Below are 218,597 nucleotides of genomic sequence, written 5' to 3' on the forward strand. Positions count from 1 at the left end.
AAACGTCTGCAAGATGGACAATCATCCTTCCTGCAGGCGCCTTCACAAGATACCTGCGCATACTTTCAAAGATCCGGGGAAGTGGCCTCAGCGCCGTTCCCGTGTGCTGCGAAGTTTCCTTCGTAGCGAGCCGCCCATTATGCCAGACTTTTTCAGTCCGTCAACACCTTCGTTCGATCATCTCGTTCGGCGGTGGTGGGCACCCTGTTGTCGCTGAAGCCCCTTGGTGGCGACCCCTGCGACGGGGGAGGAGAAGTATGGCCCCATCCACATCGTTTGTGAAGGGGGTGTGGCGATTTTTTTCACCGGATGTTGCATCTGTTCATCCGTCGCGCTGCGGTAGGAACCCGCGAAGCGCAGCCAAGCGTAGGCTTGGCTCTACAAGAGCATAAGGAAGGGCCGGCTGGCGCCGGCCCTTCCCTGCTGTCAGGCAGTGACCAGGCGCACGCGGGCGAAAGTACGCTTGCCGACCTGCAGCAGGCCTTCGAAGCCCGGCTGCAGCACCTGCTGGCCATCTTCGACCACTTCACCGTCGACCTTGACCGCGCGCTCCTTGAGCTTGCGGTTGGCTTCAGAGTTGCTCGGGGTCAGGCCGGCCGCCGTCAGCAGCGCAGCGATACGCAGGCCTTCGGCCGGAATCGCCACCTCCTGCAGCGGCAGCTGGGTAATGTCACCCTGCCCGGTCACCGCTGCTTCCCAGCCTGCAATGGCCTGCTCGGCCGCCGCGGCGTCGTGGAAACGGGTCGCCAGTTCACGCGCCAGGCGCAGCTTGACCACACGCGGGTTCAAGCCGCCTTTGGCCACCTGCTCGCGCAGCTGCACGGCTTCGGCCTGGCTGATGTCGAAGGACAGCAGTTCGATCCAGCGCCACATCAGGGTGTCGTCCACCTTCATGGTCTTGGTGACGATGTCGATGGCCGGCTCGCTGATGCCAATGTAGTTGCCCAGCGACTTGGACATCTTGTTGACGCCGTCCAGGCCTTCCAGCAGCGGCATGGTCAGCACCACCTGCGGCTTCTGGCCGTGGTGTTCCTGCAGGCCACGGCCCATCAGCAGGTTGAACTTCTGGTCGGTACCGCCCAGTTCGACGTCGGCCTCCAGGGCCACCGAATCGTAGCCCTGCACCAGCGGGTACAGGAATTCGTGGATGGCGATTGACTGCTGGGCGGCATAGCGCTTGGCGAAGTCGTCGCGCTCGAGCATGCGCGCCACGGTGTGCTGGCCGGCCAGGCGGATCATGTCGGCCGCGCCCATCTTGCCGAACCACTCCGAGTTGAAGCGGACTTCGGTACGGCTGCGGTCGAGCACCTTGAACACCTGTTCCTCGTAGGTACGGGCGTTGGCCAGCACGTCATCGCGGCTGAGCGGCTTGCGGGTCAGGCTCTTGCCGGACGGGTCGCCGATCATGCCGGTGAAGTCGCCGATCAGGAAAATGACCTGGTGGCCCAGGTCCTGGAACTGGCGCATCTTGTTCAGCAGCACCGTATGGCCCAGGTGCAGGTCGGGCGCGGTGGGGTCGAAGCCGGCCTTGATCCGCAGCGGACGGCCTTCCTGCAGGCGCGCACGCAGATCCTCGAGCTTGAGGATCTCGTCGGCACCACGGCCGATCAGGGCAAGGGCTTCTTCAATCGAGGACACGTGACTACTCCCGGCAACGCCGATTCTTGTGTGGGGTGTTAAAGCGAAGTTAACCCGATTGGCTTCACAAAAGCCAATGGGCACAAGGGTTTGACGCGGTTTTCTGAGGTGTCTATGGTAACCGGCGATCAGGCCCGCACTCCCAGGCCGCCAGGAAAAAACCGCCGATGCACAATTCCGAACAAGGGCGCGCACGCAAGCAGCGCTTCCAGGAACGCCTCCACGTCCTGCACGACAACACCCTGCATCGGAAGCTCAGGCAACATCTTCCCGCCGCCTTCAATGAGCGCTGGACCCGCCGCCATTGGATGCATGCCAGCCTGTTTGCGACCATCGGCGCCCTGGTGGCGACGATCGTCCCCGGTTTCTCGCACACCATCGATGCGCCTTACGCCGACAGCCACACCAGCCTGGCGCTGCCGTTGCCGCCGCTGACCATGGCCCGCCAGCAGCAGGTGCCGGGTGACAGCTGGCAGGTGCTGCGCGTGCAGCGTGGCCAGACCCTGAGCGACCTGTTCGACAAGGCTGGCATTCCGGCCACCACCCTGCACCGGGTGCTGGACCACCCCGGCGCGCGTGAGGCGTTGACCAAGCTGCGCCCGGGTGCCGAGATCGCCTTCGACATGCCGCTGTCCGGCGAGCTGCGCAGCATCCGTTTCGACCGCGATGCCGACAACCGCGTGGAACTGAGCCTGGCCGGCGATGACATCAAGGAGAAAGTGACCAAGCGCGAGTCCTCCACGCGCACCGTGGTCACCAGCGGCGAGATCACCAGTTCGCTGTATGCCGCGGCCCGACGGGCCGGGCTGTCGCCGTCGGCGATCGCGACGATGACCGACGACATCTTCAAGTACGACATCGACTTCTCCAAGGACCTGCAGCCGGGCGACCGCTTCAGCGTGGTGATGGATGAAACCTGGCGCGAAGGCGAGAAGGTGGACACCAGCAAGATCCTGGCGGCGACCTTCACCACCGGTGGCAAGACCTATTCCGGCTTCCGCTTCGACCGCAACGGCAAGTCCGAGTACTACGACATCAACGGCCGTTCGCTGAAGAAGAGCTTCATCCGCATGCCGATCCCGTTCGCGCGGCTGAGTTCGACCTTCGGCGCACGCAAGCACCCGGTGCTGGGCAAGATGCGCATGCACAAGGGCGTGGACTACGCCGCGCGCACCGGCACTCCGATCATGGCCGCCGGCGATGCCCGCGTGCAGTTCGCCGGCGTGCAGCGCGGCTACGGCAACGTGGTGATCCTCGACCATGGCCGCGGCCACACCACCCTGTACGGCCACATGTCGCGCTTTGCGAACATCAAGACCGGCCAGCGCGTGGCCCAGGGCACGGTGATCGGCTACGTCGGTTCGACCGGCCTGGCGACCGGGCCGCACCTGCACTACGAATTCCGCGTCAACGGCGAGCACCGCAACCCGCTGACCGTGACCATGCCGCCGCCGGAACCGCTGAAGGGCGCCGAGCTGGTCGCCTTCCGCGCGCAGACCGCGCCGGCGATGGCGCGCATCCAGGGCATGGAGAAGCTGATCTACGCCGACGCCAGCCCGGCACCGACCAGCCGCGACGAGGCTGCGCCCGAGGTGGCCAGCGCCAAGGACAAGCAGGCGACCGGCCGCAAGCGCGGCTGAGCGTCTTGCGTTGACGAACAAGGACGCGGCAGCCCAAGCTTGCCGCGTCCTTTTTTTATGCCTGCCATGAACACGACTGCCGACGCTGACGCCCCCCTGTACCTTGGCCTGATGTCGGGCACCAGCGCCGATGGCATCGATGCCGCGCTGGTGCAGTTCCCCGCCGGCGGTGGCTGCCGCTTCGTGCACGGCCTGACCGCCCGCTGGGAGCCGGTGCTGCGCGCGCGGCTGGTGGCGCTGGGCGAAGGTGGCCCGCTGGAGTCGCTGGAGGAACTGGGCGAACTGGACGCGCGGATCGCGATCAACTTCGCCGGGGCCGCCAATCAACTGCTGGCCGAGGCCGGCGTGGACCGCAGCCAAGTGCGCGCGATCGGCTCGCACGGCCAGACCGTGCGCCACCGCCCGCTGGCCGACCCGGCGTTCACCGTGCAGCTGGGCGACGGCAACCGCATTGCCGAACTGACCGGGATCACGACGGTATCCGACTTCCGCCGCCGCGACGTGGCGGCCGGGGGCCACGGTGCGCCGCTGATGCCGGCCTTCCACCTGGGCATGCTGGGCACCGCCGACGAAGACCGCGCGGTGCTCAACCTGGGCGGCATCGCCAACCTGACCCTGATCCCGCGCGAAGGCGCGGTGCGTGGCTTCGATACCGGCCCGGCCAATGCGCTGATGGACGCCTGGTGCCAGCGCCATACCGGCCGCACCTTCGATGCCGATGGCGCTTACGCTGCCAGTGGCACGTTGGACGAGGGCCTGCTGGCCGGCTGGTGCTCGGACCCGTGGTTCGCGCTGCCGCCGCCGAAGAGCACCGGGCGCGAACAGTTTCACCTGTCCTGGGCCGAAGCCCACATGGGGGAAGGCGAGTACGCCGCTGCCGATGTGCAGGCCACCCTGCTGGAGCTGACCGTGGCGACCGTGGCCGATGCGTTGCTGGCGCAGCAGCCGCAGACCCGGCGCCTGCTGGTCTGTGGCGGCGGCGTGCGCAACCGGCAGCTGATGAAGCGGCTGGCGGCGCGGCTGCCGGAGGTGCAGGTTGAGTCCAGCGCGGTGCATGGGCTGGACCCGGAGTACGTGGAGGCGATGGGTTTCGCCTGGCTGGCGCAGCGGACGATGGACGGGCTGGCGGGCAACCTGCCGAGCGTGACCGGGGCAACGGGCCCGCGGATCCTGGGGGCGATCCACCTGGCGTGAGGTGGGCCGTCCGCGCAGGTGAGGCGCCGTTGTAGAGCCGAGCCCTGCTCGGCTTAGCGCGGGCCGGGCCAAGAGCAGCCGAGCATGGCTCGGCTCTACAAAGGCGCTAATCGAAGCCCTGCCCTGCCGGCAGGGCCTGCAGGGCGGCAATCGCGGCGGAGAGGGCGTCCACTTCGGGATCGCCGAAGCCGGAGCGGACCTCCAGTTCACTGCTGAACAGCCCCTGCTCCAGCAAGGCGGCGCAGGTCTGTTCGTGGGTCCAGCCGCGGGCGACCGCGACCCGTCGGATGCGTTCCAGCAGCAGCGGGTCCAGGTCCCGCAGCACAACGTCGGCCATGCTCACTTCCCCGTTCGCAAGGCACCGCCCCCTCGGCGCGTCGGGGGCGATGATCCCGCAGTCCGGGCGGGCAGGCAATCAGGCGACCGGCGGCGGCCCGCGATCGGCGATCCGCGGCCACAGCCACGCCAGCAGCAGCAGGGTTGGCACCACGGTGATCGAGCTGAGGATGAAGAACGTGCTGTAGGACGTGGCTTCGACGATGTAGCCGGAGACGCCACCGACGAACTTGCCCGGCAGGTTGGCCAGCGAGACCAGCAATGCGTACTGGGTGGCGGTGAAGTTGCGGTCGGTCAGCGACGACATGAAGGCCACCAGCACGGTGCCGGCAAAGCCCTGGAACAGGTTGTCGGCACTGAGCGCGGCGTAGAACGCCCACAGCTTGCCCGGATTGTGCGCCATCAGCAGGAAGGCCAGGTTGGACAGCGCCACGCCAAGCGCGGCCACCAGCAGCATGCGGCGGAAGCCGAACGCAGCCACCGCGATGCCGCCAAGGAACGCGCCGCCGATGCCCATCCACACACCGAACAGCTTGGAGACGGTGGCGATGTCGGCCTTGTCGAACCCCGAGTCGAGATAGAACGGCCCGGCCATCACTCCGATCACCTGGTCGGGAAACTTGAACAGGCCGACGAACGCCAGCAGCACCAGCGCCAGTGCCACGCCATTGCGGCTGAAGAAGCTGGAGATGGGCTGGACGAACGCTTCGGCAATATCGATGCGGCGCTGCACGGCGGTGGCCGGGCGCTGCGGTTCGGCGCACAGCAGGGTGGTGATGATCGGCAGCAGCATCAGCGCGGCCATCGCCAGGTAGGCGACGATCCAGCCTTCGAACTGGGCCAGGTACAGCGCGCCGGCACCGGCCAGGATCAGGCCGATCCGGTAGCCCAGCGTATAGGTGGCGGCCAGCGCCGCCTGGGCGGTCTGCGGCGCGATCTCGATGCGGTAGGCATCGACGGCCGAATCCTGGGTGGCGCCGGCGAACGACGCCACCAGCACCCACATCACCAACGGCCACACGCCCTGTTCGGGCCGCACGAAGGCCAGCGCGACCAGCCCGACCAGCACCAGCACCTGCGACACCAGCAGCCAGGAGCGGCGGCGGCCGAGCCGCCCCAGCAGCGGGAAGGCGTAGCGGTCCAGCAGCGGTGCCCACAGAAACTTGAGCAGGTAGAAGAAGCTGGCCAGGCTGATCAGGCCGATGCTGCCCAGATCCAGCCCGACGTCGCGCAGGCGCGTGGACAGGGTCTGCGAGGCGATCAGCAGGAACGGCAGGCCACTGCCGAAGCCGAGCATGGCCATGGTCAGCGCCGACGGGGTACCGAAGGCGCGCTTGATGCCGGCCCAGCCCTTGTAGCTGACCGGCGTGGCGGCCTCGGTCACAGGTCGTAGTCCACGGTGAACGGGGCGTGGTCGGAGAAGCGCTCGTCGCGGTAGATCGAGCAGCTGCGCAGTCGGTCACGCAGGCCCGGGGTGATGAACTGGTAGTCGATGCGCCAACCGACATTGTTGGCACGGGCGGCGCCGCGGTTGCTCCACCAGGTGTAGTCCTCTCCGGTGGGGTTGAGCAGGCGGTAGGCATCGGCCCACCCACGGCCGCCGGCGACATCGGTGGCCTGGCCGTGGTCGGCGCACAGCGCGTTGAGCCAGTCGCGCTCCTCCGGCAGGCAGCCGGAGTTCTTCTGGTTGGACTTCCAGTTCTTGATGTCCAGCGCCGAACGCACGATGTTCCAGTCACCGCACAGCACGTAGTCGCGGCCGCTGCGCGCCCACGCTTCGAGGATCGGCCGCAGCCATTCCATCACTTCGAACTTGAAGCCCTGGCGCAGGTCGCCCGAGCTGCCCGATGGGATATAGAAGGAAACCACGCTGAGATTGCCGTAGCGCGCCTCGATGTAGCGGCCTTCGTCGTCGAACGGCGCCCAACCCAGCGAGGTGATGACCTGGTCCGGTTCGCGCTTGCTGTAGATCGCCACGCCGCTGTAGCCCTTCTTGGTGATGGCATCGCGATAGAAGCAGTGGTGGCCGTCCGGACGGAACATCGGGTCGGTCAGCTGGTCTTCCTGGGCCTTGGTTTCCTGGATGCACAGGACGTCGGCGTCCTGAGTACGGAACCAGTCGAGGAAGCCCTTGGTCGCGGCGGAACGGATGCCATTGGCGTTGAAACTGATGATGCGCATGCGGGGGACCTGCGGCGGGAAACCGGGCAAGCATACCGGTTGCCCGCAGGGCTGCGCAGTCCGCCAGGCCGGGCCTGGACGGCTTTCACATGGCGCTGGACGAGCGCGAAACGCCCAGCTGGATTAGGATTTGTGCTCCAAATGAAGATGAATCGAGTTTTGATGAGCGACCACCGCCACCGTTTCCTGCAGCTGGCCCTGACTGCCGACGCCCTGCGCTTCGGCCAGTTCACCCTCAAGTCCGGCCGGCTGAGCCCCTATTTCTTCAACGCAGGTCGTTTCGACTCCGGTTCGCTGCTGTCGCAGCTCGGCGCCTGCTACGCCGATGCCATCGATGCCACCGGGATCAAGTACGACGTGGTGTTCGGCCCGGCCTACAAGGGCATTCCGCTGGCCACCGCGATGGCCTGCGAGCTGGCCCAGCGTGGCCGCGACCTGCCGCTGTCGTTCAACCGCAAGGAAGCCAAGGACCATGGTGAAGGCGGCCAGCTGATCGGCGCCGACCTGAATGGCAAGCGCGTGCTGATCGTCGATGACGTGATCACCGCCGGTACCGCGATCCGCGAAGCGCTGGGCATCATCCGCGCTGCCGGCGGCACCCCGGCCGGCATCGTGGTGGCACTGGACCGCCAGGAGATCGCCTCGGAAGCCGACCGTCGCTCGGCGGCACAGTCGGTGGCCGAAGAAGCCGGCATTCCGGTGATCGCCGTGGCATCGCTGGCCGATCTGCTTGATTTCGCCTCCGGCAACCCGGAACTTGTCGGTTACCGGCAGCCGCTGGAAGCCTACCGGGCCCAGTACGGCGTCCGTTCGATCCGCTGACCGACCAGGGGAAAGGTCATGTCCCGAGTTCCTGCTGTTCTCTTTGCCGGCCTGCTGCTGGCCGTGCCGTTCACCGTGCCGGCGCAGTCGCGCGACGGCGGCAAGGTGGAAAAGAAGCTGTACTGCTGGAACGAGGGCAAGGAGCGGATCTGCAGTGATTCGCTGCCGGCCGATGCGGTAAATCACGCCCGCGAGGAGTTCAACGCGAAGAGCGGCCTGCGCAATGCGCAGGTCCAGCGCGCGTTGACCGACGAGGAGCGCGCCGCAGCCAGCACCGTGGCACAGCAGCAGCAGCTGGACCTGATGGCCGAGCAGACCCGCCAGCGCACCGAGCAGGCGATGCTGTCCACCTATGGCAGCGAGGACGACCTGCGCCGGGTGTTCGCCGAACGCCAGGAAGTGCTGGACAACAACCTGAAGACCGCCGAGTACAACGTCACCAGCCTGCGCGAATCGCTGGTGGCGCTGCTGTCTGCCGCCGGTGACCGCGAACTGGCCGGTGGCAAGGTGGCCGACAAGCAGGCCGAGGCGATCCGCCAGCGGCATATACAACTGCAGTCGCAGCAACGCCTGCAGGCCGGGTTCCTGCAGCAGCAGCAGGCGCTGAAGGCCGAGATCGACAGCACGCTGCAGCGCTATCGCGAGCTGAAGGGCGTGGCGCAGGCGAGCCAGGCGCCGTGATTCGCCTGTAGCGCCGGGCCACGCTCGGCTCCGCGTGACCTTGGGAAAGGGCAGCCGAGCATGGGCTCGGCTCTACAGCAGGCGGCGCCTGGTTACGGGTTGGCCCACGGAATTTATGCACTCTTTACGCGTCGGCCCGGTCCGGCGCGTAGTGCGTTTATGGGCGGCAGGACGACGATGACGGCCTGAGGTGGAGGGGTTCCACCAGGTCGCTATTGAAATGTCCCCCTGGCTGTCTTTGTTGTGTGGCGTGCTGGTGCTGGTCGCCGCCGCCTATCTTCTCTATGTCGTGCTGCGGCCCGAATCGTTCTAACGGAGCCGGCCATGACTGAGATGCTTGTCATTCTTGCCGCCAGCCTGCTGCTGGCGTGGCCGCTGGGCCTGTACCTGGCCCGCGTGATGCGCGGCACGCCGATGAAGGTCGACGTGCTGTTCAACTGGATCGAAAAGCCGTTGTACAAGGTGTTCGGCGTCGATCCCTCGCGCGCGATGTCCTGGCGCGGCTACGTGCTGGCCTTCGTGCTGAGCAACGTGGTGGTCGCTGTGTTGACCCAGGCGGTGTTCATGACCCAGGCCTGGTTGCCACTGAACCCGGACCAGATCCCGAACATGCGCTGGGACACCGCGCTGCACACGATGATCTCGTTCCTGACCAACACCAACCAGCAGCACTATTCGGGCCAGGCGCAGCTGTCCTACCTCTCGCAGATGACCGGCATCACCGGCCTGCAGGTGGTGACGCCGATGATGGGCCTGGCGCTGGCGGTGGCGACGCTGCGCGCGTTGTTCTCGCGTGCGCCGCAGGCTGCGGCGGCCACCGGTGCCGGCGATGACCGCCAGGTGGCGGTAGGCAACTACTACGTGGACGTGGTGCGCCTGTGCGTGCGTTTCCTGTTGCCGCTGTGCCTGGTGTGGACCCTCCTGCTGACCAGCCAGGGTGTGCCGTCGACGATGGCCGGTGGCCCGCAGGCCACGCCGATCGATGCCAGCGCCGGCATGACCGGACAGAAGCTGCCGCTGGGCCCGGTGGCGGCGATGGTCGCGGCCAAGCAGCTTGGCGCCAACGGTGGCGGCTGGTACGGCCCGAACAGCAGCTTCCCGCTGGAGAACCCGACCCCGCTGTCGAACGCGCTGGAAATCGTCGGCATCCTGCTGGTGCCGATGGCGGTGATCTTCATGATCGGCGCGTTCACCGGCCGGCGTCGCTTCGGCGCCCTGGTGTTCAGCTGCATGCTGGGCATGTCGCTGCTTTCCACCGGCGCGATGATGTGGAGCGAAGGGCATAGCGCCAGCGCCGCCACCCCGCTGCTGATGGAAGGCAAGGAGGTGCGCTTCGGCGCCGAAGGCACGGCGCTGTGGGCGGCAGTGACTACCCAGGTCTCCAATGGCTCGGTGAACGGCATGCACGATTCGCTGGCGCCGCTGAGCGGTGGCATCGCGATGGTCAACATGCTGGTCAGCGCGATCTGGGGCGGCATCGGCTGTGGCCTGCAGCAGTTCATCGTCTATCTGCTGCTGGGTGTGTTCCTGGCCGGGTTGATGACCGGGCGCACGCCGGAACTGTTCGGCCGCAAGCTGCAGACGCCCCAGGTGCGCCTGCTGGCCCTGCTGGTGCTGCTGCAGCCGATCACCCTGCTGGTGTTCACTGCGATCACCCTGGCCGTGCCCGGCCTGGCCGGCACCTCCAACCCCGGCTTCCATGGCATCAGCCAGGTGTTCTACGAGTATGTCTCGGCCTACGCCAACAACGGTTCGGGCTTCGAAGGACTGGGTGACGCCACGCTGTGGTGGAACCTGAGCTGCTCGCTGGTACTGCTGCTGGGCCGCTTCCCGCTGCTGATCATTCCGCTGGTGGTGGCCGCACAGCTGGCCGCCAAGCGCCAGGCGCCGGAGTCTGCCGGCAGCCTGCAGATCGAAACCCCGACCTTCGCCCTGACCCTGGTCTCGGTGATCGTCATCCTGACCGTGCTGCAGTTCATGCCGGCGCTGGTACTCGGCCCGATCGCCGATCACCTGAGCCTGGGACTGCGCTGAGGACACCCTGATGAGTACCCAAGCAAGTTCAACCCGTAGTACCCATGCACCGCGCCCTGCCCTGCTTGATGGCGCCGGCCTGCGCCGTGCGCTGGTCGAAGCGGTGCGCAAGCTGGCGCCGATGCATCTGGTGCGCAGCCCGGTGATGGCGGTGGTGATGGCCGGCACGATCGTCGCCGCGATCGTCACCCTGACCGGCAATGCACCGCTGGGCTTCGGCCTGGCGGTAACCGCCATCCTGCTGGTGACCGTGCTGTTCGGCAATTTCGCCGAGGCAGTGGCCGAAGCGCGTGGCCGTGGCCAGGCCGCCTCGCTGCGCCGTGCCCGCCAGGACCTGGTGGCGCGCCGGCTGGCGGCGCCGCAGCCGGGCGCAGCCGAAGCCCAGGAGCCTGCCGCCGAGCTGCGCCCGGGCGACCATGTGATCGTCAGTGCCGGTGAGCTGGTGCCGGCCGATGGCGAGATCGTGCAGGGCCTGGCCACCATCAACGAAGCGGCAGTGACCGGCGAATCGGCACCGGTGCTGCGCGAGGCCGGTACCGACCGTTCCGGTGTGATCGGTGGCACCAAGGTGCTGTCCGACCAGATCATCGTGCGGGTGACCGCCGAGCCGGGCCACAGCTTCCTGGACCGCATGATCGCGCTGGTGGAAGGTGCCAATCGCCAGAAGACCCCCAACGAGATCGCGCTGACCCTGCTGCTGGCGGCGATGACGCTGACCTTCCTGGTGGTGGTGGCCACGTTGCCGGCGATCGGCGCGGCCGTGGGCGTGCAGGTCGATCCACTGCTGCTGATCGCACTGCTGGTGTGCCTGATCCCGACCACCATCGGCGGCCTGCTGCCGGCCATCGGCATCGCCGGCATGAACCGTGCGCTGGCTGCCAACGTGCTGGCCAAGTCGGGCAAGGCGGTGGAAGTGGCCGGCGACGTCGACGTGCTGCTGCTGGACAAGACCGGCACCATCACCTACGGCGACCGCCAGGCCAGCCACTTCCATCCGCTGGCCGGCATCGACGCCAGCCAGCTGCGCGAGGCCGCACTGCTGTCCTCGCTGGCCGACCCGACCCCGGAAGGCAAGTCGATCGTGCGCCTGGCGCGCGAACAGGGCTGCGCCACCGCCGAGCCGGACCGTGCCGACTACCTGGCGTTCAGTGCCCAGACCCGGATGTCCGGCGTCGATCTGGAACACGGGCGGCAGATCCGCAAGGGCGCTGCCGATGCGATCCGCGCCCACGTGCAGGCGCTGGGCGGCAACGTGCCGGCTGAACTGGCCGGCCGCGTCGAGCAGGTCGCGCGCAATGGCGCCACCCCGCTGGTGGTGGCCGAGGGCCGCCACGTGCTGGGCGTGATCGAGCTGTCGGACGTGGTCAAGCACGGCATGCGCGAGAAGTTCGCACAGCTGCGGGCGATGGGCATCCGCACGGTGATGATCACCGGCGACAACCCGCTGACCGCTGCCGCCATCGCCGCCGAAGCCGGTGTCGATGACTACATCGCCGAGGCCCGTCCGGAAGACAAGCTGGCACGCATCCGCCAGGAACAGGCCGGTGGCCGCCTGGTGGCGATGGTGGGCGATGGCACCAACGATGCTCCCGCGCTGGCCCAGGCCGACATCGGCCTGGCGATGAACTCCGGCACGCAGGCGGCGAAGGAGGCCGGCAACATGGTCGACCTCGATTCAGACCCGGCCAAGCTGCTGGCGGTCGTGGAAGTGGGCAAGCAGCAGCTGATCACCCGCGGTGCGCTGACCACCTTCTCGCTGGCCAACGACGTGTCCAAGTACTTCGCGATCCTGCCGGCGCTGTTTGCCGCTGCGGTTCCGGCCATGGCCGCACTGAACGTGATGCAGCTGTCGAGCCCACGCAACGCGGTGCTGGCGGCGCTGATCTTCAACGCGCTGGTGATTCCCGCGCTGATCCCGCTCGCCCTGCGTGGCGTGCGCTTCCGCCCGGCCACGGCCACCGCGCTGCTGCGGCGGAACATGCTGGTGTACGGCCTCGGCGGCGTGCTGTTGCCGTTCGCGGCGATCAAACTGATCGACCTCTTCCTTGTCCTGGTATTCGGCGCATGAACCGTTCTGCTTCGACCTCCACCACCCTTCCCCGCGAACCGAAGGCCGAAGCCCGCGTGGCCAGCCTGCAGGACGGCGCCGGCTGGCGCCCGGCGATCGGCCTGGGCCTGGCCACCCTGCTGCTGGCCGGCGCGGTCTACGCCGGCATCGCCACCGGTTTCGCCGGCCTGGCCTACCCCACCCAGGCCGAGGGCAGCCTGCTGCGCGATGGCAGCGGCCAGGTGCGCGGCTCGGCATGGTTGTCGCAGCCGTTCACCGGCGATGGCTACTTCCAGGCACGGCCGTCGGCGGCCAACTACGACCCGATGGCCGCGGCCGGTTCCAACCTGGCGCGCAGCAACCCGGCGCTGGCCGAGCGTGTTGCCGCCAGCACGGCGGCGGTGGCCGCGCGCGAAGGTGTCGCCCCGGCGCAGGTGCCGGCCGACCTGGTCACCCAGTCTGGCGGCGGGCTGGATCCGCAGCTGTCGCCGGCGGCGGCGCAGCTGCAGGTGGCACGCGTGGCACGTGCCCGCGGCCTGCCGGTGGAGCGCGTGCAGGCCTTGGTGCAGGCACATACTGAAGGGCGCCAGTGGGGCGTGTTCGGCCAGCCGCGGGTGAACGTGGTGACGCTGAACTTCGCGCTGGACCATGCGGCCAAGGCGCCGTGATGCCGGCCTGCATCGGCTGCGCGCACAATGGCGGCCATGACAGCGGCCCCCATGACTGATGCACGAACCCGCCAGGCCGACGCCCTGGTCGAAGGCCTGCAACGCGAAGCCGGTGGCAAGCTGACCGTGTTCCTCGGCGCTGCGCCGGGTGTGGGCAAGACATACACCATGCTGACCCGTGCCCAGGAGCAGCTGCGCCGCGGCGTGGACCTGGTGGTCGGGCTGGTGGAAACCCATGGCCGCGCCGAAACCCAGGCCCTGCTGGAAGGCCTGCCGCAGCTGCCGTTGAAGGACGTGGCCTATCACGGCCACGCCCTGCAGGAGATGGACCTGGATGCCGTGCTGGCACGGCATCCAGCGCTGGTGCTGGTGGACGAACTGGCCCATCGCAATGCGCCCGGCAGCCGCCATGAGCGGCGCTGGCAGGATGTGATGGAGTTGCTGGACGCCGGCATCGACGTCTGGACCACGGTCAACATCCAGCATCTGGAAAGCCTCAACGACGTGGTGATGCGCATCACCGGCGTGCGCGTCAGCGAGACCGTGCCCGATGGCGTGCTCGATCGCCTGCACGACATCGTGCTGGTCGATCTGCCGCCACGCGAACTGATCGCGCGCCTGCAGCAGGGCAAGGTCTATGTGCCCGAACAGGCCGCGCAGGCGCTGCAGGCGTTCTTCTCGCCGGCCAACCTGACCGCCCTGCGTGAGCTGGCGATGCAGGAAGCCGCCGACCGCGTCGACAGCAGCCTGCGTGAAACCCGCGCCGCACGGGGCGAAGGCAACCTGCCGCTGCGGCGCGGCGTGCTGGTGGCCATCGATGGCGGCGGCCAGAGCGAGTACCTGGTGCGGGTGGCGCGCCGCATCGCCGAGCGCCGCGACGCACCGTGGACGGTGGTGACCGTGCAGGGCCGGCGCCAGGACGAGGCCACGCGGCGCGAGATCGATGCGGCCTTCGCCCTGGCACGGCGCCTGGGTGGCGACGCCGAACTGCTGCACGGATCGAGCATCGCCGATGCCCTGCTGGACCATGCAGCGCACAACGGTGTATCGACCCTGGTGCTGGGGCGCACCCGTGAGCGCCCGCTGGCGCGGATGTTCAACCGAACCCTGACCCAGCAGCTGATCCAGCGCGGCGCGCACTACGAGATCACCATCATCAGCACGCCGCAGGCCCGGGCGCGCTCGCGCCGCGAAGGTCTGCTGCCACCGATGCGCGGCATCAGCTACGAGCCGGTACAGGCCCTGATCGCCACCGCGCTGGCCTGTGCGGTGGCTTGGCTGGCCGAACGCTGGGTCGGCATGGCCGACCTGTCGATGGTGTTCATCGTGGCAGTGGTGCTGGTGGCGGCGCGCACGCGTGCCAGCGTGGCGGTGATGGCGGCGATCCTGTGCTTCCTGGCCTACAACTTCCTGTTCATCGCGCCCCGCTTCACCTTCGCCATCGGTGCGCGCCAGGGCGTGATCACCGTGTTCCTGTTCCTGGCCGCCGCCTTGGTGGCCGGACGGCTGGCCTCGCGCCTGCGCATGCAGGTCATTGCGCTGCGTGCGGCCAATCGCCATGCACGTGCACGCCAGCAGCTGGGCCGTCAGCTGGCCAGCGCCGCTGGCAACGGCGAGGTGGCACAGGCAGGTCGGCATGCCTTGGAGCAGGCGATGGATGTGCCGGCGTGGCTGCGGATCGGCGCGGACACTGCCGCCGGTGGCCGCAGCCAACCCGGCGATACCGACCTGGCTGCCGCCGACTGGGCGCTGCGCCACGGCCAGCCCAGCGGCCGCTTCACCGACACCCTGGCCGGTGCGCAGTGGTGGTTCCTGCCATTGCTGGATGGCGAAGATCGCGCGATCGGCGTGGCCGGCCTGTACCTGCCCGGCGCACAGGCACGCCTGCTGCCCGAACAGCGGCAGCTTGCCGAAGCGATGGTCGATGACATCGCGCAGGCCGCACTGCGTACCCGGCTGGTGGCCGAACTGGAACAGGCGCATGTCAGCAACGAGACCGAGCGGTTGCGCTCGGCCCTGCTCTCTTCGGTGTCGCACGACCTGCGCTCTCCACTGGCGGCGATGATCGGTTCGGCCGACAGCCTGGCCAGTTACGGCGCGGCGATGGACACGGCCGATCGCCGTGCCCTGCTGGACACCATCCTGGTCGAAGGCGAGCGGCTGGACCGCTACATCCAGAACCTGCTGGACATGACCCGCCTTGGCCACGAAGGTCTGAAGATCAACCGTGACTGGATCGGCGTGGACGAACTGATCGGCTCGGCCGCACGGCGCCTGCAGCGCTACCAGCCCAAGGTGCGGCTGGAGCTGGACATTCCGTCCACGCTGGCGCCGATCTGGGTACACCCGGCGCTGGTCGAACAGGCCGTGTTCAACGTGATGGAGAACGCGGCCAAGTTCTCGCCGCCCGACGCCGCCGTGCAGGTGCAGGCGCGCGAACTGGACGGCCAGCTGCGCATCGACGTGATCGATGCCGGCCCCGGCATTCCCGACGACGAGCGCGCGCGCATCTTCGACATGTTCTACAGCGTCGAGCGCGGCGACCGCGGCCGCCACGGCACCGGCCTGGGCCTGACCATCTGCCAGGGCATGATCGGCGCACATGGCGGCAGCGTGCAGGCGCTGCCCGGACGCGACGGTCGCGGTACCCTGATCCGCATCACCCTGCCCCTGCTCAAGCCAGCCTCCCACGATGAGCCCGACCCCGATTGATGCCAGCGTGCCGGCCGCGCGCGTGCTGGTGATCGATGATGAAACCCAGATCCGCCGGTTCCTGGACATCAGCCTGCGCGCGCAGGGCTACCAGGTGCGGCAGGCCGCCACCGGCCAGGAAGGCCTGCAGCTGGCGGCCAGCGAGGACATGGACCTGGTGATCCTGGATATCGGCCTGCCGGACATGGAAGGCCACGAGGTACTTGAACAGCTGCGGCAGTGGAGCCAGGTGCCGGTGATCATGCTGACCGTGCGCGCCGGCGAAGCCGAGAAGGTGCGCGCACTGGATACCGGCGCCAACGACTACGTGACCAAGCCGTTCGGCACGCAGGAACTGATGGCACGGGTGCGGGCGCTGCTGCGCACGCGCAGCGTACCCAGTGATGGCACGCCACCGGTGTTCGACGACGGCCACCTGCGCGTGGACCTGGTGCGCCGCGAAGTCGGCCTGCAGGGTGAACCGGTGGCGTTGACCCGCAAGGAATACGCGTTGCTGTCGCTGCTGCTGCGCAATGCCGGGCGGGTAGTGACACAGCCGCAGATCCTGCAGGAGATCTGGGGGCCGACCCACCAGCACGATACCCATTACCTGCGCATCCTGGTCGGCAAGCTGCGGCACAAGCTGGGCGATTCGGCGCTGGATTCACGCTACCTGTTCACCGAACCGGGCGTGGGCTTGCGATTCAAGGGGTGAGGGTGTGCCGAACAACGGTCGGCACCCACCAAAGCAAATTCGGAAGAGCATCCACGCATGGCGTGGATCTCTGCTGTGTCGACCAAGGTCGACACCTACCAAGAGCAGTTCATGCGGTTCGGACAGATCGCGGAAATCTGTCGAAGGCGGGGTGGGTCCGGTTGCGGGGGCGTGAGCCGCATGGATGCGGCGACCGAGCTTACATGGGTGAGGGCGCTTTGCTTGCGAAGCACTGCTTCGCAAGCGCCCGAACGCCCAGCCGCCAGCGGCTGGGCCGGGCCCCGGAGGGGGACTTGCAGCGTCCCCCGTAACCGGACCCACCCCGCATCCCACGGATAGCCGGCCTTTGACGTTGACGTTGATTCGGCGGGTGCCGGGCGCCGCCCGGCCCCACCTCAGAACCCCAGCGGGGTGTCGCCCAGCACCGGCTGCAGCTGGCTGCGGAACAAGGCCTTGATGCGCTCGAGTGCGGCCTCGTCGTTGCCTTCGAAGCGCAGCACCAGCACCGGCGTGGTGTTGGAGGCGCGCACCAAGCCCCAGCCATCGGCGAAGTCCACGCGCAGGCCATCGATGGTCGACAGGCGGCCCCCCACATACGGGTTGTCCGGCGACTGCGCCGCCGCCACCAGCATCGCCACCAACGCATGCGGCGTCCCGTCGGCCACCGCTACCTTCAGCTCCGGCGTGGCGACCATCTCCGGCAGTTCGCCCAGTACTTCGTCCGGGGTTTCCTCGCGCTGGGCCAGGATCTCCAGCAGGCGCGCAGCGGCGTACAGGCCGTCGTCGAAACCGAACCAGCGTTCCTTGAAGAAGAAGTGGCCGCTCATCTCACCAGCCAGCTCGGCATCGGTCTCGCGCATCTTCGCCTTCATCAGCGAATGCCCGGTCTTCCACATCAGCGGGCTGCCACCGTTGCGCAGCACATGGTCGGACAGCTTGCCGGTGCACTTGACGTCGTAGATCACCATCGCGCCCGGATTGCGCATCAGCACGTCGGCAGCGAACAGCATCAGCAGGCGGTCGGCATAGATGATCCTGCCTTCGCCGGTGACCACGCCCAACCGGTCGCCATCGCCATCGAAGGCTACGCCGAGGTCGGCGCCGAAGCGCTTGACCGTCTGCACCAGGTCTTCCAGGTTGGCCGGCTCGCTCGGGTCGGGATGATGGTTGGGGAAGGTGCCATCGACATCGCAGTACAGCGGAATGACGTCGGCGCCGATTGCTTCCAGCAGCTGCGGGGCCAGTGCGCCGGCCACGCCATTGCCGGCATCGGCCACGACCTTCAACGGACGGTCCAGCTGCACGTCATCGGCGATGCGCTGGATGTAGTCGGCACTGACATCGCGCTGCTGGTAGTCACCCGGCTCGGCGGACTGCACCAGGCGGCCCTCGACGATGCGCTGGTAGAGGTCGGTGATCGCATCGCCGGACAGCGTCTCGCCGCCGATCACCACCTTGAAGCCGTTGTACTCGGGCGGGTTGTGGCTGCCGGTGACCGCCACGCAGGTGCCGGTACGCAGATGGAAGGCGGCGTAGTACACGAGCGGGGTCGGCGCCAGGCCGATATCGATCACCGCGCAGCCGGCACGGCGCAGGCCCTCGGCCAGCCCGGCCGTCAGCTCGGGTCCGGACAGGCGGCCATCGCGCCCGATCACCACCTCGCGCAGGCCCTGCTCCAGTGCCACGGTGCCGATGGCCTGGCCGATCAGCGCCGCGGTCTTCGGTGTCAGTTCGCTGCCCACCATGCCGCGGATGTCATAGGCGCGGAAGATGCTGGCGGCCAGCTCTTCGGCAGGCACCGGCGGTGGCGGCGGTGGCGTGGCATCGCCACTGCCGGTCACGGCGGCTACCGGTGGCGGCGCCTGCTGCAGGCTCTCGCTCAGGGTCGGGCCATGGTCGGCCTCGGACGCGGCGGCGCGGCGCGGCAACGGCAGCGACTTCGGCAGCCGGTCGCGCCCCACCACCAGCAACACGGCAATGAACGCCAGCAGCAACGCCACAATGGCGCTGGCCAGCGCGCCCAGGCCGAGCGGACCGGCCTCGACATTCGGCACCGACGCGACCAGCCGCAACGGCGTGCCTGCAACCGGGCGCGCCAGCGCTTCCGCACTTTCGGCCAGGCTCGGGTCGCCCTGGGTGACCAGATCGAATGCTCCCTGGCGCAGGCCGAGGAAGCCGGCGGACGGCGCGCTGACCTGGTCGAGCGGCGACGTCAGCCGCAGCAGCGGTTGGCGGACATAGATGACGGCCGGCCCCAGGCTGCCCAGCTGCACCGGCGCGGCCAGGCCCAGGCGGTTGCCGCCGCCGTCGCGGACCACGCGCAGGCTTGGCCTGGCCTCGGCCAGCGCCGCTTCCAGCAGCGCCAGGCGGGAATACCCGAAGGTGGCCGGATCGGCATAGGCGTTGGCCAGATCGGCCGCCAGCACCTCGACCTGCTCGACCCCGGTCCAGCTCTCGCGAACGGCCAGCGCCGCCGCAGCGGCGTCGCCGGCCTGCAGCGCCTGCTGCACGCGATCATTCTTCAACTGCTGCTGCAGCTGCTGCAACTGGCCTGCAGCAGCCTGCTGCAGGCCCTGCACGGCCTGGTCACGCGCCTCTTCCAGCGCCTGCCCGTTGGCCTCCTGCCGCCATTGCTGCACCGCGCTCCATCCGAACCAGCCGGCCAACAGGATCAACAGCACCCCCAGTAGAGGTGCACTGCGACCCAACGACCGTCCCCGCTGTCCTTCCCCGATGCCGCTCATCGATGTCCCCTGTCAACGCACCCCGGTATGGCCGAATCCACCCGCGCCCCGCACGCTGTCGGTGAAAGTATCCACTACCTGCAGGCTGACGCGGGCGATCGGAACCACCACCAGCTGCGCGATGCGATCGCCCGGCTCGATGGTGAAGGCCTCGCGGCCACGGTTCCAGACGCTGATCAGCAGCGGCCCCTGGTAGTCGGCATCGATCAGGCCGGTGCCGTTGCCCAGCACGATGCCATGCCGATGGCCCAGCCCGGAACGCGGCAGGATCACCGCGCACAGGTTCGGGTCGGCAATATGGATGGCCAGGCCGCTGGGCACCAGCGCGGTGTCGCCCGGCTGCAGGGTCAGCGCGGTATCCAGCGCCGCGCGCAGGTCCATGCCGGCACTGGCCTCGGTGGCATAGGCCGGCAGCGGCCAGCTGTCGCCGAAGCGCGGATCGAGCAGCTTGACCTGCAGCGGGTGGGAAGTGGATGCCTGGGTCATGCCTGGAGTCTCCGCGCGATCAGCGCCAGCAGTTGTTCGGCCAGCTCGCGCTTGGAAGTGGCCGGGAATACCTGTTCGCCGTCCTGCCAGAAGGCCGTGGCGGCATTGTTGTCGCTCTCGAAACCGCCGCCACTGATGCCGACCTGGTTGGCGATCACCAGGTCCAGGCGCTTGTCGACCAGTTTGCCGCGCGCGTATTTCTCCACGTCGTGGGTCTCGGCGGCGAAGCCGACCACCAGCTTCAGCGACTGCGTCTGTGCAGCGACTTCGGCGAGGATGTCCGGCGTGCGCACCAGTTCGATCACCAGCGACTGGCTGTCGGCGGTCTTCTTCAGCTTCTGCGCGGCGACCTGGCGCGGCGTGTAGTCGGACACCGCGGCGGCACCGATATAGATGTCGGCGGGCAGCGACTTCAGTACGGCATCGCGCATCTGCGCGGCCGAGCGCACGTCGATGCGCTGCACGCCCGGCGGCGTCGGCAGCTGTACCGGACCGCTGACCAGCACCACCTGCGCGCCCAGCGCGGCGGCAGCGGCGGCCAGGGCAAAGCCCATCTTGCCGCTGCTGCGGTTGCCGACGTAACGCACCGGATCGATGTCTTCGTAGGTCGGGCCGGCACTGATCAGCAGGCGCAGCCCCTGCAGGGCACGGGTTTCCGGCGCGGCAACCGTCGCAGCGGCGCCGCCATTGGCGGCCAGCGCGGCCACGATGTCGCCGGGTTCGGCCAGCCGGCCGGGACCGGATTCACCTTCGGCCAGCGGGCCATCGACCGGGCCGATCACCTGCGCACCACGCTGGCGCAGCAGGGCGATGTTGGCCTGGGTGGCCGGATGCAGCCACATGCGATGGTTCATCGCCGGGCAGATCGTCAGCGGTGCGGTGCTGGCCAGGCACAGGGTGCTGACCAGGTCATCGGCATGGCCCTGGGCCAGCCGGGCCAGCAGATCGGCGGTTCCCGGCGCGACCACGATGCGGTCCGCCCAGCGGGCCAGCTCGATGTGGCCCATGGCCTGTTCGGCGGCGCTGTCCCACAGCGTGGTGCGGGTCGGCTGCCCGGACAGGGCCTGGAAACTGAGGGGGGTGACGAACTGCTGGGCGCCGGCGGTCATCGCCACCTGCACCTGGGCGCCCGCATCACGCAGGCGTCGCACCAGTTCCAGGGCCTTGTAGGCCGCGATCCCGCCTCCGACGCACAACAGCAGTTTCTGGCCTTCCAGCGCGCGGCCGGGCGCGGGGGAAGCGTTGGGGGAGTCAGCCACCTGGAATTCCTGTGCAAACGAGGGCATTAGCTTACCCGATGGTCGGTAATGTCCCGGTGCACAGCGCACATAGCGGGCAGCTATCAGCAGATGGGACTTGCACCACAGCGCTTCCGGGGTTCAAGACACTGCGATTCGGAACTTTCCTATACCTGTAGGCCGGCCACGTTTGCAGAATCGTCAGTGGCCGCCGCAGGTGTGCCGCTTCGCTTTTCGAGGATTCCGCGTGCACCCGCGCATCATCATCGCCGACGACCATCCCGTCGTCCTGCACGGCATCCGCATCGTGCTGCAGACCCACCTGATGGAGGTCGTCGGCAGCGCGCGTGACGGCGCCGAGCTGCTGCAGCTGGTCGAGCACCACGGCTGCGACGCGGTGCTGACCGACCTCTCCATGCCGGGCACCGGCCCGGATGGCCCGGAACTGATCGCTGAACTGCGCGCACGCCACCCGCGAATGCCCGTGGTGGTGCTTACCGGCGCCCGCCACCCCGGCCTGCTCGATGGCCTGCTGCGTGAGGGTGTCAGCGGCCTGGTCGACAAGTGCGCCGATTTCGGCGAGTTGCCGCAGGCCCTGAACGCGGCCATGGCAGGGCAGGTGTTCGTCTCGCAGCAGCTGCGCCACCACCTGCAGGCGCGCGACCTGATGTTCGCGCGCGAACCGGCGGCGCTGTCCGCCCGCGAACAGGAAGTGCTGGACCTGTTGGCCGCCGGGCTGAAAGTGAACGCCATCGCCGTCCACTGCGGCCGCAGCCCCAAGACGATCAGCCGGCAGAAGGCCGAGGCCAAGCGCAAGCTGGGGCTGCAGAACAACCAGGAGCTGTTCGCCTACCTGCAGTCGCGACGCGACTGAGGCAACGGCCGACCCGGGCATGCGTCCTGCCCTGATGGGCCGCATCGCCCCCACTGGCGATGATGCAGGCATGCCCATCCACGACTGGCCCGAACAGGAACGTCCCCGCGAGAAGCTGATCGCACGCGGCCCCGCCACGCTGTCCGACGCAGAACTGCTGGCACTGTTCCTCGGCTCCGGCTTCGGTGGACGCGATGCGGTGCAGACCGCGCGCGACCTGCTGCAGGCGCACGGTCCCCTGCGTGTGCTGCTGGACCGCCCGGCCCGCGAGCTGGCCCGGTTGCCGGGGCTGGGCCCTGCTCGAAGCTGTGCACTGGCCGCCGGGCTGGAACTGGCCCACCGCTATCTGGCGGCCGAACTTCAGCAGGGCGAGGCCGTCGGCAACAACCCGGCTGCGGTCGGCCGCTATCTGCAGCACCGCCTGCGCGGCCAGGCCCGCGAGATCTTCATGGCGCTGTTCCTGGACAACCGCCACCGCCTGATCGCCTGCGAAGAACTGTTCCAGGGCACCATCAATGCCGCCCCGGTCTATCCCCGCGAGGTGGTGCGTCGAGCCCTGCTGCACAATGCGGCAGCGGTGATCCTCAGCCACAATCATCCTTCCGGCGACCCCGAGCCCTCCGGCGCCGACACCCGCATCACCGATGAACTGCAGCAGGCGCTGGCACTGGTGGACGTGCGCCTGCTCGACCACTTCGTGGTCGGCGAGGGCCGCCCCGTTTCATTTGCTGAACGGGGCCTGCTGTCCCCGCCCCAGCCGCGCCTGTTCGGCTGAACGGCCTTGGTCAGGGCCGGGCGGGCGCCCCGCAGGCATGTCCTGGTCAGCGTGGGCGCGGGCATCTGCGCTAAAATGGGCGATTCCGCCGCTCATTCTCACAGCAGGCCTCGTGAAAAATCTCCTCCGCGCCCTGATCAGCCAAGGCATCGAAGCCTTGCGCGCCAATGGCACCCTGCCCGCCGACTCCCTGCCGCCGGACTTCGTGGTCGAGCGCCCGAAGACCCGTGACCACGGCGACTTCGCCACCAACGCCGCGATGCTGCTGGCCAAGGCCGCGCGCAGCAATCCGCGCGCACTGGCACAGGCGCTGGTCGAGGCGCTGCCGCGCAGCGAGGACGTCAGCAAGGTCGAGATCGCCGGCCCCGGCTTCATCAACTTCCATCTGGCCCCGGCCGCGTACCAGCGCGAAACCGCCTCGGTCATCAAGGAAGCCCACGACTACGGCCGCAACCTGTCCGGCAATGGCCGCACGGTGGGCGTGGAGTATGTGTCGGCCAACCCGACCGGCCCGCTGCATGTCGGCCATGGCCGCGCAGCGGCGATCGGCGACTGCGTGGCCCGCGTGCTCGATGCCAACGGCTGGAACGCCAAGCGCGAGTTCTACTACAACGACGCTGGCGTGCAGATCGAGAACCTGGCGCTGTCCACCCAGGCGCGGATCAAGGGCATCGCACCCGATCAGGACGGCTGGCCGGAAGGCGGCTACCGCGGTGAGTACATCGCCGATGTCGCCCGCGCCTACATGGCCGGTGCCAGCGTCGACCTGGAAGGCAGCACCGTGGTCGGCGCCAAGGATCCGGACGATATGCAGGCAATCCGCCGCTTCGCCGTGGCCTACCTGCGCAACGAGCAGAACCTGGACCTGGCCGCGTTCGGTGTCGACTTCGACATCTACTTCTTGGAAAGCTCGCTGTACGCCGACGGCAAGGTTGCCGAAGCGGTGGCCAAGCTGCAGGCGTCCGGCCACACCTATGAGGAAGGCGGCGCGCTGTGGCTGCGCAGCACCGACTTCGGTGACGACAAGGACCGCGTGATGCGCAAGTCCGACGGCACCTTCACCTACTTCGTGCCGGACGTGGCCTACCACCTGTCCAAGTGGCAGCGCGGCTACGAGCGCGCGATCACCGAACTGGGCGCCGACCATCACGGCTCGCTGGCGCGCGTGCGCGCCGGCCTGCAGGCGATGGAAGTGGGCATCCCGCAGGGCTGGCCGGAATACGTGCTGCACCAGATGGTCACGGTCATGCGCGGCGGCGAGGAAGTGAAGCTGTCCAAGCGTGCCGGCAGCTACTTCACCCTGCGCGACCTGATCGAAGAAGCCGGCCGCGATGCGACCCGCTGGTTCCTGATCGCGCGCAAGCCCGATTCGCAGCTGACCTTCGACATCGACCTGGCGCGCCAGCAGAGCAACGACAATCCGGTGTTCTACGTGCAGTACGCGCACGCCCGTGTCTGCAGCCTGCTGCGCCAGGCGCAGGAAAAGGGCCTGGTGTACGAGCAGGGCAATGGCCTGGCCAACCTTGGCCACCTGGCCGACGATGCCTCGCTGCTGTTGATGAACGAGATCTCGCGCTATCCGGAAGTGGTGGAAGCGGCCGGCGTGGCGCTGGAGCCGCACCTGGTGGCGCAGTACCTGCGTGAATTGGCGCATGCCTTCCACACGTGGTATCACGGGACGCCGGTGCTGGTGGAAGACGCCGCCGATCGCAACGCCAAGCTGACCCTGGCCTGCGCGGCGCGCCAGGTGCTGGCCAACGGCCTTGAACTCCTGGGCGTGAGCGCCCCGGAAAAAATGTAAGCATCAGGAGACGCAGTACACATGGCAGCACGACGCGGCAAAACCCAGGCACGACGCAACAGCAGCAGCCAGGGCACACCCGGATGGGTGTGGCTGGTGGCCGGTGTGGCGATCGCCGCCGTGGTGTTCCTGGCGGCGCCGAACCTGTTCAAGGGCGAAGGCGACGGCTTCCTGCGCGCCGGTCCGCAGCCGAACCCGAACGCGCAGCCGGCCCCGGTTGCTGATGCAGACAGCGATGTCGGCAGCCAGCCAGCCGCGCAGCCGGCCACGCCGAAGCCGGCCGAACCGGAGAAGCCCGCGGCGACGCAGTACGACTTCTACACCCTGCTGCCGGGCAAGGAAGTGGAAATGTCCGACGCCGAACTGGCCGCCAGCGCGCGTGCCGAGGACCAGCGCCGGGCCAAGGCCGAAGCGTCGCGCGCGCAGGCCGCGCTGGAGGGCAAGCCGGTGCCGCCGGCGAGCACGGCCACGCCGGCACCGACCGCAACGGCCAGCGTCGCCAGCACCGCACCGGTGACCGCGAGCAACCGTCCGCTGCCGGCACCGCTGAGCGAGCGCCCGGCCGCGGCAACCCCGCCGGCCAGCACCGCACCGGCGTCGACCAGCACGGCCGCCACCCCCGCGCCGCGCGCGGAAGCCGCGCCCACCGCGCCGGCGACCACTGCCGCACCGGCGCCCGCCGACAACGCCCGCTACATCCTGCAGGCAGGTGCCTTCGGTGCGTCCGGCGACGCCGAAGCCACCAAGGCCAAGCTGGCCATGATGGGCCTGGCGGCACGCGTGGAGTCGGCGCAGATCAACGGCAAGACCGTGTATCGCGTGCGCATGGGGCCGTACGGCAGCGCCGGCGAACTGTCTGAAGCGAAGCAGAAGCTGGATGGCACCGGCCTGCAGGCGATGGCCATCAAGGCGCAGTGACGTTCTGCGGGACTGCATGAAGAAAGCCGGGCATTGCCCGGCTTTTTTTGTTTCTGCCGAGTCGAGCATGGCTCGACTCCACACACGGCGTCAGCCCTCGCGGGCGACCTGGAACCCGGCGAAGGACTGGCTGACCGGCATCAGCTCCAGGCGATTGATGTTCAGGTGCGGTGGCAGCGTGGCCACCCAGAAGATCTGTTCGGCGATGTCTTCGGCGGTCATCGGATTGGCACCGCTGTACAGCTTGTCCGATGCATTCTGGTCGCCATGGGTGCGGACCACGGTGAACTCGGTCTCGGCCATGCCCGGCTCGATCGTGGTCACGCGCACGCCGGTGCCGTGCAGGTCCGAACGCAGGCCCAGCGAGAACTGGCTGACGAAGGCCTTGGTGCCACCGTAGGCGTTGCCACCCGGGTACGGGTAGACGCCGGCCACCGACGAGATGTTGATGATCGCACCCTTGCGCTCCACCAGCTGCGGCAACAGGCGGTGGGTCAGGGTCACCAGCGCGGTGATGTTGGTGTCGATCATCGTGGTCCAGTCCGACAGCCTGGCGCTCTGTGCCGGTGCGGTGCCCTGCGCCAGACCGGCGTTATTGACCAGCAGGTCGATCTCGCCGAAGGCCGGCGGCAGCGCCAGCAGGGCCGCCTCCATCGCCACCGGATCGCGGATGTCGAAGGCGGCGGCGTGCACCACGTCCTTGCCATAGCGCTCGACCAGCGGTTGCAGGCGTTCGCCGCGGCGGCCGGTGGCGATCACTTTCCAGCCGGCCTGGGCGAAGCGGTGGACGGCGGCGGCGCCGAAGCCGGACGTGGCGCCGGTAATCAGGACAGTGCGGGTCATCAGGCAACTCCAGGGGGAAAACCAGATCCCCATTCTGGCACCGTCCGGCAGCACCCGTGTTGCCGGATCGGCCAGATCCGGGGCGGCGACCCCACGTGTCGGGGTGACCGGTACAATTGCGCCATGATCAACAATGATGTCCTGCGCAGCGTGCGCTACTCCCTGGACCTGGGTGACCAGCACGTGGTCACCCTGTGCCAGATGGCCGACCCGGCCTTCGCCGTGGATACCGAGCAGGTGAAGGCCTGGCTGCGCCGCGAGGACGAAGCCGGTTTCGAGGCGATGAACGACAGCGCACTGGCGCACTTCCTCGATGGCCTGATCGTGCACCTGCGCGGTCGCGACGAGAGCCAGCCGCAGCGTGCGGTGGAAACCCGCATCGACAACAACCTGGTGCTGAAGAAGCTGCGCGTGGCCTTCCAGCTGCGCGACGTGGACCTGATGGAGATCTTCGCCAGCGCCGGCTTCAACGTGTCCAAGTCGGAAGTCGGTGCGTTGTTCCGCCAGCCCGGGCACACCAACTACCGGCGCTGCCTGGACCAGATGCTGCGCAACTTCCTCAAGGGCCTGAGCCTGCGCCTGCGCGGCTGAGCACGGCCTCGACGAAGGCGCGCGCGGCCGGCGTCGGCAGCCGCTGCCAGACCAGGTGTACGCGCCGGGTCGGGGTCGGCTGCAGTGGAATCTGAACCACGCCCTGGAAACCTTCGGCGATCAACGCCGGCACGATGCCCACCGCCAATCCGTGGCGGACGAAGCGCTCGACCAGTTCCATCAGGTTGACCTCGAAACGCACCGTGTGCGGCAGGCCAGCGGCGGCGAAGGCATCGTCGGTCTGCCGGCGCGCACCGGTACCGCGCGGGAAGTCGACCAGCGCTTCATCCTGCAGTGCGGTCAATGGCAGCCGCGTGCGCCCGGCGAGCCGGTGCGACGGCGCCAGTACCGCTACCAGATCCTCCTCCTGCAGCACCTGGTGGCAGACGCCATCCAGCGCTGCCGACGGCGCCAGGCCGACCAGTGCCACATCCAGCGCGCGCGACTGCACCTGTGCGATCAGGTCTTCGCTCTTGTCCACGCGCAGCTGGAACTCCACCTGTGGGTGCACCCGCTGGAAGGCCGCCAGCATCGCCACGACGTCGATGTCGGTCAGCGAAGAAATCTGCCCGATGGCCAGCAGGCCACGCACTTCGCCACTGACGGCGGCCACGTCGGCGCGCAGGTGGCGCAGGCTGGCCAGCACCTGGCGTGCGTGCACCAGCAACGCCTCGCCGGCGGCGGTAGCCCGCACCTGGCGTGGCAGGCGCTCGAACAGCGTGGCACCCAGTTCCTGTTCCAGGTGGGCGATCTGGTGGCTGAGCGCGGACTGCACCACGTGGCAGCGCTCGGCGGCACGGGTGAAATTGCCCTCCTCGGCCAGGGCGACGGCAAACTCGAGCTGCTTGAGGTTCATCCAGCTATCTTGTTTTCAGATGACAAGGATGATGATGATTCATTTCCATCATGACCGCAGCAGGCGGACACTGTGCACCCCGCTTCCTGGAACACCGCGTGAGCCCGTCCCTTCCCCCTCTGCACCGCTGGCAGGTGCTGCTGATGTCGGTCGCCACCGGCGTGGCCGTGGCCAGCAACTACTATGCGCAACCGCTGCTGCACACCATCGCAGATGCCTTCGGCGTGCCGTTCGGCCAGGTCGGCATGGTGATTACCGCAGCACAGCTGAGCTATGCCGCCGGACTGATCCTGCTGGTGCCACTGGGTGACCTGTTCGAGCGCCGCCGCTTGATCGTGGTGATGAGCCTGCTGTCGGCCGGTGGCCTGGTGATCAGTGCCTGCGCGCCGTCGCTGGCCTGGCTGCTGGTCGGGACCGCGATCACCGGACTGTTTTCGGTGGTGGCACAGGTGCTGGTGCCGTTCGCGGCCACGCTGGCCGCGCCGGAACATCGTGGCCGCGTGGTCGGCACGCTGATGAGTGGCCTGCTGCTGGGCATCCTGCTGGCGCGTACCGTGGCCGGCCTGCTTTCCAGCCTGGGTGACTGGCGCCTGGTGTATGCCATCGCTGCCGGCACCCTGGTGCTGACCGCACTGGCATTGCAGCGCGGCCTGCCGCGATTCCACCACAGCGCCGGCCTGGGCTATTTCGCCTTGCTGCGCTCGATCGGCGTGCTGTTCGTGCAGGAGCCGGTGCTGCGCCAGCGCACCCTGCTGGGCGCCTGCAGCTTTGCCATGTTCGCGATTTTCTGGACCCCGCTCGCGTTCCTGCTGGCGCAGCCACCGTACGCCTACAGCGATGCCACCATCGGCCTGTTCGGGCTGGTCGGTGCAGCCGGTACGCTGGCGGCCGGCCTGGCCGGGCGCATGTCCGATCGCGGCCAGACCGGACGCGCCACTGCCATCGCGCTGGTGCTGTTGCTGCTGTCGTGGCTGCCACTGGGGCTGTCGGCCCACTCGCTGCTGGCGCTGCTGATCGGCGTGGTGGTGCTGGACCTGGCCGCACAGCTGCTGCACGTCAGCAACCAGAATCTGATCTATGCGCTGCAGCCCGCGGCGCGCAACCGCCTCAATGCCGGCTACATGACCGGCTACTTCATCGGCGGCTCGCTGGGTTCGCTGCTGTCGGCGCAGGTCTACCAGCGCTACGGTTGGACCGGCGTCTGCGTGGCCGGTGCCGCCGTGGCCGTGCTGGCCCTGCTGCTGTGGCTGCCCGGCGCGCTGCGCGCGCGCCAGGCGGCATCGTCGAACTAGAAGCTGCCCTGCAGCGCCAGCTCCCAGCGTCCACCGGCATTGCCCGGGAACAGTCGCTTGGCCGCGCTGTCGGTGTCATGCACGGTGGCGCGCAGCTCCCATGCCGGAGTCAGCGTGGCAATGGCACTGAGCTGGCCATGCAGGTAATCCGGGCCCTGCGCGGTGGCCAGCCAGTACTGGCCCACCGCTGCTTCCAGGCGGACGCGTTCGTGCAGCGGCACACGCACGCCCAGCTGGGCATAGGTTCCGCGATGGCCACCGGCCAACGCATCGTTGGAATGCGCGACCTGCAGCCAGGCGCGCTGCTTCCAGGTCACGGTGGTGTTGAGTTCGGTCCAGTCCAGCGCACGACCGGTACCCGGATACACATAGCGGGTCAGGTTCGCATCCAGCGTCCAGTCCGGTGCCAGCGCGCCGGACCAGCCCGCCACCAGGTCGAACTCGCTGCGCGCGCCATTGTCCGGCTTGAACGAGACGTTGGACCCCCACACGCTGGCGTACCAGCCCGATGGGATCGAGATCTTCGCGCCGGCTTGCACCGCCGGGTCACCATCGCTCTGCGAGCTGCCGCGCCACACGTAGTCACTGGTCAAGGCCGCACTGCCACTGACCTGCACCTGTGCCTGCGCGCTGCCCATGCCAAGCAGCCCTGCCAGGGCGGCCACCACCGCCGCCATCATCCCCTTGCTGTTCACTGCACTGTGTTCCTCGTCGAAGGCGGTCATGCCGCCGGGACGGCAGTGTCCAGCGCGTGGCCGTAACGGATCGAGGGTGCGGCCCGGGCCGCGGCGCAAATTCGGCGTAAATCCCGTGGATCGGGGCCATGCGCCAGCGGCGCGGTATCATGGCGCCCTGTTTCCAGGAACCAACCGCGTGGACGCCATCCTGACCCCGGTATCGATCGGCGAGCTGATCGACAAGATCACCATTCTCCAGATCAAGGCCGAGCGCATCGACGATGCCGCCAAGCTGGCCAACGTGCGCACCGAGCTGGACGGCCTGCTGCCCCTGTTGCAGCAGCAGCTGCAGGCACAGCCGGCCCTGGCCGCGCTGCAGCAGCAGTTGAAGGCGATCAACGAGCGTATGTGGGACATCCAGGACCAGCTGCGCGACAAGGAAGCGGCCCAGGTGTTCGATGATGCATTCATCCAGCTGGCACGCGGTGTCTATGGCACCAATGGCGAGCGCGTGCAGGTGAAGAACGAGATCAACCGCTTGGCCGGTTCTGCACTGGTGGAAGAGAAGCAGTACCAGGGCGAGTAACGCCGCTCATCCGCATTCCAGCAGGTGGCGGAAGCGGAACAGGTCACCGTCCCCGCGGATGCCGAGCTTGCGGTAGGCCGAGGTTTTCTGCGAGCTGATCGTGCTGGCTGAACGCCCCGATCGCAGGGCCATTTCGCTGGTGCTGACCCCTTTCAGCACCAGCCCGAGCACTTCCCGTTCGCGCTGGCTCAACGGCACCAGTGCCGGGGCCGGCATTCTGCGTGCACGCGTGCCCGGCAGGTTCAGTTCCGCGCGCAGCTCTGGTGGCACGAAGCGCCCTCCCCGGGCGACCACATCAATGGCACGCAGCAGCACGTCCGGTGGCGTCGACTTGGACAGGAAGCCGCGCGCACCGGCACGCATCGCGGTGGCCACCGTGCTGGCATTGCAGTGTGCCGAGAGCACCAGCACCGGCAGTGCCGGCCAGCGCTGCGACAGCACGTGCAACAGGGCCAACCCATCGCCCAGGTCGCCCATGGGCAACGCATCGATCAGCAGCAGGTCGACACACGTCGGGCTGCGCTCCAGCAGGTGCAGCAGGTGCGCCTCGCTGGACAGGCTCACCCGTACCTGCACACCCGCGTGCTGGCGCAGCAGCACTTCCACGCCCAACCGCAGTACCGGGTGCGGGTCCAGCAGCGCCAGGCGTCGTGGCCGATCAGGCAGCAGAGGCGGGAGGGTCAGCGGCATTGCGGCATGTCCAGGCAACATGGGACATCCAACGTAGGTCGGTGCCCGCAGCGGCGGAATCCAATTCCTTGCAATGGCTGGCCCGCGCATTCCGCCAGTCAGACAGCATTCCGGTTTGCCACGGCGCAAACGCAACAGGCCCGGCAAATGCCGGGCCTGTTGGGGCGTCTCCAGCGCGCAATCGCGCCGAGGCAGCAATTACCAGCTGAAGCGCGGGCCGACGGTGTATTCCTTGTCGCCGTGGCGGTTCATCTTCAGCTCGCCGTTCAGGCCCCAGTTCTGGTTCAGCTTGACCTGACCACCCAGGCGGCCGTACCACTGGCCATCCGGATTGACGCCGTGCTTCTTGGCGTAGTCTTCGTAACCGACCATGCCGTAGACCTCGGCGTGGGCGCCGAAGGCAGTGCGGATACCGGCTTCAGCGCTGTAGCCGTTGAAGTCCAGACCGTGCTTGCGGTCGAACTTCTGGTAGGCAACGCGGGCGACGAAGTCGGTGCTCGGAGCGATTTCAACGTTGTAGCCGGCACCGACCTTCCACTGGTCAACCTTCAGGTTGGTGTGGTCGATTTCCTGGCGGCTGTATTCGCCGAAGGCGTGGAAGTTCGGCAGGAAGCCGTAGGAACCCTTCACGCCCCAGCCGTCGGCCTTGATGCCTTCAACGTCGGTCTTGGCGTAGTCGGCTTCGGCGTAGTTGTAGGACAGGTTCTCAGCAGCCGAAGCGGTGAACGGCAGGGCAGCGGCCAGGGCCAGAGCAATCAGCGAATTCTTCATGGGGGTACACCTTTACTTTCTTATGGTGTGCAGCAGCGCCAGGGCGCCATCGCATCGGGAATGTAAATTCTCCGTTATTCGCCACAACGCTCCCTGAAAACAGCGGTCTTCGCATTGCTGAATTTTTTGGCTTGATTCAGGCTGCGTCTGGCATACGCGCGCGGCGCGCGTGCATTTTTCAGGTTTCTTCACCGTCCACCGTTGTCGATCCCCGATCCCCTGGTTCGTCGTGTACCTGAAGGCCGTGCATGTGGCACGGTCCATCCGGAGGCAGGCAATGAGCTACATCGACGGTTTCGTCCTGGCGGTGCCCACCGCCAACAAGGAGAAGTTCCTCGCCCATGCACGCACAGGGGATCCCGTTTTCATCGAGTACGGCGCGCTGCGCGTGGTCGAGTGCTGGGGCGATGACGTGCCGCACGGCAAGACCACCGACTTCTTCGGCGCGGTGAAAGCCACGCCGGATGAGACGGTGGTGTTTTCCTGGATCGAATGGCCGGACAAGCCGACCCGCGACGCCGGCATGAAGAAGATGATGGAGGACCCGCGGTTTGATCCAACGAAGAATCCGATGCCGTTCGACGGCGCGCGGATGATCTACGGCGGCTTCGTGCCGCTCTACGAGCTGACGCGCTGAACCCGGCGGACGTGCTCAGCGCGCGTCCGTTTCATCGCTGGCAGCAGCATGGCCGGCGCCCAGTGCGGCGCCGGCACCGAGGCCCATGCCGCCCATGCCGGCGCCCATTCCACCACCACCGCCACCGCCTGCACGGCCGCCCTTGGCATCGCCGTCGTTACGGCCCTTGCCGCCACCACTGGCAACGGGCCGGGTCGGCCCCTGCGGTGGAATCTGCAGATCGGCCGGAATCGGGGCCAGATCCAGCGCTTCGCGCACGAAGTCGCGCAGCGAGACCACCAGTTCGTGGGTATGCACCGGCCGCCCCTGTGCCAGTTCGTTGGCGGCACGCGTGGCCAGCCGCACCTGTTCGTCGGTGCCCAGCAGCAGGATGTCCGACAGCGCGGCCTCGACCGCATCGCGGATGCGCCGCGCACGGTCCGAGCGCGGCTCGGCGATGCCGTCGGCATCTTCGCGCTGGCGCAGGTCGCGACGATGGCTGGGATCCACGCCCAGCTCGCCGGTGAACGAACCGCCCAGGGTCTTGTAGGCGGCCATCAGCGTGCGCAGCCGTTCGTTGATCTGCCGGTTCTCGCGCTCGCGGCGCTGCTGCAGGGTCTGCATCACCAGCAGGCGGATGCCGACGCCGAGCAGGGTGATCAGGACCAGGCCGGCCAACGTGGACAGCACGCCCTGCCAGGAACTGAAGTCGATACCGCGCATGGTCGGGGCTCCGGCGGGAAGAACCTGCATCTTGCCCCAGGTAGCGCCCCAGAAACGCGAAAGGCCCTACCACCCGGTGGGTGGCAGGGCCTTCGGTCACGGCGCGATTACTTGCGCTTGGCGACCTTGCGCACGGCCTTCTTGCCCGGAGCCTTCTTGGCGGCGACCTTCTTCAGCGGCGCAGCCTTCCTGGCGACCGTCTTGCGGGTGGCGGCAACCTTCTTGCCCACCGCCTTCTTGGCGACGGCGGTCTTCTTGCCGACAGCCTTCTTGGCGACGGCGGCCTTCTTGCCAACAGCCTTCTTGGCGACGGCAGCCTTCTTGCCGACAACCTTCTTGGCGGCCGCGGTCTTCTTGGTGGCGACCTTCTTGGTGGCGGCAACCTTCTTGCCGACAACCTTCTTCGCAGCCACGGCCTTCTTGCCGGCGACCTTCTTGGCGGCGACGGTCTTCTTGGCCACAGCCTTCTTGGCGGTGGCGACCTTCTTGCCGACCACCTTCTTGGCGGCCGCGGTCTTCTTGGCAACGGTCTTCTTCGCGACGGCGGCCTTCTTGGTGGCGGCCTTCTTCACGGTGGCGACCTTCTTGCCGGCAGCCTTGGTGGCCTTCTTGGCGGCAGCGGCCTTCTTGGTCACAGCCTTGCCTGCAGCGGCCTTCTTCTTGGCCACTTCCTTCTTCAGGGCAGCGGCTTCGGCCTTGGCGTTCTTCTTGGCCGCTTCCAGCTTCTTCTTGGCATTGGCAACGGTCTTGCCGACCGACTTGGCGGCCTTGTCGGCCTTCTTGGCAACGGTCTTCTCGACCTTGGCCACGGCCTTCTTGGCCTTGGCAACGCGGGTACCGGCCGCCTTGGTGGCGCGCTTGACGGTCTTCTTGACCGACTTCACGGCGTCTTCGGCGGCGTGGGCGATGGTCTCGCCAACGTTGGTGGCGGCTTCTTTGACGTTCTCGACGGCGTCGGTCACGACCGACACACCATTACCGTTGCTCATGTTGCCCTCCTGGGGGCCTTAAGTATCAAAACGGGGCGATGCTATACCGACATTGACGATCGTGGAACGGGGCACGCGCCCGCAATCGCATCTGATGCGACGGCCATGGTGTAGCCCACCACTGCCGCAGAAGCGGCGGGTTCACAGGAAACCCCTTTTTTTAAGGACTACGCCACAGCAAGCGCGTGGTCGAAGATGGCCGTTGCGTGCCGTTGCACGGACGCGGCATCCGATGCGTGCTGTGGCGCATTGCGGCACCCGGTTGCGCGGAACTGCGCAGGTATCGGTCTGTGTCGGCGCCCCCGGCGATCGTCTTCGGTGGTGCAGGCGTCGCCTGTGCGGTGTCGCCACAGCCATGCTGTCAGCCTCCTCACTCGCCTTTCGCGGCCTGCGGTTTTCATGGCGCATTTATCCAGATCGCGACACACTCATTCAGCTTGTTTTACCGTAGGGCCGAACCGCCCCCACCCACGCCAGCGAACCGACAACCATGCGACCGCTTCCCACCCTGCTTACGCTCGCAATCGCCGCCGCCTTCGGTGGCTTCGTTGCCACCGGCATCAATGCCCACCTGGACAACCGTGCCGATGCAGCACCGCTGCCAGCGGTGCTGCCGACCACCGCCGCGTTGCCGGCCGCGGTGGCCGGACAGGCGGTGCCTTCGCTGGCGCCGATGCTGGAAAAGGCGATGCCGGCCGTGGTCAGCGTCAACACCAAGCAGGTGGTGCGCGTGCGCAACCCGTTCTTCAACGACCCGTTCTTCCGCCGCCTGTTCCCGGATATCCCGCAGGAGCGCATCAACGAATCGCTGGGCTCGGGCGTGATCATCGACGCCAAGGAAGGCCTGGTGCTGACCAACCACCATGTCATCGACAACGCCGATGACGTGCAGGTGACACTGGCCGACGGGCGCACGGTGAAGGCCGAGTTCCTCGGTTCGGACCGCGATACCGACATCGCGCTGATCCGCATCCCGGCGCAGAACCTGACCGACATCAAGCTCGGCAACAGCGACCAGCTGCGGGTCGGTGACTTCGTGGTGGCCATCGGCAACCCGTTCGGCTTCAGCCAGACGGTCACCTCGGGCATCGTCTCGGCGGTGGGCCGCAGCGGCATCCGTGGCCTGGGCTACCAGAACTTCATCCAGACCGATGCGTCAATCAACCCCGGCAATTCCGGTGGCGCCCTGGTCGACCTGCAGGGCCAGCTGGTCGGCATCAATACCGCCAGCTTCAACCCGCAGGGCAGCATGGCCGGCAACATCGGCCTGGGCCTGGCGATTCCGTCCAACCTGGCGCGCAGCGTGGTCGACCAGCTGGTCAAGCACGGCGTGGTGGTACGCGGCACGCTGGGCGTGGAGAGCCAGAACCTGACCGCGCAGATCGCGCAGGGGCTGGGCCTGGGCGAAACGCGCGGTGCGCTGATCACCCGCGTGCTGGCCGGTTCGGCGGCCGCCGCGGCCGGGTTGAAGCCGGGCGACGTGGTGGTCTCGGCCAACGGCCAACGCGTGGACAGCGCCGAAGCCCTGCACAACGTGGAAGGCCTGGCTGCGGTCGGCAGCCCGATGACGCTGGATGTACGCCGCGAAGGCAAGCCCGTGCAGATCAAGGCCACGCTGAAGGAACAGGCGCGTGCGGTCACCGGCGAGAGCCTGGACCCGCGGTTGACCGGTGCCACCTTCGTCGACCTGCCCGAGTCGCTGCGACAGTCGGGTGTCGGCGGCGTGCTGGTCAGCGAGGTCAAGCGTGGCAGCCGCGCGGCCAGCAACGGCCTGCAGCAGGGCGACATCATCACCGACGCCACCGTGGGTGAATTCGCCGACCTGGCCAGCTGGCGCGCCAACTTCCAGCAGCGCCCGCCGACCCTGGTGGTGCGCGTGCTGCGCAACAATGGCCAGCAGCAGGGCCAGCTCGTGATGCGCTGATCGCCCTGCCGTAACACCCCCTATACCCCGGCAATGCTATTGCTGTCAGTCCAGGTCGGCACCGCCGACACCCGTTCCCCCATCGCAACAGGAGTGATTCGATGAGCCCCACCAATACCGAGAACCTGAAGGAACACCTGGGTGAAGCCGGTTCCCACCTGAAGCAGGCCGCCACGGCCGCCGGCGGTGCGATCAAGGGCGCAACCGGTGCCGCGACCGACGAGCTGCGCATCGGCAAGGCCAACGTCAAGGCCGAACTGTCCGACAGCGCACTGTCTGGCCTGGCCGCCGCCGAATTCGGTGGTGCCGCTGCCAAGGAACAGGTTGACGCGTTGATGGACAAGGGCAAGGACCTGATCGACAGCGCCGCCGAGTTGATCCGTGAGCGTCCGCTGGCTTCGTTCGGCGTCGCCTTCGCTGCCGGCTGGATCATCGCCAAGCTGGCCCGCGGCAGCAGCGACAAGTAAGCCGCGGCGTGAGCGAAGACAACGCGCAAGCCCCTGATCCGGCGGCCACCCCGCCGCTGGATGAGAGCATCCGCCAGGTCGGCGCGGCCGGTCGTGCCGCCGCCGATTCGGCCAAGCACACCGTGCGCTCGCTGCGCCGGCTGGCCTCGGCCGACTTCGCCCTGGCCCGCAGCGCCTTCGGCCGTGCGCTGGCCTGGGCCGGCGTGGCGATCGTATTTGGTGCCTCGGCCTGGCTGCTGATGGCGGCCACCCTCATCGCCCTGCTGCAGAGCTGGGGCCTTAGCTGGCTGCAGGCGCTGCTGATCACCTCGCTGCTGAGCCTGGCCGTCACCGGCTACGCGATCTGGCGGGTGTCCTACTTCTTCCACCACACCGGCATGCATGCCACCCGGCGCCAGCTGTCACGCCTGGGCCTGTTCGACGAGCCCAGCGAAGACGACCCCGATGCCGGCGTGCAGCTGCCCGAGGGCAAGCCATGAAGTTCGGCGCGCTGCAGCGGCGGGTGAAACGCTGCGAACAGGTGGTGACCGTGCGCCTGGGCGAGACCCAGGACCACTGGTCCACGCTCAGCGACGTCTGGCGAAAGGGCTGGTCGCCGTTGCGCATCGTGGTGGTCGGCCTGGCCGGTGGCTTCATCGCCGGCAAGCTGGAAGTGCCCGGCAAGGTCAACGGTGCGCGCTGGCTGCAGATGGTCGGTTCGGTCTCGAACCTGTTCGCCAGTGCCCAGGCGGCGTTTGCCACGGCGATGGCGGCACAGGCTGCAGCGACCGCCGACGACGCGGCCGAAGAAGCCGACGATGCCAGCGAACAGGCACAGGCGGCGGCCTCCGCCGCCAACGCACGGCCGGCACCTGCCCCCCGCCCGGAACCCGAACCGGAACCGCGCGAACCGCGCCCGGCCGAAGCCGCCACCGAGCTGTCCGAACGTTGATCCATGCAATCCGCCGCGCCGATCGCGGCCGGCGGATAATGCGCTCCCCTTCCCGGTTGGTGCGTCGATGAGCGAGTCCCTCCTGTCCCCGTCACCAGCCGATCCGCAGGATGCGGAGGCACCGCTGCCGCCCCCGTCGCGTCCACGCGGGCCGATGTCGCTGGTGGTCCTGGCCACCCTGGCGGTGGGCTACACGCTGTGGGCCGCGCAGGACATCATCCTGCCGGTGCTGCTGGCGGTGTTCTTCGCACTGGTCGGCAACCCGATCCTGCGCCTGCTGCAGAAGCTGTGGATTCCGCGCGCGCTGGGCGCACTGCTGATCCTCGGCGCCGGGCTGGGCGTGACCGGGTCGCTGGCGGTGCAGTTGATCGGTCCGGCGATGGAATGGGCGCAGGAAGCACCGCAGCAGCTGCGCAAGGTGGCCCGGCAGGTGCAGGACCTGACCAAGCCGGTGCAGCAGGCCAACCAGGCGGCGGAAAACTTCGCCCGCGTGGCCGGCGGTGACAGCAACCACAAGGTGCAGGTGATCCGCACCCAGCTGGACGATCCATACCGCATGCTGACCCGTGCACCGCGCCTGGCCGCGTCGGTGCTGGCGGTGGTGCTGCTGACCCTGTTCTTCATGATCTACGGGCAGAGCCTGCAGCGCGCAGCGATCGCCCTGTTCCCGAACCGCCAGCAGCAGCGGTTCACCACCGACATCCTGCGTTCGATCGAACGGGAGGTCTCGCGTTACGTGCTGACCATCAGCGTCATCAACACCCTGGTCGGGCTGGTGTTCGCCGGCGTGCTGATGCTGCTCGGCATCGGCCTGCAGGAAGCACTGCTGTGGGGCACGGTGGCTGCACTACTGAACTTCGCCCCGTATGTGGGTCCGCTGATCGGCGTGGCGCTGATGCTGTTGATGGGCTTCGTCGAGTTCCGCGACCCGCTGCAGGCCCTGCTGCCGGCCGCCGCCTACCTGGGCCTGCACACCCTGGAAGGGCAGATGGTGACCCCGATCGTGCTGGGCCGTCGGATGAAGCTGTCGCCGCTGGTGCTGATCCTGGCGCTGATGGTGTTCGGCTGGGCCTGGGGCATGATCGGGCTGCTGCTGGCAGTGCCGCTGCTGGTGTGCATCAAGCTGGTGCTGGCACGCCTGGATGGCATGCAGGGCTGGGCACGCCTGCTGGAGTGACGGCATCAACAACGGATGGACGCAGGTGGCGGAACCAGAAACAGGGACGAAGTGGCAGACTATGGCGCCCTACCCGGATGGATCCGCTCGTATGAACTCTCTCGCCACGCGTTGCCTTGCCTTGGCCTGCATTGCCGCTCCCGCGTTCGCCGCGACACCGCCGACTGCCGATCAGGCGCGCACCCAGCTTGCTGAGGCGGTTACCTGCAAGCGGCACCTCACGCCCATGCAGTTCGACGCCATGGCCCGGATGCTGGCACCGGCCCCGGCAAGGGCGCAGGACGGCGAATCCAGCGGCGAGTTCCGGCTGACCACGCCCTTGATGGTGCTGGGCCAGCCCGTGAACCGGCTGCAGTCCTATGACGGCGACAGCGGCGAGGATGGCATCGACAGTTTCACCGCGTACTTCAGCTCGGCCAGTGTGGAACAGGTCGCGGCACTGGCGAAGCTGTCCGACCCGGTAGCAGGCACCTACACGAAGGAAGTTGGGCGGCACAACCTGGACGTGCAGCAGTTCGACGGCCAGACCACCATCGCCTGCTCGTACAACCTGCGCTGACCCGGCCCAGCCACAGTGCCCACCCGCCCGCCGCGTCGCATGAAAGCCCGCGCGGGCAGGGGTAGAATGGCGAGGTGAATTTCCCCGTCCAAGCCATCACCCTCGACCTTGACGACACGCTGTGGCCGTTCGCTCCGATCGGCGCCCGCATCGAACAGGTCCTGCACGCCTGGATGTGCGAACACAGCCCCGCTACCGCCGCGATGTATCCGGTGGAGGCCATGCGCGAACTGCGCGAGCGGCTGTACCACGCCCATCCGTACCTCCACCACGACCTGAGTGCGCTGCGCCGGCTGACCCTGCACGAAGCACTGCACACCAGCGGTGCCAGCCTCGATCTGCTGGAGCCTGCGTATGAAGTGTTCTACGCCGCGCGCAACCAGGTGGAGTGCTATCCCGATGCGATCGACGCGCTGGCGCGCATTGCCGCACGGGTACCGGTGGCGGCGCTGAGCAACGGCAATGCCGACCTGGAGCGGATCGGCCTGGCCCATCATTTCGCCTTCCAGCTGGGTTCGCGCGAACACGGCGCGGCCAAGCCCGAAGCCAGCATCTTCCATGCCGCGTGCACCCGCCTGGGTGTGGCACCGGCACAGGTGCTGCACGTCGGCGACCATGCCGACATGGACGTGGCCGGGGCGATTGCCGCCGGCCTGCGCGGCTGCTGGATCAACCGCGACGCAGCCACCTGGACCCATCCGCAGCTGCAGCCGGACCTGCAGTTCGACACCCTTACCGGCCTGGCCGACTGGTTGGATGCCAACCTCGACGCCGCCGCACCCCGGAGTACCTGACGCATGAGCGAGATCACTGGTTTCACCGCCGACACCGCTGCGGCGCTGCCGTTGTACGTGCTGGACCGCGAGCAGTTCGCCGCCTGGAAGGACAGCCAGCCGGCTGCCACGCAGGCGTGGCTGGCATCGCAGGGCTTCAACGCCGGCGCCCACAGCGTGGCACTGCTGCCGGGCGCCGATGGCCTGGCCGGTGCCGTGATGGGCGTGGGTGATCGTGCCGATGCCTACAGCTATGCGCATGCGCCGCACGCGCTGCCGGAAGGCAGCGTCTGGCAGCTGGCCAATGAACTGCCGGCCGCCGAACTGGCGCTGCTGCAGCTGGGCTGGGGCCTGGGCAGCTACCGCTTTGACCGCTATCGCAAGCGCAACCGCGCACCGGCGCAGCTGGTGGCCTCGCCGACCGGCGAAGTGGCCGACCTGATCGCCGCCAGCCTGCGCGTGCGCGACTGGGTCAACACCCCGACCGAAGACATGGGCCCGCAGCAGCTGGAAGACGCCGCGCGCGCGCTGGCCGATGCACATGGTGCGCAGGTCGAGGCGATTACCGGCGACGAACTGCTGAAGCAGAATTTCCCGGCCATCCACGCCGTGGGCCGCGCTTCGCATCGTGCGCCGCGCCTGGTCGTGCTGCGCTGGGGCAGGGAAACCGACCCGGCGCTGGTGCTGGTGGGCAAGGGCGTGTGCTTCGATACCGGCGGGCTGGACATCAAGCCGGCCGACGGCATGCGCAACATGAAGAAGGACATGGGTGGCGCCGCGCATGCACTGGCCCTTGCCGGCCTGGTGATGGCACGTGGGCTGCCGGTGCGGCTGACCCTGCTGGTGCCGGCGGTGGAAAACGCGATCGGTCCCGATGCCTTCCGCCCGGGCGAAGTGATCGCCACCCGCAAGGGCCTGAGCGTGGAGATCGACAACACCGATGCGGAAGGCCGCGTGATCCTGTGCGATGCGCTGACCTTCGCCGGTGAGCAGAAGCCGGACCTGGTGCTGGACTTCGCCACCCTCACCGGTGCCGCGCGCATCGCACTGGGCCCGGACCTGCCGGCACTGTTCAGCAACGACGACACGGTGGCCCAGCAGTGGCTGCAGGCCGGTGACGCGACCCGCGACCCGGTCTGGCGCATGCCACTGTGGCGCCCCTACCTGCGCTACCTGAGCAGCGGCATCGCCGACCTGGCCAACGCCGGTTCGCGCATGGCCGGCTCGGTGACCGCCGCGCTGTACCTGGAACGCTTCCTGGAAGACGGCCAGCGCTGGGCGCACCTGGATGTGTATGCCTGGAACGACGGCGAGCGCCCGGGCCGTCCGGCCGGTGGCGAAGCGCTGGCGCTGCGCTCGGCGTGGGCGATGCTGAAGCAGCGCTACAGCTGATCGGGTGGGTGCCGACCGTTGGTCGGCACCCCGTCCCCGGAAAATCTGACGAAAAATTGAATTTCGGCCCCGGCCGGGTTCTGCGAGGATGTGTGGGTCGACCACCCACACGCTCCGTGAAGGCAGGACTCCGACCATGTCGCTCTTCCGCTACACCCGCGCTGGCCAGACGCCGGGCGCGCCACGCAAGCATTCACCCCTGCTCTGGATCGCACTGATCGCACTCATTCTGGGTGCGGTCGCGCTGGCCTTCGCCTGGCTGGCCGGCTGGATTGGAAACCGCCTGACCGCGCAGCGCTTCACCGACACCATCGAGGCCACCGGCCCGGCCCACCCGGGCTTCCGCCGCGCGCACAGCAAGGGCATCTGCGTGAGCGGCTGGTTCGAACCCAGCGCGCAGGCCCCCACCCTGTCCAGCGCACGGGTGTTCTCGCAACGCCGCGTGCCGGTGATGGGCCGCCTGTCGATCGGCGGCGGCGACCCCTACGGCGCCGACAACACCGCACGCGTGCGCAGCCTCGCGGTGCAGATGGTCAGCGATGATGGCCAGGAATGGCGCATGGCGATGAACAGCTTCCCGTTCTTCGCCGTGCCCAGCGCAGAGGCGTTCTACGAGCAGACCCGCGCCTCCATTCCCGACCCGGCCACCGGCAAGCCCGATCCGCAGAAGATGGCCGCGGTGCTGGCCAAATACCCCAGTGCGCAGGCTTTCCAGCAGTGGGCCAAGACCGCGCCGTGGACCAGCAGCTGGGCCGACACCACCTTCAACAGCGTCAACAGCTTCTGGTTCACCAATGCGCAGGGCCAGAAGCGCGCGGTGCGCTGGCGCTGGCAGCCGCAGGCGCCGGTGGTGGAGATGGATGCGGAAACCCGCAAGCAGGCCAGCGTCGATTTCCTCAGCCAGGAACTGCAGCAGCGCTTGGCCAGCGGCCCGGTGCGCTGGAACCTGGTCGTGACCACCGCCGAGCCGGGCGATGCCATCGATGATCCGTCGGTACCGTGGCCCGAATCGCGTGACCAGGTAGTGGCCGGCGTACTCAGCCTGGACCGCATGCAGTCGCAGGAACAGGGCGCCTGCGGGCAGATCAATTTCGATCCGCTGATCCTGCCCAGCGGCGTGCGTGGCAGTGACGATCCGATCCTGGCGGCCCGCTCGGCCGTGTATTCGCAGTCCTTCAACCGCCGCGAACGCGAGCGCGCCACCGGCAACGTCGAGCAACGGAAGGAGGCCGTACGATGAGCACCGGCAACGGCCACTTCAACCTGCTGGCGCGGGTGCTGCACTGGTCCATGGCGCTGATGATCATCGCCATGCTGTTCATTGGCGTGACCATGGTCGCCTCGCTGCACTTGCGGCCGATGCTGATCGACCTGCACCGCCCATTGGGCATCACTATCGGCGTACTGGTGTTGCTGCGCCTGTACAACCGGCTGCGTCATCGCCCACCGCCGCTGCCGGCGGATCTTCCTGTGTGGCAGGTGATGGCGGCCAAGGCCTCGCACTGGATGCTGTACGCACTGATGCTGGCGATGCCGCTGATCGGCTGGGCGATGCTGTCGGCCGGCGGTTACCCGATCGTGCTGTGGGGTGGCCTGCACCTGCCGCCGATCGTGCCGCATACCCCGGCGCTGTATGCCGCGTTGCGCAATGCGCACAGCCTGCTGGCCTATGTGTTGTTTGCCACGGTGCTGATGCATGTGGGTGCGGCGCTGTTCCACCTGTGGGTGCGGCGTGACGGGGTGTTCCAGGCGATGGCGCGCGGGAAGGATTGAAAGGATTCGCCGGGCGTTCCCGGCGGATTGTTTCCGCGACCGCGGGGGGGGGCACTTTCTTTGCGCGCAAAGAAAGTAACCAAAGAAACGCTCCGCCGGCCGCGAGCCGGCGTGCTTCGCACGCCGGTGCCCTGCGCTCCTCGGTCCGTCGAGGGACGGCGCGGGAACTCGCTGCGCTCAGACACCCGCGCCTCTTCGCCCTCGCCGGTCCTGCGGTGCTCGGCTCGCTTGAAGGCGGACTCAAGATCAAAGGCGAAAGCGGCCGCTTCACTCGTCGGACACGGCCCGGCGCTACCAAATATCGTCGTGCAGCTGTGGTTCTTGACCTTGGGTCCGCCTTGAGCGAGCCGAGCATCGCAGGGGAATCAGGGGCGAAGAGGCGCCGGTGTCTGAGCGCAGCGAGTTCGGCGCCGTCCCCTGATTCGCCGAGAAGCGCAGGGAACCGTCGCGTAGCGACGGCTCGCGCTCTGGCGGCGTGTTTCTTTGGTTACTTTCTTTGCACGAGCAAAGAAAGTGACACCTCTCCGCAGGCGCGGAAATGATCCGCTACAACCACCCCTTCTGCCGCGCCAGCCGGTACGCCTCGATCCGGTTGGCCACGCCCAGCTTGCCGATGCACTCGGACAGGTAATTGCGCACCGTACCGTGCGACAACCCCAGCTGCTCGGCGATCTCGCTGGCGGTGCGGCCCTCGCCCGCCAGCCGCAGTACGCGGCGCTCGCGGTCGGTCAGCGGATCGGCCTGCGACCACGCATCCAGTGCCAGCTGCGGGTCGATCGCGCGGATGCCCTGTTTCACCTTGCGCAGGGCATCGGCCAGGTTCTCGGCCGGTGCATCCTTCAGCAGGTAGCCCAGCACGCCGGCTTCCAGCGCGCGGCGCAGGAAACCGGCGCGGGCGAAGGTGGTCACGATCACCACCTTGATCGGCAGCTCGTGGCGCGCGATGCGCTGGGCAAGCTCGAGCCCGGACAGGCCGGGCATCTCGATGTCGGTGACCAGGATGTCCGGTTGCAGCTGCTGCAGCATCCGCCACGCGGTTTCGCCATCGGCGGCGCTGCCCAGCACCTCGATATCCGGCTCCAGGCCCAGCAACGCCGACAGTGCACCGCGCACCATCGCCTGATCCTCGGCCAGCAGGATGCGGATCATGCGGCACCGTCCTGTGCCAGCGACGGCGGCGCTCCCGGCGGCAACGGTGTGGTCGCGGCAGCCAGTGGCACGCGCACGGTCAGTCGCGTGCCCTCGCCCTTTGCGGACTGTACCTGCAGGCTGCCCCCCAGGGCGGCCACGCGTTCGCGCATGCCGCTCAGCCCGTTGCCCTCGGCCTGCACGCCGCCACGGCCATCGTCGCGGATCTGCATCGCCAGCATGCGTCCCTCCAGCATGAACTCCACCCGTGCCTGTGTCGCCTGTGCATGGCGCACGATATTGGTTGCGGCCTCGCGCAGCACCAGCGCCAGCCCGCGTTCGACATCCACCGGCATCGCCGGTGGTGGTGCGTATTGAAGGTGGACCTGCTGGCATTCCAGCAGCAGCCGCGCCGATGCCAGCTCACCGGCCAGGTCGCTGGCGCGGATGCCGGTAACCGCGCTGCGCACCTGTGCCAGCGCTTCGCGGGCGATGGCCTCGGCCTCGCCGATCTCCAGCCGCGCGCGCGCGTCGCCGCGGTCGTGCAGCTTGCGCGCCAGCTCCAGCTTCAATGTGATCAGCGACAGGGTGTGGCCGAGCAGGTCATGCAGGTCGCGGCCGATGCGTTCGCGCTCGGCAGTGGCCGCCAGCCGCCGCACCTCGTCCTGCGACAGCTGCAGTGCCGCATCCTTCTGCTGGTTGAGCGCTTCCACGTTCACGACCAGCCCCACGATGTAGGACACGGCCGGGATCCAGACCAGGCTCTGCCACGGGTACTGGAACAGCAGCGCGAGGCTGCAGAACAGAAGGTTCAGGCCAGTGAGCTGCAGCAGATACTGCCACCAGCCACCGCGTCCGCTCACCCGCAGCAGCACGCAGCCGAACACGAAGTAGGTCAGCCCGGACGGATACCAGGGCAGCAGCACCAGCGACATCGCGATCAGGCCCAGCGCATAGCGCGGAGCGTGATGGCGCGGCGCCACCATCACCTTGGCGTACAGCAGCAGGAACACCGGATAGCTGGCCAGCGTCAGCAGCAGCCAGCGCAGGGTGAAGCCGTGGCCAAGCAAGGGCGTCAGGAAGATCCACACCGACCACAGCAGGTGGACTGCCTCGCTCCAGGGCGATTTTCCCCGGCGCAGCGTATCGGCCACCGCCGAGTCCGGCGCGGGGCGCAGCAGCGAGGCAAGCCATGTCGACGGCACGGGCGGTTCCAGGCGGGGACGATCGCCGCCGATCATGCCAGTTCAGCCGCCTGCGCGCAGGCGCCACCACCGGCCGGGCGGCACCGGCGCAACCGAGCGCGGATCACGGTACGCTTGGCGGCGCGGCTGTGGCGGGCCAGCGACGGGGTGATCGGATCCATGGGCGGTACCGGTAGCGGGGACGTTGCCATCCTGTGCCGCCGTGGTCACGTTTCGCAGTTGCCGCCGTCAGTGTCATCGGGTGACAGCTGTCACTGCCGTCATCGCTGTGCCTGCCTGCATGCTGTGCCGCACGCTCCACCGCCGGAACCGCCGCCGTCCGCCCTTCCGGCCACACCCGCCCAAACGCCTGTGATGGAACGAATGAACGCTTCTGCCGAGCTGTTGAAGGAACTCCGTATCGACCGCAAATCGCCGCCGCCCGCCTCCGGCGGCAGTGGCGGTGGCCGCCGCTGGCTGTGGATCGCGATCATCGTGGTCGTGTTGTTGCTGGCCGCTGTCGGCTTCGCCCTGTTCGGGCGTACGCCGGCAGTGGACGTGGAAACCGCCCCCGCCGTGGCCATCCAGCAGGGCAGCGCCAGCAGTTCGGTGCTCGATGCCAGTGGCTACGTGGTCGCCCGGCGCATGGCCACGGTATCGGCCAAGATCACCGGCAAGGTGCGCGAGGTGATGATCGAGGAAGGCATGCGCGTGGAACAGGGCCAGATCATGGCCACCCTGGACCCGATCGATGCCGACGCGCAGCGCAGCCTGTATGCCTCGCAGCTGCAGGCCGCACGCAGCCAGGTGGCCGGGCTGGAAGCGCAGCAGAGGCAGGCGGCCGCTGAAGCCAGCCGCCTGCAGGCACTGGTCGGCCAGCAGCTGGTGTCGCGCTCGCAGTACGACCAGGCGGTGGCCCAGCGTGACAGCCTGCGTGCACAGCTGGACACCGCACAGCGCAACGTCAAGGTGGCCAACGACCAGCTGGCCATCGCCGATCTGGGCGTGGACAACAACATCGTGCGCGCGCCGTTCTCCGGCGTGGTCACTGCCAAGGCCGCGCAGCCCGGCGAAATCGTCTCGCCGCTGTCGGCGGGCGGTGGGTTCACCCGTACCGGCATCGGCACCATCGTCGACATGGACTCGCTGGAGATCGAAGTCGAGGTCGGCGAGGCCTTCATCGGCCGCGTGCAGCCGAAGATGCCGGTCGAAGCCACGCTCAACGCCTATCCGGAGTGGAAGATTCCGGGCGAGGTGATCGCCATCATCCCCACCGCCGACCGCGGCAAGGCCACGGTGAAGGTGCGCGTGGCGCTGAAGGTGAAGGACCCGCGCATCGTGCCGGAGATGGGCGTGCGCGTCAGCTTCCTGGAGCAGGCGCAGCCGCAGGCGGCCGTCAAACCGCAGGGCGTGCGCGTGCCGGCGGGCGCCGTGGTCCAGCGCGAGGGCGCCTCGGTTGCCTTCGTGCTGGGTGACGAAAGCCGCGTGCAGCAGCGCACGGTCGAGGCCGGCCAGGCGATGGGCAAGGACCGCCAGATCCTCAAGGGCGTGAGCGCAGGTGAATCGGTGGTGCTGAACCCGCCGGACAGCCTGCGCGATGGCGCCAAGGTGCAACAGAAACAAGCGCAGTAGCGGCCTGGCGCCCACGGGCGCCGCCGGCAGCACCGCTCGACGCACGCCTGCGGCCCCTGCCGTGGCGCTTCCCCGTTTCCCGCCTTCCGTGGAGAACCACCCATGTCGACCCTGGTTTCACTGCGCAACATCACCAAGACCTACCAGCGTGGCCCCGAGAAAGTGCAGGTGCTGCACGGCATCGACCTGGACATCGCCAGCGGCGACTTCGTCGCGCTGATGGGCCCGTCCGGCTCGGGCAAGACCACCCTGCTCAACCTGATCGGCGGCCTGGACAACCCCAGCGGCGGCGAGATCAGCATCGAGGGCGAGCGCATCGACCAGATGAGCGGCGGCCAGCTGTCGACCTGGCGCAGCCACCACGTCGGCTTCGTGTTCCAGTTCTACAACCTGATGCCGATGCTGACCGCGCAGAAGAACGTGGAACTGCCGCTGCTGCTGACCCACCTCAATGCGGCGCAGCGCCGCCGCAACGCCGAGATCGCGCTGACCCTGGTCGGCCTGGCCGACCGCCGCAGCCACCGCCCGAATGAACTGTCCGGCGGCCAGCAGCAGCGCGTGGCAATCGCCCGGGCGATCGTCTCCGACCCGACCTTCCTGATCTGCGACGAACCGACCGGCGACCTCGACCGCCAGTCCGCCGAGGAGATCCTCGGCCTGCTGCAGCAGCTCAACCGGGAGCATGGCAAGACCATCATCATGGTCACCCATGACCCGAAGGCCGCCGAGTACGCCACGCACACGGTGCACCTGGACAAGGGCGAGCTGGCCGACGCGCCGCTGGCCCACTGACGGAGGCCACGGCGATGAAATACTTCTCGTTGGTGTGGGCGCAGCTGTTCCGCAGCCGTACCCGCACGTTGCTGACCCTGCTCTCCGTGGTGGCCGCGTTCCTGCTGTTCGGCATGCTCGATTCGGTGCGCGTGGCATTCACCTCCGGCGGCAGCGTGGAAGGCGCCAACCGCCTGGTGGTCGCATCGCGGCTGTCGATCACCCAGTCGCTGCCGATCCGCCTGGAAGCCCAGGTGCGGCAAGTGGCCGGCGTGCGCGACGTGGCCTATGGCATGTGGTTCGGCGGCATCTACCAGGACCCGAAGAACTTCTTCCCGAACTTCTCGGTGTCCCCCAACTACTTCGATGTCTACCGCGAGCTGCAGATCGACCCGGCACAGCTGGAAGACTGGAAGCAGACCCGTACCGGCGCCATCGTCGGCGAAACCCTGGCCAAGCAGTTCGGCTGGAAGATCGGCGACACCATCCCGCTGCAGGCCACGATCTTCCCGCGTGGCGGCAGCAACGACTGGCCGCTGGTGCTCAAGGGCATCTACCGTTCCAAGGACCGTGCGCTGGCCGCCAACGAAGAACGCCAGTTGATGATGAACTGGAAGTACTTCGATGAATCCAACGACTACATCAAGAACCAGGTGAGCTGGTACACGGTAACGCTGGACAACCCGGACCACTCTTCGCGGGTGGCGCAGGCGATCGACGCGATCTCGGCCAACTCCGACCACGAGACCAAGACCCAGACCGAATCGGCGTTCCAGCAGGCCTTCGTCAAGCAGTTCGCGGATATCGGCATGATCGTCACCTCGATCATGGGCGCGGTGTTCTTCACCCTGCTGCTGTTGACCGGCAACACCATGGCGCAGGCCGTGCGCGAGCGCGTGCCGGAGCTGGCCACGCTGAAAACGCTGGGCTTCAAGGACAGCACCGTGCTGACCCTGGTGATGGTGGAATCGGTGCTGCTGATCGGCCTGGGCGGCCTGATCGGCATGGGCCTGGCCGCGCTGATCCTGCCGGCCATCGGCCCGAAGAGCATGGGCATGCTGCCGCCGCACGTGCCGACGCCAACCTGGCTGATGGGGCTGGGCCTGATCGTGGTGATCGGCATCATCGTCGGCCTGTTGCCGGCGCTGCGTGCCAAGCGCCTGAAGATCGTCGACGCACTGGCCGGTCGCTGAGGAGAACACAGACATGTTCAAGAGCAAACTCAAGAAGTGGCTGGGCAACGGCGTGACGGTGCTGCTGCTGGCGGTCGGCCTGGTGCTGTGGATCAGCCTGCCGTGGACCGGCGTGCTGGCCGTGACCGTGCTGGTGGCCCTGTGGCTTCTGCTGACCCGCGGGGGGCGACTGGCGCTGGCCGCCACCCGTATCGGCGTGGCCAGCCTGCCGCAGCGCTGGGGCGCGTCCTCGGTGATCGTGGTCGGCATCGCCGGCGTGGTCGGCGTGCTGGTGGCAATGCTGGCGATGGGCGAAGGCTTCCAGGCCACGCTCAACAACACCGGCGATGACACCACTGCCATCGTGCTGCGCGGTGGCTCGCAGGCCGAGACCAACTCGGTGATCACCCGCGAGCAGGTACCGATGCTGTCCACCCTGCCCGGCATCAGCCGCGATGCGCAGGGCCGGCCGCTGCTGTCGCCGGAGCTGTCGCAGGTGGTCAACCTGGTGTCGAAGTCCGATGGCACCGACGTCAACGCGCAGTTCCGCGGCGTGGGCCCGCAGGCATGGGCGGTGCATGACAAGGTCAGGATCGTCGAGGGGCGCAAGTTCGCCACTGGCCTGCGCGAGATCGTGGTCGGCCAGGGCGCCAAGGGCCAGTTCCGCGACATGGAGGTGGGCAGGACACTGACCCTGGGCAACCAGACCTGGACCGTAGTGGGTGTGTTCGCCACCGGCGATGCGCATGATTCGGAACTGTGGACCGACGCCGATACGCTGGCCACCACCTACCAGCGCAGCGCCTGGCAGTCGATCAGCGTGCGCACCGAGGGCAAGGCAGGCTTCGATCAGTTCAAGGCCGCCGTCGCCGCCGACCCGCGCCTGAAACTGGACGTGGAAACCACCCGCGTGTACTACAGCAAGCAGGGCGGCGGGCTGACCAAGTTGATCGACATCCTTGGCAAGGTGATCGGCACGATCATGGCGGTCGGTGCGGTGTTTGGCGCGCTCAACACCATGTATGCGGCCGTCGCCACGCGCGCCCGCGAAATCGCCACCATGCGTGCGATCGGCTTCCGCGGCCTGCCGGTGGTGACGGCAGTGATGCTGGAGACGATGCTGCTGGCGCTGCTCGGTGGCCTGCTCGGCTGTGCGGTGGCGTGGCTGCTGTTCAACGGCTACAGCGTGTCCACCATCGGCAGCAACTTCAGCGCAGTGGTGTTCAAGTTCCATGTGTCGCCGGAACTGCTGTGGACCGGCCTGAAATGGGCACTGGGCATCGGCCTGGTCGGCGGCCTGTTCCCGGCACTGCGCGCGGCACGTCTGCCGATCACCACGGCGCTGCGCGAAACCTGAGCATCGCGCAGCGGTGGACTGCGCATCACGCAAGGGGACGGAGCGAAGGCTCCGTCCCTTTCACGTTGCCGAACTCAGAAATCCGCCGCCGCAGCATCAGACGGCGGGGCCGCGCGCGGCCAGATGCTGGCGAAGGACCTCCTCGGGCGGATACGCCGTGCCCAGCGCGTGCTGCTCGCCTGTGTGCCGGTCGACGAAGATCGGCCCATTGCCGGCCAATGCATCCGAGATTTCGCCGGATTGCAGGTAGCGCAGCGACTGGAAGCAGAACAGCCAGCCTTCGACCACTTCGTGCTCATGCGTGATGGCAACCGGCTCATCGTCGCTGGCAAGTGCAGCCTCCACGCGACGGCGTGCTTCTTCAAGCTGGATCATTCCTTCGTCTCCTGCCTTCGATGACAAGGCGAAGAGCATTTCATGCGGGCAGGTGCATCACAACGGCTGCGCGCCTGCATACAAGCGCGTACTGCGACGCGTTGTCGCAACCACTCAAGCGTGCCAGCTTCGTGCCGCTATCGATGCCTCTGCCCATCGCAAACGCAGCGCGCGTGACGCTGCGCACAGCGCATCTGTGGATTGTTGGTTGCGATTCATTTTCGCGCACTTCCAGCGGCGCCGAGACAAACAGTTACGAATGGAAACATTCTAGAATCGCGCCCCCCACGTTGGTTTGCAGCACCCCACGCGCCCATAGAACGGGCGCTTGTTTTTACTGAAACACGAGATTTCACGGATGTCCCTGAAAACCAATCCGCTGCGCAACGCGATCGTCATCGCGCTGGCCGCCAGCTGCACCACCCCCGCCTTCGCACAGAGCACCAGCGATACCCCGACCAACCTCGACCGCATCGAAATCACCGGCTCGCGCATCCGCCAGGCCAGTGTCGAAACCGCACAGCCGGTGGTCGCGCTCAACCGCGCCGAGATCGAGAAGAAGGGCTACGTCAACGTCGCTGACATCCTGCAGGACATTCCTGCCGCCGGTGCGCCGAGCATGAGCCGCGCCTCGTCGCTGACCTCCTCGCGCGACTTCGGCGGCATGTACGTCAGCCTGCGCAACCTGGGCCCGGAACGCAGCCTGGTGCTCATCGACGGCCGCCGCATGGGCATCAGCGCCGGCGGTTACTCCGACCTGGCCTCGATCCCGTCGTCCATCGTCGAGCGCGTGGAAGTGCTGACCGACGGCGCCTCCGCGCTGTACGGCTCCGATGCCATCGCCGGCGTGGTCAACATCATCACCCGCAAGAATTTCGATGGTGGTGAAGCCAGCGTCTATGTCGGCCAGTACGGCCAGGGTGACGGCCAGAAGCGCGCCTACAGCGCGACCTTCGGCAAGACCTTCGAGCGCGGCTGGTTCAGCGTGGGCGCCGAGCGCACCAAGGAAGATGAGGTGCTGGGCAAGGACCGCGAGTTCAGCCGTTACACCAACGGCCCGCGCCACCCCAACGATGGCCTCAATGGCAACACCCCGTGGGGCTACGTCACCGTCGGTGGCAAGAACCTGACGGTGGGCCCGGGCGGCGACCCGGGCAAGGCCGGCAACTTCCATGCGCCGGACCCGGCTGATGGTGCCAACACCAAGTCGAACATGAGCCTGCTGACAGGCCTGGAACGCACCTCGGTGTTCGCCAACGGTGGCTTCTCGATCACCGACAACCTGCGCATCGTCGCCGACGCGTTGTACAGCAAGCGCGAGTCGACCAAGCACCTGGCCGGTTACCCGTACTCGGTCAGCGCCGCGCAGGCCCGCAATGGCAGCCGTGCCGCCCTGTCCAAGGACAGCGCGTTCAACCTGTGGGGCCAGGATGCGCTGTTCGCGCACCGTACCGAGGAACTGCCGCGCGGCACCGAGAACAACCTGGAAACCAAGCGCGCCAGCATTGGTCTGGAAGGCAGCTTCGAAACCGGTTCGCGGTACTGGGACTGGAACGTCAACTACATGTACAACCGCAACGAAGGCGAGCGCATCGGTACCGGCAGCATGTACCAGCCGCACGTCAACCTGGCCGTCGGCCCGTCCTTCATGGACGGCAACGTGGCCCGCTGCGGTGCGCCGGGCGCGGTGATCGCCGGCTGCGTGCCGTGGAACCCGGCCGCCCCGATGGGTTACACCGGACCCGGCTCGCTGAGCAATCAGGACGTGCAGGACTACCTGTTCACCCGCTTCGTCGACAAGATGCAGAGCACCACCAAGGTCGCCAGCGGCAACATCTCCGGCTCGCTGTTCACCCTGCCGGCCGGCGACATCCTGGCCGCGATGGGCTTCGAGCACCGCAGCGAAGAAGCCAGCTACACTCCGGACACGATGGTGCAGAAGGGCGAGATCGCCGGCACCAGCGGCCAGCCGACCCGCGGCAACTACTCGCTCAACGAGGTCTACCTGGAACTGCAGGTGCCGCTGCTGGCCGACCTGCCGTTCGCCCGCGAACTGTCGCTGGACATGGCCGGCCGCTACTCGGACTACAACAACTTCGGTTCGACCACCAACAGCAAGTTCGGCCTGAAGTGGAAGCCGATCGACAGCCTGCTGGTGCGCGCCACCTACGGCACCGGCTTCCGTGCGCCGACCGTGGATGACCTGTACGGCGGCACCGTCAGCAGCCGCGACTCGTTCACCGATCCGTGCGATACCTCCTTCGGTACCGCCGCCACCAGCCCGACCGTCGCTGCCCGCTGCCAGGCGCTGAAGGTGCCGGCCAACTTCCGCCAGCTCAACAGCGATGGCAGCGTGGCCACCAAGCCCGGCCAGCAGGCCACCACCGATTTCAGCTCGGGTTCCAACCCGGGCCTGAAGCCGGAAACCGCCAAGACCTGGACCGTCGGCCTGGTCTACAGCCCGGACTTCGTGCAGGGCCTGGACGTCAGCCTGGACTGGTGGAAGATCCGCATCGACAACGCCATCGTCGGTGAGTCGGCCACCAACATCCTGGAACAGTGCTACGTGCAGGGTTCGGATGCCGCCTGCGGCCGCTTCACCCGTGGCAGCAACGGCCAGGTCAACTCGCTGGACCGCTCGCTGGTCAACGCGGGCTACCGCGAAACCGCCGGCTATGACATCAACATGCGCTACCGCCTGCCGGAAACCGCGTTCGGCAAGTTCGCCGTCAACTGGAACACCACGTACACCGACTACCTGGAGCAGCGCAACGACAGCGCCGCCACCACCCCGGTGGAACAGCGTACCGGTTGGGCCGGCGACTTCCGCGTGCGCTCCACCTTCAACCTGGATTGGCAGTACGGCGACCTCGGCATCGGCTGGACCGCGCGCTACTACTCCAGCATGAAGGAGAAGTGCTCGTACATGGATGAGTGCAACATGCCGGGCTTCAACTCGTCGTACACCAGCGCGTCGCCGACCAACAAGGTGGGCTCCAACACCTTCCACGACCTGCAGGTGCGTTACAGCCTGCCGTGGGATGGCACCGTGTCGCTGGGCGTGAACAACGTGTTCAACCACCAGGGTCCGATCATGTACAGCCAGCCGAACAGCAGCTTCACCTACTACGGTGGCTTCGACATCGGCCGCTTCATGTACATGAAGTACCAGCAGCGCTTCTAAGCCTGCAACCGCGTTCCCGCCACGGCCATCCCTCTCTCCTGGCCGTGGACGGAAGCAGAACGGCGCCCCTCGGGGCGCCGTTCTTTTTTGGGTGGAAGCGGGTCGGATCCCTTCGCCCTGCGAAGGGCTCCGACCCCACGCGACGGATAGAACAGGGTCAGAGCCCTCCGCGTTGCGGAGGGATCCGACCCCGCAGCCCCGCCGGCGCTAGCGCTTGGCGCGCATCGTGCGGATGTTGTCGCCGACGAACAGGATCAGGCCGGCCCAGATCGCGGCAAAACCGATCGCCTTGGCGGTATCGAACGCTTCGTGGAAGAAGAACACGCCCAGCAGCAGCTGCAGGCTCGGTGCGATGTACTGCAGGATGCCGACCAGCGACAGCGGAATGCGCTTCACGCCGTAGGCAAAGCCGATAAGCGGTACGGCGGTGACTGCGCCACCGAAGATCAGCAGCAGGTCGTTGCGCCAGCCCCAGCCATGGAAGAACGCACCGCCATGGCCGTTTTCGGCCCAGATCGCGAAGGCCAGCGCCGGCAGGAACAGGTACATGCTTTCCACGCCCAGGCCGGCCACCGGGTCGACCGAGACCAGCTTGCGCAACAGCCCATACAGGCCGAACGAACAAGCCAGGCCGAGCGCGATCCACGGCGGTGTGCCGGCGTCGATGGTCAGCCAGGCCACGCCCACCGCCGCCATCGCCACCGCCACCCATTGCAGGCGGCGCAGGCGTTCCTTCAGCACCAGCACGCCCAGCAGCACGTTCACCAGCGGGTTGATGAAGTAGCCCAGGCTGGTCTCGATGACATGGCCGGCGTTGACCGCCCAGATGTACAGGCCCCAGTTGAAGGCGATGGTCAGGCTCGACACCAGCAGGATCGGCAGCGCGCGCGGCTGCGCGGCGATCTTCTGCCACCAGCCCAGGCGCGAGCTGATCAGCAGCCAGCCCAGCACCAGCACGGTGCTCCAGATGATGCGGTGGGCGATGATCTGGAACGAAGGCACCTCGTTGAGCAGGTGCCAGTACACCGGCACCAGGCCCCAGATCACGAAGGTGGACGCGGTGACCAGCAGGCCCCGGCGTTGTTCTTTCTCGTCCATGCTCATCTCTTTCGCGTCCTTGCCATCGTCAGTACCACCACACCCAGGAGAATCACCGCCATCGCCAGCAGGTCGCGCCAGCCGAAACGCTCACCGTTGAGCAGCGCGCCGAGCAGCACCGCGATCACCGGATTGACGTACGCATAGCTGCCGGCCAGCGCCGGGCGCACGTTCTGCAGCAGCCACACGTAGGCAGTGAACGCGACGATGGAGCCGAACACGCACAGGTACGCCATCGCCAGCAGGCCACCGGTATCGGGCAGCGTGCTCGGGCGCTCGCCGACCGCCAGGCCGATCAGCACCAGCAGCACGCCACCGCAGATCATCTGCCCGGCCGCGGTCATGAACGGGCCCGGCAGGTCCAGCCCGCGTGCCCACACCGAACCGAAGGCCCAGCCGATCGGCGCGATCAGCAGCAGCACCAGCCCGGTCGGCGAGGCGGTCAGGCTGCTGCCGGCATTGAGCCAGACCACACCGAGGAAGCCGATGGCGATGCCCAGCCACTCACCGCGGCTGGCATGCTGCCCGCGCAGCGCCGAGAACAGCGCCATCCACAGCGGCACCGAGGCCACCGCGGTGGCGGCCAGGCCCGAGGACACCTCACGCTCGGCCAGCACCACCATGCCGTTGCCCAGCACCAGCATGGTCACGCCCATGATGACCAGGTTGCGCCATTGCCGCAGGGTCGGGTTCGGCAGCTTCCAGAACAGGCGCAGCGCCAGGAACATCAGGCCGCCGGCAATGATGAAGCGGCTGCCGGAGACCATCGTCAGCGGCAGTGCGCCGCCGTGCAGGGCCTTGGCGATGCCCAGGTAGGTCGAGCCCCAGACCACGTAGACCAGCAGCAGTGCCAGCGCGACAAGGCCACCCCGGGGGGCAGCCGCAGACGAAGAGGGGGGAACCGACATGACACACCAGGGAGCCGGGGGAAGGCGGATTCTAGGACGTTTTGAGTATGGTCCGGGACCCCATGCGGTGGCACGCTGTCATCCATCCATGCACCCTGCTCTGGTCTGCTACCCCGTGTTGACGGTCGATGCAGTACCAAGAGGGCTGCCCGGCCGCGCCGCCCCAAGGCCGGGCGCCGTTTTCCCTGCGCACGGACGCGCCGCATCGAGGATTCCCACCCAGATGAGCACCACGCCCCAACCTGCTGTCCCCGCGAACGACCGCGCCGCCCTGCGGCGGTCGATCTCCAACACCCTCAAAGGCTCCGCCGGCAACCTGGTGGAGTGGTACGACGTCTACGTGTACTCGGTGTTCGCCGTGTACTTCGAATCGCAGTTCTTCTCGCCCGACGACAAGAACTCCACGATGTACGTGTGGGCGATCTTCGCCGCGACCTTCCTGATGCGCCCGATCGGCGCCTGGTTCTTCGGCCGCTTCGCCGACCGCCATGGCCGCCGCCTGGCGCTGACCGTCTCGGTCACGTTGATGGCGCTGTGCTCGTTCCTGATCGCCATCACCCCCACCGCCGCCAGCATCGGCATCTGGGCCGCGGTCATCCTGCTGTTCGCACGGCTGCTGCAGGGCTTCGCCACCGGTGGCGAGTACGGCGCCAGCGCCACCTACATGTCCGAAGCCGCCATTCCCGGCCGCCGCGGCTTCCTGTCGTCCTTCCACTACGTCACCCTGGTTGGCGGCCACGTGCTGGCCCAGCTGACCCTGCTGCTGATGCTGACCTTCTGGGGCAAGCCGGAAATCTCCGAGTGGGGCTGGCGCATCGCCTTCGGCATCGGCGGCATCGCCGCGGTGGTGGTGTTCTGGCTGCGCCGTGGCATGGACGAGTCGCTGTCGGAGTCGTCCATCGAGGCCGCGCGCGAGGGCAAGGCGCAGAAGTCCGGCTCGATGTACGAGCTGTTCGTGCACCAGTGGCGACCGCTGCTGCTGTGCTTCCTGATCACCGCCGGCGGCACCGTGGCCTTCTACACCTACTCGGTGAACGGCCCGAAGATGATCCAGAGCGCCTTCGCCGGCAACGATCCGATGACCGGCACCCTGATCAACCTGGGCGTGCTGGCCTTCCTGATGGTGCTGCAGCCGGTCGGTGGCTGGCTGTCGGACATCATCGGCCGCAAGACCCTGCTGGTGTTCTTCGGCGTCGGCGGCGTGCTGTACAGCTGGTACCTGATCACCCAGCTGCCGCACCAGCATGACGCCACCCTTGCCTTCCTGACCCTGGCGCTGGCGTTCGTCATCCTCACCGGCTACACCTCCATCAACGCGGTGGTGAAGGCCGAGCTGTTCCCCACCCACGTGCGTGCACTGGGCGTGGGCCTGGGCTATGCGCTGGCCAACTCGCTGTTCGGTGGCACCGCCCCGCTGCTGTACCAGGGCGCGCTGAAGACCGGCCACGTCGATTGGTTCGCCCTCTACGTGACTGCCACGATCGCGGTATCGTTGGTGGTCTATGTGTTCTTCCTCACCAACAAGGGCCCGAACTGGCTCGACGGCACCCGCAAGTAAACGCGTTGCCCTGATCGCGGCCACCGGTGCAATGCCGGTGGCCGCTGCGTCTCCCGCTCCTCCACTGATGTGGATCGCGGTGACGCTGGCCGCAGCCACGGCACTGGCCTGGCTGCTGCGCCGCCCCAGCGCACAGGCCGCATGGCCACGCATCGGTTTCGGGATCGCCCTGCTGCTGTTCTGCGCCGCACTGGCGCTGCAGCTGGCAGTGGACCTGGGCAGCGGCCACAGCTCGCTGCAACTGCGCCTGCATCGCGGCGTCAACGGCGGATCGCTGGTCGGCCTGCGCACGATGGTGGCGTGCTATCTGGCAGCGCTAGCCGCCAGCGGCTGGGGCGCCTGGAAGCTGCTGCGCCGGCGCTGACGAACACCCGGTCGTGCCGGCCGCTGGCCGACACCTCCACATTCCTTTGGTAGTGCCGGCCGCTGGCCGGCAACCTCATGAACCTCCGGAAAGAGCAGGCAGTTGCCGGCCAGCGGCCGGCACTACCTCAGCGGCGGGCCGCTTCGCTCTTGTCGCGCGCGCCGCGGAACTCCGATTCCTTTTCCCACGTCGGCCAGCGGCGGCTGTTGGCCAGCTCCGCGCCCAGATCGTAGACCAGCAGGGTATCGGCAGCGTGGCCGCTCGGGTCCCAGCGCGGCGTCCAGGCATCGCAGGCCTGGTGGTAGCAATCGGCGAAGTACTTCTCGCGCAGCGCGCGGCCGGCTTCAACCCCACCGTCCAGCTTGTCCAGGCCCGGGCCGATGGTGATTGCCGGCACGCCCAGGCGGGCGAAGGCGAAGTGGTCAGCGCGGTAGAAGAAGCCCGCTTCCAGGTTCGGGTCCGGGCTGTAGCTGCGGCCACGGGCCTTGGCCACGCGTTCCAGGTCGCCTTCCAGCGAGACCCGGCCCTTGCCCCACGACGCGATGTCGCGGGTCGGGCCATCCGGGCTGAACATCTCGATGTTCAGCACCGCGGCGGTCTTGTCCAGCGGCGCCAGCGGGTGCGCGGCGTAGTAGCTGGCGCCCAGCAGGCCCTTCTCTTCGGCGGTCAGCGCCACGAAGTACAGCGTGCGCTGCGGCTGCGGGCCGGCGGCGAACACCCGGCCCAGTTCCAGCACCGTGGCCACGCCGGTGGCGTTGTCGATCGCACCGCGGCGGATGCGGTCGCCCTTGGCGTCGGGCTGGCCGATGCCGAACGCATCCCAGTGCGCAGAGAAGATCACCGCCTCGTCGCCATGCTCGCCACCGGGCAGCTTGGCCACCACGTTGCGGGTCACCACCTGCTCGCGCTTCAGCGCGAAGTCCACGCTCAGCTTGGCGTTGTCCAGTGCCACAGGACGGAAGTCGGCGCGCATCGCCTTGCGCTTCTCGGCATCGAAGTCGAGGCCGGCGTCGGCGAAAATCGCCTCGGCCAGCTCGCGCTGCATCCAGCCACGCAGCGGCGTGTGCTGCGCCATCGCCTCGTCCTGGCCGCGCTCGATGTCGAACAGCGGCGATGTGCCCGAGCTCTTCACCGTGGCCCAGCCGTAGGCGGCCGGCGCGGTCTCGTGCACGATCAGCACGCCTTCGGCGCCACGGCGTGCGGCTTCCTCGAACTTGTAGGTCCAGCGACCGTAGTAGGTCACCGCCTTGCCGTCAAACGCGCCCGGCGCATCGGCCTCGAAATCAGCATCGTTGATCAGCACCACGGCGATCTTGCCGTGCAGGTCCACGTCCTTGTAGTCGTTCCACTGGCGTTCCGGCGCATCGATGCCATAGCCGACGAACACCAGCGGCGCATTCCTGATCTGCACGCGCTTGCGCGGCTGCAGGCTCTGCAGGGTCACGTCCACGCCATTGGCCAGCGCACGCTTGCCCTGCTTCAGCGACAGGCTGGCCTTGGCCGGGCCGTCCAGCTGCGCGCGCACCAACGGGACCGGCTGCACCCAGCTGCCATCCACGCCGCCGGGCTGCAGGCCGTAGCTGCGGAACTGCTCGATCAGGTACTGCACCGTGCGCTCTTCACCCTCGGTGGCCGGCGCGCGGCCCTCGAATTCATCCGACGCCAGAACGCGCACATGGCGCGACAGCGCCTGCGGATCGATGCCGCCACCCGGCAGGTCGTTGGCCGCATGGGCAAGGCCACCGACGAACAGGCAGGACGACAGCAGCAACACGCGCATCGGATTCACGGCAGTACCACGGCTAGCTTGGAAGTCACCAGAGTGTAACGTGGTCGTGACATCACGGCGCGGCTTGGGCCCGCGTCATCCACGCAGGGCGTGGATCTACCTGCTGATGCGATCCAGCCAGCAGGCCAGGCCCTGTGCGTTGAGCTCGATATCCATCGCCAGCACGGTGGTCACTGCCGCATCGTCCAGCGCACAGCCATGCAGCTGTGCACGTTCCAGATACAGCGCCTGCAACGCGGCCAACAGGCAACGATGGCGGTCCGGTCGACCGTCGCACTGGCGGCCAATGGCGGCCATCGCATCGATCTGCTCGAACAGGTCGCCGGCCAGTTTCTCCACCTGTTCCACACGACCGTAGTGGGTCAGGTACATCGCCTGCGGGCCGTAGCCCAGCATGCGCTGGATCGAGGCCTTCATCGCCTCCGGGTCGAACTGCACCGGCGAGGAGGTCGGGAAGATGAAAGCGCCCTGCGCGCTGTCCAGCTCGCGGTAGGAGATACCGAAGGTATCGCCGGTGAACCAGCTGCGGCTGCGCGCATCCCACACGCAATAATGGTGCAGCGCGTGACCCGGCGTGTGCAGCAGCACCAGCTCGCGGCCGGCCAGATGGATGCGGTGGCCGTCTTCGGCCACCACCACGCGCGACTCCGGAATCGCCTCGATGCGGCCATAGCTGCGCGCGATCTCGTCGGCGCCATACACCGCCGTGGCACCGGCGATCAGCCGGGTCGGGTCGATCATGTGCGGCGCACCGCGCGGGTGCAGCACCGCCTTTGCGTTGGGCAGCTGCTGCATCAGCAGGCCGGCGCCGCCGGCGTGGTCCAGGTGCACGTGCGTGAGCAGCAACCAGTCCACCGCTTCCACGCCCAGGCCGGCATCCGCCAGCGCCTGCAGCATCGCCGGCACCGACAGGCCGGTGCCGCAGTCGACAAACGCGGCGCGGCCGTTTTCAACGATCAGGTAAGCCGCGTCGAAGTCCCGGCGCTGGAAGCCGGTATCGATGGTGTGGATGCTGGGGTCGGCGGTCATCGGCACGCACCTGGCAGGATCGGGAACAGACGCCCATGGTAGGCGCGCAGGCGGCCCGGGTTCGATGCGGCTTTGGTCGGAGTCCAGATTCCGTAGAGCCGAGCCCATGCTCGGCTGCCTTTCTGCCAGACATCAGCCGAGCATGGGCTCGGCTCTACAGAGGGCGCGTGCAGTCGAGCATGGCTCGACTCTACAAAGGCGGAGTTACCGGTCCAGCCAGCGCGGTCGCAGCAGCAACGCCAGCACCAGCACCGCCAGGAACGCGCCGTAGGCGTACAGCACCGCCAGCACCTGCGGCCAGATCGGGCCGGCGCCGGGTTGCACCACGCCGATGCGGTGGCCCCACAGCATCGACACGATGCTCAGCGCGAACGCCAATACCAGGGTGGTGCCGTCGAACAGGCGCCGCCGCGCGCTGCGCGGCTGGCGCGGAAACAGCCAGTACAGGCTGCCCAGCAGCAGGAACCAGGGCAGGAACAGCAGCAGCGACAACCAGGCCATCGCAGACTCCATGTCATTGCGCCGGCGGCGCGTGGACATCATGCCATGGGTGCTGTGCCACGGTCGTGCCGGCGGGGGCGTCCCTGTAGAGCCGAGCCCATGCTCGGCTGCGTTGCTACCCAGCCGAGCACGGGCTCGGCTCTACAGGGGCGGAGCAAAGTCGAGCATGGCTTGACTCTACAAAGGGCAGGCAGGCCCGGCGATCAGGCCGCTTCGCGCAGCACGGCCAGCGCGGCCAGCACGGCGTCCACCTCGGCGTCCAGCTTGAACAGCTCGCTCTGCAGCTGGTCGCCCTGCTCGGCCTGCTTGATCACGGCAATCAGCTGGCCGGCATCACGCGGCGAATCGAAGCCTTCGCTCTGGATCAGCAGCGTGCCGTCGCCGGCGGTCAGCTTGAAGTAGAACCGGCCGTCCTTCTCGCGGTACTGCTTGAACTGCGGCGGCGCCACGCGGGCCACGCCGGCATCTTCGCTGGCGATGTTGCCCGCCGTGGACAGGTCGCGCAGGCCCACGGCGTGGCGCAGTTCTTCCAGCAGCGGTGCCGCCAACTGCTCGCGCAGCTGCTGCCCACGGCGCTTGAGCAGCGCTTCGATCTTCTCCGGCTCGGCCATCAGCGCGTTGTAGCGCTCGCGCAGCGGCGACAGTTCACTGTCGATGCGCTCGAACAGCTGCTGCTTGGCGTCGCCCCAGCTGATGCCGGCAGCGAACGCCTTGGCGAACTCTGCGGTCTGTTCCGGCGTGGCGAACGCCTGGTACATCTGGAACAGCGCCGAGCCTTCGGTGTCCTTCGGCTCACCCGGTGCGCGCGAGTCGGTCAGGATAGAGAACACCAGCTTCTTCAGCTCCTCGCGCGGCACGAACAGCGGAATGGTGTTGTGGTAGCTCTTGCTCATCTTGCGGCCATCCAGGCCGGCCAGCGTCGCCACCTGCTCATCGATCACCACGTCCGGCAGCGGGAAGTACTCCTTGCCGTACACGTGGTTGAAGCGCTGGGCGAAATCGCGCGCCATCTCGATGTGCTGGATCTGGTCACGGCCCACCGGCACCTGGTTGGCCTTGAAGATCAGGATGTCGGCGGCCATCAGCACCGGGTACATGAACAGGCCGGCGCTGACGCCTGCGTCCTCGTCCACGCCTTCCTCGCGGTTCTTGTCCACTGCCGCCTTGTAGGCGTGCGCCCGGTTGAGGATGCCCTTGCTGGCGATGGCGGTCAGGAACCACATCAGCTCGGTGGTCTCGCGGATGTCGCTCTGGCGGTAGAACCACACGTGTTCCGGGTCCAGGCCGCAGGCCAGCCAGCTGGCCGCGATCTCCAGGGTCGCGCGCTGGGTGCGCTGCGGGTCCTGCGACTTGATCAGGCTGTGCAGGTCGGCCAGGAAGAAGAAGCTCTCGATCCCCGGCGCGCGGCTGGCGGCGATGGCCGGACGGATGGCGCCAACGTAGTTGCCCAGGTGGGGCGTGCCGGAGGGGGTGATGCCGGTAAGGACTCGGGTCGTCATGACTGCGTGGGGTAACCTTCGATGAACGGGGCCAGTTTACCTTGCACGCCACCAACCCCGTCAGGGCCTGCGGTGCGTTCATTCACCCAACCCCGCTGGAGACGCCCGATGAAACGCCTGCTGCCCCTGCTGCTGATCCTGCCCCTAGCCGGCTTCCGCCCGGCGCCGCCTCCGCCACCGGCCTACGAAGGCGGCCCGGTGCGCATGACCCTGGTCGACCGCGACCGTGGCACCGAACTGCGCAGCTACCCCGCCGAAGGCCAGCGCTGGGTGGCCGGCGAGCGCGGCCACCGCTACGCCGTGCGTCTGTACAACGACAGCCCGCGCCGGGTGCTGGTGGTGCTGTCGGTGGACGGCGTCAACGCCATCTCCGGCGAGGATGCCGATCCCTCGCAGACCGGCTACGTGCTCACCCCCGGCCAGCGCGCCGACATCACCGGCTGGCGCAAGAGCCAGGACGAAGTGGCGCAGTTCGTGTTCAGCAGCCCCAGCGGCAGCTATGCCAGCCGCACCGGCCGCCCGGACAACATCGGCGTTGTGGGCGTGGCGGTGTTCGAAGAGGCACGTCGCTGGCGCCCCGAGCCGATCCTGCGCCGTGGCCTGCCGCTGCCGGCCCCGGCGGCCGAAGCGGCGGCCGATGCCAGTGCCAGTGCCAGTGCCAATGCCAGCCGCATCGAAGGCTACGCCAGCAAGTCGCAGGCCTCAGCGCTGGGTACCGGCCATGGTGCGCGCGAGCAGTCCTCGGTGCGCGATACCGACTTCGAGCGCGCCAGCCGCAGCCCCGCACAGGTATTGCAGCTGCGCTACGACAGCGCCCGCAACCTGCGTGCGCGCGGCATCCTGGTGGATTCGCCCTCGCGCCTGCCGCGCGAACCGCAGGCGTTCCCCAACCGCTACGTGCCGGACCCGCCGGCGCGCTGATCGTCCGGCGCAGACAACACGACGCCCGCAACCTCACGGTGCGGGCGTCGTGTTGTGGGGGAAACCGAAGCGCTTACTTGTAGTCCGGGTAGTCCTTGCTCACCGCGTCCTGGAACTCGCGCACTTCCTTCTCCGCGCGGTCCTTGGCCCAGCCATAACGTTCCTGCAGGCGGCCGGCCAGATACTCGGCATTGCCTTCGGCCACATCGAAATCGTCGTTGGTCAGATCGCCCCACTTGGCCTGGGCCTTGCCCTTCAGCTGCGACCACTTGCCGGAAATGATGTCTTTGTTCATTGCTGGGAGTCCTTGGTTGCAACGGCGTTCTTACCGTGGCTCCAGCTTCGCGCAGCGGCTGTTGAGTACCGGTCAACCGGCAATGAAATACATGCTCACCTGCTTGAATGGTTCACTCCGCTTCGACGGCCATGCGGCAAACAGCGCGCACAAAAAAGGCCGGGAAGATTCCCGGCCTTTTCGCTTCCAATCCGCGCCGGGCTCACTTGCCCTTGGCGGCGTCCTCAACTTTTTCACCGGCCTTCTGCACGTCCTTGCCGGCACCGGCAACGGTATTGCAACCGGCCAGCAGGGCCACCGAGAACATCGACAACAGCATCAGGGCAACTACGCGCTTCATGGGCTTCTCCTTGGGTTCGCCGCTACACCGCTTCATTCGCGGATGGGGTTCTGTCGCTCGGCGGGAGGGCACACTGCCACCGCCGCCGCGTGACGTGCAATCTGGCGGCAGCGGCGTGGAGCGGGTGTGAACGGATCGGCGATCCGTTCAGGCCAGGCCCTCAGTCGCGCATCAGGGTGGACTTGCCGAACAGGCTTTCGACCAGGTCCACGGCCAGTTCGGCGGTGGCATTCTGCTTGTCCAGCAAGGGGTTGAGCTCGACGATGTCCAGCGATCCCATGCGCCCGGTGTCGGCGATCATCTCCATCACCAGCTGCGCCTCGCGGTAGTTCACCCCACCCGGCACCGTGGTGCCCACGCCCGGCGCGATGCTCGGGTCGAGGAAGTCCACGTCGAAGCTGACATGCAGGTGGGTGTTCTCATCGATGCCGGCCAGCGCCGCCTCCACCGCGCGCTTCATGCCGTTCTCATCGATGTAGCGCATGTCGTACACATCCACCTTGTGGGTCTTGATCAGGCGCTTCTCCTCCGGGTCCACCGAGCGGATGCCGATCTGGTGCATCTGCGCCGGGGTGATCGCCGGTGCGCTGCCGCCCAGGTGGGTCAGCGCCTCCGGGCCGAGGCCGCACAGGCAGGCCACCGGCATGCCGTGGATGTTGCCCGACGGGGTGACATCGCTGGTGTTGAAATCCGAGTGCGCATCCAGCCACAGCACGCGCAGGGTCTTGCCCTGCTCGCGGCACCAGCGCGCGACGGCGGTGATCGAACCGATCCCCAGGCAGTGGTCGCCGCCGAGCATGATGGGCATGCGGCCGGCCTGCAGCTCGGCGTAGCTGGCTTCCATCAGTGCATGGTTCCACGCCACCACTTCATCCAGATGGCGGTAGCCTTCCACCGGCGCGGTCCACGGGTTGCGCGGGCCATCCAGATTGCCCACGTCACGGACGTCCACACCACGTGCTTCCAGCGCCTCCGGCAGGCCCGCCACGCGCAGCGCCTCCGGCCCCAGCCGTGCACCGCGATGGCCCGCACCGACATCGGTGGGAACGCCAATCAGGGATACGGAGATGGGATGGGCCATGGGTGCCTCCTGCGGTGGGAAAAAAGAAGCACAGTCTAGCCAGAGCTGTGTGACACCACTCGCGGCGGTGCAGCAGGGCAATACCCGGATCGCCGCGAGCACAAAGGCGCCCCCGTCAGGGATTCCAGCGCTGAGCGGTCAGGAACCCGCCCTTCCTTGATCCACTTCACACCCGAGTCGGCATCGCCTCTTACCCACGGCGGTCCTTGTGTCCACCCTGCGTCGGCACCCGGACGGTGCGGCTTCATTTCCCCAACCCTGGAGAACGACGCACATGAAACATGCACTCAATGGATTTGCGGTACTGGCAATTGCCCTGGGCGGACTGTTTCCGGCAGCTGCCAATGCCTCCTCGCAACGCATCACGCATACGGTGACCACCGACGCGTATCCCATGCAGACGGCGAGCGCACGCCAGGTGCTCGACTGGGTGGCGCAGCGGGTAAAGCCGTCGTTCGCCCCGCAGGGCTACGGCAACGTACAGGTGGAACGGCGTGCATTCTCGGTGGGGCGCGCGTCTGCACGCGCGGATGAATCGATTCCGGGAAAGCTGCCGGAGCAGGGCATTCCCGGTGAGATCTACCGGGTGGAAAACCTGCTTCCCGACGGCTCCCTGCAGACGTGGGAATTCACCTGGGTGGAACCCTCGTCCGGCCATGGCGGCGGCTGGGATGTCACCGGGTACACCTACAAGAAGGGCAATGACCCGGTAAACCCGCGCTGACCTCCGTCCTGGCGTGCCGCAGCGGTGCAGCAGTGAAACGGCATGGCATGATGCCGCACGGACCTGCCGCCTTTCATGGAAGATTGTGATGTCGCCCTTTATCAACACCACCTGGCCACGCTTCTTCATCGTCGCGCTGCCCATCGCCTTTTTTTGCGGTTCTGTTGAACAGCTTGATCGATGCGTCGCCGAACGGCTGGCTGATGCAGGCGGCGCTGCTGCTGACGCCATTCTCGCTTCTGCTGTTCTTGGCGTTCGGTTGGCAGCGTCTGCGCAAGGCGCACGCTGAGTATCCGATTCTGACAAGCGAACTGGACCGCATGTTGGCGGCGTTGATCGGCAACGTTAAGGTGGCCGCGGCGTGGTTCGGCCTGACCGTCATTGGTGTGTTCACCCTGATACTGGCATGGGTGCTGCTGCGAACACCAGGCGGCTGACGGAGGCCCCCGCCCACGGCGAACTCAACCGCCGCGGCGACGAACCGGCGTCAGGCTCTGCACCTGGCCGTTGTTGCGCATCATGCACAAGAAGCGGCCATCGGGGTAATCGATGATCAGTTCCTGGTAGTCGCTACCCACCGGCATCTGGGTCACCAGCGTGCCCTGCGCGCCCTTGCGCAAATTGCAGGAGCCCAGCGCGGTATCACCCGCCGGCGCGCTGTACGCCACCTTGGACACATTGCGGAACACCGCCCGGCACCCGCCGTTCACCCATACCGAGTGCCGCGACAGGCCCCAGTTCTGCCCTTGTTCGCAGTGGGTGTGGCTCAGCTGGCGCACCACCTCCACGTTGCCGCGCGTATCAATGTCGCACGACACCTGCTGCTGGTCGGTGGATTCGCAGGTCACCTCGCGCGGCAGCGCCGCATCGCTGTCGTCATCGTGGCGACGGCGATCGCGATGCTCTTCCCGCGCCGGCGTTCCGCTGGCACTGACCTGGCAGATGCCGTTGGCGCCGCCACGGCCGGTGTAGCTGATCTGCGGCGTGCCATCCTCGCTGCTGCTGATCGACAACGTGATGCCGCTATTGGCATCGCGTGCTTCGACGTAGCGGTCGTTGAAGCGCTTGAGCGCCGCCTCGCGGCCCTGCACGTAGACGGGGCCGCCTTCGTCGGCGTGCACATCGATACCGCCCGGGCAGCTGGCGTTGAAGAACGGCACCGCGGCCATGGCCGGGGCCACGAAAGCGGTGGACACCAGTGCGACGGTGAGCGACAGGGCATGGCGACGCATGTGCGGATCCCGAAGGGGCCCAGGTGGGCGTGTAGCCGCAGTATGCGGTGGGCGCTGCGGGCGGTCCGTGAGGAATATCAAGATCCGGGTAGCGCGCGTGGGGATTCACGCCTGGTATCGTTGCCTTGGTGCCTTACCGAGGCTGTTAAGCCAGCTTTACGTCGCACGCTACTGTAAGCCGTGCGGCAACAGTGGCGCGGCCCGGATGGCCGATGATGACGCCACTGCGCGATATGTCGCTTCTGGCATTGCGATGCTCGAAACAGGCCAAACGCGATAACTCATTTTTCCTTTCAGATCACCCGATGCCATCGAAACAAACGACTGGCAGGCGGGGATTTCGCGTGCGCATGATGAATCGCCACCTGCAAAAGGTGGTGGGGACTTCCAAGCCCGTGTTGTCAACGATGTATACGCTTGCCAGCCGGCGTCGTCCTTTCAGGGGCGGCGCCGGCTGGCAATCCGTTAGCCGATCGACGGCGGGCGGTGCGTGGGGGCCTCGTGCCCGCCGATTCGTTGACCCGGTCTTGGAAGCCACGCATCGCCCGCCACCCTATCGTGGCGGCACCTCTGTTCCTGACGAGGATGCCCGCATGTCCAGAACCCACACCCCTACCTGACCGCCACCTTGGGCGAGGCCGCCCTGCGCCTGCCACCCGAACTGGCGCAGCCGTTGGAAGCCGCTTTCGCCGCCGCCAACGAGGCGCCCGCGCCGATCAACCTGCCCGGCTGCCTGCAGCGCATCCGCGCCGGTGATGCCGCCGATGGACACCCGTGGACGGGGCCCGCCAGCACACCCGGCCAGGCCGTGGCCGCCGCTCGCCGGGACCGCGCTGCGGTGGGTCTGGTGTCGTTGTTGGAGCTATATCACGCCGCCGAACGCGTGCGCGTGGACGGGGAAGAGAAGGACGATATCGGCGATGGCACGCGCGAAGGACTGATGCTGGCCTGCCGGGGGCTGGCGGAGTATGTGGCGTTGCAGGTGGGCGGGGCTCAATAATGCGGAACGTTGGCATCCCCAACGCACAGGTTCAACACGTCGCAACCCCGGCCAACGAATCAGGCAGACCTGCTGCTGGAATGAGCACACCCTACCCAAACCTGAAACCTGTCCTCGTTGAGCTGCGGCTGGACGAAGTGGATTCGCGCGGCGGCGCTGTTGCCGAGATGATCGCCTCCACCGCACGCCCCATGGCGCTTTCCATAATCCCTGAACTCATGTGGTACAGCTTCGTGCTGAATGACCGCGATATCACCCTCATCATGCCTGGAACGCGGGCACACTGCACAATCTCCTTCATCAACCATGACGGTGCGAAAGAGGTATTCCCCTGTGGCACGGTGGCCGCCTTCGGAGACGGATCGTCGACAAGAGGGTTGATCCGCATCATTCGGTTTGATTGAGGCTGATCGCACCAGACTTCTTGAGGCGGCGGAAGTGGAGCGCAGTGCTTTTATGCCTCACACGGCACTGGCATGCAGGCGCACACCCAAAGCGCGGGTCACCTTCAGGATGGTGGCGAAATCAGGGCTGCGCTCGCCGGACAGTGCGCGGTAAAGACTCTCGCGCGACAGGCCCGCCGCGCGCGCAGCCTTGCTCATACCCTGAGCGCGCGCGATGTCGCCGAGCGCCTTGGCGATGAACGCGGAATCGCCGTCGCTTTCCTCGATGCAGGCGTCGAGATAGGCTGCCATTTCTTCGGGTGTCCGAAGGTGTTCGGCCACATCAAATGCTTTGAGTTCGACTTTTTTCTTAGTGGCCATGATGGAATAGCTCCAGTACTTCGGTATTGACTCGTTTCGACTACAGCCGGTTCGACGCTCACAGGGCACGTGCAATCACCACTTGGCATGCCACAAGCCGGTCTCAATGTCCGCTTCCGGCCAAGAGCAGACTCTCCCAGCTATCGGATGAGCTCTCGCATCAGGTCACAAAAGGGCTATTCCATCGCCAGGGCCGGAGACCGGACCAGCAAATATCGGACCGGTTCGGCGGCCGAGGCGAGCCTGCCCAATCTGCTTGCATTGCAAGGATCCGGGCAAGAAGCCAATATGCAGAAGTCATCCGAGCAAGGAGCTGAGGACGTGCTGAAGATCCCCAAGAAGGTAATGGAAAGGTGGCCTGCGGCGGTGAAGTCTCTGGTAACAGTAGCGGTATCCCACAAGACGAGAGATGTTTCCGAAGCTGACACGGTAACTCTAGTCAAGGACATGCTCGCCGAGATCTTCGGCTATGACAAATACAACGAGCTGACTGGAGAGCAACAGATAAGGGGTACGTTCTGCGATCTTGCCGTAAAGATCGACGGCAAGATCCGCGTGCTGATCGAGGTGAAAGCTGCGGCGATCGCTCTAAACGAGACTCATCTACGCCAAGCAGTAAATTACGGCGCCCATGAGGGCATCGAGTGGATTGTGCTCACCAATGCACTTGAGTGGCGACTCTACAGGATCAAATTTGGCCAGCCCATTGACTACGAGCTGGTTTCATCTCTGTGCATTGCCGACGTAAACCTAAAGAACGAAGAAGACCAACGCCGACTCTTCCTTCTTTGCAGAGAAGGCATCACATCAGATGCAATGGGCTTGTACCATCAGCACATCTCTGTGCTCAACAAATTCACCGTCGCCCAAGTTGTGCTCGGCGAGCCCGTTGTCTCCGTCATTCGCCGGGAGCTTCGTCGCCTTTTCCCAGAACTTAAGATTGAATCGGAGGCGATTGTTGAACTTCTCAACAATGAAATCCTGAAGCGTGAAGTGCTGGATGGAGAGAAGGTTAAGGACGCCCAACAGCGAATTCGACGAGCGGCGTCTAAGAACGCCAAGGCCCAGGCGAAGAAAGATGCTTCGTCAAGTGCCGCCCCGGCCTCAGTCGAGACATAGGACCGACCGTAGAGCCTTGCTAAGCTCCATTCAGTAGGGTGCGATCGGCTCAGCCAGGCCGATCGCGCGAGATGGAGCTCCCAGCGTTCCCCCAGCCCATAGGCCTCACCGGATTCCAATTGCTCCCATTAGGCCGACAAGCTGGGGAACATAGCTAGAAAGCACGCCACCAGCTGCTCCCTCCAGAACCGCTCGTAGCGATTTCAGAGACTCCTCCACGACTCCCCGCTTGGGAGACTCGGACTGGAGTTGAATCAGAAGCGTGTCAATGTCCACGGCTACTTGAGCCGGGACACCCTCGAATGTGGCGTGATCTTTGATCTGCTCCAAGAGGGATACAAGCTCGTCGCGCCTCTCCATCATCTGGTACGACTGCTGCCCTGCAGACAGCTGCTGAAGCTGGGAGTTGTGCATCGCGCCAATGTTGTTGGTGATGTTTGTAACATGCTGGGCAGCCCTTACATCGGTAGGGCTGAAGCTCATACCGTCACCAACTACTCCTGCGGACTCAAGATCGAGCGCCCACTGGAGAACGCGGTTTCGGACGGTGTCCAAGACACCGTGGAAAACACTTTTAGAGATAAAGAGCGAAGGCTGCATTTTCACTTCCATATGCTTCAGGAAGTAAGCCGTGACCTTTGGTGGAAAGCTGAAGCGAAGCTCGTCCTCCGCTCCTCTGAGAAGCGCCTCCACCTCTGCCACGCTGAATCCCATGGGTAGCCTACAGAACTTCTGCTCCATCTCCGCTGGCATGTTAAAAGGCAAGTAGCCATGATAGTGATTGTGTACCTGAGGGAGCCCACGCAGATCTCTATAGGCAGGCAGCTCAGCATCATCGGTGTAGCCTGAAAGCTCGGCCTTGATCCAAGCGGTGTCCTCACTGATCTTGAGCTTGGTTGACACCACCAACGCCTTTCGAAGCAGGTCACTGACGCCGGTCTTAGGGTCTAGCGCGTCGCGCTGGATTTCCTGCACCAAACTGGACATACATCTCCCAAAATTTGTCTAGTGGGCTCGTTTGCTAGCAGCCACGTCTACGATCAAACCAGCACATGCAAAAAAAGGCTGAAAGCCTCCTGTACCGTAGCCATCCTCTACCCTGCACACATCTTCAGCACCACTGCGAACAATGCGCCGGCTATTACGACTGGCCAGCACCCGGCGTTGGATGAGACAGGCCTGGGAGGAGCGCCCCCGGGGACGGGTGGTCGATGTGGTGGCCTCGGGGGGGGAGTCGTTGACTGGCGCTGCATTCCTCCTACGATCGCTTGATTCCGACTCTGAGATGGCGACGGATTCGGGCTTGGCTGAGGGAGCGGTCCAGGGCTTGGCACCGCTCCGCCCATCCCCTTGATGATGTTGGCATTTGGGCTGTTTGCTTGCGTCGTGACACCCCCCAAGGCAGCTCTAACAGGCTTGCCTGCTACCAGAAGCCGGAACCTTGCATCCTTCTCGACAAGTGTCTGTATCTGACCAGGAGAAGTAATCGTAATCGACAGGTGGGTATAGCTAATCGACCGAGAACTGTTCTTGACGCGAACACTGTTGCTGTAAGGCGGATCAACTAGGCCCATTACCGAAACCCAGCGCCCAACCCAGGATGCATCGGGCATGCCGGTCTTGATGGCGTCTATCCCGTCGGACCAGATCGACAGCTTCACCGCCAGCCCTCGCCAGTCAGCGAAGTTCACGAAGATGTATGGCTTGCCGTTCCTGGCACGGCCACGCCTTACCTCCTGGACGCGCCCGACGAGCTCCACTCGATTGCCGACCTGCAGCAGTACCTGTCCGTAGTTGGCGGCGTCAGCGACCACATAGGGGCCCTGATAGGTTAGTACTCTGGGCGCCGCGCTGATCGAAATCGGCCCCGCCGGTATACCATTCCCCTTAAGGAACTCGGCTAGCGAAGGAACATTCGAAAAGGGAGCTGCAGCAACTTTGGCTAAGTTTTCCACATGAACGCGAGCGCCAGGAATGGCCACAGCACTCTGGAAGGACGTGGATTGGGTCGGGTCCAGAAAATCGTTGCGGCGGAATACGACAGCGCTTGGCTCAGATTTAGTAGACGCCCACATCGTCGGAGCCGCAATTAGAACCTGCAGCGCCACATCCAGCGTCAAGAAGGAGAAACGATCCAACGTGGGACCGAAATCGTTCGCCGAACGCTGCGGGTGCTGGAAGTTGAGCTGGCCCAGCTCGGTCGCCTTTGCTCCCGTAAGTGATTCCACATACAGGCCGTCGTAGTCAATCAGCTGAACAGTGCCGCCATCAGCACTGACCATCAGGTTCTCTGGCTGGATGTCTCCATGAGCAACATTATTCTGCTCTAGGTAAGCAGCCAATGACATCAAAGCAGCCCGCAGCCTAGTCAGCGCCGCCTTGTCAGCGTGCTTCGCCTCAAGAAACTCAGCCAACGTGCTCCCGCTGGCCCACGCCATCTTGACGGTAGGGTAGGTGCCCCCCTGAATCCGGATGCCCGCAGGATTGAACTCAAAATTTAGGAAGTACGGACTATTAAGCTGCTTCAGTCTTGACGAGATCGCCTGATAGCGATGCTCCAGCTCACGAGATTCTTTGTGGAAACAACGCAAAGCATATTTTTTGGAGCCTACCGTCACCTCGTACGTCAGCGCGAACCCGCCGCACAGCGCCAAGGGCAGACCGAGACCAGTGGTTCTCAGCGCACCGCGCTTGAGCTCAGGATCCAGTAGCACCAGCTGAGGGGACTGCAGTGCCTCGTTGTACTGCTCTAAGGACGGGTAGGCCATGGTCAGATCCTCCTCATGACCTGGTAACCGAAGCGATGATCAGTGTTGAGTCATCGCGACGCATTCGGCCCGCGGCACGCTCCTTCTCTACGAGCTCAACAAGCTCATGCGATTCTCGGATACTGCACAAGGATTCCAGTGCTGACGCATCTCCTCTCTCTTGATGGGACAGAAGCCAGGCACCAAGCGCATCGGTCATGCACAGGAGGAACCTGTGCTCTTGCTCCTCATACTCCCATTCGTGCACAGAACAGTGCAGACCGTCCGGCTCGTTCAGATCGATCCTTGTAGACAGCAACGTCGGCCTGTCCAGAAACTGCTCCGAGCTGCCATATGGGACTGATGCCAGCATCTTGTCCCCATCGAGCCATACGGCAAGGCTATCTCCGACGGCGGAGATCCTAACCAAGTTTGATTCAGGGAGGTCCTGAACGACTAGCAGCGTGGCAAAGCTTCCCCGCTGGTATGCGGCTGCCTTTGACCAGGTGAGCTGCTCCGGGTCATGCATAGCCTCGTAGGCCTGCGCACAGGCCCCGACCGCAGCCACCGATAGATCTTCATCAGCCATGCGGTCAACAAGGAGCTGCGCCCAATTGCGGGCGTCAAAAGACTCTGACGCCCCATCGGCCAGAACGATCCTACCCACGTCGGGGACTAGGCGGTAGGCATCCTCATTGTCGCTCGGTGACTCTTCGTGCTTAGCCACCGTCCCCTCAAACAGAACCGACAGGGCCATGATCAGCGCAGCTGCGCGGCCCTCGTACCGATGTCGAAGAAGTCGACGATCTCTGCGATTTCACCATTGAACACGAAGCCCTTCGATTCCATAGTTGCCTTGATACCCTTTTCCTCGGCAACCTTTTGGAGATGCGGAGGCAGAGCACTGGACATCCGGTACAGCAACTTCGCGTAAGAGTCACTCAAGCCAGCGTCGGAACTTGGGAACTTGACCGGATCTCCACCGCTCGTGCTCACATGCAGATTGAACAGCAGCACGCTTCCATCGTTAGTGCTGATCTGCTGCAATTGATGCGCAAGCGACTCGGGATCGCCATCTGTCGACTCACCATCAGTAACGTGAAGTACCGTCGGAGGGTAGCTGTCTGGGTGCGCATCACACCAAGCAGCCAGCTCACCAGCCGCGGCGGTGATTGCGGTGCACATCGGAGTGCCGCCGGAGGCACTGGCCTCAAACCAGACCGGGAACTTGATCGACTGATCGACGAGTCCGCCAGCACCGTCGTCAATGCGCTTGGTTCGGTTCTCCACACGGAGCGGATTGGCTTCAATCTCGGAAATGGGATGGAGAACTGTCGACGCGAGCCCACCGCTCAGGCCATTGCTGGCAGAGGATCCTGAATAGCCCAGGACACCGACCTCGAAGTAGTCCCGGGTGCCTTCGGACTTAGTGCATCGAGTGATCAACGTAGCGAGCGTGCGATTGAGCACGTCCGCAACGAATTGTGCCTTGGATTTGCCGTTCTCCATGTTGTCCTGCATGGAACCGGACTGGTCGACAAGGAAAAGGAAAGCCGTTGGGCTGGTCCTACTAATCTCAGCGGTGTAAGTCATCAATATCCCCTGGAGTCTGAAAGGTGTGAGGCAGTGACGATCTCGACAAAATTAGACCAGATCGCCCCCTCTCCTTATCATGCCGCGCCCGCGCAGAAACCTCCACCAGCGACCTCACGCAGGCGGGTGGGATTTTTCTGACAACCTAGGCAAGGGTCAACTGAGCAACTCTGCCCAAAGCAGTGGGGTCTCCGGCCAGAGACCAAATGCTTGAGCGGGCCAGCGTCGCCGAACTGCCGGGACTGCGTCTAAGGCTCTCTCGCTGGAACACTGAACCCCGGTACGCAGCGCGCAGTCGTGACGATGATCCGGTAGAGCTTTCGCAGGAACATCCGCTTAACTTTTTAATTGACGATGGTGTTCCAGAACTCCATCTCCTCGCCAGCAATTAACTTAGGCAGCTCACATAACACGTGATAGCGAACACCAGACTGTGCGCGGCTCCTGACATGGCGCGGCGACGCTCGACATACCCCATGCCGAAGGTGGTGTAGTCCAGCGCCAGCTGCGAGAACGCCTCGCGGCTCAGCAGCCGGTGCGGTCGGAACGTGCGCACCAGCATGTTGCGTTTGAATGTCAGGCCGCTGTGCAGATACGGGTTGGAGCGCGTGGTGCGCGACAGCCCTTGCAGATCCGTGGACCAAGGATCTGCGCGCGGGCCGTGAAGTGTCTACAGAGCTACCGAGACGAACGAATGCAGGCCCATGGGCGGCCGGTACCGATCAAACCTGAGCAACGACGCCTTCTGGTTTCAGAGTCCGGCACCCCTCTCACGAAATCAGCCCTCGACAGCACCTGGCAACGCCTGATCCGCCCCGCGGTTGCGGAGGACGTGATCGATAAGGACCAGCAGTTCGCGCTCCATGGCTTGAAACATCGGGGAATTACCGACAGCGAGGATAAGAGCGCTGGCGGCCACGTGACCGAGGCCATGCGTCAGCTGTATGACCATTCCGTACCGGTGGTGAAAGCGGCCGTAAAACCAGAAAAGAGGGGCTAATTTTACCGGCAATTTTACCGGTGGATGCTAAAAGGCCAGCGCACCGCGCTGGCCTTTTTCGTTGAAACCCCTAGTTTCAAGGCGTTTCGGCGCTTCCCGAGTGGTGCCGCTTATCCGAATCGAACGGATGACCTACTGTTTACAAGACAGTTGCTCTACCAACTGAGCTAAAGCGGCATGGGTGGTTCACCGGCGGCAGCGCTGCGGTCCGGGGATTCTAGCGCAACCGCGTGCATTCCAGCGACCGGCTCTGTGCCGCCCCGCTGCGCTGCTGGGCCTGGGCCGGCTGCGTGCCCGCCGCCAGCTGCCCTTCCAGCCACCATTGGCCGGCGTCGCCGCTGGCCACCAGGCGCGGCTGGAAGCCGGCGGCCTGCACCGCTGCCATGCGACGCTCGGCGCCTTCGCGGTTGCGGTACTGGCCCAGCGCCACGGCGTTGGCCTCCTCGCCCTGGCTGATGATGTAGTAGTCGCTCAGGCCGGCGGCGACGATGCGTTTCACGGTGGCCTGCGCTTCATCACGATTGGCGGCGGCCGGCAGCATCACCCGGTAACGGGCGCTGCCGCTGGCAGCGGGCTGTTCGCGCAGGCGCACCTGGCTGAGCAGCGTGCCGGCCTTGCCTTGCGCACCGGTCGCGGCAGCGCGGTCGGCGAACGGGCCCAGCGCGACGCAGCGCGGCGGCTCGGCGGCCGCGGGCGGGGTTACGGGCTTTTCCAGTGCCGGAACGGGTGCAGGCGGTGTTGCCGGCTTGGCGGCGGCAGCAACCGGCGTAGCGTCAGCCGTCTGCGGCTTGGGAATTTCCGGCTTGGCCAGCACGGCCGGCGCGGGTGCGGGCGTCGCAGCCACTGCGGTCTTCGCGGCCGGTTCGCGCTCCATCAGCGGTGCGGTCGGGGCGGCGGCGGTGGCCTCGGCTGCGGCATTGGCATCCGCGCCACCGGGCACCCAGCGCAGCTCGGCGACGCCAGCCGGTTGCGGTGCAGGCGCAGGCGGCTGCGGTGCATCGCGCAGCAGCCACCAGCAGGCGACGCCAAGATTGAGAACGGCCAGTACGACGATCAGGGCACGGGTCAGCATGCGCGGATACTAGCCTGCGGGCTGGTGCACCGCCCAGCGGGCGAGACCATCCAGCACCAGCGAGGGGTGGTAGTCGGCACCCGGCAGCAACGGCATCAGTGCCGGTGCGCCGCCACCGTGCACCAGCAGCGAGGGCGCTACGCCCAGCAGCGCGTGCGCCTGCTGCGCACTGCGTTCAATCAGCGCCACCGCAGCGCCATCACAACCGGAGGCCAGCGCATCGGCGGTGTCGTTGGCGAACTCGCTGTAGTCGCCGCCGGTAGCCGGCAGCTGCACGGCGCGGGCGTGCAGCGCTTCGCGCATGGTCGTGGGCGACGCGGAAATGCGGCCACCATGGTGCTGGCCGTCGGCGTCGAGCAGGTCAAGCGTCAGCGCGGTGCCCACGCCGACCACCAGCACCGGGCGCTGTGCCTTTGCGGCAGCCAGCAGGGCCAGGAAGCGGTCGACGCCGAACTTTTCCGGCTTGGCGTAGGCAATGCGCACACCGGCGCATTCGGCGCTGGTGCGCACCACGTGCACGTTTTCAAAGCGGCGTTGCAGCTGGTCAAGCATGGCGCTGGTCAGCGAGGGTGCGGCCACGCTGGCCACGAACGCGGTGGTACCGCTGGGCAGGCTGTGCGGCGGCTGCCCGGCCATGCCTTCGGCGCCATGCGCCCAGGCCTGCACGTCACCGGCACGGTCACCCTGCAACGGCGCGAACTTGAAGCGCGAGTTGCCGAGGTCGAACAACCAATCGCTCATGCTGCCCTCACGCTGACTTCGCCGGCGTGCAGCAGGCGCTCCTGGCCATCGATGCGCACGCGCAATGCGCCGTCATCGGCCAGGCCAAGCGCGGTACCGTGCTGCCACTGCCCGTCCAGTTCCACGCGTACTTCGCGGCCGGCCAGCATGTCGAAGGCGGCGTAGCGCGGCAGGAACGGAGCGAGGCCTTCGCGATCGAATTCCTCCAGCGCCGGCAGCAGACGGGCCAGCACGGCGGCAACGACCACGTTGCGGTCCACCGGCTTCCCGGCCAGGGTGTCCAGGTCCACCCACGGCTGGCTGATCTGCTCGGCGAACGACGGCGGCATGTGCGTGTTGATGCCGATGCCGATCACCGCGCGCGCCGGGCCGGCGTATTCGCCACCGCCCTCTGCGAGCAGGCCGACCAGCTTGCGCTTGCCATCGACGATCAGGTCGTTCGGCCACTTCAGCTGTGCCTGGGCATAGCCCAGGTCGTGCAGCGCTTCAGCCACGGCGATGCCGGCCACCAGGCTCAGCCCGGCCAGGCGGCCGAGGCCACCGGAGTACAGGCGCAGCACCGACAGGTAGATATGCGCGGCCAGCGGCGAGGCCCAGGTGCGGCCACGACGGCCACGGCCACCGGTCTGGCGTTCGGCCAGCAGCACGCTGACCCCGCGCTGGGGCGCGCTGCACCGCAGCAATTCAGCGTTGGTGGAGTCCACCGTCCAGGCCACCTGCAGGTCGTGCAGCAGCGGCAGGACCCCGGCCGGCAGGCCACCACGGATCGCCGCCGGGTCCAGCAGGTCAACCGGGCGGGTCAGGCCATAGCCCTCGCCGGCACGGCCCTCGACATCCACACCGGCGGCCCTAAGCCCTTGAATACGCTTCCAAATAGCCGCACGGGTCTGGCCCAGCTCACGGGCCAGGGCGTCGCCGGACAGGCGACCGGCAGCGAGTTTGGCCAGCAATTGGCGATCGTCCACGGCAGCTTCCACAAAGTCAGGCAGGAATTATGCGGGAAAGCCGCCAGCGACGCCCGCCACGCTGGGTTCCGCGGGGGCTTCCAACGGGGCGCCGGGTTCGGGCTAGAATCGGGAACTCACCCTCCCTTAACGTGGATGTCGTCAATGCGCCGTTATGCCCATTGCCTGATCCTGCTGATGATGCCCTTCGCGGCGTCTGCGACGGCAGCGCTGGACGACAGCCGCGGCGCCTGCGTGTCCTCCAACGGTGATGCCGCCTCGCAGCGCGCGCCGACCGCGACTGCCTCGGCTGCGACCACCAAGCCGACACCGGTACGCCCTGCGGCCAGCAGTGCCACCAGCACCGGGGGCGGCGGCAGCGACGATGACGTGCTGCAGCGCATCCGTGCGCCGAAGTGGCACAGCTACCTGCCGGGAATGTTCCGCTGATCAAGTCGTTGCTGCAGTGGCTGCGGCCTACGCCGCGGCCGATCAACGATGCACTGTGGGAACACGCCTGCCGCCGCGCGGCCTGGCTGGACGGACTGGACGACGAACGCCGCGCGCGCCTGCGCGTACTGGCCACGCGCTTCCTGCACGAGAAGACCATCACCCCGATCGGTGAGCTGCAGCTGCAGGCCGGTGACGGCGTGCTGCTGGCCGCGCTGTGCTGCCTGCCGCTGCTGGCGTTCGGTGAGGTGGGGCTGGAGGGCTGGTCGCAGCTGATCGTCTACCCCGATGCCTTCCGCGTGCACCGCAGCCACATGGATGCGGCTGGCGTGCTGCACGAGTGGGATGACGAGCTGATCGGCGAGTCGTGGGACAGCGGTCCGTTGATCCTGTCCTGGGCCGATGTGCAGGCCGACCTGGCGGCGCCGCACGAGGGCTACTGCGTGGCGGTGCACGAGATGGTGCACAAGCTGGATGCGCTCGATGGTGCGATGGACGGTACGCCGCCGCTGCCGCGCGAATGGCAGCGCGAGTGGGCGGGCACGTTCCAGCGCGCCTACGACGCGTTCTGTGCGCAGGTGGACGCAGGCGAAGAGACGCTGATCGATCCGTATGCGGCCGAGGCGCCGGAAGAGTTCTTCGCGGTGGCCAGCGAGTACCACTTCTCGGCACCGGATCTGCTGCAGCAGGCGTTGCCGGAGGTGGCGGCGCAGCTGCGACGGTTCTACGGCGAGCCGCCCAGGATCGCAATGCGGTAGTGCCGGCCGCTGGCCGGCAACCTCATGATCTTCGATGGCATTGCTTGGTTGCCGGCCAGCGGCCAGCACTACCGATCAACGAGGCTTACGGCCCTGGCGGCAGGCGCACTTCGAAGCGGGCGCCGCCCAGTTCGGCCGAACGGCCCACGGTCAGTTCGCCGCGGTAATCCTTGATCAGGTCCTGCACGATCGACAGGCCGATGCCGTGGCCCTGCACGCGCTCGTCGCCACGCACGCCACGCTGCAGCACCTTGCCGATGTCGTCCGGGGCAATGCCCGGGCCGTCGTCATCCACCGCCAGCAGCAGGCCGGCGCGGCGCGCGTTCGGGGCCGGCAGCGGCTGCGCGGTCAGCAGCACGCGGCGGTTGGCCCACTTGAAGGCGTTCTCCAGCAGGTTGCCGAGCAGTTCCTGCAGGTCGCCCGGTTCGCCGTGGAAGCGTGCGGCCGGATCGATATCGAATTCGCACAGCACGCCCTTGGAAGCGTAGACCTTTTCCAGCCCACGCACGATTTCCTCGGCATTGGACTCGATCGGCAGCGGCGCGGAGAACAGCTTGTGGCCCGACGAGGCCGCGCGTGCCAGCTGGTACGAAACCAGGTTGTTCATGCGCTGCAGCTGCACGTCCAGTTCCTCGCGCAGCGCGCCGTCGCCGGCACCGCTGTCCATCTGCGTGCGCAACACGGCAATCGGCGTTTTCAGGCTGTGCGCCAGGTCGGCCAGGGTGTTGCGCTGGCGCTCGAGGTTCTCGCGCTCGCTTTCGATGAAGGCGTTGATGCTGTCGGTCAGCGGTTCCAGCTCGCGCGGGTGGCGCTCGCTCATGCGCTCGGTCTCGCCGCGCTGCACCTTGGTCAGCTCGGTGATCACCCGGCGCAACGGGCGCAGGCTCCACTGCAGGATGACGGTCTGCAGCAGCAGCAGGATCAGGCCGATGCCGCCCAGGTAGAACCAGACGCGGCCACGGAACACGCGCAGCTGGGCACCCAGCGCGCGCGAGTCTTCCATCACATAGATGGTGTACGGGAATTCGGTGGCAGGATCGGCGTCGGCGCCCCAGACCAGGCCGAGGCCGTAGCGGTACACCGAGCCTTGGCTGCCATCGATCTGGATCATCGGCAGCGGGCCTTCGAACACCTCCTGGCGCGGTGCCAGCAGGCCGCCGCCGACGGTGGGCAGCATCGGGCCTTCAGCGGACATCGAATTGCCCTTGCCGTGCGGCATCACCACCTGCAGGTACAGGCCACTGCCGGGCACGTCGAAGCGGGAATCCGGCGGCTGCTCGCGGATGTACAGCGAGCGGTCGCGGGTGAAGTCGATGCCGGCCGCGTAGGAGGTGGCGTAGTTCTTCAGGCGCTCACGCAGGTTCGCCTTCGCCGTGTCGGCGAAGGCAGCGTCGAGCGCGTAACCGGCCAGGGCCAGGAACGCCACCAGGCCCACGGACGCGGCGAGCATCTGGCGCGCCTGCAGTGAGCGCGGCCGCCAGCGTCGGAAGAACCACAGACGGCCGGACATCGTGTTATCGCCAGGGTGAGCCGGCTCAGCCCTCGTTGCGCGGGATCGCGAAACGGTAGCCGCGACCGCGCACGGTCTCGATCGGCTTCAGTTCGCCATCCGGGTCCAGCTTCTTGCGCAGGCGGCCGATGAACACTTCCAGCACGTTCGAGTCGCGGTCGAAGTCCTGCTGGTAGATGTGCTCGGTGAGGTCGGCCTTGGAGACCAGTTCACCGGCATGCATCATCAGGTACTCCAGCACCTTGTACTCGTAGCTGGTCAGGTCGACATTGCTGCCGGCCACGCTGACGGTCTGGGCGGCGAGGTCCAATGCGACCGGGCCGCATTCCAGGGTCGGCTTGCTCCAGCCGGCGGCGCGGCGCAGCAACGCGTTGACGCGGGCCAGCAGCTCTTCGACGTGGAACGGCTTGACCAGGTAATCGTCGGCACCCTGCTTCAGGCCCTCGACCTTGTCCTGCCAGCTCGAACGCGCGGTCAGGATCAGCACCGGGAACTTCTTGCCTTCATCACGCAGGGCCTTGATCAGCTCCATGCCCGACATCTTGGGCAGGCCGAGGTCGATGATGCCGACATCGAACGGAACTTCGCGCCCCATGTAGAGGCCTTCCTCGCCGTCCTGCGCAGCATCGACGGCAAAGCCTTCGCGCTTGAGCCGGGCTGCCAGGGTCTCACGCAGCGGGGCTTCGTCTTCGACCAGAAGGATACGCATGAACTCTCCCTAGTGTCCTGGGTGTGGCCCGGAGGCCTGTGGGGTACGGGTTGATAGCGACAACTATCCCTGTTCAGGGGTTATCGCCGCGTAGTGATGACATATCCGACCGCGGCGTGCGCGGCTGTGAACGCGACGGGGCGGGGTCGTCCATGTAGCGGACCCGGCCCCGGTCGTCCATGTACTTCACCCGGTTGATATCACGACCATCGAACGGCACGCGCTCGGCACCGAGGATGTGACCACCCGTGGTGCGCTGCACGCGGCGCACGGCATCGGACAGCGAACGCTCGTCGCCACGGTTGCCGCGCTCGCCCCGCTCCATCATCTCCGCACGCCCCTGCTCACCCCGCGGCGGCTGCTGTGCCAGCGCCGACGACAGCGGCACGGCCGACAGGACCACGCAGGTGGCCAGGGCAATGCGGCGATGGAGGGGAGCGGAAGACATCAATGCGATCCTAGCCGAGCACGGCGATTCGTTCAAAAGTCGTAAATCCGGATGCCGGGTTCGGGGCCCGGCGCTTTACAAATCCTTTGCAAATTCTTGGTTTGGGGCAGTGAATCCGGTCTGAACTTTTCCGGCCGCGACCCCACGATGTTCAGCTAGGTGAACATTCGGAACGAATCGCCGCGCCTTGTCAAGTCAGGAATGTGACAGCGGTCACGCTGCGGCGCGATCAGCGTCGCGTTCGGTCGCGGCAAGCGCCTGCTCGACCAGGCTCCAATCGGCGCCCGGGCGGTGTGCGCCCTCGCTCAGCACCTGGCGGAATGCGCGGCCACCGGGCTGGCCATGGAACAGGCCGAGCAGGTGGCGGGTGATGTGCTTCAGCGCCAGGCCTTCGCCCAAGCGCGCTTCCACGTAGGGGCGCAGCGCGCGCAGCAGGTCGCCGCGGGCCTGCAGCGGGGCGCCGGTCTGCAGCGCCTCCAGCTGATGCAGCAGGTAGGGATCGTGGTAGGCCGCGCGGCCCAGCATCACGCCATCGACGTGCGCGGCCTGCGCCTGCACCGCCTCGACGCTGGCCAGGCCGCCGTTGAGTACCACCGGCAGCGCCGGGCGCTCCTGCTTCAGGCGGTAGGCCCAGTCGTACTTCAGCGGCGGAACCTCGCGGTTCTCCTTCGGCGACAGGCCCTTCAGCCACGCGTTGCGCGCGTGCACCACCACCATCGCGGCACCTGCGGCGACCTGGCGGTCGACGAAGGCGGCGAACACGTCGTAGTCGTTGTCCTCGTCCACGCCCAGGCGGCACTTCACCGTCACCGGGATCTCGACGGCATCGACCATCGCCGCCACGCACTCGGCCACGAGCATCGGCTCGCGCATCAGGCAGGCGCCGAAGCGCCCGGCCTGCACGCGGTCGGACGGGCAGCCGCAGTTGAGGTTGACCTCGTCGTAGCCCCAGTCGGCAGCGATGCGCGCAGCCTGCGCCAGCAGCGCGGGATCGCTGCCCCCCAGCTGCAGCGCCAGCGGCTGTTCGCTGCGGTCGAAGCCGAGCAGGCGCGCGCGATCGCCGTGGATGACCGCGTTGGCGTGCACCATTTCCGTGTACAGGCGCACACCCGGTGCCAGCACGCGATGGAACACGCGGCAATGGCGATCGGTCCAGTCCATCATGGGGGCCACGGACAGGCGCAGGGAATCGGCGTAACGGGCGGTGGCGGACGTCATCGGGGTGTTGATCGTGGAGACTGGCATTGCCAGTGAGATCAATAGTTTACACCGGACGGCTGAATGGCGGCGGGTGGCTCCGGGGCTGGCCGCTCGACCGGCCCCGGGGACACCGCGTGGCTTACAACCCGCGGTTGCGAACCTGTTCCTGCTGCTGTTCCTGCGCACGCTGGTTGAACTGACTGTCCAGCGCTTCGCTCTGCCGGCTGCTGGCCTCGACCGAGTGCGACACCGCCTGCTGGCGGTCGACAAAGGTCCGCTGCGCTGCCGGGTCACCCAGCTCGCCCTGCACCGCGAACAGGCCGGTGCCGTCCGGGCGGGCCACGACATGGTCGATCTGGCGCATGCCGGACACCTTGCTTTCGTAGGCCAGCTGGCCAGCCGCTCGTTCGGCTTCCTGCGGGTTGGCGAACAGCGGCTTCAGGCCGGCCTGGGCGCGCTGCTGTTCGAGCGCCTGCAGCTTCTCCAAAGCCTGGCCGAAGCGCGCGTTGTCGGCATGCCCGGCGTCGCGCATGCTGGCCGGCGCTGCAGGTTCGGCCTGGGCCGGTGCCGCCGGCGCGATACCGGCCTTCACCGCGTTGGGGGCATCGACCTGCGCCAGGGTCCTGCGGCCGGCCTTGCCATCGTCGTCCAGGCCATTGTTGGCCTGGAACTGCTTGACCGCTGCAAAGGTGTCCTTGCCATACACGCCATCGGCGTGCAGCGGCTTGCCGTCGGCCCCGGCGTAGCCCAGCGCCGCCAGCTTGCCCTGCAGGGCCTTGACCTCATCGCCGCGCTCGCCCTGCTTCAGCACGCCATCGGCCATCGGCGCCTGCTGTGCACTGCGTGCGGCCTGCGCGGCCTCGGGGCCCTGCGCGTGGACCTTGCCGCCCAGGGTGATGCGGTCGTTGAGCATGTCACCCAGGAACCTGCGGTACTGATCGGGCTCGAGCTCGATATGAGCGTGCACGGCACCCGGGGTACCGGCATCGGACTGGCGGATCAACGGCGCACCGTACTCGACGAAATCACCGGTCTTGTAAGGGGTGGTTCCACGCGCACCGTGCAGCACCTGCCCGACCAGTTCGCGCTGCGGATGCCCGGCCGGATGGCTCCAGATGCTGATCGAATTCCACTTGTCATTGTTGACCTGGACATACCCGGCGACCGGATTGGGAATCATCACCTCCCGACCGCCGCGCGCATTGCTCAGGATCAGATCCTTGTGCACCAGCGGGATGCCGTTGCGATCACCGCGGGTCCGTACCGTTTCCAGTTCGCCCTCGACCATGGCCGACGGGCGGTCAGCCTTGGCGGCATTGCCGGTGCGCACGGCCTCGGCATTGGTGTTGGGGTGATGGATCTTCAGTTCGCGATAGGCATCCTCGCCACTGGTGCCATGGCGCAGTGTGCGGTTGCTGCTGCCGTTGCCAAAGGGTTCGACCACGACGATGCGCTGGCCACCGGGCGCGGCGGCGGCATCGGCTTCCCGCGCAGTCGCGGGTGCGGGTGCCGCAGCAGGAGTGACCGGTGCAGGCGTGGCCGGTGCCACAGGCTGCGCCGGCGTGTGCTCGCGTACCGCCGTATCCAGGGCCTGCAGGGTCTGCCGGCCGGCCTTGCCATCGACGGTCAGCCCATGCGCCTGCTGGAACTCGCGCACTGCATGCTCGGTATTGGCACCGTAGTGGCTATCGGCTGTCAGCGGTTGCCCGTTGCGACCGCTATGGCCGGCCTGGATCAGCTTGGCCTGCAGGGCCTGGACCTCGGTACCACGCTCGCCGGGTGCCAGCACGCCGTCGGCCATCGCCGATGCCGCCGCACGCTGGCCGCGCTGGCCGGGCTCAGGTTCACCGAACACCTGCTGGTAATCCTTGCCCCGGTAAGCCTCGGGGTTGTGGTTGACCTGGTCGTAGCGCGCCAGCCCGACCAGTGCGGTCTTCTCGGTGAGCGCACGATCACGCAGCGAATCCCACAGGGTGGGCGAGCTCTGGAAGTGCACCTGCACATTGGCGTGCTTGTAGTCCTGCACCGCGCGGACGATCTGCTCGTCACTCAGCTCAGTCAGCTTGAAGTCTTCGCCATAGGCCTGCTGCAGGCCCTTCTGGAACACCGACCGGGTCATGCCGCGGTACTGCACCGAGGTGCTCCACAGCGCATCCTGCACGGCCGCACCACGGCCGGAGAGATCGATGCCCACATCCTTCAGGCGGCCCATCTGCACGTCGTAGTACTTGTGCTGGATGAAGTCGTGCTGGTCCCTGGCAAACCCTGCCGGATCGGCGGCCGCCACTTCCTTCCAGCGTTCGGTGAAGGCCGGGGTTCCTGCCTGCAGGCCGTTGAAGCGGTTGCCATAGCGCGAGGCGGCGACGTACTCATCCACGCCGCCAACGTTGGTGGCGTACTGGTAACTGCCATACGACACGCCGCCATGGTCGCCCCTGCCGGTGGAAACGTGGCCGGGGCCGCGACCTCCGGTTTCGAAATGCGCCGACGTCTGGCCGCGATGCCAGTTGTCCATTGCCTGCTTTGCCTGGGTCACAACATCCATTTTCCTGCACTCCTTTGCGGGGGAATTACTTCGAGGTCAGTGCCTGCAGCACGTCGGCACGGTTGGCGGTGCGATTGATCCGGCAGGACTGCGCGTCCAGCATCTGCCCCTGCCCGTCTTCGGCAGGGTTCCAGCTGCAGTAGCGATTGGTATCGGACATGTAGGCGGCCTGCTCGTCCATCAGCCTATCCTTGTCCTTGCCATCGGGACCGTCGACGATCTTCATGAAGGCCTGCTCGAGTCGCTGCTCCTGCCAGGCAAGCTCCTCATCGCCACACGCCTGCAGTGCGGGGGTCTCGCCGCCGCTGGAGTTCACGCACGTGGCGTACTGCGGCCGCAGCGTGGCTTTGTTGTAGGAATCATCCGGGCGCTGCGGCGGCATGTCCTGATCATCGGCATCGGCCGCTGTCGTGGCAGGTGCGGCGCGTGCAGGCTCTGCAGTGGCGGGCGGCGATGCGGTGGCGGGCGCGGCGGCCGCGGGGGCAACTGCCGTATCCGCCTCCGGGCTCTTGGCCTGGCATGCTGCCAGGCTGAGGCCCAGGGCCAGCGCAAGCGCGATGGCCCCGGCCCTGCCGAACGTTTCGCGGGGGGCCGCTGGAAGGTGGTTTGTTCCCTGCATTGCTTGCATCTCCTTGGCATCCAGGCACGTGGCCCGTCAACGCGGGGCCGTCCATCGGCCCCATCGGGAATTGCATGCTACGCCAGCGTGGATTTCAGATGCCTGACTGGATTCAGAATGCGTGCACGTCGTCGCAGATGCAGGACGCGTAAACCTCAATGCCCACCCGCGCGCCCGCCCACCTGTTCGATCAACGTCTGGCTGGCCGCATTCAAGCCCACCACCGTCACCTCCGCCCCATGCTTGGCGAGCTTCGGAGTCGACGCCGGGGATGAGCGAGAAGGCGATGGCCTCGGGAATCAGGGCCAGGGCGACGACCTTGCCGGACAGCAGACCATCACGAATCTTGCCGAGCCATTGCTGGTGCAAGGGAGTCGGACGCTTGCGTGGGAAAACTCCGAGCGCACGCGGGCGTGGCCACATGGCGCTGCAGTGGAAAGACACGGGTTCCTGAGCCGGGCGGGCCGGCTGCCGATGTGCGGCAAGGGTCAGGGTGGCGTGATCACTGCAGTGCGCCGTCGACGAGCGTAGGAGGGGCGCAGTCTATGGGAAGGGCCCAGGCGGCTCAAATGGCCGCCCGGGCCGGCAATCCCCGCTCAGTAGGTGTAAGCCGCAAGGACGAAGCTTGGCAGACGCGAGGCGAACGTCTGATAGGACGCTCCACTGAGGGAACGCTGGCGATTGGCAGCTTGCCGGGTGAAGTTGACGCGCATCTGCGATGCATTCGGCGTGCTGATGGCCGCCGCATAGCGCATGTTGGTACGGATGGTGGGATTACCGCTGGGCATCGCATAGACATCGTGACAAAGGCCGATGTCTGACAGCAGGTAGGCAAGATTGTCGCCCGGGCCGTTGATCAGGTCACCGGTGAGAATGTTCTCGTTGGACATCTCGCTGGGGAGCGGCGGTCGGGCGCCAGTCGTATTGACCAGGCCCGCCATGCGCAGCGGGCGGCTGCTCATGTCCCACTGCAGCGAACCGTCGGCGTTGTAGACCTGCATGCCAGTATTGTTGCTGGGAACCGCATGTCCCCATGCCCACCATTCAAAACTGGTGGTGCCCTGGGCCATGTTCCAGCTGAAACCTGCAGTGCCGGTGGAGATCCGCGTGGAGCCGCCATTGCAGCGGATGAACACCAGGTAGGGCACGCTCTGCGCGGGCAAACTGACCGATCCACGCTGGCCCAACGGCGACGTGTTGCTACCGATGGACTCCACCCCCTTGCCTGCCGCGAAGAAGGCAAGGGCGCGTGCGTTGACCAGAACGGGGACGCCGCTGTCGTTGGTGACTTCAAGGCCGACGGTCATCAGAAACTCCCGTAGAAGACATAGGCATTGGGATTGGTGGTCGTCATGAACGTGAAGTTGAGTGTGAGGTAGTCGCCCTCGGCGGCGCCTGGTTTGCTGAAGGACATGGATGCCATGTTCGGCGCGGAGAACTGGTTTCCATTCATGTCCTGCCAGCTGTCCCAGAAGGTGCTCGGCAGAATCGCGAATGGCTGCCCCATGCCCCCCATGCCCACATAGATGCTGTCTCTGGTGCTGACGTGCATCTCACCCATTACCTTGCCGGCACGATCATTGGTGTCGAACCACATCTGCCCATCCGGGCCGAATATCTGCATACCTGTTGCCATTACCAGATCCCCATGCGGACGCGGACGCGGCCGTTGCTGTCGTAAACGTGGATGACACTGTCATTGATGGTCAGGCGGCCGCCGTTCTCGGGGCCGTTCATCGTCAACGTGCCGTTCTTGTCTAGCCTCCATCGCGGTTGCCCGCCGGCACCAACCGCATTGGACTGGATCACGTCGCCGATCATGGCGTTCTGGATCCAGCCGTTGCCGATCAGTGCCTGGCTGATGAAGGTCTGCCCGCCCTGCACCACGAAGGGCGCACTGACCTGCCCGCTGTTGGTGTTGAACAGCGCGAAGCGATCAGCCTGCATCAGGATCTGGCTCTGGTAGCTGCCATCTGGCTGCTGCTCCACGCCCAGACCCATGCCGGCCATGTAGATCTGCCCGGCGCTGGTGATCTGCGCCTTGACCGTATAGGTCGCGCTGACCTTGCCATCCAGGTTCACCACGGCCTGCGAGACCTGCTGGACCGCAGCGCTGACACCCTCGATCTTGCCTGGAACACCTTCGATGGACGCTTCGACCGTGTCCACGCGCTTGGCCAGTGCCGCGTCCTTCTCGGCCATTACGCTGTAGACGGTGATGGCACCGGCGCTGACATCGTTCTCGCCGACGTTATAGTCCTCCTCGCCGGCAGTGTGGTCGCTGACCTGCGCGAACAGGCCATCGACCTTCTGCCCCTGCGCAGCCACCTTGCCATCGACGTCGGTCACGTCCATTTCCAGCTGGTCGACACGGCCGACGATTGCGCCCGCCTCGGCGATCGCGTCGCCGATGTTCTTCCAGTGGCTGCCCGGCGGCGTCTCGTTGCCTGCAGCGGCGCCCTGCCAGCTCCAGATCCTGCCGTCGTGGATGACGGTCTGCCCTGGGCTGTAGGTTGCCTCGGCATCCCAGACCAGCGGCAGCACTTCGGTGACGCGCTCGATCTTGCCCTTCAGCTGTTGGCCCAGCGCGCTTTCGTTGATGCGGCCGGCGAAGTAGGCATCGTAGTCCGAAGGGTTGCTGCTGGACTCGCCCAGAACACCCATCTCCACCGGATGCCACGGACCCACGTTGCCGCTGCGATCGACCAGGCGCCCCCAGAACCAGAAGCGTGCGCCCGCCGCGAGACCGTTCATCTGGTGCCGCGACTGTGGATAGGCGAAGTCGCCAAGCTTGATGGCCGCTGCGCGATCCGGGCTGGTGCTGTACCAGAGCTCCGTGCGTTCGGTATCCGTGGCGCCTGCCGGGAATTGCCAGCCCAGCTCGATGCCGAACACCCTGCTGCGCGCGGTCAGCGAGGTCAATGCCGGTGGCGGCGTCGTCTTGCCTTCAATGGTGGTGAGCGCGCTGAGCGTCGGCTGCGACACCGCGCCCAGCGCATTGACCGCGCGTACGCGGGCCAGATACTCGCCTGCGTAGACGCCCCGCACTTCCAGGCTTTGCGTCCCGACGCGACCAGCGCGGACCCAGTTGAGATCGCCACGGCGCCATTCCACGTCATAACCGATCGCCTTGTCCGCAGCATCCCACTCGATCGTGAGCACGGAGGTAGCGATGCCCTGGTCGACCACCACATGCGAGGCCATCCGCACGTTGGCCGGTGCCGGCTGCACGCTGGGCGGGATGATGCTGATCGGCGGCTGCTCCAGGCGCGTGCCGTCGTCGATGGCGGCGTACTTGCCCGGCACGTGCTTGAGCGCGGTGATCTGATAGGTCAGGTCCTCGCCTTCGCTGATCGACAGCACGCGATAGTGCTGCAGGGCCAGCTCCGGCGATTCCAATGCCCAGACCGACTGCGCCACCGGCACCGCCGACCAGGGCGCGCTGACGGTCACCGTCTCGCCGTCCACCGACTGCACCGTGCGTGCTTCGGTCTGCCCGCTGGGCAGGGTGGCACGCAGGGTGTCACCGGCCGCGATCTGTTCCGGCATGCGGTCCAGCACCAGGCTGCGCGCACCTGCACTGCGGATGCGACCCGCATTGCGGCGGCCGGCGCGGTTCGGGTCGGCCACCTGGATCACATCACCGGGCATGCAGCCCAGCGCATCCAGGCCCACCGAGAAGCTGATCGTCTCGGTTTCCAGCATCTCGGTATGCAGGATGTGGTTGCCCACGCGCTGCGCCTGCGAACGCGAGTGGCAGCCCACCGCCGTCACTTCGGTCTGGTTGATGCCGTAGCGGGCCACGCCCGGAAGGTGCTGTACGACTTCGACCTTCTGCCGGCCGAAGTCGTCCGGATCGATCCACGACACCAGGGCCACCGTGTGCCGCGCCGTGCGGCTGCTGCCGGCATAGTGGAAGCGCCCTTCGATGACGTTGGCCTGGCTGTAGGTCAGCACCGGGTCCTTGGGCATGTCGGCCGAGGCCATCACTTGCCCCGCCGCATAGAAGCTGATGCCGCGGAACATGGTGGCGATGTCCTGCAGCACGCGGTAGGCCTCGGCGCGGGTCTGCAGATACAGGCTGCAGGTGAAGCGCGGCTCCTTGCCGCCCTGGCCATCGCTGACCAGTTCATCGCAGTAGCGCGCGATCTGGTACAGCCGCCACTTGTCCACCCAGTCCAGCGGAACACGATGGCCCAGGCCGAAGCGATCGTTGGTGACGATGTCGAAGAACACCCAGGCCGGATTGTTGGTCCAGCCACTCTTGAAGGTACCGTCCCACACACCGCTGTAGAGACGGCTGAGCGGATCGTAGTTGGAGGGGATGCGTACGATGCGGCCCCACAGCTGGTAGGACCGGGTGGGAATGTTCTGGAACTGGCTGGCATCAACCTGCACCGCCGCCAGCGCACAGTTCGGATAGCGCAGCTTGGCATCGATGATCTCGGTCATCGACAGCACGTTGACGGTATCGGCGATGGTGCTGCTGTTGGCGTTGGCGGTCAGCCGGCGGATGCGCACCTGCCACTGGCTGCCGGCAGGCAGATCGATGCGGCGGCTGCGCTCGTACTGGCTGGTGGTCTTGCCGCTGAAGGCATCGGTCAGCACCGTGCTGAACGGGCCGCCGTCGGTGGACAGATCCGCCGCGTACATGATCCGGTAGCCTTCAGTGTCGCCGTTCTCGGTGTTGGTCTTCTGCAACGCCGGCACCGCAAAGCGGATACGGACGGCTGACAGATCGGCACCCGATACGGTGCGCACCACCGGCGCATCGCTGCGCAGCTCGACGTTGACCCCGACTTCGTTCTCGATGGAGGGGAAGCCGCTGATGTGCTCCTGGTCCTGGGTGCCGGAACGCGTCTGCACGTCCACGCCGGAGAAGTTCAGCGTGCCGTCCGGATTCTCGATCGGCACCTGGTCCAGGTAGATCGACTGCTTGCCGGCAACCAGGCCACGGATCTCGCCCTCGCTGGCGAGGTCGATGATGCGGGCCACCGCCATCGAGTGCAGGCTGTCGGCGGTTTCGACCGGGGTTCGGGCGTTGCTCGCGCCCTTCTTGGCACCCGCCAGCACTGGCGTGGCTGCGCCACGCGTGCGCGGCGTGGGATGAGTGGTCTGATTCAAAACTGGTCCTCCGCCAGGATGCCGCCGCTGATCACGGCCGAGCCGATGAACATGCCCTTGGTGTCATGGCCGCCATAGGCGACCGGCACGGGGTTGCCTTGCGCCTGCGTGTTGACGGTGCCGTTCATGCTGTAGCTGGGCGCGTTTTCGGGTGTGTCTTTGGCACCCAGCCCTTTTGGCTGGGGGGAGAGCATCTGGGCGACGCCACCGACCACCATGCCCACACCCATCTGGATGAATCCGGTACCGGATCCACCGGCCGCAATGTTCATGTAGACGCCAACAACAATCAAAACAACGCCCATGATCGTCTGCAGAATGCCTCCCCGCTTGCTGCCCACCAGCACCGGCGCAATACGGATGTCATCCTGTCCCGGCGGGTCGTGCAGCTGATCCCGCGACAGGTTCTGCCGCCCGTTGAACACGGCAAACTCCATGCCCTTGGCCTTTGCGCCCATCAGGTACTGCTGGAATCCCGGCAACATCGTGCACAGCGCATGCACCGCCTCGGCCGGGCTGTTCACCGCCAGCCGGAACCTGCGCCCAAAGCGCGCACCCAGCTTGCCGTACAGGCGGATCGTACGAAGACGGTCAGTCATGGCGCACCTCGCGATGGCGGACGATGCAACGGGTGCGCTCGGCCCACATGCCGCCGTACGGTACGGTCTCGGACAGGCGGCCATGCAGGTGATGCAGCATCTGCCCGTCGCCGAGGTAGATGCCCGCGTGGTTGGTGACCGGCGAGCGGATCTGCATCAGGATCATGTCGCCCCGCTGCGGCTCGCCCTCGATCAGGTCGAAGCCCTCGGCGTGCAGCCGTTCAAGGCTGTACAGGTCCTGGCCGTGGCTCCACCAGTCGTCCTGGCGTTCGTACTCGGACAGCGGGATGCCCAGTTCGCGTGCGTGGAAATCGCGGACCAGGCTGTAGCAGTCCAGCACACCGTGGGCGAACTGGCGACCGACCAACGGTGCCATGTAGCCAGTGGGATGCAGGGTCTGCAGATCACCGCACAGCGGTGCCTCGCCTGTTACCTGGCCGACGCTGACGATGTGCCAGGTCAGCCCGCTGCGCTCGCACATGACCCGATCGGCGTCGGACGGCGTTGCGGCGGCATCGGGATGGCTGTGCACCAGGGCCAGCACCTCGCCCTTGTCCTCGGCCACCGCATAGTCCTCAGCGGGCAGGCGGAAATGCTCGCTGGGCGTGGCGGCCACGTTGCGGCAGGGAAGATAGCGTTCGTGGCCTTCAATGGCCACGATCAGCCCGCAGCATTCGCGCGGGTACTCGGCCACGGCGTGCGCCTGGATGGCCTGCAGGGTTGTCGGTTGCATGTTTCACCCATGAAAAAGGCCCGCGCGGGCGGGCCTGGAAAGTGGAATCGGGAGGGAGTCGATCAGGAGCGCAACAGGCCCGCGGCGGGGAAGCCGCCATAGGGCAGCGGCTTGTCCTGGCCGAAGCGCAGCTTGCAGCTGCGTACCCGACCGCCGCACTGGTCACGCGCCGGATCATCGGTGGCGACGTCGTCGCTGTCGGCCACCGCTGGACCGTTGTAGCCGCAGTACGCGCCGCGATAGCCGCCACGCACCAGCCAGCCACACATGCCGGCGATGATCTGCCTGCCCGGCAGCTGCTGCCCATTGAGATCGATCGCGGTGGTCAGCTCGAATTCGACCATCTGCTTGTCCTCACCGATCTTGCGCTCGATGAACCAGACTTCATCAGGGAAGTGCTCGCCGGGATCCGCGCTGGGATTGCCTTCCTCGAAGTTGGCGGCATCCAGGTACTTGGCCAGTGTCTGCCGGCGGATGATGCGGGCACCGACCAGGTCATCGAACAACAGGCACATGGCGGTGATGCGGCCATCGATGTTGCTCACGCGCAGGCGCGGGTTCGGCGGTTGGTCGCTGGTGCGCTCGAAGCCGCTGGCCTCGATCGGCCAGGGGCCATATTCCTGGCCCTGCCACCAGATGAGGCCACTCTGCAGGTGCGCGTGGAAGAAGAGCTTGTCGGCGCCGAAACTGCTGGCGTCGAGTTCATAGACGGTGATGCGGCCACCCGGCTCAAGCTGCTGGGCATCGGCGGTGATCATGGGGTGTTCTCCTGTTTCGACCAATCGAACATGTGGGGCTGTGGAAGTGCCGTACGAACCTGCTCCCAGCTCTCAACGCCTGCAGGCCAATCTTCGGCAAGCTCCTCGAGCGCGACACTGACTGCGTCGCGCCAGGCGATCATGGCAGCGGCATTCTGTGCATAGCGGGGGACAGTACTGTTGATGTAGCTGCAGCAGTTCTCGATGCTGTCGTGGCCGAGGCGAAGCGCATATGGCGTCATCCAGTCCCATGCCAGGGAGCGCAACAGCTGATGACGGCGCTCCGACGTGATGCTGAGCAGAGATTCAGCAGCCACTGTGGTATTTCCGGCCGCCACCCACTCCTCGTAAAGGGCCCATGAGCGGTGCCCTCTCGGTATGAAGGTGGATGAGTCCGTGCACCTGACAATGTCTGGATTTCCTGTCAGTTGATACATTTCAGATCTCCGCGTCCGATGTCCAGTGCCACCACATTCCCCAGGCGCCACTGTTGTTGTTGCCGTAGAGTGAGAACCCCGATTGGGATGCGTCCTCGACCACGCCATTGATGTCGGCGTTGTTGTTCTGGCAGATTTTCCCTGCCGCTCCGGACTCGGAGGAGTAGAGGGTGACCGCCGCCGAGCTGCGTTTGGGAACCCGGTACTGCTGGTAGAAGAAGTTCAGAGCGTTCGCGGCGGTAGACTGTGCTACACAGCTCCGCCCTTGGCGGGTAACCGTTCCCGGGGGTACCGCCGCGGGGTAGCTCTTTTCGAAGTAGCGTTGGCAGAGCATCAGCTCAATCGAGTCTGGCCGCAGTTCATACTCTGTCGGCGTAGCCCCTCGCTCCAGCTGCATGCACGTCAGGGAGAATGAGCCCGATTGGGCGACGAGCTGACCGCCATAGGCCGCAGGCGTGCAGAAATCCACAATGACATGAAGCTTGCTGTTCGGCCCGACCGCTTTTCCCTGGATGCTTGGCAGATCAGCCGTGAAGTAGCGCAATGAAGATGCAGTGCCAAGTTCCTGGACACCTGCATAAACGGTCACATCCGGAGATCCACCCGATCCGAAAGATTGAATGAAGCGCACGCCGACTTTTCTTTCGGGTGAATCCGCCCATGCCTGCATGCTCAGGGTGACTTTTGACCCGGACAGCGTCTGCACGCCTTCGACCGGCTGCGTACAGAAGGCTTCCGTGGCAGCAGTCGCCCCGGATACATCGCAGCTCATATAGCCTGGAACGCCAAACGCGGGGGTTCCAAACTCTTTTTGAGCCACCCTGACCTGACCCGTCCCGGTACATACGATCTGATACCTGTCGGGAACATAGACTGCGAGTGGCGCAACCACCGTCCTGCTGCCGCCTCTTTGCCAAAAACGGAAGTCACCATTGATCAGAACATTGCGTCCGGTCAGCCTGCCTGCGATCCCCGCGAGCGTGGATTCCACATTGCCCAGCCCGTCGTAGACCTCTGCAAAATTCGCATTGATCTTTGTGAACGCCGGGCGCTGTGTTTCACCCCGCTTGCCGTTCGCCTGAACGGTATCAAGGTCGATTATCTTTCTGCTCATTTAGCTTTCCTTGCCGCATCGTCGAAGCCTGCGGTCATGTTGTACTTCGGCCGGCTCATTCCGAAGGATGCCGGGCCACGGAGGGTTCATGGATCCCCTCAGGACTGTCGGTTGCATCTGCCATCCATGAAACAGCCCGTGTGGCGGCCAGGTGGCAATCGGAAGTGCAGCAGGCTCGTTTGTGGAGGGGCGGTTGCAGGGGTCAGAGCTCAGCGTCTGCGTGCACCAGGACCTGGGAGGTGGTCGACCACACCACCACCGCACCCCAGAGCTGCATGTTGTTCGGCATCGAGGCGATGACTGCCGCGTCAACGGTGGACTGCCAGCTGGGCGCTCCGCCGTCGAAGTTGACCAGGTTTCCGGCATTGCCGAAGCCCACCAGGTTCAGCGCGGTGGACGGCGAGGAGATTCTGGGTGCTGAGCGCTTGCGCACCTTGAACGGGATGCACGCTCGCGTGTCGCCGTTGGCGGTGTAGGTGATGCCGATGATCCGGTTTACATCCACCGTCTCGTAGTAGCGCTGGCACAACAGCAGCTCCAGTGCTTCGGACCGGCGGTCGAAGTCGGTGGCGGTATCGCCTTCTTCGATCTGCACTTCGGCCAGTTGCACGCTGCCGCTCTTTTGCCCGGCAGCGAACGCGCGGCCGCCGAAATCGGCACCTGCGTCCAGCCAGAAGCTCAGTTGCAGGTAGCTGTCCGGGCCCAGCGTCTTGCCGGCAAGACCGGGAACTTCCACGGTGACCTGGTACCATCGCCACAGCGTATCGAGCACGACCGAGGCGCCGATGCTGTCGCGCGCGGTAGACCCACTCGTTCCGTAGGACTGCTGCAGCTCCACGCCGATGCGGAAGTCGTCCACCGAGGCGCGCGCCTTGAAACTGATCGTGACGGTGCGCCCGGCCAGTGTCCGGACATCCTCGATGCGCTGTTGGACCAGCGCCATGTTGCCGGCACCGGCAACGCTCTGCACCTCCAGCCGAAGCAGGTGGCGCGACCCAGCCAGCAGGCGCCCTCCCTGGCCGCCGCCTGGAGGCACATCCTCGCGTGAGGCAGCCACCTTGGTGCCGATGGCATTGACCGCCCAGCGGTCAGCGATGTAGCGAGAGCCCGTGGATGCAGGGAAGGCTGCACCGCGCTGCCAGAACCGGAAATCGCCGTTGATGAGCGGGTTCCTTCCGGCCATGCGGCCTTCCAGATGCATGAGCGCCGATTGCGCGTCGTCCAGACCAGCGTAGATCTCGGCGAAGTTGTCGTTGATCTTGGTGAATGCCGGCCGCTGGGTTTCACCTCGTTTGCCATTGGGCTGGACGGTGTCCAGGTCGATTATCTTTCTGGTCATGGGGTTTCCCTTGCTGGAGCGGAAATGCACGCAGCCGTGTTGTTCTTTCGGCGACGCATGCAGTGCAAGTCGAGAGTGGCGCGGCGTATCCGAAGACGCTCAGTAGATCTCTGCGTCCGCCGTCCAGTGGAACCAACCACCCCAGCGTCCCGGCGCGTTGCCCCAAGCAACCTCGAAGACATTCGTCGCGATCGTGGGAACCGATGCGGGAGTTCGGCTGCTGTCATCCTGATTGACGTATCCAGGTTCGACTAAATTGTTGTTGGGCCTGATGACAATCACCGGTGTCGCTCGCTTGCGCGTCTTGAATGGCACCGACAGGTAGCTGGTTGCGCCGCTCGCCGCCGAGTTGCCCCAGCTGTAGCGACCGCTGTTGGTTGGCGTTCCTGGAACGACATCAACGTCGTAGGACTTTTCGTAATAGCGCTGGCACAGTTGCAGTTCGTCGGCCAGCGGGCGCAGGTCGAATGCCGTTGCCCTGTTGCCGCGCTCCAGTTGCATCATCGCAAGGCCGAACTCCCCGCTCTGACCGGAGATAACGCCGCCATAGGCATCCGCGCACAGATCCACCACCAGCCACAGGAAATCGCTGTCGGCATTGCTGCCCAGCGTCTTCCCCTTCACCGATGGCAGTCGCGCACTGAGCTGGAAATAGGTCCAGGACGCGGCGGTGACCGCTACGGTTCCCAGTTCCACGCTGACCGCGGCGGACGGCGAACCACCTGTACCAAAGTGCTGGATGAGACGAACACCGATGCGTTTTCCTGGCGGGCCATAGGCGAAGCCGGAAACCGTCACTTCGCCATCGGACAGTGTTGCCGCGCTCTCGACCTTCTGTGCGACGTAGGCGCTGCTACCTGCACTGGTCTTGGAGACAACACTGTTGAGGAAACGGCGCGATTCCGGCGCGGCACCGTCGGCAGGCAGATTGGCCCCACGATTTGCGGTATGCGTGCAGCCCAGCGCTGCCGCGGTCCAACGATCGGCCACATAGATCTCGCCGCCCTGGGTGGTGCCGGTAGTAGCCCGCTGCCAGAAATCGAAGTTGCCGTTGATCAGGCGGTTCCTGCCAGGAACTGCAGTCTGAAGAGCGCGCTCCAGTGAATCCACACGCCGTCCGATCGCGGTCACGCCATCCAGCGCGCCATACACTTCTGCGAAGTTGTCGTTGATCTTGGTAAACGCCGGGCGCTGTGTTTCACCCCGCTTACCGTTCGCCTGAACGGTATCGAGGTCGATGATTTTTCTCGTCATTGCTGTCGTCCTGTTCCCTGCGGGCGCCCCATCAAAGCTCGGCGTCGGCCCACCAATGCCACCAGCCGCCCCAGCGGCCTGGATTGTTGGTCCAGCTGACTTCGTACCCGGAAGGCGAGGCGTAGTTGACCAGGCAGGGCACGCGGGAGATGTTGTCTTCCGCGATGTGTCCATCCTGCTGGATGTTGTCGGCCGAGATGATCATCACGTAGGGATGAGCGCGCTTTGCCGTCTGGAATCGCACGCTCTGGTAATGCGCCATTCCCGGTGAGTTGATCGAGAATGCCTCGCGCCCTTCGTTGTGCGCCGTGTTGGGCACGATGTCGAGGTTGTAGCTCTTCTCGTAGTAGCGCTGGCACAACGCCAGTTCCACACCTGGCGGCCGCCAGTCGAAGCGTGTCGCTGCGCGGCCCGATTCGACCTGGAACTGGGTAAAGCCGAACGAGCCGTTCTGTGCCACCAGCTCGCCCTTCTGACCAGCACCGCACAGGTCGAACACTACGTCGAGGTGGTCGTTGCCGTTGCTGCCGAGCACCTTTCCCCGGGTACTCGGCAACGTCACCGTGATGCTGTGACGTTTGGCGGTGGTGCCCAGTGTGAGCACACCGGCTTCCAGCACCACCTGCGGCGAGGGTGAGCCGCCGGTTCCGAAATCCTGGATGACACGCACGCCCACACTGCGACCGGGCGCATCAGAGTTCGCCCATACCGAGATCGTGATGTCTCCACTTGCACTGCGGACACCCTCGATCTTCTGCCCCATCCAGGCGCCACTTCTGGTGATGGCCTCGGATACGGTGCAGACCAGAATCGACCGTGTGTCTTCCGGAAATCCGGCCTGCCCGTCGTACGCCACCCGCTGTACGTCGTGGTTGCAGACCAGCGCCGAGTTCGTGAAACGGTCGGCGAAGAACACTTCCGCGCCCAGCGTCCCCGACCCAGTGCCGACACGACCAGATGTACGGCGTTGCCAGAACTGCAGGGCGCCATTGATGAGCAGATTCCTGCCTGGAACGCGCTCGGTGATGGCATTCGCCACGGTTTCCGGGATCTTCGCGACCTCGGTCAACGCGTCGTAGACCTCGGCGAAATTCTCGTTGATCTTGGTAAACGCCGGGCGCTGTGTTTCACCCCGCTTTCCGTTCGGTTGAACGGAATCGAGGTCGATGATCTTTCTTGCCATTGTTGGCTCCTTGAACGAGGTGAATCGGCGGCGTCCGCTCGGCGTCTGAGTACTTTCATTCCGTCAATGGGCGGATCTCACGGCTTTCCGCCCGATCCCGCAGACGCATGAATGCACTCAGAGTTCGGCATCGGCGGTGTAGTGGCCTGCCAGTAGAACAGAGCCGCTTACCAGGAAGCCCGCACCGCCTACGTCAGCCATGAACGCCTGGCTCGTTGCCATGACTACGTTAGTCAGCGTTCCCGCGCGCCATGTTCCGCCCGCGGCGTCGTAGTACCTCCAGAAGCTCGGCGATCCGATGTCACCACCTTCTCCGCCTGCATGGAACAGCAGCTTTGGCGTGCTGCGCATCGTGCCTTTGAACTCTGCAACAACCCGGCAGGTGCCACTGTTGAAGGCCACGGCGTTCCGATGGACGGCGGAGCTGCTCCTGCTGTTGGGAACCTCTGTAACAGGAAAGGACTTCTGGTAGTAGCGCTGGCACAGCGCAAGCTCGTGGGCCGGTGATCTCCACTCGAAGCGGGTCGCCCGTGCGCCGGCTTCCCATTGCATTTCACCGAAGTACAACTGGCCTGCCTGCGCGCCGAGCCCTCCTGTGCGCGCGTTGAAGTCGCTGCCTGCTGAGAGCCATACCGCACAGATGACCGAATCATCGCCACCGCCAAGCGTCTTACCGTAGATGGAAGGAAGACTGACGGTCTTGCTGATCCGGTTCAGGCCCTGTGCGAGCGTGAAAACTTCCGGCTGGATCGCCGTGACAGTGGGGCTTCCGCCCGTTCCGAAGCGCTGCAGGAACTCGACTGCGATCTTTCTGCCTGCGGTGCCTGCGTTGTAGACCAGGAAGGATAGCGTGCTCTCCGATGCGGCAAAGGTCCGCACACTTTCCACACGCTGCTCGAACAGGAAATGGTGTCCGGCGGCGTTGTGATTCCCGTTGCAATTGGCGGCCAACGTAAACAGGCTTCTCGGGAAGTTCGAATCGCCCGGGGCAACGGGTGATTTGAATATGACTGCTCCGTCCATCCCTCCCTGCTGTGCAATGAATCTGTCTGCACAGTAGGCAGCGGCGGCGGTGAAGTTGTCCCCACGCTGCCAGAGCTCGAAATTCCCATTGATCAAACGGTTCTTTCCCGAGACTGAGTCTGCGATGGCACCAGGGATTCCCTCCAGCGCCAACGCAACATCCTGAAAGTTCTGGTTGATCTTGGTGAAGGCGGGCCGCTGGGTCTCCCCCCGCTTTCCGTTGGGCTGGATGGTATCCAGGTCGATTCGTTGAAGATCAATGCTCATGCCTACGCCTGGAAGGTCTGTTCGAAGGTGGCGGTGATGGTCGATACCTGGCCGCCGAGATGGCTGTCGGTGTAGGAATCACACATGTACAGCCCCTGCCCCAGTGGCCCTTTCCACAGGAAGCTGCGGCCGGCATGACCATCCAGGAAGGTCACGATCTCGTTGATCGTTTTGCGGTTGCCGACGAACTGCAGCTGGTAACTGCGCGAGGTGGCATTCAGGCCATCGGCAGCGGCCTGCGCATAGCCATCACCGAACTTCGCGCGCTTCACGGCGGCGGTGGTGGTTCCAGTACTCTGGCTGGTTGCCGGCCAGGTGAAGGTGTCGGTCATTGCATGGCACTCCTGCTGAGCACACCGCCTGCCTTCAGGTCACGACTCTGCAGCTCGCGGTACTTGCGTTCCACGAACTGGCCAATCTCGTTGCCGAACTGCTGCAGCATGCTTTCGTTGGTGGTGACTTCCTTGCCACCGTTGTTGTCGATGCGGATGCTGACTCCCACTCCGCCACCACCGCCGCCACCGTGCGCGGCCACACCCAGGCGGCCGTCCGGCCCGCGCCGCAGCGGCATGATCGCTTCCGGTCCCGCTTCGCCGAACACGCCAGCGCCCTTGGCGAAGGCGAACAGTTGCGGGGTGTTGTAGATGCCACCGGAATAGGCAGAGAGACTGGGTGAGGCATAGACGCCTCCCAGGGCATGAGGCGTCATGTTGCCGCTGGTCAGCCAGCTGGTGTTGTTGCCGAAACCGGCGGCGAATCCCGTCGAGGGAGCTGCGCTGGCACCCCCGCCCATGCTTCCGGCGAAGGCACCTACCACACTGTTGATGATGCCCATCAGGGCCTGCTGCGCTGCGATTCGTGCCAGGTCCGCGATGATCGAATCAGCCAGGTCGCTGAAGTTGAGCTTGCCGGTAAGAACGAACTTGGTCAGAGCATCTTCAGCGCCTTTGAATGCCTTGCTGAACAGCTCCTGGGTCATGCCGGCCGTATTGGAGGCGGACTCGTTGTAGTCCTCAAAGGCACTGCGCGCGCCATTGCGCCAATCGCCCATCTTCTCCATCCGACGGCCCTGATGGTCCTGCTCATCCTTCAAGCGTCGATCCCGGCTTGAACGCAGCGCGTTCGACTGGTCGCGGAAGCTCTGACTGCCTTCGGGCGCGCCGCTATCGCGCAGCGCCTTCATCCCTTGATCGTACTCACGCTGGATGGCATTGACGCGGGCGAGCCGTGCAGTGGCTTCCTTGCCGTGACCGAAGCCCAGGAGTTCCTGCTCGTTCGCGCTGCGACGCGCTTCTTCTGCGTCTCCCAGCGATCTGTTGAGCTTCTCCAGTTGGGCGGCAGCCGCAATCTCTTCCTTCTTCTGCGCAAGCGCCTGATCGCTGACTTCCAGGCTGGCACGTGCCGTTTTCAGACGTATGACGGCAGCCGTGTCACCTTTCTCCTCCGCATCCTTCAGCGCAATGGTAGCTTCGTCAAGAAGGCGCGTGCTTGCGGTCTTCTTGTCTATCCCCAACCGCTGGATATCGTTCTGGTCGATCTGCTTCTGGATGCGCTCGAACAAGGTGGGTTCGGCCGGCACAGATGGGAGACGTGGAACTGCGGCAAGGGACGGCCCGCGCGCGGGTGGGTCTGCCGATGGAGGGCTGGCAGGCAACGTCGCTTCGATCAGGATCGGCTTTATGTTCTGCTGTACTGCGCGCAGCGCTCCCTTGGCCTCTTCCAGCTCTTTCTTGGCACGAGCATATTCGGCAAGGCTGTAGCTTGAGCCCGTGGTCCCGCCCAGGGTGGTGTTGTGCCAGCGACGCAGGTTGGTTTCGGCATCTGCGATGTTCTTGCGCAGATCGTCGCCGCTGTCTGCCCGGAACGGCTCCTTCACCATGTCCCACAGCTCGGAGAAGACGGTCTTCGCCTTGCGCCACGCGCCTTCCATCAATGTGGCGCTTTGGATGACCTTGGGGGCCACCTCTCCGATCTTGCCTGCATACGCCTGCATCAGCAGGGCCGAGGCGTCGGCCTGGTTTCCCTGCGCGATAAGCGATTGGATCTGCTTTCGCTGTGCGTCGGTGAGCACATCGGTCTGCTGCTCCAGCTCCCTGAGCGCTGCAACCGGGTCCTGCCTGATCTTGACGAACGATGCGATGACCTCTTCCGCGCTGCTGACACCTGCGTCCTGCCACTGCAGCGCGGCCTGCGCGACCATCCGCAGTTCGTCCCCGGCGAACTGACCTGTCATGGCGACCTGGTTCAGTGCTTCGGAGGCTTCACTCATGGTGATGCCATCAATTCTGCTCATGGCCTGCGCATAGCCGGTCAGCTGCGGCACGTTGGCGCTGAGCCGATCGCCGACGATCAGCAGCGATCGCTCGAAGGACGCCGCCTCGTCACTGGCGGAGTTCCAGGCGACGGCTACGCCCCCCACGGCGGCAGCCAGTGCTGCCGCCGCCGCTGCCATGGGATTGGCCAGCGCGGGGAAACGGCCAACCAGCCCGGTAAGAACCTCGGCGGCATCGTCGTAGGCACCCTTCAACTCCGTCGCTTTGCCGATCTGGTCGGCAAATGTCGAGCCACCCCCATCGGCTCCAGCGGCTCCAGCGGCTCCAGCGGCTCCGCCGAATGTTGCGGCCGGGCTGCCCGACGCGCTGGCCGCCGCTTCGGCTTCATTGCGGTAGGCACGCAGTTCATCGCGCGCTGCGCGGATGGCGCGTTCGTTGCTGGCCATCTGACGGGCCATTTCGTTGATCAGTACTACGCTGGCCTTGAGTACGGCATTGAGCATCTCCTGCTCCAGCCGCATGCTGTCCACCTGCGCGCTTTGCTGTAGCAGCATCTGCAGGCGTGCGCGTTCAGCCCTGTCCAGTTGCTGATACTGCTGCTGTGCGGAGGCGGTCATGTCGGCCAGGCTGCGCTTGGCAGCCTGCGTGGCGGCGCCGAGGTTGCTGTTGACCTCGATATCCACCCGCGCAACACCGAGCGGTGTCTCGCTCATAGGGGTTTCCTCAGGAAAAGGTGACCCCGCCGGCTGGCGGGGTCGGAGTGAGCCAACAGGTGGCTCATTGGCTGTGCATCTCGTCGAGGGCAGCCCGCTCTATCACGCGGATGCCTGCCATTACTTCTGCGTGCTTTTCGGCAGTAAGCCCTTCACGCTCGAGCTCCCGGTAGACCACGTTGTAGTCCAGACCCGTCGGGCCACCGGCGCCGGTGCGCCACTGGGTGGAGACCCGCGAGAAGATGTCGATGGGAAGTGCACATTCTGGCCATAGTTCGATCTGTGGCGGCTGGAAGTGCTTTGCCTTCAGGCCGAGCTGGTTCAGTTCGGCCTCGGTGGGGGCACGCCAGTACAGTGCCCCCACCGCCTCGATCAATTTCCCTTGCGTGCGACCTGCAGAGCCTGCACGTAGCCACCTACGATGGCGCCGTCCAAGCCGATCTGCTGCTGAAGTGCCAGTTCGACACCTGCCGTATCCAGCGCTACATCTGCATCCCACTCAGTGACGATGTCCAGGATTGCCTGGGCAGGCGTCACCTCGCCGGCCGCCAGGCGCTGCAGCAGGTCCGCGTACGCGGCCTGCTGCAGGTGACGGTAGGTCAGGTTGAGCTTCTGCTCGCGGCCATGGCCGGCAATGGTCAGGGTGCTCTTGAAGGTCTCAGGTGCCTTGACCTGGAACATCAGACGCCCTCCACCAGGATCGAGTCGGCCAGCGCGGTGAAGGTCGCGGTGGTGCCCATCGGGGTGTTGGCGGCCATGGTCGGGTCGCCGTTGTAGCTCAGGTAGCCGTACCAGTACAGCACGTCGCCGCCGACCAGCTTGGCCCGCAGGATCACCGGCTCGCCCTTGGCGTCAGCGTTCTTCAGTGCCGAATACCACGGCTTCTTCGGATCGTAGAACAGCGGCAGGGTGATGGTCTTGGCGTTCTTGAAGGTCGGCATCTGCACCTGGCGACCGGTCGGGTCTTCGAGCAGCGTGCCGCTCCAGTACTGCTGCTCGCCACCGCCGGTGGTCGGGTCGCCCTGCTGGTCCAGGTCGACGAAGGCGCCCGCCTTGCGCAGTACACCGGCACCGCTGGTGCCGGGGAACAGCACGGTATCGGTGGTGTCGATGCCCAGCAGCTCAACGCTGCCGGTGGCTTCAGCACCGGCGCGGGTGGCGCGGTTGTTCAGGGCCGGCCAGCCCGGCAGTTCAATGACCACCACATCGCCGGTGTCGACGCTGTTGGCGGCAACGCTGGCCAGCGCCGGCGCAGCCTTGGAGATCGCGCTGGTGGCGATCGCGGTGGAGACGACCGGTGCGAAGCCGAACTGGGTGCCCTTGGGAAGCTTGAGTGCCATGGTGTATTTCCTCTATGGATTGAAATGAAAAACCCGGCAAGCGCCGGGTCTGGGGTGTTGCATGGAACGGTGAAACTACGGGTTGGCGTACCACAGCCCGAATTCGAGTCGTGCGCCGTACTTCCTGATTGCCGGCTCATGGACGGCAATGGCGGCGCCGAACGATTCGGACTTCGGTAGACCTCCGCATATCTGATCCTCGATGTTGCGGATCAGGGTGTTGGCCTGGGCGCGGCTGTCTGCCCAGACGGTCAGCTGCACGCGAGCGTGCTTCTGTTCGGGAATGGAACCTTCGTTGAACCACACGGACTGTCCACCCATCTGCTGGTAGACGGCACACGGATAGATGACCGGTTCCGGCGGAAGGTCGGGATACAGCCGGCCCTGCAGCAGCGGGGCCAGCAGCGCGTGCAGCTGTGCTTCGTAACTCATCGCGGTGTCCTGGTTGGCGTCGCTCAGGCGATGCCTGAAGACTGTTCGGTGAACAGCACCGTGGTCTGGCGCCGGCTGAAGTCGGGCGCAACGCCGGTGATGTTGAAAACACGACCGTCATGCACGATGCGCATGCCGGCCTGGATGCCTGCCTGTCGTGCGGCTGCCAAGCGGACATGGAAGCGCTGGCGCCGGATCGTTGCCGGCAGGCGGCTTTCCAGCGTCAGCCGCTGCACGCTGTCTGCGCGGTCGGCGATGATGGCGGCCCACAGCTCTGCCACCGGCTGCCAGGCGTCCAGCGGCTGCCCCCACGCATCGAGCTGGCCGTCCTGGCGCTCGATGCGGATGCGGCGATTGAAGTGGCCGGCGTTCATGGCGTTGCTGCCGATCGGTACGGATCAAGCAGCGCGGCCACGCCGAACGGCAGCTCCATTGCGATGGCAGCGGCGCCTGCCGGTGCATCGAACGTCTGCGCAGAGACGACCACGGCTTCGCGATGGGCGTACAGGTGGCCCAGCAACAGGCGCACCGCTGCACGGATGCTGTCGTTGACCGGCATGCCCTGCAGCAGGCGCGCACTGCGCGCGGTCGCCACGGCCAGGCGGCGATCGGCCACATCACGCATGGCCTTGGCCTTGGCCGCGTTGGTCTCGGCATTGGCGGCGGCAACCGCGGCTTCATGCCCGGTCACCGCCGCCGCCATGTCCTGCGGCAGCTGGTCCAGCGCCTGGTCCAGCGCGGCCTGGTCGGCGTACAGCTCGCGGCCCAGATAGGCCGCGGCTGCGTCGCTGGCTGCGGCCAGCAGGTCACCCAGGATGGCGTCGTCAAAATCGCCGTCGATACGGCAGTGCGCGCGGCACTGCTCAAGGGTCAGCAGGGGCATCGAATCCTCCTTCGTTGATGGATGTGGAGTGCCCCGATCCTGCGCGCACGGCGGCGCCCCACGCGATCACCAGGACGGCGCGGGAAAGGCAGGATCGGGGCGGAAAACAGAACGGCTGCGACGGGGACGTCAGGGCCGGTGGCGGTGACCTCGCAGCGCGCGACGGCGCAAACGAAAGAAGCCCCCGGGGTCACCGGAGGCTTCTATGTCATCGTGGTACAAACGATACGCTTCGGGTGTGCACCCGTCAATCCGCAAACGGTTACCAGTCTGGTGACTTTTCCAGGCGCTGTGCGGGCGTGGTCATGGCGACGTGCCGCAGGCTGGATAGAATGGCAACGCGCTGCTTCCGCAGCCTATTTCCCGCTGGATTCCCGCATGCCTGCCAACACCGAACGCTTCTTCGATGCGCGTACCGAACAAGGCGTGCTGCGCCTGTCCATCGCAGGCTCATTGCTGCTGGCTGCCGCTGCGGTGGTATTTGGTCTTCTGGCCAATTCCTCGCTGATCATCTTCGATGGCATCTACGGCCTGATCGATGTGGTGATGACGTGGCTGTCACTGCTGGTCGCGCGTCTGATCGCACTGTCCACCAGCACCGACGCGCTGCAGTCGCGGCTCAACCAGCGCTTCACCATGGGCTTCTGGCACCTGGAGCCCATCGTGCTGGGGGTGAGCGGCACGCTGATGATCGGCGCGGCACTGTATGCGCTGGTCAATGCGGTGGATGCGCTGATGTCCGGCGGCCGCCACATCGCACTCGGCCCAGCCATCGCCTTCGCCGGGTTGTCGATCATCGGCGAAGGTGCGCTGGCCTGGTTCGTGCTGCGCGCCAACCGCCGCATCGGTTCGGAGTTCATCGCGCTGGACGCGAAGAACTGGGTGATCGCCGCCAGCATGTCGGCCTGCTACCTGCTGGCCTTCCTTGGCGGCGTACTGGTGCGCGGCACCTCGCTGGCCTGGGTCGGGCCGTACATCGACCCGGCCATCCTTGCCTTGGTCTGCGTGCTGGTGATGATCGCCCCGCTCGGGACGGTGCGCCGGGCGCTGGCCGGCATCCTGCTGGTCACCCCGCCGGAACTGCAGGCGCACGTGGACGCGGTGGCACGCGCGATCGTGGCCAAGCATGGCTTCGTCGAGCATCGCAGCTACGTCGCCCAGGTGGGGCGTGGCGAGCAGATCGAGTTGTTCTTCGTGGTACGCGAGGACGATCCGCCGCGGCCCCTGCTGGAATGGGACCAGCTGCGCGACGAGATCGGCGATGCGCTGGGCGAGGCCTCGCCGGACCGCTGGCTGACCATCATGTTCACCACCGACCGCGAGTGGACGATCTAGGCCAACAGGACGATCAATCAAGTTTTTCGTACGGACTGCAACCCAACGTACGCAGAAACCGGGCAAAGTAGGCTCCATAACAGTACCCACCCACTGACCAGGAGCATCCCGATGTCCATCGAAAAGGTTCTGTATACCGCCCAGGCCACCTCCACCGGCGGCCGTGAAGGCCGTTCCGTCTCGTCCGACAACGTGCTGGACATCCAGCTGTCGACCCCGCGCGAGCTGGGTGGTGCCGGCGGCCCGGGCACCAACCCGGAACAGCTGTTCGCCGCTGGCTACTCGGCCTGCTTCCTGGGCGCGCTGAAATTCGTGGCCGGCCAGGCCAAGGTCGCGCTGCCGGCCGACACCACAGTCACCGGCAAGGTCGGCATCGGCCAGATCCCGACCGGCTTCGGCATCGAGGCCGAGCTGACCATCAACGTGCCGGGCGTGCCGCGCGAGCAGGTGGAAGAACTGGTGCAGAAGGCGCACATCGTGTGCCCGTACTCCAACGCCACCCGCGGCAACATCGACGTGACGCTGATCGTTGCCTGATGCGGTGCTGCCGGCCAGCGGCCGGCACTACCCGCGCGCGGTGCAAAAAAATGGGCGGATGCCGGTCGAAACCGGGCATCCGCCCATCCCACCTCGGGTGGGCCCCAGCACGTGGCCGGGGACGCATTCGCTGCGGCGCGCATCCATCCTTCTGGAGAAGAGCCCCCTTGTTGTTCAAGGGGGCGCGCCAACGGCGCGGGGATAAGGTGGAATGCGCGGACCAGCGACCAGTTACTGGTCGCTGGTGATGAGCTGCACGACGCTGGAGAAATCCAGCTTGCCGCGGCCGGCCTGGTGGTTCATCGAGTAGAGATTGCGGGCCACTTCGCCCAGCGGAATCGAAGCGCCGACACTCATCGCCGCTTCCACCGCCAGGCCCATGTCCTTCAGCATCAGATCGCTGCCGAAGCCACCGCTGTAGCCACGCGAGGCCGGCGCATTCTCCAGCACGCCCGGCCACGGGTTGCACACTTCGGTGGCCCAGCTGCGGCCGGTGCTGACCGCCATCATCTGCGACAGCACCTTGGGGTCCAGCCCGTGCGCCACGCCCAGTGCGATGGCTTCACCGGTCACCGCCATGATCACGCCCAGCGCCATGTTGTTGCACAGCTTGGCGACCTGGCCAGCGCCGCTGGCGCCAACGTGGAAGATGTTCTTGCCCATCGCCTGCAGCACCGGGCGTGCGCGTTCCAGCGCGTCTTCCTCGCCGCCGACGATGAAGGTCAGGGTGCCGGCCTGGGCGCCGGCGGTACCGCCGGACACCGGCGCGTCGATCATCTGCAGGCCACGCGCGGCGGCCGCTTCCGAGACCTTGCGGGCACTGGCCGGGGCGATCGTGCTGCAGTCGATGACCAGCGCACCGGCCGGGATCGCGGCAAGAATGCCGTCGTCGCCCAGGTACACGCCTTCGACATGACGGCTGGCCGGCAGCATCGAGATCACCACTTCGGCATCGGCCAGGGTGTCGCGCGCCGACGATGCAGCGCTGGCGCCGGCGTCGACAGCGGCCTGCACCGCGGCCGGAACCAGATCGAACACGCGCACGCTGTGGCCGTTCTTGACCAGATTGGCGGCCATCGGGCCACCCATGTTGCCCAACCCGATGAATGCAATGCGGCTCATGCAAGGCTCCTTTCAACAAGGGGAGTGCCCAGGTCGGCCAGCGGATGCGCGGCGTCGGCCCAGGGGGAAGCGAAGAAGGTGTCTGCCCACGCGCCAGTGGCCTCGGCCAGGGTGGCCGGGTTCCACTGCGGATTGCGGTCCTTGTCGACCAGCAGCGCCCGGATGCCTTCGGCGAAATCACCATGGGCGGCGCAATGCAGGGCGACGATGTACTCCAGGCGATAGATCGCGGCCAGGTCCTGGCCGGCACTGCGGCGCTGCAGTTCGTACGCCAACCGTGCCGAACCCGGTGCACCGGCAGCAAGGGCCTTCTGAGCCGCCTGCAACCAGGCGTCGTCGGTCTGCAGGCCGGCAATGCGCGCCACGATGGCTTCAAGGTCATCGCCTTCGCACAACGCATCGACCTGCGCCGCGTGGGCCAGCAGTGGACCGGTGGCGGCATCGCTGGCATGCGACTGCAGCAGATGGGTCAGGCGTTCGTGGTTGTGTGCGGTGTCATTGGACCAGGCCACCTGCAGCAGCGCATCGAACACCGCGCTGCGGCGCTCTTCGGCCACGTGCACGTCGGCCAGGCCGGCGTAGATGGCATCGCCCGGGTTGAGCAGTGCGCCGGTCAGGGCCAGGAACAGGCCGCCGTTGCCCGGCACGCGCGGCAGCAGCCAACTGCCACCGACATCAGGGAACAGGCCGACGGTGATTTCCGGGAAGGCCAGCTTGGAGCGTTCGCTGACCACACGGTGGCTGGCGCCGGACATCAGGCCGATGCCGCCGCCCATCACGATGCCGTGGCCCCAGCACAGGATCGGCTTGGTGTAGGTGTGGATGAGGTAATCGATGCGGTATTCGACGTCGAAGAACTCGGCGGCATAGGCGTTCTGGCGGATGTCGCTGTGGCCGGCCTCACGGAAGGCGACCATGGCCTTGTACAGGCTGTGCAGGTCGCCACCAGCACAGAACGCCTTTTCGCCGGCGCCCTGCAGCACCACCATGGCGATGCCATCGTCGTCGGCCCAGGCGTTGAGCTGCTTCAGCAGCAGGTGCGCCATCGGCAGCGAGAAACCGTTGAGCGTACGCGGCGCATTGAGCGTGGCGATGCCGATGCGCGTGCCGTTGCCAGCCACGCGCTCTTCGAACAGCACCGGTGCGTCGTCGGCAGCGGTATCCGTGCTCATGCGTTCTTCCACTGCGCGGCGCGCTTTTCCAGGAAGGCAGTCACGCCCTCGACCTGGTCGGCGGTGTCGAACAGGTCGACGAAGGCTTCGCGCTCGGCCACCAGCGCCGAGGCGTGGGTGCCGGTGCGGGTGGACTGCACCAGGGTCTTGCAGGCGGCGATGCTGGTCGGGCTCTGCTTGCCGGCCTTCTTCGCCCATTCCAGCGCCAGCGCCTTGGCTTCGCCCTTGCCGACCTTTTCTTCGGCCAGGCCAATGCGCAGCGCGGTCTCGGCGTTGATGCGCTCACCCAGCAGGATCATGCGCTTGGCCCAGCCCTCGCCGACCAGGCGCGGCAGGTTCTGGGTACCGCCGGCACACGGCAGCAGGCCGACGGTGGCCTCCGGCAGCGCGACCTGGGCATGGTCTTCAATGATGCGCAGGTCGCAGGCCAGCGCGCACTCCAGGCCACCGCCCATGGCGTAGCCGTTGATCGCGGCGATCGACACGCCACGGAAACCGGACAGCGCTTCGAAGGCTTCACCGAAGCGGCGCGCGGCCTCACGTGCAGCGGCCTTGTCGCCGGAGGCGAACTGGTTGAGGTCGGCACCGGCGGAGAAGAATTTCTCGCCGTCACCGGTGATCACCAGCGCGTAGATGTCGCGGTCTGCGTTGAGCGCGCCGACCAGGTCGCGCAGCGCCGACAGGCTGTGCACGGTCCAAGTATGCGCCGGCGGTTTGTTCAGGGTGACCACGGCGGTGTGGCCATCCACCTCCACCTTCAGGCCCACGTGCTCCTGGGTACGCCAATCCTTCATCGCAGTTCCTCTTCGGTGTTGAGCAGGTGACGGGCAACGATCACCCGCATGATCTCGTTGGTGCCTTCCAGGATCTGGTGCACGCGGCAGTCACGCAGCAGGCGCTCGATCGGGTATTCGCGGATGTAGCCGTAGCCCCCGTGGATCTGCAGCGCTTCATTGCAGACGTTGAAACCGGCATCGGTGGCGAAGCGCTTGGCCATCGCGCACCACACGTTGGCATCGCTGGCACCGGCATCGAGCTTGCGTGCGGCGGTGTGCACCATCTGCCGTGCAGCCACCAGCTGGGTGACCATGTCGGCCAGCTTGAACTGCAGCGCCTGGAACTCGGCCAGCGCCTTGCCGAACTGGCGGCGCTCGCCCATGTAGCGGCGCGCAGCATCCAGTGCACCCTGTGCGGCACCCAGCGAGCAGGCGGCGATGTTGATGCGGCCGCCGTCCAGCCCCTTCATCGCCAGCTTGAAGCCGCCGCCTTCCTCTCCCAGAAGGTGGCTGACCGGCACGCGGACGTTCTCGAAGGTGATGCCACGGGTGGGCTGGCTGTTCCAGCCCATCTTCTCTTCCTTGCGGCCGAAGCTGATGCCCGGCAGGTCCGCCGGCACCGCAATGGCGCTGACACCGCCGGCACCGGCACCGCCGGTACGCGCCATCACCACCAGCAGCTCGGTGGCACCGGCGCCGGAAATGAAGGCCTTCGAGCCGTTCAGCACGTAGAAGTCGCCATCGCGCACGGCGGTGGTCTTCAGCGAGGCCGCATCGGAACCGGCGCCCGGTTCGGTCAGGCAGTACGAGGCCAGCTTGTTGCCCGATGACAGGTCGGTGCCCCAGGCATCGCGCAGTGCCGGCTGGCCCCACGTCGACACCATCCACGAGGCCATGTTGTGGATGCTGATGTACGCCGCCGTCGACGGATCGACGCTGGCGAGCTCCTCGATGACGACGGCGGCGTCCAGTCGGCTCAGGCCGCTGCCGCCCACTTCCGGGTCCATGTACAGGCCGCAGAAGCCCAACTCACCGGCCTTGGCGATCGCCTCGCGCGGAAAGATGCCCTCCGCATCCCATCGCGCGGCGTGCGGCGCCAGTTCGGCCTGTGCGAAGTCGCGCGCCGCCTCGCGGTACGCCTGCTGCGCTTCTTCCAGTTCCGTCGTCATCGAGTGGTTCATGGCTGCTCCTGCCGTTACTTCAGGCTGATCGTGGTGTTGACGCCGTGGCTCAGCGTCTCGTCATCGAACCAGCGCGCGGTGACCGTCTTGGTCTGGGTGTAGAACAGCACCACCTGCTTGCCATACGGGCCCAGGTCACCCAGCTTGGAGGCGCGCGAACCGGTGAACGAGAACAGCGGCACCGGCACCGGGATCGGCACGTTGATGCCGACCTGGCCGACGTCGATGTCTTCCTGGAACTTGCGCGCGGCAGCGCCGGACTGGGTGAACAGTGCGGTGCCGTTGCCGTTCGGGTTGCTGTTGACCATCGCGATGGCCTCTTCCAGCGTTTCCGCTTCGAGGATGACCAGCACCGGCCCGAAGATTTCTTCCTGGTAGATGCGCATGTCGGTGGTGACACCGGCAAAGATGGTCGGGCCAACGAAGTTGCCCTTCTCGAAGCCATCGACCTGCGGCTTGCGGCCATCGAGCACCAGCTTGGCGCCCTGCTCCACGCCCGAGGCGATCAGGCCTTCCACGCGCTCGCGGGCGCTGCAGGAGATGACCGGGCCGACGTCGGTACCGGACACGGTGCCGGCGCTGACCTTCAGGGTCTGGGCCTTGGCCACCAGGTCCTGCACCCAGTTGCGCGCTTCACCGACCAGCACCAGCGTGGAAGCCGCCATGCAGCGCTGGCCAGCGGCACCGAAGGCGGCACCGACCATTGCGTTGAGGGTCTGTTCCTTGTTGGCGTCCGGCAGCACCACGGCGTGGTTCTTGGCGCCCATCATGCACTGCACGCGCTTGCCGGCCAGCGAGGCGCGGTTGTAGACGTGGGTGCCGACGCGGGTGGACCCGACGAACGACACGGCCTTGATGTCCGGGTGGTCGCAGATCGCGTTGACCACTTCCTCGCCGCCGTGGACGACGTTCAGCACGCCCTTCGGAATGCCGGCTTCCAGGGCAAGCTCGACCAGGCGCATGGTGACCATCGGGTCCTGCTCGGACGGCTTGAGGATGAAGGTGTTGCCCGTTGCAATCGCCATCGGGAACATCCACAGCGGGATCATCGCCGGGAAATTGAACGGGGTGATGCCAGCGCACACGCCCAGCGGCTGCATGATCGTGTAGGTGTCCACGCCATTGGCCACGTTGTTGGCCAGCTCGCCCAGCTGCAGGTTGCCGATGGCGGCGGCGTGCTCGACCACTTCCAGGCCGCGGAACACATCACCTTCGGCGTCCGGCAGGGTCTTGCCCTGTTCGGCGGTGAGGATGTGGGCCAGCTCACTCATGTTTTCGCGGATCAGCTGCTGGTACTTCAGGAAGATGCGCGCGCGGGTGCCGATCGGGGTCTTGCGCCAGGTCTTGAAGGCTTCCTTGGCGGCGGCGACGGCGGCGTCCACTTCGCCGGTGGTGGCGAACGGCACCTGGGCCAGCACGTCCTGGGTGGCCGGATTGATCACGTCCTGCCAGTGGGAAGTGGCCGATTCAACGAACTGGCCATCGATCAGCATGCGGATACGGGGCGCTGCAACAGTCATGACGACAATCCCACAGGGTGCGAAAGATGCTTGGCATTATTCACAGCACCCGGCTCGATTTCCGGGCTGAATCCGCTTAATCTGGCCAACACGCCCCACGATTCCTGTTAATTCTGTGAATTATTCAGCTCCCCAGCGGCAACTCGGCCTGCGCCTGCTGCGGCTGCGCGAGCAGCGCGGCTACAGCCAGGCCGATCTGGCGCGTGCGCTGGGGCTGTCGGCCAGCTACCTGAACCAGATCGAGCGCAACAAGCGCCCACTGACACCGGCGGTGCAGAAGAAGCTGGGAGAGGTGCTGGGCGACGTTTCCTCGCTGTTCGATGACGATGAGCCCGCCGCCCTGCAGGAGGCGCTGGGCGAAACCCTGCGCGACCTGGGCCTGGCCGAGGTCAGCGCGACCGAACTGCGCGCCCTGGCCGGCAACCTGCCGCAGGTCAGCCGCGCGCTGTTGGACCTGCACCGTCGTCACCTGGCGCTGCGCGAGCACGCGGCCGCACTGGAGTTCCAGCTGGGCGAGCCCGGCGCCGGCAGCACCCTGCCCGCCGGTGACCAGGTGCGCGAGTTCTTCAACCGCATGCACAACCACATTCCCGAGCTGGACGAGCTGGCCGAGCAGCTGTTCGCCGAATGGGGGCTGTCGCCCGGGCATGTGGCACTGCGGCTGCGCCAGCTGCTGGCCGACCGCCATGGCGTGCTGGTGGAAGTGGCCGCACTGCAGGCCGGGCGCGAAAAGCGGCACTACGATGCCGGTGCGCGGCGGCTGTGGCTGCCCGATTACCTGGAGCCCGGACAGCAGGCGTTCCAGATGGCGGCCGAGCTGGCCCTGCACGGCTACCTGCCGCAGATCGATGCGGTGGTGGCGCGCGCCGGGTTCACCGATGAGGCACGCATCGCGCAGGCGCGGATCGGTCTCTCCAACTATTTCGCCGGTGCGCTGGTGATGCCGTACATGCGCTTCCTGCGTGCAGCCGAAACCAGCAGCTACGACATCGAACTGCTGGCGCACCAGTTCGGCGTCGGCTTCGAAGCGGTCTGCCACCGGCTGAGCACGCTGGCACGGCGCAGCGCGCCCGGCCTGCCGTTCTTCTTCATCCGCGTGGACCGCGCCGGCAACGTCTCAAAGCGCCATTCGGCCACCGATTTCCACTTCTCGCAGGTGGGTGGATCGTGCCCGCTGTGGATCGTCTACGAGGCGTTCAACCAACCCGGGCGCATCCTCACCCAGACCGCGCGCATGCCCGATGGCCGCCGTCATTTCTGGCTGGCGCGGCAGGTCAGCAGTGGCCCGGTCGGCCATGGCCAACCGCGCAAGACCTTCGCGGTGGCGCTGGGCTGCGACCTGCAGCATGCCGAACGCCTGGTGTATTCACTGGGGCTGGATGTGCAGAGCCCGGGCAATTCGGTATCGATCGGCCCGGGGTGCCGGGTGTGCCCGCGCGAGGACTGCATGCAGCGCGCGTTCGCGCAGTTGCCGGGGCGATAGGGGGTTCTGCAGGGCTGCGCCCTGCACCCGTGGTAGTGCCGGCCGCTGGCCGGCAAGAGCAGCAACCACTGCGGGGTCAGATCCGTTTTCCTGCGGAAACGGATCTGACCCCGATTCGACCGCAGGATCGGGTCAGTAGATCGGGGTCACCTTCATCTGCGGCAGCGGACGCGGTGCGCCGTCGGTAAGGTCCGGGCCGAGGTCCTCCCAGGTGCGGCCCTGCTCGACCATCAAGCCCCACAACTGCTGCGAGGCCAGCCGTTTGTCTTCCGAGCCCAGCTTGTACGACGGTGGCGTCGGCTGACCGCTGGCGACCATCGCGTACGCCGCGCGGTAGGCCAGCACCTGCTGCGCCGGATCATCGGTGCGCGCCACTTCCAGCGTGTAGCGCTGGTAGGCCGAGGCCAGGTTGCGCCAGCGGATCCAGTAGTGGTTCTCGAACGAGAACGAACAGAAGCGCGCACCGGCCAGACTGCCCTTGTCGGCGATGCGGGTCAGCACGTCCTGCGGCATGTCCAGGTTCATGCCACCCTCGTCGCCCTGCAGGCTGACGTGCACGATGCGGTCGCGGTAGCCCGGTGCGCGCGCCTGCAGCAGGTCGCGCCAGTTCTGCATGGTCGCCACCACCGCGAACAGGAAACGACCCAGCTCGGCTGCGGCCAGTGGCGTGGCGATGGACTGGTAATGCCGTTGCCAGCCGTGGCGGTTTTCGGTGGGCAGGAACACCGCATGTTCCAGCGCCTGGCGGCCGCCGCTGCCCCGGCTCACCGCTTCGGCGTGCTGTGGATAGACCAGGTTGATGGCGAAGGTCGGCCAGCGCGGCAGCGCGGCGTCGAACAGATGGATCGGGAAGTTGCTGCTGATGCCGCCATCGGAGAACCAGCAGATGCGGAAGGCGGTGATCACCGGGCCGCAGGTCTGCCCGGCACTGGTCAGCCCTTCCATGCTGTCGGCAACGTTGTGCTCCTGGTCGGCTGCGGGGGCGGTCGGTTCGCAGCGTCGTTCGCGGCGTGAGGGTTCATGCAGCGGCACCGCGCTGATCAGCAGCGGGAAGCTCAGGCTCATGCGCGTGGCCACCAGCACCGGCAGCTTCGGGCCCTGTGGCAGGTGGTAGTACTGCCGCCCGTCCACCTCCAGCGGCGGGCCGGCCTGGCTCACCAGCCACTGCACCACGCTGGCGGGGAACAGCTGCTCGAACTCCTCGCGCAGGAACCAGAACTGCGCACCGCCCAGCGGCAGCGTGCGCGGCTCATTGTGTGAGATGCAGGTGGTGATCATCTGCAGGCTGATCGCATGCGGGCTGTCCGGCTCACCGGCGTAGCGCGGCGCATCGTGCAGGTCGGCGAAGGTCAACGGTGCATCCAGCGGCTTGCCGGACAGCTGCTGCAGGCATTCATGCAACCACTCGGTCAGCGCCGGCCTGCGTGGATCGCGGCTGAGGCCGCTGCACAGGCCCAGCAGGTTGCGGCGCGCCACCCGCGCGACCCGCAGCGCGGCACCGGCCACACCCGCACCGTAGGCGCACAGCAGTGATGGCAGCAGCGTGGCGGCCACGCCGCTCCAGCCACCGCCCCACCAACCCAGGCCGAGCAGCAGTGCCAGCGACACCAGCACTTCCAGCGGCGCGATCTCGAATACCGCAACGGCCAGGCACAGCAGTTTGTGCGGCAGGCGGGCATTGCCGGTCAGCACCACCAGCAGCCGATAGGCCGCGCGCGCGCCGCGCGCCGGCTGGAACAGGCTGTAGATGAAGCCGCGCCGGGACAGCTGTGCCGACACCGCCGACAGCCCGCCATAGCCTGCATCGCCGGGCAGCTGCTCGCCGGCCTGCTGGCGGCGATCGCCGCAGGCCGCTGCAGCCGCCACCGCTGCCGCAATGGCGCCGGCTGAAGTGCCGCCGATGCTCTTGAAGCGATACTCGCGGGCCAGCGCCAGTACCGCATTGGGGTACACGATGCCGCTGGTGATGCCGCCTTTCATGACCAGATCGCAGTACTTGTCCGCCACTGTCTTGCCCCCGAGCATGCCGTCCGCCGCGTGGGTTGCAGTATGGCGCAGGGGCTTCTCAGGGCCTGAGAACAACGGCGCAGTCCGCGCACGCAATGCGCCGTTCAGCAGAAGGCACGGCTGCAGGCTTGACCCGCCCCGCCATCGGCGTAGCATCTGCAGCAAGCCAAGGGACAGACCCGCGGCTGCCACAACGACATGAGGGATTCTCATGGAATTCGACTATCTCGTCTTCATCGGGCGATTCGAGCCCTTCCACAACGGCCACGCCGCCGTTGCCCGCCTGGCCCTGAGCCGGGCCCGCAAGCTGATCTTCCTGGTCGGCTCTGCCGATACCCCCCGCAGCCTGCGCAATCCCTGGACCGTGGCCGAACGCGCCGTGATGATCCAGGCGGCCCTCGACGGCCACACCGACCGTCTGCTGATCCGCCCGCTGCGTGACCACCTGTACAATGAAGCACAGTGGATCGCCAACGTGCAGCGCCAGGTGGCTGACGCCCTGCGCAACGACGGTGCCGCCGCCGATGCCAGGGTGGGCCTGATCGGCATGGACAAGGATGCATCCAGCTACTACCTGCGCGAGTTCCCGCAGTGGCCACTGGTGGACGTGCAGCACACCGCCACCCTGTCGGCCACCGAGCTGCGGCGCTACCTGTTCGAGGCCGGCGACGTCGACTTCCACGGCGCGCTGCTGATGCTGCGTGGCAATGTGCCGGCGCCGGTGTACGACATGCTCGAAGCGTTCCGCAAGAGTGCGCCTGCGTATGGCCAGCTGGTGGCCGAGTACCGCTTCATCGAACAGTACAAGGCCGCCTGGAAGGATGCGCCCTACGCGCCCACCTTCGTCACCACCGATGCGGTGGTGGTGCATTCGGGCCACGTGCTGCTGGTGCGTCGCCGCTCGGAACCCGGCAAGGGGCTGTGGGCATTGCCCGGCGGCTTCGTCGGCCAGGAACAGAGCCTGCTCGACAGCTGCCTGCGCGAACTGCGCGAGGAAACCCGCCTGAAGATTCCGTTGCCGGTGTTGAAGGGGTCGCTGAAGGGCCAGCAGGTGTTCGACCACCCGGACCGCAGCCAGCGTGGCCGCACCATCACCCACGGTTTCCACTTCGAGTTTCCGGCCGGCGAGCTGCCGCCGGTGCGCGGTGGCGACGATGCCGACAAGGCACGCTGGATACCGGTGAGTGAAGCACTGGACATGGGCCCGCAACTGTTCGAAGACCACCTGCACATCCTGGAGTACTTCCTCGGCCGCGGCTGACCGGCCCGGCTGTCCCACTGGCGGATAGACCGCCGGTGCCACCCGACGCGAAGGAGCTTCCGTCATGCACTACCTCGATAATCTTCTCCTCAACACCGACAGCTACAAGGCCAGCCATTGGCTGCAGTACCCGCCGGGTACCGATGCCACGTTCTTCTACGTCGAATCACGTGGCGGCCTGCACGATCGCACGGTGTTCTTCGGCCTGCAGGCGATCCTCAAGGACGCGCTGGCACGGCCGGTCACCCACGCCGACATCGACGACGCTGCTGCGGTGTTCGCCGCGCATGGCGAACCGTTCAACGAGGCCGGCTGGCGCGATATCGTCGACCGGCTTGGCGGCCACCTGCCGGTGCGCATCCGCGCCGTGCCCGAGGGCAGCGTGGTGCCTACCCACCAAGCACTGATGACGATCGAGTCGACCGATCCGGCCGCGTTCTGGGTGCCGTCGTACCTGGAAACGCTGCTGCTGCGGGTGTGGTATCCAGTCACCGTGGCCACCATCAGCTGGCACGCACGGCAGACCATCGCCGCGTTCCTGCAGCAGACCAGCGACGATCCGCAGGGGCAGCTGCCGTTCAAGCTGCACGACTTCGGCGCGCGCGGTGTATCGAGCCTGGAATCGGCCGCGCTGGGCGGTGCCGCACACCTGGTCAACTTCCTCGGCACCGATACCGTATCGGCGCTGTGCCTGGCGCGCGCGCACTATCACGCGCCGATGGCCGGCTATTCGATTCCCGCCGCCGAGCACAGCACCATCACCAGCTGGGGCCGCGAGCGCGAGGTGGACGCCTACCGCAACATGCTGCGCCAGTTCGGCACGCCCGGTGCGATCGTGGCGGTGGTATCGGACAGCTATGACATCTACCGCGCCATCAGTGAGCACTGGGGTACCACCCTGCGCGATGACGTGATCGCCTCGGGCGCCACCCTGGTCATCCGCCCCGACTCGGGCGACCCGGTGGAGGTGGTGGCCGAAAGCCTGCGCCGGCTGGATGAAGCCTTCGGCCACACCCTCAACAGCAAGGGCTACCGCGTGCTCAACCACGTGCGGGTGATCCAGGGCGATGGCATCAACCCGGATACCATCCGCACCATCCTGCAACGCATCACCGACGACGGCTACGCCGCCGACAACGTAGCCTTCGGCATGGGCGGTGCGCTGCTGCAGCGGCTGGACCGCGATACGCAGAAGTTCGCACTGAAGTGCTCGGCGGCGCGGGTGGACGGCGGGTGGATTGACGTCTACAAGGATCCGGTCACCGACGCCGGCAAGGCCAGCAAGCGTGGCCGCATGCGCCTGCTGCGCCGCCTGGACGATGGCAGCCTGCACACGGTGCCGCTGCCGGCCAACGGCGACGACACCCTGCCGGACGGCTTCGAGGACGCAATGGTGACCGTGTGGGAGAACGGCCGCCTGCTGCACGACCAGCGGCTGGACGACATCCGCACGCGGGCGGCCGTGGGGCATTGAAGGTGTATCCCGACCGGGGTCAGAGCCCGCTGCGTGGCAGCGGGATCCGACCCCTTCCTTCCGCTGGGGTCGGATCCCGTTGCAGCGTAGCGGGTTCTGACCCCTGCGCTCTTGACCGGCGCCACCAACAGGTCCACCTTGCACACGCCGAAGGTATCCCTCCCATCGCTGCGGCGCGGGGAGGGATTTAAACGGGAATCCGGTGAAGGCGCCTCGCGCGTCCATTCCGGAGCTGCCCCGCAGCGGTGAATGGAAACGAATCCTGCCAACAGCACTGGGCTCGCGCCTGGGAAGCGGCAGGGAGTAGGTGGGCTGCGGCCCGTGTCCATCAGCCCGAATACCGGCCCCGGCCGGGGGACACGACCGTCCCCTGACTCGACCTGGAATCTCCGCGGGGAGGTTGCCGGGGCCGTCGTCGTCCTGCGCGTGCAGGCGGTGTGGCCGCGCGCGTCCTGTTCACGGTATCCGGCCAGACCCGTTCACCCACGCGCTGATGCATGGGCCACCGCCGTTGCCGGCGGTCCATGCGGTACCTGACGATGACCGAGCTCCAACGCCCCACCCTGACCCTGCCCGCCGACGGCAAGCGCCTGCTGCTGCATTCGTGCTGCGCGCCCTGTTCCGGCGAAGTGATGGAGGCAATCACCGCCTCCGGGATCGACTACGCGATCTTCTTCTACAACCCCAACATCCACCCGGTGAAGGAATACGAGCTGCGCAAGCAGGAGAACATCCGCTTCGCCGAGCAGCACGGCATTCCCTTCATCGACTGCGACTACGACACCGACAACTGGTTCAGCCGTGCGCGGGGCATGGAAAACGAACCCGAACGCGGTATCCGCTGCACGATGTGCTTCGACATGCGTTTCGAGCGCACCGCGCTGTATGCGCACGAGCACGGCTACGACACCATCAGTTCGTCGCTGGGCATCTCTCGCTGGAAGAACATGGCGCAGATCAACGACTGCGGCATCCGCGCCGCCTCGCGCTATGAAGGCCTGCAGTACTGGGACTACAACTGGCGCAAGGGCGGCGGTGCCAGCCGCATGATCGAGATCAGCAAGCGCGAGCAGTTCTACCAGCAGGAATACTGCGGCTGCGTGTACTCGCTGCGCGATGCCAACCGCCACCGCCGCGAGAACGGGCGCGAACGGATCAGGATCGGCCTGCTGTACTACGGAGATGAGCCACGGCCCCTCAAGGACTAGCGACTTCTTTCGCTAGAGACGCCAAAAATTAAAGAGCCCGCGATCAAAGATCGCGGGCTCTTTCCTTAATTACTTCTTGGGTGACGGCTTCGGATTTCTTTCACCTTGGGTGGTGCTTGGATGCTTCAAGGCATAGCGCTCTGTGACAAAGCGACCAGATACCGAGCTTCTATGGGCCGTAGTTTTTGAAGAAGACTTGCTAGTCATGATTATTCCTTTTTAGTGTGGACGGAAGGAGCTGTGTCGCTCATGTCTCGAAGTACCTCACGAGGGGGGGAAGCCCCCCCCTCGTGAGGTATGACGCTTAAGCCCCTGGGGCCGAGCGCCAGTGCTTGCATACGCTCTCCCACTTCCCGAAACGGAAGCGAGAGTAGTTGCGTACGAACACCGTCTTCGGACGAGAATTCGACATGGCTACCTCCATTGAGTTGGAGGGTGCCTACTGGGACCGATCCGTCCATCCAATCCAGGAACCGAACAACAACTGCCCAAATCAATTGACAAGCTGTTATAATTTCCGGATTGTTCCAATCAAACCCGCTGCCAAGCGAAAGTCTGAATGAAGACTGAACGAGCGACGCATAGAGTGAAACACCCGCAACTCCTTACGCCTCGGACCTGATTTAGGCTCTGAGACGTTGCAGCGTCCAAGATCCTAAATTCTTATTTATCAATGCTTTAAAGAGCCCCTCGGTCGCTTCAATGAGACCGGGGTGGATTTTTTTATCCAGCCTGCAGCTTATCCTGAACCGCCTGCAGATGTAAAGCGCTAGTGCATTTTTCGTGACGAAATCATCTAGTGAATACCAGTCCAATGGTGTAGGGTCATAGAAATACGTGATTCAGCCAACACTCGATCAGCTTGCAGTAGCCGCCGATGTCGCCCTGCTGGTGATCGACCTGCAGCCGGACTTCATGCCCGGTGGCGCGCTGGCCTGCGACCAGGGCGATGCGCTGGTGGCACCGATTGCCGATCTGCTGGCGCAGCGCCGCTACCGCACCGTGGTGGCGACCCAGGACTGGCACCCGGCCGACCATGCCTCGTTCGCCAGCCAGCACCCCGGCCAACGCCCGTTCGAGACCATCCTGCTGCACGCGCAGCCGCAGACGCTGTGGCCGGACCACTGCGTGCAGGGCAGCGCCGGTGCCGCGCTGCACCCGGGCGTGGACTGGACCGTGGCCGACCTGATCCTGCGCAAGGGCACGCGCCAACAGGTGGATTCGTACAGCGCCTTCCGCGAGAACCATGGCCCCGATGGCGAGCGCCCGGCCACCGGCCTGGCCGGCTGGCTGCACGAGCGCCGCATCCGCGAAGTGCACGTGTGCGGCCTGGCCCGCGACTACTGCGTGCTGTGGAGCGCGCAGGATGCGGTGAAGTCCGGCTTCCGGGTGAAGTTCCTGTGGGACCTGACCCGGCCGGTGACCGAAGCCAACGACGCGATGGTGCGCGAGGCGCTGGGCAAGGCGGGGATCGCGACCGCCTGACCCACAACGGTAGTGCCGGCCGCTGGCCGGCAACCTCGGGATCTCTGCAGTTGCCGGCCAGCGGCCGGCACTACCGGATCACACCCGTGGGTAGCGCCGGGCCATGCCCGGCGGACGCGGGATGGGCGATTACCGGAACACCACCGTGCGATGCCCGTTGAGCAGGATGCGGTGCTCCACATGGCGGCGCACGGCGCGTGCCAGCACCAGCGATTCGGTATCGCTGCCCAGCCGCACCAGTTCGCGCGGTGCCATCGCATGGTCAACGCGGGCCACGTCCTGTTCGATGATCGGTCCTTCGTCCAGATCCTCGGTGACGTAGTGCGCGGTGGCGCCGATGATCTTGACCCCGCGCGCGTGCGCCTGGTGGTACGGCTGCGCGCCCTTGAAGCTGGGCAGGAAGCTGTGGTGGATGTTGATCGCACGCCCGGCCAGCGCGCGGCACAGCGTGGGTGACAGGATCTGCATGTAGCGCGCCAGCACCACCAGGTCGATGCGCTCGCGCTCGACCAGGTCGATGATCTGCTGCTCCTGCACCGCACGCGTATCGGCGGTCACCGGCAGGTGGTGGAACGGTACCTGGTAGGACGCGGCCAATGGCGCGAAGTCGGCGTGGTTGGAGGCCACCGCGGCAATGTCGACCTTCAGCTGGCCGCTGTGGGCGCGGAACAGCAGGTCGTTGAGGCAGTGCCCCTGCTTGCTGACCAGCACCAGCAGGCGTGCCCGGCGGCGGCCATCATGCAGCTGCCAGTCCATGCCGAAGCCTTCGGCAAGCGTGGCCATCGCGGCGTGCACGGTCTCCAGCGGCAGGCCGGCGTCACGGTCGAAATGCACGCGCAGGAAGAAGCGGCCGCTTTCCTCATCGCCGAACTGCTGGGCGTCGAGGATGTTGCAGCCGTGGTCGAACAGCAGGCCGGACACGCGGTAGACGATGCCGGTACGGTCGGGGCAGGACAGGGTGAGGATGGAATCGGGGCGCATCGCCACAGTGTAGGGCAGCTTCCTGCCCAGCAGCCGGATGATCACCGATGCAACCGAACCGCTTGGTTCAGTCCCAAGCGATACTTGGCCATCACCGTGGCAAGCTGGTCGGTCATGAACCTGTTGCAACTGATCCGCAGCTTCACCCGCACCGCAGAGACCGGCAGCATTGCCGCCGCGGCCCGCATCCTTGGCATCAGCGCCACCGCAGTCGGCCAGAACATCAACCGGCTGGAAGCGCATCTGGGCGTACGGCTGCTGAACCGGAGTACGCGCCAGCTGGCGCTCAGCGAGGCCGGCGCGCTGTACCTGGCGCAGGTCCGCCACATCGAGGCCGACCTGGCGCGCGCGCAGGCGATGGTCACCTCCGGTGATATCGAACCGGCCGGGCCGCTGCGCATCGCCAGCAGCAGCGCGTTCGGCCGCCACGTCATGGCCCCGTTGCTGCCGTCACTGCAGCAACGCTACCCGCAGCTGCAGCTGGAACTGCGGCTGACCGACCGCGCCGTGCAGCATGGTCCAGAGGCGGTGGATGCCAGCATCCGCATCGGCGCGCAGCTGGAAGACGGCGTGGTCGCACGGCAGCTGGCACGCGTACCGTTCGTGTTCTGCGCCTCGCCGGCCTACCTGAAGGCCCATGGCACCCCGCAGGAACCATCGGATCTGGGCAGCCATCGCGGGCTGCTGCACCGCTTCCCCACCGATGGCCGGCCGTTGCGCTGGGGCCTGCTGAAGGACGGCCAGCGTGTGGACGCCGCGCTACCGCCGAGCATGGTCTGCGATGACATCGATGCGCTGGCGTCGCTGGCGGCGGCCGGTGCCGGCATCACGCGGTTGGCTGCGTTCGTGGCCGAGCCCTACCTGCGCGATGGACGCCTGCAGGCCGTGTTCGGCGCCGACAGCACGTGGCGTCCGGAGCCGATGGAGGTCTATTTCTGCGTCAGCGATCGCCGCGACTTCACCGCCAAGATCCGCGCGCTGTTCGAGCACCTGCGGGCCGGCATGGCGCCGGCCTGGCGGGTGTGAGCCTCAGCGCGCCTTGAACACGCCGCGCGCATCGCGCGGCTCGCAGCGCAGGTACTGCGGCGCCGGTTCCACGCTGTCGCGCAATGCGGCGGCGGCATGCCACGGCCAGCGCGGGTCGTAGAGGATGCCGCGCGCCAGGGCCACGGCATCGGCGTGGCGATGGCGCAGGATCGATTCGGCCTGCTCCGGTTCGGTGATCATGCCCACGGCGATCACCGGCATGCGCACCTTGGCCTTGATCGCCGCCGCGAACGGCACCTGGTAACCGGGGCCGACGGTGATCTTCTGGCGCTCGTCCAGGCCGCCACTGGAGACATGCAGGAAATTGCAGCCGCGCGCGTCCAGCACCTGGGCCAGTGCTTCGCTCTGCACCAGGTCCCAGCCACCCTCGACCCAGTCGCTGGCGGAAATGCGCACGCCCACGGCGACCTTGTCGGACACCGCCGCGCGTACCGCGTCGAACACTTCCACCAGCAGGCGCAGGCGGTTCGGCAGCGACCCGCCGTAGCCATCGGTGCGGCGGTTGCTCAGCGGCGACAGGAACTGGTGCAGCAGGTAACCGTGCGCGGCATGCAGCTCGATCAGCTCGAAGCCCAGGCGCTCGGCGCGCACCGCACTGGCAGCGAAGGCGGCGATGACCTCGGCGATGCCGGCTTCGTCCAGTTCCTGCGGTGCCGGATCGGCGGCATGGAACGGCAGCGGCGACGGCGCCACGGTGGCCCAGCCACGCGCATCGCCGGCCGGCAACTGGCCACCCCCGTCCCACGGGCGGGCGGTGGATGCCTTGCGGCCGGCATGGCCCAGCTGGATGCCCAGCGGCATCGGCGACCAGCGGCGGACGCTGGCCAGCACCTGTGCCAGCGCGGCCTCGGTGCCGTCATCCCACAGGCCCAGGTCGGCCCAGCTGATGCGGCCGCGCGGCTCGACCGCGGTGGCTTCCAGGATCAACAGGCCGGCGCCGGACTGCGCCAGGTTGCCCAGGTGCATGGCGTGCCAGTCGCTGGCGCGGCCGTCTTCGGCGGAGTACTGGCACATCGGCGCGATGACGATGCGGTTGGACAGGGTCAGGGGGCCGAACGAGATCGGCGAAAACAGCTGGCTCAAGGGGGTGATGAACGACGTAGGGGGTGTGTATTGCACCGCTGCGCGGCTTCTGGATCAACCGTCTGGATGGATCGCTGTTTCGCAGCCGATCATGCCGCCGAGCGCCGAACAGCCCCTTGTAGAGCCGAGCCGACGCTCGGCTCAGCCCGCCACCCAACCGGACAAGGCTTCAGCGCAGTCCCGCTCATCCTTGAACAACAGCAGGTCGTCGGCACGGGTGCGGCCGCGGTTCAGCGCCGCCACCGGCAATCCTGCCTTCGCCGCCGCCTGCACGAAGCGGAAGCCGGAATAGACCATCAGTGACGAGCCCACCACCAGCACCGCATCGGCCTGCTGCAGATGATCGTGCACCGCCGCCACCCGCTCGCGCGGCACGTTCTCGCCGAAGAACACCACGTCCGGCTTCAGCACGCCGCCGCAGTGCGGGCAGTCGGGCACCACGAATGTGGAGAAATCGGTCTCCAGGTCGGCATCACCGTCGGGGGCGATGCCGGCCTCCAGCGCGTCCCAGCCGGGATTGGCGTCCAGCAGCCGCTGCTGGAAATCCTCGCGGCCACTGCGGCGCTCGCAGCCCATGCAGCGCACCAGATCCAGGCGGCCATGCAGGTCGATCACGTTGCGGCTGCCGGCGCGCTGGTGCAGGCCGTCCACGTTCTGGGTCAACAGCACCTGCAGCTTGCCGCGGCTTTCCAGGGCGGCCAGGGCCTGGTGGCTGCCGTTGGGCCGGGCCAGGCCGAAGCGCGGCCAGCCCAGCAGGCTGCGCGCCCAGTAACGCTGGCGGGTGGTCGCCTCGCCGATGAAGGCCTGGTAGGTCACCGGCGGCGTGCGTTTCCACTGGCCATCGGCGTCCCGGTAATCGGGTATGCCCGAGGCGGTGCTGCAACCCGCGCCGGTCAGCACGAACAGGCGCTCGGCGCGGTCGATGAAGTCGGTCAGTGGCAGGGTCATGGCTGCCAGATGGGGGCGCCGCAGCGCCCCCGCAAGCACCGGTTCAGCCGGTGGTCTCAGGCGGCCGGCAGCGGCGGCACCACGATCGGGTGGCCATCCTCGTCCAGCGCGATCATCACGAAGTGGCCGCGGGTGCACAACTTGCGCTCGCCGCTGTGCAGGTCCTCGGCGACCAGTTCCACCTCGACCTTCATCGAGCTGCGGCCGACTTCGACGATGCGGCCGATGGTTTCCACCATCTGGCCGATGCGGATCGGCAGCTTGAAGTCGACCTGGTCGCTGCGCGCGGTCACCACGGTGCGGCGCGAATAGCGGGCGGCGGCCAGGAACGCGGCCTTGTCCATCCATGCCAATGCCTGGCCACCGAACAGGGTGCCCAGGTGGTTGGTGTGGTTGGGGAAGACGATTTCAGCCATGCGCACTTCGGTGGGCGGCACGGTCTCGGGGATCGGGGTCATGGGGGTGCTTCGGTGTGGGGTGCTGCGGATTCTAAGCGACCGGCGTGATGGCCATCGGCATGCACGTGCAACGGTCACCCGGCAGCGGTGCGTGCGCAGGCCGCGCCTGCGGCAGGCGTTACACTGCGCCACGCCCACTGCCAGGACTGCCCATGCCCGCCACTTCCGACCTGCTGGCCTTCGCGCTGGTTTCGCTGGCCATGGTGCTCACGCCCGGGCCGAACATGATCTACGTCATCTCGCGCTCGATCTGCCAGGGGCCGATGGCTGGCCTGATCTCGCTGGGCGGGGTGGCGCTGGGCTTTGTGTTCTACATGCTGTGCGCGGCACTGGGCATCACCGCCCTGCTGATGACCGTGCCGTTCGCCTACGACGCGCTGCGCATCGGCGGAGCGCTGTACCTGCTGTACCTGGCCTGGCAGGCGCTCAGGCCCGGCGGCCGTTCGCCGTTCGCGGTGCGTGACCTGCCGCAGGACAGCCCGCGCAAGCTGTTCACGATGGGCTTCCTGACCAATCTGCTGAACCCGAAGGTGGCGGTGATGTACCTGTCGCTGCTGCCGCAGTTCCTGCACCCGGACGGCGAAGGCAGCGTGCTGATGCAGTCGATCGTGCTGGGCTCCACCCAGATCCTGGTCAGCGTCAGCGTGAACGGCATGATCGCGCTGACCGCCGGCAGCATCGCCGGCTTCCTGGCCGCGCGCCCCACCTGGCAGATGGTGCAGCGCTGGCTGATGGGCACGGTGCTGGCCGGGCTGGCGGTGCGCATGGCGGTGGAAGGGCGGCGCTGATTGTAGAGTCGAGCCATGCTCGACTTTCTTGCGAGCAGCAGTCGAGCGTGGCTCGACGCTACGGAAACAAAAAACCCCGGCATTGGCCGGGGTTCTTCGTTGCGGCAGGCCTGGCCGGTTCGATCAGAAGTTCATGTCGAAGGCGACTTCGCCCTGAACGCCTACCTGGTAGGCCGAGACGCGGCGTTCGAAGAAGTTGGTCAGCTCCTGCACGTCCTGCAGTTCCATGAACGGCAGCGGGTTGCGCACGTTGTACTTCTTTTCCATGCCCAGCTTGGCGAAGTGCTGGTCGGCGCAGTGCTGCAGGTACTGGCGCATGTCGCGGGTCGAGATGCCGGCCACGCCGCCGGACAGCACGTCCTCGGCGAACTGCACTTCGCATTCGATGGCTTCGGCCAGCATGTCGTAGACCTGCTGCTTCATCTCGTCGTCGAACAGGTCCGGCTCTTCCTCACGCACCACGCGCACCGACTCGAACGCAAACTCCATGTGCGCGCTCTCGTCGCGGAACACCCAGTTGGTGCCCGAGGCCAGGCCCGGCAGCAGGCCGCGCGAACGGAAGTAGTACACGTAGGCGAACGCAGCGAAGAAGAACAGGCCTTCGATGCAGGCGGCAAAGCAGATCTGGTTGAGCAGGAACTGGCGGCGCTGTTCGCGGGTCTCGATGCGGGTCAGGTCCTGGATCGAGTCGATCCACTTGAAGCAGAAATCGGCCTTCTTCTTGATCGAGTCGATGTTCTCCACCGCCGAGAACGCCTTGGCGCGCTCTTCCGGATCCGGCAGGTAGTTGTCCAGCAGGGTCAGGTAGAACTGCACGTGCAGTGCTTCCTCATACAGCTGGCGCGACAGGTACATGCGCGCTTCGGGCGCATTCAAGTGCTGGTACAGGTTCAGCACCAGGTTGTTGGACACGATCGAATCGCCGGTGGCGAAGAACGCGACCAGGCGGTGGATCAGGTGGCGCTCACCCGGCGACATCTTGCTGTGCAGGTCGGTGATGTCGATCTGGAAGTTGATCTCTTCCACCGTCCAGGTGTTCTTGATCGCATTCCGGTACATGTCATAGAACTGCGGGTAGCGCATCGGGCGCAGGGTCAGTTCAAAACCGGGATCGAGCAGCATCTGCTTGGGCTTGTCGGCCATGGGTGTTTCCTTGAATTCCTGGGTGAGCCGCCGGGCGTGGCCCGGCGCTACCGTGGGTGTTTTTCCGCAGCCGAGCATGGCTCGGCTCTACAGGTGCGAGGTGTTCGAGTGCCGACCAACGGTCGGCACCCACCGCGCGGTGTCTTACTGGCAGGCCTCGCAGGCTTCCGGGTTTTCCAGCGAGCAGGCGATGGCTTCGTCCGGGCTGAACACCTTGGCCGGGGCCGCAGCGCTGACCGTGGTCTTGGCGATCTTGGTGGCCGGGCGCGAACGCAGGTAGTAGGTGGTCTTGATGCCCTGCTTCCAGGCGTACATGTACATGGAGGACATCGCGCCGATGTTCGGGCTTTCCATGAACAGGTTGAGCGAGGCCGACTGGTCGATGAAGGCGCCACGCTCGGCGGCCATGTCGATCAGCGAACGCATCGGCAGTTCCCACGCGGTGCGGTAGACCTCGCGCAGCGTTTCCGGAATCTGTGCCACGCCGGCGATGGAGCCTTCGGCCAGCTTGATGGCATCGCGCATGTCGGCGGTCCACAGGCCCAGCTTCTTCAACTCGTTGACCAGGTAGCGGTTGACCTGCAGGAAGTCACCGGACAGGGTCTCGCGCTTGAACAGGTTGGACACCTGCGGCTCGACGCACTCGTAGCAGCCGGCGATCGAGGCGATGGTCGCGGTCGGGGCGATCGCGATCATCAGCGAGTTGCGCAGGCCGTGCTCCTTGATGCGGGCGCGCAGGGCATCCCAGCGCGCGGTGTCTTCCGGCACCACGTTCCAGGCGTCGAACTGCAGTTCGCCACCGGCGGCACGGGTGTCGTTGAACGACGGGTGCTTGCCACGTTCCTGGGCCAGCTCGCAGGAGGTTTCCAGCGCGTGGAAGTAGATCGCTTCGGCAATCTTCTTCGACAGGGCGCGGGCTTCGGCGCTGTCGAACGGCAGGCGCTTGCGGAAGAACACGTCCTGCAGGCCCATGCAGCCCAGGCCGACCGGACGCCAGCGCAGGTTGGCGCGGCGGGCGGTTTCGATCGGGTAGAAGTTCAGGTCGATGACGCGGTCGAGCTGGCGCACGGCCAGGCGAACGGTCTCGGCCAGCTTCTCGAAGTCGAACTCGTTGTGCTCGTCGAAGTGGTTGCCCAGGTTGATCGAACCCAGGTTGCACACGGCGGTTTCATCGTTGGAAGTGACTTCCAGGATTTCGGTGCACAGGTTGGACAGGTGGATCACGTTGCCCGGGCGCAGGGTCTGGTTGCTGGCGCGGTTGCACTTGTCCTTGAAGGTCATCCAGCCGTTGCCGGTCTCGGCCAGCGTACGCATCATGCGGGCATACAGCTTGCGCGCGGAGATGGTGCGGTTGGCCTTGCCCTGGGCTTCGGCCTGCAGGTAGGCCTGCTCGAAGGCTTCGCCGAACAGGTCGGTGAACTCCGGCACGACGCGCGGATCGAACAGCGACCATTCCTGGTCGGCTTCGACGCGCTTCATGAACAGGTCCGGCACCCAGTTGGCCAGGTTCAGGTTGTGCGCACGACGGGCTTCGTCACCGGTGTTGTCGCGCAGCTCGAGGAAGTCCTCGATGTCGGCGTGCCAGGTTTCCAGGTACACGCAGGCCGCGCCCTTGCGCTTGCCGCCCTGGTTCACTGCGGCCACCGACGAATCCATGGTCTTCAGCCACGGCACGATGCCGTTGGAATGGCCGTTGGTCGACTTGATCAGCGAACCACGCGAACGCACGCGGGTGTAGCTGACGCCGATGCCGCCGGAGAACTTCGACAGCTGGGCGATGTCGCCGTACTTGGAATAGATCGATTCCAGCGAGTCCTGCGGCGAGTCCAGCAGGAAGCACGAGGACAGCTGCTCGTGGGTGGTGCCGGAATTGAACAGGGTCGGGCTGGACGGCAGGTAGTCCAGGTTGCCCATGCGCTTGTACAGCGCCAGGGTCTCGGACACGTCCTCGCTCAGCGCGCTGGCGATGCGCAGGAAGAACTGCTGCGGGGTCTCGATCACCTTGCGGGTGTGCGGGTGGCGCAGCAGGTAACGGTCGTACAGGGTACGCAGGCCGAAGTAATCGAAGTTCAGGTCCAGCGAGATGTCGATGGCATCGTTGAGCTTGCGTGCGTTGGTCTGCACGAAGTTCAGCAGGCGGTCGTTGATCAGGCCGACTTCATGGCCACGGCTGACCGACTGCGAGAAGGCGTAGATTTCCTGGCCCGAGACTTCCTTGGCGATGTAGTTGGCCAGCAGGCGCGCGGCGAGACGGCCGTACTCGGGCTCTTCACCGATCAGCAGGGCGGCGGTGCGGATGGACAGTTCGTCCAGCTCGCGGGTGGTGGCACCGTTGTACAGGCCGGAAATGGTACGGGTGGCCACGCGCATCGGGTCGACGGCGTGCAGGCCTTCGGAGGAACGCTGCACCGCACGCACGATCTTGTTCAGGTCCACCAGTTCGGTGGTCCCATTGCGCTTGGTCACACTCATCGCGTTGGCCGTCGGCGGCGACGTCAACAGGAATTCGCTTTCCTTCTCGATGGTGGCGCTGGATTCGGTGCTCACGGCGTGTGTCCTCTTGGCGTGATTTGGGGGTGCTCGATGCATCGGGTGACGCGGCCCGGGACATGACAGCCCAGGATGGCAGGACGGCGTCGCAGGGGATGAGACCCTGCGCCTGCCACTGCCGTTGACGATCGCGGATGGGTACCCCGGGGCAACCCCTGGAATGGGGGTTGCTGCGACCGACGGCCACAAGATAGTGGGGGTAATGGGGTCCGTCAACGCCAAATGTAGTGAAATTCGGCAATCCCTTGCGCCGCAAGGATCGTGCCATCGGCGCCCTGATCAGACGCTTCAGACCTGCCGGAACGGGCTGCGCAGTCAAGTCCGAAAGGCGTCATTGCGGTGGCACAACGCACCGCGAAAACGGAACAATGACAGCTTCACATGACAGTGATGAAACTGGCTAGGGACAACCCTGTGGATAGGTGGTGGGCAGCCGGTGGGAAAGCCGGTATGGCCGGACGAATCGCCATCGCGCAGTGACTTTCGGCGGGTGACGGCGCCTGCCGAACGCGGGATGCTGGGGTCCTGCAATGACCGGAAAGGATTCCACCATGCGCCTGTCAGCACCCGCCTTGGCCCTGCTGGCTGCTGTGGTCACCGTACCTGCAATTGCCGCTGACACCCCGAAGCTGCGCGCGGACCAGTGCGGTATCCACACCGACTATGACGTGCTGGTGGACAGCGGTGGCATCTGGCTGCGGCATGGCCCGCAGGCACCGCACGAGGTGGTGTTCCACGATGGCGTGCTGAGCCTGGACGACACGGTCGTGCCGGTCAGCGAGGCCGACGCGGCCCGCCTTCGGCAGATGGAGGCCGGGGCACGGCAGCTGATGCCGGCCGCCACGGCGCTGGCCCATGAAGTGAGCGGACTGAGCTTCGACGTGCTCGACGGGGTCTATGAAAGCCTCACCGGTACCGCCAACAGCCGCAAGGTCCGGCGCCTGCGCCGGCAGGCCGATGACTGGATCGGCGGCACGCTGGGCAAGGGCTACTGGGAACAGGCTGTGTTCGGGCCAGGCTTCGAGGCCAAGGTGCAGGACATGGCCGAGTCGCTGTCCGCCTCCATCGCCCGCAGCATGCTGTGGCAGATCTTCACCGGACGCAGCGATGCGATGGAGGCACGCGCCGACCGTCTGGACGCGCAGATGGAACAGCAGCTGGAAGGCCGCGCCGAACGCATCGAGGCCCAAGCACAGTCGCTGTGCCCGCTGGTGCAGTCGCTGGCCGACACCCATGACGCGCTGGAAGTGCGCTACCAAGGCCAACCGCTGCGGCTGCTGGAGCGCAGCGAGAGCGTTCGGGTGGAGCACGGCGATGGCTCGGGCCTGCAGGTGTCGGCCGGGCCGGATGAGCGGCCGCGTGGGAATGCGTTGGCGCCTTCCCGATAGCTGCGCGGCGCTGCTGTAGAGCCGAGCCCATGCTCGGCTCCCTTTCGGCACATCATCCAGAAGCAGCCGAGCGTGGGCTCGGCTCTACAGTAAACCGCCCTCACGCCCGATGCGGGGTACCCAGGTACTCGGCGCTCTGCATCTCGATCAGGCGCGAGGCGGTGCGCTCGAACGCGCCCTGCAGGCGCTGGCCGGTGTACAGCTCGATCGGCGAGGTGCTGGCGGTGCAGACCAGGTTGACGTGGCGGTCGTACAGCTCGTCGATCAGGTTGACGAAGCGGCGCGCGGCATCCTCATTCAAGCGGTCGAAGGCGGGAATGCCGCCCAGCAGCACCGTGTTGAACTCGTGCGCGATCTCGATGTAATCCGAGGGCCCGCGCGGGCCTTCGCACAGCGCGGCGAAATCGAACCAGGCAATGCTCTTGCCGCGGCCACGCACCGGGATCTTGCGGCCCTCGATCTCGATGTTGCCGGGCTTGGCCGGCTGGCCGCCGCTCAGCTCGTTCCAGCGCGTGGCCAGCCAGTCGTCGCTGTCGGCCGCCAGCGGTGCGCGGTATACCGGCGAGCGGGTCAGCGCGCGCATCCGGTAATCCTCGGTACCTTCGGCGTACAGCTCCACGCAGAAGCGCTGCAGCAGGCCGATGGCCGGCAGGAAGCTCTCGCGCTGCAGGCCGTTGAGGTACAGGTTCTCCACTGCGGTGTTGGAGGTGGTGACCAGGGTCACGCCCTCGGCGAACAGGCGCTCGAGCAGCCGCGCCAGCAGCATCGCATCGCCGATGTCGGTGACGAAGAACTCGTCCAGCACCAGCACGCGCAGGTTGCTGCGCCATTCCTGGGCGATCTTCGCCAGCGGGTCGCTCTGGCCCTGGTGCTCGCGCAGGCGCTCATGGACGCTGCGCATGAAGCGGTGGAAATGGGTGCGGTACTTCTGCTTGATCGGCAGCCCGTCGTAGAACAGGTCGACCAGGAAGGTCTTGCCACGGCCGACGCCGCCCCAGAAGTACAGGCCCTTGATCGGCTCGGGCTTCTTCCAGAACGAAGACAGGCGGTCCAGCCAGCCATCCTCAGCACTGTCCAGCAGGCCCAGGTGGATGCGGTCCAGCTCGGCCAGCGCCGCATGCTGGGCCGGATCGTTCTGCCAGTCGCCACGGGCAACCCCTTCCGCATACCGCTGCGACGGGGTCAGCTCGGGTGCACTCATGCCGCCGCGCCTAGCCAGTGCTTGACGCCGTGGGTCAGCGCGCCGCGCAGGTCGATCAGCTTGCGGTGGAAGAAGTGGCTGGTCTCGGGCATGCGTACCAGCTCATGCGGGGCGTCCAGCGTGTCCAGCCACTGGTAGACGGCCTGCGGGTCGACGATCTCGTCCTGCTCGCCCTGGATCACCAGCCAGCGCGCCGGCGGCGCGATGCCGTCGAAATCCCAGCGACCGGCCGGCGGCGCGATCGAGATCAGCGCTTCCGGCTGCAGCGTGGCGGCGGCCTTCAGCGACACGAACGCACCGAAGCTGAAACCGGCCAGCCACAGGCGGTCATCCGGGCGCTGGCTGCGCACCCAGGCCGCGACGGCCTTCAGGTCATCCTGCTCGCCCACGCCGCCATCGAAGGTGCCAGCCGAACCACCCACGCTGCGGAAGTTGAAGCGCACCGTGGCGATGCCCAGCTCGCGCAGGGTGGAGGCGGTCATGGTGACCACCTTGTTGTGCAGGGTGCCACCTTCGGTGGACAGCGGATGGCAGACGATGGCCACGATCGGCTGCACCGGCACATCGGCCTTGGGCAGGTCGACGACCACTTCCAGCGGGCCGGCCGGGCCGTCCAGTTCGAGGCAGGCGGTTTCGCCGGGGGCGACGGGGAACAAGGGCTTGTGCATGGCACCATGATACCGTCCCCCGCCCCTGCCCTGTGCCCGCCCCATGCTCTATCTGTCACTGGCCGTGATCTGCAGTGTGCTGGTTTCGGTGTTGTTGAAGGTGGCCGCACGCCGCCAGCTGGATGTTGCGCAGATGGTCACCGGGAACTATCTGGTGGCGGCAACGCTCACCGCCGTGGTGCTGCAGCCACCGCTGGATGCGCTGCGCGCGCCGCATGCGCCGTGGCTGTCACTGCTGGCGCTGGCGGTGGTGCTGCCCTCGATCTTCCTGGTACTGGGCCGCGCGGTGGCGGTGGCCGGCATCGTCCGCAGCGACGTGGCGCAGCGGCTGTCGTTGCTGCTTTCCCTGGCCGCCGCCTTCCTGTGCTTCGGCCAGACCGCAACGCCCTGGAAACTGGCCGGCCTGGGCCTGGGCCTGCTGGCGATGGTGGCCATCAGCCTGCGCCCGCGCGGCCCGGCGGTGGCGTCCTCACCCGGCGGCTGGGGCTGGCTGCTGGGCGTATGGGCCGGATTCGCAGTGGTGGACGTGCTGCTCAAGCAGGTGGCGCTGTCCGGCACGCCGTCGATGGCGGCGGTGCTGGCCAGTTTCAGCGTCGCCTTCGTGCTGATGCTGGCAATGCAGCTGTGGCGGCATGTCAGTGGCCGCAGCCGACTGGCCTGGCGCAACCTCGGCGCGGGTGCACTGCTGGGCCTGCTCAATGGCGGCAACATCCTGTTCTATGTGCATGCGCACCAGGCGATGCCAGAGAGCCCGGCCACCGTGTTCGCCGGCATGAACATCGGCGTGGTGGTGCTGGGCGCGCTGGTAGGCATGTTCGTCTTCGGCGAGGCCACCACGAAGTGGAACCGCGCGGGACTGGCGCTGGCGGTGCTGGCGATCGGGATGATCGCCTGGGGGTGAGCGATACCCGGGGTCGGATCCCATTCCCACGGAATGGGCTCTGACCCCTACGCCTCAGACCCCGCGATGCCTTGGGTCAGAGCCCATTCCGTGGGAATGGGATCCGACCCCGGCCTGGCGCGTTACTTGTCGAAGCCCAGCAGCAGCGGGTCGTGGTCGGAGCTGCGCCACGGGCCCTGCACGTTGCGGCCCTGGTAGCCGCTGGCGTCCTGCTCGTCGGCGTTGCTGTGCCATTCGGCGGCACCGCGCAGGCGCCTGGCCATGCCCGGGTTCAGCAGCGCGTGGTCGAGGCGGCCGGTGTAGCCGTTGTAGACGTAGCTGTAGGGATGCTCGACCTTGGCAACCTTGAACGCGTCCTGCCAGCCCAGATCATGCAGGGCGCGGATCGGGTCTTCCATCGCGTAGGCATTGAAGTCACCCAGCAGCACCGCGTCCCTGGCGCCGGTACCGGTCGGATCGGTCTGCAGCCAGGCGTGCAGCTGCTGCGCCGACGTCACACGGGTGGCGTTCCAGCAGCCCTGATTGTCGTTGCGATCGGCGTCGGCACCGGCCGCGTCACGGCAACCCTTCGATTTGAAATGGTTGGCAACCACCACGAACGGCGCGCCCTGCTTGCCCTGGAAGGCCTGCGCCAACGGTACGCGGCTGTGCTCGACGAACGGGCCGCCGGTCAGCGTGGCCGGCTTGCCGACCGGCTGCAGGCGCGTGCTTCGGTAGATGATCCCGACCCGGATCGGGTTGTCGCCGGGGCCGTTGCCGGCGTCGACGAAGCGCCAGTCGCCCTGCGCGCCGCGGTCGCGGTTGAGCGCATCGACCAGTTCGGCGATGGCCGACTGCGGGCCGTAGCCGTCGTTCTCCAGTTCCATCAGCGCAGCGACATCGGCGCCCAACGCATTGACCGTGGTGACCAGCTTGGCGAGCTGCGCCTTGTGCTCGTCCAGCGTGCGCGCGCCGCGCAGCGTCGGGAAGCCACCGCCCTGGCCGTCACCATTGAAGAAATTCTCCAGGTTGAAGGCGGCCACGTGCAGGCTTCCCGGCACCGTGGGTACTGCCGGGCGCTTCAGTTCCGGCAGCTTCAGCGCGCCTTCGACCTGCAGGCGCGGATGGCCCTGCGCGTCCACGCGCACGATGCCCTCCACATTGCGCAGTTGCATGCCGGTGCGCAGCACCGGGTTGCCCGGCAGGTAGGGCACGCTGGCGGGGTCGCGGGCATCGCTGCCATCCTCCAGCACCAGGCGGCGGCGCTGGTTGTCGGCCATCACCTGCTCATAGCCGGCAGTGCCCGGCGCGGCCACTTCGGTCGGCTGCCAGAGGCGGCCATCGAACGCCACCGTGAGCTGGCCGAAGTGCTGCAGGCCATCGGTACCGGCCAGGGTAAGCGGCGCGGCGATGCGCACGCGCTGCCCATCCAGCGCGCGCCAGTCGGCCGGCGCAGCGGTCAGCACCACAGTGGCGCTGCCGCGCGCGACGGAGGGCGGCGCGACCGGCGTGGCCTGCGGCTGGGCCTGGGCAAAGGCGCCGGCCGGCAGCAGCAGGGACAGGGCAAGGGCGAGGGAACGGCGGCGCATCAACGGGCGACTCCATGGAAGAGGCGCACAGACTAACCCTGAAATGCGAAACCCCGCCTGCGCAGCGGGGGCATATGAGCGATCAGGCCTCGGTGGGCAAAGCCGGGGGATCGTAGAGCCGAGCCCATGCTCGGCTGCACCTGGCCACACCGCGCGGAGAGCAGCCGAGCGCGGGCTCGGCTCTACAGGAAGCGGCGCGTTGCGGCGGTTACTTCAGGTTGCCCAGCATCCAGTCCACGGTGGCGTGGATCTGTTCTTCGGTCAGCGCCGGGTTGCCGCCCTTGGGCGGCATGATCCCGCCGTCGGGGCCGGTATAGCCCTCGATGGCGTGCTTGTAGAGGGTGTCCTTGCCCTGCGCGATGCGCTTGTCCCAATGCGAATGGTCCAGCGTCGGTGCCATGCCCACACCGTTGGTGTGGCAGGCGGTGCACAGGTTGTCGAAGATCACCTTGCCATCCTTGGTGCCGCCGTAGGCCACCTGCGACGCCGCCTTGGCCAGCGCGGCGGCCTTGGCCGCGGCCTGCGCGGCGGCGCCGGTGCTGCCGGCATAGACCGCGCCGGTGGGCGAAATGCGCTGTTCGGTGCGCTTGGCCGCAGTGGGCGACACCTCGGGCGGAATCCGGGTGTGGATGTAGGCGGCAAGGAGGATGAGGCCGAGGGTGATGGTCGCCAGCAGCGCGATCACCATGGAGAAGCGTTTCAGGAACTCCAGATCGTAATTCCGCACTCTTCGTTACCCCTGGCTGATAGTCGTTGGACCACGGCTGAGCGACTGCGTGATGGACCGAGTATAGAACGCGCCTTGCGTGCGACAACAGGCGTCACTGCTGGTGCGGCGCAACATGCCGGGGGCTGGGGTCGGGGATGGGGTCAGATCCCTTTTGCGCCGCAAAAGGGATCTGACCCCAGCAACAGAAGCCGGCCAGCGGCCGGCGCTACCGGATTACCGGGGCACCGATCGCGCGCAGGCAGAAGCTGCAGATCGCATCCACCAGCGCGTCTTCGTCGCGGTGCGCTTCGCGGCTGGGCGCGGTCGGACCGACCATCGCTTCGGTGAAGGCGCCGACCAGGCACGCGGCGGCCACATGCGCGTCCTGCGCCGGCAGCTCACCGGCGGCCACGCCTTCCTCCACCAGCCGCAGGAACACGTCGCCGAACGCGCGACGTCCGCGCATGCGCTCGGCCTCCACGTCCGGATCGACCGGTTCGACGATGAAGGCGTGCGCCAGCCCCGGCCCGGCCAGGGCGCGGCGGACGAAGGCGGTGATTGCCAGCCGCAGGCGCTCGCTGGCCACCTCCGGACCGCTGGCGATGCGCTCCATGATCGCGACCTCGTGGGCCACCGCGGCGTTGAGCACCTCCACGAACAGCTCGGCCTTGGACGGGAAGTGGCGATAGATCAGGCCGGTGGACACCCCCGCCTGGGTCGCCACGGCGGTCACCGGGGCGTTGCGCCAGCCGCCGGTGGCGACCAGCTCGCGGGTGGCCAGCAGGATCCGTTCACGGGCGCCCGCCAGGCGTTCTTCCATCAATGCAGAGCGTTTATAGGCCATGTTCTGATTCTAGTTTCAATTTTTGAATTCGTATTCACTTCTTATCCGAACCCCGCTACGCTGGGCCATCGCCCGTGCGGGTGGCGGTCCTGCCGACCGCCGCCCGCTCCCCCGCCGGGTGCGTCCATTCCCTGCCATCCCGCCGTGGAGCCACCACAATGCACGTGCCATCCCTGAACTTCGATCTTGGCGAAGACATCGACCTGCTGCGCCAGAGCGTGGCCCATTTTGCCGCCGCCGAGGTCGCACCGCTGGCCGCCGAGGCTGATGCCAGCAACCAGTTCCCCCTGGCCCTGTGGCCGAAGCTGGGCGAACAGGGCCTGCTCGGCCTCACCGTGGAAGAAGAATACGGTGGTACCGGCATGGGCTACCTGGCCCACGTGGTGGCGATGGAAGAAATCTCGCGCGCCTCCGGCGGCATCGGCCTGTCCTATGGCGCGCACTCCAACCTGTGCGTGAACCAGCTGCGCAAGAACGGCAACGAAGAACAGAAGCAGCGCTTCCTGCCCGGCCTGTGCAACGGCAGCCTGGTCGGCGCGCTGGCGATGAGCGAACCGGGTGCCGGTTCGGATGTGGTGTCGATGAAGCTGCGCGCCGACAAGCGCGGCGACCGCTACGTGCTCAACGGCAACAAGATGTGGATCACCAACGGCCCGGATGCCGACGTGCTGGTGGTCTACGCCAAGACCGACATGGAGGCCGGTGCCAAGGGCATCACCGCGTTCCTGGTCGAGAAGGGCATGAAGGGCTTCTCCACCGCGCAGAAGCTGGACAAGCTCGGCATGCGCTCCTCGCCCACCTGCGAGCTGGTGTTCCAGGACTGCGAGATTCCCGAAGAGAACGTGCTGGGCCAGGTCGGCGGTGGCGTGCGCGTACTGATGTCCGGCCTGGACTACGAGCGCGTGGTGCTGTCCGGTGGCCCGCTGGGCCTGATGGCCGCGGCCATGGACGTGGTCATGCCCTATGTGCACGAGCGCCACCAGTTCGGCGAACCGATCGGCAGCTTCCAGCTGATCCAGGCCAAGATCGCCGACATGTACGTGGGCCTGGGTGCCTGCCGCGCGTATGTCTATGCCGTGGCGCGCGCCTGCGACCAGGGCCGCACCACCCGCCAGGACGCCGCCGGTGCGATCCTGTACGCCGCCGAGAAGGCCACCTGGCTGACCGGCCAGGCGATCCAGATCCTCGGCGGCAATGGCTACATCAACGAATACCCGACCGGCCGCTTGTGGCGCGACGCCAAGCTGTATGAAATCGGCGCCGGCACCTCGGAGATCCGCCGCATGCTGATCGGCCGCGAACTGTTCCAGCGCACCCTGTAAGGCCACCGCGATGACCGTCCTGAACAGCCAGCTGCAACCGGGCAGCGAAACGTTTGAAAGCAACCGCGCGGCCATGCAGGCCGTAGTCGACGACCTGCATGCCACCCTCGCGCGCACCGCGCTGGGTGGCAGTGAGGCGGCACGCGCCAAGCACACCGCGCGCGGCAAGCTGCTGGTGCGCGACCGCATCGACGCCCTGCTCGACCCCGGCAGCGCCTTCCTGGAAATCGCGCCGTTGGCCGCGCACGGCATGTATGAAGACGCCGTGCCCGCCGCGGGCGTGGTGGCCGGCATCGGCCGGGTGAGCGGCGTGGAATGCGTGATCGTGGCCAACGACGCCACGGTCAAGGGCGGCACCTATTACCCGATGACGGTGAAGAAGCACCTGCGCGCGCAGGAGATCGCCGAGCAGAACCACCTGCCGTGCATCTACCTGGTCGATTCCGGTGGCGCGTTCCTGCCGCTGCAGGACGAAGTCTTCCCCGACCGCGACCATTTCGGCCGCATCTTCTACAACCAGGCCAACCTGTCGGCGCAGGGCATTCCGCAGATCGCCTGCGTGATGGGCAGCTGCACCGCCGGTGGCGCCTATGTGCCGGCGATGAGCGACGAGACCGTGATCGTGCGCGAGCAGGGCACGATCTTCCTCGGCGGCCCGCCGCTGGTGAAGGCGGCCACCGGTGAAGTGGTCACGGCCGAGGAACTGGGTGGCGCCGACGTGCACACCCGCATCTCCGGCGTGGCCGACCACATGGCCGACAACGATCTGCAGGCACTGGCACGGGTGCGCGCGATCATCGCCCAGCTCAACTGGCGCAAGCCGGAACCGGCGATGGCGGTGCGGCCCCCTGAAGCGCCATTGCTGCCGGCCCATGAGCTGTATGGCGTGATCCCGGCCGATACGCGCAAGCCCTACGACGTTCGCGAAGTGATCGCGCGGCTGGTGGATGGCTCGCGCTTCGACGAGTTCAAGCCGCGCTACGGCGCAACGCTGGTGACCGGTTTCGCCCATCTGAACGGCTACCCGATCGGCATCATCGCCAACAACGGGATCCTGTTCTCCGAGTCGGCCCTGAAGGGCGCGCACTTCATCGAGCTGTGCACCCAGCGCAACATCCCGCTGGTGTTCCTGCAGAACATCACCGGCTTCATGGTCGGCCGCAAGTACGAACAGGGCGGCATCGCCAAGGACGGCGCCAAGCTGGTGATGGCGGTGGCCTGTGCCAGGGTGCCCAAGTTCACCGTGGTGATCGGCGGCTCGTTCGGTGCCGGCAACTACGGCATGTGTGGCCGTGCGTACTCGCCGAACTTCCTGTGGATGTGGCCGAACGCGCGCATCGGCGTGATGGGCGGCGAGCAGGCCGCCAGTGTGCTGGCCACGGTCAAGCGCGATGGCATTGAAGCCAAGGGCGGCCAGTGGCCGGCGGCGGAAGAGGATGCCTTCAAGGCACCGATCCGCGACCAGTTCGAACAGCAGGGCCACCCGTACTACGCCAGCGCGCGCCTGTGGGACGACGGCGTGATCGATCCGGCCGACACCCGCCAGGTGCTGGCGCTGGCGCTGTCGGCCAGCCTCAACGCCGCCCCGCAGCAGACGCGCTTCGGCGTGTTCCGCATGTGACCCGTGCCATGACCGAGCACGCTCCTATGAAGCACGTTGCCATGTTCAGCAAAGTCCTGATCGCCAACCGCGGCGAGATCGCCTGCCGCGTCATCGCCACCTGCCGCCGCCTCGGCATCGCCACCGTGGCGGTGTATTCCGATGCCGACCGCAACGCACGCCACGTGCGCCTGGCCGACGAAGCCGTCCACATCGGCCCGGCCGCCGCACGCGAGAGCTACCTGCGTGGCGATGCCCTGCTTGACGCCGCGCGCGCTACCGGCGCACAGGCCATCCACCCCGGTTACGGCTTCCTGTCCGAGAATGCCGACTTCGCCGATGCCTGTGCCGCCGCCGGCATCACCTTCATCGGGCCACCGCCCAGCGCGATCCGCGCGATGGGTGACAAGAGCGCGGCCAAGGCGCTGATGGCCAAGGCCGGTGTGCCGCTGACGCCGGGTTACCACGGTGACCAGCAGGCGCCGGACTTCCTGCGCGCGCAGGCCGATGGCATCGGCTACCCGGTGCTGATCAAGGCCAGCGCCGGTGGCGGTGGCAAGGGCATGCGCAAGGTCGAACGCAGCGAGGACTTCGTCGATGCGCTGGCCAGCTGCCAGCGCGAGGCGGCCTCGGCGTTCGGCAACGACCACGTGCTGGTCGAGAAGTACGTCGAGCGCCCGCGCCATATCGAGATCCAGGTGTTCGGCGACAGCCACGGTGAGGCGGTCTACCTGTTCGAGCGCGACTGCTCGGTGCAGCGCCGCCACCAGAAGGTGCTGGAAGAAGCACCCGCGCCGGGCATGAGCCCCGAACGTCGTGCTGCAATGGGCAAGGCCGCGGTCGATGCCGCACGCGCAGTGGGCTATGAGGGTGCGGGCACGGTGGAATTCATCGCCGGCCCGGACGGCGATTTCTACTTCATGGAAATGAACACCCGCCTGCAGGTCGAGCACCCGGTCACCGAATACATCACCGACACCGACCTGGTGGAGTGGCAGCTGCGCGTGGCTTCGGGCCAACCGCTGCCGCTGCGCCAGGACCAGCTGGCCATCCATGGCCACGCGATCGAAGCGCGGCTGTACGCCGAGGATGCCGACCGTGGCTTCCTGCCCTCCACCGGCACCCTGCGCCGCCTGCGCCTGCCGGCAGCGTCGGCCAACGTGCGCGTCGATACCGGCGTGGAGGAAGGTGACAGCATCACCCCGTACTACGATCCGATGATCGCCAAGCTGATCGTCTGGGACGTGGACCGCGACGCCGCGCTGCGCCGCATGAGCCAGGCCCTGGCCGACTGCCAGGTGGTGGGCGTGACCACCAACGCCGGCTTCCTGCGCCGCCTGGTGAATACCGATTCGTTCGCGCACGCCAGGCTGGATACGGCGCTGATCGAACGCGAACAGGCGGCATTGAGTGCCGTGGGCGACGCGGGTGCGGACCTGTGGCTGCTGGCCGCCGTGGCCGCGGTGGCAAGCACGGCGCCCGCCAGCACCGACGTGCGCGATCCGCATTCGCCGTGGCGGTCACAGGATGGCTGGCGCCTCGGTGCGTCCGCGCCGCGCGTAGTGCCGCTGCAGCAGGGCGAACGCAAGCACACGCTGAAGGTGTGGGCGCAGGCCGATGGCTGGCGCGTGCAGTGCGATGACGCTGCACCGGTGCGGGTGATCGGCACGGCCGATGTGCACGGACTGACGGTGCAGCTGGGCGAGCGCCGCGGGTCGCTGCAGCTGCTGCGCGACGGTAACCAGCTGTACCTGTTCGGCGCCGACGGCCAGCACCGCTTCACCCTGCATGATCCAGTGGGTGAATCGGACCACGCCGTGGCCGACGCCGGCAGCCTGCTGGCACCCATGCCGGGCAGGATCGTGGCCACGCTGGTCGCGGCCGGTACCGAGGTCAAGCGCGGCACGCCGCTGGTGGTGCTGGAAGCGATGAAGATGGAGCACACCCTGCAGGCACCGGCCGATGGCACGGTGAAGGGTTACCGTGCCAAGGCCGGCGACCAGGTCGGCGACGGCGCGGTGCTGGTGGACTTCGAGGCGACCTGATCGCCGGGGCGACGGCCGCTCAGCGGTCGTCGCCCGTCGCCACCCGCCCGGCCGGATCGAATTCGGCCGTGTCCAGCGTGGCACTGCGCCAGCCCAGGCCACAGATGGCCATCGCGCTCTGGCCGATGCCATCGAACCCAAAAGCACGATCGACATCGGCATCGTTGATCGCCGCTGTCACGAATGCTGCCAGCCCGCGCTCGGTGGCGCACAGGTACAGCAACTGCGAAATGTGGCCCACGTCCAGCGTCACCGCACGGTGCGCCTTGGCATGGTTGCGATACTTCCAGAAGCAGCGGTCATAACGCGGTGCCAGTACCAGCAGCGCTGGCGCATCGGCGAACCACGCCTGCCCGGACAGCATCCGCCGCGCCATCGCAGGCAACGCCTGCGGCGGTGGCGAGGGCAGCGGCAGCACGGCGTGCTGCACCGGATGATAGTGGTACAAGCCCGGTGCCAGTCCTTCCACGTTCTGCACCAGCAGGAAGCCCTCGGTGGGATGCAGGCCGCCACCGGAAGGCACGTTCTTCTTCAGGAACTCGGTATCGCGCTCGACCTTCTGCACCGCGTGCGCCATCAACGTCCGCTGCAGCACCTGGGCCAGCAGTGGCAGCGGCAACGCGCGCTGCGGGTCGAAATTGCGGCAGGTGGTGCGACGCGCCAGCAGTGCATCGAACGCGGCCTCTTCGCTGCGCGGCAGCGGCTGGTAGTCGCCCTGCATCGGCTGCACCACCGGCGGTGGCGGCCCCAGGCGCTGGCGCAGGCCGGCCGCGGTGTCCAAGCCCTGCCGGCGCATGTCCTCCACGCTGTCCACGGCCTGCCAGCGCGCATGGCGATGGGCCAGCGCAGCCAATGGCCACCACTGGCTGCGCCGCAGCGCCTCGTCGCGCATCTGGTGCCCCACCTCGCTCGGTGGGTCGGTCAACAGCAGGCCCTGTTCGACCAGGCGGGCCAGCATGGCCGGGCAGGCATCGGCGGGCGGTTCGCTCCAGCGGTGCGCGCTGAGCCCGCCCAGCAGCTGGCGCTCCTCGGCGTCCACCGGCAGTGGCTGGTCCAGGTGGGCGGCCAGCGCCACCCAGCTGATCTGGCTGTCCATCTCGGCGTGGCCGGCCAGCATCGCGCGCAGGTCCAGGGTGACCGCCTCGCGAGGCTCGAACATCAGGCTGGCGCAGCGGCGCAGGCGCATCGGTTTCCTTCCTTGTGCCGCACAGCCGGCATAGCAGCAACGACCGCAGCGCGGCCAACTTTAGCGACGTGCACAGCGCGGCCCTCAATGGCGGGCTGTCGCGGCCGATACGAGTAGCTCCACCTACGGACAATCCCCATGAGCCATCCCCGTCTTTCCGCCGCCGACGCCAGCACCCTGCTGGACCACCTGATCGGCAGCGAAGCGTTCCGCAGCCACTTCACCGCTTCGCCGGCCAAGGCCCTGGCCTCGATCGGGCTGGACGGTGCCGTTGGCGAAAACGACTGCATGAAGATCGGCACCCTGGCCTCGGTCGAGGAGCTGAGCCGCACCCGTGATTCGCTGCATGCGTACCTGAGTACCTCGACCGCCTCGATGACCGTGGTGTTCTGCTTCGAAGCCGACCGCATCGACGAGCGCGTCAACGCCTGAGTCCGCATCAGCGCGACACTCGCACCGACGTCGCCTCGGTGGCGATGTCGTGCACATTCAGGGGTTGCCAGACCTGCATGGACGCCACCTCGGCAATGGCCTGGCCGTGGTGCCGGGCCAGCCAGGCCTGCTCGCGACGCACGCCGGCAGTGTCCTGCTCGGCACGCAGTGCCTGCAGCAGCACAACGTGGGCCTGCACAGGTTCGCTGCCATCAAAGGTGGGCTCGAGCAGATGGCGTGCCGCCCGCGGACGCTGTTGCGCCAGTTCGGCCATCGCCAACACAACCCGACGCCACTTGCCCACCACAGGGCTGCGCTGCCGCTCCAGCAGTTCGCCATGGTCGCGCAGCCACTCTGCGGCCAGCGCATGCTGGCCCTGGCGCTGGGCCAGATAAGTCAGGGCCAGCAGCTGCAGGCTGCGGCTGCCCACGGCGGAGTCGTCGTTGTTCCGCAGCAGCGGCCGCAGCACGGCGGCAATGGATTCAAGCTCCTTCGCATCGCCGGCCGTGCACAGCGTGGTCACGGTGGCGTGCTGCAGGCGTTGATGGATCTGGTAGTCGATCAGATCCGGTGCTGGACCGTCCGCAGCAATCGCGGCATGCAAACTGCTGCAATCACGCTGCTCCGCAGCCACCAGCAGGTGGGCCCGCAGGCGCATGCGCTGTTGCAGGTCGTCCCCCCGCGGCAACCGCATCAACAGCTGCTGCGCCTGTGCATCCAGGCCCTGCGCAACCAGCACGTCCACATCCAGGTCGTCGGCCTCGTCATTGCCGCGCAGCATCCGTGCCTGGCGCAAGGTGCGCATTGCCTGCTGCGGCTGGCCGAGGCCCAGCTGTGCCCGCGCCAGATGGATGGTCGGATACAGCCGCAACGGGTCCTGAGGCACCGTCGCGGCGCGCGCATAGGGCTCGGCCTCGGTGAAGCGATTGTCCTGCAGCAACCCCCAGGAGGTATTGGACAGCCCAGCAAACGAATCCGGATAGATCTTGGCCAGTGCACGCCACTGTTCCAGCGGCCAGCCACCGGGTTCCAGTTCGGCCTGCCAGCCCTTCAGGTACAGGCGCTCACGCGCGGGCAGGCGCTGCTGCTGGGCCAGCGCGTGCTCCAGCGCGTCACGCGCGTCCGCGACCTGCGCGGTGCGCGCATGCAGCTTGGCCACGCCCATGTAGGCCAGGGCAAAACCGGGATCGATGTCGATCGCGGCCTGGTAGAGGTTGCGGGCTTCTTCGAAGCGACGCTGACCCAGTGCGCTCTCGGCCAGCGCGAACGCACGCAGTGCGCGCAGGTCCTGGGTCGAGGCGCGCGGCAGCGGCAGGGATTGCTCCAGGCTGGCCACCGACTCGCCCAGTCCGCGACGCAGGCGACCGACCACGTCGTCCACGGCGAACACCATCTGGTCGGATCGATCGGCGGTGGCGGTGAAGGTCTGGATCACCTGGCCACTGCCCGGTGCGGCAACATCGATGGCCAGCTCGTAGCCACCGATCTTCTGCCGCACGGTCGGCAGCAGCACCGCGCGCGCGCCCTCCCGCACCGCCACATGGACCGCGGTATCGCGGTTGAGCCGGGTATCGCCCGAGAGCCGCGCCATTTCCAGGCTTTCGCGGATCTTGCCTTCCGACAGCACGTTCACGTAGCGCGACTGTTCCAGCGCGATCCGGATCGCGTGCCGCATCGAGTCATCGAAGATCGGATCGCCGGTGAGGTTGTCGACATCGCCAAGCACCACCCAGTCACGTTCGGCGAAGGCAATGGCCGGCTCCGACCGCAGCAGCAGCCAGCCGCCCAGCACGGCCGCGGCAAGGATCAGGCCTTCGGCGGCCAGCACCAGCGGTTGCCGCCACAGCGGCAGGTCGCGGCGCGCCTTGGCGTTGGCGCGCGGCATGCGCAGCGGCGCCGAACCGATCTCGCCCACTTCGATCACTTCCTGCACCACCGGCACGCCCTTGAAGCGCCAGCGCCCGTGCGATTTCCACAGCAGGCGCGTGCCACGCTCGCCCAGTGCATCGGTGGCACGGCGGGTCAGCGATTCGGCCACCGCCGACAGCAGGATCTGGCCGGGGCGGGCCAGCATCATCAGGCGCGCCGCCATCGGCTTGGCCAGGCCTTCCACCTCCATCGACTTGGCACCGGCACGGACCGCCTCGGCACTGTTCTCCCAGGTCAGCACGTCGCCCACGTGCAGGCCGGCGCGCGCGCGCAGTTCAATCGCGCGCTGCTGGCCCAGCGCGTGCAGTTCGCGCTGGTAGTCCAGGGCGAAGCCCAGTGCGTCGACGACGCGCTCGAACAGCATGAACAAGCCATCGGAGCGATCGATCAGCTGGCCGTTCCAGCGCTGCTGCAGCACCAGTACCAGGCGATCGTGTTCCTGGAACAGGCTTGCCGCCGCCACATCGCCGATCCGCTCGACCAGCTGCAGCGAATCACACAGATCGGTGAACAGCAGGGCGCGCAGCTGTGGGCTATGCGGGGCTGACGTTCCGTTGTCGCCATTCATCGCCTGCCTCTCCCTATTGGCCGTCCGGATCATCCGCCCAGCGCAGGCAGTTGCCGCCATCGCGCTTGGCCTGGTACAGCGCACGATCCGCGCAGGCATACCACTCGCTCCAGCCTGCCTCCGGCGCCAGCAGGCAGGCGCCGATGCTGACCAGGCTCACATGCGGCGTGCCATGGCTGCGCTCGAGCAGGCCATGCACCGCACTGATGATGAACTCGGCCGCGTGCTGCACGATCTCGCGGTTGCCACGGCGCAGGATCAGGCAGAACTCATCGCCACCAAGCCGGCAGGCCAGGTCCTGCTCGCCGGCCATCGAGCGCAGGATGTTGCCCATGCTCTGCAGCACGCGGTCGCCGGCCTGGTGGCCGTGGCGGTCGTTGATCTGCTTGAAGCGGTCGCAATCGATCAGCAGCAGCGCCTGCGGCGGCCCCTCGGCCCGCTCGCGGCACTCCTGCAGGTACAGGGTGAGGCCTCGCCGGTTGTGCAGCCCGGTCAGTTCATCGGTACGCACCAGCTCACGGGTGTGGGTCAACTGATGGGTAGTGATGTACAGATTGTCCAGCGCGGTTTCCAGATCGTGGTTGCGCCGGCGCAGCTGTGCGATCAGTGCCTGTTCGTTGGCCAGCACGCGCATGATCGTGCGGCGCAGGAAATAGGCCACCAGGCCGGGATCGGATTCGACCAGCCGATGGAAATCGGCCGGGCCCAGCTCCAGCACATCGCAGTCGACCAGCGCGCGCGCACTGGCGCTGCGCAGGTGGTCGCCGACCAGCAGGCCCAGTTCTCCGAAGAACTCGTGCTGCCCGAGCGTCTTGATCACCAGGTCCTCGCCGAAGTCCAGTTCGATCTGGCCTTCGAGGATCACATACATGCGCTCGCCGCGGTGGCCACGCTGGAACAGCCACTGTCCGGCACGGAGCTTGCATGTGCGGGCGAATCTGGCGAACAATGCCACCTCGGCATCGGACAACAGAGCGTGCACGATCTCGGCCATCGCCACCCGGGCGATACCTGTCGTCACATCACTGTTCTCGGCCGCACCCCTGCCGGTCATTCCCTGCACCCGCCGCCAGCGTCCCCTGGTGAGCCGCGGAGCATAGCACCGCTTTAAAGTGTGCGCCCTATCTCATTTTGACCCTTCTGCCGATCTTGATTGATGTGAAGATCGGTGATGGCCCGTTCTGGTCACGGGTGTCCGGGCAAAACTCCTGCTGGATCAATCCGATGCCGGGCTTCACAGGGTTTCGGCCAAGTTGCCGGCACCGGGGTGCGCCTGATTGACGCTCCGCGCGTGCTGCGCCCTTGCATCGATACAACAACGCCGGCAGGTCCCCCGACCGGCCGGCGTTGTCTGGCCCTTCCCTGGCCACCCTGATCACCCGGAGCCCGGTAGTGCCGGCCGCTGGCCGGCAACTGCATGGGCTTCGGAAACATCGATGGGTTGCCGGCCAGCGGCCGGCACCACCGGATCACGCGGCGCGCCGCATCACGCCGCGCGTTCGCTGCGCCCGCCATGGAACTGTTCTTCCTCGGTCGAGCCGGTCAGCGCGGTGGTCGACGACTGGCCCTGCTGGATCGCCTGGGTCACCGCATCGAAGTAGCCGGTACCGACCTCGCGCTGGTGCTTGACCGCAGTGAAGCCGCGCTCGGCCGCTTCGAACTCGGCTTCCTGCAACTCGACGAACGCGCTCATCTGGCGGCGTGCGTAGCCGTGGGCCAGGTTGAACATGCCGTAGTTCAACGCATGGAACCCGGCCAGGGTGATGAACTGGAACTTGTAGCCGTAGCTGCCCAGTTCGCGCTGGAACTTCGCAATGGTGGCGTCGTCCAGGTTCTTCTTCCAGTTGAAGCTGGGCGAGCAGTTGTAGGCCAGCAGCTTGCCCGGGAACTTCGCATGGATCGCCTCGGCGAACCTGCGTGCGAATTCCAGGTCCGGCTTGCCGGTCTCGCACCACACCAGGTCGGCGTAGGGCGCGTAGGCCAGGCCACGGCTGATCGCCTGGTCCAGGCCGTTGCGGGTCTTGTAGAAGCCTTCGACGGTGCGCTCGCCGGTGGTGAACGGCTTGTCGTTGCCGTCGATGTCGCTGGTCAGCAGATCCGCGGCTTCGGCATCGGTACGCGCCACCAGCAGGGTCGGCACACCCAGCACATCGGCGGCCAGGCGCGCGGCATTGAGCTTCTCGATCGCCTCGCGGGTCGGCACCAGCACCTTGCCGCCCATGTGCCCGCACTTCTTCACCGATGCCAACTGGTCTTCGAAATGCACGCCGGCGGCACCGGCCTCGATCATCGCCTTCATCAGTTCGAACGCATTGAGCACGCCGCCGAAACCGGCCTCCGCATCGGCGACGATCGGCTGCAGGAAGTCGATGTCGTCCTTGCCTTCGGCGTGGTGCAGCTGGTCGGCGCGCAGCAGCGTGTTGTTGATGCGCTTGACCACTGCCGGCACCGAATCGGCCGGGTACAGCGACTGGTCCGGATACATCTGCCCGGCCAGGTTGGCGTCGGCCGCCACCTGCCAACCGGACAGGTAGATCGCCTTCAGGCCCGCCTTGACCTGCTGCATGGCCTGGTTGCCGGTCAATGCACCCAGCGCGTTGACGAACTCGCGCTCATGCAGCGACGCCCACAGCTTCTCCGCACCCAGGCGGGCCAGCGAATGCTCGATGTGGACGGTGCCGCGCAGGCGCACCACGTCGGCGGCGCTGTAGTTGCGCTGGATGCCTTCCCAGCGCGGGTTGGTATCCCAGTCGTGCTGGATCTGTTCGGCAGTGGGCAGCTTGCTCATGTCTTTCTCCAGTTCGGTTCGTGCGTGCAGCGGGGAGGGAAACGGCGGGAATCGCGGGCGGCGATCAGTCGATGCGCGCGTAGGCCGGCAGGGTCAGGAAATCGGTCAGTTCGTCGCTGCGGCTCAGTTCGCCGAGCAGGGCGATGGCCTCGCCGATGCGTGCGCCACCGGGCAGCGTGGCGGTGTCGCCCAGCCGTGCCGGCAGCTGTGCCAGCGTGGCATCCAGCAGTGCCAGGTCGATGGCGGTGCCATCGTCCAGCTGCTGGCCCGGCGTATGCAGCCACTGCCACAACTGGCTGCGGCTGATCTCGGCGGTGGCCGCGTCCTCCATCAGGTGGTGGATCGGCACGCAGCCGTTGCCATCCAGCCATGCCGCCAGGTAGCGCACGCAGACTTCCACGTTGCCTTCGAAGCCGGCGCGGGCGATGGTGCCGGGCGGCCGTGCGATCAGTTCGTCGCGGCCGACGCACACATCCTGGCGCAGCACGCTGTGCTGGTTCGCACCGGGCATGTGTTCGTCGAAGATCGCCATCGCCACCGGAATCAGCGCCGGATGCGCGACCCAGGTGCCGTCGTGGCCGGCGGTCACTTCGCGCAGCTTGTCAGCGCGCACGCGGGCCATCGCCTGTTCGTTGGCGGCGGCATCGTTGTTGATCGGAATCTGCGCGGCCATGCCGCCCATCGCATGTGCACCACGGCGATGGCAGGTCTGGATCAGCAGTTCCGAATAGGCCTTCAGGAACGGCTGGGTCATGGTCACCTGGCCGCGCTCGGGCAGCACGCGGTCGGCGTGGCGCCGGAAGGTCTTCAGGTACGAGAAGATGTAGTCCCAGCGCCCACAGTTCAGGCCGACGATGCGGTCACGCAGCGCGTGCAGGATCTCATCCATCTCGAACACCGCCGGCAGCGTTTCGATCAGCACGGTCACCTTGATCTGGCCGTGCGGCAGGCCGAGCATGCCTTCGATGTGCGACAGCGCGGTTTCCCACAGCGCCGCCTCTTCCATGCTCTGCAGCTTGGGCAGGTAGAAGTACGGGCCGCGGTCCTTCGCCTGCAGGGTGCGGGCGTTGTGGAAGGCGAACACCGCCGCGTCGAACAGGCCGCCGGCGATGAACTGGCCATCGATGCGCACGTGCTTTTCGTCCATGTGCCAGCCACGCGGGCGCACGATCAGCACCGCCTGCTCGTCATGCGGGCGCAGCGTGTAGTGCTTGCCATTGGGGGCGGTGTAGTCGAGATCGCCACGCACCGCGGCGGCCAGCGACTGCTGCCCGGCCAGCAGGTTGCGCCAGGTCGGCGAGGTCGAATCCTCGAAGTCGGCCATGAACACCTTGGCGCCGGAGTTCAGCGCGTTGATGACCATCTTCGGGTCGGTGGGGCCGGTGATCTCGACGCGGCGGTCCTGCAGCGCGGCCGGCAGCGGCGCAACGCGCCAGTCGCCGCTACGGATCGCAGCGGTGTCTTCGCGGAAGTCCGGCAGGCCGCCCTGGTCGAAGAACGCCTGGCGCTCGCGGCGCGCCTGCAGCCGTGCCTGCCGCCCCGGTTCCACCGCACGGTGCAGCGACACCAGCAGGGCCAGCAGCGGCGCCGGCAGCAGGGTGTCCTGGCCGGCCACGCGGGTCGCCAGGGCGATGCCGGGGGTAGCCTTGCTGGCAGGGGTGGAAACAGCGGAAGCGACGGCGGACATGGGGCGACTCCAGCGGTGGGGAACGCCTCCACGGTGCCGCTGGGCCGGAGTATTTGGCAAAACAGTTTTTGCAATGTTCTACATAAGTTGTGCTAATACTCGTGACACGATGAGCACACGCACCCCGCCAAGTCCGCGTTTTTCCTACAAATCCGACCGGCTGAAGCCATTGCGTGCGTTCTGCCAGACGGTGCGCCTGGGCTCGGTCTCACGGGCGGCTGAGGCACTTTTCGTCAGCCAGCCGGCCATCAGCCTGCAGTTGCAGGCCCTGGAACGGGAACTGGGGGTGCCGTTGTTCGAGCGCAGTGGGCGCCGCCTGGTACCCAGCCGCGAGGGCCAGCTGCTGTACGAGATGGCGCAGCCGCTGGTGGAGAACCTGGACGGGCTGGAGGCGCGCTTCCGCGACAAGGTGCGCGGCCTGGACGCGGGCGAGCTGAACATCGCCGCCAACAGCTCGACCATCCTGTACCTGCTGCCGAAGATCGTCGAGCGCTTCCGCCTGCACCACCCGGACGTGCGCCTGACCCTGCACAACGCGATCAGCGCCGATGGCACCGACCTGCTGCGCGAGGATGCCGCCGACCTGGCGATCGGTTCGATGACCGATGTACCGGCCGACCTGACCTACGCCCCGGCCTACCGCTTCGAGCAGGTGCTGATCGCGCCGCACGACCATCCGCTGGCCAGTGGCGGCGAGCTGGAGCTGGCTGACATCGCGCGCTATCCGCTGGTGCTGCCGCCGAAGCGGCAGATCACCTACCGGCTGGTTGACCAGGTGTTCCAGCGCCACCGCATCGCCTACACCGTGGCACTGGAAGTGGGCGGCTGGGAGGTGATCAAGCAGTACGTGGCGATGGGCATGGGCATTTCCATCGTGCCGGCGCTGTGCCTGAACGAGGCCGACCGCGAGCGGTTGGCGGCGCGGTCGATGAAGCGCTGGTTCCCCGAGCGCAGTTACGGGGTGATCGTGCGCCGGGGCAAGGCGCTGTCGGCGCAGGCGCGCGCGTTCATCGAGCTGATCCAGCCGGAGTTGTTCAGTCCGCGCGATTACGACCAGAGCGGGCATTCGGAGCGGTGAGGGGTGTTCGGCAGGGCTGCGCCCTGCACCTGCTGAATCAACGTCAACGGCAACGTCAAAAGCGGGCATTCCGTAGATGGCGGGGCGGTGTGGGTGGGCAGGACACGCCGTGAACCCCTCCTTGGGGGCTCGATGGCGCCATCCATGGCGCCAACGGTCCTGCCCACCCACACCGCCCCGCCTCTGACAGTTGGTCGCTGCTGTTGGTGGGTGTCGACCTTGGTCGACACGGTAGATCCACGCCATGCGTGGATGACGGGTGACCGGGGTCAGATCCGTTTTCCGCAGGAAAACGGATCTGACCCCATTTGTGGCTGGCGATGCATAGACTGGGCGCATGTCCATCGAACTCCGCCACCTGCGTTACTTCCTCGCCGTTGCCGATACGCTGCACTTCGGCCAGGCGGCGGAGCGGCTGGGCATGTCGCAACCGCCGCTCAGCCAGCAGATCCGCCAGCTGGAAGACCTGATCGGGGCGCGCCTGTTCGTGCGCAGCCATCGTCGTGTGCAGCTGACGCCCGCGGGTGAGCTGCTGCAGGAGCGCGCACGGGCCATCGTGCAGCAGGTGGAAACCGCGGTGGACGAGGTACAGCGCGCGCAGCGCGGCGAGCAGGGCGAACTGCGTATCGGCCTGACCCGGGCCACGCCGCTGTCGCCGCAGATTCCGCGTTCGATCCTGCGCTACCGCCAGCAGTACCCACAGGTGCGGCTGCAGCTGAGCGAGATGAACACGCTGCAGCAGATCGATGCGCTGCTCGACGGTTCACTGGACGTGGGCATCATCCGCAAGCGCGCATTGCCGCCGGAGCTGGTGGCGCACAGCCTGTTCGTCGATCCACTGGCGTTGATCGTGCATGCCGACCACCCTGCCCTGCGCAGGCTGTCGAAGCAGGGCACGTTGTCGCTACGCGACTTCGCGCAGGAGCCATTCGTGGCATTTCGCCGCAGCGCGGGCGCGGGCATCCATGACCACATGATCGCGCTGTGCGCGGCCGCCGGGTTCACGCCGCGCATCGTGCAGGAAGCCGGTGAGGCATCGACATTGATCAGTCTTGCGGCTGCAGGCCTGGGTGCGGCGATCCTGCCCTCGTCCTGCGATCACATCCGCGTGGAAGGCGCGCGCTTCGTGGCGCTGGCCGATGCCGGTGCGCATTCGGAGGTGCAGCTGGCATGGCACCGCGAGGGGGTGACGCCGCTGATCCGCAACTTCGCCGGGCTGTTGCGCGGGGCGTTCGCCGAAGGGTGAAGTGCCACCCACCTAGGTTTGGTAGACGCCAACCTTGGTTGGCTGCCGTGCCAGAGCGCCGACCAAGGTCGGCATCTACCAGAGCAACGCCGCGCCCGTGCGGAACGCGAGGCTGGCGTCAGGCCGTGACCGGCTGCGGCGCGTGCTGCTGCAGCGTCCAGACGATGCCGCCCCCGATCAGGGTCAGCACGGCAGCGAACGCGCACACGCCCAGCCAGTCCCAGGCCGCGTAGGCCAGGCCACCGACCCCGCCCAGCACGCTGGAGCCCAGGTAGTAGGCGAACAGGTACAGCGCCGACGCTTCCGCGCGCATCGTACCGGCACGGCTGCCGACCCAGCTGCTGGCCACCGAGTGGCCACCGAAGAAGCCGAAGGTCACCAGCGCGATGCCCAGTGCCATCGTGCTCAGCCACGGCATCGCCAGCAGCGCGATGCCGGCGCCGATCAGCGCGAACGAGATCGACAGGATGCGGCCGCGCCCGTACCGCGTAGCCTGCTGGCCCATCCACGCCGAACTGAAGGTGCCCACCAGGTACACGCTGAAGATCAGCCCGACCACGGTCTGGCTGAGGTGGTACGGCGGCGCCAGCAAGTGATAGCCCAGGTAGTTGTAGAGGGTGACGAACACGCCCATCAGCACGAACGAGGTGGCGAACAGCCACGGCAGGCCCCGGTCGGCGAACAGCGTGCGCCAGCGCGACGGCAACTCGCGCAGGCCATCGCGTCGCGCGCTGAAATGGCGCGACGGCGGCAGCTGCAGCCACAGCAGCACGGTGCTGGCCACGGCGATGATCGAGACCACGCCGATGCCCCAGCGCCAGCCCCAGTGATCGGCGATGATGCCGGCCAGCAGGCGCCCGCTCATGCCACCGATGGCGTTGCCGCCGATGTACAGGCCCATCGCCAGGCCCAGCGCGCGGCTGTCCATCTCCTCGACCAGGTAGGTCATCGCCACTGCCGGCACGCCGCTCAGCGCCAGGCCAAGCAGGGTGCGCAGCACCAGCAGCGTGGTCCAGTCGTCCACCAGCGCCGTGCCCAGCGACAGCATGGCCGAGGCCAGCAGCGCGGCAATCATCAACGGGCGGCGGCCGACCGCATCGGACAGCAGGCCGGCCAACAGCATCGCCACCGCCAGCGTGCCGGTGGTCAGCGACAACGACATCGCGCTGCCTGCGGCGGACACGCCGAAGTGGCGGCTGAACTCGGGCAGCAGCGGCTGCACGGTGTACAGCAGGCCGAAGGTGGAGAAGCCGGCCAGGAACAGTGCCAGCGCGGTGCGGCGGAAGGCCGGCGTGCCCTGCTGGATGCGGGTCTCGGCGATGGGATCGACAGTGGGGGGACGGCGCTCGACGGCCGCCGCGGTTTCGCCAGTCATGGGATCGAAGGGCCGGTGGGGCGGCCGGGCATGGGAGGGAACGGGCCTCAGACTAGGCCTGTCGATCCAGTCGATCCATAACCTGATAAGTCAGGATTGATACCCAAGAAGTATCAATTCAGCTTACAGGCGCTGCCACTCGAAACCGTCGCCGCGGCGGTAGTACACCGCCACCGCACGGCCGTAGACCTTGTCGGCGTCGACGAAGCCGAAGAAGCGGCCGTCGAAGCTGTTGCCGCGGTGGTCACCCAGCACCAGCACCTTGCCGGCCGGCACCACCAGATCGGCGATGTCCGGACCGCCGCCCATGTCCAGGTCGAGGCGGGCACGGCGCTCGCCGAAGGCTTCCACGTCCTGCAGATCGGCGATCTGCAGCGGCTGGCCGTTGATGCTCAGATGGCCCTCGCGCATCTGCACGTGGTCACCGGCCACCGCCGCCACGCGCTTGATCAGGCGGGTGCCGTCGGCCGGTGAATCGAACACCGCCACTTCACCGCGCTGCGGGACGCCGGTGGCCATCAGTTCCTTGCCGGTGAACGGCAGGCGCAGGCCGTAGGCGCGCATGTCCACCACCACCCGGTCGCCCGGCTGCAGGGTCGGCTGCATCGAGCCACTCGGCACCACGTAGTGGTTGGCGAGGGTATCGCGGGCGGCGGCGAGCAGGCCGAGCATCACCAGCAGCGGCAATGCTTCCTTCTTCAGCCAGACCAGCGCGCGTTCGGACAAGGGAGGACGGGCAGCAGCATCCATGACAGGCTCCGGGTAGGTGGTAGCTGCATCAGACCACATCCAGGCGGGAGAGGTTCCCGCGACGCGATCCGGTAGAGCCGAGCCCACGCTCGGCTTGTTCCTTGCAGCGTCGAGGTTGCCCGACTGGGGCGCAGAGCGGCCGAGCGCAGGCTCGGCTCTACAGGAAGGGTTACGCAGGTTTTACGCGCGGGACCGGCCGCGGGCATCGCACCTTTACGGGCGGCACGCGCATCGTGTGCCCACCGCGCCGCAGGGCGCATTCCGCAAGGTGTTGTATGACCCTCCTGGTGATCCGCCACGCCTCTTCGTCGGCACCGCGTCCCCAACTGCCGACGCAGCTGGCCGGCCATCGCGTGCTGTGCAGCGACTGCGCCAGCCTGTCCGAGGTACGCCAGTGCCTGTGCCAGCCGCAGGCGCGCTCGGCCGACTGGGTACTGCTGGATGTCGGTACCGCTGACGAGGCGCAATGGCAGGCCGAAGGTGGCGCGCTGCAGGCGGCGCTGGAACGGCTGCCGGCGCAGTACATCGAACTGCAGGCCCCCAGCGAACCCGGTCTGGAGGCACGCCTGCGCCTGCAGCACGGTCCCGCCGCCGTGGTGGTCGACCAGCGCAGCCAGCAGGCCGGCTACCCGTTGTCGCTGGCCATTGTCGGCCGCCGCCTGGCACAGGAGGGCTGAGCCATGTCGATCTTCATCATCCGTGGCCCCGAAGCGGCCGGCGCCCTGATCCGCACCGCGATGCCGCTGCCGGCACCGGTCCTGAAGTCACTGGTGCATCGTGCGATCGACGCCGGCACCAGCGTGGCGATCCGTGCCTGTGGTTCGGAACAGGAACTGCTGGACGCCCTGCGCGTGGCCGACCACAGCCGCGGCGAGGTGACCCTGCTCGACCCGGGCGCGTGTGCCAACAGCCTGCGCCTGCAGCGCCTGCTGCCGTACCTGCACAACGCCTATGTGGAAGTGCATGACGACGGCGCAGTGGCCGAGCCGTGCCTGCCGGCCGGTGTCGGCCAGCGCCTGGGCATCGCCGCCGGCTACGGCGCGCAGAGCTACGTGCTGGCGCTGGACATCGCACTGGATCATCTGGGATTGGGCGAGCAGGCCAACCGGGTGCACGTGGGAACGTAACGCTGCTTGTAGAGCCGAGCCCATGCTCGGCTGCCTTTCCAGGAGCCATCAGCCGAGCGTGGGCTCGGCTCTACAGAAGAACGTCGAGCATGGCTCGACGCTACAGAAAGAAAAACGGCGGGGTTGCCCCCGCCGTTTTCGCTTTCTTATTTCAGCCCGCGGAACTTCAGCAGTGGTTCCACCGACGGGTCCTTGCCGCGGAAATCGCGGTACAGGGTCGACAGCTCCACGCTGTTGCCGCGCGAGAGGATCTTGTCGCGGAACTCCTGGCCGTTGGCCGCCGTCAGCCCACCGTGCTCGGTGAACCACTGGTAGGCGTCATGGTCGAGCACTTCGGCCCAGAAGTAGGCGTAGTAGCCGGCCGAGTAACCGCCACCCCAGATATGGTCGAAGTAGGTGGTGCGGTAGCGCGGCGGCACCTGCGGCAGGTCGACCTTGAACTTCTTCAGCGCGCTGGCTTCAAAGGCGCCGACATCCTGCAGCGGCGCGTCGGCCTTCTGCGTGTGCCAGGCCAGGTCCAGCAGCGCGGCCGACAGGTACTCGGTCGTCGCGTAGCCCTGGTTGAAGCTGCGTGCCTTGAGGATCTTGTCGACCAGCTCCTGCGGCATCGCCTCGCCGGTCTTGTAGTGCTTGGCGTAGTTGGCGAACACCTTCGGGTCCAGCGCCCAGTGCTCGTTGAACTGTGACGGGAACTCGACGAAGTCGCGCGAGGTCGCGGTGCCGGCGATCGACGGGTACTTCACGTTCGAGAACATGCCGTGCAGCGCATGGCCGAACTCATGGAACATGGTGGTGACGTCGTCGAAGCTGATCAGCGCAGGCTGGCCGGCGGCCGGCTTGGTGAAGTTGCAGACGTTGTAGACCACCGGCTTGGCACCGGTCAGGCCGTCCTGTTCGACGAACACGTCCATCCAGGCGCCACCGGACTTGCTGTCACGCTTGAAGTAGTCGGTGTAGAACAGCGCCAGCGAGGTGCCGTCCTTGTCGAACACTTCGTACACCTTCATGTCCGGGTTGTAGGTCGGAATGTCGGTGCGCGGCTTGAAGGTGATGCCGTACAGCTGGGTGGCGGCGTAGAAGACGCCGTTCTGCAGCACGTTGTCCAGTTCGAAGTACGGCTTGATCTGCGACTCGTCCAGATCGTACTTGGCCTTGCGCACCTGCTCGGCGTAGAAGTCCCAGTCCGAAGCGGCGACCTGGAATCCACCCTTCTGCGCGTCGATGACCTTCTGGATCTCACCGGCTTCGGCGCGTGCCTTGGCGGTGGCGGCCGGCACGGTGTCGGTCAGCAGCTTGAGCGCGGCGGCCGGGGTCTTGGCCATCTGGTCGCCGAGCTGATAGTCGGCGAAGGTGTCGAAGCCGAGCAGCTTGGCCTTCTGCGCACGCAGCTGGGCCAGGCGCTGCACGGTCTGCCGGGTGTCGTTGGCATCGCCGCGCTCGGCGCGGGTTTCCGAGGCCTTCAGCACGGCGGCGCGCTGGTCGCGGTCGCTCAGCGAGCCGAGCACCGGCTGCTGGGTGGTGTTCTGCAGCGGCAGCAGGAACTTGCCATCCAGCTTGCGGTCCTTGGCGGCGGCGGCAGCGTTGTTGATAGCGCCCTCGTCCAGGCCGGCCAGCTTGGCCTTGTCGTCGACGACAACGGCCGCAGCAGCGGTGGCGGCCACCAGGCGGGTGTGGAACTGGGTGGAGAGCGTGGTCTCTTCCACGTTGAGCTTGCGCAGGCTCGCCTTGTCGGCGTCGGACAGCTGCGCACCGGCGCGCACCAGGCCATCGTAGTAGTGCTCGACCAGGCGCTTCTGCACCGGGTCCAGCTCCAGCGTGTCACGCTGGTCGTACAGCGACTTCACGCGCGCGAACAGCTTCGGATCGAGGTTGATCTCGTCCTGGTGCGCGGCCAGCTTCGGCGCCACTTCTTCCTGGATCTTCTGGCGTGCGTCGTTGGTATCGGCCTGGACCAGGCCGAAGAAGATGCGCGACACGCGGGTCAGGGTCTCGCCGCTGCGCTCCATCGCCACGATGGTGTTGTCGAAGGTGGCCGGCTCGCTGCTGTCGGCGATCCTGCGCACGTCGGCCAGGTGCTGGCGCATGCCCTCTTCGAAGGCCGGCAGGTAGTCGCTGTCCTTGATCTTGTCGAACGGCGGGGCCTGGAACGGCAGCGTGCTGGCACTCAGCAGCGGATTGGTGGAGGCTTCGGCCGGCTGCTGGGCCGGGGTCTTCTGGGCATCGGACACGGGGGTGGACTCCTTGCCGGAACAGGCCGCCAGCGCCAGGCTGATGGCGGCGGCCAGGACTACGGTACGCGACATGTAAAACGCTCCTTGGGCAGACGGTATGGATACCAGCCCTCCACCCTACTCCTGTCGCGCTCGCCCGGCATGTGCCGGACGTGGCGTCTATGCGGCGGCCTGCAACCGGCTCAGACCGTGCCGCGGGTCTTGCCGATCCAGGGCCGGTAGAACTCGCGGATGGCAGCCATGTCGGCCACATCGTCGCCGCTCGGGGTGAACAGCGGACCGATGCCGATGGTCTTTTCCGGATAGTGGAAATACGCGGTCAGGATCGGTACGTCAGCCATCCGGGCGATCTTCAGGAAACCGGCCTTCCAGTCCTTCACCGCCTTGCGGGTGCCCTCGGGCGTGATGGCGAACCACATCTTCTCGTTGTTGCGCAGCAGGTCCACGGCCTGGCCGACGGTGCCCTGCGGCGAGCTGCGATCGAGCGGGATCACGCCCAGCTTGTGCAGCAGCGGGCCCAGCGGCCACCAGAACAGCGAGGCCTTGCCCAGCACCTTCACCTTCATGCCCAGCGCGATCTTGGCCGCCATGCCCCACAGCCCGTCCCAGTTGGACGAATGCGGGGCGATGATGAAGACCAGCCTGGGGATGTCCGGCAGGGTGCCGGTCACCTTCCAGCCGCCCATGCGCAGGGTGCAGCGCGCCAGCCAGCGCAGGAAGGCGTTGGGTTTGACCTGTGGCATCTGCGGCGGCACGGCCGGCAGCAACGAAGTCGGGTTGTTCAAGCAATCACTCCCAGTCACGTGATGAGCGCCCGCGCTTGATCTGCGCGCGCCCGCGTTTGGCGTCCAGACGACGCAGTTTCGACCCGAGGGTCGGCTTGGTGGCCTTGCGCGGTTTGGGCACGCTCAGCCCGGCCTGGATGAAGGCCGCCAGCCGCTCGCGCGCATCCTCGCGATTGCGATCCTGGGTGCGGAATCGTTGCGCGTCGATGACCAGCACGCCTTCGCCGGTCATGCGCCGGTCACGCCGCGCCAGCAGGCGCGCGCGCAACGGTTCGGGCAACGAGGGCGAGTTGGCCACGTCGAAACGCAGTTCCACCGCGGTGGACACCTTGTTGACGTTCTGGCCGCCGGCGCCACTGGCGCGCACGAACCGCTCGACGATCTCGCCGTCGGGGATTTCAAGCTGCGCGCTGATGGTGACCGGTCCACTGCCCATCCGCGCATTGTAGCGGCAGGCACGTGGTGAAGTACGCCATCGCGCCCCGTATGCCGCCGATCAGGCACCGAACACGCCGCCTTCGCCTGGGCTGCGGGTATGCTGGCGGTCCCATGTACCGCAGGAAGCCCCGCATGACCCGCTCCACACCCGCCCTGCCGTCCCTGCTGCGCCGCGCCGCCCTGCTGCTGGCGCTGGCCGTGGCCAGCGTTCCGGCCCTGGCCGCCCCGCCGACCGACGGCGACATCAACCGCCTGCTGTCGGCCTCGCGCGCGCAGAGCATGATCGACACCATGGTGCCGCAGATCGAAGCCATGCAGCAGCAGCAGTTCCAGCAGGTGGCCGCGCAGCGCCAGCTCACCGCCCAGCAGCAGGAACAGCTGAAGCGGATCCAGGCCCGGACCAGCCAGACCCTGCGCCAGGCGATGTCGTGGCAACAGCTGCGGCCCATGTACGTGGACCTGTACAAGAAGACCTTCAGCAAGGAAGACGTGCTGGCAATGGCCGAGTTCTACGAGAGCGCGGCCGGCCAGAGCCTGCTGGACAAGACCCCGGCGCTGATGCAGAACGTGATGGTGGCGATCCAGGCGCGCATGCAGCCGCTGTTCGCGGATCTGCAGAAGGACCTGGAAGCGATCGTCAACGAGCCGGAAAAGAAATAACGGGGTGCGCCGGGCCACGCCCGGCCGCTGGCTGTAGAGCCGAGCCCACGCTCGGCTTACCGCAGCAGCATCAGGCGTCGTCCACCTGCCAGCCGAACAGGTCCAGCGCCTTCTGGAACTCGCGATCCAGCGGCGCACTGACATCCACGCTGCCACCGTCCGGGTGCGGGAAGCGCAGGCGCTCGGCGTGCAGCAGCATGCGGTGCACGCCCTGCATGCGGAAGATGCGGTTGTGGCGGCCATCGCCGTGGCTGGTGTCGCCGATCATGTGGTGCGACAGGTGCTTGAGGTGCCGGCGGATCTGCCGGAAGCGCCCGGTCTGCGGCTGGCAGCGCAGCAGCGCGTAGCGCGAACTGCTGAACTCACCCACCGGCACCGATAGCTCGCCGGTGGCCAGGCGCTGGAAGTCGGTGACCGCCGGCTTCTTCACCGGCTTGCCCGGCCCGCCGTCCAGGTCATGGTCCACCCGCCAGGACAGCTCGGCCGGCCAGCCCCGGCAGACCGTCAGGTAGTCCTTGGCCACTTCACCCCCCATCAACGCCTTGCCCAGCGCACTGGCGGTCTCGCGGTCGAAGGCCAGCAGCAGGCAGCCGCTGGTGGCCCGGTCCAGGCGGTGCACGAGGAAGATCGGGCGGCCCAGCTGCTCGCGCAGGCGGTCGGCCAGGAAATCATCTTCGCCACGGGCCAGCTTGCTGTCGTGGACCATCAGCCCGGCGGGCTTGTTGACCACGGCCAGGCGCTCGTCCAGGTGCAGCAGCTGCAGGGGCGCGGTTTCGGTCTCGACCGCGGCGAGGGTGTCAGGTTCGGTGCTCACCGCAGGATTATACGGGCGCCCTGATCGGGGTCAGATCCCTTTTCCTGCGGAAAAGGGATCTGACCCCGGGTTGGTGGCGCGGCGGTCAAGCGTTGCGCACGGCCAGAAGCTCGCCGTTGCCCACCGGCACCAGGCTGGTGCCGAAGTCCGGATCGGCATCCAGCAACGCGCGCAACGGTTCCATCTGCGCGGCGTGCGAGGTGGCGTTGTCCACCACCAGCAGGCCCCCCCGCCGCAGCACACGGCGCAGCTGCGGCCACCAGCCGGCGTACTGTTCGCGGTCCGAATCGAGGAACAGCAGGTCAATGCTGGCATCGGCGGCCTGTGCCAGCCACTGCCCGGCATCGCCGTGGACCAGCGTGATGCGATCGGCAAGGCCACTGCGCGCGAAGGCGTCACGCGCCATCGCCACCTTGTCCGCGGCGTATTCCAGTGTGGTCACGTGTCCGTCGATGGCGGCTGCGGCTTCGGCAATCCACAGCGTGGAATAACCGTTGGAGGTGCCGATCTCCAGCACCCGGCGCGCATTGCCGAAACGCACCAGCACCGACAGGAATTCACCGGTGTCCGGCGTGATGTTGAGCATGCGCCGGGCGCGCTCGGTTTCATGCGCGTCGTTTTCAGCACCGAAGCGTGCCAGTTCGTTCTTCAATTCCGAAAGCTGCATCGTCATTGCTTCTTTAATTTGCCACAGCAAGGGTGAGCATTGTGGCCTGTCCGGCCACATTTCGTACTTCTCTTAAGCCTGTACTCCGATGAGGTTGCGATAGTTCCCGCCTTCTTCACGCGGGATGGTCCACCGGCCCGCGGCCCTCATTGGTTTCCGCAAGGACACGGCCATGGTTCTCGACATTCTGGCAATCGGCGCCCACCCCGACGACATCGAACTCGGTTGCGGCGGCAGCCTGGCCAAGCTGGCCCGCGACGGTGCACGCATCCATGCGCTGGTGCTCAGCCGTGGTGGCCGTGGCTGCCATGCCGGCATCGACCGCAGCGACGAATCCCACCGCGCGTTGCGCCGCCTGGGTGTGACCGAGGTGATCCAGCAGGATTTCCCGGATACGCGCTTTCCTGCCTGCCGCAACGACATCGTCGCGATGATCGAGCAGGCCTGCGCGCAGATCGCACCGCATCGCGTCTACACGATGTGCGGCGAAGACCACCACCAGGACCATCGCACCGTCCATGAAGCGTCAATCATCGCCTGCCGCAGCATCCCGCAGATCCTCTGCTACGAGAGCCCCAGCACCCTGCCGCAGTTCGCACCGCAGGTGTTCGAGGACATCAGCGCACAACTGGACCTGAAGATCCACGCATTGCGCGAGCATGCCAGCCAGGGCGATCGCCACTACATGCAGGAGGACCACCTGCGCTGCCACGCGCAGTTCCGCGGCCAGCAGATCGGCATCGGCCCCAGTGAGGGCTTCGTGCCCTACCGGCTGGTGCTGTGATGAAAACGCTGCTGTTCCTGGCCATGTGTGCCTTCATCCTGGTGCGTGTGTGCGTGCAGGCCTCGCGTCGCCCCAGCACGCGCCTGTACAGCATCGATGCGATCGTGCCGGCCTACAACGAAGCGCCGTGCCTGGAGCGCTCGTTGACCGGCCTGCTGCAGAACCCCTACGTGGCACGGGTGATCTGCGTGAATGACGGTTCCACCGACAACACCGCCCAGGTACTCGATGCGCTGCAGGCGCGCTGGCCCGGGCGCCTCGTGGCCGTGCACCAGGCCAACACCGGCAAGGGCGGCGCGCTGATGCATGGCCTGCGGCACGCCACCGCCGAGCAGGTGTTCCTGACCGACGCCGACACCCACATCGATCCGCGCGGCCATGGCCTGGGCCACCTGCTGGACGAGATCGAGCGCGGTGCCGATGCGGTCGGTGGCGTACCCTCGTCCAGCCTGCAGGGTGCCGGCTTCCTGCCGCATGTGCGCGCCAGCCTGAAGCTGCCGATGATCGTCATCAAGCGCAGCTTCCAGCAGTGGCTGGGCGGCGCACCGTTCATCGTCTCCGGCTCGTGTGGCCTGTTCCGCACCTCGGTGCTGCGCAAGGTCGGTTTCTCCGACCGCACCCGCGTCGAAGACCTGGATATGTCCTGGTCGCTGGTCGCGCAGGGCTACCGTGTCCGCCAGAGCGTGCGCTGCGTGGTCTACCCGCAGGAATGCAACACGCTGGTGGAGGAATGGCGGCGCTGGCGACGCTGGATCGTCGGCTATGCGGTATGCATGCGCCTGCATCGCGGCCTGCTGCTGACCCGCTTCGGCGTGTTCAGCATCCTGCCGATGATGCTGCTTGCCCTTGCCGGCATCGTGCTGACGCTGCAGGTCTGGTTCGGTGCGGCCCAGCTGCATGGGCCGGGTGGCCTCGCCCTGTCGGTGATGCCGTTGTTCTGGATCGGCATCGTCATGTTGCTGGCGGTGATCAGTGCGATCCACCACCGCCGCGCGTCGCTGGTCCCTGCCGCCGCGTTCTCGATGCTGTACGTGCTGCTCGCCTATGCGATCTGGCTGATGCATGGCGTGGCCGGGCTGTTTACCGGCCGCGAGCCGGCACGCGACAAGCCGACCAGGTATCCGCATGTGGTGGAATGACCTCGCCGCCATGGCCGACGCGCTATCGACGCTGCCACCCCACGTCGATTCCAGCGCCCAGGTTTCGCCGCGTGCGATCGTGCGGGGCGAGGTACGGATCGGCGCTGGCAGCCGCATCTGCGACGGCGCCCAGCTGCACGGGCCGGTATCGATCGGCCGCGACTGCCTGATCGGCAACAACGCACTGCTGCGCGGTCCGCTGCACATCGGTGACGGTGTGCGCATCGGCTTTGCCAGTGAACTGAAGAACGCACTGATCGGCGACGGCGCCTGCATCGGCCCGCAGTGCTTCATCGCCGACAGCCGCGTCGACGCCCGTGCCTACCTGGGCGCGCTGGTGCGTACCAGCAACCATCGCCTGGATGGCGCAACGGTCACCGTCCACATCGGCGACACCGTCATCGACAGCCAGCGCGACAAGCTCGGCGCCTGGATCGGCGAAGGTGCCGCGCTGGGCGTCGGCGTGATCATCCTGCCCGGTCGCATCGTCGCCCCGGGCAGCCAGTTCGGCCCGCGCATCACCGTGGAACGAAACCTGCCGCCCGGTCGCTACCGGCTGCTGCAGTCGCTGCATTCCCAACCCCTGGAGTAACCCCATGCGATTGATCATCCGTGGCGCACTGCCGTGCGCCCTGCTGCTGGCTGTGTCCAGCGCCCATGCCGGCATCGACCGGGTGTCGGTGCAGCTGGATCATGCCGACTACACCGATGGCTTTGGCAAGCGCGACGTACAGACCGTGGATGTGGCCGGTCGCAGCGGTGACAGCCGCTGGCATCTGGGCCTGGCCCATGGTGAACGCGACTACGGCAGCAAGCGCTTCAGCGGCAATCGGGTGCAGGGCTCCCTGCACCAGCGCTGGAGTCAATGCTTTTCGACCCGCACCGCCTTCACCGCCTCCAACGATGACCCGGTATTCGTCAACCGCCAGCTCAACCAGGACTTCCAGTGGAAGGTGGCACCGCAGACCGTGCTGAGCGTGGGCGGCAAGTACGCCCAGTACCATGCCGGCGCATACGTGAGTGGCTGGTCGGTAGGTGCCTCGCACTACTTCCCGCGCGTGACCACCTCACTGCGCCACGAGCGGCATCGCCAGTCCAATGGGCCCGACGGCCATGGCACCACGCTGTCACTGCGCCTGAAGGATGCGCAGGGCGGTGGTTCGACCCAGCTGTGGCTGGGCAGCGGTACGTCCGGCTACACCGCCGATTCCGATCCGCTGCTGCTGCGCGAACACGATGCACGTCGTGCCTTCCTGCGCCGCAGCCAGCCGCTGGGGGAGCATCTGGTGCTGGACATGGGCATTGGCAAGACCTGGCACAGGACGCGCCTGGACCGCTTCCAGAGCGTGCAGTCGCACCTGGGCCTGGGCTACCACTGGTAGAGCCGTGGCCGGTCGGCGGCGCGTGACGCCGCCGACCCTCGATCAACAGGCTTCAGCGCCACCACGCGCGCGCCAGCGCCAGCGCGCCGACGGCACCGGACACCCAGCTCCACATCGGCAGGTCGCCCCAGTACCAGCCTGGCGGTTGCAGCACGTACACCAGTGCGGCGATGGCCAGCAGGCCGACGCCGGTGATCGCACCGACCGCGCGCTTCTGCAGGCGCTGCACGCTGGCATCGAGCGCGACCAGATCGCGCGAGCGCATCGCCAGCTCATGGCGGCCCTCCACCTGCTGGGTCAGCCAGGCGTGCACCAGGCGCGGCATGTCCGGCGCGTGAGTCATGATTTCCGGCAAGCGCTTGCCGATCTCGCGCACGACCCGACGCGGGCTGTAGCGCTCGCGCAGGATCTTCGCCAGCACCGGCTTGGCCACCGCCCAGATGTCGATCTGCGGATCCAGCTGGCGCCCGACACCTTCGATGTTCAGCAGGGTCTTCTGCAGCAGGATCAGCTGCGGCTGCAGGGTCAGCTGGTAGCGCTGCGCCACGCGGAACAGCTTCATCAGCACTTCGGCCAGCGAGATCTGCGACAGCGGGCGGGTGAAGTACGGCTCGCACACCGAACGCACGGCCGCTTCCAGATCATCGATGCGCACGTTGTCCGGCATCCAGCGCGCCTGCACGTGCAGTTCGGCGATGCGGCGATAATCGCGGTTGAAGATGGCCATGAAGTTCTCGGCCAGGTAGTACTGATCTTCCTGCGACAGCTGGCCCATGATGCCGAAGTCCAGCGCGATGAAGCGCGGGTTGGCGCGACGCGACGGATCGGTATCGACCCAGATGTTGCCGGCGTGCGCATCGGCATGGAAGAAGTTGTCGCGGAACACCTGGGTGTAGAACACCCGCACGCCCTTGGCGGCCAGCGCCTTGCGGTCGATGCCGGCCTTGTCCAGTGCAGCGATGTCATCGGACGGAATGCCCCACACGCGCTCCAGGGTCAGCGCGCGCTCGGCGGTGTGGCTCCAGATCACTTCCGGCACGTACAGGTCGTCGCTGTTTTCCCAGAAGCGGCGCAGCACGCTGGCATTGGCGCCTTCGCGCTGCAGGTCCAGCTCAGCGGCCAGGGTGTTCTCGACTTCGGCCACCACTTCGCGCGGACGGATCTTGTCGGCACGCGGATGGGTACGCTCGACCAGGGCGGCCAGCGAGTTGAGCAGGGCGATGTCGGCGTCGATCTGCTTCTCGATGCCCGGGCGCAGCACCTTGACCACCACCTGGCGGCCATCGGCCAGCGTGGCCGCATGCACCTGTGCGATCGAGGCCGAGGCCAGCGGTTCGGTATCGAAGCTGGCGAATGCCTCGCTGACCGGCAGGCCGAGTGCTTCCTCGACGATGCGGCGCGCGGTATCGCCGTCGAACGGCTTGACCCGGTCCTGCAGCAGGGTCAGTTCGTTGGCCACGTCCGGCGGCACCAGGTCGCGGCGGGTGGACAGGATCTGGCCGAACTTGACGAAGATCGGACCGAGATCCTGCAGCGCCAGGCGCAGGCGCGCACCGCGCGACTGTACAGCGATGTCGGCCGAAGCACGCGGCACGAACGGTTTGGCCAGGCGCAGCCAGCGCTCAGCCGGCGTGCCGTGCAGCAGGTCGTCCAGGCGGTAGCGCAGGATCACCCGGCCGATGCGGCTTGCCCGCAGCACGGCCTTCATGCGGCACCCCGCAGGCGCTGGACGCGCGCGCCAAGGCGCTCGACGTCATCACGCAGTACGTCCACATCATCGTGGAAGGCATCCAGTTCGGCGCGCGGTACCACGTCGCGCGATTCCTCGGTGATGAACTCGGCAGCGCTGTGGGCCAGATCGATCGCCCCTTGGCGCGCGTGCTGCAGGGCGCTGCGCAGGGTGTTGGCCACCTGCACGCCCAGTACCTCGCCGAACACGCTGACGAACGGCTGCTGCCAGTCCGGATCGAAGCCCTTGGCCAGCTGCTGCAGGCGTCGCGCCAGTTCGGCGTCACCGGCCACGCGTACACGGCCCTTGTTGTTGGACTCGCCGCGCCGTGCGTTGGCCAGCAGCGGCAGCTGCGCCAGCACGCCGGCCAGGCTGCTGCGCACGGCCAGGTCGGCTTCCTGCGCATCCACCGGGCCGACCCGCAGCTGGTCGCCGTCGACGCTGATGCGCATCGCCAGCGACGGCGCTTCCAGGGTCAGGTCGATGTGCCGGCCATCGAGGCTGGCCAGTGCATGGCGGGTATCCGGATCCAGCGCCAGCGCGCGGTTCAGGGCGATCTGCAGGGCGCGGCCAGCGACCGGCTTGAGGGACTTGAGCAGGGAAAGAGCCATGTGCGCATTCTACCTGCGTGGGTGGGGGGCTTGCGCCGGGCTGCCGCCCGGCACCCGCGGTAGTGCCGGCCGCTGGCCGGCAAGATCAACATCAAAAGCTGGCGATCCGTGGGATGGCGGGGTGGGTCCCGTTGCTGCGCAACGGGCTCTGACCCCAATGCTGATGGGATCTGGCGTTGGTAGATGCCGACCTTGGTCGGCGCTGGATGTCAGGGGGCCAACCATGGTTGGCCGCTACCCGAGCCGGCAGCCCGGTGATTCATCTGTGCCTCACCTGGGTGGCTATGGAAGGTTCATGCTGTACGGCCACGCAACGCACAGGACATCGCATTCCCATGGCACGGACCCGGGTCGGCATCATCTTCGGGGGCAAATCCTCCGAGCACGAGGTTTCACTGCAGTCGGCGAAGAACATCCTCGATGCGCTTGATCGCGAGCGCTTCGAGCCGGTGCTGGTCGGCATCGACAAGCAGGGCCAGTGGCATCTGAGCCAGCCGGACACCTTCCTGATCAACGCCGATGATCCGTCGCGCATCGCGCTGCATCGCTCGGGCCAGTCGCTGGCGGTGCGCCCGGGTGCGGAACAGGCACAGCTGCAGCCGTCCGATCCGGCCAGCGCGCTGGGCCAGATCGATGTGGTGCTGCCGATCGTGCATGGGCCGCTGGGCGAAGACGGTGCGCTGCAGGGCCTGCTGCGCATGGCCAACCTGCCCTTCGTCGGCTCGCCGGTACTGGGTTCGGCAGTGGCGATGGACAAGGACGTGACCAAGCGCCTGCTGCGCGACGCTGGCCTGCAGGTGGCACCGTGGCTGTGCATCCGTCGCCACCAGGCGGCAACGGTCGATGTCGATGCGGTGATCGCGCAGCTCGGCCTGCCGCTGTTCGTGAAGCCGGCCAACCAGGGTTCGTCGGTGGGCGTGAGCAAGGTCAAGGACGCAGCGGGCTTCGCCGACGCACTGGCATTGGCGCTGCGCTACGACCACAAGGTGCTGGTGGAATCGGCGGTGGTCGGCCGCGAGATCGAGTGCGCGGTACTGGGCAACGCGCACCCGCAGGCCAGCCTGTGCGGCGAGGTGGTGGTGCACGACGAGTTCTACGCCTACGACACCAAGTACATCAACGAAACTGGCGCCGAGGTGGTGGTACCTGCGGATATCGATGCCGCAACCCAGGCGCGCATCCAGCAGATCGCACTGCAGGCCTACCAGGCGCTGGAGTGTGCCGGCATGGCGCGCGTGGACGTATTCCTTACTGCCGGCGGCGGGATCGTCATCAACGAGGTCAACACGCTGCCGGGCTTCACCCGCATCAGCATGTACCCGAAATTGTGGGGTGCCAGCGGAGTCGATTACACGACGTTGATTACGCGCCTGATCGAACTGGCACTGGAGCGTCACGAAGCCGATCGCGGATTGCACAGCGCCGTGTAGCGTTGTGATCGCCCGCAGAGCCGAGCATGGCTCGACTCTGCGGAAAGCGATGCCGGCCAGCGGCCGGCACTACCGGCTAGCCGCGCTTGCGGAACATCGAGATCACCGCAAGGATCAGGAACACCACGAACAGGATCCAGGCGATGTTCGTTGCGGCGCCGGCAATGCCGGAAAAGCCCAGAACGGCGGCGATGATGGCGATGACAAAGAAAATGATGGCGTAATGCAGCATGGCGCTCCTCGCGGGTGGTCGAGCCTTGGATGGCGTGGGTCCATCCTCCCGATCCTGCGGTGTGCAACCAGTGACGGCGATCTATGCAGCAGATGAAGCCTTCAGCCTGCGCAGCCCTTCTTCGATGCTGACCTGCGGCACATAGCCGAAATCCCGGCGGGCCGGCTCCATGCTGTACCAGTGCGGCGTGCACAGCTGCTCGGCCAGGAAGCGGGTCAGCGGCGGCTCGCCACGCAGGCGCAGCAGCGGCCACAGCCGTTCGCAGACCGCGCCGATGCGATAGGCGGTCTTGAAACTGATCGCCTTGTCCACCGTCGGCGCGCCAACAGCGGCCAGCAGCCGGTTGACCAGCTCGCGCATGGGCAGCGGTTCGCCGTTGGAAATGAAGTAGGCCTTGCCCGCACACGCGGCACCCGGCGCCAATGCCTCGAAAGCGAGGAAATGCGCGAGCGCGGCGTTGTCGATGTAGGTGGTATCGACCTTGTTGTTGCCGTCGCCGACCAAGCGCAGGCGGCCCTGACGTGCACGCTCGGCCAGGCGTGGCACCAGCTGCTGGTCACCCGGGCCCCAGATCAGGCGCGGGCGCAGTGCCACCGTCGCCAGCGATACATCGTTGGCGGCCAGCACGCGCTGTTCGGCGATCGCCTTGGTCGCCGCATACGGTGCCTGGAAGTCCTCGCCGTACGGCACCTCGTCAGCCCCCAGGCCTTCCACCGGATGCGTGGCGCGGTGGGTCACGCTGGGCGTTGAGGTGTAGACCAGCCGGTTGATGCCGTGCGCGCGGCATGCCGCAATGACATTGTCGGTGCCGACCACGTTGGCCTGGTGGTAGCTGTCATAGCTGCCCCAGGCGCCGGCCTTGGCGCCGTTGTGGAACACCGCATCGACGCCGGCCACCGCGTGCAGCACTGCCTGCGCATCGGCCAGATCGCCGCGGATCTGGCCCACGCCCATGGCCTGCAGTTCCGGGTAGTGGCTGCGGTTGAACGCCAGCACCTGGTGGCCACGTTCGACCAGCCCGCGGCACAGCGCCTGGCCAAGGAAACCACCACCACCGGTGACCAGGATCTTCATGCGCGCTTCTCCAGTTCGGCGCTGGCCCAGACGGCGAGCTTCTCGCGGCCGATCTTGGCGTTGTGACGGATATCGACGGGGAACGCGGGATGCATCAGGAAGTGCTGCAGGCCGGCCTCAGGGGTGCGCGCTGCGGCATGCGCACGCAGCGCTTCCTGCAACGCCGGGCTGTCGCTCTGGCCACGCTGCAGTTCCACGCACAGCACCGGTACCTGCGCACCCGCCGGGCCAACGCCGACCAGTGCCGTGCGTGCCACGCCGGGCACGGTATTGAACACCGGCTCGACCTGTTCGGTGTACAGCGGCCCTTGTGCGGTTTCCACGCGATGGGTCTTGCGCCCGCAGAACCACAGCCGGCCCTGCACATCGAAGTAGCCCACGTCACCCATGCGATGGACGATGCGGGTGCTGCCATCGGCCAGCGTCTCGCGGATCTTAGCTGCGGCCGTGGCCTGCGGGCGGTTGAAGTAGCTGTCGGTGGCGGTCGGGCCAGCCACCGTGATTTCTCCCACTTCGCCAACCGCCAGCACGCGCGCCTGCGACCAGTCGGCCAGCGGCGCGTCATCGATGGCGATGATGCGCACTTCGTTCGGGGCCACCACGCTGCCCACGCAGGTGCCGGCGCCGGCCTCGGTGGCCGCGCGGGTACGCTCCAGCTCACGCCCCTCGACCACCGCCACCGGCAGGCACTCGGTGGCGCCGTACGGGGTCCAGAACTGCGCATCGGCGGGCAGCAGGCTGCGGATGGTGGCGACCACGTCCGGCGGCACCGGCGCACCGGCCGAGGTCACCCGGGTCACCGTCGGCAACGGCCGGCCATGCCGGGCCAGCACCCGCATCAATGCCGGCGAGCCGAACAGCTGGGTCACGCCGAAGCGCTGGATGGCATCGTGCAGGCGTGCCGGATCGGCCTGCGCCGGCCGGGTCGGGTCCATGTCCGGGATCACCGAGGTCAGGCCCAGCGCCGGGTCGAACAAGGCAAAGGGCGGGAAGGTCGGCAGGTCCACGCCGCCCGCTTCCATGCCGAACGCGCTGCCCAGCAGCTGGATCTGGCCCAGGAAGTGGCGGTGGCGGTAGACCACGCCCTTGGGCACACCGGTGGAGCCGCTGGTGAACAGGATCGCCGCCATGTCCTCGCCATCGGTGTCGGCCAGCATCGCCCCGCCCTTGGCGCCGGCGCGCTCCAGCGCGGCCAGGCTGGTACCGCCCCAGCCGAGGCGGCGGCCAACGGTGACCAGGCGGGTCGCCGACGGCGCCCAGCGCAGCGCCAGCCGCGCCACGTGCGCCAATGGAATGCCAATGAAGGCCTGCGGCTGCGCCTCGTCCAGGCACTGTTTCAGCGCGCGCTTGTCGATGCCCGGATCGACCAGCACCGGCACCGCGCCCAGCTTGAACAACGCGAACATCAGCAGGAAGAACTCCGGCGACGGCCGCACCATCACCACCGTGCGCACTCCACGGCCGATCCCATAGCCGGCCAGGCCGGCGGCCATGGCATCACTGCGGGCGTCCAACTGGCGGTAATCCAGGGTGACATCGTAGGCGGCCATGCCGTTGCCGGCGCCCCGGCGGCCCGGGCAGCGGATGGCGATCTGGTCAGGGCGTTCACGCGCCAGTTCAGGCAGGCGCGCGGCAATGTTGCAGGGTCGGTTCATCCGTTCATTGTCGCCGCTTACGGAATTTCTTGCGCGGCGGCCCACTTCGTGGAAAATCCGCACCCTCGTTCCTGATTCCGACTGCCGCCCGAGGCGGCTTGCCCATGCAACATCCCTGCATGACCTGCGGCGCCTGCTGCACCCAATACCGCGTGGCCTTCCACTGGATGGAATCGGACGAGGTCACCCCCGGCGGCGTGCCGCACCAGCTGACCGAGGTGCTGGACCCGCACCGCCTGTGCATGCGCGGCACCCACTCCAAGCCGGTGCGCTGCGTGGCGCTGGACGCGCAGATCGGCGTGTACTCACGCTGCACCATCCACCCCAACCGGCCCAGCGTGTGCCGTGAGGTGGATGCATCGTGGGAGTACGGCAAGGCCAGCCCGCAGTGCGACAAGGCACGCATCGCCTACGGCCTGGACCCGCTGACGCTGGCCGACTGGCGCTGGCGCGATGACGCCGACAATGACGACGATCACCCGGACGACAACGGCAACAGCCCGTCCTCACCGCCGCAGGCACCGGTCGCGGCGTAGTAGTGCCGGCCGCTGGCCGGCAACCTCATGAACCCTTCGGGTGTGCCGACCAACGGTCGGCACCCACCGGAAGAGGAAGGGGTGGGTGCCGACCGTTGGTCGGCACACCGATCAGATCGGGTTCTTGTCCAGAAAAGCGCGGATCTCCGGCACCAGCACTTCGTGCTTGTCTTCCAGCACGTAGTGCCCGGCGTCCTCGAAGGCATGCACCTGGGCCTGCGGCAACGCGGCCTGGAAGCCCTTCAGGAAGTGGTGGTCGAACACGAAGTCGCGCAGGCCCCAGCCGAGGAAGGCCGGTCGGTCGGCGAACGACGGCAGCGCCTTGCCGGCCCGCTCCAGCAGCGACCAGGCCTTGTCGGCCGGCGACAGCGGGATGTCCTGCATGAAACGGATGGTGCTGATCCGGTTGGCCCAGCTGTTGTACGGCGACACGTAGGCGCGGCGCACGTCGGCCGGCATCTTCCGCTCCACGCCCAGCCACGAGGCACCGGACGAGAACGCGTTGAAGCTGCGGATGATCCACTCGCCGATCTTCCAGTGGCGGCCCAGCGCGATCTGCCACGGCATCGTCTTCGCCGCCGGCATCGGGAACGCGGCGGTATTGAGCACCACCAGGCGCTTGACCTGGTCGTGGTGCGACAGCGCCCAGCCGAAACCGATCATGCCGCCCCAGTCGTGCACCGCCAGGGTCACCGGGCCGGTGATGCCCAGGTGCTTCAGCAGCGCATCGAGGTCGTCAACGCGCGACTGCAGCGTGTACTCGTAGCGGCTGTCATCGGGCTTGTCCGACAGGCCCATGCCGATGTGGTCCGGCACGATGCAGCGGTATGTGTCCGACAGGCCGGCCACCAGCGTGCGCCAGTAGTAGCTCCACGACGGGTTGCCATGCACCATCACCACCACTTCGCCATCGCGCGGGCCTTCGTCGAGATAGTTCATCGACAGGCCGGGGCGAACCTCGAAGCGCTGCGGGTGGGCGGGGTAACCGGGAAGATCGCGCATGCGGAGCACCTAGGGAGAGTCGCGGCGCAATGTGGAGCCGAGCCGATGCTCGGCTGCTCTCCGGTCCGCTGCGGAAGAGCCGCGCTGCGCGCGTGAGCCGAGCATGGCTCGGCTCTACAGGAGGTCGGGCAGCGGGCTGCTTACCAGACCACTTCAGCCATCGAGCAGTTCAGGCCGGAACCAATGCCCAGAAGTGCAATGCGATCGCCCTTCTTCAGCTTGCCCAGCTGCTTGAGCTTGCTCAGCACGATCGGCACCGAGGCCGGGCCGATGTTGCCGTGCTCGCCGAAGATGGTCATGACCTTCTTCGGGTCGATGCCGAAGTTCTTGATGAACGCAGCGGTGTGCGGCTGGCTGACCTGGTGGATCACGAACTGGTCCAGCTCTTCCACGGCCCAGCCCAAGGCGATCTTGGCGGCGGTGAAGGTCTTCTGGGCCAGCTTGATGCCTTCGATCAGCAGCAGGCGGGTATCGGTGACCATGCGGTCCAGATTGCCCAGGCACAGCTGGTTCCACTCGGTGGCCGAACGGGTCACGCCACCCTTGTAGCGGGGTGCATCCGGCACCAGTTCCGAGCGCGCCATCACCATCGCGGCGGCGCCCGAACCGGTGGTCAGGGCGGCCAGCTCGTTGCGGAAGTCGTCGGCGGTGACGTCCGGGGCGGTCATGCGCTCCAGGGTCTTCTCGTACACCAGGTTTGCGGTCTCGCCATCCACCACCAGCGCGTAGTCGATGTCGCCACGCTCGATCATGCGCGCCGCGATATCCATGCCGTTGATGAAGGCCAGGCAGGCATTGGCGACGTCGAAGGTCATGCACTCGTCGCTGACGCCGAGGTTGCCCGACACGATCGAGGCGGTGGACGGCTCCAGGTAGTCGCGGCTGACCGAGGTGTTGACCAGCAGGCCGACCTGCGTCGCATCGATGCCTGCGTCTTCCAGCGCCTTGCGGCCGGCCATGGTGGCGGCATCGGACGCCAGCACGCCGTTGTCCCACAGGCGGCGGGCATGGATGCCGGCGATATCGCCGAGCACGTCGGTGCGGATACCGAGGCGATCCAACGTCGGCTGCAGCCGCTCGTTGATTTCCTTGGTCGTCAGCGTATGCGGCGCATCAACGTGTGCCAGGCCGGCGATCGAGACATTCTTGAAGAGCATCGAGGTTAGCGCCAAGGCTCAGGCAAAAGGGGGCGCTATTCTATAACCCCCGGGGCCTTCACCGCATCTTTACGAATTCAGGCTTGGCCGTATGGTGAAGCGTTCAGCGCGGCGGGCACTGGAACGCGGCGAACCGCTGGCTGCCATCGGCGGGCGCGGCGGCGGCCTGTACGGCGTTGGCGCCAGCACTCGGGGCCTCGTTGCGGGCCAGGGTTTCCAGCTCTTCCTGCACGCGCAGCGGGTTGCGGTTGTAGAAGCCGACCTTGCTCTTCACGGTGACCACCACCTCGCCCTTGGCGATGCAGCCGGCCGGAACCGGACCTGCCGGCAACACGCGGGTCGCCTTGCCGGCCGGTTCGATCGGCACCCAGGTACAGGCAGTGACGGTGAGCAGCAGAGAGGAAAGCAGCAGAACGCGCATGGGCAGATCCTGGAAGGGTATGGGGCGATTCTGCCTGAACAGCCTGAATCGGGGGTAGCCGGGGCCGGGGTGAGAGCCCCCTGCGGGGGATCCGACCCCAGGTCGGCAGAGGGGTCGGATCCCCCGCAGGGGGCTCCGACCCCTTAAGGGGTTGCCGGCCAGCGGCCGGCACTACCGGGGGAGCCGGCCCGCCACAGGCGGGCCGGGTCGTGCCTTATTTCTTGACCGGGTTGCCCTCGGCGTCGATCACCGTCACCTCGCCCAGGTTCAGCGCGCGCACGGCCGCTTCGGTCTGCTTGAGATCGCCCACCACCACCCAGGTCAGGGCCTGCGGCTTGATCTCGGCAGCGGCCTGCTGCACCTGCGCCGGGGTCATCGCTTCGATCTCGGCCTTGCGACGCAGCACATAGTCGTCCGGGCGCTTGAACTGCACGATCGAACCGATGGTCGCGGCCACGGCACTGGCGGTCTCGTAGGCACCGGGCAGGCTGAGGGTCTGGATGTTGCGGATGCGGTTGACTTCGGCAGCGGTGGCCGGCTTGCTGCCGTCGGCGAATGCGGCGATCTCCTTGCGCATTTCCGCCAGTGCCGGGCCGGTCTTGTCGATCTGCACCGGCGCACTGGCCATCCACGGGCGCTGGCCCACCGAACTGGTCGCGCTGCTGCGCGCGCCGTACGACCAGTGCTTGTCCTCGCGCAGGTTCATGTTCAGGCGCGAGGTGAAGTCGCCGCCGATCACGCCGTTGGCAATGTCGAAGCGGGTCGAACTGGCGGCGCTGGACGGCGCCACCACCTGGCCGGCGAACAGGTTGGCCTGCACCGCACCCGGCTGGTCGATCAGGAACACGCGCGGGCCCTTCGGCAGCGCGACATCGGTGGCCGCCTTCACCTGCGGCGCCTCGCCGGTCGCCTTCCAGTCACCCAGCTGCTTGTCCAGCAGCGGCACGATCTCGGCCAGGGTGGTGTCACCGACCACGATCAGGGTGCCATTCTGCGGGCGCAGCCAGTCGTGGTGGAAATCAACCAGATCTTCGCGGGTTAGGCCGTTGATCGCCGCCTCGTCGCCGCTGCCGGTGAACGGGATGGCGTACGGGTGGCCCTTGCCGTACAGCAGCGGCGGCAGCACGCGCATGGCCACTGCACCCGGGTTCACCTTCTCCTGCTGGATGCCGGCGATCCAGGTCGCCTTGACCCGGTCGATCTCGCCCTGCTCGAAACGCGGTTCGCGCAGCAGGTCGCGGTACAACGCCAGCGACGGTGCCAGGTTTTCCTTCAGCGCCGACAGGTCCACGCTCATCGAGTCCAGGCCGGCCGAGGCATCCAGGCTGGCGCCCAGTGCGTCGGCGGCGTCGGCGAAGGCCAGCGAACCGAGCTTGCCGGCGCCTTCGGTCATCAGGCTCATGGTGAAGTTGGCGGTGCCGGGCTTGCGACCCTGGTCGGCGCTGAAGCCGCCCGGGAACTGGTAGCTGAACTGCACCACCGGAATCTCGTGGCGTTCGGCCAGGATCACCTGGGTGCCGTTCTTCAGCGTGGCGCGCTGCAGTGCCGGGAACTTCAGCTGCGGGAACTCGCGGGTCTGCGGCACGCCGGCCTTGCGGTCCACCTGTTCCGGCAGGGTGCTGTACTTCGGGTCCACCGCCGGCACGGTGAACGGCTTCGGCGTCTGGCTCGGTTCTTCCTTCAGCGCCACGCGCTCACCCGGTGCGATCACCAGGGTGTGGCTGCCCTTGTCCAGCCACTCTGCGCCCAGGCGGCTCAGATCGGCGGCACTGGCCTTCTCGATGTTGGCCAGCGAGGTGCGGAAGCAACCCGGGTCGCCGGTGAACACCGCGCACTCGGCCAGCGCATCGGCCTTGCCGCCGAAGCCACCGATGCGCTCGATGCCACGGATGAAGCCGGCACGGGCGCCGGTCTTGGCGCGCTCCAGCTCGGCCGCGGTCGGGCCCTGCTTGATCAGGCGGTCCAGTTCCTCGTCGATGATCTTCTCGACCTTGGCCGGGTCCTGGCCCTGCTTGACGGTCGCCACGATCACGAAGTTGGAGCCCAGCTGCGACGTCGACAGGCCCGAGCCGATGCTGTCCACCAGCTTGTCCTGGTGCTGCAGGCGCTGGCTCAGGCGTGAGGACTTGGCGCCGCCCAGCACTTCGGAGAACAGCTGCAACTGGTCGATGTCGGCGGTGCCGACCTGCGGCACGTTCCAGGCGCGGTAGATGCGCGCCTGCGGCACCTTGTCGGTCATCGTCTCGCGGGTATCGGCACTGCGCTTGGCCACGTTCACCGCCGGCTGCGCCATGGTCGGGCCAGCGGGGATGCTGCCGAAGTACCTGGCGACCTTCTCCTTGGCGGTGGCCAGGTCGATGTCGCCGGCCAGCACCAGCACCGCGTTGTTCGGGCCATACCAGGTGCGGAACCAGGTCTTCACGTCATCCAGCGAGGCCGCGTTGAGATCGTTCATCGAGCCGATCACGCCGTGGTGGTACGGGTGGCCAACCGGATACAGCGCCTTGTTGATCTGGTCCCAGGCCTGGCCGTAGGGCTGGTTCTCGCCCTGGCGCTTCTCGTTCTGCACCACGCCGCGCTGCTCGTCCAGCGCAGCCTGGTCGATCGCACCGACCAGATGGCCCATGCGGTCCGACTCCATCCACAGCGCCATGTCCAGCGCGGTGGTCGGCACGTTCTCGAAGTAGTTGGTGCGATCGGTGTTGGTGGTGCCGTTCTGGTTGGTGGCACCGACCTGCTTGAACGGTTCGAAGAATTCGCCGTCGTGGTTCTCGCTGCCCTGGAACATCAGGTGCTCGAACAGGTGCGCGAAGCCGGTGCGGCCGGCCGGTTCATCCTTGCTGCCCACGTGGTACCAGACGTTGACCGCGACGATCGGCGCCTTGCGATCGGTATGCACGATCACGCGCAGGCCGTTGGGCAGGGTGAACTGCTCGTACGGGATATCGACCTTGGCCGGTGCCGCCGGCCTGGCGGCAAGCGCGGAGGTGGGCGCAAGCGTGCCCAGGGCGGTGCTGAGGGCGACGGCCAGCAATGCGGCGCGCGGGCGAAGGGCGAGAGACATATCCGGATCCTTGGTCACATAGGTGAATCCCGATCCTAGCCTGCGCAGGCAACGGCAGGAATCGGTCGCCAGTCACTGGGGGTGTTTGCCCTGAAGGCCATCCGGCCCGGCCCCAGCCGGGGGGCGTGAACCGTCACATGTGCCGGCTGAAGGCGTCCGGACAGTGTCCGCGGCACATCGAATGGACAGGTGTCCGCCCACCGGACACTTTTCGATTGATAAAAAACCCTTGTAAATCAATGAATAAAAGTTGGCACGGGGATTGCTTGGCACTTCCTGCGCCAGGAAAGGCTTCAGACTCAAGCTGACTGAAGACTGAACAAATGCAGGAAATCGAAAATTCTTCTTGCGTCCCCAGAATTGGTGTACTACCTTACTACCACACCACTGATCACCAACACTAAACAGGCCCCGTCATGAACGCCAAGACCATTGCCATCGCCATCGCCCTGATCGCCGGCACCGCGGTTGTTTCGTCGGTGCAGGCCTCCGAATCCATCAAGACCCTGGCCACCGTGCAGGTTCGCCCGGCCGCCGACCAGCTGGCCCAGCAGGCCTGGGAACAGGCCAGCGGCATCCCGACCCTGGCCACCGTGGAAGTGCGCCCGAGCGCCGACCAGCTGGCCGAGCGCAACGGCTACGTCGCCGCCCCGGTCGCCGCCGCGATGCCGATCACCACCCTGGCCTCGGTGGAAGTGCGCCCGAGCCTGGAACAGCGCGTCGCCCTGGCCGCCGAACTGGAAGCCCAGCGCTACGCCGCCACCCTGGCTGCCGCTGCCACCAGCGTCGCCAACCAGATGATCGTCAACCTGCCGGCCCTGCAGGTGCGTCCGAGCGCTGCAGACCTGCAGGCCCTGGCCACCGAAACCGCCCAGGTCCTGCTGCGCCCGTAAGCGGTGCCGCCCTGCCCAGCGCAGGGCGTGCGCCGTAGAGGCGGCCGCCGTCGCAGGTACACTGCGCCGATGAATGCCGCGCCCCCGTTCCACGTAATCCTGTTCCAACCGGAAATCCCGCCCAACACGGGCAATGTGATCCGGCTCTGCGCCAACACCGGCGCGCAGCTGCACCTGGTCGAGCCGCTCGGCTTCGCACTGGAAGACAAGCAGCTCAAGCGCGCCGGCCTGGACTACCACGAGTACTCGCGCCTGCAGGTGCACCCCGACCTGGACACCGCGCTGGCGCGGATCGCACCGAAGCGGTTGTTCGCCCTGAGTACGCGTGCCAGCGTCCGCTACGACAGCGTGGCGTTCGAAGATGGCGATGCCTTCCTGTTCGGCCCGGAAAGCCGTGGCCTGCCGCAGGACGTGCTCGATGCGCTGCCGGATGGCCGCCGCCTGCGCCTGCCGATGCGGCCGGGCAACCGCAGCCTCAATCTTTCCAACACCGTTGCCGTGGTGATGTACGAGGCGTGGCGGCAGCATGGGTTTGCCGGCGGCGCGTAAACCGCTCCGGGGTGGCTGTGGATCGCTGCTGGTGGGTGTGACCTGCTTCTGGTGGGTGCGGACCTTGGTCCGCACTGTTCCCCGGTCGCGTGCCGAAGGAGTGTGCCAACCAAGGTTGGCACCTACCAAAGACAGGTCAAGGCGGATGCAGAAACTTCTGGAAAGATGTGCCAACCAAGGTTGGCACCCACCGGAACCAGGTTTCAGAACGCGTTGATGCCGGTCAGTTCGCGGCCGATCACCAGCTGGTGCACGGTCTCGGTGCCTTCATAGGTGATCACCGATTCCAGGTTCAGTGCATGCCGGATCGCCACGTGTTCGGTGGTGATGCCGGCCCCACCCAGCAGATCGCGACATTCGCGGGCGATGTCGATGGCCATGCGGCAGTTGTTCCATTTGGCCAGGCTGACCTGCTGCGGCTGCAGCTGCCCGGCTTCCTTCAGGCGGCCCAGCTGCAGCGCCAGCAGCTGCGCGGTGGTGATGCGGCGGGCCATTTCGGCCAGCTTGATCTGCGCGCTCTGGGTGGCCGCCAGCGGGCGGCCGAACAGCACGCGCTCCTTGGCATAGCCCAGCGCTTCATCCAGGCAGGCAATGGCCGCGCCGATCGGGCCCCAGCTGATGCCGTAGCGGGCCTGGGTCAAGCAGCCCAGCGGCCCCTTCAGGCCCTTCACGTTCGGCAGGCGGTGGCTGTCGGGCACGCGCACGTCATCGAAGAACAGCGCGCCGGTCAGCGACGCGCGCAGGCTCATCTTGTGCTTGATCTCCTGCGTGGTGAAGCCGGCCATGCCCTTCTCCAGCACGAAGCCCTGGATGCCGTCCTCGGTCTGCGCCCAGACGATGGCCAGGTCGGCCACCGGGCCGCTGGTGATCCACATCTTGCTGCCGCTGATGCGCCAGTCGCTGCCGTCGCGCACCGCGCGGGTCTTCATGCTGGCCGGATCGGAACCGCCATGCGCCTCGGTCAGGCCAAAGCAGCCGATCAGCTCGCCGCGTGCCATCGCCGGCAGCCACTGCTGGCGCTGCTCCTCGCTGCCGTAAGCGTAGATCGGGTACATGCACAGCGAGCTCTGCACCGAGACGAAGCTGCGCAGGCCTGAATCACCTCGCTCCAGCTCCTGGCAGATCAGGCCGTAGCTGACCGCACCCAGATCACCGCCGCCGTATTCGGCCGGCAGGGTGGCGCCCAGCAGGCCCAGCGAGGCGATCTCCGGCACCAGTTCAGAGGGGAAACGGGCCTGGTCGAAGGCATCGCCGATGATCGGCAGCACGCGCTCGTTGGTGAAGCGGGCGACGCTCTCCTGCACCGCGCGCTCTTCCTCATTGAGCAGGGAACGGACATCGAACAGATCGTACGGATGCAAAGCCATGGCACTCACGCGCAGTCAGGACCCGGCCATTGTCGGTCATCCGGGCAGAGCGTGCCGACCAGGGTCGGCACCCACCCGGGCCGCAGCCTTACGCTGCACCGCAGCAATCGTGACGTGAACATCGGCGATCTAGCTCGATCACGCGCGGCCCGGTACCCTGACACATTCAAACAACCGTTTCGCTCGTGGCTGCACGCGCGATTCCCAGGCACCGCCGGTGGCCCCGATGCCGGCCCTACCCACGAGTCATGCAATCGATGAGCGCTGAAGCCAACGCCCTGCCCCCGCGTGAAGTAATGGAATTCGACGTGGTGATCGTCGGCGCCGGCCCCGCCGGCCTGGCCACCGCGATCCGCCTGCGCCAGCGCGCGATCGAAGCCGGCCGCGAGTTGTCGGTGTGCGTGCTGGAGAAGGGGTCCGAACCAGGCGCGCACGTGCTGTCTGGTGCGGTGATGGATCCGCGCGCGCTGACCGAGCTGTTCCCGGACTGGGCCGAGCGCGGCGCACCGCTGAAGCAGAAGGTCACCCGTGACGAATTCCTGTTCCTCAGCGAAACCGGCGCGCGCAGCACGCCCAACGTGCTGCTGCCGGAGTGCTTCCACAACGAAGGCAACTACATCATCAGCCTGGGCGAAGTGACCCGCTGGCTGGCGCAGCAGGCCGAGGCGCTGGAAGTGGCGATCTTCCCCGGCTTCGCCGCAGCCGAGGTGCTGTACGGCGACAACGGTGAAGTGATCGGCGTGGCCACCGGCGACATGGGTATCGAGAAGGATGGCAGCATCGGCCCGGCGTTCGAGCGCGGCATGGCGCTGCAGGCGAAATACACGATCTTCGCCGAAGGCGCGCGCGGCCATCTCGGCCGCCAGTTGATCGCGCGTTACACGCTGGACGAAGGCAAGGACCCGCAGGCCTACGGCATCGGCATCAAGGAGCTGTGGCAGATCGACCCGTCCCGGCATGAGCCGGGTCTGGTGGTTCACGCCGCCGGCTGGCCGCTGGACAGCGACACCTACGGCGGCGCGTTCCTGTACCACGCCGACGGCGGCAAGGTCGCCATCGGCTACGTGGTAGGCCTGGACTACAGGAACCCGTGGCTGAGCCCATTCGAAGAGTTCCAGCGCTTCAAGACCCATCCGTCCATCCGCAAGCATCTGGAAGGCGGTACCCGCATCGGTTACGGCGCGCGTGCGATCACCGCCGGTGGCCTGCTGTCGCTGCCGAAGACGGTGTTCCCGGGCGGTGCACTGGTCGGCTGCGAGGCCGGCTACCTCAACGCCAGCCGCATCAAGGGCAGCCATGCCGCGATCAAGACCGGCATGCTGTGCGCCGACGCCGCGTTCGACGCGCTGGCCGCCGACCGCCAGCACGATGAACTGAGCGCCTACCCGAAGGCGTTCGAAGCCAGCTGGCTGTTCACCGAACTGCAGCAGGCCAAGAACTTCAAGCAGTGGTTCAAGAAGGGCCAGACCGTGGCCACGCTGATGACCGGCGTCGAGCAGTGGCTGCTGCCGAAGCTGGGCGTGCGCAACCCGCCGTGGACCCTGCACCGCACGCAGCCGGATCATGCCTGCCTGGAACCGGCCGCCAAGCACACCCGCATCGCCTACCCGAAGCCGGATGGGGTGCTGACCTTCGACCGCCTCAGCTCGGTGTTCCTGAGCAGCACCAACCACGACGAGAACCAGCCCAGCCACCTGACGCTGAAGGACCCCAGCATTCCGGTGAAGGTGAACCTGGCCGAGTACGCAGGCCCGGAAGCCCGCTATTGCCCGGCCGGTGTGTACGAGTTCGTTGGCGAAGCCGACAACGCGCGCCTGCAGATCAACGCGCAGAACTGCGTGCACTGCAAGACCTGCGACATCAAGGATCCGACCCAGAACATCGTCTGGGTGACCCCGCAGGGCGGCGGCGGCCCGAACTACTCGGGCATGTGATCGCCCCGGGCTGCGACCGTGTGTCGCAGCCCGACCGCTCCACCGCACCGCTATCCTGCCCACCCATGCGTGCCTGCCGCCTGCTCACCGCCGTTGCCGTGGCCCTGCTTGCCACGGCCTGCCAGCGCCCGCCCGCGGTGCCGGCCACGCCCGAACAGGCCCGGCAGCAGGCCATGCAGCGCGCGTTCGAACTGTGTGCCGGCTGCCACACCGTGCAGCCCGGTGGCATCCACCGCTTCGGACCCAACCTGCACGGCGTGATCGGCCGCCGCGCCGGCAGCCTGCCCGACTATGGGTATTCCGACGGCATGCGCCGCGCCGACATCACCTGGACCGCACAGACGCTGGATACCTTCCTGCAGTCACCCACGCACCTGGTGCCGGGCACCCGCATGTACAACGCCTTCCCCAGCGCAGAACGCCGCGCCCTGGTGATCGCCTACCTGCAGCAGCAGTCGGCTCAGTGAGCCAGGCGCTGCAGCTGTTGCTGCAGCCGCGCCACGAACGTCGTTACGGTGGCGAACAACGGCGCCGTATCGGCCTCTGCCGCATCCTGCAGGCGCTCGACCAGGGCATTGGCCTGCTGGGCCAGTGCCGTGGCCCCGATCGCCCCGAGCCCGCCGGCCTGGCGATGCAGGTGCAGCGCCGCAGCCTGGCGGTCGCCAGCCTGCACGGCGCGCTGCACGGCGGCCAGGTCACCCTCGCTGGCCTGCAACAGGCTGTCGCGCAGCTGCTCGGCCACCACGCGCGAGCCGAAGCGCTGCTGCAGGGTGGCCAGATCAGGCAATGCTTCACCGTCGTCGGCGGCAACCTCCGGCACCGGCACCTCGAACGACTGGCCCTGGGCCTGCGGCAGCCAGCGCAGCAGCGCCGCACGCAGCGTGGCCAGCGACAGCGGCTTGGCCAGTACCTCGTCCATGCCGGCCTCGCGGCAGCGGCGCGCATCGTCGTCCAGCACGCTGGCGGTCAGCGCCAGCACCGTCAGCCGCGGCTGGCCGGTACGGCCCTCGCGTTCGCGCAGCAGGCGGGTGAAGCCAAATCCATCGAGTACCGGCATGCGGCAGTCGGTGATCACCAGGTCGAAGCTCTCCGACGACAGGCGATCCAGCGCCTGCTGGCCATCGCCCAGCAGCACATGGGGCACGCCCAGCTGCTGCAGCCGCCACACCATCATCGCCTGGTTGGTCGGGTGGTCCTCGATCACCAGCACCCGCGCCTGGCGCAGCGCGGCGGGCAGCAGCGCGGACTGGTCCTGCTCGGCCAGCAGTGCCGCCGCGTCCTCGCTGCCGGCCTCCACCAGCGATACCCGCACTTCGGCGCGGGTTCCTTCGCCCAGCGTGCTGTGCAGGGTCAATTCGCCCTGCATCATCTGCACCAGTCGCTGGCAGATGCTCAAGCCCAGGCCAGTGCCGCCGTGGTCACGCTGGATGTAGGCACCGGCCTGCGTAAAGGGCGCGAACAGGTGCTGCAGTTGTTCCGGTGCGATGCCGATGCCGGTGTCGGTAACGCTCAGGCACAGCGGTTGCACGCCGTCTTCGCTGGTCGGCCCCAGCACCTCCAGCTGCAGGCGCACCTCGCCCTGTGCGGTGAACTTGATGGCATTGCTGAGCAGGTTGAACACGATCTGGCGCAGCCGCACGCCGTCCACTTCGTGGGCCGGCGCCAGCTCGGGATCGATCTGCACGTGCAGCGCCAGGCCACGCGCGCTGGCCTGGGCCGACAGCAGGCGGCACACGCTCTCCAGCAGGGGCCGCAGCGGTTGCGGCACCGGTTCCAGGCGCAACGCCCCTGCTTCCAGCCGCGAGTAATCGAGGATGTCATCGAGGATCTGCCGCAGCATCTGGGCCGAATCCTCGATAACGCCGAGGATGCGCTGCTGTTCGCTGTCCAGCGGTGAGTGCGCCAGCACCTCCAGCATCCCCAGCACGCCACTCATCGGCGTGCGGATCTCATGGCTCATCGTGGCCAGGAAGCGCGATTTGGCCTCGGCGGCCTGCTCGGCGTCCGCCTTCGCCGCCGCCAGGGCATCGGCCTGCATCCGCGCTTCGCTCACGTCCACCCAGTAACCGCTCCAGATCACCGCGCCCTCTTCGGCGGCATAGGGGTGGGCCTGGCTGCGCACCCAGCGCACGCCCTCCCCATCGCTGCGCAGGCGGAACTCCAGGATCAATGGGGCGAACTGGCGCGCGGCCTGCTCGATGGAGTGCAGGATGTGCGCGCGGTCCTCTTCCTCGATGCGTTCCAGCAACACCCTCGCATCCTGTTCGGCCTGCTGCCGTGTAATGCCGAACAACGCAGGCAGGTCACCGGCGATGAACGGGAAGCTGAGCGCGCCATCGGCGTCGCGACGCGCCTGATAGACCACTGCAGGCAGGTTGTCGGTCACCTCGGCCAGACGCTGCTCCAGCTGGCGACGTCCTGCCACCTCGCGGCGCAGCCGCCAATGGCCGACGCCATGTACCAGCAGCGCGGTCAGCAGCACCAGCAGCACCGGCACGCCCCACCGCAGCACCTTGTTCCAGTCGACACCGTTGCGGTACTCCACCCCCAGCCAGGCATTGCGCAGGGCCTCGCGCTTGCGTGGGGTCATCTGCAGCAGCAGGCGATCGAAGGTGGTAGCCAGTGCCGCGTGGCGGCGGTCCACAGCCAGCACCAGCTGGTCGTTGAAGCCGGCCGGTGCCGCCACCTGCAGCCGCCCCGGGAAACGGCTGCGCAGCAGGTGATCGACCACGGCAAGGTTGCCGATGTACGCATCGGCGTCGCCAGCGAGCAGGCGCTGCAGCGACTGTTCGGCGCTGCGTGCAGCGATGATCCGCGCCTGCGGTGCCTGCTGCAGCACGTAGCCGCGCACACGCTCCGGGTCGGACAGCAGCACGCGCTTGCCCTGCAGGTCAGCCAGGCCCAGCAGCGACTCGCCATCGCTCCTGACCACAATCACGTTCGGCACGCTGATGAAGGGCTGGCTGAACACCCAGTCCGGGCCCAGGTAACGTGAATCGACAGGAATGCCCATCACCGCCTGCAGCTCACCGCGGCGGGCCTTCTCGCGCACCTCGTACCAGTCGTGGCTGTCCTCGACCTGCAGGTTGGCACCGGCCTGCATCAGGCGCTGCAGGTATTCGCTGGCCAGCCCGCTGGGCCGGCCATCCTCGCCGGTGAACGACAGTGGCGCGGCATTCGGGGCGAAACCGATCTTCAACGGCTGCTCCAGCACGCGCTTCTCGGCCTGGCTCAGCGCCAGCTGCGCCGATGCCGACCAGTGCGGCGGTGGCAGCCATCGTTGTGCGAGGGCATCACGCTGGGCCTGGCTGGTGGCCGCCAGCGCCAGGTCCAGGGCTTCAGCCAGGGGTTGCTTGCTGTTGGGAATGCCGAAGTGCAGCCGTTCAGGGGGCAGGTCGCTGGGCCGCAACAGCGCCACGCCCTGCAGGCGCCGGCTGGCAATCAGCTCGGTGGCGACAAAGGCATTGCCGATGTAGACGTCGGCCTTGTCGTCTCTGACCATCTGCAATGCGCTCAACGTGTCGTTTACGACAAGCTGGCGGGCACGCGGGAATCGGGCGCGCACCTGCGGACCGGTCAGGAAATCCTGCTCGATCACCACCCGCAGACCCTCCAGGTCGGGCATGTCGGAGGCACGCAGGTCGTCCGGCCGGCCCACCAGGGCCAGCGGCGCTTCGCTGTAGGCCGCGGTATAGACCATGCAGCGGGTGCGGTCGGCACTGAGGCCGACATTCATCACCACGTCGATCTCGCCACGACATGCCGCATCCAGCACGGATGTCCAGTCCGGATAGCGGCGCGCCTCGACCTTCATGCCGAGCTGGCGTGCAAGATGCGACAGGTAGTCCGGTCCCAGACCGACCTGCTGGCCGTCACGGAGGGACTCGAAGGGCGGCCAACCGCTGTCATACTGCCCGACAACGATGGTCGGATGCGCCACCAGGTATTCGCGCTGCAACTGGCTGAGCGGCAGCAGCCCAGGGGCCGGCTGTGCCTGGGCCACGGGCAGGGCCAGCACCGCCAGCAGCAGGAGCAGCCCGCGAACAGCCCACCTACGCATCTGCGTCGATCTCCTAGAATCCTGCCAGGGACCGCGATGGTCGCGGCCCGGCGTGCCCGATGGCCATACTAGAGCATGAGCTTGCGCATCATCATCGCAGACGATCACCCGGTGGTCCGCATCGGTACCCGCGCCGTCATCGAGTCGAGCGGCGTGGGCCGCGTGGTCGGCGAGGCCGACAGCGCGCAGGCGCTGATGACCCTGCTCGCCAACCAGCCCTGTGACCTGCTGGTCACCGACTACTCCATGCCGGGCAGCCCGCAGGCCGATGGCTTCGCCATGATCGGCATGATCCGCCGCCGGCATCCGGACCTGCCGGTGCTGATGCTCAGCGTCTCCAGCAACCTGGCGATCCTGCGCATGGTGCTCGACAGTGGCGTGCTCGGTCTGGTCGACAAGAGTTCGTCAATGGACGAGCTGCCGCAGGCCATCCAGTCGGTGTACCGCGGCCAGCCCTACATCAGCCGCAGCCTGCGCGAGCGGGTGGACGCGGCCGGCAGCTGGCGCATGCGCGAGGGCGACGGCAAGCCGTTGTCACCACGCGAAGTGGAGGTGCTGCGACTGCTCGGCACCGGCATGACGGTGAAGGAGATTTCGCTGCAGCTGCACAAGAGCGTCAGCACCATCAGCCGGCAGAAGGGCGACGCCATGCTCAAGCTGGGGTTGAAGGGCGACGCCGAATTGTTCGACTACCTGCGTGATGGCAAGATCTGAGACGCACTTCACATCACAGACCCGGCTGCCGCCCCCCTCTTTGACGGCCTGCGGATCTGTGCCAAGATGGACAGGCATGAGTTCTCAATGCGAGGTCGAAGGAATCGACCGGCTCATGTCCTCGCTCCCGTCCGTAGTGGATGGGGTGCGGCTTCCTGCCGGCCGTCTGGCCCGGCAACGCTGACCATGGAGAGGCGCATGCAGTCCCCCCCCGAGCTACGTTGGACCCTGCCGTTGCGGCCCCTGCGCGCATTCGCGGCATGCCTGCTCGTCTCCCTTTCCGCTGCCGCCTGCAGCGCCGCCGATCCGGCCCCCTCGTCCTCCCGGCCTGCGCCTGCGCAGGCTGCCAAAGCGCCCCGACAGGATGTTGCCCCGATGCAGAACCCCTCTCCCGATGCCGCCGTCACCCCGCCCGACGCGCCGTCCGTGATGTATTTCATCTACCAGGTGGATGGCGACGGTGCGACGTCCTATGAGGTCCAGAACGGCAGCGTGGCGACCTTCTGGTTCGGCCACCGCTTCACCCTGGACGGCACCACCTACTACACCGGTTTTTCCTGGGATACCCGCGAGCATTACGGCAAGCCGGGCGAACAGCAGCCGGCCGGCCCCGACGACCGCGCCAATCTGGCCGAGGCCACCTTCGTACTGGCCGGCGGCGACGCGAAGAAGCCGTGGAAGTTCCGTGGCCAGGAATGGACCATCGGTGCGCTCGGCGCCTACGACAAGGCCGACGACGTCGATACCCGGCGCAAGCCGATCGAACACCGCACCGCCGACGGCCGCCTGCTGCTGGCGGTGCCGACCAGCAGCTTCGACCGCGGCATCAGCAGCAGCGGCTACGCCCTGCTGCTGTTCAACCCCAAGCGCAGCGAGGACGACCTGGACAGCAAGGTCTGGCGCTACGTCGGCTCGGTGCGCACCGGCGAAGACAACAGCGCGGCCTGCGACGACGGCAACGTGATGCCGTGCACCGACAGCGATGGCGAACTGGCCTTCGTGGCCGATGGCAACGGCCTGCCGCAGCTGACCGTGACCTTCAAGGGCACCACCATCGAAGCCCCGGGCAAGACCCGCGCGCTGGGTGCCGGCGACACCGTGCACTACCGCTTCGACAGCAAGGCCCAGCAGTACATCGCGCCCTGATTTCCATCCGCCGCAGGCGGGTTACCTGTTGACCGACATGTTCTTGACTCACGGATGAGTCCGGTTGGCGATTCGCGGCATCGGCCGCTCCATCAACCCCGAGGAAAACGTCATGGCACAGCATGACTACAGCAAAAAGGAAGTCCTGGACATCGTCGAGCAGGTCGCCCGGCAGAAGGGCATCCCGGTCGATGACTTCATGCGCTTCGCGCACATCGAGACCGGCGGCACCTTCAACGAGCGCGCCCACAACACCTCGACCGGCGCCAAAGGCCTGTTCCAGTTCGTGCCCGGCTCGGCCCGCCAATACCACCTGACCGGCCACGAATTCGACCCGACCCGCAACACCGAAGCCGCCGCGCAGATGTACCAGGACAACCTGGGCTCGATGGCGCGCCGCAATGAGCGCACCGGCCACCCGTACCTGTCCGGCGGCGACACGCCGACCGGCCTGGACCTGTACCTGGCCCACCAGCAGGGCAGCGCCGGCTATGGCTCGGTGCAGACCGCGATCGCCACCGGCACCTTCGGCGTGGTCCGCAACGGCCATGGCGAAGAGATCAACATGCGCCGCAACGTGCTCAACCAGATCGGGTCCGATGCCAAGGCGCTGACCGGCCACACCCTGGCCGAAATGCGTGGCATGAACGACGGCGACCTGGCGCGGACCTTCTCCAGCTACTACATCCACAAGTACGCAGCGATCAGCATCCCGGAAAAGCACATCACGCCGCAGACCGTGGCACCGGGCCAGGCCCAGGCTCCAGGCACACCTGCGCAGACCGCCGCAGTGGGTGCCGCTGCGGCCACGCTGGCGGCGACCGCAACGGCTCCTGCTGCGCCGAAGCCGGACATCGAACTGCACGCCGCGTACGACGCTGGCGTGAAGTACGACGATGTGAAGTACGCCATCAACATCCCGGGCCATGCGCTGTACGTGCCGGGCAAGACCGGCAAGAACGTGGACCAGGGCTACATCGATTGCTCCGGCTGGGTCGGCACCCTGCAGAACCGGACCATGGACGAGATCAACCAGAAGGCCGGGCACGCTGTCTTCAGCAAGGCCGACCGCATCGACCTGGGCAACCTCGGTTCCGGCGGCATCGTGCACAAGGCCGTCGAACAGTCCGGCGTGCTGCTCGAGCGCGACGCCATCCTCAAGCCCGGTGCGCTGAAGGAAGGCATGGTCATCGGCCTGGATACGGCCAGGACCCGCCACGAGCACTGGAATGGCATCGACCACATCGTGATGGTGGTGCGCGACCCGAACACCGACAAGCTGCTGATCAGCCAGTCCACCGGCAGCAAGGGCGTGCACACCATGCCGGTGGAGGATTACCTCAAGCAGGTGAAGGACCACCCGCACTGGAAGCTGTTCGCGTCGGACCCGTTGTCCAAGGCGCGCGACCTGCTGGAAAGCCGCACCCAATCGCATGAGCAGACCCAGGGCAAGCCTGCGGCCGAACACAAGGCCGCTGCCGCCCCGCACGCCGAGCTGTACAAGCCGGGCGCGCACGGCGAGGGCGTGCGCAAGGTGCAGGAGCAGCTGGGCCACCTCGGCTATGCCGGGGCCGACGGCAAGCCGCTGGCCGAGGACGGCCGCTTCGGCCGCAATACCGAAGCGGCGGTACGCCAGCTGCAGAAGGACAACGGGCTGGTTGCCGACGGCATCGTCGGTGCGAAGACGCTGGATGCGATCAAGGAGGCCCGCGAGCGCCCGCTGCTGAACGACGAGCGGCACCCGCGCAATCCGATGTACCTGCAGGCCACCGAAGGCCTGGAACGGATGCCGGCGGGCACCTTCAAGGACCGTCACGCGCTGGAAAGCGCCGCAGCGGCCCTGACCAGGGAGGCGCATGCCGCCGGCCTGCAGCGCATCGACGCGGTGGTGCCCAGCCCGAACGGTGAGCGCCTGTTCGCCGTGCAGGGCACGGTCGGTGACCCGGCGGCCAGCCGCGTTGCGGTGGAAACCCGCACCGCCAGCGAGCAGAGCATGGCGCTCAGCAGCGGCGCGGTGCAGGGCGCGCCGAACGTGCTGCACCAGCAGCAGGACGCGCAGCAGGAACAGACCCGCCAGGCGCAGAAGGCCATGGGCGTCTGAGCCCGCAGCGCCTTGCAGACCGGGAGGGGCCGCGCCATGCGCGGCCCTTTCCCTTTCTGCCAGCTGAGCGGTAAAAGCCACTTTCAGCCTTGCTTCATGCCGCCTGCCGCTAGATGAATGCGCAAGCCGCCCGGTAGGCCAGGCAATGTTCCGGCAATGTCGGAACGCCAGCGTGGTCTCCACGGCAGCCGGGGCGCCCCGCGCCCTCCCTGCCCAGCGTGGCATGCACCTCACAGGAGAACCGAACATGCTCAGTACTTCCACACTCAGCTTCCGTGGTCTGGCGATGGCCCTGGCACTGGTTGCCGGTGTCGCCGTGGTCAGCGATGCCAGCGCGATGTCGAGGAAGGACAAGCGCACCCTGGTCGGCGCCGTGGTCGGTGGCGTGGCCGGCAACCTGCTGTCCAACGGCGACCCTGCGGCCACCGTCGGCGGTGCCGTGGCCGGCGGCGCGATCGGCAACCTGACCACCTCCGACCGCCGCGACCGCCGTTACTACGACAATCGCCGTTACGACGACCGCTACGATCGCCGTTACGACCGTGGCTACTACCGCAGTGGCTACTACGACCGTGGCGATGACCGCCGCTGGCAGCGTGAGCGCTACTACGACAACCGCTACTACCACGACCGCGGCCGCCATCGCGGCTGGTAAGCAGCGCCGACATACCGATGACGCGGAGACGGGCGGGTCGATGACCCGCCCGTTTGCGTTGGCCACGCGCATGGCGTTGAATGCGCAGCCTTGGATGTGACTTTCCCGATCGGACTGTGGCATGACGTCTTCCTCCCACCGCGTGCAGGGCCTCAACAACGACGAGGTCGCTGCCGACTGGCCACCGATCAGCGCGGCGGACATCGCGTGGCTGAGTACGCGTTACCCGCAGCTGGGCGGGCACAGCCAACCGCGCTGGCACAGCCCGCGGCCGCTGTCTGCCGCCGCCATCGTCGACGACACGCGCGGCGCGGTGTTCATCAAGCGCCACCACCACAGCGTGCGCAGCGCGGCCTGTCTGGAAGAAGAACACCACTTCATCGCCCATCTCGCCGCCGCCGGCGTGCCAGTGGTGCAGGTGCTGCCGGCCACCGATGGCCACACTGCGGTCGAACACGGCGAATGGACGTTTGAACTGCACGATGTCGGCGTGGGCGACGACCTGTATCGCGACGCGGTGTCGTGGTCGCTGTTGACCGATGTCGCGCAGGCCCGCGAAGCAGGGCGCACGCTCGCACAGCTGCACCGTGCCGCCGCCAGCTACCACGCGCCCCAGCGCAGCACCCATCTGCTGGTGGCGCGCGACGACCTGATCCGTGCCGACGATCCGATCGCCGCCATCAAGGCAGGACTGGATGAACGTCCCGGGCTGGCACGCTATCTCGCGCGCATTCCATGGGAAGCACAGCTGCAGCGCGACGTGCTGCCGTGGCACGCCGGTCTGGCCGAGCGCCTGCGCGCCGAGCCCCGGCTGTGGGCGCACAACGACTGGCATGTCTCCAACCTGCTGTGGCGCAACGGCGAGGTCAGCACCGTGCTGGATTTCGGCCTGGCGTCGCCCACCAGCGCGCTGTTCGACCTCGCCACCGCGATCGAGCGCAACGCCGTGGCGTGGCTGGAACTGGAGCGCGGCATGGAGGCGGTGCGCATCGATATCGCGCTGGCCCTGCTCGACGGCTACCGCGAGGTGCTGCCGTTGTCGGCGGCACGCGTGCACCTGCTGGCCGACCTGCTGCCAATGGTCCATTTCGACTTCGCACTGTCCGAAGTGGAGTACTTCGAAGGTGTCACCCGCTCAACCGCGAATGCCGACGTGGCCTGGCAGCCCTTCATGCTGGGCCATCCGGCGTGGTTCCACAGCGCGCCGGGACGGGCACTGCTGCAGGCCCTGCACGCCGTCGCGTGATCCGGTTGACGCAGCGTTGCGGTCAGATCCCTTTCCGCAGGAAAGGGATCTGACCCCGGCTGGCGCTCGCAAATCCGTACCATTTGTAGTGAAATGGTCACCTGAAGCGGGGGTGCCTGGATCTGCCAGGCTGAGAGAGTCCCTTGGAACCTGATCCGGTTTGCACCGGCGTAGGGAGCTTTGAGCCGCAGCCACACCCCCATCATGGGCCGGTGCACCTGCGCGCCGTCGCTTCGTCTCCCTTGTTGTCCGAAGACGAACCGAATGAACCGCTGCCTGCGCCCCACCCTGCTCTCACTCGCCCTCTGCGCCGCGCTGCCGCTGCATGCCAGCGAGGCCGAGGCCACCACCGATGCGGCTGCCACTGGTGCCGAACGCTCGCCGACCGAACTGGCGGCGGTGCGCGTGGAGGCCGGCAAGCCGAAGGCCGATACCTCGCGCGTGAATGCCTTCGGCGGCGGTTCGTGGAAGGACACGCCGGCTTCGGTCAACGTGCTCGAGCGCGACTATCTCGAACGTCGCCAGGTACGTTCGCTGTCCGAGCTGGCCAGCAACGATGCCTCGCTGGGTGATGCGTATGCACCTGTGGGCTACTACCAGAACATCGCCATCCGCGGCTTCGCGCTGGACGCCGCCACCGGCTACCGCTTCAACGGGCTGTCCATCGCCGGCGAGCAACGCTTGGCGCTGGAGAACGTGCAGTCGGTCGAGATCCTCAAGGGTGAAGCCGGCCTGGCGGCAGGGGTGATGGCGCCGGGCGGGATCATCAACTACATCGGCAAGCGCCCGGCTGAAGTACGCACCGCCACGCTCGGCACCGATTCGGAAGGCTCACGCTACGTCGCCGTCGATGTCGGCCACTGGATCACCCCGCGTTTCGGCCTGCGCCTGAATGCCGCATGGGACTCCAGCAATTCCTACGTCGCGCACGCCGATGGCCGCCGCAACTTCTACTCGCTGGCCGCCGACTGGCTGATCGGCGAGCGCGGCAAGCTGGAAGTGGATGCCAACTACCAGACCAGCTCGCAGCGCTCGGTGTCCGGCTACCAGCTGCTGGGCGCGCGTGACCTGCCGCGCGGTGTCGACCGCGAGCACCTGCTCGGCTACCAGCCGTGGCAGCGCCCGGTGGATATCGCCAGCACCAACATCACCGCGCTGCATACCTACGACTTCAACGATGCCTGGCAGTCGCGCGTCTCGGTCGGCCACAGCCGCTCGGTGATCGATGACAACGTCGCCTTCGCCTACGGCTGCTACTACGCCGTGCAGTGCGCCGATGGCAGCGTGCCAGGCAACTACTTCGCGCCCAACGGCGACTACGATGTCTACGACTACCGCAGCCCGGACGACACCCGCCGCAACCAGCAGGCCCGTGCCGAGCTGCGTGGCCGCTTCGAGACCGGCAGCGTCGGCCATCAGCTGACCCTCGGTGCCGACTACTTCCGCCGCACCGTGGACAAGCGCCCGAGCGTCAACGAGTACGTCGGCACCAGCAACATCCACGACCCGCAGGTGCCCGTGTTCGAGCCGTCGCCGAAGATGCCCGGCCCCTCCGCACGACGCCTGGACAGCCGCCAGACCGCGTTCTTCGCGCTGGACCGGATGAGCTTTGGCGATGACTGGCAGTGGTTGGCCGGTGGCCGCTTCGTGCGCCTGGACGAGCGTGCCTACGACAAGCGTGGCGTTCCGCAGCGGCACAGCCGCCTGTCGCGGTTCCTGCCGCAGACCGCGGTGGTGTGGAAGGCCACCGATCAGCTCAACGCCTATGCCAGCTACGTGCGCGGCATTTCGCTGGGACAGGAAGCGCCGTTCTGGACCAGCAATGCCGACACTTTCCTGCCGTCGGTGCAGTCGCGGCAGCTGGAAGTGGGCGTGAAGTACGTGCCGGTCGAAGCACTGACCTTGGGCGCGGCGGTGTTCCGCATCTCGCAGCCGTACCAGTACGCCAGGCCCGACAGCAGCGACGTCGGCTACACCTTCGTCGAGGAAGGCACGCAGACCCACACCGGCCTGGAGCTGACCGCCAACGGCCAGCTGACCGACACACTGCAGATCGTGGCCAGCGCCAGCGTGCTGCAGGCGCGCGCGCGCGACACCGGCACGCCGGCCTATGAAGGCCATCAGCTGGTGAACGTGCCGAAGGTACGCGCCAGCGTGCACATGGCCTACGCGCTGCCGTTCGTGCAGGGCCTGGACGTGACCGGTGGCTGGCGCTATGCCGGTGCCAACGTGGCACGCGCCGACGGTGGCGTGCGCGCGCCGGACTACTCGGTGTTCGATGCCGGCCTGCGCTTCCAGTATCGCCTGCACGAACGCGCGGTGACCTGGAACCTGTCGGTGGACAACGTATTCAACCGCTTCTACTGGCGCGATACCGGCAGCAGCGGCGGTGACTACTACCTGTTCCCCGGTGCACCGCGACAGGCCCGCCTGTCGGTGACGTTCGCGCTGTGAGCGGCGTGATGCTCGAGTGGACCGCCGCGCTGTGCAGCATCCTCGGCGTCTGGCTGATGGCCAGGCGCCGGCTGTCGGCATGGCCGGTGGGCCTGCTGTCGGTGGCGCTGTATGGCCTGGTGTTCGCCGAGGCCAAGCTGTACTCGGACACCCTGCTGCAGGTCGCCTTCGGTGGCTTCCTGGTCTACGGCTGGCTCAACTGGCGGCAGCACGCCGCCGATGAGGGCAGCATCCGCATCGTGCCACTGGCGCGCGGCACGCTGCTGCGCGACCTGTCCATCGGCCTGTGCGGTGGCGTGGCGCTGGGTGCGGCCATGCACACCTTCACCGATGCCGCGCTGCCGTGGCTGGACGCGATGCTGACCGCACTGAGCCTGGTCGGCCAGTGGTGGCAGGCACGCCGCCACGTGGCCTGCTGGTGGGTGTGGATCGCGGTGGACGTGGTCTATGTGGGTGCGTACCTGTTCAAGTCGCTGCACGTGACCGCGGCACTGTACGTGTTCTTCCTCGGCCTGGCCGTGTTCGGGCTGCGCGCATGGAGCGCCGCCGCGCGTGAACCGCAGGTGGCAACGCGATAGAGCCACGCCATGCGTGGCCGGGCTACCGGTAGTCGCCAACCTGGGTTGGCGCGCCTGCCGACCAAGGTCGGCATCTACCCACCACATCCACGCATGGCATGGATCTACTTCGGCTCCAGCAACAGGCCCAATCGCATCGGTTGGCGCATGTCGGCCGGCGGTGCCGCCTGCAACGGCGCGGCCTGCAGCGTCGCGCGCAGGTCGGCGTCGACCTGGGCATCGCCCAGGCTGTCGAATTCCAGTTTCGAAATACGGCCATCCGCCGCGATCCACACGCTCACCGGCAGCGGTGCCGGTGTGTCAGGGTGCGCCTGCAACCACGCCAGCACACGCTGCGCCTGCGGGTCCTGTTCCTGCTGCAGGCGCTGCTGCAGCTGGCCACCCACGGCGGCGGCGTAGGCCATCCAGTGCGCAGGGGCTTTCTGCGCGGAAACGCTGGCACTCCCCAGTGCCAACGCGCCGAACACCGCAGCCAGACGCCGCCACCAGCGGCGTAGGCCGGTCCTGTTTGCTGACACCATCGCCTGCCTCCTGCACTCCCATCCAGCGCGCCATGGTCGGCGCCATAGATGACAGGCGGATGGCGGCCGGTGATGGCCCGGCGCTTCGAGCTTGCCCGATTGCGAGGGATTGCCTTCGATCAGTCCAGACAAGCCTTCAGATCATCACGTGTCCAGCCGGTGAGACCTGCACCCTTCCAGTAGCGTGCAGACGTACCAGCCGGGACAGAGGCAAGCTCGACAATGGCAATCACCCCATGGTTCACAGGGTTGTCGATGACAATGCGCTGCCCGGATTCGGTGGGCAGCACGCGCACGACCTTGTTGCGTTGTGTCCACGTCTGGGACAGGCAAACGGTGACCTGCTGTACCGATTTCGAAGAACCAAATGACTCGGGCGTTTGTTCAAGCAGACCAGGTGCTGTCGAGCAGCCGGCGATGCCCATGAACAATGCCGCCAGGAATGGGGCTCTCAAGACAGACATACGTCCTCCAGATGCATACGCGTGCGTTGATCACTCGCCCAGGTCGGCCAGCACCTTGCGCGAGGGTGCGAAGAAGGTCACGCCGGTGGTGGCGGTGGAGAAATCAAGGATGCGGTCATGCAGCGGTGCGGGATTGCCGATGAACATGCGCTCGAGCATCTTCTCGATCACCCACAGGCGGCGGGTGTAACCGATGAAGTAGGTACCGTACTCGCCACGGCCCGGGTTGGCGAACGGCATGTTGTCGCGCAGGATCTCGTGCTCGCCGTCGGCGTCTTCGATGGTGCACAGGGTCTTGTGCGACTTCTGCGCATCCGCCGGCGCGTCATCCAGCTCGATGTTGTCGTGCTTGGTGCGGCCGATGATCGCCTCCTGCGCCTCGGTCTTCTGCGCGCGCCACGCATCGAGATTGTGCAGGTACTTCTGCACCACCACGTAACTGCCGCCGGCATGTTCCGGGTCTTCCCCACCCACGATCGTGGCTTCCGGCAGCGACAGCCCCTCCGGGTTGGCGGTGCCATCGACGAAGTCGAGCAGGTCGCGGCCATCGAAATAGCGGAAGCCGGCCACGTCATCGACCGCTTCGACCGCATCGCCGAAGGCCATCAGCAGGTTGCGCTCGAAGGCCACGATCAGGTCCATGGTGCGTGCGCGGATGTGGTACAGCAGGTCACCGGGCGTGGACACGGCGGTGTGGGTCGCGCCCTTGATCTCGCGGAACGGCTTCAGCTCGCGTGGCGGCGTGGAGCCTACCAGCGGCTGCCACACGCGATGGCCGATGGCCACGTTGCAGGTGAAGGTGCGCTCGATCTCGCGGATGGCGGTGTTCTTGATCAGATCGTCGGTACTGGCCAGCACCTCGCGCGCCTTGGCGATCGACGCCTCGTCATCCTTCACCTTCAGCACCAGGAACGCCGCCGAATGGGTGAGCGGCGCAGTGATCTGCTGCGGCTCGTTGTCGAGCGTGTGGTTGACGGCGGTGATCGGTGCGGGCTGGGAGTTCACGGCGGTTCCTGCTGGCTTGAGGCGGACGCATCGCGTGTGGCGATGTGCGGGCGATCATAGCGGAACCGCCTGACCGGGGACGGAGCGGTTCTCGTTCCGTCCACCAGCGAAGGTACGAAGACCTCAGTCCACATCACTCCAGACCGCCAGTTCGTAGCCATCCAGATCGCGGAAGTGGAAGCGGCGGCCCCCGGGGAAGGCGAACACCGCCTGCACCACTTCGCCACCGGCGGCGACCACGCGCTGCTGTGCGTCGGCCAGGTCCGCGCAGTACAGGATCACCAGCGGTCCTCCGTGAGCACGCAACGGCGCGTCAGACACGAAGCCGCCCTTCAGCCGGCCATCGTCGAACTCGGTGTAGGACGGACCATAGTCGGTGAACTGCCAGCCGAACACCTCGCCGTAGAAGCGTTTGCTGCGGGCGATGTCGGCGACGTTGAATTCGATGTTGTCGATGCGGCGTTCGGCTTCGTGGGTAGCTTCGTGGCTCATGAGGTTGCTCCGTGATTGGAACCCCAGCTTCGGTCAGCGCGGCACGGCGGTCTTGAACAAAACGGCCATCATTGTCCCCACTCCAGGCGCAGCTCGCTGGCGGTCATGCCAGTCAGCTCGCGCGCCTCGCGGCTGAGATGGGCCTGGTCGGCATAGCCGGCATCAGCGGCCAGCATCGCCAACGAATGCTGTGGCAGCGCGCGACTCTGGCGCAGGAAACGTTGCAGCCGCAGGATCCGCTCCAGCGTCTTGGCGCCGTAGCCGAACTGCGACTGGCTGAAACGCCGCAGGCTGCGCGGGCTCAGGCCCAACTGCGCCGCCAGCGTATCCAGCGTGGCATTACCCGCGGCGAGCGCTTGGAACAGGACATGGGCGCGCTGCGCTGGCGTATCGAGCGCGGCCGCACCCATGTGCTGTTGCAGGCAGTGCGCCATTCGCTGCAGGCGCTGTGCAGGCGCGGTGTCGCCGATGGAGGCCGCCGCCTTGTTCGCCCACGCGCCCTTCAGATCAGCCAGTGGCACGGCCTGGCCGATGATCCCGGCCAAAGGCAGGCCCAGCGCGGCCAATGCCTGGCCGGGGCGGAAGCGTGCGCCCAGCACCTGCGCACCGGGTGCCAGCGCCGGGTGCGCGGCCACACGGTCCGGGCCGACGACGAACAGCGCACCGTCGCGCCAGAGGATATCCACGCAGCCATCGGGCAATACGGTGATGTGCCCATCGGCATCGGCAGGAAGCTGGCTCTGCCACAGCTGGCCAAAGTGGCCGCGCAGCGGCGCAGGCGTCAGATGTTCCTGGTAGGCCGTGCCGGTACCTGCGAGAGAGGAAGGGTCGCCCATGCTGCATTGTGGCGCCACGGGGCCCATAAAAGTGAAGCCCGGCGCGAGGCCGGGCTTCGGTTGGCGTGTGGGAGAGAGAGAGAGTCACACGCCAGCACAACACGCACTAACGACAGGCGTTTGTTACCAGGTGAAGCGCGGGCCCACGAACCACTCGCGGTCGCCGGCCTTAGCCAGCTTCACTTCGCCGCTCAGGCCCCAGTTCTGGTTGAACTTGGCGGTGGCGCCGACGCGGCCGTAGAACTCGCCGTCCGGGTTGATGCCGTGCTTCTTGGTGTAGTCCTCGTAGCCGGCCATCACGTAGCCTTCCACGTACGGGTTGAACGCGGTGCGCACGCCGACTTCGGTCGAGTAGCCGTTGAAGTCCAGGCCATGCTTCATGTCGAACTTCTGGTACGCAACGCGGGCCACCAGGTCGGTGTTCGGTGCGATGCCGTAGTTGTAGCCGGCACCGATGCGCCACTGGTCGACGTCATTCTTGAACTTGTCGGTCTCCTGCGCGCTGTAGTCGCCGAAGATGTGGAAGTTCGGGTGCACCGCCACGGAACCCTTCACCTTCCAGCCATCGGCGTCGCCGCCCTTGGCATCGGTGTTCACGTAGCCGCCTTCAGCGTAGTTGTACGACAGGCCGTCGGTTGCCGATGCAGCGAACGGCAGGGCAGCCAGGAGACCCAGGGCGAGCAGCGAATTCTTGTTCATCGGGACACACCTTTAATTATTTTGGTTTCGTCGGCCGCCTCCCGGGAGGGGGAGAGAGAGGAGGCGTCGACAGGTGTGAATTATCCGTTAGGGGGTCTAATCGACCCTGAATATTGAACTGACTGGTGTATAAATAAGGCTGGCGTTCAGGGAACTCCACATGCAGCACGCGTCCGTCGCATCACTGCTGTTTCCGCCCCATGCGCGCCGCGCGGTGCGGGTGCTGCTGCTCGTCGCCCTGCTGATGATGCAGCTGCCAGCCAACGCGGCCGAGCGCGCCCAACCTTCTGCACGCATCGTGGTACAGACAGACGATGTCACGCGTTTCTTCAGCGTGCTGGATGCCACTGGAGGAAAACCAAGTGCCGAAGACCTGCAGCGCGGCTATCTGGACACCGGCACGGAGGCATTGCGCAGCTTCACCGGCAGCCGCATCGGATCAATGGAGCGTTTGGCCAGGGCCATCCAGGACAAGCCGGCGTTGTTCGCCAGGGCGCGGACCTGTGCAGCGGCATTGCCGGCGATCCGCGCGCGGGTTGCCGACGCACTCGATCGGTTGGGCACGCTGCTCCCCACTGCACGTTTTCCTCCGGTCACCGTGCTGGTCGGGCGGGGTAACAGCGGCGGCGTCACCACCGAAGATGGTGTGGTGATCGGACTGGAAGCACTGTGCAACGCCGACTGGATGCAGCCTGACGTCGGCGATCGTTTCGTGCACCTGATCGCCCATGAGTACGTGCACGTGCAACAGCCCGGTGCGAGCGTCGATGTCGCGCAGCCCACCCTGCTCTATCAGACGTTGCTTGAAGGCGGCGCCGAGTACGTGGGTGAACTGATCTCGGGGCAACCGGCCAACGCGCATCTGCGTCGCTGGGCCCAGGGCCGCGAATGTGCGCTGGAGCGCGCGTTCGTACAGGACAGTGGGGGCACCGATCTTTCGAAGTGGCTGTACAACGGCCCCGGCGATGAAGCACGACGTGGAGATCTCGGATACTGGGTCGGCTACCGCATCGCGCGCAGCTATGTTTCCCGCGCGCCAGACAGGACCAGGGCCATCGCCACGCTGCTGGATGTGCGGCCCGACACCGCCGCGACCGTGTTCGAGGCGAGTGGATGGACGCCTGCCTGCACTGCTGCCAAAGGCATGGAAACGCAAGTGCTGTGAGAGCCGCTTCATACTGATGAATTGGCGACCTTGAACAGGCACAAGGCACGCCGCCGACGTAGATCAGCTCGCCTCATCCCGCTTGTTAATCCTGGGTCAGAAGCCGGCTTCACAGTGCTTCCACGTATTCAAATTCCAGCTGAAAGCGCTTGGTAGCGGCGGGAACAAACGCCGCTATATTCCAGCTTCCCCAGACGAAGGAGGGAGTGCAATGAACCTGAACCCGCAACACATGAAGACGGCCCGCGCACTTGCTGTAGCGCTCATCGCCACCGTAAGCCTTGGCGCCTGCGCCTCATACAAGAACGAGTTTGCAACCATCAACTCGCGTCTCGATCAGCTCGACGTCAAGGTGCAGGGTGCTGCGCAGAGCGCGGAGTCCGCCAACCAGTCCGCACAGCAGGCCAATCAGCGCCTGGACCAGATCGAAGGTCGCGTGCAGCAGCTTGAAAGGGCACCTGCCGGCCGCAAGCCGCGCGGGTAATCGCTCCCTCGCCGTTTGAATTGATCCACCTCTGTATCGGGTGTATCGGGACCCAGTGGCCTTCGCCGGCCACTGGCATCCTTCCACCCACGATTGCATTGCAAGGAGCCGTCCCATTCGTACTTCCTCCTCCCCTGCACGCCGCGCCCTCCATGCCTCCCTGGCCATGGCACTGGCCGTTGCGTGCAGCGGCGTAGCCAACGCCAGGGACAAGGACGCACCTGCACCATCGGTCGCCGCCGTTGATGAACTTCCGCCCGACCAGAGCGTGTCCGAGACAGTGATCGAGCTGGCCGGCTGGGTGGTCGCCAGCAAGGACAACCAGGGCTATCCGTTTGCGGTCATGGACAAGGCGGCGGCGCAGGTTCTGGTCTTCGGCGGTGACGGCAAGCTGCGCGGCGCCGCACCGGCGCTGTTTGGGTCGGCGATCGGCGACCATTCCGCACCGGGCGTCGCCAAGCTCGCACTGAGCGCGATTCCCGGCCACGACCGCACCACGCCTGCCGGCCGCTTCATTGGCGGTTACGGCCCGTCCGACGATGCCGGACGCGTGCTGTGGGTGGACTACGATTCCGCCGTGTCGATGCACCCGCTGCCGCCGGGCAGCCCGAAGGAAAAGCGCGCCGAGCGGTTGGCATCGCCCTCGCCGGACGACAACCGCGTCACCCACGGCTGCATCAATGTCTCGCCCGCGTTCTACGAGCAGATCGTGCAGTCCACGTTCGAGAAGGGCGGTGTGTTCTACATCCTGCCGGACAAGGATTCGATCGCGAAGACGTTCCCGGAGTTCGCGCAGAGCCGTGCCGTCACAGATGGCAACCAAAAGAAGACCGCACAGCACGCTGGCGAGTAGTGCGTTTGTGCGTCCGCCCTGGGCGTTGTGGGCACATGCCGCCCGCCGGGCGGCTGCGATGCACAGTCTGCTCATGGAGAGTCGCCTGCGTGTGAGGCGTGGTGCCCCCGAGGCCCGGCACGCTGGCATACTGCGCCCGTAGACGATCCTGCGAGGCAATGTCTGCCTCGTCCATGAGGCCGCCGGTGGACCCACTCTTCCAGTTTCTGCTGAGCACGATGGGAGGCGTATTCGTCTTCCTGTTCTTCGTGGCGCGCGACTACCTGCGTGGCTTGGGGTGGCTGCTCGGTTCCTGGGATCCGAACATGGGGCACGCGACCGAAGATGCGCTCATTTCGAAGGCCAATCGCAGCGCCTTGCTGATTGCGGCGGTGCTTCTGGCGTGGGCCTTCATGGGCCCTTCTCCCTACCGCCGCAACTGGGAAATCGAAGTAATGGGCATCGGCACCGGCATGTTGCTGGCCTATGTGGTGATCATCCGCCTTGCAGCTTCAAGGGTGAAGAGGCTGCTTGGGTGAGCGTGCCTCACATCGGCACCAATGAGGATCAGGAAGCCGTAGCCTCTGCAGCCCGCGCCAATGCCGCGGCGTGGGCGTCGCCCTTCCGCTCGCTGTAACGGTCTACCAGGTAGTCCGACCGGCCCCGCGTCAGCAGCGTGAACTTCACCAGCTCTTCCATCACATCCACCACCCGATCGTAGTACGGCGAGGGCTTCATCCGGCCGTCGTCATCGAATTCCTGCCAGGCCTTGGCCACCGACGACTGGTTGGGGATGGTCAGCATGCGCATCCAACGACCAAGCACGCGCAACGCGTTGACCGTGTTGAACGACTGCGAGCCGCCGCTCACCTGCATCACCGCCAGCGTCCTGCCCTGCGTGGGCCGCACGCTGCCATCTTCCAGCGGCAACCAGTCGATCTGGTTCTTGAACACGCCGGTGACCGTGCCATGCCGCTCGGGGCTGACCCATACCTGGCCTTCCGACCACTGCGACCATTCGCGCAGTCGCTGCACTTCAGGGTGGTGCGGGTCCACGCTGTCCAGCATCGGCAGCGCATGCGGATCGAACACCCGGGTTTCGCACCCCAGGTGGCGCAGCAGCCGCTCGGCTTCCAGCGCCAGCTTGCGGCTGAACGACTGGGGCCGCAACGAGCCGTAGAGCAGGAGAATGCGTGGCGGCCCCAGATCTGCCGCGGCGAGCTGGTGATGATTGGGCTGGGGCAATGACGATTCCACCAGGTTGGGCAGGTCCAGGCTTGTGATTGGCTCATTCATTCGATTATTCTAGAAATATGGAAACATCGAATGCAATCTCCGCCCTGACCGCCCTCGGTCATGCCACCCGTCTGGCTGCCTTCCGCCTGCTGGTGGAGGCCGGCCCGGCAGGGCGCATGGCGGGCGACATCGCTACGGCCCTGCAGGTGCCCCCAGCCACGCTCAGCTTCCACCTGAAGGAGCTGGTGCAGGCCGGGCTGGTGGAGAGCGAGAACCAGGGCCGCAACGTCTGCTACCGCGCCAACTTCGATGCCATGAACGGCTTGATCGAGTACCTCACGCACAACTGTTGCGCGGGCTCACCCAGCAACCAGTGCGTCCCCGCCGAACCCGCCTGCAAGTGCTGATACCGCACACGACCCACCCCATCGAAGCGATTGCCACATGACCCGCAATATCCTGTTCCTCTGCACCGGCAACAGCGCGCGCAGCGTGCTGGCTGAAGCCACCCTGCGCGCCTGGGACAGCGATCGCTTCAGGGCATTCAGTGCGGGCAGCCAGCCCACCGGCCAGGTCAATCCGTTCGCGCTGGCACAACTGCATGCCGAAGGAATGCCCGTTGAAGGGCTGCGCAGCAAATCATGGGACGAGTTCGTGGATGCAGCGCCCATGGACCTGGTCATCACCGTGTGTGATGCGGCCGCTGCCGAAGCTTGCCCAGTGGTGTTCGGTGACTTCATCCGCAGCCATTGGGGCCTGCCCGATCCGGCCGCCGTGGCAGGCAGCGATGCCGACAAGGCCGCAGCCTTCGCGCTGGCCCATGCCATCGTGAAAACCCGCCTGCGTGCGCTGCTCGCACTGCCCGAATCGGTGTGGTCCGAACGCGAAGCGCTGCAGCACGCGCTGGACCGGATCGGCCAGTTGTTGCCGGCCGACGGCGCGCAGTAGCGGTGCCACTGCCATGAGCCTGTTCGAGCGACACCTGACCCTGTGGGTTGTGCTGTGCATTGCGATGGGCACGCTGCTGGGCCACGTCCTGCCCGGTGCCTTCGCGGTGCTGGCGTCCGCCGAAGTGGCCAAGGTCAATCTGCCGGTTGCGGTGCTGATCTGGCTGATGATCATCCCGATGCTGCTGAAGGTCGACTTCCGCGCGATGCGCCAGTTGCAGCAACACTGGAAGGGCATCGGGGTAACACTGTTCATCAACTGGGCCGTGAAGCCGTTCTCGATGGCGCTGCTGGGCTGGCTGTTCCTGCGCCATGCCTTCGCCGACTGGCTGCCCGCAGCACAGATCGACAGCTACATCGCCGGGCTGATCCTGCTGGCAGCCGCACCCTGCACCGCCATGGTGTTCGTGTGGAGCAACCTGTGCCGCGGTGATGCCAACTTCACCCTGAGCCAGGTGGCGTTGAACGACGCGATCATGGTGGTTGCCTACGCGCCGGTGGTTGCACTGCTGCTCGGCCTGTCGGCGATCACCGTACCGTGGGATACGCTGTTGCTGTCCGTTGGTCTCTACATCGTGGTGCCGGTGCTGGCTGCTGCACTGCTGCGGCACTGGATCCTTTTGCGCAGCGGCGAGGCGGGCCTGCAACTCACGCTTCGAAGGTTGGGGCCGCTGTCCCTGTCCGCGCTGCTGCTGACGCTGGTGGTGCTGTTCGGGTTCCAGGGCCAGCAGATCGTGAAGCAACCGCTGGTAATCGCGCTGATTGCCGTGCCGATCCTGATCCAGGTCTATTTCACCTCGGGCCTGGCCTACCTGCTCAACCGTCGGCTGGGCGTGGCACATTGCGTGGCCGGCCCGTCAGCGCTTATTGGTGCCAGCAACTTCTTCGAACTGGCGGTGGCGACTGCGGTGGGACTGTTCGGCGTGCACTCCGGGGCGGCGCTGGCGACGGTGGTGGGCGTGCTGATCGAGGTGCCGGTCATGCTGTCCGTGGTGCGCATCGTCAACCGTACTCAGGCGTGGTACGAAAGACCCCAAGAGCGCTGACAACCAGAGTGGGGCGAGTTCGATTTACGTTCTTCGCTCCGCACTGTCGTCATCGGCTTGGTGGGGTACCCATATCCCTGTCATCAAGTTCGAACCATGTCGCATATTCCCCATGCTGCCACGGACGTTGCGGCACCTGCGTCCGCGACGGCTTTACAGCATGCAAGAATGCTGAAAGCGTCTTTGATCGAACGCTGTTTGCAACTCGTCTGATTGGCGTTTCGCAGCGACGGCGGTACAGATGGCGTGCCACCGGAAAAAGGTGGCCGGGCCTCGAAAACCCGTGGCAATGCGTACGTTGTATGCGCCTGCCCGTCGGCGTCACCCAGTGTGGCGCCGGCGGGCAATTCGTCTGCCGACTATGGCGGGCGGAGCGTGGAGGCCTTGTGCCTGCCGGCCTTGTACGCACTGTCCCGGTTTTCGAGCCACGTCTCCGCCCGCCACCTTTGCGTGGCGGCTACCGTCTGTCCTGCACGGGGCACTGCCATGACATCACCGGACTTCCCACGCCTGCATCCGCATCGCTCATCCGCCACTGGCGGTGGGCCGCCAGAGCACGCGGCTGCGACCGATCCGAATGCCTTCATCGCCACGCTTCACCGCATCGGCAAAGGCGCGGCCGCCGACGGCCAGCCCTGGCCAGAGCGTCACCAGATGCCGGGCCGCTGCATGGCGCTGGCCGATGCGGACTGTGCAAAGGCCGGCCAACGCGTGACGCTGGAGCTGCTGCTGGCGGCCGAGCGCGTGCGTCAGAACGGCACGGAGGCCGAGTACGTGGGCGACCGGGTGATGGAAGGGCTGATCCTGGCGTGCCTGACCATGAACGCACAGGCCAGCGCGCGCATGCAGCCGGAAGGATGAGGCGGGCACCACATCACTCGCAGAGCGCGCTGTCTTCCTTCAACGCGGCATCCTGCAGTGGCTGGCGCTGTTCGATCTGCGCACGTTGTTCCGCCGTCGGCTCGCCCAGCCACCACACACGACAGCGCGCGGTAAGACGGCCGACCATCTTCGCCTCCGTCGGCGAATACAGCATCGCCAACGCGGTGCCGGGGCAGTCGTGGGCCTGGCAGGCGGTATAGAACCACCACGGCTCGCCCTGCAACACCAGCAGCTCACCAGGACCGCTGGGCCCGCTCAACAGGCGTTCGCGCAGCGATGGAATCTCCCTGTCAGCGGATTCGGCTGCGGCTGTGTTCTTCATCAGGGCGTTGAACGCGGCCAGCACCTTCGGGTCCTTGCGGCCGCAGTCGTCCACGGTATTGCCGCCCACCAGGGTGAAGAAATGCGTCGCCAGCGGGTTGTCCGCGCAGGTGAGTTCGCCGCCGGCACTCGGGTCTTCCGGTTCGCCTTCGTCGTCCCACACCGAGGGATCCACGCCATCTTCGATGGATGGCGCCTTCTCGCCCACCGTTGCCGTGGCCGCAGGTGCTTCTGTGGCCGGTGCTGGTGCGGCTGGTGCTGCATCGGGTGCCGGTGCCTGCCCGCAGGCGGCCAGCAATGCGACCGTCAGTGCCATCCCTGTGATTCGAATCTTCATTCCCTGTCCTTGTCTGATCTGCGCTGCATCCAGCAAATCGGCAGCCGCGTGATTCTAACCAGCACCGTGCCAGGATGCGTTCGTAGCGTCCCGTCATCGTCTGGAGCCGGACGCATGCGCCATACACGACTCGCCATGATCTTCTGCAGTGCCCTGCTGCTGGCATCGCCGGCAATTGCCCACGATGCAGAAGGCGCGAAGCCTGCACAGCCTCTCCCGGGCGCAGCCCTGCCCGCACCGCTGGAGCGCGTACTACGCGATTACGAGCAGGCGTGGCGCTCGGCTGATGCCAGGGCATTGGCTGCGCTGTTTGCCGAGGATGGTTTTGTACTGCAGAGCAACCAGCCGCCGGTGCGCGGGCGTACTGCGATCGAGGCCGCGTATGCCGGCCAGGGCGGCAGTCCGTTGCGGCTGCGGGCGTTGGCTCACTCGGTGGAGGGCAACACGGGCTACATCATTGGTACGTATCGCTACGGCAGCAACGAGGGGGACACCGGCAAGTTCACGCTGACGCTGAAGCGCGTGGGCGACGGGCCGTGGTTGATCTTCTCGGACATGGACAACACCAGCGCGCCGCCACGGGCGCGGTGATTGCCGCCGTCGGGCGCCGACCAAGGTTGGCAGCTACCAGAAGCGGGTTCGGCAGTAGATCCACGCCACGCGTGGATGGTCGCGCACATAAAAAACCCCGGCACGTGGCCGGGGTTTTTCGATTCACTTGAACAGCGTGTCCGGGTATTCCGGTTTCTGTTCCCGCGCCAGCAGTGCGCGCAGGCCTTCTTCCGGGGTCTGCTCGCCGTGCAGCACGGCACGCACGCCGTCGGAGATCGGCAGGTCGATGCCATGGCGGCGCGCCTGTCGCATCACTTCGTCGGCGGTCTGCACCGACTCGACCACCTGGCCGATTTCGCGCACGGCATCCTGCAGCGACTGGCCACGGCCCAGGGCCAGGCCCAGGCGACGGTTGCGCGACAGGTCGCCGGTGCAGGTCAGCACCAGATCGCCCAGGCCGGCCAGGCCCATCAGCGTTTCCGGCTTGGCGCCAATCGCCGCAGCCAGGCGCAGCATCTCGTTGAGGCCACGGGTGATCAGGCCGGCACGGGCGTTGAGGCCCAGCTGCATGCCATCGGCCACGCCGGTGGCCACCGCCAGCACGTTCTTCATCGCACCGCCCAGCTCGGCACCGACCATGTCGTCGCCGGTGTAGGCGCGGAACGCCGGGCCATGCATCGCCTCAGCCACCGTCTGCGCGAACTCGGGCACGTCGCCGTGCACGGTGATCGCGGTGGGCAGGCCCTGGGTTACTTCCTTGGCGAACGACGGCCCGGTGACGACGGCCAGCGGCACGTCCTCGCCCAGCACTTCGCGCGCCACTTCATGCAGGAAGCGGCCCGAACCGGGTTCGAAGCCCTTGGTGGCCCAGGCCACGCCGGCACCGGCCGGACGCAGCGGCGCCAGCGCGCGCACGGTTTCACCGAACGCATGCGACGGGGTCACCACCAGGATCCAGGCCGCGCCTTCCACCGCCGACGCCAGGTCGGTGGTGGCACGCAGGCTGTCCGGCAGCGGGATGCCCGGCAGGTAGCGCGGGTTCTCGTGGCGCTGGTCGATGGCCTCGACCACGGCAGCGTCGCGCCCCCACAGCACGGTCGGGTGACCGTGCCGTGCGAGCAGGCTGGCCAGCGCGGTTCCCCAGGAACCGGCGCCCAGCACGGCGATCTTGTCAGCGGGAGTGCTCATCCGTGACGTCGCGGCAGGAATCAGGCGTTGCCAGCCGGCTCGGAGTCAGCCAGCGACGGTGCGTCGCCCTGCTCCTGGCGCTGGCGCAGGGTTTCTGCGTACAGGCCTTCGAAGTTGATCGGCTGCAGGAAGAACGGCGGGAAGCCGCCGGCCTGGATCAGGTCGCTGATCAGCTGGCGCACGTACGGGAACAGGATGTTCGGGCACTGGGTGCCAAGCAGCACGTCGATCGACTGCGGGTCCAGGCCGACCAGGCCGAACACGCCGGCCTGCTTCACTTCGGCCACGTAGGCGGTGCGCTCACCGGCCTGGCAGGTCAGGGTCACGGCCAGCACGACTTCGAAGGCGTTCTCACCCAGGCGCTGCACCTGCTGGTTCAGGTTCAGCTGCAGCTCCGGCTGCACCTGGTCATTGAAGATGGTCGGGGCGTTCGGCGACTCGAAGGAGACGTCCTTGACGTAGATCTTCTCGACGGTGAAAGCGGGGCCGGTGGCGGCATCGACCGGCGCAGCAGCGCCGTTGGTGATCTCTTCGGACATTTCCAGTAACTCCAATGAATGCAATGAAAACGATGGTCGAATTACTGCGATGGGGGCGGGATCAGGCCCATACAAGGCCGGATCCGCCACCTGCGGCAATCAGTTGCGGCCCTTGACCAGCGGCAGCTCGGCCTGCTGCCAGGCGGGAATGCCGCCGTCGAGCACGTAGACCTTCTCGAAGCCGGCCTTCTTCAGCGCCTTGGCGGCGGTTTCCGAGGCGTTGCCGCTGCGGCACACCAGCACCACCGGCGACTGCTTGGCGTTGGCCACCAGCTTGTGGTCCGGGCCGAAGGCACTGGCCTGGGCGTTGCGGCTGCCGGCAATGTGGCCCTTCTCGAAGTCACCGCTGGCCGACAGGTCGACCACCACCGTGCCGCCCGCGTTGATCAGCTGGGTCAGTTCGGCGGGCTTGATGCCCTTGAAGCCCCGGAACAGGCGGCGGATCTCGGTGACGATGATGGCCACGGTCAGGCCGACCAGGGCCGCGGACAGCATCGGGTTTCGGCCTGCAAAGGCCAGCAACTCTTCGTAATTCACTCAGGTCACGGGTCGATTAAGCGGGCGCCGATTGTCGCACAAGCCGGACGCGGCCCGTCACTGCCCCTTCCACAGGTCCGGCAGGCCGGCGGTCTGCCACCAGCGCTTGGCTTCCGGGTCCCAGCGCCAGCGCTCGACCACGACCACCGTGCGCTCGGCCTGGGTGTTCTGGTTGATCACCCCGATTTCGACCCGCCGCTCGACCAGTCCCCCGTCCAGTGAGGCACTGCTGCGCTCGCGGTAGGACGACACGCGCAGCTGCGCGTAACGGTTGAGCTCGAACTCGGTGGGCGGCTTTTCCTTGCGCAGCTTGGGGTCGAGGTAGCCGATGGCATCGTCCATGCTGCCCCAGCGGATGGTCGCCCCGTAGGCGATCTGGGTCTCTTCCAGCAGCTTGCGCTGCTTGCGGCTGAGGTCGTCGGCCGAGGCCACGGCACTGGCCAGCAGCAGGGAACAGATCAGGAACTGGATCAGGCGGCGCATCAGTGGTTTCCCCAGAACGTCAGCCTGCCATCCTACCCTTTGGCGAAGGCAACGAAGCGACCGCTGAATTCGGCGGCGGGCTTGCCATCGGCGCCGGGCTGGGTGGCGATGATGCTGATGCGGGCCTTGCGGCGCTGCCGGAAGGTGTTCAGGAAGGCATCCCAGCCGGTGGCCTCGGCCGCTTCGGCGTGGGCGTGCAGGTCTTCGTAGACCGGGGCCAGGTAGCGCAGGTTGCTGTCGGCCACGTAGACCTCGGCATCGTGGCCGGCCAGGCGCAGGCGCAGGCTGACCAGCGCCCAGCCGGACAGGGTCAGCACCGAGGCCAGGCTGCCGCCGAAGGCGTTGCCCTTGTCGTTGACGTTGGCGGCCAGCGGCGCGGTGATGCGCAGCACGCCATCGGCATAGCCGTCGAGCTGGATCTGCATGGCGCGCACCGCCGGCATGCAGTCCAGCACGTCCTGCAGGGCGGCCAACGAGGAAGTCAGGGCATCAACGGACATCGGAGCAGCGACCACGACAACGAAGGGCCCGCATAATGCAGGCAATGGCCGACCATACGATACCCACTGGCGCCACCCGTTCCGGCGCGCGCTGGACCCTGATCTCGCTGCGCCCGCGGGGCCAGAATGTGGCGCTGCGCCGCGCCGTTGCTGGGCTGGGCGGGGATGTCCTGGCCCTGGCGCCCTGGCGCCTGCAGCGCCTGCATGGCACGCCTGTGGTGCGTCAGCTGCAACGCGCGCTGAACTGCGATCGGGTGGTGTTCACCAGCCCGGCCGCCGTGACCGCGGCCGCCACCCTGCTGCCGCTGGCCGAGGCCCAGCGCAGCCCGTGGCTGACCGTCGGCGAAGGCACCGCGCGCGCATTGCGGGCACACGGCATCACCGAGGTGCACGCGCCGCAGCGGATGGACAGTGAAGGCCTGCTGGCGCTGCCGGTGCTGGCTGACGTACAGGGCCTGCGCATCGGCCTGGTGACCGCGCCCGGCGGGCGTGGCCTGATTGCCGCGCAGCTCCAGGCGGCCGGCGCCACAATCGAACGTGCCGACATCTACCAGCGTCGCCTTCTGCACCTGCCGCCCCGTGCGCTGGCCCGATTGGCGCATTCAGCGCAGCCGTGGATGCTGGCGGTGAGCAGTGGCGAAGCGCTGCAGCATTTCTGGCAGCAGCTTCCGCCGCCCTTGCAGCAGCGTCTGCAGGCGCACGCGACTGCCGTGGTGGCCAGTGATCGCCTCGGCGAACAGGCCCGGGCACTGGGCCTGCAGCATGTCGTGCGCGCGGCAGGCCCCACCAGCGCGCAGCTGGTGGCGGCCGCACACGCCACGCTCACCGTCCCGGCAGCGACCTGAACAGGGACGTGGGTCACGCTTGCCGCTGTCGTCGGCAACAGTGATGCTGTGCACAACGCGGCCTGCCGGCCCCCGACCGGCGACGTTGCCGACAAGGAAGCCCGATGAACGACACTCCGCCCGTTTCCCCGCCCCGTCGACCCGTGCGCTGGCTGCTGCCGCTGGCCGGTGTGGTCGTGCTCGGCGTGGGTGGCTATGCCGGCTGGTATGTCTGGCAACAGCAACAGAACGAACAGGCAGCGCAGGCACAGACCACGGCTGTCCAGCTGAAGGGCCTGGAGGCCACGCTGGATGCGCTGCGTCGTGACCAGCGCGCGACCAGCCAGCGCCTGCAGGACGCGGCCGCCACCAACCGCGTGCTGCGCGACGAGATGCTGGGCCTTTCCCAGCGCAGCGCATTGCTGGAAGAGAACCTGGCCAAGCTGGCCGACAGCGCCAACCAGGGCCGCCAGGCGGTACAGCGCGATGAGGCCGAACTGCTGCTGACCCAGGCCGCGCAGCGCCTGAACTACGCCGACGATGTGGAAGGCGCACGCCGGTTGTACGCCCAGGCCGCGACGGCACTGGCCGAACTGCCCGACAGTGATGGCCTGAACCTGCGCCAGGCGCTGGTGCAGGAGCGCGAGGCACTGGATGCGCTCGGCAGCGGCCCCCGCGTGCAGTCGCTGCAGCGTCTGGATGCTGTGGGCAGGGCACTGCAGGGCCTGCCTTCGCAGATCACCGGCACGACCGGCAGCAGCACCGCCAAACCCTGGTGGCAGGCAGCTCTGGCGCCGTTCGTGGACATCACCCCGAGCCGTCAGAACGGCCCGCTGACCGCTGCCGAACAGCGCAATGCCGACGACGCGCTGCAGCTGGAACTGACATTGGCACGTGCGGCAATCGAGCGCGGCGACCGCGCGGGGCGCAATACCGCATTGGACCGCGTGGAGCACTGGGCACAGCGGCGCTGGCCGGATTCACCAGCCCTGCGCGCGCAACGTGCTGAACTGAAGGCCTTGCGCGAACTGCCGCTGCAGGCCAACGACGCTGTCCTTGGCAGCACCCTGCAACAACTGCGCACCCAGACCGACCGGAGGTAAGCCCGCATGAAACCCCTGCAATCCCTGGTCGTGCTGTTGCTGGCCGTGGCCATCGGCGTGGTCGCTGCGCAATGGCTCGGCGCCGATGACCTGAACCGCTTCGGCGAAGTGACCCTGCGCTACGGCGGCTACGACTACCACAGCAACCTGCCGAAGGTGGCGCTGCTGGCAGTGATCGCGGTGCTGGTGCTATGGCTGCTGTGGAGCCTGATCGCCGCACCGTTCCGCGCCTGGGGCCGCTACCGCCGCAAACAGGGCCGGGTGCGCCTGATCGACGGCCTGCAGGCCTATGAGCACGGCCACTGGCAGCGTGCCGAGAAACTGCTGGACGGTGCCGCCAAGGATCCGGAAGTGAGCGCGGTGGCGCTGGCCAACGCCGTGCGCAGCGCGCAGGCACGTGCCGACGGCCCGGCTGGCGAGGCGCTGCTGCAGCGCCTGGGCGAAAGTGATGCCACCCTGCAGGCGCTGCTGCGCGCCGAACAGCTGCTGGCGCGCGATCTGCCGGTGGATGCGATCAACGCATTGGACGTAGCGGCGATCCAGCCGCTGCCGCCACGCGGCCTGTGGCTGCGCACCGAGGCACTGGCACAGGCCGGCCGCGCCCACGAGGCGTATGGCCAGCTGGGTGCACTGCGCCAGAGCAAGGTGCTGCCGGCCGAGGCCAGCAGTGAACTGGAAGCACGCCTGGCTGCACAGGCGCTGCTGGAAGCGGCCGACGTCAACGCGCTGGCCGCGCAGTGGGAAGCCACGCCGAAGGCACTGCGACCGACTCCGGACGTGGTTGGCGCCTATGCCAGCCGCGCGGTGGCGCTGGACTGGGACGAGCCGGCGCTGCTGGCGCTGGAACAGGCGCTGGACCAGCGCTGGGATGACGAACTGGTGGCGCTGTATGGCCGTCTGCCGGCCGAGCGCCTGGCTACCCGCCAGGCCAACCTCGCACGTTGGCGCAACGTGCATGACGGCTCGGCCGCGTTGCGCCTGGCGCAGGGCCGCGTGGCCCTGGCCCAGCAGCAGTGGGAGGCCGCCGATGCGTTCCTGCACGAGGCCATCGCCGCGGGCGCCGGTGCACCGGCGTGGGAAGCGCTGGGTGAACTGTTCGCCCAGCGTGGCGAACACGCGCTGGCCGCGCAGTGCCTGGCCAATGCGCTGCGCCTGCAGCGCGGCGAGGACAGCGTGGCGCTGGTGCGCGGCGGCGAGACGCCACTGCGTGCCACGGTGGAAGAACAGCCGCTCGCGGTGCAGCCGCCGGTGTATGACGCCAACGAAGAGCGCGACGAATTCGGTAATCCGCGGTTGCCGTGACCGCTGCTGAAGTGGGCCGACCAACGGTCGGCACCCACAGGAGCAAAAAACGCCGCCCAATGGGCGGCGTTTTCATCTGCGGGACCCGTTAGTCGCCAACCCTGGTTGGCGCGTGGCCTTTCCGAGCAATGCCGTTTCACGGCCGACCAAGGTCGGCATCTACCACAGCAGATCCAGCACGCATTTCTGGTAGTCGCCAACCTTGGTTGGCGCGCGGTCGCAGCGATCAGCGTTCGACGATCGCCACCACGCCCATGCCGCCGGCGGTGCAGATCGACACCAGCGCGCGACCACCGCCGCGTTCGGCCAGCTGCTTGGCGGCGGTGGCGATGACGCGGGCGCCGGTGGCGGCGAACGGATGACCGGTGGCCAGCGACGAACCCAGCAGGTTGATCTTGTCCGGGTCGATGCGGCCCAGCGGTGCGTCCAGCCCCAGGCGGTTGCGGCAGTAATCCTCGCTCTCCCACGCACGCAGGGTGCACAGCACCTGCGCGGCGAAGGCTTCGTGGATCTCGTAGATGTCGAAGTCCTGCAGGGTCAGGCCATTACGCTTGAGCATCTCCGGCACCGCGATGGTCGGCGCCATCAGCAGGCCTTCGCCATGCACGAAGTCCACCGCAGAGACATGCGCGTCGCGCAGGTAGGCCTGCGGCTCATGGCCGTGCGCGCGCGCCCACTCTTCGCTGGCCAGCAGTACCGCAGCGGCACCGTCTGTCAGCGGGGTGGAATTGGCGGCGGTCAGCGTGCCGCGGCCGGAGACCTTGTCGAACGCCGGCTTCAGCGTGGCCAGCTTTTCCAGCGAGGTATCCGGGCGCAGGATGTTGTCACGCTCGACGCCACGGAACGGTGCGATCAGGTCGTTGAAGAAGCCACGCTCATAGGCGGCGGCCAGCTTCTTGTGTGAGGACACCGCCCACTCATCCTGCGAGTCGCGCGAGATGTTCCATTCCTTGGCCATGTCCTCGCAGTGGTCGCCCATGCTCTTGCCGGTGCGCGGCTCGGCCACGCCCGGGAACTCGGGCTTGAGCTCGGAGAACTTGAAGCCGGAAGTGAGCGCGCGGATCTTGTCGCCGGTGCTCTTGGCGCGGTTGGCGGCCAGCAGGCGCGCGCGCAGCTTCTTGCCGTAGACGATCGGCACGTCGGAGGTGGTGTCCGAACCGCCGCCGATGCCCGATTCGATCTGGCCCAGCGCGATCTTGTTGGCGACAGTGATGATGCTGTCCAGCGAGGTGCCGCAGGCGCGCTGCAGGGTGATGCCCGGGGTCAGCGGCGACAGGCCGGACGACAGCGTGGCTTCACGGCCCAGGTTCCAGTCGCTGGAGTGCTTGATCACCGCACCCATCGCCACTTCACCCAGCTGCTGGCCGTGCAGGCCGAACCGTTCGACCAGCGCGCCCAGCGTACGGACCGACATGCCGAGGTTGCCGACATCCGAATACGCGGTGTTCTGGCGGCAGAACGGAATGCGGACGCCACCGAGGATGGCGACGGGACGAGCGTTGGGCATGGAGATACCTGGCATGGATGAGGGTGTCTGCAACATGGCCTGCACGGCGGAGCAGGCATAATGGAGCCAAGTGTAGCTGCCGCCCTGTGATGGGCCAACCGTGGAACCATGAGCAAACCCGACCCCGCGATGAATGCCCTTGGCGTGCTGGCCCTGGAACTGGCCGGCGGCGAAATCCCCCGCCAGGCGGTGCTCAGCGCTGAACAGGCCGGTGAACTGGCCGAACGCGTCGGCCGTGACCTTTCCAAGCTGGTGCCGCAGGTGGCCGAGCTGGACCTGGTGTTCGCGGCCGCCCATTTCGACCCGGCCGAAGTACTGCGCCCGGGCTGGCCGATCCATCGCCGCCTGGAAGAACTGCAGATGCGTGCCCCGGGCCGCAACCAGGGCCCGCGCCTGCTGGCCTTCGGCACCGATGCCGCAGGCGATGTGCCGCTGCCGTTCCAGGCCGATGCGACCCTGGTGGGGGGCGGCCTGCGCGTGGTGCCGTTCCTGCTGACCGGCAGCGACGTGGCCACCACCAACGCGGTGGCCAATGCGCTGGAAGAAACACTGCTGGCCAACGGCATGGCGCATGCCGACACCGCGTTGATGGCACAGAACAGCTTCGGCGCCCGCATCGAACACGCGCGCTATTTCACCGTGAACGACCTGGCCGCGATGATGTCGATGCAGTACGACAACCAGGGCTTGGCGGCGCTGTGGCCGCTGATCGAGACCGCGATCATGGCGCCGGGCGAAGACGAGTGGCTCAATGCCGCGCCCGAGCCGCTGCTGCGCTATACCCATGGCGAGGCACGCATGGCGCTGTTCGATCCGGCGGGTTGGTGCGCGTACTACAACCACAGCAAGAACGATTGCGACCGCCTGCAGGGCATCTACGAGCAGTTCCTGATGCGCCAGCGGCAGATGGCCGCGGTGCTGGAAGCGCACGGCGTGCCGGTGCTGTTCGTGCACTGCGAGGCCGGCCAGGACGCGCGCGAGCTGCTGGCGCGCTGAAGACGGGTAGTGCCGGCCGCTGGCCGGCAACGTCCGGATCTGCGATTGCCGGCCAGCGGCCGGCACTACCGATAATGAAAAACGCCGGCTGGCGCCGGCGTTTTCCGTTTCCAGCAGAAATGGCCGCAGTGCTGTTCGCGCACTGCGAGGCCGGCCAGGACGCGCGCGAACTGCTGGCGCGCTGAAGACGGGTAGTGCCGGCCGCTGGCCGGCAACGTCCGGATCTGCGATTGCCGGCCAGCGCCCGGCACTACCGATAATGAAAAACGCCGGCTGGCGCCGGCGTTTTCCGTTTCCAGCAGAAATGGCCGCAGTGCTGTTCGCGCACTGCGAGGCCGGCCAGGACGCGCGCGAACTGCTGGCGCGCTGAAGAC

General features: G+C 66.9%; 210 protein-coding genes, 1 tRNA gene, 1 pseudogene and 2 riboswitches. Of the genes and pseudogenes, 94 read left to right on the top strand and 118 right to left on the bottom strand.

The annotated features are described in order from the left end of the window. Positions 1 to 426: 426 nt before the first annotated feature. Positions 427 to 1,638: a tyrosine--tRNA ligase gene (gene tyrS, locus AC5P6H_RS14850; RefSeq protein ID WP_495202818.1), complete on the bottom strand. Its 1,212-nt coding sequence runs from the start codon at positions 1,636 to 1,638 to the stop codon at positions 427 to 429. Between the two features lie 167 nt (positions 1,639 to 1,805). On the opposite strand from tyrS, the gene AC5P6H_RS14855 reads away from it, so the two are divergent. Further along, the gene (locus AC5P6H_RS14855) at positions 1,806 to 3,278 is read left to right on the top strand and encodes a M23 family metallopeptidase (protein ID WP_495202819.1); all 1,473 of its coding nucleotides are present in this window, start codon (positions 1,806 to 1,808) and stop codon (positions 3,276 to 3,278) included. Between the two features lie 66 nt (positions 3,279 to 3,344). Further along, a complete protein-coding gene (locus tag AC5P6H_RS14860; protein ID WP_080355816.1) occupies positions 3,345 to 4,472 on the top strand; it encodes an anhydro-N-acetylmuramic acid kinase in 1,128 nt (375 codons plus the stop codon). A gap of 106 nt (positions 4,473 to 4,578) precedes the next feature. Here the strand turns inward: AC5P6H_RS14860 and AC5P6H_RS14865 are convergent, their stop codons facing one another. The 3 genes from AC5P6H_RS14865 to AC5P6H_RS14875 all read right to left on the bottom strand — a co-directional run bounded on the left by AC5P6H_RS14865 (position 4,579) and on the right by AC5P6H_RS14875 (position 6,989). Next, the gene (locus AC5P6H_RS14865) at positions 4,579 to 4,809 is read right to left on the bottom strand and encodes a hypothetical protein (RefSeq protein ID WP_014645678.1); all 231 of its coding nucleotides are present in this window, start codon (positions 4,807 to 4,809) and stop codon (positions 4,579 to 4,581) included. Positions 4,810 to 4,887: 78 nt separating this feature from the next. Next, entirely contained in the window at positions 4,888 to 6,192 is a 1,305-nt protein-coding gene (locus tag AC5P6H_RS14870) for an AmpG family muropeptide MFS transporter (protein ID WP_126411634.1), read from the bottom strand. Next, positions 6,189 to 6,989: an exodeoxyribonuclease III gene (locus AC5P6H_RS14875; protein WP_142235574.1), complete on the bottom strand. Its 801-nt coding sequence runs from the start codon at positions 6,987 to 6,989 to the stop codon at positions 6,189 to 6,191. The genes AC5P6H_RS14870 and AC5P6H_RS14875 overlap by 4 nt, the downstream gene beginning before the upstream one ends. Positions 6,990 to 7,151: 162 nt before the next feature. Here AC5P6H_RS14875 and pyrE point away from each other — a divergent pair, with 162 nt between their 5' ends. The 8 genes from pyrE (at position 7,152) to AC5P6H_RS14915 (ending at position 16,647) form a co-directional block, all read left to right on the top strand. Then, entirely contained in the window at positions 7,152 to 7,811 is a 660-nt protein-coding gene (pyrE, locus tag AC5P6H_RS14880; RefSeq protein WP_032961411.1) for an orotate phosphoribosyltransferase, read from the top strand. 18 nt (positions 7,812 to 7,829) lie between these two features. Next, positions 7,830 to 8,492 (top strand): hypothetical protein, encoded by a 663-nt coding sequence (locus tag AC5P6H_RS14885; RefSeq protein ID WP_014645674.1) that lies wholly within the window; start codon positions 7,830 to 7,832, stop codon positions 8,490 to 8,492. Between the two features lie 220 nt (positions 8,493 to 8,712). Beyond that, positions 8,713 to 8,805, top strand: a complete 93-nt coding sequence (locus AC5P6H_RS14890; RefSeq protein ID WP_005407770.1) for a potassium-transporting ATPase subunit F — start codon at positions 8,713 to 8,715, stop codon at positions 8,803 to 8,805. Positions 8,806 to 8,816: 11 nt separating this feature from the next. Beyond that, on the top strand, positions 8,817 to 10,526 hold the full coding sequence (gene kdpA, locus AC5P6H_RS14895) for a potassium-transporting ATPase subunit KdpA (RefSeq protein WP_495202820.1): 1,710 nt from the start codon (positions 8,817 to 8,819) through the stop codon (positions 10,524 to 10,526). Positions 10,527 to 10,536: 10 nt separating this feature from the next. Continuing rightward, the gene (gene kdpB, locus AC5P6H_RS14900) at positions 10,537 to 12,594 is read left to right on the top strand and encodes a potassium-transporting ATPase subunit KdpB (RefSeq protein ID WP_495202821.1); all 2,058 of its coding nucleotides are present in this window, start codon (positions 10,537 to 10,539) and stop codon (positions 12,592 to 12,594) included. Further along, positions 12,591 to 13,241: a potassium-transporting ATPase subunit KdpC gene (kdpC, locus tag AC5P6H_RS14905; protein WP_053495930.1), complete on the top strand. Its 651-nt coding sequence runs from the start codon at positions 12,591 to 12,593 to the stop codon at positions 13,239 to 13,241. Before kdpB ends, kdpC begins: the two co-directional genes overlap by 4 nt. 51 nt (positions 13,242 to 13,292) lie before the next feature. Continuing rightward, positions 13,293 to 15,953 (top strand): ATP-binding protein, encoded by a 2,661-nt coding sequence (locus tag AC5P6H_RS14910; RefSeq protein WP_014645670.1) that lies wholly within the window; start codon positions 13,293 to 13,295, stop codon positions 15,951 to 15,953. Continuing rightward, complete coding sequence (locus tag AC5P6H_RS14915; protein ID WP_495202822.1) at positions 15,934 to 16,647, top strand: response regulator transcription factor; 714 nt, start codon at positions 15,934 to 15,936, stop codon at positions 16,645 to 16,647. The genes AC5P6H_RS14910 and AC5P6H_RS14915 overlap by 20 nt, the downstream gene beginning before the upstream one ends. Positions 16,648 to 17,042: 395 nt before the next feature. On the opposite strand, the gene AC5P6H_RS14920 is transcribed toward AC5P6H_RS14915, so the two are convergent. The 3 genes from AC5P6H_RS14920 to coaBC are packed head-to-tail and all read right to left on the bottom strand — an operon-like array spanning position 17,043 to position 21,163. Further along, positions 17,043 to 19,391, bottom strand: a complete 2,349-nt coding sequence (locus AC5P6H_RS14920; protein ID WP_288495726.1) for a phosphomannomutase/phosphoglucomutase — start codon at positions 19,389 to 19,391, stop codon at positions 17,043 to 17,045. Positions 19,392 to 19,403: 12 nt separating this feature from the next. Then, the gene (gene dut, locus AC5P6H_RS14925) at positions 19,404 to 19,877 is read right to left on the bottom strand and encodes a dUTP diphosphatase (RefSeq protein WP_014035700.1); all 474 of its coding nucleotides are present in this window, start codon (positions 19,875 to 19,877) and stop codon (positions 19,404 to 19,406) included. Next, positions 19,874 to 21,163, bottom strand: coding sequence for a bifunctional phosphopantothenoylcysteine decarboxylase/phosphopantothenate--cysteine ligase CoaBC (gene coaBC, locus AC5P6H_RS14930; protein WP_014645667.1), 1,290 nt, complete (start codon positions 21,161 to 21,163; stop codon positions 19,874 to 19,876). Before coaBC ends, dut begins: the two co-directional genes overlap by 4 nt. A 199-nt stretch (positions 21,164 to 21,362) precedes the next feature. On the opposite strand from coaBC, the gene AC5P6H_RS14935 reads away from it, so the two are divergent. From AC5P6H_RS14935 to AC5P6H_RS14950, 4 genes are all read left to right on the top strand, one after another. Continuing rightward, a complete protein-coding gene (locus tag AC5P6H_RS14935; protein ID WP_014645666.1) occupies positions 21,363 to 21,989 on the top strand; it encodes a response regulator in 627 nt (208 codons plus the stop codon). Between the two features lie 70 nt (positions 21,990 to 22,059). After that, positions 22,060 to 22,764, top strand: a complete 705-nt coding sequence (gene radC, locus AC5P6H_RS14940) for a RadC family protein (protein ID WP_014035697.1) — start codon at positions 22,060 to 22,062, stop codon at positions 22,762 to 22,764. A 112-nt stretch (positions 22,765 to 22,876) separates the two neighbouring features. Further along, on the top strand, positions 22,877 to 24,565 hold the full coding sequence (argS, locus tag AC5P6H_RS14945; protein ID WP_032961431.1) for an arginine--tRNA ligase: 1,689 nt from the start codon (positions 22,877 to 22,879) through the stop codon (positions 24,563 to 24,565). 21 nt (positions 24,566 to 24,586) lie between these two features. Beyond that, positions 24,587 to 25,483, top strand: coding sequence for an SPOR domain-containing protein (locus AC5P6H_RS14950; protein ID WP_046428160.1), 897 nt, complete (start codon positions 24,587 to 24,589; stop codon positions 25,481 to 25,483). Positions 25,484 to 25,573: 90 nt separating this feature from the next. Here AC5P6H_RS14950 and AC5P6H_RS14955 read toward each other — a convergent pair whose 3' ends face one another. After that, positions 25,574 to 26,326: an SDR family NAD(P)-dependent oxidoreductase gene (locus tag AC5P6H_RS14955; RefSeq protein ID WP_014035694.1), complete on the bottom strand. Its 753-nt coding sequence runs from the start codon at positions 26,324 to 26,326 to the stop codon at positions 25,574 to 25,576. 123 nt (positions 26,327 to 26,449) lie between these two features. Here AC5P6H_RS14955 and AC5P6H_RS14960 point away from each other — a divergent pair, with 123 nt between their 5' ends. Then, positions 26,450 to 26,917: a YehS family protein gene (locus AC5P6H_RS14960; protein WP_014645662.1), complete on the top strand. Its 468-nt coding sequence runs from the start codon at positions 26,450 to 26,452 to the stop codon at positions 26,915 to 26,917. Here AC5P6H_RS14960 and AC5P6H_RS14965 read toward each other — a convergent pair. Beyond that, positions 26,886 to 27,773, bottom strand: coding sequence for a LysR family transcriptional regulator (locus tag AC5P6H_RS14965; protein WP_014645661.1), 888 nt, complete (start codon positions 27,771 to 27,773; stop codon positions 26,886 to 26,888). The two genes, AC5P6H_RS14960 and AC5P6H_RS14965, sit on opposite strands and share 32 nt — an antisense overlap. Positions 27,774 to 27,916: 143 nt before the next feature. Here AC5P6H_RS14965 and AC5P6H_RS14970 point away from each other — a divergent pair, with 143 nt between their 5' ends. Next, positions 27,917 to 29,065, top strand: coding sequence for an MFS transporter (locus AC5P6H_RS14970; RefSeq protein WP_495202869.1), 1,149 nt, complete (start codon positions 27,917 to 27,919; stop codon positions 29,063 to 29,065). On the opposite strand, the gene AC5P6H_RS14975 is transcribed toward AC5P6H_RS14970, so the two are convergent. Beyond that, entirely contained in the window at positions 29,062 to 29,790 is a 729-nt protein-coding gene (locus AC5P6H_RS14975) for a TorF family putative porin (protein ID WP_111206470.1), read from the bottom strand. The genes AC5P6H_RS14970 and AC5P6H_RS14975 overlap by 4 nt on opposite strands. 148 nt (positions 29,791 to 29,938) lie before the next feature. Between AC5P6H_RS14975 and AC5P6H_RS14980 the strand changes: the two genes are divergently transcribed. Next, positions 29,939 to 30,328, top strand: coding sequence for a DUF6165 family protein (locus AC5P6H_RS14980; RefSeq protein WP_046428155.1), 390 nt, complete (start codon positions 29,939 to 29,941; stop codon positions 30,326 to 30,328). Positions 30,329 to 30,334: 6 nt separating this feature from the next. Here the strand turns inward: AC5P6H_RS14980 and AC5P6H_RS14985 are convergent, their stop codons facing one another. Together AC5P6H_RS14985 and AC5P6H_RS14990 are read right to left on the bottom strand one after the other, a co-directional pair. Next, positions 30,335 to 31,018 carry a response regulator transcription factor gene (locus tag AC5P6H_RS14985; protein WP_032961444.1) on the bottom strand — a complete coding sequence of 228 codons (684 nt, stop codon included), beginning with the start codon at positions 31,016 to 31,018 and terminating at the stop codon, positions 30,335 to 30,337. Positions 31,019 to 31,216: 198 nt separating this feature from the next. After that, positions 31,217 to 31,789 (bottom strand): OmpO family porin, encoded by a 573-nt coding sequence (locus tag AC5P6H_RS14990; protein ID WP_014645657.1) that lies wholly within the window; start codon positions 31,787 to 31,789, stop codon positions 31,217 to 31,219. A 277-nt stretch (positions 31,790 to 32,066) separates the two neighbouring features. Here AC5P6H_RS14990 and AC5P6H_RS14995 point away from each other — a divergent pair, with 277 nt between their 5' ends. Next, positions 32,067 to 32,426 (top strand): DUF1428 domain-containing protein, encoded by a 360-nt coding sequence (locus tag AC5P6H_RS14995; protein ID WP_014645655.1) that lies wholly within the window; start codon positions 32,067 to 32,069, stop codon positions 32,424 to 32,426. Positions 32,427 to 32,441: 15 nt separating this feature from the next. Here AC5P6H_RS14995 and AC5P6H_RS15000 read toward each other — a convergent pair whose 3' ends face one another. Next, positions 32,442 to 33,128 (bottom strand): hypothetical protein, encoded by a 687-nt coding sequence (locus AC5P6H_RS15000; RefSeq protein WP_014645654.1) that lies wholly within the window; start codon positions 33,126 to 33,128, stop codon positions 32,442 to 32,444. A 107-nt stretch (positions 33,129 to 33,235) separates the two neighbouring features. Beyond that, entirely contained in the window at positions 33,236 to 34,117 is an 882-nt protein-coding gene (locus tag AC5P6H_RS15005; RefSeq protein WP_495202823.1) for a histone, read from the bottom strand. Between the two features lie 490 nt (positions 34,118 to 34,607). Between AC5P6H_RS15005 and AC5P6H_RS15010 the strand changes: the two genes are divergently transcribed. The 10 genes from AC5P6H_RS15010 to AC5P6H_RS15055 all read left to right on the top strand — a co-directional run bounded on the left by AC5P6H_RS15010 (position 34,608) and on the right by AC5P6H_RS15055 (position 43,113). After that, entirely contained in the window at positions 34,608 to 36,041 is a 1,434-nt protein-coding gene (locus AC5P6H_RS15010) for a Do family serine endopeptidase (RefSeq protein ID WP_014645652.1), read from the top strand. Between the two features lie 101 nt (positions 36,042 to 36,142). Then, the gene (locus AC5P6H_RS15015; RefSeq protein WP_004153835.1) at positions 36,143 to 36,508 is read left to right on the top strand and encodes a hypothetical protein; all 366 of its coding nucleotides are present in this window, start codon (positions 36,143 to 36,145) and stop codon (positions 36,506 to 36,508) included. A gap of 8 nt (positions 36,509 to 36,516) precedes the next feature. Next, entirely contained in the window at positions 36,517 to 36,987 is a 471-nt protein-coding gene (locus AC5P6H_RS15020) for a phage holin family protein (RefSeq protein WP_014645651.1), read from the top strand. Further along, on the top strand, positions 36,984 to 37,439 hold the full coding sequence (locus tag AC5P6H_RS15025) for a hypothetical protein (RefSeq protein WP_014645650.1): 456 nt from the start codon (positions 36,984 to 36,986) through the stop codon (positions 37,437 to 37,439). The genes AC5P6H_RS15020 and AC5P6H_RS15025 overlap by 4 nt, the downstream gene beginning before the upstream one ends. Before the next feature lie 67 nt (positions 37,440 to 37,506). Beyond that, the gene (locus AC5P6H_RS15030) at positions 37,507 to 38,616 is read left to right on the top strand and encodes an AI-2E family transporter (protein WP_111206475.1); all 1,110 of its coding nucleotides are present in this window, start codon (positions 37,507 to 37,509) and stop codon (positions 38,614 to 38,616) included. A 91-nt stretch (positions 38,617 to 38,707) separates the two neighbouring features. After that, positions 38,708 to 39,175, top strand: a complete 468-nt coding sequence (locus tag AC5P6H_RS15035; protein WP_227863879.1) for a hypothetical protein — start codon at positions 38,708 to 38,710, stop codon at positions 39,173 to 39,175. 74 nt (positions 39,176 to 39,249) lie between these two features. Beyond that, on the top strand, positions 39,250 to 39,969 hold the full coding sequence (locus AC5P6H_RS15040) for an HAD family hydrolase (RefSeq protein ID WP_014645647.1): 720 nt from the start codon (positions 39,250 to 39,252) through the stop codon (positions 39,967 to 39,969). A gap of 3 nt (positions 39,970 to 39,972) precedes the next feature. After that, positions 39,973 to 41,340: a leucyl aminopeptidase family protein gene (locus tag AC5P6H_RS15045; RefSeq protein ID WP_005411979.1), complete on the top strand. Its 1,368-nt coding sequence runs from the start codon at positions 39,973 to 39,975 to the stop codon at positions 41,338 to 41,340. A gap of 136 nt (positions 41,341 to 41,476) precedes the next feature. Beyond that, the gene (locus tag AC5P6H_RS15050; RefSeq protein ID WP_075076379.1) at positions 41,477 to 42,580 is read left to right on the top strand and encodes a catalase family peroxidase; all 1,104 of its coding nucleotides are present in this window, start codon (positions 41,477 to 41,479) and stop codon (positions 42,578 to 42,580) included. Further along, on the top strand, positions 42,577 to 43,113 hold the full coding sequence (locus AC5P6H_RS15055) for a cytochrome b (protein WP_075076380.1): 537 nt from the start codon (positions 42,577 to 42,579) through the stop codon (positions 43,111 to 43,113). Before AC5P6H_RS15050 ends, AC5P6H_RS15055 begins: the two co-directional genes overlap by 4 nt. 546 nt (positions 43,114 to 43,659) lie before the next feature. Here the strand turns inward: AC5P6H_RS15055 and AC5P6H_RS15060 are convergent. From AC5P6H_RS15060 to AC5P6H_RS15070, 3 genes are read right to left on the bottom strand one after another with little or no spacing between them, the layout of a single operon-like run. Continuing rightward, positions 43,660 to 44,262 carry a response regulator transcription factor gene (locus AC5P6H_RS15060; RefSeq protein ID WP_014645643.1) on the bottom strand — a complete coding sequence of 201 codons (603 nt, stop codon included), beginning with the start codon at positions 44,260 to 44,262 and terminating at the stop codon, positions 43,660 to 43,662. Continuing rightward, entirely contained in the window at positions 44,259 to 45,482 is a 1,224-nt protein-coding gene (locus AC5P6H_RS15065) for a sensor histidine kinase (protein WP_032956229.1), read from the bottom strand. Before AC5P6H_RS15065 ends, AC5P6H_RS15060 begins: the two co-directional genes overlap by 4 nt. Then, entirely contained in the window at positions 45,479 to 45,607 is a 129-nt protein-coding gene (locus tag AC5P6H_RS15070; protein WP_257473236.1) for a hypothetical protein, read from the bottom strand. The genes AC5P6H_RS15065 and AC5P6H_RS15070 overlap by 4 nt, the downstream gene beginning before the upstream one ends. 202 nt (positions 45,608 to 45,809) lie before the next feature. On the opposite strand from AC5P6H_RS15070, the gene AC5P6H_RS15075 reads away from it, so the two are divergent. The 4 genes from AC5P6H_RS15075 to AC5P6H_RS15090 all read left to right on the top strand — a co-directional run bounded on the left by AC5P6H_RS15075 (position 45,810) and on the right by AC5P6H_RS15090 (position 50,357). Beyond that, complete coding sequence (locus tag AC5P6H_RS15075) at positions 45,810 to 47,057, top strand: efflux RND transporter periplasmic adaptor subunit (protein ID WP_495202824.1); 1,248 nt, start codon at positions 45,810 to 45,812, stop codon at positions 47,055 to 47,057. Between the two features lie 102 nt (positions 47,058 to 47,159). Then, complete coding sequence (locus tag AC5P6H_RS15080; protein WP_004137569.1) at positions 47,160 to 47,849, top strand: ABC transporter ATP-binding protein; 690 nt, start codon at positions 47,160 to 47,162, stop codon at positions 47,847 to 47,849. Between the two features lie 14 nt (positions 47,850 to 47,863). After that, positions 47,864 to 49,021 carry an ABC transporter permease gene (locus AC5P6H_RS15085; RefSeq protein WP_014035671.1) on the top strand — a complete coding sequence of 386 codons (1,158 nt, stop codon included), beginning with the start codon at positions 47,864 to 47,866 and terminating at the stop codon, positions 49,019 to 49,021. Between the two features lie 13 nt (positions 49,022 to 49,034). After that, positions 49,035 to 50,357 (top strand): ABC transporter permease, encoded by a 1,323-nt coding sequence (locus tag AC5P6H_RS15090; RefSeq protein WP_032956233.1) that lies wholly within the window; start codon positions 49,035 to 49,037, stop codon positions 50,355 to 50,357. A 96-nt stretch (positions 50,358 to 50,453) separates the two neighbouring features. On the opposite strand, the gene AC5P6H_RS15095 is transcribed toward AC5P6H_RS15090, so the two are convergent. Then, positions 50,454 to 50,732 (bottom strand): YrhB domain-containing protein, encoded by a 279-nt coding sequence (locus AC5P6H_RS15095; protein ID WP_019661820.1) that lies wholly within the window; start codon positions 50,730 to 50,732, stop codon positions 50,454 to 50,456. A gap of 358 nt (positions 50,733 to 51,090) precedes the next feature. Between AC5P6H_RS15095 and AC5P6H_RS15100 the strand changes: the two genes are divergently transcribed. Beyond that, entirely contained in the window at positions 51,091 to 53,916 is a 2,826-nt protein-coding gene (locus AC5P6H_RS15100; protein ID WP_495202825.1) for a TonB-dependent receptor, read from the top strand. A 207-nt stretch (positions 53,917 to 54,123) separates the two neighbouring features. On the opposite strand, the gene rarD is transcribed toward AC5P6H_RS15100, so the two are convergent. Then, positions 54,124 to 55,020: an EamA family transporter RarD gene (gene rarD / locus AC5P6H_RS15105; RefSeq protein ID WP_014645638.1), complete on the bottom strand. Its 897-nt coding sequence runs from the start codon at positions 55,018 to 55,020 to the stop codon at positions 54,124 to 54,126. Next, positions 55,017 to 55,922, bottom strand: a complete 906-nt coding sequence (gene yedA, locus AC5P6H_RS15110) for a drug/metabolite exporter YedA (protein ID WP_049441840.1) — start codon at positions 55,920 to 55,922, stop codon at positions 55,017 to 55,019. Before yedA ends, rarD begins: the two co-directional genes overlap by 4 nt. Positions 55,923 to 56,145: 223 nt before the next feature. On the opposite strand from yedA, the gene AC5P6H_RS15115 reads away from it, so the two are divergent. Together AC5P6H_RS15115 and AC5P6H_RS15120 are read left to right on the top strand one after the other, a co-directional pair. Next, a complete protein-coding gene (locus AC5P6H_RS15115) occupies positions 56,146 to 57,480 on the top strand; it encodes an MFS transporter (RefSeq protein ID WP_014645636.1) in 1,335 nt (444 codons plus the stop codon). A gap of 67 nt (positions 57,481 to 57,547) precedes the next feature. Beyond that, the gene (locus AC5P6H_RS15120; RefSeq protein ID WP_014645635.1) at positions 57,548 to 57,844 is read left to right on the top strand and encodes a hypothetical protein; all 297 of its coding nucleotides are present in this window, start codon (positions 57,548 to 57,550) and stop codon (positions 57,842 to 57,844) included. A gap of 127 nt (positions 57,845 to 57,971) precedes the next feature. On the opposite strand, the gene AC5P6H_RS15125 is transcribed toward AC5P6H_RS15120, so the two are convergent. From AC5P6H_RS15125 to AC5P6H_RS15140, 4 genes are all read right to left on the bottom strand, one after another. After that, positions 57,972 to 59,624: a M28 family metallopeptidase gene (locus AC5P6H_RS15125; RefSeq protein WP_014645634.1), complete on the bottom strand. Its 1,653-nt coding sequence runs from the start codon at positions 59,622 to 59,624 to the stop codon at positions 57,972 to 57,974. A 105-nt stretch (positions 59,625 to 59,729) separates the two neighbouring features. Continuing rightward, positions 59,730 to 60,662 carry an MBL fold metallo-hydrolase gene (locus AC5P6H_RS15130; RefSeq protein WP_495202826.1) on the bottom strand — a complete coding sequence of 311 codons (933 nt, stop codon included), beginning with the start codon at positions 60,660 to 60,662 and terminating at the stop codon, positions 59,730 to 59,732. A gap of 204 nt (positions 60,663 to 60,866) precedes the next feature. Continuing rightward, the gene (locus AC5P6H_RS15135) at positions 60,867 to 61,163 is read right to left on the bottom strand and encodes a hypothetical protein (RefSeq protein ID WP_414611825.1); all 297 of its coding nucleotides are present in this window, start codon (positions 61,161 to 61,163) and stop codon (positions 60,867 to 60,869) included. Between the two features lie 203 nt (positions 61,164 to 61,366). Beyond that, a complete protein-coding gene (locus AC5P6H_RS15140) occupies positions 61,367 to 62,662 on the bottom strand; it encodes a tryptophan--tRNA ligase (protein WP_014645631.1) in 1,296 nt (431 codons plus the stop codon). Positions 62,663 to 62,770: 108 nt separating this feature from the next. On the opposite strand from AC5P6H_RS15140, the gene AC5P6H_RS15145 reads away from it, so the two are divergent. Beyond that, positions 62,771 to 63,583 (top strand): hypothetical protein, encoded by an 813-nt coding sequence (locus AC5P6H_RS15145; protein ID WP_495202827.1) that lies wholly within the window; start codon positions 62,771 to 62,773, stop codon positions 63,581 to 63,583. Between the two features lie 73 nt (positions 63,584 to 63,656). On the opposite strand, the gene AC5P6H_RS15150 is transcribed toward AC5P6H_RS15145, so the two are convergent. The 3 genes from AC5P6H_RS15150 to rocF form a co-directional block, all read right to left on the bottom strand. Further along, positions 63,657 to 63,878, bottom strand: a complete 222-nt coding sequence (locus AC5P6H_RS15150) for a CsbD family protein (RefSeq protein WP_004153772.1) — start codon at positions 63,876 to 63,878, stop codon at positions 63,657 to 63,659. A 202-nt stretch (positions 63,879 to 64,080) separates the two neighbouring features. Beyond that, positions 64,081 to 64,218, bottom strand: a complete 138-nt coding sequence (locus AC5P6H_RS15155; RefSeq protein ID WP_014035659.1) for an entericidin A/B family lipoprotein — start codon at positions 64,216 to 64,218, stop codon at positions 64,081 to 64,083. 160 nt (positions 64,219 to 64,378) lie between these two features. Next, positions 64,379 to 65,299, bottom strand: coding sequence for an arginase (rocF, locus tag AC5P6H_RS15160; protein WP_032956249.1), 921 nt, complete (start codon positions 65,297 to 65,299; stop codon positions 64,379 to 64,381). Positions 65,300 to 65,573: 274 nt separating this feature from the next. On the opposite strand from rocF, the gene AC5P6H_RS15165 reads away from it, so the two are divergent. Both AC5P6H_RS15165 and AC5P6H_RS15170 read left to right on the top strand, forming a co-directional pair. Beyond that, positions 65,574 to 66,023, top strand: a complete 450-nt coding sequence (locus AC5P6H_RS15165) for a hypothetical protein (RefSeq protein ID WP_041862981.1) — start codon at positions 65,574 to 65,576, stop codon at positions 66,021 to 66,023. A gap of 164 nt (positions 66,024 to 66,187) precedes the next feature. Then, positions 66,188 to 66,460, top strand: coding sequence for a hypothetical protein (locus AC5P6H_RS15170; RefSeq protein ID WP_495202828.1), 273 nt, complete (start codon positions 66,188 to 66,190; stop codon positions 66,458 to 66,460). Positions 66,461 to 66,484: 24 nt separating this feature from the next. Here the strand turns inward: AC5P6H_RS15170 and AC5P6H_RS15175 are convergent, their stop codons facing one another. Beyond that, positions 66,485 to 67,255 carry a DUF3011 domain-containing protein gene (locus tag AC5P6H_RS15175; protein ID WP_495202829.1) on the bottom strand — a complete coding sequence of 257 codons (771 nt, stop codon included), beginning with the start codon at positions 67,253 to 67,255 and terminating at the stop codon, positions 66,485 to 66,487. Between the two features lie 628 nt (positions 67,256 to 67,883). Between AC5P6H_RS15175 and AC5P6H_RS15180 the strand changes: the two genes are divergently transcribed. Continuing rightward, the gene (locus tag AC5P6H_RS15180) at positions 67,884 to 68,255 is read left to right on the top strand and encodes a hypothetical protein (protein ID WP_495202830.1); all 372 of its coding nucleotides are present in this window, start codon (positions 67,884 to 67,886) and stop codon (positions 68,253 to 68,255) included. Positions 68,256 to 68,335: 80 nt separating this feature from the next. Continuing rightward, positions 68,336 to 68,659 carry a hypothetical protein gene (locus AC5P6H_RS15185; RefSeq protein ID WP_495202831.1) on the top strand — a complete coding sequence of 108 codons (324 nt, stop codon included), beginning with the start codon at positions 68,336 to 68,338 and terminating at the stop codon, positions 68,657 to 68,659. A 57-nt stretch (positions 68,660 to 68,716) separates the two neighbouring features. Here AC5P6H_RS15185 and AC5P6H_RS15190 read toward each other — a convergent pair whose 3' ends face one another. After that, the gene (locus AC5P6H_RS15190; RefSeq protein WP_111206494.1) at positions 68,717 to 69,019 is read right to left on the bottom strand and encodes an addiction module antidote protein; all 303 of its coding nucleotides are present in this window, start codon (positions 69,017 to 69,019) and stop codon (positions 68,717 to 68,719) included. A gap of 147 nt (positions 69,020 to 69,166) precedes the next feature. Here AC5P6H_RS15190 and AC5P6H_RS15195 point away from each other — a divergent pair, with 147 nt between their 5' ends. Then, entirely contained in the window at positions 69,167 to 70,138 is a 972-nt protein-coding gene (locus AC5P6H_RS15195; protein ID WP_168708237.1) for a type I restriction enzyme HsdR N-terminal domain-containing protein, read from the top strand. Positions 70,139 to 70,243: 105 nt separating this feature from the next. Here AC5P6H_RS15195 and AC5P6H_RS15200 read toward each other — a convergent pair whose 3' ends face one another. The 5 genes and pseudogenes from AC5P6H_RS15200 to AC5P6H_RS15220 form a co-directional block, all read right to left on the bottom strand. Continuing rightward, positions 70,244 to 71,125 carry an AbiTii domain-containing protein gene (locus AC5P6H_RS15200; RefSeq protein WP_495202832.1) on the bottom strand — a complete coding sequence of 294 codons (882 nt, stop codon included), beginning with the start codon at positions 71,123 to 71,125 and terminating at the stop codon, positions 70,244 to 70,246. Between the two features lie 107 nt (positions 71,126 to 71,232). Beyond that, positions 71,233 to 72,906: a protein kinase family protein gene (locus AC5P6H_RS15205; RefSeq protein ID WP_111206499.1), complete on the bottom strand. Its 1,674-nt coding sequence runs from the start codon at positions 72,904 to 72,906 to the stop codon at positions 71,233 to 71,235. A gap of 13 nt (positions 72,907 to 72,919) precedes the next feature. Further along, entirely contained in the window at positions 72,920 to 73,642 is a 723-nt protein-coding gene (locus AC5P6H_RS15210; protein ID WP_495202833.1) for a hypothetical protein, read from the bottom strand. A 2-nt stretch (positions 73,643 to 73,644) separates the two neighbouring features. Continuing rightward, on the bottom strand, positions 73,645 to 74,478 hold the full coding sequence (locus tag AC5P6H_RS15215) for a vWA domain-containing protein (RefSeq protein WP_111206503.1): 834 nt from the start codon (positions 74,476 to 74,478) through the stop codon (positions 73,645 to 73,647). A 403-nt stretch (positions 74,479 to 74,881) separates the two neighbouring features. Continuing rightward, positions 74,882 to 75,109, bottom strand: a pseudogene (locus AC5P6H_RS15220) (phage portal protein); the annotation flags it as partial. Between the two features lie 63 nt (positions 75,110 to 75,172). Between AC5P6H_RS15220 and AC5P6H_RS15225 the strand changes: the two are divergent. Beyond that, positions 75,173 to 75,478: a site-specific integrase gene (locus AC5P6H_RS15225; protein WP_495202834.1), complete on the top strand. Its 306-nt coding sequence runs from the start codon at positions 75,173 to 75,175 to the stop codon at positions 75,476 to 75,478. Between the two features lie 101 nt (positions 75,479 to 75,579). Here AC5P6H_RS15225 and AC5P6H_RS15230 read toward each other — a convergent pair. The 4 genes from AC5P6H_RS15230 to birA all read right to left on the bottom strand — a co-directional run bounded on the left by AC5P6H_RS15230 (position 75,580) and on the right by birA (position 78,256). Further along, positions 75,580 to 75,655: transfer RNA gene (locus AC5P6H_RS15230), tRNA-Thr, on the bottom strand. A gap of 40 nt (positions 75,656 to 75,695) precedes the next feature. Beyond that, positions 75,696 to 76,550 carry an SPOR domain-containing protein gene (locus tag AC5P6H_RS15235; protein ID WP_495202835.1) on the bottom strand — a complete coding sequence of 285 codons (855 nt, stop codon included), beginning with the start codon at positions 76,548 to 76,550 and terminating at the stop codon, positions 75,696 to 75,698. Positions 76,551 to 76,559: 9 nt separating this feature from the next. Then, a complete protein-coding gene (locus AC5P6H_RS15240) occupies positions 76,560 to 77,291 on the bottom strand; it encodes a type III pantothenate kinase (RefSeq protein WP_049441835.1) in 732 nt (243 codons plus the stop codon). Continuing rightward, the gene (gene birA / locus AC5P6H_RS15245; RefSeq protein WP_046428093.1) at positions 77,288 to 78,256 is read right to left on the bottom strand and encodes a bifunctional biotin--[acetyl-CoA-carboxylase] ligase/biotin operon repressor BirA; all 969 of its coding nucleotides are present in this window, start codon (positions 78,254 to 78,256) and stop codon (positions 77,288 to 77,290) included. The genes AC5P6H_RS15240 and birA overlap by 4 nt, the downstream gene beginning before the upstream one ends. Positions 78,257 to 78,400: 144 nt before the next feature. Here birA and AC5P6H_RS15250 point away from each other — a divergent pair, with 144 nt between their 5' ends. Together AC5P6H_RS15250 and AC5P6H_RS15255 are read left to right on the top strand one after the other, a co-directional pair. Next, positions 78,401 to 78,685 carry a hypothetical protein gene (locus tag AC5P6H_RS15250; protein ID WP_046428091.1) on the top strand — a complete coding sequence of 95 codons (285 nt, stop codon included), beginning with the start codon at positions 78,401 to 78,403 and terminating at the stop codon, positions 78,683 to 78,685. Further along, positions 78,652 to 79,443, top strand: a complete 792-nt coding sequence (locus AC5P6H_RS15255) for a M90 family metallopeptidase (protein ID WP_168708235.1) — start codon at positions 78,652 to 78,654, stop codon at positions 79,441 to 79,443. The genes AC5P6H_RS15250 and AC5P6H_RS15255 overlap by 34 nt, the downstream gene beginning before the upstream one ends. Positions 79,444 to 79,528: 85 nt before the next feature. Here AC5P6H_RS15255 and AC5P6H_RS15260 read toward each other — a convergent pair whose 3' ends face one another. From AC5P6H_RS15260 to AC5P6H_RS15385, 26 genes are all read right to left on the bottom strand, one after another. Then, the gene (locus AC5P6H_RS15260) at positions 79,529 to 80,953 is read right to left on the bottom strand and encodes an ATP-binding protein (protein WP_014645620.1); all 1,425 of its coding nucleotides are present in this window, start codon (positions 80,951 to 80,953) and stop codon (positions 79,529 to 79,531) included. 25 nt (positions 80,954 to 80,978) lie between these two features. Further along, a complete protein-coding gene (locus tag AC5P6H_RS15265) occupies positions 80,979 to 81,662 on the bottom strand; it encodes a response regulator transcription factor (protein ID WP_004136763.1) in 684 nt (227 codons plus the stop codon). A 73-nt stretch (positions 81,663 to 81,735) separates the two neighbouring features. Next, positions 81,736 to 82,110, bottom strand: a complete 375-nt coding sequence (locus AC5P6H_RS15270) for a hypothetical protein (RefSeq protein ID WP_495202836.1) — start codon at positions 82,108 to 82,110, stop codon at positions 81,736 to 81,738. 213 nt (positions 82,111 to 82,323) lie between these two features. Beyond that, positions 82,324 to 83,355: a tRNA dihydrouridine(20/20a) synthase DusA gene (dusA, locus tag AC5P6H_RS15275; protein WP_049441831.1), complete on the bottom strand. Its 1,032-nt coding sequence runs from the start codon at positions 83,353 to 83,355 to the stop codon at positions 82,324 to 82,326. A gap of 94 nt (positions 83,356 to 83,449) precedes the next feature. Continuing rightward, positions 83,450 to 85,855, bottom strand: coding sequence for a VgrG-related protein (locus AC5P6H_RS15280; RefSeq protein ID WP_495202837.1), 2,406 nt, complete (start codon positions 85,853 to 85,855; stop codon positions 83,450 to 83,452). Positions 85,856 to 85,880: 25 nt separating this feature from the next. Next, positions 85,881 to 86,483, bottom strand: coding sequence for a lysozyme inhibitor LprI family protein (locus tag AC5P6H_RS15285; RefSeq protein WP_478406221.1), 603 nt, complete (start codon positions 86,481 to 86,483; stop codon positions 85,881 to 85,883). A 587-nt stretch (positions 86,484 to 87,070) separates the two neighbouring features. Further along, positions 87,071 to 87,781: a hypothetical protein gene (locus tag AC5P6H_RS15290; RefSeq protein WP_495202838.1), complete on the bottom strand. Its 711-nt coding sequence runs from the start codon at positions 87,779 to 87,781 to the stop codon at positions 87,071 to 87,073. Beyond that, positions 87,781 to 88,110 (bottom strand): hypothetical protein, encoded by a 330-nt coding sequence (locus AC5P6H_RS15295; RefSeq protein WP_495202839.1) that lies wholly within the window; start codon positions 88,108 to 88,110, stop codon positions 87,781 to 87,783. The genes AC5P6H_RS15290 and AC5P6H_RS15295 overlap by 1 nt, the downstream gene beginning before the upstream one ends. Then, a complete protein-coding gene (locus AC5P6H_RS15300) occupies positions 88,110 to 91,598 on the bottom strand; it encodes a TipJ family phage tail tip protein (protein WP_495202840.1) in 3,489 nt (1,162 codons plus the stop codon). Before AC5P6H_RS15300 ends, AC5P6H_RS15295 begins: the two co-directional genes overlap by 1 nt. Continuing rightward, positions 91,595 to 92,197, bottom strand: coding sequence for a tail assembly protein (locus tag AC5P6H_RS15305; protein WP_049441827.1), 603 nt, complete (start codon positions 92,195 to 92,197; stop codon positions 91,595 to 91,597). Before AC5P6H_RS15305 ends, AC5P6H_RS15300 begins: the two co-directional genes overlap by 4 nt. Next, a complete protein-coding gene (locus AC5P6H_RS15310; RefSeq protein ID WP_014645609.1) occupies positions 92,190 to 92,930 on the bottom strand; it encodes a C40 family peptidase in 741 nt (246 codons plus the stop codon). The genes AC5P6H_RS15305 and AC5P6H_RS15310 overlap by 8 nt, the downstream gene beginning before the upstream one ends. 62 nt (positions 92,931 to 92,992) lie before the next feature. Beyond that, positions 92,993 to 93,688 (bottom strand): phage minor tail protein L, encoded by a 696-nt coding sequence (locus AC5P6H_RS15315; RefSeq protein WP_014645608.1) that lies wholly within the window; start codon positions 93,686 to 93,688, stop codon positions 92,993 to 92,995. Continuing rightward, positions 93,685 to 94,005 carry a hypothetical protein gene (locus AC5P6H_RS15320; RefSeq protein WP_495202841.1) on the bottom strand — a complete coding sequence of 107 codons (321 nt, stop codon included), beginning with the start codon at positions 94,003 to 94,005 and terminating at the stop codon, positions 93,685 to 93,687. Before AC5P6H_RS15320 ends, AC5P6H_RS15315 begins: the two co-directional genes overlap by 4 nt. Before the next feature lie 121 nt (positions 94,006 to 94,126). Then, complete coding sequence (locus tag AC5P6H_RS15325; protein WP_495202842.1) at positions 94,127 to 95,239, bottom strand: hypothetical protein; 1,113 nt, start codon at positions 95,237 to 95,239, stop codon at positions 94,127 to 94,129. Positions 95,240 to 95,441: 202 nt separating this feature from the next. After that, entirely contained in the window at positions 95,442 to 96,578 is a 1,137-nt protein-coding gene (locus AC5P6H_RS15330) for a hypothetical protein (protein ID WP_495202843.1), read from the bottom strand. A 99-nt stretch (positions 96,579 to 96,677) separates the two neighbouring features. Next, positions 96,678 to 97,832, bottom strand: a complete 1,155-nt coding sequence (locus AC5P6H_RS15335; protein WP_495202844.1) for a hypothetical protein — start codon at positions 97,830 to 97,832, stop codon at positions 96,678 to 96,680. Between the two features lie 31 nt (positions 97,833 to 97,863). Beyond that, on the bottom strand, positions 97,864 to 99,015 hold the full coding sequence (locus AC5P6H_RS15340; RefSeq protein WP_495202845.1) for a hypothetical protein: 1,152 nt from the start codon (positions 99,013 to 99,015) through the stop codon (positions 97,864 to 97,866). A gap of 117 nt (positions 99,016 to 99,132) precedes the next feature. Beyond that, entirely contained in the window at positions 99,133 to 100,305 is a 1,173-nt protein-coding gene (locus AC5P6H_RS15345; protein ID WP_495202846.1) for a hypothetical protein, read from the bottom strand. Between the two features lie 2 nt (positions 100,306 to 100,307). Then, positions 100,308 to 100,637 (bottom strand): phage tail protein, encoded by a 330-nt coding sequence (locus AC5P6H_RS15350; protein ID WP_032956275.1) that lies wholly within the window; start codon positions 100,635 to 100,637, stop codon positions 100,308 to 100,310. Continuing rightward, entirely contained in the window at positions 100,634 to 103,291 is a 2,658-nt protein-coding gene (locus tag AC5P6H_RS15355; protein WP_495202847.1) for a phage tail tape measure protein, read from the bottom strand. Before AC5P6H_RS15355 ends, AC5P6H_RS15350 begins: the two co-directional genes overlap by 4 nt. Positions 103,292 to 103,355: 64 nt before the next feature. Next, positions 103,356 to 103,667, bottom strand: a complete 312-nt coding sequence (locus AC5P6H_RS15360; RefSeq protein WP_219634491.1) for a DUF1799 domain-containing protein — start codon at positions 103,665 to 103,667, stop codon at positions 103,356 to 103,358. After that, positions 103,664 to 103,972 carry a phage tail assembly chaperone gene (locus AC5P6H_RS15365; RefSeq protein WP_032956277.1) on the bottom strand — a complete coding sequence of 103 codons (309 nt, stop codon included), beginning with the start codon at positions 103,970 to 103,972 and terminating at the stop codon, positions 103,664 to 103,666. Before AC5P6H_RS15365 ends, AC5P6H_RS15360 begins: the two co-directional genes overlap by 4 nt. Then, complete coding sequence (locus AC5P6H_RS15370) at positions 103,972 to 104,631, bottom strand: phage tail protein (protein WP_495202848.1); 660 nt, start codon at positions 104,629 to 104,631, stop codon at positions 103,972 to 103,974. Before AC5P6H_RS15370 ends, AC5P6H_RS15365 begins: the two co-directional genes overlap by 1 nt. A 75-nt stretch (positions 104,632 to 104,706) precedes the next feature. Continuing rightward, positions 104,707 to 105,063: a tail completion protein gp17 gene (gp17, locus tag AC5P6H_RS15375; RefSeq protein WP_495202849.1), complete on the bottom strand. Its 357-nt coding sequence runs from the start codon at positions 105,061 to 105,063 to the stop codon at positions 104,707 to 104,709. 23 nt (positions 105,064 to 105,086) lie between these two features. Continuing rightward, positions 105,087 to 105,437, bottom strand: a complete 351-nt coding sequence (locus AC5P6H_RS15380; protein ID WP_014645596.1) for a head-tail adaptor protein — start codon at positions 105,435 to 105,437, stop codon at positions 105,087 to 105,089. Further along, complete coding sequence (locus AC5P6H_RS15385; RefSeq protein WP_014645595.1) at positions 105,434 to 105,946, bottom strand: head-tail connector protein; 513 nt, start codon at positions 105,944 to 105,946, stop codon at positions 105,434 to 105,436. Before AC5P6H_RS15385 ends, AC5P6H_RS15380 begins: the two co-directional genes overlap by 4 nt. Positions 105,947 to 106,324: 378 nt before the next feature. Here AC5P6H_RS15385 and AC5P6H_RS15390 point away from each other — a divergent pair, with 378 nt between their 5' ends. Together AC5P6H_RS15390 and AC5P6H_RS15395 are read left to right on the top strand one after the other, a co-directional pair. Continuing rightward, positions 106,325 to 107,281, top strand: a complete 957-nt coding sequence (locus AC5P6H_RS15390; protein WP_495202850.1) for a cation diffusion facilitator family transporter — start codon at positions 106,325 to 106,327, stop codon at positions 107,279 to 107,281. A gap of 111 nt (positions 107,282 to 107,392) precedes the next feature. Continuing rightward, entirely contained in the window at positions 107,393 to 107,818 is a 426-nt protein-coding gene (locus AC5P6H_RS15395) for an organic hydroperoxide resistance protein (protein ID WP_004153735.1), read from the top strand. Positions 107,819 to 108,049: 231 nt separating this feature from the next. On the opposite strand, the gene mmsB is transcribed toward AC5P6H_RS15395, so the two are convergent. From mmsB to AC5P6H_RS15420, 5 genes are read right to left on the bottom strand one after another with little or no spacing between them, the layout of a single operon-like run. Beyond that, on the bottom strand, positions 108,050 to 108,940 hold the full coding sequence (mmsB, locus tag AC5P6H_RS15400) for a 3-hydroxyisobutyrate dehydrogenase (protein WP_032962101.1): 891 nt from the start codon (positions 108,938 to 108,940) through the stop codon (positions 108,050 to 108,052). Next, the gene (locus AC5P6H_RS15405; protein ID WP_495202851.1) at positions 108,937 to 110,112 is read right to left on the bottom strand and encodes an enoyl-CoA hydratase/isomerase family protein; all 1,176 of its coding nucleotides are present in this window, start codon (positions 110,110 to 110,112) and stop codon (positions 108,937 to 108,939) included. Before AC5P6H_RS15405 ends, mmsB begins: the two co-directional genes overlap by 4 nt. Then, positions 110,109 to 110,906 carry an enoyl-CoA hydratase gene (locus AC5P6H_RS15410; RefSeq protein WP_495202852.1) on the bottom strand — a complete coding sequence of 266 codons (798 nt, stop codon included), beginning with the start codon at positions 110,904 to 110,906 and terminating at the stop codon, positions 110,109 to 110,111. The genes AC5P6H_RS15405 and AC5P6H_RS15410 overlap by 4 nt, the downstream gene beginning before the upstream one ends. Further along, entirely contained in the window at positions 110,903 to 112,069 is a 1,167-nt protein-coding gene (locus AC5P6H_RS15415; RefSeq protein ID WP_495202853.1) for an acyl-CoA dehydrogenase family protein, read from the bottom strand. Before AC5P6H_RS15415 ends, AC5P6H_RS15410 begins: the two co-directional genes overlap by 4 nt. A 14-nt stretch (positions 112,070 to 112,083) precedes the next feature. Next, positions 112,084 to 113,589: a CoA-acylating methylmalonate-semialdehyde dehydrogenase gene (locus AC5P6H_RS15420; protein ID WP_014645591.1), complete on the bottom strand. Its 1,506-nt coding sequence runs from the start codon at positions 113,587 to 113,589 to the stop codon at positions 112,084 to 112,086. Between the two features lie 115 nt (positions 113,590 to 113,704). On the opposite strand from AC5P6H_RS15420, the gene AC5P6H_RS15425 reads away from it, so the two are divergent. Then, entirely contained in the window at positions 113,705 to 115,072 is a 1,368-nt protein-coding gene (locus AC5P6H_RS15425) for a helix-turn-helix domain-containing protein (RefSeq protein ID WP_401729168.1), read from the top strand. A 132-nt stretch (positions 115,073 to 115,204) separates the two neighbouring features. On the opposite strand, the gene AC5P6H_RS15430 is transcribed toward AC5P6H_RS15425, so the two are convergent. Then, positions 115,205 to 117,097, bottom strand: a complete 1,893-nt coding sequence (locus AC5P6H_RS15430; protein WP_495202854.1) for a patatin-like phospholipase family protein — start codon at positions 117,095 to 117,097, stop codon at positions 115,205 to 115,207. A 193-nt stretch (positions 117,098 to 117,290) separates the two neighbouring features. Between AC5P6H_RS15430 and AC5P6H_RS15435 the strand changes: the two genes are divergently transcribed. The 4 genes from AC5P6H_RS15435 (at position 117,291) to pncA (ending at position 122,507) form a co-directional block, all read left to right on the top strand. Continuing rightward, on the top strand, positions 117,291 to 118,340 hold the full coding sequence (locus tag AC5P6H_RS15435; protein ID WP_014645588.1) for a bifunctional nicotinamide-nucleotide adenylyltransferase/Nudix hydroxylase: 1,050 nt from the start codon (positions 117,291 to 117,293) through the stop codon (positions 118,338 to 118,340). Between the two features lie 64 nt (positions 118,341 to 118,404). Then, a complete protein-coding gene (locus AC5P6H_RS15440; protein WP_329890309.1) occupies positions 118,405 to 119,814 on the top strand; it encodes a nicotinate phosphoribosyltransferase in 1,410 nt (469 codons plus the stop codon). 133 nt (positions 119,815 to 119,947) lie between these two features. Continuing rightward, positions 119,948 to 120,177: riboswitch (cobalamin riboswitch) on the top strand. A 161-nt stretch (positions 120,178 to 120,338) separates the two neighbouring features. After that, a complete protein-coding gene (locus AC5P6H_RS15445) occupies positions 120,339 to 121,022 on the top strand; it encodes an epoxyqueuosine reductase QueH (RefSeq protein ID WP_483286776.1) in 684 nt (227 codons plus the stop codon). Between the two features lie 840 nt (positions 121,023 to 121,862). After that, positions 121,863 to 122,507, top strand: a complete 645-nt coding sequence (pncA, locus tag AC5P6H_RS15450; RefSeq protein ID WP_495202870.1) for a bifunctional nicotinamidase/pyrazinamidase — start codon at positions 121,863 to 121,865, stop codon at positions 122,505 to 122,507. A 129-nt stretch (positions 122,508 to 122,636) separates the two neighbouring features. Here pncA and purU read toward each other — a convergent pair whose 3' ends face one another. Next, positions 122,637 to 123,488: a formyltetrahydrofolate deformylase gene (gene purU, locus AC5P6H_RS15455; protein ID WP_005411937.1), complete on the bottom strand. Its 852-nt coding sequence runs from the start codon at positions 123,486 to 123,488 to the stop codon at positions 122,637 to 122,639. Between the two features lie 114 nt (positions 123,489 to 123,602). On the opposite strand from purU, the gene AC5P6H_RS15460 reads away from it, so the two are divergent. Then, entirely contained in the window at positions 123,603 to 124,514 is a 912-nt protein-coding gene (locus tag AC5P6H_RS15460; RefSeq protein WP_495202855.1) for a LysR family transcriptional regulator, read from the top strand. A 3-nt stretch (positions 124,515 to 124,517) separates the two neighbouring features. Here the strand turns inward: AC5P6H_RS15460 and AC5P6H_RS15465 are convergent, their stop codons facing one another. From AC5P6H_RS15465 to AC5P6H_RS15475, 3 genes are all read right to left on the bottom strand, one after another. Further along, a complete protein-coding gene (locus tag AC5P6H_RS15465; protein ID WP_014645582.1) occupies positions 124,518 to 125,618 on the bottom strand; it encodes an NADH:flavin oxidoreductase/NADH oxidase in 1,101 nt (366 codons plus the stop codon). A gap of 141 nt (positions 125,619 to 125,759) precedes the next feature. Continuing rightward, on the bottom strand, positions 125,760 to 126,566 hold the full coding sequence (locus AC5P6H_RS15470; RefSeq protein ID WP_445392089.1) for an NAD-dependent protein deacetylase: 807 nt from the start codon (positions 126,564 to 126,566) through the stop codon (positions 125,760 to 125,762). A gap of 56 nt (positions 126,567 to 126,622) precedes the next feature. Beyond that, a complete protein-coding gene (locus tag AC5P6H_RS15475; protein WP_495202856.1) occupies positions 126,623 to 127,024 on the bottom strand; it encodes an acyl-CoA thioesterase in 402 nt (133 codons plus the stop codon). 152 nt (positions 127,025 to 127,176) lie between these two features. Here AC5P6H_RS15475 and AC5P6H_RS15480 point away from each other — a divergent pair, with 152 nt between their 5' ends. Further along, a complete protein-coding gene (locus AC5P6H_RS15480) occupies positions 127,177 to 127,812 on the top strand; it encodes a LysE family translocator (RefSeq protein WP_032956621.1) in 636 nt (211 codons plus the stop codon). Positions 127,813 to 127,935: 123 nt separating this feature from the next. Here AC5P6H_RS15480 and AC5P6H_RS15485 read toward each other — a convergent pair whose 3' ends face one another. Continuing rightward, positions 127,936 to 128,955 (bottom strand): ribonucleotide-diphosphate reductase subunit beta, encoded by a 1,020-nt coding sequence (locus tag AC5P6H_RS15485; RefSeq protein WP_005420683.1) that lies wholly within the window; start codon positions 128,953 to 128,955, stop codon positions 127,936 to 127,938. Positions 128,956 to 129,099: 144 nt separating this feature from the next. Beyond that, positions 129,100 to 131,502, bottom strand: a complete 2,403-nt coding sequence (locus AC5P6H_RS15490) for a ribonucleoside-diphosphate reductase subunit alpha (protein ID WP_014645579.1) — start codon at positions 131,500 to 131,502, stop codon at positions 129,100 to 129,102. A gap of 554 nt (positions 131,503 to 132,056) precedes the next feature. On the opposite strand from AC5P6H_RS15490, the gene AC5P6H_RS15495 reads away from it, so the two are divergent. Beyond that, positions 132,057 to 132,893: a DUF2884 family protein gene (locus tag AC5P6H_RS15495; RefSeq protein WP_495202857.1), complete on the top strand. Its 837-nt coding sequence runs from the start codon at positions 132,057 to 132,059 to the stop codon at positions 132,891 to 132,893. Between the two features lie 100 nt (positions 132,894 to 132,993). On the opposite strand, the gene zapE is transcribed toward AC5P6H_RS15495, so the two are convergent. After that, a complete protein-coding gene (gene zapE, locus AC5P6H_RS15500; RefSeq protein WP_049441797.1) occupies positions 132,994 to 134,094 on the bottom strand; it encodes a cell division protein ZapE in 1,101 nt (366 codons plus the stop codon). Further along, entirely contained in the window at positions 134,091 to 134,762 is a 672-nt protein-coding gene (locus tag AC5P6H_RS15505) for an alpha/beta hydrolase (RefSeq protein WP_014645576.1), read from the bottom strand. Before AC5P6H_RS15505 ends, zapE begins: the two co-directional genes overlap by 4 nt. A gap of 43 nt (positions 134,763 to 134,805) precedes the next feature. Between AC5P6H_RS15505 and AC5P6H_RS15510 the strand changes: the two genes are divergently transcribed. After that, positions 134,806 to 135,663, top strand: a complete 858-nt coding sequence (locus AC5P6H_RS15510) for an EamA/RhaT family transporter (RefSeq protein WP_495202858.1) — start codon at positions 134,806 to 134,808, stop codon at positions 135,661 to 135,663. Between the two features lie 122 nt (positions 135,664 to 135,785). On the opposite strand, the gene AC5P6H_RS15515 is transcribed toward AC5P6H_RS15510, so the two are convergent. The 3 genes from AC5P6H_RS15515 to AC5P6H_RS15525 form a co-directional block, all read right to left on the bottom strand. Further along, positions 135,786 to 137,231 carry an ExeM/NucH family extracellular endonuclease gene (locus tag AC5P6H_RS15515; RefSeq protein ID WP_049441793.1) on the bottom strand — a complete coding sequence of 482 codons (1,446 nt, stop codon included), beginning with the start codon at positions 137,229 to 137,231 and terminating at the stop codon, positions 135,786 to 135,788. 208 nt (positions 137,232 to 137,439) lie between these two features. Then, positions 137,440 to 137,958, bottom strand: coding sequence for a c-type cytochrome (locus AC5P6H_RS15520; RefSeq protein ID WP_014035592.1), 519 nt, complete (start codon positions 137,956 to 137,958; stop codon positions 137,440 to 137,442). A 208-nt stretch (positions 137,959 to 138,166) separates the two neighbouring features. Then, positions 138,167 to 138,784 carry a TetR/AcrR family transcriptional regulator gene (locus tag AC5P6H_RS15525; protein WP_014645572.1) on the bottom strand — a complete coding sequence of 206 codons (618 nt, stop codon included), beginning with the start codon at positions 138,782 to 138,784 and terminating at the stop codon, positions 138,167 to 138,169. 158 nt (positions 138,785 to 138,942) lie between these two features. Here AC5P6H_RS15525 and AC5P6H_RS15530 point away from each other — a divergent pair, with 158 nt between their 5' ends. The 3 genes from AC5P6H_RS15530 to AC5P6H_RS15540 are packed head-to-tail and all read left to right on the top strand — an operon-like array spanning position 138,943 to position 143,751. Then, the gene (locus tag AC5P6H_RS15530) at positions 138,943 to 140,106 is read left to right on the top strand and encodes an isovaleryl-CoA dehydrogenase (protein WP_014645571.1); all 1,164 of its coding nucleotides are present in this window, start codon (positions 138,943 to 138,945) and stop codon (positions 140,104 to 140,106) included. 10 nt (positions 140,107 to 140,116) lie between these two features. Continuing rightward, positions 140,117 to 141,727 (top strand): carboxyl transferase domain-containing protein, encoded by a 1,611-nt coding sequence (locus tag AC5P6H_RS15535; protein ID WP_014645570.1) that lies wholly within the window; start codon positions 140,117 to 140,119, stop codon positions 141,725 to 141,727. An 8-nt stretch (positions 141,728 to 141,735) separates the two neighbouring features. Continuing rightward, positions 141,736 to 143,751 (top strand): acetyl/propionyl/methylcrotonyl-CoA carboxylase subunit alpha, encoded by a 2,016-nt coding sequence (locus AC5P6H_RS15540; RefSeq protein WP_495202859.1) that lies wholly within the window; start codon positions 141,736 to 141,738, stop codon positions 143,749 to 143,751. A gap of 19 nt (positions 143,752 to 143,770) precedes the next feature. On the opposite strand, the gene AC5P6H_RS15545 is transcribed toward AC5P6H_RS15540, so the two are convergent. Next, a complete protein-coding gene (locus AC5P6H_RS15545; protein WP_046427993.1) occupies positions 143,771 to 144,937 on the bottom strand; it encodes a putative peptide maturation dehydrogenase in 1,167 nt (388 codons plus the stop codon). A 138-nt stretch (positions 144,938 to 145,075) separates the two neighbouring features. On the opposite strand from AC5P6H_RS15545, the gene AC5P6H_RS15550 reads away from it, so the two are divergent. Next, positions 145,076 to 145,369, top strand: a complete 294-nt coding sequence (locus tag AC5P6H_RS15550; RefSeq protein WP_014645567.1) for an NHLP-related RiPP peptide — start codon at positions 145,076 to 145,078, stop codon at positions 145,367 to 145,369. A gap of 7 nt (positions 145,370 to 145,376) precedes the next feature. Here the strand turns inward: AC5P6H_RS15550 and AC5P6H_RS15555 are convergent, their stop codons facing one another. From AC5P6H_RS15555 to aceB, 4 genes are all read right to left on the bottom strand, one after another. Further along, positions 145,377 to 147,866 carry a putative peptide modification system cyclase gene (locus tag AC5P6H_RS15555; protein WP_495202860.1) on the bottom strand — a complete coding sequence of 830 codons (2,490 nt, stop codon included), beginning with the start codon at positions 147,864 to 147,866 and terminating at the stop codon, positions 145,377 to 145,379. Positions 147,867 to 147,879: 13 nt separating this feature from the next. Further along, a complete protein-coding gene (locus AC5P6H_RS15560) occupies positions 147,880 to 148,920 on the bottom strand; it encodes a GGDEF domain-containing protein (protein WP_495202861.1) in 1,041 nt (346 codons plus the stop codon). A gap of 432 nt (positions 148,921 to 149,352) precedes the next feature. Then, positions 149,353 to 150,654 carry an isocitrate lyase gene (gene aceA / locus AC5P6H_RS15565; protein ID WP_019337654.1) on the bottom strand — a complete coding sequence of 434 codons (1,302 nt, stop codon included), beginning with the start codon at positions 150,652 to 150,654 and terminating at the stop codon, positions 149,353 to 149,355. A 64-nt stretch (positions 150,655 to 150,718) separates the two neighbouring features. Continuing rightward, positions 150,719 to 152,341 (bottom strand): malate synthase A, encoded by a 1,623-nt coding sequence (aceB, locus tag AC5P6H_RS15570; protein ID WP_495202862.1) that lies wholly within the window; start codon positions 152,339 to 152,341, stop codon positions 150,719 to 150,721. 109 nt (positions 152,342 to 152,450) lie between these two features. On the opposite strand from aceB, the gene AC5P6H_RS15575 reads away from it, so the two are divergent. After that, positions 152,451 to 153,419, top strand: a complete 969-nt coding sequence (locus AC5P6H_RS15575; protein WP_046427979.1) for a LysR family transcriptional regulator — start codon at positions 152,451 to 152,453, stop codon at positions 153,417 to 153,419. 337 nt (positions 153,420 to 153,756) lie between these two features. Further along, the gene (locus AC5P6H_RS15580) at positions 153,757 to 154,665 is read left to right on the top strand and encodes a LysR family transcriptional regulator (RefSeq protein ID WP_014645561.1); all 909 of its coding nucleotides are present in this window, start codon (positions 153,757 to 153,759) and stop codon (positions 154,663 to 154,665) included. A 118-nt stretch (positions 154,666 to 154,783) separates the two neighbouring features. Here AC5P6H_RS15580 and AC5P6H_RS15585 read toward each other — a convergent pair whose 3' ends face one another. Both AC5P6H_RS15585 and lepB read right to left on the bottom strand, forming a co-directional pair. Further along, a complete protein-coding gene (locus AC5P6H_RS15585; RefSeq protein WP_495202863.1) occupies positions 154,784 to 156,040 on the bottom strand; it encodes an MFS transporter in 1,257 nt (418 codons plus the stop codon). Between the two features lie 123 nt (positions 156,041 to 156,163). After that, complete coding sequence (lepB, locus tag AC5P6H_RS15590; RefSeq protein WP_014645559.1) at positions 156,164 to 156,790, bottom strand: signal peptidase I; 627 nt, start codon at positions 156,788 to 156,790, stop codon at positions 156,164 to 156,166. Between the two features lie 275 nt (positions 156,791 to 157,065). On the opposite strand from lepB, the gene AC5P6H_RS15595 reads away from it, so the two are divergent. Then, entirely contained in the window at positions 157,066 to 157,467 is a 402-nt protein-coding gene (locus tag AC5P6H_RS15595; RefSeq protein ID WP_014645558.1) for a hypothetical protein, read from the top strand. 3 nt (positions 157,468 to 157,470) lie between these two features. Next, positions 157,471 to 157,917 (top strand): 3-dehydroquinate dehydratase, encoded by a 447-nt coding sequence (locus tag AC5P6H_RS15600; protein ID WP_100450891.1) that lies wholly within the window; start codon positions 157,471 to 157,473, stop codon positions 157,915 to 157,917. A 146-nt stretch (positions 157,918 to 158,063) separates the two neighbouring features. Here AC5P6H_RS15600 and dcp read toward each other — a convergent pair whose 3' ends face one another. From dcp to arfB, 3 genes are all read right to left on the bottom strand, one after another. Next, on the bottom strand, positions 158,064 to 160,220 hold the full coding sequence (dcp, locus tag AC5P6H_RS15605; RefSeq protein ID WP_049405170.1) for a peptidyl-dipeptidase Dcp: 2,157 nt from the start codon (positions 160,218 to 160,220) through the stop codon (positions 158,064 to 158,066). Between the two features lie 110 nt (positions 160,221 to 160,330). Next, positions 160,331 to 160,933 carry a lysophospholipid acyltransferase family protein gene (locus tag AC5P6H_RS15610; RefSeq protein ID WP_014645556.1) on the bottom strand — a complete coding sequence of 201 codons (603 nt, stop codon included), beginning with the start codon at positions 160,931 to 160,933 and terminating at the stop codon, positions 160,331 to 160,333. 4 nt (positions 160,934 to 160,937) lie between these two features. After that, complete coding sequence (gene arfB, locus AC5P6H_RS15615; RefSeq protein ID WP_005420755.1) at positions 160,938 to 161,369, bottom strand: alternative ribosome rescue aminoacyl-tRNA hydrolase ArfB; 432 nt, start codon at positions 161,367 to 161,369, stop codon at positions 160,938 to 160,940. Between the two features lie 113 nt (positions 161,370 to 161,482). Between arfB and AC5P6H_RS15620 the strand changes: the two genes are divergently transcribed. Beyond that, a complete protein-coding gene (locus AC5P6H_RS15620) occupies positions 161,483 to 162,031 on the top strand; it encodes a DUF2059 domain-containing protein (RefSeq protein WP_401730180.1) in 549 nt (182 codons plus the stop codon). Between the two features lie 70 nt (positions 162,032 to 162,101). Here the strand turns inward: AC5P6H_RS15620 and AC5P6H_RS15625 are convergent, their stop codons facing one another. Both AC5P6H_RS15625 and AC5P6H_RS15630 read right to left on the bottom strand, forming a co-directional pair. Continuing rightward, positions 162,102 to 162,845, bottom strand: coding sequence for a pseudouridine synthase (locus AC5P6H_RS15625; RefSeq protein ID WP_014645554.1), 744 nt, complete (start codon positions 162,843 to 162,845; stop codon positions 162,102 to 162,104). Between the two features lie 85 nt (positions 162,846 to 162,930). Then, entirely contained in the window at positions 162,931 to 163,518 is a 588-nt protein-coding gene (locus AC5P6H_RS15630; protein ID WP_142235527.1) for an O-methyltransferase, read from the bottom strand. Positions 163,519 to 163,684: 166 nt separating this feature from the next. On the opposite strand from AC5P6H_RS15630, the gene AC5P6H_RS15635 reads away from it, so the two are divergent. The 4 genes from AC5P6H_RS15635 to AC5P6H_RS15650 are packed head-to-tail and all read left to right on the top strand — an operon-like array spanning position 163,685 to position 166,817. Next, positions 163,685 to 164,296, top strand: coding sequence for a PIG-L deacetylase family protein (locus tag AC5P6H_RS15635; RefSeq protein WP_495202864.1), 612 nt, complete (start codon positions 163,685 to 163,687; stop codon positions 164,294 to 164,296). Beyond that, entirely contained in the window at positions 164,296 to 165,435 is a 1,140-nt protein-coding gene (locus AC5P6H_RS15640; RefSeq protein ID WP_014645551.1) for a glycosyltransferase family 2 protein, read from the top strand. Before AC5P6H_RS15635 ends, AC5P6H_RS15640 begins: the two co-directional genes overlap by 1 nt. Further along, positions 165,422 to 166,027 (top strand): LbetaH domain-containing protein, encoded by a 606-nt coding sequence (locus AC5P6H_RS15645; RefSeq protein WP_032962223.1) that lies wholly within the window; start codon positions 165,422 to 165,424, stop codon positions 166,025 to 166,027. The genes AC5P6H_RS15640 and AC5P6H_RS15645 overlap by 14 nt, the downstream gene beginning before the upstream one ends. Positions 166,028 to 166,031: 4 nt before the next feature. Further along, positions 166,032 to 166,817, top strand: a complete 786-nt coding sequence (locus AC5P6H_RS15650) for a YaiO family outer membrane beta-barrel protein (RefSeq protein WP_478406213.1) — start codon at positions 166,032 to 166,034, stop codon at positions 166,815 to 166,817. Positions 166,818 to 166,869: 52 nt separating this feature from the next. Here AC5P6H_RS15650 and ubiB read toward each other — a convergent pair whose 3' ends face one another. Together ubiB and AC5P6H_RS15660 are read right to left on the bottom strand one after the other, a co-directional pair. Further along, the gene (gene ubiB / locus AC5P6H_RS15655) at positions 166,870 to 168,525 is read right to left on the bottom strand and encodes a ubiquinone biosynthesis regulatory protein kinase UbiB (RefSeq protein ID WP_014645548.1); all 1,656 of its coding nucleotides are present in this window, start codon (positions 168,523 to 168,525) and stop codon (positions 166,870 to 166,872) included. Further along, the gene (locus AC5P6H_RS15660; RefSeq protein ID WP_005420772.1) at positions 168,522 to 169,157 is read right to left on the bottom strand and encodes a ubiquinone biosynthesis accessory factor UbiJ; all 636 of its coding nucleotides are present in this window, start codon (positions 169,155 to 169,157) and stop codon (positions 168,522 to 168,524) included. Before AC5P6H_RS15660 ends, ubiB begins: the two co-directional genes overlap by 4 nt. 335 nt (positions 169,158 to 169,492) lie before the next feature. Between AC5P6H_RS15660 and ddlA the strand changes: the two genes are divergently transcribed. After that, complete coding sequence (gene ddlA, locus AC5P6H_RS15665; RefSeq protein ID WP_069118158.1) at positions 169,493 to 170,587, top strand: D-alanine--D-alanine ligase; 1,095 nt, start codon at positions 169,493 to 169,495, stop codon at positions 170,585 to 170,587. Between the two features lie 76 nt (positions 170,588 to 170,663). Here the strand turns inward: ddlA and AC5P6H_RS15670 are convergent, their stop codons facing one another. The 3 genes from AC5P6H_RS15670 to oleC form a co-directional block, all read right to left on the bottom strand. Further along, positions 170,664 to 170,819 (bottom strand): DUF1328 domain-containing protein, encoded by a 156-nt coding sequence (locus AC5P6H_RS15670; RefSeq protein WP_005407633.1) that lies wholly within the window; start codon positions 170,817 to 170,819, stop codon positions 170,664 to 170,666. A gap of 81 nt (positions 170,820 to 170,900) precedes the next feature. After that, positions 170,901 to 171,893, bottom strand: coding sequence for a 2-alkyl-3-oxoalkanoate reductase (gene oleD / locus AC5P6H_RS15675; RefSeq protein WP_014645546.1), 993 nt, complete (start codon positions 171,891 to 171,893; stop codon positions 170,901 to 170,903). Further along, on the bottom strand, positions 171,890 to 173,548 hold the full coding sequence (oleC, locus tag AC5P6H_RS15680) for an olefin beta-lactone synthetase (RefSeq protein ID WP_111206826.1): 1,659 nt from the start codon (positions 173,546 to 173,548) through the stop codon (positions 171,890 to 171,892). Before oleC ends, oleD begins: the two co-directional genes overlap by 4 nt. Before the next feature lie 104 nt (positions 173,549 to 173,652). On the opposite strand from oleC, the gene AC5P6H_RS15685 reads away from it, so the two are divergent. Next, positions 173,653 to 174,084, top strand: a complete 432-nt coding sequence (locus tag AC5P6H_RS15685) for a YkgJ family cysteine cluster protein (protein WP_029380125.1) — start codon at positions 173,653 to 173,655, stop codon at positions 174,082 to 174,084. 111 nt (positions 174,085 to 174,195) lie between these two features. On the opposite strand, the gene AC5P6H_RS15690 is transcribed toward AC5P6H_RS15685, so the two are convergent. The 4 genes from AC5P6H_RS15690 to AC5P6H_RS15705 form a co-directional block, all read right to left on the bottom strand. Continuing rightward, the gene (locus tag AC5P6H_RS15690) at positions 174,196 to 175,086 is read right to left on the bottom strand and encodes an alpha/beta fold hydrolase (protein WP_014645544.1); all 891 of its coding nucleotides are present in this window, start codon (positions 175,084 to 175,086) and stop codon (positions 174,196 to 174,198) included. 140 nt (positions 175,087 to 175,226) lie between these two features. Then, the gene (locus AC5P6H_RS15695; protein ID WP_014035559.1) at positions 175,227 to 176,243 is read right to left on the bottom strand and encodes a 3-oxoacyl-ACP synthase III; all 1,017 of its coding nucleotides are present in this window, start codon (positions 176,241 to 176,243) and stop codon (positions 175,227 to 175,229) included. Positions 176,244 to 176,346: 103 nt separating this feature from the next. After that, positions 176,347 to 176,664, bottom strand: coding sequence for a DUF4156 domain-containing protein (locus AC5P6H_RS15700; RefSeq protein WP_005407628.1), 318 nt, complete (start codon positions 176,662 to 176,664; stop codon positions 176,347 to 176,349). Between the two features lie 214 nt (positions 176,665 to 176,878). After that, positions 176,879 to 179,728, bottom strand: coding sequence for a M16 family metallopeptidase (locus tag AC5P6H_RS15705; RefSeq protein ID WP_180834772.1), 2,850 nt, complete (start codon positions 179,726 to 179,728; stop codon positions 176,879 to 176,881). 416 nt (positions 179,729 to 180,144) lie between these two features. Here AC5P6H_RS15705 and AC5P6H_RS15710 point away from each other — a divergent pair, with 416 nt between their 5' ends. Beyond that, positions 180,145 to 180,621: an XAC0231 family protein gene (locus AC5P6H_RS15710; RefSeq protein WP_046427949.1), complete on the top strand. Its 477-nt coding sequence runs from the start codon at positions 180,145 to 180,147 to the stop codon at positions 180,619 to 180,621. A gap of 69 nt (positions 180,622 to 180,690) precedes the next feature. Continuing rightward, positions 180,691 to 181,170: a tRNA (cytidine(34)-2'-O)-methyltransferase gene (locus AC5P6H_RS15715; protein WP_049441773.1), complete on the top strand. Its 480-nt coding sequence runs from the start codon at positions 180,691 to 180,693 to the stop codon at positions 181,168 to 181,170. A 203-nt stretch (positions 181,171 to 181,373) separates the two neighbouring features. Here the strand turns inward: AC5P6H_RS15715 and AC5P6H_RS15720 are convergent, their stop codons facing one another. Then, positions 181,374 to 182,537 carry an acyl-CoA dehydrogenase family protein gene (locus AC5P6H_RS15720; protein WP_032962241.1) on the bottom strand — a complete coding sequence of 388 codons (1,164 nt, stop codon included), beginning with the start codon at positions 182,535 to 182,537 and terminating at the stop codon, positions 181,374 to 181,376. 257 nt (positions 182,538 to 182,794) lie between these two features. On the opposite strand from AC5P6H_RS15720, the gene AC5P6H_RS15725 reads away from it, so the two are divergent. Continuing rightward, positions 182,795 to 184,471: a 4Fe-4S dicluster domain-containing protein gene (locus tag AC5P6H_RS15725; RefSeq protein ID WP_197574833.1), complete on the top strand. Its 1,677-nt coding sequence runs from the start codon at positions 182,795 to 182,797 to the stop codon at positions 184,469 to 184,471. A gap of 65 nt (positions 184,472 to 184,536) precedes the next feature. After that, positions 184,537 to 184,938, top strand: coding sequence for a c-type cytochrome (locus AC5P6H_RS15730; RefSeq protein ID WP_014645538.1), 402 nt, complete (start codon positions 184,537 to 184,539; stop codon positions 184,936 to 184,938). Here AC5P6H_RS15730 and AC5P6H_RS15735 read toward each other — a convergent pair. After that, positions 184,932 to 188,531, bottom strand: a complete 3,600-nt coding sequence (locus AC5P6H_RS15735; protein WP_495202865.1) for an ATP-binding protein — start codon at positions 188,529 to 188,531, stop codon at positions 184,932 to 184,934. The genes AC5P6H_RS15730 and AC5P6H_RS15735 overlap by 7 nt on opposite strands. Positions 188,532 to 188,606: 75 nt before the next feature. Here AC5P6H_RS15735 and AC5P6H_RS15740 point away from each other — a divergent pair, with 75 nt between their 5' ends. The 7 genes from AC5P6H_RS15740 to pnuC all read left to right on the top strand — a co-directional run bounded on the left by AC5P6H_RS15740 (position 188,607) and on the right by pnuC (position 197,425). After that, positions 188,607 to 189,245 carry a response regulator gene (locus tag AC5P6H_RS15740; protein ID WP_014035550.1) on the top strand — a complete coding sequence of 213 codons (639 nt, stop codon included), beginning with the start codon at positions 188,607 to 188,609 and terminating at the stop codon, positions 189,243 to 189,245. 375 nt (positions 189,246 to 189,620) lie between these two features. Then, positions 189,621 to 190,391 carry a hypothetical protein gene (locus AC5P6H_RS15745; RefSeq protein WP_049441770.1) on the top strand — a complete coding sequence of 257 codons (771 nt, stop codon included), beginning with the start codon at positions 189,621 to 189,623 and terminating at the stop codon, positions 190,389 to 190,391. Positions 190,392 to 190,503: 112 nt separating this feature from the next. Then, positions 190,504 to 192,492, top strand: a complete 1,989-nt coding sequence (locus AC5P6H_RS15750; RefSeq protein ID WP_346601613.1) for an XVIPCD domain-containing protein — start codon at positions 190,504 to 190,506, stop codon at positions 192,490 to 192,492. A 247-nt stretch (positions 192,493 to 192,739) separates the two neighbouring features. Then, positions 192,740 to 193,147, top strand: a complete 408-nt coding sequence (locus AC5P6H_RS15755) for a glycine zipper 2TM domain-containing protein (protein WP_014645533.1) — start codon at positions 192,740 to 192,742, stop codon at positions 193,145 to 193,147. A 121-nt stretch (positions 193,148 to 193,268) separates the two neighbouring features. Then, entirely contained in the window at positions 193,269 to 194,393 is a 1,125-nt protein-coding gene (locus tag AC5P6H_RS15760) for a phosphotransferase enzyme family protein (protein WP_049405211.1), read from the top strand. Positions 194,394 to 194,491: 98 nt separating this feature from the next. Then, positions 194,492 to 194,587, top strand: a riboswitch (TPP riboswitch). Between the two features lie 70 nt (positions 194,588 to 194,657). Beyond that, positions 194,658 to 196,847: a TonB-dependent receptor gene (locus tag AC5P6H_RS15765; RefSeq protein ID WP_414611488.1), complete on the top strand. Its 2,190-nt coding sequence runs from the start codon at positions 194,658 to 194,660 to the stop codon at positions 196,845 to 196,847. A gap of 8 nt (positions 196,848 to 196,855) precedes the next feature. Next, a complete protein-coding gene (pnuC, locus tag AC5P6H_RS15770; protein ID WP_414611487.1) occupies positions 196,856 to 197,425 on the top strand; it encodes a nicotinamide riboside transporter PnuC in 570 nt (189 codons plus the stop codon). Between the two features lie 104 nt (positions 197,426 to 197,529). On the opposite strand, the gene AC5P6H_RS15775 is transcribed toward pnuC, so the two are convergent. The 6 genes from AC5P6H_RS15775 to AC5P6H_RS15800 form a co-directional block, all read right to left on the bottom strand. After that, positions 197,530 to 197,946, bottom strand: a complete 417-nt coding sequence (locus AC5P6H_RS15775) for a hypothetical protein (protein ID WP_197606302.1) — start codon at positions 197,944 to 197,946, stop codon at positions 197,530 to 197,532. Between the two features lie 119 nt (positions 197,947 to 198,065). Continuing rightward, a complete protein-coding gene (locus AC5P6H_RS15780; protein ID WP_153643755.1) occupies positions 198,066 to 198,371 on the bottom strand; it encodes a hypothetical protein in 306 nt (101 codons plus the stop codon). 69 nt (positions 198,372 to 198,440) lie between these two features. After that, positions 198,441 to 199,415, bottom strand: a complete 975-nt coding sequence (locus AC5P6H_RS15785) for a Dyp-type peroxidase (protein ID WP_053494678.1) — start codon at positions 199,413 to 199,415, stop codon at positions 198,441 to 198,443. A 123-nt stretch (positions 199,416 to 199,538) separates the two neighbouring features. Continuing rightward, positions 199,539 to 199,907, bottom strand: coding sequence for a VOC family protein (locus tag AC5P6H_RS15790; protein ID WP_032959386.1), 369 nt, complete (start codon positions 199,905 to 199,907; stop codon positions 199,539 to 199,541). A 68-nt stretch (positions 199,908 to 199,975) separates the two neighbouring features. Then, the gene (locus tag AC5P6H_RS15795) at positions 199,976 to 200,743 is read right to left on the bottom strand and encodes a helix-turn-helix transcriptional regulator (RefSeq protein ID WP_495202866.1); all 768 of its coding nucleotides are present in this window, start codon (positions 200,741 to 200,743) and stop codon (positions 199,976 to 199,978) included. 123 nt (positions 200,744 to 200,866) lie between these two features. Continuing rightward, entirely contained in the window at positions 200,867 to 201,442 is a 576-nt protein-coding gene (locus tag AC5P6H_RS15800) for an OmpO family porin (RefSeq protein WP_197606296.1), read from the bottom strand. A gap of 160 nt (positions 201,443 to 201,602) precedes the next feature. Between AC5P6H_RS15800 and AC5P6H_RS15805 the strand changes: the two genes are divergently transcribed. From AC5P6H_RS15805 to AC5P6H_RS15820, 4 genes are all read left to right on the top strand, one after another. Then, positions 201,603 to 202,607 (top strand): DUF2268 domain-containing putative Zn-dependent protease, encoded by a 1,005-nt coding sequence (locus AC5P6H_RS15805; protein ID WP_495202867.1) that lies wholly within the window; start codon positions 201,603 to 201,605, stop codon positions 202,605 to 202,607. A 211-nt stretch (positions 202,608 to 202,818) separates the two neighbouring features. Continuing rightward, positions 202,819 to 203,091 carry a hypothetical protein gene (locus tag AC5P6H_RS15810; RefSeq protein WP_010487149.1) on the top strand — a complete coding sequence of 91 codons (273 nt, stop codon included), beginning with the start codon at positions 202,819 to 202,821 and terminating at the stop codon, positions 203,089 to 203,091. Positions 203,092 to 203,257: 166 nt separating this feature from the next. Beyond that, on the top strand, positions 203,258 to 203,944 hold the full coding sequence (locus AC5P6H_RS15815) for a L,D-transpeptidase (protein WP_014645514.1): 687 nt from the start codon (positions 203,258 to 203,260) through the stop codon (positions 203,942 to 203,944). Between the two features lie 185 nt (positions 203,945 to 204,129). Continuing rightward, positions 204,130 to 204,462, top strand: coding sequence for a hypothetical protein (locus tag AC5P6H_RS15820; protein ID WP_227864434.1), 333 nt, complete (start codon positions 204,130 to 204,132; stop codon positions 204,460 to 204,462). Positions 204,463 to 204,490: 28 nt separating this feature from the next. Here the strand turns inward: AC5P6H_RS15820 and arsH are convergent, their stop codons facing one another. Continuing rightward, positions 204,491 to 205,219 (bottom strand): arsenical resistance protein ArsH, encoded by a 729-nt coding sequence (arsH, locus tag AC5P6H_RS15825; protein WP_049441739.1) that lies wholly within the window; start codon positions 205,217 to 205,219, stop codon positions 204,491 to 204,493. A gap of 17 nt (positions 205,220 to 205,236) precedes the next feature. On the opposite strand from arsH, the gene AC5P6H_RS15830 reads away from it, so the two are divergent. The 4 genes from AC5P6H_RS15830 (at position 205,237) to AC5P6H_RS15845 (ending at position 208,013) form a co-directional block, all read left to right on the top strand. Next, on the top strand, positions 205,237 to 205,566 hold the full coding sequence (locus AC5P6H_RS15830) for an ArsR/SmtB family transcription factor (RefSeq protein WP_014645511.1): 330 nt from the start codon (positions 205,237 to 205,239) through the stop codon (positions 205,564 to 205,566). Between the two features lie 37 nt (positions 205,567 to 205,603). Next, positions 205,604 to 206,107 carry an arsenate reductase ArsC gene (locus tag AC5P6H_RS15835; RefSeq protein WP_180834763.1) on the top strand — a complete coding sequence of 168 codons (504 nt, stop codon included), beginning with the start codon at positions 205,604 to 205,606 and terminating at the stop codon, positions 206,105 to 206,107. Positions 206,108 to 206,120: 13 nt separating this feature from the next. After that, positions 206,121 to 207,152, top strand: a complete 1,032-nt coding sequence (gene arsB / locus AC5P6H_RS15840; protein WP_014645509.1) for an ACR3 family arsenite efflux transporter — start codon at positions 206,121 to 206,123, stop codon at positions 207,150 to 207,152. A 486-nt stretch (positions 207,153 to 207,638) separates the two neighbouring features. Continuing rightward, the gene (locus AC5P6H_RS15845; RefSeq protein ID WP_495202868.1) at positions 207,639 to 208,013 is read left to right on the top strand and encodes a hypothetical protein; all 375 of its coding nucleotides are present in this window, start codon (positions 207,639 to 207,641) and stop codon (positions 208,011 to 208,013) included. Positions 208,014 to 208,026: 13 nt separating this feature from the next. Here AC5P6H_RS15845 and AC5P6H_RS15850 read toward each other — a convergent pair whose 3' ends face one another. Further along, positions 208,027 to 208,692, bottom strand: a complete 666-nt coding sequence (locus AC5P6H_RS15850; protein ID WP_032959356.1) for an Ivy family c-type lysozyme inhibitor — start codon at positions 208,690 to 208,692, stop codon at positions 208,027 to 208,029. 135 nt (positions 208,693 to 208,827) lie between these two features. Between AC5P6H_RS15850 and AC5P6H_RS15855 the strand changes: the two genes are divergently transcribed. Further along, the gene (locus AC5P6H_RS15855) at positions 208,828 to 209,283 is read left to right on the top strand and encodes a YybH family protein (RefSeq protein ID WP_495202871.1); all 456 of its coding nucleotides are present in this window, start codon (positions 208,828 to 208,830) and stop codon (positions 209,281 to 209,283) included. Between the two features lie 123 nt (positions 209,284 to 209,406). Here AC5P6H_RS15855 and AC5P6H_RS15860 read toward each other — a convergent pair whose 3' ends face one another. From AC5P6H_RS15860 to AC5P6H_RS15880, 5 genes are all read right to left on the bottom strand, one after another. Continuing rightward, positions 209,407 to 210,432, bottom strand: coding sequence for an NAD(P)H-dependent glycerol-3-phosphate dehydrogenase (locus tag AC5P6H_RS15860; protein WP_032959354.1), 1,026 nt, complete (start codon positions 210,430 to 210,432; stop codon positions 209,407 to 209,409). A 20-nt stretch (positions 210,433 to 210,452) separates the two neighbouring features. After that, entirely contained in the window at positions 210,453 to 210,971 is a 519-nt protein-coding gene (gene secB / locus AC5P6H_RS15865) for a protein-export chaperone SecB (RefSeq protein ID WP_005407596.1), read from the bottom strand. Between the two features lie 99 nt (positions 210,972 to 211,070). Continuing rightward, positions 211,071 to 211,508 (bottom strand): rhodanese-like domain-containing protein, encoded by a 438-nt coding sequence (locus tag AC5P6H_RS15870; protein ID WP_014645505.1) that lies wholly within the window; start codon positions 211,506 to 211,508, stop codon positions 211,071 to 211,073. A gap of 57 nt (positions 211,509 to 211,565) precedes the next feature. Further along, positions 211,566 to 211,991, bottom strand: a complete 426-nt coding sequence (locus tag AC5P6H_RS15875) for a hypothetical protein (RefSeq protein ID WP_014035526.1) — start codon at positions 211,989 to 211,991, stop codon at positions 211,566 to 211,568. Between the two features lie 32 nt (positions 211,992 to 212,023). Further along, the gene (locus AC5P6H_RS15880; protein WP_005407593.1) at positions 212,024 to 212,491 is read right to left on the bottom strand and encodes a YiiD C-terminal domain-containing protein; all 468 of its coding nucleotides are present in this window, start codon (positions 212,489 to 212,491) and stop codon (positions 212,024 to 212,026) included. Between the two features lie 35 nt (positions 212,492 to 212,526). Between AC5P6H_RS15880 and AC5P6H_RS15885 the strand changes: the two genes are divergently transcribed. The 3 genes from AC5P6H_RS15885 (at position 212,527) to AC5P6H_RS15895 (ending at position 215,720) form a co-directional block, all read left to right on the top strand. Next, the gene (locus AC5P6H_RS15885; protein WP_014645504.1) at positions 212,527 to 213,336 is read left to right on the top strand and encodes a uroporphyrinogen-III synthase; all 810 of its coding nucleotides are present in this window, start codon (positions 212,527 to 212,529) and stop codon (positions 213,334 to 213,336) included. Between the two features lie 104 nt (positions 213,337 to 213,440). Next, the gene (locus AC5P6H_RS15890; protein WP_032959352.1) at positions 213,441 to 214,418 is read left to right on the top strand and encodes a uroporphyrinogen-III C-methyltransferase; all 978 of its coding nucleotides are present in this window, start codon (positions 213,441 to 213,443) and stop codon (positions 214,416 to 214,418) included. Positions 214,419 to 214,424: 6 nt separating this feature from the next. After that, on the top strand, positions 214,425 to 215,720 hold the full coding sequence (locus AC5P6H_RS15895; protein WP_346601619.1) for a heme biosynthesis HemY N-terminal domain-containing protein: 1,296 nt from the start codon (positions 214,425 to 214,427) through the stop codon (positions 215,718 to 215,720). Between the two features lie 226 nt (positions 215,721 to 215,946). Here the strand turns inward: AC5P6H_RS15895 and AC5P6H_RS15900 are convergent, their stop codons facing one another. After that, positions 215,947 to 217,242 carry an acetyl-CoA C-acetyltransferase gene (locus AC5P6H_RS15900; protein ID WP_111206060.1) on the bottom strand — a complete coding sequence of 432 codons (1,296 nt, stop codon included), beginning with the start codon at positions 217,240 to 217,242 and terminating at the stop codon, positions 215,947 to 215,949. 93 nt (positions 217,243 to 217,335) lie between these two features. On the opposite strand from AC5P6H_RS15900, the gene AC5P6H_RS15905 reads away from it, so the two are divergent. Further along, positions 217,336 to 218,223, top strand: coding sequence for a hypothetical protein (locus tag AC5P6H_RS15905; RefSeq protein ID WP_041862938.1), 888 nt, complete (start codon positions 217,336 to 217,338; stop codon positions 218,221 to 218,223). Positions 218,224 to 218,597 lie beyond the last annotated feature (374 nt).

The sequence above is a fragment of the Stenotrophomonas sp. YJH_SMC_110 genome (assembly GCF_059369255.1).

What these genes read in the sequence shown, in the direction of transcription:
- AC5P6H_RS14855 (WP_495202819.1), top strand. Translation starts at nt 1,806, where the DNA reads ATGCACAATTCCGAACAAGGGCGCGCACGCAAGCAGCGCTTCCAGGAA.
- AC5P6H_RS14860 (WP_080355816.1), top strand. Translation starts at nt 3,345, where the DNA reads ATGAACACGACTGCCGACGCTGACGCCCCCCTGTACCTTGGCCTGATG.
- AC5P6H_RS14865 (WP_014645678.1), bottom strand. Translation starts at nt 4,809, where the DNA reads ATGGCCGACGTTGTGCTGCGGGACCTGGACCCGCTGCTGCTGGAACGC.
- AC5P6H_RS14875 (WP_142235574.1), bottom strand. Translation starts at nt 6,989, where the DNA reads ATGCGCATCATCAGTTTCAACGCCAATGGCATCCGTTCCGCCGCGACC.
- pyrE (WP_032961411.1), top strand. Translation starts at nt 7,152, where the DNA reads ATGAGCGACCACCGCCACCGTTTCCTGCAGCTGGCCCTGACTGCCGAC.
- AC5P6H_RS14885 (WP_014645674.1), top strand. Translation starts at nt 7,830, where the DNA reads ATGTCCCGAGTTCCTGCTGTTCTCTTTGCCGGCCTGCTGCTGGCCGTG.
- AC5P6H_RS14890 (WP_005407770.1), top strand. Translation starts at nt 8,713, where the DNA reads ATGTCCCCCTGGCTGTCTTTGTTGTGTGGCGTGCTGGTGCTGGTCGCC.
- kdpA (WP_495202820.1), top strand. Translation starts at nt 8,817, where the DNA reads ATGACTGAGATGCTTGTCATTCTTGCCGCCAGCCTGCTGCTGGCGTGG.
- kdpB (WP_495202821.1), top strand. Translation starts at nt 10,537, where the DNA reads ATGAGTACCCAAGCAAGTTCAACCCGTAGTACCCATGCACCGCGCCCT.
- kdpC (WP_053495930.1), top strand. Translation starts at nt 12,591, where the DNA reads ATGAACCGTTCTGCTTCGACCTCCACCACCCTTCCCCGCGAACCGAAG.
- AC5P6H_RS14910 (WP_014645670.1), top strand. Translation starts at nt 13,293, where the DNA reads ATGACTGATGCACGAACCCGCCAGGCCGACGCCCTGGTCGAAGGCCTG.
- AC5P6H_RS14915 (WP_495202822.1), top strand. Translation starts at nt 15,934, where the DNA reads ATGAGCCCGACCCCGATTGATGCCAGCGTGCCGGCCGCGCGCGTGCTG.
- AC5P6H_RS14920 (WP_288495726.1), bottom strand. Translation starts at nt 19,391, where the DNA reads ATGAGCGGCATCGGGGAAGGACAGCGGGGACGGTCGTTGGGTCGCAGT.
- dut (WP_014035700.1), bottom strand. Translation starts at nt 19,877, where the DNA reads ATGACCCAGGCATCCACTTCCCACCCGCTGCAGGTCAAGCTGCTCGAT.
- coaBC (WP_014645667.1), bottom strand. Translation starts at nt 21,163, where the DNA reads ATGCCCTCGTTTGCACAGGAATTCCAGGTGGCTGACTCCCCCAACGCT.
- radC (WP_014035697.1), top strand. Translation starts at nt 22,060, where the DNA reads ATGCCCATCCACGACTGGCCCGAACAGGAACGTCCCCGCGAGAAGCTG.
- AC5P6H_RS14950 (WP_046428160.1), top strand. Translation starts at nt 24,587, where the DNA reads ATGGCAGCACGACGCGGCAAAACCCAGGCACGACGCAACAGCAGCAGC.
- AC5P6H_RS14955 (WP_014035694.1), bottom strand. Translation starts at nt 26,326, where the DNA reads ATGACCCGCACTGTCCTGATTACCGGCGCCACGTCCGGCTTCGGCGCC.
- AC5P6H_RS14960 (WP_014645662.1), top strand. Translation starts at nt 26,450, where the DNA reads ATGATCAACAATGATGTCCTGCGCAGCGTGCGCTACTCCCTGGACCTG.
- AC5P6H_RS14965 (WP_014645661.1), bottom strand. Translation starts at nt 27,773, where the DNA reads ATGAACCTCAAGCAGCTCGAGTTTGCCGTCGCCCTGGCCGAGGAGGGC.
- AC5P6H_RS14970 (WP_495202869.1), top strand. Translation starts at nt 27,917, where the DNA reads ATGTCGGTCGCCACCGGCGTGGCCGTGGCCAGCAACTACTATGCGCAA.
- AC5P6H_RS14975 (WP_111206470.1), bottom strand. Translation starts at nt 29,790, where the DNA reads ATGACCGCCTTCGACGAGGAACACAGTGCAGTGAACAGCAAGGGGATG.
- AC5P6H_RS14985 (WP_032961444.1), bottom strand. Translation starts at nt 31,018, where the DNA reads ATGCCGCTGACCCTCCCGCCTCTGCTGCCTGATCGGCCACGACGCCTG.
- AC5P6H_RS14990 (WP_014645657.1), bottom strand. Translation starts at nt 31,789, where the DNA reads ATGAAGAATTCGCTGATTGCTCTGGCCCTGGCCGCTGCCCTGCCGTTC.
- AC5P6H_RS14995 (WP_014645655.1), top strand. Translation starts at nt 32,067, where the DNA reads ATGAGCTACATCGACGGTTTCGTCCTGGCGGTGCCCACCGCCAACAAG.
- AC5P6H_RS15000 (WP_014645654.1), bottom strand. Translation starts at nt 33,128, where the DNA reads ATGCGCGGTATCGACTTCAGTTCCTGGCAGGGCGTGCTGTCCACGTTG.
- AC5P6H_RS15005 (WP_495202823.1), bottom strand. Translation starts at nt 34,117, where the DNA reads ATGAGCAACGGTAATGGTGTGTCGGTCGTGACCGACGCCGTCGAGAAC.
- AC5P6H_RS15010 (WP_014645652.1), top strand. Translation starts at nt 34,608, where the DNA reads ATGCGACCGCTTCCCACCCTGCTTACGCTCGCAATCGCCGCCGCCTTC.
- AC5P6H_RS15015 (WP_004153835.1), top strand. Translation starts at nt 36,143, where the DNA reads ATGAGCCCCACCAATACCGAGAACCTGAAGGAACACCTGGGTGAAGCC.
- AC5P6H_RS15025 (WP_014645650.1), top strand. Translation starts at nt 36,984, where the DNA reads ATGAAGTTCGGCGCGCTGCAGCGGCGGGTGAAACGCTGCGAACAGGTG.
- AC5P6H_RS15030 (WP_111206475.1), top strand. Translation starts at nt 37,507, where the DNA reads ATGAGCGAGTCCCTCCTGTCCCCGTCACCAGCCGATCCGCAGGATGCG.
- AC5P6H_RS15035 (WP_227863879.1), top strand. Translation starts at nt 38,708, where the DNA reads ATGAACTCTCTCGCCACGCGTTGCCTTGCCTTGGCCTGCATTGCCGCT.
- AC5P6H_RS15045 (WP_005411979.1), top strand. Translation starts at nt 39,973, where the DNA reads ATGAGCGAGATCACTGGTTTCACCGCCGACACCGCTGCGGCGCTGCCG.
- AC5P6H_RS15050 (WP_075076379.1), top strand. Translation starts at nt 41,477, where the DNA reads ATGTCGCTCTTCCGCTACACCCGCGCTGGCCAGACGCCGGGCGCGCCA.
- AC5P6H_RS15055 (WP_075076380.1), top strand. Translation starts at nt 42,577, where the DNA reads ATGAGCACCGGCAACGGCCACTTCAACCTGCTGGCGCGGGTGCTGCAC.
- AC5P6H_RS15060 (WP_014645643.1), bottom strand. Translation starts at nt 44,262, where the DNA reads ATGATCCGCATCCTGCTGGCCGAGGATCAGGCGATGGTGCGCGGTGCA.
- AC5P6H_RS15065 (WP_032956229.1), bottom strand. Translation starts at nt 45,482, where the DNA reads ATGATCGGCGGCGATCGTCCCCGCCTGGAACCGCCCGTGCCGTCGACA.
- AC5P6H_RS15070 (WP_257473236.1), bottom strand. Translation starts at nt 45,607, where the DNA reads ATGGATCCGATCACCCCGTCGCTGGCCCGCCACAGCCGCGCCGCCAAG.
- AC5P6H_RS15075 (WP_495202824.1), top strand. Translation starts at nt 45,810, where the DNA reads ATGAACGCTTCTGCCGAGCTGTTGAAGGAACTCCGTATCGACCGCAAA.
- AC5P6H_RS15080 (WP_004137569.1), top strand. Translation starts at nt 47,160, where the DNA reads ATGTCGACCCTGGTTTCACTGCGCAACATCACCAAGACCTACCAGCGT.
- AC5P6H_RS15085 (WP_014035671.1), top strand. Translation starts at nt 47,864, where the DNA reads ATGAAATACTTCTCGTTGGTGTGGGCGCAGCTGTTCCGCAGCCGTACC.
- AC5P6H_RS15090 (WP_032956233.1), top strand. Translation starts at nt 49,035, where the DNA reads ATGTTCAAGAGCAAACTCAAGAAGTGGCTGGGCAACGGCGTGACGGTG.
- AC5P6H_RS15095 (WP_019661820.1), bottom strand. Translation starts at nt 50,732, where the DNA reads ATGATCCAGCTTGAAGAAGCACGCCGTCGCGTGGAGGCTGCACTTGCC.
- AC5P6H_RS15100 (WP_495202825.1), top strand. Translation starts at nt 51,091, where the DNA reads ATGTCCCTGAAAACCAATCCGCTGCGCAACGCGATCGTCATCGCGCTG.
- rarD (WP_014645638.1), bottom strand. Translation starts at nt 55,020, where the DNA reads ATGAGCATGGACGAGAAAGAACAACGCCGGGGCCTGCTGGTCACCGCG.
- yedA (WP_049441840.1), bottom strand. Translation starts at nt 55,922, where the DNA reads ATGTCGGTTCCCCCCTCTTCGTCTGCGGCTGCCCCCCGGGGTGGCCTT.
- AC5P6H_RS15115 (WP_014645636.1), top strand. Translation starts at nt 56,146, where the DNA reads ATGAGCACCACGCCCCAACCTGCTGTCCCCGCGAACGACCGCGCCGCC.
- AC5P6H_RS15120 (WP_014645635.1), top strand. Translation starts at nt 57,548, where the DNA reads ATGTGGATCGCGGTGACGCTGGCCGCAGCCACGGCACTGGCCTGGCTG.
- AC5P6H_RS15125 (WP_014645634.1), bottom strand. Translation starts at nt 59,624, where the DNA reads ATGCGCGTGTTGCTGCTGTCGTCCTGCCTGTTCGTCGGTGGCCTTGCC.
- AC5P6H_RS15130 (WP_495202826.1), bottom strand. Translation starts at nt 60,662, where the DNA reads ATGACCGCCGACCCCAGCATCCACACCATCGATACCGGCTTCCAGCGC.
- AC5P6H_RS15135 (WP_414611825.1), bottom strand. Translation starts at nt 61,163, where the DNA reads ATGGCCTGGTTGTCGCTGCTGCTGTTCCTGCCCTGGTTCCTGCTGCTG.
- AC5P6H_RS15140 (WP_014645631.1), bottom strand. Translation starts at nt 62,662, where the DNA reads ATGACGACCCGAGTCCTTACCGGCATCACCCCCTCCGGCACGCCCCAC.
- AC5P6H_RS15145 (WP_495202827.1), top strand. Translation starts at nt 62,771, where the DNA reads ATGAAACGCCTGCTGCCCCTGCTGCTGATCCTGCCCCTAGCCGGCTTC.
- AC5P6H_RS15150 (WP_004153772.1), bottom strand. Translation starts at nt 63,878, where the DNA reads ATGAACAAAGACATCATTTCCGGCAAGTGGTCGCAGCTGAAGGGCAAG.
- AC5P6H_RS15155 (WP_014035659.1), bottom strand. Translation starts at nt 64,218, where the DNA reads ATGAAGCGCGTAGTTGCCCTGATGCTGTTGTCGATGTTCTCGGTGGCC.
- rocF (WP_032956249.1), bottom strand. Translation starts at nt 65,299, where the DNA reads ATGGCCCATCCCATCTCCGTATCCCTGATTGGCGTTCCCACCGATGTC.
- AC5P6H_RS15165 (WP_041862981.1), top strand. Translation starts at nt 65,574, where the DNA reads ATGAAACATGCACTCAATGGATTTGCGGTACTGGCAATTGCCCTGGGC.
- AC5P6H_RS15175 (WP_495202829.1), bottom strand. Translation starts at nt 67,255, where the DNA reads ATGCGTCGCCATGCCCTGTCGCTCACCGTCGCACTGGTGTCCACCGCT.
- AC5P6H_RS15185 (WP_495202831.1), top strand. Translation starts at nt 68,336, where the DNA reads ATGAGCACACCCTACCCAAACCTGAAACCTGTCCTCGTTGAGCTGCGG.
- AC5P6H_RS15190 (WP_111206494.1), bottom strand. Translation starts at nt 69,019, where the DNA reads ATGGCCACTAAGAAAAAAGTCGAACTCAAAGCATTTGATGTGGCCGAA.
- AC5P6H_RS15195 (WP_168708237.1), top strand. Translation starts at nt 69,167, where the DNA reads ATGAGCTCTCGCATCAGGTCACAAAAGGGCTATTCCATCGCCAGGGCC.
- AC5P6H_RS15200 (WP_495202832.1), bottom strand. Translation starts at nt 71,125, where the DNA reads ATGTCCAGTTTGGTGCAGGAAATCCAGCGCGACGCGCTAGACCCTAAG.
- AC5P6H_RS15205 (WP_111206499.1), bottom strand. Translation starts at nt 72,906, where the DNA reads ATGGCCTACCCGTCCTTAGAGCAGTACAACGAGGCACTGCAGTCCCCT.
- AC5P6H_RS15210 (WP_495202833.1), bottom strand. Translation starts at nt 73,642, where the DNA reads ATGGCCCTGTCGGTTCTGTTTGAGGGGACGGTGGCTAAGCACGAAGAG.
- AC5P6H_RS15215 (WP_111206503.1), bottom strand. Translation starts at nt 74,478, where the DNA reads ATGACTTACACCGCTGAGATTAGTAGGACCAGCCCAACGGCTTTCCTT.
- AC5P6H_RS15225 (WP_495202834.1), top strand. Translation starts at nt 75,173, where the DNA reads ATGCAGGCCCATGGGCGGCCGGTACCGATCAAACCTGAGCAACGACGC.
- AC5P6H_RS15235 (WP_495202835.1), bottom strand. Translation starts at nt 76,550, where the DNA reads ATGCTGACCCGTGCCCTGATCGTCGTACTGGCCGTTCTCAATCTTGGC.
- AC5P6H_RS15240 (WP_049441835.1), bottom strand. Translation starts at nt 77,291, where the DNA reads ATGAGCGATTGGTTGTTCGACCTCGGCAACTCGCGCTTCAAGTTCGCG.
- AC5P6H_RS15250 (WP_046428091.1), top strand. Translation starts at nt 78,401, where the DNA reads ATGCGCCGTTATGCCCATTGCCTGATCCTGCTGATGATGCCCTTCGCG.
- AC5P6H_RS15260 (WP_014645620.1), bottom strand. Translation starts at nt 80,953, where the DNA reads ATGTCCGGCCGTCTGTGGTTCTTCCGACGCTGGCGGCCGCGCTCACTG.
- AC5P6H_RS15265 (WP_004136763.1), bottom strand. Translation starts at nt 81,662, where the DNA reads ATGCGTATCCTTCTGGTCGAAGACGAAGCCCCGCTGCGTGAGACCCTG.
- AC5P6H_RS15270 (WP_495202836.1), bottom strand. Translation starts at nt 82,110, where the DNA reads ATGTCTTCCGCTCCCCTCCATCGCCGCATTGCCCTGGCCACCTGCGTG.
- dusA (WP_049441831.1), bottom strand. Translation starts at nt 83,355, where the DNA reads ATGCCAGTCTCCACGATCAACACCCCGATGACGTCCGCCACCGCCCGT.
- AC5P6H_RS15280 (WP_495202837.1), bottom strand. Translation starts at nt 85,855, where the DNA reads ATGGATGTTGTGACCCAGGCAAAGCAGGCAATGGACAACTGGCATCGC.
- AC5P6H_RS15285 (WP_478406221.1), bottom strand. Translation starts at nt 86,483, where the DNA reads ATGCAAGCAATGCAGGGAACAAACCACCTTCCAGCGGCCCCCCGCGAA.
- AC5P6H_RS15290 (WP_495202838.1), bottom strand. Translation starts at nt 87,781, where the DNA reads ATGACCGTCGGCCTTGAAGTCACCAACGACAGCGGCGTCCCCGTTCTG.
- AC5P6H_RS15295 (WP_495202839.1), bottom strand. Translation starts at nt 88,110, where the DNA reads ATGGCAACAGGTATGCAGATATTCGGCCCGGATGGGCAGATGTGGTTC.
- AC5P6H_RS15305 (WP_049441827.1), bottom strand. Translation starts at nt 92,197, where the DNA reads ATGACTGACCGTCTTCGTACGATCCGCCTGTACGGCAAGCTGGGTGCG.
- AC5P6H_RS15310 (WP_014645609.1), bottom strand. Translation starts at nt 92,930, where the DNA reads ATGCAACCGACAACCCTGCAGGCCATCCAGGCGCACGCCGTGGCCGAG.
- AC5P6H_RS15315 (WP_014645608.1), bottom strand. Translation starts at nt 93,688, where the DNA reads ATGATCACCGCCGATGCCCAGCAGCTTGAGCCGGGTGGCCGCATCACC.
- AC5P6H_RS15325 (WP_495202842.1), bottom strand. Translation starts at nt 95,239, where the DNA reads ATGAGCAGAAAGATAATCGACCTTGATACCGTTCAGGCGAACGGCAAG.
- AC5P6H_RS15330 (WP_495202843.1), bottom strand. Translation starts at nt 96,578, where the DNA reads ATGACCAGAAAGATAATCGACCTGGACACCGTCCAGCCCAATGGCAAA.
- AC5P6H_RS15335 (WP_495202844.1), bottom strand. Translation starts at nt 97,832, where the DNA reads ATGACGAGAAAAATCATCGACCTCGATACCGTTCAGGCGAACGGTAAG.
- AC5P6H_RS15340 (WP_495202845.1), bottom strand. Translation starts at nt 99,015, where the DNA reads ATGGCAAGAAAGATCATCGACCTCGATTCCGTTCAACCGAACGGAAAG.
- AC5P6H_RS15345 (WP_495202846.1), bottom strand. Translation starts at nt 100,305, where the DNA reads ATGAGCATTGATCTTCAACGAATCGACCTGGATACCATCCAGCCCAAC.
- AC5P6H_RS15350 (WP_032956275.1), bottom strand. Translation starts at nt 100,637, where the DNA reads ATGACCGACACCTTCACCTGGCCGGCAACCAGCCAGAGTACTGGAACC.
- AC5P6H_RS15355 (WP_495202847.1), bottom strand. Translation starts at nt 103,291, where the DNA reads ATGAGCGAGACACCGCTCGGTGTTGCGCGGGTGGATATCGAGGTCAAC.
- AC5P6H_RS15365 (WP_032956277.1), bottom strand. Translation starts at nt 103,972, where the DNA reads ATGTTCCAGGTCAAGGCACCTGAGACCTTCAAGAGCACCCTGACCATT.
- AC5P6H_RS15370 (WP_495202848.1), bottom strand. Translation starts at nt 104,631, where the DNA reads ATGGCACTCAAGCTTCCCAAGGGCACCCAGTTCGGCTTCGCACCGGTC.
- gp17 (WP_495202849.1), bottom strand. Translation starts at nt 105,063, where the DNA reads ATGAGTTACGAAGCACAGCTGCACGCGCTGCTGGCCCCGCTGCTGCAG.
- AC5P6H_RS15380 (WP_014645596.1), bottom strand. Translation starts at nt 105,437, where the DNA reads ATGAACGCCGGCCACTTCAATCGCCGCATCCGCATCGAGCGCCAGGAC.
- AC5P6H_RS15385 (WP_014645595.1), bottom strand. Translation starts at nt 105,946, where the DNA reads ATGCCCCTGCTGACCCTTGAGCAGTGCCGCGCGCACTGCCGTATCGAC.
- AC5P6H_RS15390 (WP_495202850.1), top strand. Translation starts at nt 106,325, where the DNA reads ATGCCTGCCAACACCGAACGCTTCTTCGATGCGCGTACCGAACAAGGC.
- AC5P6H_RS15395 (WP_004153735.1), top strand. Translation starts at nt 107,393, where the DNA reads ATGTCCATCGAAAAGGTTCTGTATACCGCCCAGGCCACCTCCACCGGC.
- mmsB (WP_032962101.1), bottom strand. Translation starts at nt 108,940, where the DNA reads ATGAGCCGCATTGCATTCATCGGGTTGGGCAACATGGGTGGCCCGATG.
- AC5P6H_RS15405 (WP_495202851.1), bottom strand. Translation starts at nt 110,112, where the DNA reads ATGAGCACGGATACCGCTGCCGACGACGCACCGGTGCTGTTCGAAGAG.
- AC5P6H_RS15410 (WP_495202852.1), bottom strand. Translation starts at nt 110,906, where the DNA reads ATGAAGGATTGGCGTACCCAGGAGCACGTGGGCCTGAAGGTGGAGGTG.
- AC5P6H_RS15415 (WP_495202853.1), bottom strand. Translation starts at nt 112,069, where the DNA reads ATGAACCACTCGATGACGACGGAACTGGAAGAAGCGCAGCAGGCGTAC.
- AC5P6H_RS15420 (WP_014645591.1), bottom strand. Translation starts at nt 113,589, where the DNA reads ATGACTGTTGCAGCGCCCCGTATCCGCATGCTGATCGATGGCCAGTTC.
- AC5P6H_RS15430 (WP_495202854.1), bottom strand. Translation starts at nt 117,097, where the DNA reads ATGCTCGGGGGCAAGACAGTGGCGGACAAGTACTGCGATCTGGTCATG.
- AC5P6H_RS15435 (WP_014645588.1), top strand. Translation starts at nt 117,291, where the DNA reads ATGGAATTCGACTATCTCGTCTTCATCGGGCGATTCGAGCCCTTCCAC.
- AC5P6H_RS15440 (WP_329890309.1), top strand. Translation starts at nt 118,405, where the DNA reads ATGCACTACCTCGATAATCTTCTCCTCAACACCGACAGCTACAAGGCC.
- AC5P6H_RS15445 (WP_483286776.1), top strand. Translation starts at nt 120,339, where the DNA reads ATGCGGTACCTGACGATGACCGAGCTCCAACGCCCCACCCTGACCCTG.
- purU (WP_005411937.1), bottom strand. Translation starts at nt 123,488, where the DNA reads ATGCGCCCCGATTCCATCCTCACCCTGTCCTGCCCCGACCGTACCGGC.
- AC5P6H_RS15460 (WP_495202855.1), top strand. Translation starts at nt 123,603, where the DNA reads ATGAACCTGTTGCAACTGATCCGCAGCTTCACCCGCACCGCAGAGACC.
- AC5P6H_RS15470 (WP_445392089.1), bottom strand. Translation starts at nt 126,566, where the DNA reads ATGACCCTGCCACTGACCGACTTCATCGACCGCGCCGAGCGCCTGTTC.
- AC5P6H_RS15475 (WP_495202856.1), bottom strand. Translation starts at nt 127,024, where the DNA reads ATGACCCCGATCCCCGAGACCGTGCCGCCCACCGAAGTGCGCATGGCT.
- AC5P6H_RS15480 (WP_032956621.1), top strand. Translation starts at nt 127,177, where the DNA reads ATGCCCGCCACTTCCGACCTGCTGGCCTTCGCGCTGGTTTCGCTGGCC.
- AC5P6H_RS15485 (WP_005420683.1), bottom strand. Translation starts at nt 128,955, where the DNA reads ATGGCCGACAAGCCCAAGCAGATGCTGCTCGATCCCGGTTTTGAACTG.
- AC5P6H_RS15495 (WP_495202857.1), top strand. Translation starts at nt 132,057, where the DNA reads ATGCGCCTGTCAGCACCCGCCTTGGCCCTGCTGGCTGCTGTGGTCACC.
- zapE (WP_049441797.1), bottom strand. Translation starts at nt 134,094, where the DNA reads ATGAGTGCACCCGAGCTGACCCCGTCGCAGCGGTATGCGGAAGGGGTT.
- AC5P6H_RS15505 (WP_014645576.1), bottom strand. Translation starts at nt 134,762, where the DNA reads ATGCACAAGCCCTTGTTCCCCGTCGCCCCCGGCGAAACCGCCTGCCTC.
- AC5P6H_RS15510 (WP_495202858.1), top strand. Translation starts at nt 134,806, where the DNA reads ATGCTCTATCTGTCACTGGCCGTGATCTGCAGTGTGCTGGTTTCGGTG.
- AC5P6H_RS15515 (WP_049441793.1), bottom strand. Translation starts at nt 137,231, where the DNA reads ATGCGCCGCCGTTCCCTCGCCCTTGCCCTGTCCCTGCTGCTGCCGGCC.
- AC5P6H_RS15525 (WP_014645572.1), bottom strand. Translation starts at nt 138,784, where the DNA reads ATGGCCTATAAACGCTCTGCATTGATGGAAGAACGCCTGGCGGGCGCC.
- AC5P6H_RS15530 (WP_014645571.1), top strand. Translation starts at nt 138,943, where the DNA reads ATGCACGTGCCATCCCTGAACTTCGATCTTGGCGAAGACATCGACCTG.
- AC5P6H_RS15535 (WP_014645570.1), top strand. Translation starts at nt 140,117, where the DNA reads ATGACCGTCCTGAACAGCCAGCTGCAACCGGGCAGCGAAACGTTTGAA.
- AC5P6H_RS15540 (WP_495202859.1), top strand. Translation starts at nt 141,736, where the DNA reads ATGACCGAGCACGCTCCTATGAAGCACGTTGCCATGTTCAGCAAAGTC.
- AC5P6H_RS15545 (WP_046427993.1), bottom strand. Translation starts at nt 144,937, where the DNA reads ATGCGCCTGCGCCGCTGCGCCAGCCTGATGTTCGAGCCTCGCGAGGCG.
- AC5P6H_RS15550 (WP_014645567.1), top strand. Translation starts at nt 145,076, where the DNA reads ATGAGCCATCCCCGTCTTTCCGCCGCCGACGCCAGCACCCTGCTGGAC.
- AC5P6H_RS15555 (WP_495202860.1), bottom strand. Translation starts at nt 147,866, where the DNA reads ATGAATGGCGACAACGGAACGTCAGCCCCGCATAGCCCACAGCTGCGC.
- AC5P6H_RS15560 (WP_495202861.1), bottom strand. Translation starts at nt 148,920, where the DNA reads ATGACCGGCAGGGGTGCGGCCGAGAACAGTGATGTGACGACAGGTATC.
- aceA (WP_019337654.1), bottom strand. Translation starts at nt 150,654, where the DNA reads ATGAGCAAGCTGCCCACTGCCGAACAGATCCAGCACGACTGGGATACC.
- aceB (WP_495202862.1), bottom strand. Translation starts at nt 152,341, where the DNA reads ATGTCCGCCGTCGCTTCCGCTGTTTCCACCCCTGCCAGCAAGGCTACC.
- AC5P6H_RS15575 (WP_046427979.1), top strand. Translation starts at nt 152,451, where the DNA reads ATGAGCACACGCACCCCGCCAAGTCCGCGTTTTTCCTACAAATCCGAC.
- AC5P6H_RS15580 (WP_014645561.1), top strand. Translation starts at nt 153,757, where the DNA reads ATGTCCATCGAACTCCGCCACCTGCGTTACTTCCTCGCCGTTGCCGAT.
- AC5P6H_RS15585 (WP_495202863.1), bottom strand. Translation starts at nt 156,040, where the DNA reads ATGACTGGCGAAACCGCGGCGGCCGTCGAGCGCCGTCCCCCCACTGTC.
- lepB (WP_014645559.1), bottom strand. Translation starts at nt 156,790, where the DNA reads ATGGATGCTGCTGCCCGTCCTCCCTTGTCCGAACGCGCGCTGGTCTGG.
- AC5P6H_RS15595 (WP_014645558.1), top strand. Translation starts at nt 157,066, where the DNA reads ATGACCCTCCTGGTGATCCGCCACGCCTCTTCGTCGGCACCGCGTCCC.
- AC5P6H_RS15600 (WP_100450891.1), top strand. Translation starts at nt 157,471, where the DNA reads ATGTCGATCTTCATCATCCGTGGCCCCGAAGCGGCCGGCGCCCTGATC.
- dcp (WP_049405170.1), bottom strand. Translation starts at nt 160,220, where the DNA reads ATGTCGCGTACCGTAGTCCTGGCCGCCGCCATCAGCCTGGCGCTGGCG.
- arfB (WP_005420755.1), bottom strand. Translation starts at nt 161,369, where the DNA reads ATGGGCAGTGGACCGGTCACCATCAGCGCGCAGCTTGAAATCCCCGAC.
- AC5P6H_RS15620 (WP_401730180.1), top strand. Translation starts at nt 161,483, where the DNA reads ATGTACCGCAGGAAGCCCCGCATGACCCGCTCCACACCCGCCCTGCCG.
- AC5P6H_RS15630 (WP_142235527.1), bottom strand. Translation starts at nt 163,518, where the DNA reads ATGACGATGCAGCTTTCGGAATTGAAGAACGAACTGGCACGCTTCGGT.
- AC5P6H_RS15635 (WP_495202864.1), top strand. Translation starts at nt 163,685, where the DNA reads ATGGTTCTCGACATTCTGGCAATCGGCGCCCACCCCGACGACATCGAA.
- AC5P6H_RS15640 (WP_014645551.1), top strand. Translation starts at nt 164,296, where the DNA reads ATGAAAACGCTGCTGTTCCTGGCCATGTGTGCCTTCATCCTGGTGCGT.
- AC5P6H_RS15645 (WP_032962223.1), top strand. Translation starts at nt 165,422, where the DNA reads ATGTGGTGGAATGACCTCGCCGCCATGGCCGACGCGCTATCGACGCTG.
- AC5P6H_RS15650 (WP_478406213.1), top strand. Translation starts at nt 166,032, where the DNA reads ATGCGATTGATCATCCGTGGCGCACTGCCGTGCGCCCTGCTGCTGGCT.
- ubiB (WP_014645548.1), bottom strand. Translation starts at nt 168,525, where the DNA reads ATGAAGGCCGTGCTGCGGGCAAGCCGCATCGGCCGGGTGATCCTGCGC.
- AC5P6H_RS15660 (WP_005420772.1), bottom strand. Translation starts at nt 169,157, where the DNA reads ATGGCTCTTTCCCTGCTCAAGTCCCTCAAGCCGGTCGCTGGCCGCGCC.
- ddlA (WP_069118158.1), top strand. Translation starts at nt 169,493, where the DNA reads ATGGCACGGACCCGGGTCGGCATCATCTTCGGGGGCAAATCCTCCGAG.
- AC5P6H_RS15670 (WP_005407633.1), bottom strand. Translation starts at nt 170,819, where the DNA reads ATGCTGCATTACGCCATCATTTTCTTTGTCATCGCCATCATCGCCGCC.
- oleD (WP_014645546.1), bottom strand. Translation starts at nt 171,893, where the DNA reads ATGAAGATCCTGGTCACCGGTGGTGGTGGTTTCCTTGGCCAGGCGCTG.
- oleC (WP_111206826.1), bottom strand. Translation starts at nt 173,548, where the DNA reads ATGAACCGACCCTGCAACATTGCCGCGCGCCTGCCTGAACTGGCGCGT.
- AC5P6H_RS15685 (WP_029380125.1), top strand. Translation starts at nt 173,653, where the DNA reads ATGCAACATCCCTGCATGACCTGCGGCGCCTGCTGCACCCAATACCGC.
- AC5P6H_RS15690 (WP_014645544.1), bottom strand. Translation starts at nt 175,086, where the DNA reads ATGCGCGATCTTCCCGGTTACCCCGCCCACCCGCAGCGCTTCGAGGTT.
- AC5P6H_RS15695 (WP_014035559.1), bottom strand. Translation starts at nt 176,243, where the DNA reads ATGCTCTTCAAGAATGTCTCGATCGCCGGCCTGGCACACGTTGATGCG.
- AC5P6H_RS15700 (WP_005407628.1), bottom strand. Translation starts at nt 176,664, where the DNA reads ATGCGCGTTCTGCTGCTTTCCTCTCTGCTGCTCACCGTCACTGCCTGT.
- AC5P6H_RS15705 (WP_180834772.1), bottom strand. Translation starts at nt 179,728, where the DNA reads ATGTCTCTCGCCCTTCGCCCGCGCGCCGCATTGCTGGCCGTCGCCCTC.
- AC5P6H_RS15710 (WP_046427949.1), top strand. Translation starts at nt 180,145, where the DNA reads ATGAACGCCAAGACCATTGCCATCGCCATCGCCCTGATCGCCGGCACC.
- AC5P6H_RS15715 (WP_049441773.1), top strand. Translation starts at nt 180,691, where the DNA reads ATGAATGCCGCGCCCCCGTTCCACGTAATCCTGTTCCAACCGGAAATC.
- AC5P6H_RS15720 (WP_032962241.1), bottom strand. Translation starts at nt 182,537, where the DNA reads ATGGCTTTGCATCCGTACGATCTGTTCGATGTCCGTTCCCTGCTCAAT.
- AC5P6H_RS15725 (WP_197574833.1), top strand. Translation starts at nt 182,795, where the DNA reads ATGAGCGCTGAAGCCAACGCCCTGCCCCCGCGTGAAGTAATGGAATTC.
- AC5P6H_RS15730 (WP_014645538.1), top strand. Translation starts at nt 184,537, where the DNA reads ATGCGTGCCTGCCGCCTGCTCACCGCCGTTGCCGTGGCCCTGCTTGCC.
- AC5P6H_RS15735 (WP_495202865.1), bottom strand. Translation starts at nt 188,531, where the DNA reads ATGCGTAGGTGGGCTGTTCGCGGGCTGCTCCTGCTGCTGGCGGTGCTG.
- AC5P6H_RS15740 (WP_014035550.1), top strand. Translation starts at nt 188,607, where the DNA reads ATGAGCTTGCGCATCATCATCGCAGACGATCACCCGGTGGTCCGCATC.
- AC5P6H_RS15745 (WP_049441770.1), top strand. Translation starts at nt 189,621, where the DNA reads ATGCAGAACCCCTCTCCCGATGCCGCCGTCACCCCGCCCGACGCGCCG.
- AC5P6H_RS15750 (WP_346601613.1), top strand. Translation starts at nt 190,504, where the DNA reads ATGGCACAGCATGACTACAGCAAAAAGGAAGTCCTGGACATCGTCGAG.
- AC5P6H_RS15755 (WP_014645533.1), top strand. Translation starts at nt 192,740, where the DNA reads ATGCTCAGTACTTCCACACTCAGCTTCCGTGGTCTGGCGATGGCCCTG.
- AC5P6H_RS15760 (WP_049405211.1), top strand. Translation starts at nt 193,269, where the DNA reads ATGACGTCTTCCTCCCACCGCGTGCAGGGCCTCAACAACGACGAGGTC.
- AC5P6H_RS15765 (WP_414611488.1), top strand. Translation starts at nt 194,658, where the DNA reads ATGAACCGCTGCCTGCGCCCCACCCTGCTCTCACTCGCCCTCTGCGCC.
- pnuC (WP_414611487.1), top strand. Translation starts at nt 196,856, where the DNA reads ATGCTCGAGTGGACCGCCGCGCTGTGCAGCATCCTCGGCGTCTGGCTG.
- AC5P6H_RS15775 (WP_197606302.1), bottom strand. Translation starts at nt 197,946, where the DNA reads ATGGTGTCAGCAAACAGGACCGGCCTACGCCGCTGGTGGCGGCGTCTG.
- AC5P6H_RS15780 (WP_153643755.1), bottom strand. Translation starts at nt 198,371, where the DNA reads ATGGGCATCGCCGGCTGCTCGACAGCACCTGGTCTGCTTGAACAAACG.
- AC5P6H_RS15790 (WP_032959386.1), bottom strand. Translation starts at nt 199,907, where the DNA reads ATGAGCCACGAAGCTACCCACGAAGCCGAACGCCGCATCGACAACATC.
- AC5P6H_RS15795 (WP_495202866.1), bottom strand. Translation starts at nt 200,743, where the DNA reads ATGGGCGACCCTTCCTCTCTCGCAGGTACCGGCACGGCCTACCAGGAA.
- AC5P6H_RS15800 (WP_197606296.1), bottom strand. Translation starts at nt 201,442, where the DNA reads ATGAACAAGAATTCGCTGCTCGCCCTGGGTCTCCTGGCTGCCCTGCCG.
- AC5P6H_RS15805 (WP_495202867.1), top strand. Translation starts at nt 201,603, where the DNA reads ATGCAGCACGCGTCCGTCGCATCACTGCTGTTTCCGCCCCATGCGCGC.
- AC5P6H_RS15810 (WP_010487149.1), top strand. Translation starts at nt 202,819, where the DNA reads ATGAACCTGAACCCGCAACACATGAAGACGGCCCGCGCACTTGCTGTA.
- AC5P6H_RS15815 (WP_014645514.1), top strand. Translation starts at nt 203,258, where the DNA reads ATGGCACTGGCCGTTGCGTGCAGCGGCGTAGCCAACGCCAGGGACAAG.
- arsH (WP_049441739.1), bottom strand. Translation starts at nt 205,219, where the DNA reads ATGAATGAGCCAATCACAAGCCTGGACCTGCCCAACCTGGTGGAATCG.
- AC5P6H_RS15830 (WP_014645511.1), top strand. Translation starts at nt 205,237, where the DNA reads ATGGAAACATCGAATGCAATCTCCGCCCTGACCGCCCTCGGTCATGCC.
- AC5P6H_RS15835 (WP_180834763.1), top strand. Translation starts at nt 205,604, where the DNA reads ATGACCCGCAATATCCTGTTCCTCTGCACCGGCAACAGCGCGCGCAGC.
- arsB (WP_014645509.1), top strand. Translation starts at nt 206,121, where the DNA reads ATGAGCCTGTTCGAGCGACACCTGACCCTGTGGGTTGTGCTGTGCATT.
- AC5P6H_RS15845 (WP_495202868.1), top strand. Translation starts at nt 207,639, where the DNA reads ATGACATCACCGGACTTCCCACGCCTGCATCCGCATCGCTCATCCGCC.
- AC5P6H_RS15850 (WP_032959356.1), bottom strand. Translation starts at nt 208,692, where the DNA reads ATGAAGATTCGAATCACAGGGATGGCACTGACGGTCGCATTGCTGGCC.
- AC5P6H_RS15855 (WP_495202871.1), top strand. Translation starts at nt 208,828, where the DNA reads ATGATCTTCTGCAGTGCCCTGCTGCTGGCATCGCCGGCAATTGCCCAC.
- AC5P6H_RS15860 (WP_032959354.1), bottom strand. Translation starts at nt 210,432, where the DNA reads ATGAGCACTCCCGCTGACAAGATCGCCGTGCTGGGCGCCGGTTCCTGG.
- secB (WP_005407596.1), bottom strand. Translation starts at nt 210,971, where the DNA reads ATGTCCGAAGAGATCACCAACGGCGCTGCTGCGCCGGTCGATGCCGCC.
- AC5P6H_RS15875 (WP_014035526.1), bottom strand. Translation starts at nt 211,991, where the DNA reads ATGCGCCGCCTGATCCAGTTCCTGATCTGTTCCCTGCTGCTGGCCAGT.
- AC5P6H_RS15880 (WP_005407593.1), bottom strand. Translation starts at nt 212,491, where the DNA reads ATGTCCGTTGATGCCCTGACTTCCTCGTTGGCCGCCCTGCAGGACGTG.
- AC5P6H_RS15885 (WP_014645504.1), top strand. Translation starts at nt 212,527, where the DNA reads ATGCAGGCAATGGCCGACCATACGATACCCACTGGCGCCACCCGTTCC.
- AC5P6H_RS15890 (WP_032959352.1), top strand. Translation starts at nt 213,441, where the DNA reads ATGAACGACACTCCGCCCGTTTCCCCGCCCCGTCGACCCGTGCGCTGG.
- AC5P6H_RS15895 (WP_346601619.1), top strand. Translation starts at nt 214,425, where the DNA reads ATGAAACCCCTGCAATCCCTGGTCGTGCTGTTGCTGGCCGTGGCCATC.
- AC5P6H_RS15900 (WP_111206060.1), bottom strand. Translation starts at nt 217,242, where the DNA reads ATGCCAGGTATCTCCATGCCCAACGCTCGTCCCGTCGCCATCCTCGGT.
- AC5P6H_RS15905 (WP_041862938.1), top strand. Translation starts at nt 217,336, where the DNA reads ATGAGCAAACCCGACCCCGCGATGAATGCCCTTGGCGTGCTGGCCCTG.